Origin of the sequence: Haloferax mediterranei ATCC 33500, from assembly GCF_000306765.2 — an archaeon.
Lineage (GTDB): Archaea > Halobacteriota > Halobacteria > Halobacteriales > Haloferacaceae > Haloferax > Haloferax mediterranei.
Genome location: NC_017944.1, coordinates 230,687 through 461,372, shown reverse-complemented (window position 1 = coordinate 461,372; position 230,686 = coordinate 230,687). Strand labels below are relative to the sequence as shown.

Genomic DNA, 230,686 nt, shown 5'->3' with positions numbered 1-230,686 from the left:
CGATGTCGAGGACGACGACGGCCTCGACCTCGAGTCCGACGGCGAAAGCATCGACCTCGAGCGCGACGATAACGACGACACTGAAGTCGGAGCGTTCCTTGACGACCTGACCCGAAGTGAGATCATCGAACTCGGTACCACGGTCGGCGCGGACGACTACGATGACCTCGCGGACATGGACGTCGAGGACCTCGACGACAACGAGGTCAACATGCTCGAAACCATGCTCACCGACGACGACAGCGAGGGCAGTACCGAGTAACAACGAGCAAACTCAACGGTACTGCCAAATTTCCGGGACAGTGAGTATGACGCGGCTCTCGCTGCGAGAGCTGAGATAGCGCCTCCTCACTTTCACCACTAGACGGTGATACCGGGCGAGTTCCGGTTCAACACTGTGTCCTATTGCTCGGCATCCGCAGTGGTCGGACACAGTAACAACACGCGTATGAAACAAAGTAATAGATTCGCGCTGATTACGTTCCTCGTGGTCGCCCTGCTCATCGGCACCGCGGCGCCGGCAGCGGTCGCGGTATCGGGGGACGCTGTCAGCTCTGAGTTAGCAACGGACCCGCCCGATGTCGGTCCCGTCAGCGACCACGAGACGGTCGCAGATGACGACGACGGTGGTGATAACAGCGACGATAGCGACGAGGTAGAGGTCGACACTGAGGATGGCGAAATAGAACACGACGGCGACGTCCTCGAGATCGATGACTTCGAGGACGATTTCGACTTCGAGTCCAACGAGGACGATGACGAAGTCGAAATCGACTTCGAGGACCTGGATATCGAACAGGATGATGAGAACGTCGAGGTCGAAGACGACGAAGCAGACCTCGACTTCGAAAACGACGGCGACGAGGTCGAAGCGGAGTCAGGCGACCACGAGATCGAACAAGACGATGACGACCTCGAGGTCGAAGACCACGAAGACGGTCTCGACTTCGAGAGTGACGACGGCGGCGAAGAAGTCGATATCGACTTCGAGGGTCTAGACATCGAGCAGCACGGTGAGAGCGCGGAGGTCGAAACTGACGAAATCGAGTACGAGCGCGGCGGCAACAAGTTCGAAGATGACTCAGACGACCTCGAATTCGAGAACGAAGACGTCGAGGTCGAACGCGACCACGGCGAGGTCGAGATCGAGACTGACGAGCACGAGATCGAACACGACGGTGAGAAACTCGAAGTTGAAAAGGCGGGCTTCAACTTCGAAAACCTCGGCAAGGAAGATGAAGTTGACGTCGAGGCAAACGGTATCGAGGTCGAACAGGACGGCGACGACGCCGAAGTCGAGGACGAAAACGGCTTCGACTTCGAGAACGACGGTGACCGCCTCGAGTTCGAAGACGCCGGTGGGTTGGTCGACTTAGAGGCGACTGACGATGCAACCGATATCGAATTCGACGGTGGTGAGATCGAGCAACTCGACGACGCCCTCGACGTCGAAACCGATGAGGTCGACTTCGAGAACGACGGCGACGAAGTCGAGTTCGAGACCGACGACCACGACATCGAACAGGACGACGACGATGTCGATGTCGAAGACGATGAAGACGACATCGACTTCGAGAGCACCGACGGCGGTGACGACGTCGAATTCGAGACGGCGGACCACGGGATCGAACAGGACGACGACGACCTTGAGGTCGAAGACCACGAGGACGATATCGACTTCGAGAACGACGACGACGAGGTCGAGTTCGAGACCGACGACCACGACATCGAGCAGCGCGGTGATGCAGTCGACGTCGAGATCGATGACCTCGAGTTGGAGTCCGACGGTGAAACCGTCGACCTCGAACGTGACAAACACGAGGATATCGAAGTCGGCGCGTTCCTCGACGACTTGACCCGAGACGAGATCATCGAACTCGGCACCGAGACCGGTGCGGACGACCTCGATGACCTCGCGGACATGGACATCGATGAGCTCGATGACGACGAAATCGAGATGCTCGAGAGCATGCTCTCCGACGGCGGCGAGTAGTCAAGCAGCCGAGTCCCCCGTCGGATCATCGGGATATCCGTGACGGTCGGTACTGCAAGGCCCTCACGGGCCAAAGCGTGCCTCATTTTTCACATAACTGGGCTTGAGAGTCACGACTGGGGATGCAGATGTCGACACTCGGTTACGGTGGCGTAAGTTGTTGTCCAACCGTTCACGATGTGAGTGGGGCTTGATGCCCTGACTCGCGAGTTGTCTCGCACTTATGCGAGTTGACGTACATTGTTCAGTTGAGACCGACCACCCGGTTCAGCGCGTTTATGACCCGAAACCACCAGTTCACAGTCGTCGTTGTCTTCATCGTCGTAGCCACTGTTCTCGGAAGCGTTCCACCGCCGGTAACGGCCACGGATACGGTGCCGACCGACTCGGATTTCGGGACCGAACAGCTACTCGGGGCCGGATTCGAAGCGGTTGGAAGTAGTGTTGATGACGGTGGGAGAGTCGCCGTGACGGACAATTCGACGCACGATGACGAGGATGGCGAGGACGACGGAGATGATCACGTCGATGATGACGAAGACGATGGCAGCTTCGAGTTCGGTGACGATGGAGAAGACCACACCGACAACGACGAGGACGACCACGTCGATGAGGACGATGATACCGAGGACGGCTTCGAGTTCGATGACGGAGACGAGGATGAACATAACGAGGAGGATGACGAGGATAGCTTCGAATTCGGTGACGATGGGGATGAGGAAGGCCACACCGATGACGAAGAAGGCGAAGACGACGAAGCTGCCGAAGATGGCTTCAAATTCGATGACGACGAGGATGGTCACGCTGCGGATGACGAGGGTAGTTTCGAATTCGGTGACGGCGACGATGACGACCACTCCAGTGATGACGAAGACGGTTTCGAATTCGGTGATGACCACGATGACGACCACGCCAGGGATGACCACGCCGAGGCTGACAAAGACGGCGGAGACGACGGCCTCGGCCACGCCGGAGAAGAAGAATCCGAATCGAACGACGAGGCAGCGGAGCAGTCCGTCCCGGATGACCCAAACGCCACTAACAGAATAGACTCACCGGAATCGCGCATCCCAGTCGCTCGGGCAACCGATGTCGAGGCAGGCGATGACGGCATAGAGCAGGAGCTGATAGTCAGCGGCGAAGTCGAACGGGGGGGAGATACAGACACGTTCGAAATCGACGTCTCGGCCGCCACAGACGCTGGCACGACTATCACGTCCGTTGAGGCCACCCCCGGGGCAGATACCGCGGCGGCCACCGCGTCCTTCAGTGACGGGACTGTCACTGTCTCCATTCGGGACGATGCCGGCGACGCGGACACGGACGTCATCGCCAAAATATCGCTCGTACAGGACACGCAGCGTACAGTCCCAGCGCCGGGGGTAACGTACGACGTCACGCAGTACGCGAGCGACGCAACCACGACAGTTCGGGCCACTGCGACAATGCAGTTCGACCGGGTTCGGAAGGTCGGTAGCGCCGAGGCCCGAGAGAACCAGGCGGACATCGCGGAGAAACAGCAGGGCGCCAGTAGCGCCGAATCAGCGCGCGCCGCCCTCGCGACGAACACGGTTTCCGTCGACCGCGGGGACGTCGCGACGCTCCCGATTCGAATCGCTGGAGAGACCGACTCAGCAACCCTCACTATCGAGAGCGGTGCAAGCGACTACCAGGCCGACACGGCAGTGACGGACGGTGATGGCGACGGGGTTGTTATCGTCGAGTTCGATACCCGGGCCGCCGGGGCCACCGACTCAGTGTCACCCGTCGTGTGGACGGCCGATGCGGACGATGCGGCGACGCTCCGTAATCAGGTCACGTCGGACGCCGCGCTACCCCCCGGTGGCTATCGGATTCGGGTCGCCGCCCAGACCGACGGCACCACCGAATCGACACCGACGGACGCCGGGATACTCTCGATTGGAACACGGAGTACGGATAAGATACAGGTGCTGACCGCACCCGGCTCAGTCGACCCGGACGTCGATGGCGATGGAACCGTCGAGATGGTCGATCTCGTCGCATTGGACCGGTCCGGTCGACTCTCAGCGGATCAAACTATTGCGACGACCGACTGGGTCGTTCTACAGGTCAAGGCGTCCGGACTCGAAGGACTCGTCCGGAATCGAAGCACGTTCGACGCTGCCATCGGTGACGAACTTGCGCTCGTAATCACCCGTGTCAACGAGGAGTCGACTGAGACAAATAGTTCAGCCGTACGGCTGGAGACGGACAACCTAACCGCCAACGATGCCGTCACACTGGTTCCGGCACCCGGACGCGACAACTACTTCGTCGTCATCAACGCGAGTCGGGCCACAGTCACCGATGGCAGTACGACAACCGGGGTCGCAGTCCCCGACGCTGTGTATCGGGCCACGTTCGCCGTCACCGACGAGCGCCTCCGGCCCGCCGACGGCGACGAACCAAACGTAATCCAAACGGCATTCAAAACCGTCGAGCCGTCTGCTACATTCGGACGCGACACGGTGACCGTCACTCCGTCAGCTAATCAGACGATTGTGGGTGCAACATCGATGGCACCGGGGACCGAGGTCACCGTCTCAGTCGCGTCGGCAAACGAGACGGAAGACAAGTTTGTGCGAAAGAAGACGGCCACAGTCGAGAAAAACGGCCGGTTCAGTGCTAGCTTCGACTTTGCTGGACAGCCAACCGGGTCCACGCTCGAACTCGCCGCCTCCGCCGCCACCTCGCGCGGGGCGACGCTCCTCAAGTCGACGACGGTGAGGGTCGTATCAGAGGGTCAAGCCGGCGAACCGACGACGAAACCGGAAAAGACAGGGACGGTAGCATCTTCGGTCCCGCCGGAGTTATCCCCACCCTTACGGGACCGGGAGACTGGTTCCGACGCCGAAGGCACCGTAGACCGGGTCGTTCTTCCGGAAGACACGGCCCGCTCGATTGGCGGTACTGGGCCGGTAGGAACCGTATTCATTCCGGTCCTCGTTGGAACTCTCGTGGTCACATTCGTATTCGTGAGGAACCGTAAGAAGTGACGAATCGAGAGGGGAACTGCCGCGCCAGTACACTTCCCCTGTCATCTTCTGGCTTCGGCCTCGACACCACTCGTCACCACGTTAACTGTGGCACCCTGGTCGTCGAGTTCGATGGTCAGTCCACCGTCCTCGCTCCTGACTTCGAGCATTCCACCGTCGAACACGAGGTCGAAGTTTCCGCTCCCGACGTCGAGAATCTCACCGTCGTACTCGATGTCGAACTCATCGGTCTCGGTCTCGACGACTTCGCCATCGAACCCGATGTCGAACTCGTCAGTCTCGGTGCGGATGTGACCGGTGTTCGCGTCGATTCTGACCTCGAGATGGTCTCCTTCGATGTCGAACTGCTCACCGTCGAACACGAGATTGAACTCGTCACCGTCGATTTCGACCTCGTCGCTTCGGTTTTCGATGTCGAGGTCAGGGTCGGGGTCGTGTCTCGACACTTCGAAGTGGTCATCCTCGAACGTGATGTCGAAGCCGTCGCCCACGATATCGGCCGCGTCGCCGCCCTCGCGGATCTCAATGTCTATCCGTTCGCCATTGCTCTCGACTTCGATCCTCTGTCCGTCGGCTCTGACCGCGAGGTCGTCGCTTTCGATGTCGACCGTCTCATCGAACTCGATGTCGACATCGTCACTTTCGACGACTACTCCGTCACCGAACTCGAACTCGTAGTCGTGGCCCTCAAGCGTGGTGTGGTTAGGGCGGAACTCAAACGCGAAGTCGTCACCCGTGACGTCAGCGCTGTCGTCGGCGACTTCGATGTTGACATCGCCGTCCGCTAGTGCGATGTCAATCGTGGCCGCGGCAGGCGCAGAGGCCACAGCAACTATCAGTACAAGCAGCAATGGGGTAGGGGGGCCGTTAGTGAACAGGGGTGTATTGCTCATGGTCGTGACTGCCTAACGAGAGGGGCGATTACGTGGAGAATCGCCGAGTGAACCTGCCACTGACGGTGTTACGGTCGCACGTTCACTCACTCGTTCTCGGCATGTTCCGGTCACCGTGTTTTGTAGCCAACTGAACATTTACACACGGAGGTGATATTCGTTGTTGAGTCCTCGGTTACTCGGTTGGCAATTGGAAGAGGGGTACCAGTTGGTAACTCGTTCAGTCTCGCTGTAACTGGGGACGTCTACAGATGTGTCTCAAACAGACATTGAACACACCGCAACCCCGGCCGACAGAGTACCTGTTCATCAGGATGTCGACCGTTTATCAGAGTATGTCGTCGACCGTTTGTTCGGGTCGATTATCGGTGCTGACGAGAGAGAATTAGATTACGCCGTTCAGGGCCGACACGAGTTACTGCACCTCACTGATTGGGATGGCATTGTCGGCGCTGATCCAGGCTGTGGATTGGTTTTCCTCGTAGAGGAGGTGGTCCCCATTCTTGGTCGTGACCACAACCACATCGGTTGGTCGTCTTGGCTCTTCGGGATGTTCGTCGTCCGAGCGGTCGGGTTCTATGTGACTCATCGGTCTACTGATTACGTGTGAAGGTATTCTCGACCCCACTCACGCATCGCGGTGATCATCGGCTCAAGTTCGCGTCCCGGCTCGGTAAGCGAGTACTCGACGCGGTGCGGGCGGGTGCTGACGGTGCGCCGTTCGACGATCTGATGCCCCTCAAGATCTTTGAGGTTCTCCGAGAGCACTTTCCCGGAGATACCGTCGATCTGTTCTTTGAGTTCGCTGAACCCGGAAGGTCCACCCTCCAGTAGTTGACGGACGATGACCGGATGCCATTTGCGTCCGATCACTGCGCTCATTCCGGTGAGAAGGTTTTCCTCTCTTTCCCTCGATGGTGTCTTTGCGAGGTCGATTGCGTCGGCAAGGCCAGTCGGTTCGTCGGCGAAAGAGTTTGCTTCTACACTCATTGGTGTGTCACAGTTACACATACTACCCGTTTCCCCTAAGCAGTGCAGCCTTCACATCTCACCGAATGGAGCCTAGTTTCACGGGTCCACGGCCAAGAACCAATGTTGGATACCCAAGCGCTTAGGTATGGACTCCGATTCCGACTAAGCAGAGGCTAACTGAAAGCGTAGCTGCTCCGAATGAGAAAAAGAGAAGACTGTCCCCGTTGCCACTTTGGAGGGGTCGACGACGGAATCACGAACGGTTATGTTCGTGACCGAGGAAAACCGCGGCACTGTTGAGCATAACTAAGCCTGCGAACACGGTTACTTCGTGAAGCGTGTTCAGTCCCAGCCCAAGGTAGAACAACAGGACGAACGGAAGGAATACTGCTGCCCAAAAGGCAAACCACTGGACCATCCGTTTAACAGGGACGATGTACCGACCGCGAAACGAGAGTTTCAGTTCCTGATACGCCATCTTCTCGATAGTCAAATACGACTGCTGGTGGGTAATGTTTTATTGAGTGATTCGTCCGGCGGTGCATAACGGTTTACGAACTTACCATCGAGATACGACGTGTAAAATCGTTACAAGCGTGCCTATGTAAACCAAGTTACCAGAAAGAATCCAACATTCACGGCGACGGTTCCGTCAGTAATCCGTGGTTGACGACGCTAGAGGAACGCGACGAATTCCGGAGCTACCAGGCTACGTCTCGCTTTCGGGTATGCGTCGGTTGACCCGTTCTACCTCAAAGTCGTTATCCGCCCGGTCCCATTCGAACGTCAGTTCGTGTCCAGTCCATTCGAACTCCCCGGCTCTGTACTCCATCCTCACGTCACCGTCAATCTGGACTTCTTCGTTCTCTCTCCACTCGAAATCTATCAAGTTCCCGTCGTAATCGATTTCTTTTTCCTCGGATTCGAACTCTGTGTCAGCATCGGCACCGATAGCCTGAAACTCGATAGCACCATCGCCGTCGTACTCGAAGTCGATTTCATCGCGAGCAGTGAGTACCGTCAGTTCGACAGCATCCGAGCTGACTTCGAAGTCGATACTCGTCTTACCGTCGACGACGAACTCGACACCATCTGATTCGGCCTCAAACGAGATGTTCTCAGCGTCAAACTCGACGTCCCCGTTTTCGTCAACCTCGTAGCTGAGTGTCTGTTCGTCTTGGACCGAGTCATCTGCTGTTTCGTCTCGTACTGGACCATCCGACGTTTCGCCTCGGGCAGACTCATCTGATGTCACTGACCCCATACCGTCCTGCAAGTATCCGAGCACTCCGGTGCTCGACTCGGAGTTGGCCCGGTTGGCTGTGGTCACCCCAAAGCCGAGTAACAAGAGAGCCAACCCGGCACCCACATTCGCTAGCCACTCCCGTCTCGGGAGGTCAGCCATCCACGGTGCCTCCGCCAAACACATCGTAAGCGGATACAATCAGTATAGAGTTTCCATCCAGTAATCGCGTTACAGTACTGTAGCCCTATAACTAAAGAATCGATGGTTGCGTCGTCAAGCAAGTTGCAACTCCAGCCGCGGCTATTCTACCGCAGGCAAGACTGGGGCGGCACTCCAGTTACCGGGCGTGTCTCGAGTCGTGCTCGCGATGGTCGGTTTATTATTACCGTCGGATGCTCACTTCCCGAGGTCAATTGCTGTACTGGTGTTGACATCCTTGTTCTCGTTGTCGACGATATCCGTACCCTCGGTGTCTCTCTTCGTACTGTCGATGAAGTCCATAACGATGGACCCGAGTGATTCCCCCCAGTCAGTCAGCGAGTACTCCACTCTGAACGGACGCTGACTGATGGTAGTTCGCTCGACAACGCCTCTCTCTTCGAGGGTGCTCAGACTCTCCGAGAGTGCTTTGTTGGAGATGCGGTCAATCGGCTCCCTGAGTTCGCTGAACCCGAGTGGACCGTCCTCAACGAGGGCGTGGATAATGACCGGATTCCACTTTCGTCCAAACAGCGAGGACATCGACGTCAGTTCGTCCTGACGCTCGTGTGTCCGTGGGAGAGTGGCGTTCGAGTGACTGCTCGACTCCGAGCCATTGCTCATACGAGTAGTACCACCCGAGCACAAACAAGTATCCCGACTAGGTGGTTAGCATTGGCGGACCGAAGTGACTAGACTAACCCGAACATATGAGTGTTATCTACCACTAACAGCCTGCTACCGGACGATTCTTCTCACCTCTCATCGATTCCAGCATCCATCTAGGCACCATCTACTCCTCTCTAGGCACGGTCTATGCTTGAGTCGCCCGTACACGCGATTGATGGCGGTTTCTGGCGGGTAACTCCATGTTCGACCCGTTACCAGCCGCCCATCGAATCACACGATAAAGTCGTTTTAATCCGCTGATTAGTCAGTTAGCTTAACCTTATGGGGAAAGGGTCCAAACATGAGTCTGTCCCAGGGAGAGCGGATTCGAACCCGATCTGCTCTCCGCGCTGGGTAATCAACCGACGTGACGAACAACCATGAAAGACACATTCCGATTAGTACTGATACTGTTCCTGGCGATTGGCATGATTACTGCCGGCGGCGCGATGTCGGTAGCTGCTGATCACCAGAGCGATGGCGATGTTGACATCGATACCGAGGATGGAGAGATTGAACACAGCGGCGACGACGCCGAAGTCGAAGACGACGATGACGACCTCGACTTCGAGTCCAACCAGGACGATAGGGAGGCCGATGTCGAGTTCGATGATAGCGAAATCGAACAGGACGACGACGACCTCGAAGTCGAAGACGACGACGACGATTTCGACTTCGAGAGCCACGACGGCGGTGACGACGTCGACGTAGAGACAGACGACCACGAAATCGAACAGGACGATGACGACGTCGAAGTCGAGGACGACGAAAACGACCTCGACTTTGAGTCCGAAGAAGACGGTGACCGCGCCGATATCGAGTTCGACGACGTCGAAATCGAACAGGACAACAGCCGTCTCGAAGTCGAAGACGACACCGACGGCCACGACCTCGACTACGAGGCCGAAGATGACGACCTCGATGTCGAACACGACGAGGCCGAAATCGAAAAGCACGGCGACGAGGCCGATGTCGAGAGCGATACCATCGATTACGAGAACGATGGCAGTCTCGACCTCGAAACTGAGGACGCTGGCGACATCGACATCGACCTCGACGGTGACGATGTCGACATCGATACCGACGAGAGCGAGATCGAACAGGACGGCGACGACCTCGAAGTCGAGAATGAACGGAATAACCTCGACTTAGAGAGCGACGGCGACGACCACGAACTCGAGGCCGACGACGAACACGACATCGAACACAACGGTGACGATGTCGACGTCGAAGGCGAAGAATTCGAGTTCGAGAACAACGGCGATCTTGACTTCGAGACCGACGAGCAGGAGATCGAACAGGATGACGACGACCTCGAAGTCGACACCGACGACGGTGTCGACTTCGAGAACGACGGCGACGAAGTCGAGTTCGAGGATGACGACCGCGACATCGAGCAGAGCGATGACGATGTCGATGTCGAAGACCACGACGACGACACCGAATTCGAGAGCGACGAAGACGAGACCGAATTCGAAACCGATGACCACGACATCGAACACAGTGGCGAGAACCTCGATGTCGAGGAAGACGGTGGTCTCGACCTCGAATCCAATGGTGACGAGATCGACCTCGAACGTGACGAGAACAGTGACACCGAAGTCGGAGCGTTCCTCGGCGACCTGACCCGAGAGGAGATCATCGAACTCGGTACCACGGTCGGCGCGGACGACTACGATGACCTCGCGGACATGGACGTCGAGGACCTCGACGACAACGAGGTCAACATGCTCGAAACCATGCTCACCGACGACGACAGCACGGAATCAGGGAGTGAATCATAAGACAGCCAGACCGAGATAGACAACCACAGTTCGGCTGTATCGAATAGCACAGGTTCTTTCGCGGCAGCCGGCCCAGCCCCGCCTTCCACCCGGGCGGGGTCGTAGCGGAGCCCGCACCTCGAATTTATTCCAGACTTCATAGACAACGACCAAGCACACGACACGGAACCCACAACTAATGAAATACAGACAGCGGTTTGCACTGGTGACGTTCCTCGTGGTCGGCCTGCTTGTCGGCACCGCGGCGCCGGCGGCAGCTGCGGGGACGGGGACCGTCGCCAGTGCCGCACCCGTAGCGGACCTGTCCGGTGACGACCTCTTTAGCGACCACGAGACGGTCGCAGATGACGACGATGGCGACGATAGCGATGAGGTAGAGGTCGACACTGAGGATGGCGAAATAGAACACGACGGCGACGATGCCGAAGTAGAGGACGACGAAGACGATCTCGACTTCGAGTCCAACGAGGACGATGACGAAGTCGATATCGACTTCGACGAGCAAGAGATCGAGCAGGACGGTGATGATCTCGAAGTAGAAGACGACGAAGACGACCTTGACTTCGAGAACGACGGAGATGAGGTCGAAGCGGAGTCCGGCGACCACGACATCGAGCAGGACGATGACGACCTCGAGGTCGAGGACAGCGAAGAGGACCTCGACTTCGAGAGTGACGACGGCGGTGACGACGTCGACGTTGAGAACGGCGACGAAGAAATCGAGCAGCGCGGCGAGAGCGTCGACGTCGAAACCGACGAGGTCGAGTACGAACGCGGTGGCAACAAGTTCGAAGACGACTCAGACGACCTCGAATTCGAAAACGAGGATGTCGAGGTCGAACGCGACCACGGCGAGGTCGAGATCGAGACTGACGAGCACGAAATCGAACACGACGGTGAGAAACTCGAAGTTGAAAAGGCGGGCTTCAACTTCGAAAACCTCGGAGAAGAGGACGATGTCGATGTGGAGGCCGACGATATAGAGGTCGAACAGGACGACGACGATGCTGAAGTCGAGGACGAAGATGGCCTCGACTTCGAGAACGATGGCGACCGCCTCGAATTCGAAGACGATTCAGGTACAATCGACTTAGAGGCGACCGACGACGCTGCTGACGTCGAATTCGATGGTGGAGAGATCGAACAGCTCGAAGACGCCCTCGAAGTCGAGACCGACGACACCGACTTCGAGAATAACGGAGACGAGGTCGAACTCGAAACGGACGACCACGACATCGAGCAGAGCGATGACGATGTCGATGTCGAAGACGACGAAGACGACATCGACTTCGAGAGCTTCGACGGCGGTGATGCCGTTGACTTCGAGACTGAGGACCACGACATCGAACAGGTCGGTGACGAGGTCGATGTCGAAGACGACGAGGACGGCTCAGAATTCGAAAACGATGGAGATGAGGTCGAATTCGAGACCGACGACCACGACATCGAGCAAAGCGGCGAGAACCTCGATGTCGAGGACGACGACGGCGTCGACCTCGAATCCGACGGTGAAACCGTCGACCTCGAACAGGAGGACGAAGACACCGAGGCGTGATCGCCCTCGACGAATTAGGACAACAATCCCCGCGACGTGTTCACCGGCCCTAGCGCGGAAATGACGATGCGGAGGACGAAGGTTGACTTCGTCCCTCCGTAACACCTCTTAGACCAAGCCACGTTTGCTATCGTGCAGAACATCCTAGTACCGACGTTCTCAGAGATTTTTGCTGAGTCTATCGACGCTGAACCTCTCACTCGCCATCTACATGACTACTCAAAGAAACGGACGGTCTACTGTGGGTGTACTTGCCAATACATATATCTGTGTGGAGGGCGAGGAGATAACTAAGGCGGTTGTGTGTGACCCACGGACGTGTGTGGTTCACGGACAAACGAAGTGAAACTCACCGTTCGAGACACGAAACATGGGTCGTGTCCGCGGTCAGTGTCAGTTATTAACACGTGTTTATCTCGGTAAAGAGACGTGTACGGACCGACTATTCTCACACGTTAGTTGAGCGCACCCGACTGACAAGCACAACCCATGAGACGACACATACTCAGGACTGCAGCGGTAGTTGTAGTTAGCCTGTTGGTCGTCGTCGCATTAGCTGGTGGTGTCGGTACGGTGAGCGCCGAGAAGACCGACCTCGCACGTTCCGACCATTTTGACCACGAGGACGACGACCACGATGACCACGAGGATGACGACCACGAGGACGACCTCGAGGATCTCTTCGATGACGAAGACCTCGACGACCTCGACGAGGACGAGATTGAGGCTCTCCTCGACCACGGGGACTTCGACGACCTCGACGAGGATGACCTCGATGCTCTCCTCAACCACGACGACTTCGACGACTTTGACGAGGAGATCCTCGAAGATATCCTCGACCATGAGGACTTCGACGACCTCGACGAGGATGACCTCGATGCTCTCCTCGACCACGACGACTTCGATGAGGACGACTTCGAGGACCTCCTAGACGACGAGTTCGATGACCTCGACGAGGATGACCTCGAAGATCTCCTCGACGATGAGGACGATCTTGAGGACCTCTTCGATGACGACTTCGATGATGACTTCGATGACGATGAAGAAGTCGAGATCGACTTCGGCGACGACAGCGTCGAAGCCGAAGGTGACGATGTCCACGTCGACCACGACGATGATGAAATCGAAGTCGGAGCAGACGACGGAGTTGAAGTCGACCACGGTGACGACGAGATCGACGTTGAGGGTGACGATGCCCACGTCGAACACGACGACGACGAACTCGAAGCCGGTGGCGACGACGGAGTTGAAGTCGACCACGGTGACGACGAGATCGAAGCCGAGGGCGATGACGCCCATGTCGAACACGATGACGACGAAGTCGAAGTCGAAGGCGACGATATCGACCTCGACCACGGTGACGACGAAATAGAGATCGACGACGACGGCGAGGTCGAATTCGACGATGACGGTCTGGAAGTCGAAGCCGACGATGAGGTCGAACTCGACCACGGTGACGACGAAATCGATATTGAGGGCGACGACATCGAAATCGACCACGACGGTGATGGTATCGAAATCGACATCGGATAACGGGATGAGACGTTGACCGCACTAGCGGCATGGCGACTGCTTTTCCCGTCGCGTGGTTAGAACCAGATGGCACGTCTATGGCTGGCTGTCCCAGCGGTGTTTCGAGCTATAACCCGTGTTTCGAAGTTCGAAACATGTGTCGCCGAGGTACGGGTGTGTTCCTGTATTCCCAAGTCCGAACCGGGAAAGTAACCACCACTGAACCCCTACAATTATATGACCCCAGACTATGAGCAGACATAGCACAATGCACTACCGAGGACGGCAGATTGACCACTGCGCCTCCTGTGGTGAGATCATCGATGTCTCCGAGTGGCACCCCACGAAAGCCAGAACGACCGACGGGGAGACGGAGATCTACAGCTTCTGTAGCGAGCGCTGTCGTAACCAGTGGACGGGTCGCTAAGCCGGGTTTACACCGCAACAAGTAATCAGTATCAGTACTATCGGATGCGAGATGCCAACAACGCTAGTTCGTCAACGAGGTCGTCACATCCGGGTTCCATCTCGCAGAGACGGTTCGTATACTCGGCGTTCGAATACTCGAACGACTGGTAGACTGCTTCGATTTGGGCCGCGACTTCCTCGGGGTCGTAGTGGTCCAATAGCCACATAACTGGGGTCTCGATCCCGTTTTTCAGGTCTTCTTCGATGTCTCTAACGTCGTCGTAGAGGAGACAGTGTGCACGGAATGTCCGAAGGTCGTTCTCGATGCGGTCGGCCCTCTCGATATCGACGTCGGAGACGAGTGCCGGTACAGTACCAAACACGGAGATGTCCCGAGCGCGGAATCCGTACACGAACCGGATTAGCTCCATCGCCCGTTCTCTCGATGTTTCATCTTTCAGGGCGCGTGCTACTTCCTGTTCGACCGCCGGGATTCGGGATGCTTCGACGAAATACACGCTGAGTGCGTCGACTACTACATCTCTGTTCGGTTCCGGAATGCTGGAGAACGACAACAGACTCGAAAACGCAACGTTGACCGCGAGTTTCGTCCGGTGGCGTCTGTCCGACTGGTCGGTGTCGATGAACTCGTCCAGCATCCCGACGAATGCATCGAGACCAGCCAAAATGCGTACGATTATCTCGCGTTCGTCGCGGTCAAGAAACTGCTCATACGCGACGAGCGCAGGAACCGTCCGTGTCGGTTTCCGGCCGGACTCCCACAGTGTGAGGGGAAAATCCAAGGCTTCGTGAACGGAACCGACGTCGAAACTATCGGGAACGGATATCTCAGCGTCCTGCTCGTATGCGGCAACCTCGGTTGCGAGGTTGCGGTAGACCTCGTACACCTCTTGATTGAGGTCTGATATTTCCGGTCCGTCGAAGTCGGTCATGGTGATTGGATTGTGTCTGGTTCGCAACCGGTATTCGAATGCTGGGATACCGGTTGTTGGCAGTTCATGTTAAATTACGATGAGCGCATAGAAGAACTCTTTGGAGAGCTATAAATCAGTTCCTTACGTACTAATAAAGTCGTAGAGCGTTCGTAATGGACTTACCGAATAGTTAGTGGGTCGGCTCTTGCCGGCCGGGACACCCCCGATGTATTGCTCCGGATCAACTGCCTCCGGGCGTAGCGGGGGTCGCCTCCGCTCGATACTGTTCCCACTTCTCTTTGCCCCACTCGACCGCGCGTTCGGAGTCGTTCAGAATGAATCCTCTGAGTTCTCCCCCACGGTCGTACACGATAATGCCTACCTTCGGGGTTGGTTCCTCGATAACTAGCAATCCGAACGGGAGTTCCTCGTCTGTCACTTGGACTTTGAGAACATCGCTTTCGACGGCCTCCGCAAATTGGTCAGCGTAGTCAGTGGCAAGGTGGTTAAATGCGGCCCGTTCGAAAACTAACTCGGCTTCGAGTTTGCCAGCGATGAACTGTTCGTGGAAAAGGTCAACGTAACTTGGCAGGACCACTGGACCGGTCCCCCGCAACACGTCAGCATCACGGATCGCATCCCCAATCATCGTTACCGGCCGGTTTGGTGCGTGTCGCTCGGCGAATGACACCTCAGCGCCTTCAAGAACCTCGACATCGAGGTCGATATCCGTCGGAAGAATTGCGAGCAACTGGGCCGGACGACAGATAACTTCGACTCGACTTCGGAACCGTTGGTATTCCTCGAACAGAAGGTAGCCAGCCGCCGTGAGTTCGTACCCGCTGTCTCCTCTTCGGGCAAGACCCAGTTCTTCGAGTTCGCGAATGGCTTTGTACGCGGTAGAGCGTGATACACCGAGAGATTCACGAATATCCCGATTATATTGGGGGCCGTCCAGCAGCCGTTGAATGACGTCCGCACGGCGTGCCACGGCATCAACTACATCGTCGGGATCGATTCGGCTGTTCGTAGACATCAAGAACGCTCCACCCGTCCTAGCGGGTTCAAACGTATATCGGTTTTGTCGGTACTGTCACCAATCGACGACATCAACGAACGTCTCGACTAGTTTTTGTTCGATTGGTTTGCGATACTGTTGGTGATAGAAACGAAAGTGGAAATAGAGACCGGAGTAGGGAGAGTGAAAGAGACCGGAGTAGGGAGAGTGAAAGAGACCGGAATAGGGGGAGTGAAAGAGACCAGAGTAGGGGGAGTGAAGATTGGTTGCGTTGGCGGATAGATGGTGATTGAGTCGACGAGTGGAAGGTGGTTGTGTCGGTGAGTCTATCGTGTTTCCGACCCGGACACTGAGTTGTAATCTTCATCTGTAGCGGTGATTATTCGGAGTGTTCGTGTGTGTCCCCGAAGAGCGATGCCATCAGTTTCCGTTCGGCTTTCCGAATGTGTTGATGGAAGGTTGCCGAAGAGATACCCATTAACTCGGCAACGTCCTCTGCAGTGCTCTCTCGGGGCCAATCGAAGTAGCCGGCGTAGTACGCCGATTTAGCCGCCATCCGTTGTTTGTCCGTAAGTCGGTCGTCGACCTCGTCTCGGAACTCGGCGGCCGTCTGAACCGAGCGATCGACTTCGCGCTTTGCGACCAATTCCGAGTCGGGATAGAAACTCTGGAACGCTTGGACGACCTTCCGGATATCCGCCGTCTGGGGTGCTTCGAGAATGACGGTTCCCTCGCCGTTGTCGGCATCTGCCGACCGGATGCTCGCGCCGATATCTATCATCGCATCCGGCACGGACTCTGCCCTGACCACTTCGAGCAGGCACTCGTTGTCGTGTTCTTGGATGAGACGAGCGTCTGTGATAGAATCCATGCGGTCGGCTACCTCCAGAGCGTCCTCGACTGAGGTTCCTTCGACGCGAATATAACAGAGATAATTCCCTTCTCCGTTCAGGGTAGTCCCCTCAAGTCGACAGCGACAGCCGAGTTTCTCGGAGAAATAGACGGGAACGTTCCTCGCATCGCTGACCGTAAACTCGAGTTCGACGATTTCGTCCGAGAGGAGGAGTTCCTTACTCTGGATGGCGTTTATCGTGAACCCGATAGCGTCTCCGAGGACCTCCAGACCAGCCTGTGCCTGCTTGGAGAATGCATCTTCCCGCGTCGCGTTCACGACCAAAACGCCGTAGACACGAGCACCGTACTGGAGGGCTACTGCAGCGGTTACTTCGAGTTCATCCGCGTCGTCGGCTTCGTCTTCTATCAGATACTGTCGGACGACGTTTATCTCGCCCGTCTCGATGGCCTGCTCTACTGTGCCCTTTCCCAACTGAGACACCGACATGTTGTCGAGTGCGTCGAGGTACCCCTCCTCGATGCCTGCACCCGTCTTGACTACGACATCCTCACCGGTCACCCCCACCTCCGCAATCCAAGCGTACTCGTAGAGACTCGAAGCCGCCAGTTGCTGACAGACGCGTTCTTCTATTGTTTCACGCATCCCCGCCTCGATTAGCTCCCCGATAAGGTTCTGGACGAGTGCGTTGATACGGTTGAGCGTATCGAGTTGGTCGCGCTGGTCGCGGCACTCCGCTTCGCTCTTCTGAAGTTCTCGTTCTCGCTCGGCGCGCTCAAAGTGGGATGTGACTGTCGCAGAAAGCACCTCCGCAATCTGGACATCCGCCTCTGTGAACCCATCTGCCGATTCGGTGAACACCGAGAGTGTCCCGTGCCTTCCGAGCGGGAGGTGGAGACTCGCCTCGTCACCGGAGAAAGACTCGTTAGAGCTAGGTTGATGAACTATTGACTCACCGTTCCGATAGGCACGACCAGCGAGAGTAACCTCGAGGTCGAAGGCGGGTCGGACGTCGATTAACTGTCGGGCGGCGTCGGTGACAGCAGTCGGTTCGAGAGAGTTCGTTTCGGAGTTGAATGTACGGATGCAACTGACGTCAAATCCGAGGATTCGCTCGACTGCGTTGAGGGCGGCCCAAGCGATGGCATCGCGATCCGTCGCTTGGGTCAACTCTTGACTTGCTCCGTTGAGCGCACCCAGACGGCGTTCGTACTCTTTGTGCTCGGAGACGTCTATCAGAACTCCTGTCGTTCCCTGAAAGTCTCCATCTGGCTCCGTCGGGAGTTCACTGAATCGGATTTCCAGCGGCACGATTTCACCATCTTTCGTATAGATGGGCGCTTCAACTCTCATGACGCCTCTGTCGGATTCAAGGAGTTCGTCGCGGGCGGTACGAGCGGACTCGGCGTCGACAACGGTGTATCGTTCGCCAGTCAGCAACGCTTCGTACTCGCTTCTGTCGACCTGGTCGACTTCCCCTGCGAGGAGGTGTGTCAGCGGGGTTCCGATTAGTTCGTCTTTCGTGTAGCCCGTCAACTCAGCGGTGCCTTCGTTGACAACCGTAAACCGGAACTCATCGTCGGCGGCGTAGATTCCTTCTCCGACCGCCTCGACTATTGTTCGGTACTGCTCTACTTCTCGTTGCTGCTCTCGTCGTTCGGAGACATCGCGAGCGAATACCAGCACATGCGGCTCGCCGTCAACGTAGAGGAGGGTAGCTGAGATTTCTGTCGGGAACGTCTCGCCGTCGGAAGCGCGGCAATTGAGTTCGTTAGTCCAACTGGATCCGTCCTCCAGTACTTCCTCGATAAACGCAGTAAAAGCCTCCTCGTCGGAATAGAGGTTCGACGGACTGAACGACAGGAGTTCCTCGCGCGAATAGCCAAATCGTTCACACGCCCGGGGATTACACTCTACGATTTCGTCGCTGTTCGTGTCGAAGACGAGTATCGCTTCATTGCTGTGCCTGAATACCTTCTGTGGGAATCTCCTGTTTGCTTTCGGGGGACGGCTTTCGACCACAGGAGGAGGTCGTTGGTCTTCGTGGACCCGCCAAGCACGTATGCGAAGCGTGAAAAAGCGTGTCTCGTCGTATTCGGTCGAATCAGCAGAAAAATCCACGGATATGTTGCGTCCGTCGGCGTGTACGAGTGTTATATTTGTTGTCGTGTCATCGACTCCTGTAGATGCCCGTTTGGCCTCGCGTCGAATCGTCTCAAGTGGGTCCTCGTGCTCCGGTGGGAAGAGACGGTCGACCGGTCCGCCAACCAATTCGTCCGGACCGTAGCCTAAAATCCGTTCGATTGGCTGACTAGTGAACACGACGACCCCCCCGTCGTCAATCGAAAGTATACCCTCACCCGGACTGAACACCACCTCCTGGAAGAAGGACTCGTCAAACGTGGATGCGGGTGGCATTAACTATAAATGCGTCACGATACCCCATAAACTTGGTCCGGTCTCCCAAGTAGTCTGAATGTTCGTTAAGACGTATAGTTTGGTCGAAGTACGGGCATAACGGATGACTATCTCTCAGGCCGAACCACCACCGTATCGTGGTTTCTGTAGGGTGAGCGTAGGGTATCTGACTATAGTAGCGTTTGCAAGTCATTGCACACTCAATCGACCGCTATCGTGCGATCGGCTGTGTCACCAGTTGCAAACGCTACTATAGCTGGGAGTAACAGTCCTATTAATTGAGAGTAACGTCCTTACCACGTAGTTAGCTGAAAGTTAGTACTGTCGCGTCCATAATTAGGACATGAGACGTGTGGATGCACAGACGTACCTATCGATTTATAGGGATGAGGTATGGAATCGAAGATAAAAGCAGGTGAACTCACCGTGGTTGCATACGGGAGTTCTCGTGGATTCGATGTTGGGGGAACCGTCGATGGGTCCACGCCGAAAAGACGAAACCGCGGGTGGTCACCAGTCAATCTTCGCCGACAGTGGGGAGGACTATGAGCGAACGCCCAGACCGTATTCCCGAATGGTGTCGAGGTGAGGAGTGGTGTTCGGTTACCGCAACTGCCTCCCTGCTCGGTCGGAAATGGAAACCGGTAATCGTCGACCGACTCCTGAAAAATGGTGCCTGTGGGTTCAGCGAACTCGAGGGATTAATCAACGGTATCTCGGGGAAGGCACTCTCGAACAACCTCAAGGAACTCGAAGAGGACGAAATCGTGAACAGGTCGGTCATCAGCGAGCGACCCTACCGAGTGGAGTACGCGCTGACCGACCGGGGACGCGACCTCGAACCACTGATTGTCGCGATGCGAGAGTGGGGGTCTGCCCACTTCGGGCCGGATTCGAAAAAGGATAACCCGTAAAGGTACTCCATACCGACGCTATTTATCGCTCCGCGGGTGTTCGGCAACGTGAAATCGTATCGCTACCGACGGTCGATATCCGCTTAGAGAGCCTCGTCGCGTGCAACGGAGATGGTAGACTCTATCCACGCTCCCCGTACGTCTCCCTCGAAGATGATCAGACTTCCGTCACCAAGGTCGAGTGCCGCGAACGACTCGTATGCGTCGGGTCGGGGTTCGACGGGACATCGGTCCGGAGCGAATGTTGTGGACATACTCAATTCCCTCTCAAGTCTATGTTACCGTTGGTGACTCTTAAGTTCGTGCTAATGAATGACACACCAGCCAATCTAGAAGTGAGCAGGTGACCGTTACTTCACCGCCTGGCGTCCACGAGTGGTACCGTGCGAGCGGTAGCCGAGAGGTTCCTACGGAATCGATTCATGCCGAAATCGGCTACAGCGGATTTGCTGCAGCAGGGTCTATAGGAGCGTTCGCAAGTCACTGCACACTCGCTCGACCGCTGTCGTGCGGTCGAATGTGTCACCAGTTGCAAACGCTACTATAGTTAAGATGGCGAGGACCTCCGCCAGCAACGACATACTCCAATAAGCGAATATAATAACAAAAAAGTAATCTTTACACGTATATGGTTGTAATTGACATTTAGACGATGGCTTTTGGTAACCTCCTTTCAGTTGGGTGTGCGTGATACCTCCCAGCTAAAATCAATCGGACGACGAAATTCACTCGAAGCGCTCAGTGTCAGGCAGTAGCCGAGGCAAGAACCAACTATGAAGTGAGACCAGCCAGACCTACTCCGTGACCGTCATCTCACCCACCATACCGGCTTCCCGGTGGCCCGGGACGTCACACCAGTAGGGGAACGTCCCGGTTGACTCAGGGGTGAATACGACGGACGTAGTTTCATCCGGCTGTATCGTGTCAGTCTTGACTATGAATGTTCCCGCTTCGTCCTGCTCGGCGACCGGTCGCTCGTCTGCCGGGAACTCCCCAACGGAAAGGTTATGGGCCACTTCCCCGACGTTCTCAAAGTGGATGGTCAGTTCCTGATCAACTTTCCCCTGGAAGGCATCAGGTTCGAGCACCCACTCTGAACCTTTCACAGTTATTTCGCCGTCGAGTGCGTTTGGTGTTGGAGTTGAAGTTGGGGTTGGAGTGGCTTCTGTAGTCGGTGACGGCGTCGCAGTTGGTGACGATGTCGGCGTGTCGGTGGGAGATTCACCAGACGTATCCGCTGATGGAGCGTTACAACCGGCGAGAGCACTGAGTGTGACGCCACTCATTTTGAGAACCTTTCGTCGACTGAGTTTCATAGCGGGCATACTCACTGGTTCCAAATCGGGTTTGAAAGTATCGTACAGTACTGGAATTGGTCCACCCCCAACGTCACCCAGACACTTCCCCTTTGAACGGTGATTCAACGAGTTCTTCCTGTTCCCACATAGCGTGGATGAACGGCTGATTATTCCCGTTCGGGAGTTCGAACGCCGTCGGTACTGGGTCGAACACGGGACCATCCGCTGTCGGCCTGATTGGGAGCACCACCCCGTGGGTGTGATGGGCTCGCCCCGCAATAGTACTCTCAGTCGGGAGCGGCAACTCTTCGTCGATGGCGAGTCGGTAGTCCTGGTCTCGGACAGTCTGAGTGGTCATGAAGTGGATAACTCTAAATCCATCTTCGGTGGTTACCTCCCCGTTGACGAGTACGTCGCCAACACCCCAGAACGCCCCGTATGCGAACAGGTGCGGCATCAGCGGTGAGCCTGTTCCGGTCGCTCCGTGGTGCCAAGCACCGGTCATCACTCCGCCGCCAGTTTCGTATCCCGGAATCGGTGGTTGTACGATATGGTCGAGTTGGAGTTCGTATTCGTTATCTGCTGGGTCGGTGAAGCTAGTGGTCAAGTCCGCGTCATCTGGCGTGTCTCCTACCGGTCCAGGAAGGTCATACGGCCGTCGGTCCTTGTAGGTGACCTCGAACTCGCCACTGGTTATCTGCGCATTGTCGCTGAATAGCGTTGGCTGGGTCAACTTCTCTTGGGCGACTGGGTCGTCAACCGACGCCCGCGCTTGCTCCGGTGCGGCGACCAAGGACGGAAGGTCCTGTAGCAGCTGTGGAATCGTATTACTAAGCGGGTCAGGCAGTTGTTTTGCCTGCTCGATTCGGAATTCGAGAAGGTCAGAGCCGAATCGCGGGTTATCTGGAGTGCCGAACACGGTGGGGCTGAGCCGCCGCTCACCCGGTAGCACCCAGTAAACTGTCTTCCCCGACTCCTGTCTGACTGTAACGTCTGCTCCCATCATTGTTGTTGGCTCTTCGGGTGTCGCTGTTGGTGTCGGTGTTTCTTCAGGTGTTGCCGTCGGTGTCTCTGTCGGCGTTTCAGCAGGCTGTCCACCACAGCCGGCGAGTGCACCGATGAGAAGGGTCGATGCGCCGAGAAATCGGCGTCTATTGACATCTCTATCCATACGTTGATGATTGGAACACCAACTAATGATAGTATGTCGGATGTGAACACCCAACACACAAGCCCCGAATAGCTATATTCTCAGTCCATCAGACTAGGGCGATTGATTCCGAGGCAGAACCACAGTCAATCAACCACGTTCCAAATGCGTTTTTCTACAGTGTCCTACAGGAGATTCAAACAGTTGCGCCGACGTGGGTTTCTGTTCCAAGAGCCAGCAGCCAGTGTTAGTTAATCAATCAACGACTTCTTCGACCTCCACGTCGACGGTGTCGGGAAGTTCGTCGATGAGGACGATGGCTTCACCTCCGATAGCGTGTGTTCCATCGTCGGTGTAGACATCGGTGGTGAGCCTAAACCGGTCTTTACCGAGGTCTTCGATGACCTCACAGACCGCTGTGACGCGACTGCCGATTTCGACGGGAGCGTGGAAGGAGAGGTCCTGAGAGAGGTAGACCGTCAGACCCGGGAGTCGGGCGAGCGTGGCACTGATAAGCCCTGCCACGAGTGTCCCGTGAACGATACGTCTCCCGAACCGGGTTTGTTCGGCGTACTCGTCGTTGAGGTGGAGGCGGTTCGTGTCGCCACTGCTAGCCGCAAATCGCTCGACGTCTTCCTCGCTTATCGTCTTGGTAAACTCCGCGACGTCGCCGACGACAATGTGACCACGGGTGATACACCGGCACTCGAATTCCCACCCAGGCTCTTCGAACGCCGTCTCAGGGTGAACCGAGTACTTCACCTCCTGTCTCGACTCTGAGGACGGGTCCGGGCGGGAGATTCGTGGTAAGTAATACGAGAGGTCCACAGCAGCAAGCATCCCGACGAGTTCGTCGCCGTCAGTGACGGGAAGGTGCTCAATCCGCTCCGCTCGGAGTAGCTTCGCAGCCTCCGTGATATCCGCGTCATATTCGATGGTGACGAGCGGATCGGACATGAAATCGGAAACGGACGTAGCGTCGAGGTCGCCACCAGTGGCGAGAAGTTTGGTGAGGTCGAACTCGGTGACGATACCGATGGGCGAACTACCACGACACACGACGAGCGAGCCGATTTCGTTCTTGAACAGTCGGACAGCGACTTCGCGGGCCGTTATATCCGGTGTGGTCGTCTTCACACTGGTGGTCATGACCTCAGACACGGGGATGGAGATCAACATGATATTCTAGAGTGGTCGAACGGTTATTCCATTTGTGGTGACTTGTAAGGAGACCGCAATTCGGAACGGTGTCGAACCTGTGATTGGTATATCTGTCCGAGGTTCGGTCTACCGGTGTATCTGTCAGGGGGCTTACTCCAGTATGCGTCCGTGGATATCCATCTCGCCATTCCGAATCCGGGTGCTGCTAATTCGGGACCCATCTTCGGCGACGACGAATGGCGGGGTGTGGATTTCGAGCGGTCCAAGGCCAGCATCCACGCGTTGCTGATTGAGTTCGTACGCCCGGCGCTGGGCTTTCGCCTCCGGCGAAACGACAAGCGCATCTATCTCCTCACGTGTTGCAGCAGGGCCGCGAGTGTCCTCCAACTGAATGATTTCGTAGGAAGCAGTATAGGCATCGTCCATGCGGTCGAGTTCGGCATCGAGGTTTTCACGCCGTTCCTCGAAAGAGCCGAGCATGTTGGCGTGCGTTGGGTCACTCCGTGTTTGTGTGGCGAGGGGAGTCGAGGTGAGCCCAACGATAACGTGTCCGTCTCCACCCCCGTCGTGGCTGGCCGTCTGAAACGCCTTATGCAAGAGTGCGCGATGGCCGTTATGGATTGGTGTGAACGTGCCGCCAAGGAGCGCAGTCCGTTCGGATTGTTCCATACGTTTCCAATAGTCATCAATCCCTGTATGTATACGGGTTGGCTATGAAGCCGGGAACGGTTACGAACGGACATACCATTCGGACGGTGTTCTTACCCAGTATGGTCCTCGACTGTATCAAAACAGGAGGAATACAGGTTCGATTCTGATTCGCTGGGAGCCACGATGAACAGTTAATTTGCTCGGCGTTGAATCTTTACCATGGGTACCATCCTATTGGCCACCGATGGGAGCGAGTACGCGCGGCAGGCGGCCAAGCGGGCCATCGAATTCGCGGAAGAGCAGGGAGAAACGCTCCACGTCATCTGCGTCGTGGACCAGCGACGCTTCGACAGCCCTGCTCTCAGTTCGGCGGAACTGGCGACCATCTACGCAGAAGACAACGCCGCGCTATGCGTTAAAGAGGTGGCGGAAATGGCAGAAGGAAGCAACGTGCGCGTCGAAGGGGACTCCAAACACGGAATTCCCCATGAAGTCATTCTCGACTACGCTGATGAGGTAGACGCAGATGTCATCTTCATCGGGGAACACGGCGATCATAAAGGACACTTCTCGGGAGTCGGACGAAAGGTCCTCAAGGAGAGTGAGGAGGAAGTCCGAGTTGTCGGAGTCGAAAGCTAACGGCAAGCAAGAAACCGGAAGAGACGGTGGTCGTAGTATACAGGATTAAATCCTCGCTCGAGATAATATAGTTCATGACAGATGATGGGCGTTCGAGGGTCAAAACACCCCTCGAAGTTTTTCTCTCAGTCCAGCAGGCGGTGCTCGAGACGGCCACTGATGGAATCCGAAAGGCGGCCGTCATCCCAAATGGTCTCAAGGGCACCGCGTCCACCAAGGTCGGACAGACACCGAGTGAAGTCGTCTACACGGAGAATAAGCTCGAATTGCTCCGCTACGAGCCGCTCACTGAACACCAACATCCGGTGCCGGTTCTCATCGTCTACGCCCTCATCAACCGACCCTATATCCTCGACCTCCAGTCGGACCGGTCTATCGTCCGCCGGTTGCTAGAAGCTGGCCACGACGTGTACCTCATCGATTGGCACGAGCCATCACGACTCGACCGGTATCTCGGACTCCAAGATTACGTCAATCGCTACATCGACAACTGCGTCGATGAAGTGCGTGAGCGTTCCGGCCGGGACGCTATCAACGTCTTCGGATACTGCATGGGCGGTACCATGTCGACCATCTACGCCGCACTGCATCCGGAGAAAGTGAACGCGCTTGCCGTGATGGCCACCGGATTGTGCTTCGAAGACACCGGCGGCGTCCTCGAATTATGGGGAGACGAGAAGTACTACGACCCGCGGGTGGTGACCGACACGTACGGGAACGTACCTAGCGAATTCCTCGCTGCCGGGTTTGACTTGATGGACCCTGTGTCCAACAACGTCACAAAGTATGTGCATCTCTACGACCACCTCGAAAACGAGGATTTCGTTAAGAACTTCGCCAGGATGGAGCGGTGGCTCACCGATGGCGTCGACATGGCCGGAAAGGTCTACGCCGAATTTATCGAGGACATCTATCAGAACAATCTCCTGTACGAGAACGAACTGACCATCGGCGGCGAGCACGTCGACAGTACGAACATCGACATGCCACTCCTACAGATTCTCGGTGAACGCGACCATCTCGTTCTACCGGAGGCGAGCAAACCGTTCAACGACGTTGTCGCCTCCGATGACGTGACAACCATCGAGTACCCGAGTGGGCACGTCGGCCTCGCGATGTCTAACGGGGTTCACCGGGACGTCTGGCCCGAAGTCGCAGAATGGTTCCTCGAACAGTCCGAACACCCGATGCTTGCAGATATCATCGGCCAAGGTGTCGAGAAAGCGCTCGGCATCGACGTTGAAACCGACGTCACGGTGGGGGATGTAGACGAAATAGAGATCGGCATCGGAGACGAAAACAGCGAAATCGCGCGCGCCGTGGTTCGACGCGATGCGACGGCTATTGAGACATTCCTCGAGGACGTTCTCGATATCGAAGTCGGTCTGGATAGCGGACCGACTGGAATTGCTGTCAAGGTCAAGACGGACGAGGGTATCAAAACAACAGTCTTCGAAGATATCGGTGAGGCAATTCGGACCGAGGTCGAGGAGGCAGTCGAACACGTCGATGTTGCTGCGTCGTACGAACTCGAAGACGTCGAGGGTATTGGGCCGACGTATGCCGAGCGGCTTCGCTCCGCGGGAATCGATTCGGTTTCCGAACTCGCTATCTCCGAAAGTGCACACATCGCGGAAGTCGCCAAAACCAGCGAGAAACTGGCTGGGGGCTGGATCGGGCGGGCGCAGAAATTAGTCGGAGCAGAGGAATCCGTTAACGTTGGTAGAAAGAACCCCACCGGAGTGGACCGACAGCAGGGTACAGAAGATGACTGACCTTAGTCCCCGTCCCGTATGAGTAACCCGAAAGACCTGCTAGTGTAGAACCACCTCGACTGGCGTTCGCCCACCGAGGATTCGACGTTACGGAACAGCTTTGTCTTGCTATCTATTGCAGCATATAATCAAGACTACATGGAATCGAGGGTTGACAGTAACTCTCCTGGGAACGTCCTGTGAGCCACTTATCCGGCGCGTCAGTACACTGCTCCAAAACAAAACTCACGCTTCAGAACCAGCTAGTCGTGGACGGTTTTGGAAGGATTGAACCGAGATAGATAAGTATCCCACACCGATCAACTTGATTAAGATTAGCGACATGGTATTAAGGCTAACGGACCTACTCTTGGAAGAGGCATCCGGTAGATAACGCTACCAGATCAGTATGATCCCAGAAAACTCGCTGCAGGCGCTGCTAATTGAAGATAACCCGGGAGATGCACGTCTCATTACACATTATCTCGAGAAGAACTCACTTCCGGGGGACGCAGAAGAGTTGGAGCTGACACACGTCGAAAATCTGACTGAGGGTCTCGAACATCTTGAGGAGAATGCGTATGATTTCGTACTTCTGGACCTCGGTCTGCCCGAAAGCAGGGGCCTTGATACGCTCGACCGGGTTCTCTCGCATTCGCCAGAGCTCCCCGTAATCGTGCTGACGGGACTCGACGACCGTGAAGTGGCAAGTGAGGCGATTATGTCTGGTGCACAAGACTACCTCCCGAAAGACGACCTCAACAGCACCCAACTGCTTCGGTCGCTACAATATGCAATCGAACGGAAAAAGCGCGAGGAGGAACTTACGGCGTTAAACCGAATTAATGCGCTTATTCGAGATATTAACAAGGCACTCCTCACGGCGACGACCCGCGCCGAAATCGAACAAGCCGCCTGTGAACGGTTCGTCGCGACCGATCCGTATAAATTCGCCATAGTCGGTGAGTTCTCGTCCGACTTCGAGCAGTTCACAGAGAGACACTGGGAAAGTGTCGACAATCACGACCTCGAGGATGTGATGGAGTCCGAAGGCCAACTACTCGGACAGCAACCAGCTGCGGAAGCCATCGAGACGCACGAAGTACAGGTCATCGAAAACATCACTGAAGAACTACTATCTGAATCGGAAGAGGAGGAAACGGCCGAACCCAAATTCGAGTCCGTCGCTGCCATCCCGCTCGTGTTCGAAATGTCCGTCGCCGCCATCCCGCTTGAGTTCGGAACCGTTCATGGTGTGCTCGTCGTCTACACCGACCGTTCACACGCATTCGACGAGCAAGAACGCGAAGTGCTCGGAGAACTTGGCCAGACCATCGGATACGCCATGACCGCCCTCAAAGGACAGATAGGGGGAGCGGAACCGCGCGCCGATTCACCGCGCGACTCGGTGGATGACACACGTGAAGAAGAATCGGACAATTTCCATCCTGGATTTTACTGATAGATAGAGCGTACTAATCAGGACGAGAGCGTTAGTAGCTCAGTCGCCGCCGCGTGCCTCTCGGCCGAGGTGCGTTTCGACCATGTCGACTTTCTCCTCGACGTCGAGCGACTGCTCGCGGAAGTGGTCAATCTTGAGGTTGGTGAGCGTGCGCGTTGCGTCGAGCGCCTCCGTCGCCGCCTGCGCCGCGGCGAAGACCGCACTCAAATCGTCAGCCTCAATCGTGGTTTCCATCGGATGGGTTTCGTACTTGACGTCGAAGTCCTCCAGAGCGTCGATCGCCTTTGCGATCTCGGCCTCGAAGTCGACGTCGGGGTCATCAAGGGGAGCCACACTCAACATTGCGGTGACGGTCATACGTCACACAGGATATTCATCGAGGATATAACTTGGTATTGTCGTGCGCTCACCTCAGGCACTGGGTGCGGACTTTGTAGCTGTTGGAGTGATTGATGCGGACTTTGTAGCTGTTGGGTGACACGGATACCGGTGAACACGAACCAAGCACCGAGTGAGAACGGCCAGTCTTATTCCCTGAAGGGGTCAACAGGTCAGCATGCCAGCTGAGGAGCGGGAACGGGCAGAGCGATATTTCAGGTACGCCGTCGAGCGTCACTGGAGTCCATACGAAATCGACCTGGCTGCCGACCGGGAGATGGCTATCGAACTCAGTCGGAGTGCATTTACACAGTTGCGCGCGACCGTCGCGATGTTCGGTGCGGGCGAAGAGAACGTAACCGAGGACCTGGTCCCGCTGGCCGCATCAGTGACTGAGGAAAGCGACCAGCGATTCGTTGCGAGTCACATCTACGAGGAGGCCAAGCACGCCGCCTTTTTCGACCGCTACTGGACCGAAGTAATTAGACCGGCCGAGGATGCCAGAGGGACGAATCCGACCGCACCGACAGCAGACCGGTGGTTCACCGACGCCTACGAGGAGCTATTCAGTCGGACGGAAACAGCAATGAACCGGCTGCTAGATGCCGATACGCCCACGAACCGCGCCAAGGCGTACTGTCACTATCACCTGACCATTGAGGGCGTTCTGGGACAGACGGGCTTCCACGCCATGGACGCAACCTTCAGCCCGGAGACCGATGGGCCGTCGCTTCCGGGGCTCGTGGAAGGAATAACTCACGTGCGACAGGACGAGGGCCGACACGTGGGGTATGGGATGGACCGACTCGCCGAGCTTCTGCAACGGACAACAGTCGAGCGCTCGCTTGCGGAGGAGACCGTCGCTACGCTTGCAGACCCAGTTGACGCTGTCGTCGAGAAGATGGGCTGGAAACGCCTTCCCGGTCCCGACAGCGACGACCTCGTCGCATTCGCCGCCCAGAAGCGCCGCGACCGACTGGAACAACTGCCCGATAGAAGTACCCCCGGACAGGAGGTCGAAAGCCGATGATGCGAGGCGTCGAAGTCTCCGAGTACGGCGACAGTGCAGTCCTGACGCCGACCGACCTACCAGAGCCTACGCCGAGTGCAGACGAAGTCAGCATCGACGTTGCTGCCGCCGGCGTCAACTTCGCCGACATCGAACAGCGCCGAGGAAACTATCCCAATGGACCGTCGCCGCCGTTCGTCCCCGGTTTGGAAGTCGCTGGCACCGTCACTGCCGCCCCGGCGGAGAGTGACTTTGTAGTCGGTGACCGGGTTGCTGCGCTCACGTCGAGCGGCGGGTACGCGGAACTGGCGACAGCACCAGTCGAGCGGACGTTTAGGATACCCGAGTCGCTCTCGTGGGCTGAGGCGACTGCACTGCCGGTTCAGGGACTGACCGCCCACAACGTCCTCCACGAGTGGGGTAATCTGTCGTCCGGAGAGCGAGTGCTGGTCCACGCCGGAGCGGGCGGCGTCGGCTCGCTCGCCGTCCAGTTAGCCGACGCGGCCGGGGCGACCGTGTTTGCCACCGCGAGTACCTCGGAGAAACGTGAACTCACCAGAGACCTCGGTGCCGATCACGCCATCGACTACACGGAAGCGGACGTGGCAGATGCCGTGCTGTCCCGGACCGACGGCACTGGTGTCGACCTCGTCATCGACGGCGTCGGTGGCGACGCCTTCGCCGCCAGCGTCGAGGCACTCGCACCAGTCGGGCGAATCGTCACGTTCGGGATGGCAAGCGGGTCGGTTCCGACCGTAGCGACACCGCGCCTGTTCTTTGCAAACCAGTCAGTCATCGGCTATCATCTCACGCACGCCCTCGACCACGTTCCCGAGCGTGTGCTCGGGGCAGTCCCCTCGCTAACCGACCACCTCGAATCCGGCCGAGTCGAAGTCGTCGTCGACCGAACGGTCTCGCTGGAAGAGCCACAACAGGCCCACGATGCCCTCGCCAACCGCGAAACCGTCGGAAAAGTCGTTCTCAAACCGTGAGCGTACAGTCGGGACCATAACCCGACGAGAACCGCGGGATTTCACGGTCCGACGGAAACCGTGATGATTTTTACCACAGTTAGAGAAGTGGGACACATGGCTGAAACCCAGGACATCGCAAATCGAGTTGAAAATATTATCGCAGAGCGGCTTCGCGTCGATTCGGACGCTTTTGACGATGAGACACCGTTCGACGGCGAGACGCTCGATGCCGATTCGCTCGACCTTGTCGAAATCGCCGAGGCCATCGAAGCCGACATCGGGGTACACATTCCGGACGAGGACCTCGAAGGCCTGGAGACAGTTGGCGAGTTCGTAACGTACGTCGCAGAACACGCCTGAGATGGACCGAAATGTCGTCGTGACCGGCCTCGGGCAGGTGACCGCGCTCGGAGAGACCGCCCAAAGCACGTGGGACGGGCTTCTCGACGAGCGGAGCGGTGCAGCCCCGATAACCCGGTTCGACCCCGACGAGGCCGACGTTCGGGCCAGCGTCGCCTGCGAGGTCGGAACGGACCCGTCAGATGTGACGCCTGACGACCGTATCGACGACCGGAAGATGGGTCGGTACACCCAATTCGCCGTCGCCGCTGCCGCCGAGGCGCTCGAAGACGCCGGGTTCGACCCTGTCTCACCTGATTGGACTCCCGAACGGGCAGGCACCAGCATCGGCTCTGGACTGGCCGGACTCTCGGAAATCGAAGCCGCGGCCGGTTCCCGCCCATCGCCATCCTTCCTCGTGAGCGCGCTGACAAACCTCGCAGCCGGACACGTCAGTATGTGTGTCGGCGCGAAGGGGCCGAACCGCGCGCCGGGAACGGCGTGTTCGGCGGGTACGCACGCCATCGCGGCGGCAGCCGACGATATCCGTCGTGGACGGGCGGATGTCGTCATCGCCGGTGGAACTGAGGCCTCGATATCACCGCTGGGTGTCGGGAGTTTCGACGCGATGCGGGCGCTCAGTACGCGCCACGACGACCCTACTGCGGTGAGTCGCCCGTTCGACGCCGACCGAGACGGACTGGTCCTCGCCGAGGGGTGCGGTATCGTCGTACTGGAGTCACGAGACCACGCTCGCGAGCGCGGAGCGAACCCGTACGCGACTATTACGGGCGCTGCCAGAACTGCTGACGCACACCACGTCACGCGCCCGGCCGAATCGGGAGATGGACTCCGTCGCTGCATCGAAAACGCGCTGGAAGACGCCGACCGAGAGCCGACTGCTGTCGACCACGTCAACGCACACGCGACGAGTACGCGTCTCGGTGATGCCCGCGAGGCTGATGCGCTCAACGCAGTATTCGAGACGGAGGTGCCGCCGACAACGAGCGTCAAGGGCCACCTCGGCCATGCACTCGGGGCCGCCGGTGCCATCGAAGCCGTTGTCGTCGCACAGACCATCGCCGAGGGAACGATTCCACCGACGAGTAACTACGAGACGCCTGACCCGGACTGTGACCTGCCGGTGGTCGCCGAACCACGCGAGATGAACGTCGACGTCGCCGTCAGCACGTCGGCTGGATTCGGCGGAACGAACGGCGCGCTCGTCTTCGAGCGTCCGTAATCATGTCCGGAGAGAACCCCAAACGACCCGAAGAAGAACCCGAACTGCCGAGAGAAGAACCCGACCCCGCCAGCAATGTCGGCCCCGTAGTTAGCCACGGCGTCGATGTGGTGGCTATCGACCGCATTGGCGACCTCCTTTCGGAGTTCGGTGATTCGTTCCGCGACCGGGTTTTCACGCCGGCCGAGCAGGCGTATTGCGAGGCTCAGGGCGACCCATCGCAGCATTACGCCGCCCGCTGGGCAGCCAAAGAAGCGTTCCTGAAGACGCTGAGAAAATCCTCACCCGGCGTACCGACCGCCGCCATCGAGGTCGACCGCCGAGCGGACGGGCCCCGGTTGTCACTGGACCCCGTCGCATCCGACGCCCTCGATGCAATGCTTGCCAAACGGGATGTTTCACCCGAAACTGTCGATATCGACGTAAGTCTGAGCCACGACCAGACTGCGGGTTATGCCATCGGGTCGGTGACTATCGTAGGGACAGCAAAACGAGACGACTGAGCGACCAATTTTATACAGATCACCAACATGTCCACTGACAACACACCAACGACGCTCGACGGAACGGCGTTCCTCTTCCCCGGACAGGGAAGCCAAGCCGTCGGCATGGGACGAGCATTCTACGACGATTGGCCCGAGACGCGCGCAATGTTCGACCGCCTCGACGCCGCGTTAGACATCGACCTGACGGGGTTGTGTTTCGACGGAACCGCGGAGGCGATACAACAGCCGAGTATCACCCAGCCACTACTGCTGGCGACCGGCCTTGCCGTCTACAAAGGTGTCACGGCTCGCTTCACTGTCGAACCAACGTACGTCGCCGGCCATAGTCTCGGCCACTTTACCGCGCTGTCAGCCGCGGGTGCGATGGACCCCGCAGCGACGGTCCAACTCACTCACCAGCGGGGGAAGTGTATGGAGCAGGCGGCGACCGCCGACGGCCCGGGAACGATGGTGGCGGTGCTACTAGCCGACCAAGACGAAGTCACACAAGCGTGTGCTACCCGTGACGATGTCGGTGTCGCCCTGTACAACGCGCCGAGACAGACAGTCATCAGCGGCACCACTGAGGGAGTAACGTCGGTACAGGAGACACTCAACGAGCAGGCGACCACGACCGCTCGGTTCCACGAACTCGACGTTGGGGCGGCGTTCCACTCGCCGGTGATGGCAACAGCGGTCGACTGTGTCGAACAGGCGATGGGCGAAGTAACACTTCGCGAAGCCGAGATTCCGGTTGTCTCTGACGTGAGCGGCGAGATATACACAGAGCCGAGCGTTGCGCGGCAGGACCTGACGAACCAGATTACGTCGGCAGTCGACTGGGTCCGTGTCGTCGAGCAACTCCGTGCACAGGGCATCGAGCGGTTCGTCGAGTTCCCGCCGACCGGCGTTCTGTCGGCGCTCGTCGAGCGAATCGCACCGGATGCCGACTGTCTCACGCTCGAAACGCCCGCGGACGCTCGGGAGGTATTCGCGTGACCCACGACGACCTCAGCGGCGAGGTGGCAGTCGTCACCGGCGGGACGCGAGGTATCGGTCGTGCAGTGGCGGAGCGACTCGCCGAACGGGGTGCGACCGTCGTCGCAACGTACCACAGTGACGAAACAGCCGCCGAACAGACAGCGAACGCACTGGATGCACACCCTGCCGAGACCACCGTCGAACAGTTCGATGTGGCCGACTACGATGCGGTGGCAGCGGCGTTTGAGACCATCGTCGAGCGGTACGGCCACCCGACAATTCTCGTGAACAACGCCGGAACGATGGACAACGGCCTGTTGCTGCGGATGACACCCGAACAGTGGCAGCGTGTCATCGACGTCAACCTCTCGGGCACGTTCTACTGTACCCGGGAAGCAGCCAGACAGATGCTGCGGAGCGACAAGCGAGGTGGCCGCATCGTCAACGTTGCGAGCGTCGCCGCCCAGCGCGGATGGGCCGGGCAAGCGAATTACGCTGCAAGCAAGGCCGGCGTCCTCGGTCTCACTCGTGCAGCGGCCCGCGAACTCGGCGGAAAAGACATTCGCGTCAATGCCGTCGCACCCGGCTACACTGATACAGACATGCTAGACGCGTCACTGGCCGACGAGTCGGCTGTCGAGACGGATACCGCGAGCGGCCGCGTTGCGACGCCCGAAGAAGTTGCTGACGTCATCTGCTTTTTGGCCAGTGACACCGCGTCGTACGTCAATGGCGAAGTTGTGCGCGTCGACGACGGACTCGTCTTATAATGAGTCGCTGTCGTTGGGTCGCGTCTCGATAAACAGAGAAAACGGGTCACTGACTCGCCTCGAAGACCGGGTGACCCCACACCGCCATGTCCGCAGTAATGAGCGAGCTCACGAGTCAGCGACATCTTGAAGGCCATCTCGCGTGAGGTGCGAAGCCAACCACGCTCGTGCTCTGGCTTCATCATTATGCAGTAGATCATATTATCGTACGCAGAAAGATTGTGTGCGGACGGAACTGGAAGCAGCGACGCAGACCTATTCAATCAATGGCGTCGCATCGGCCCACAACTGCTGAAATTGCCGTTCGAATTCGGCGACGACAGTGGAGTCTTTTACGCCGACGACTCCCAGTCGGTCTGCAGGCGACTGTGGATGCGGTATATCGACTGTCGTCACCGCTTGGTCGATAACGTCGAACGAAACTGGAATCTCCGGAAGCACTCTGACTGCGACGTCCGCTGGTTTCGATTCCACCAACTCCGGGAACGTATCCGGAAGTCCGCGTAGAACCTCGTCACTGAGAACGAGCGAGACGCTGAGGTCCGTCTGTGCGCCGTCGAAGAACGCCTCGAACTCCCGCTGGAGCGTCTCCCACGATGCACGTTCGTACGGTGGTCCGACGGCCGCATGTACGGAATCCGTTGCAGTACGCATGTGCTGTTGAAGCGCGGTGCTCATCTCGTCGCTGCTGAGAGCGCCGAGCCAAACACTACCGTCGGCTGGAGTCGTCGGGAGCAAATTTGAGCGAACTGTTTCGGCCACGTTCCGATACCGAGCCAATTCCTGTTGTAGCTCATACGTGCGTTCCGAGAGGAGTCGGTCAACGGCTGTCTCTGGCTCGACGGCGGTGTACTTCGTAGGCTCAGTTGACTGGCTTTGAATCACTGCCCGCGATTCGAGACCGTTGAGGACATCGTAAATCCGACCCTTCGGAACATCGCTGGCAGTCGATAGCTCAGCCGCCGTAGCTGTCCCGGTCACGAGGAGCGCCCGATAGACCTTCTCTTCGTAACTGGAGAAACCCAGCTCACCCAACGCTGTCATAGTGGATTGTCTCCCCGCATTTCGTAAAAATATGTATCAACAGAGGTGAACAACGAACCACAAGTGGGGACCGATTTCAGTAACGCCATATTTGACGTGACAGGATCGATTGGTATGCATCCATACGTGTTGCTCGCTGGGGCAATCGTCTCTGAACTACTCGGAACGACGTCCCTCAAACTCTCCGAGGGGTTCTCGCAACCACTTCCGAGTCTCGGCGTCGTCATCGGCTACGGGGCGGCATTCTATCTCGTATCGCTGACGCTGGAAGAACTTCCAATCGGTGTCGTGTACGGGACGTGGGCCGCACTGGGCATCGTCGGCGTGGCTGGAATCGGAATTGTGGTTTTCGACGAACCGATAGATATGGCTGGTGTTGTCGGTATGCTCCTGATTATCGTCGGCGTGTACTGCGTCAACGTTCTCTCCGGGATGTCCGCTCATTAAGCACCGTTCTGTGCTGCTCTGCTCTGTTTTGTCCCAACACACTATCCAGACGCCGACCCCGATACGCGTACAGATGATAGAAAATTTATAAACCTTCATTGATATTATTTGCGTATGGCAGGTAGATTCAGTCGCGGCCTCCAAGTCGTCGATGACAGCATCGACGTCTTCCGTGACAACCCACGCTTAGCCCTCCTCCCCTTCCTTAGCCTCCTTGCTACGGGGAGCGCATTCCTCGTCGTACTCGGTGTCGCCCTCCGATACGGAGTCATCGAGTCCGTACTTGGAAACGACCTTCTCAGGTACGCGGGTATCTTCGTCGCTATCTCGGTCTCTTCGAGCGTTGGGACGTTCTTCAACGCCGCCGTCGTCCACTGCGCATCTCGATATTTCGACGGCGAAGAGACATCAGTCCGTGACGGACTCGCCGCAGCCTGGCGCGTTCGACGGAAGATTGCCCTCTGGTCAGTTACCGCTGCGACCCTCGGGACCGTCCTCTACATCATCGACGAGAAGTTCGGCGTGTTCGGGTCGCTTGCCCGAACACTATTCGACCTTGCCTGGGGACTCCTGACGTTCTTCATCGTTCCGGTAATCGTCCTCGAAGACACGGCAAGCCTGCGCACGCTCCTTCGAGAGAGTGGTGACGCATTCCGCGAGACGTGGGGCGAAAGCGTCTCCGCATCCCTCGGTATCTCGTTCGTGTTCCTCCCGGTCAGTCTCGTCGGAGTTGCTGGTCTCGCATGGGCGTATTTCCTCGGCAGCGGGGTGCTCACGTACGTCATCGGCGCAGTCGGATTCGTCGTCCTCGTCGGGTCGATGGTCGCCGCGCAGGTAGTTGGTGCAGTCGCTCGAACCGCACTGTATCGGTACGCTGCTAACGGAGAGAAGCTCGGTCCCTGCGTCGGTCGGGACCCCGAAACCGTCTTCCCCACGAAGTAGGGTCCGACTTCGATAGCCGTTTTTGACCACGAACACTAACAGAGACGGCCAAGCTATCGCTAGGATTGCGAGCTATTGTCCGTCGAGTTGGTCAACGGCGAGTTACGACGAAGAGCCTCTTGGTCGACGACGCTGATAACGGAGTTGTTCGCCAAATCGACCTTGATTGAATACTTCAACTCGTCAGTTTCGGGATGGTCCGCGAAAATAACGGCTCGGTCGTCAACGTAGTCGTCCTGAACGTTGCGGCGGATGACCGCTCCGTCTTCAGTTTCGTTGATCTCTGCATCCACCTGTGCAGTGAACGTCATGCCATCTGTGGAATTGGTAGACTCGATGTTCGTGAAGTGGCCCGTGGTGACCTTTGAGACTGGAGCGACCGTAATCGTGTAGGAGTCCATCACATCTAACTGCTGGACTGTCTCGTTGTTCCGTACGATTTCGAGCGCGCGTTCGCGCTCGGTTGTCGTCAGTGGGTGTTGTTTCTCAGTACTCACTCGGAATTTCGTCGGGCCGTCCTGCTGTATCTGAATCCGACTGACGTTGGATAGGTTCCCGACGATAGTCGCGTTATCCTCGTCATTCGTGAACGTCACATTGTCTTTTCCGACCACGAATTCAGCGTTCGACCCGGGGTCAACCATCGGGTTGGTAACCTCGAACGAGGTACCAACGCCTGCGAGGATGATTCCAATGGCGGCGAGCCCGACGAGGACGGCGAGTCGAAATCGAACTTCTGTGTTCATACTTAATCTATTGGATGAAAGACCTGTTGAAGACCGTGGTGAAACGCGTTTGAAACTAGTTGGAAACGCGTTTCACAGGATTTCAGAACCCTACAAACGGTAACCGTTAAGACTTCGTGTTAGTTATCTGTCCGTATGGACTTCCGTGACTTTCAGAACGTCAATCTCTTTTCGGCGGTGATATTCGTCGCCGCTACCCTCACCCTCACGGTTCAGTTACTTTCCCCATCTCCGGTCGTGGTATCTCTCGGCGAAAACGGTACGCAGACGACCCAAATTGGACAGTACTTCACGTACAGTGAGGTCGCCATTGTCGTCGTTGCGGCGGTTCTTTGCGGGGCCAGTGGGGCGTATCTCGTGCTTCACGACCGTTCAAACGGTCCGTCGAAACGGCCGACGAACTCGGATTACATACACACGCAACTGATGCCGAACGACGAAAAGGAATCTCTAACAGAGACCAACCGCAAGCGGTGGGAAGACACGGCCGGGCGTCTCAAAAATAACGAGGAAACTATCTACACCGCCGTACTCGAAGCTGACGGGGAGATTGCACAACGAGATCTCGTCGAGGAAACCGACCTCTCGAAGGCGACGGTGAGTCGAACCCTCGATAAACTTGAAAACCGCAACCTCGTCGAACGAAAGCGCAACGGGATGGGAAATAACGTCCACCTTCGATAACTGAAAAGCCGGTTTAACCGGCTCTCATTCTGTTTTCAAACGGTTCCGAACGTATTTCCAATCAAGATATATCTGGTCTTTCACACAACGTGAAACCGAGTGAGTCGGAGTGACTGACCTCGTCGTTCTCGATTCACCACCAAAACAGGAATGAGACCTATGCGACGCAAAACACTCGCACTCGCGGTCACTGCGCTTCTCGTCTTTGGAGCGAGCAGTGCAGTTGCAGCGCCGGTGCTACTGGAATCTACCGGAACAGCCCACCAAGTACCTTCGAACGCGGTCTCGTCCGATACACACACCGTAGAAGTCATCGACCCTTACAACAAACTGACTGCCAACGAGGCCGAGAAGGCGTGGCAGCTCGCGTACACCAATGAGACGGTTCAGCGTTACTTCGGCGACCGGGACTCACTGCACTTCCACGTCGAAGCTGAAGGAAGCGAAGTTCAAGTCTACGTAGCGAAAAATGAGACCGCGCCGCCGCGAGTCAAAGCGGTCGTGTCCCTCGATTCGGGCGCAGTCACAACAGTCGAGAGTATCGACAACGTCGTCCACCCCGACGAAGTGAGTGTGGGACGACTATCGGACTCCAAGAAGAACGTGACCACCGGTGAGCAGTTTGCCGTCCACGCATCACCGGAAAACGACACCGGTGAAAGAGACCCGATGAAACCCGGTGAAACGTTCACCGGGGAAGTCACGGGAGACGATTCGTTCGTAGTCAACGACACGGAGTGAGCGTCTGCCCCGTAGACGATGACTCCAAACCGCCCCGGTTCAATTGGTCAAAAATAATATGTCAAGTCTTCGATTAGCTAGGGACCGAACTTAGTTGTCGACCGAGAAGTCCCCCGAAATGTCGCGGCTGTTGTCGGACTTGTTGAGGATTCCGACGGCAGCACTATCCTCGGGGATACCGACCGGGGACTTGTAACGGTAATTCCCGCTGCTACTCACCTCTGCGGCGTAGTACTCATTCGTCCCAAGATCGATGAAGCATAGTCCAATGGGAAGTTCAGGAGAGTAGGAAACGTCGAAGTCGTAGTACGCTCCCTCAACAATGGCTAACGTACTTACAGCGGAGATCTTGCCGGGCGCGAGGTTATCGAAATCGCGGCCGAACGGCCACGACGCCTGCACCGTTACCTCTCCCGTGTCGGCCACGTGTATGTCTCCCGAGTCCGCGTGGCCCGTGACGACTTCATCGCCGAGTTCCGTTTCGGACTCCCCAGCGGCGGCACTTCCAGTTGCGAGAGTCCCGAGACCGACAGTAGCTATCGCACTCTTCTGTAGGAACGAACGCCTCGTCTGTCGAGACATGGCATCCGACTCATTGCCAGATAATACAATTACTCTACCCATCCGGAAAATAACAAAGGTACGGTATACATATGGAGAGAAAGGACACCCCACGATTTTTTCGCCAGGGTGCGAACTCCACGTAGAACCTACGAGAGAGTCAGGACAATAAGACACGACCGTTTTGATGGTTGTTAGCATCAACCTTAATGTGAGTAAAAAATGATGTTTGGGTATGGGAGATCAGATAACGAGGTTGATTTACTTGCTTAACCGGCGCGACAATTGCCTACAAACGCTTACCGACGCCCCGCAAGCAAAACGAGATCTCGTTGAAACGCTCGACATACCGCGGTCTACACTCGACGATATCGTCCGAAAGCTCGACGACGCCGGTCTCGTCACGTATCAAAACGGGAAATGGGGTCTCACGAATCTCGGGCAGTATGCGATAGAGGCCCACGCAAACTACACGGAACAACTCGAAAGTCTACTACAAGTGACGCCGGTAGTTGAAGAACTGCCGTCGGACACTACTGTCGAGTACGAGTTTCTCATCGACGCCGACGTTTACATGGCACCGACGAAAATCCCGGACAAGACCATCGAAGTGTTTTTGGACTCAGTCGAATCCGCAACGGAGATTCGGGGCTTCACACCGATTGTGATGGCCGGGTATGCAGAGGATTTCTATCAAGCCGTCACGGCCGGAGACGACTATCAACTCGATTTAGTTCTTCCGGAAGACGTCTTCAACCAAGTACGAGAGCTATATTCCGAACAGACTGACGAAGCGCTCACCAATGACCAGATTACGTTCGTCCACTGCGAAGTGCCAGCGACGTATACACTGTGGATTGCTGACAATGACCATGCTGGAATCATCGTCTACACCGAACGCGGTATACAGGGAATACTGATAAACGATACCGATGAGGCGCTCTCTTGGGCAGTCGGACAGTACGAGCACGTTCGGGACGAAGCCGAGCCTCTGGTCTTGCAGTCGCAGTAGTCGGCCGATGACATCATCGTAGCGAGAGGGCGACCCCCAAACTATCACTGAGTCGAATTTCACCGCACGCGAACTACACTCTCTCAACACTGGCCACAAAAACAGACGTCACGCATTCTGCGGGTATGGAACGGACGGACGAAAAGAAAGAAGCTGAAACAAAGGTTGCAGTTTCGCGCGTCGTTCGTGGGGCTATCTTCGAGGCAATCGGGACCGAATCGGTCGCCTATTCGAAGCGCTCGAGGGCCTGTTCGTAGCGTGCTGCAGGGACGTCCCAGTCGACGACTTCGAAGAATGCCGAGATGAAGTCGCCGCGGGCCGGGCCGTAGTCGTGGTAGTAGGAGTGCTCCCAGACGTCCAGTGCGAGGATGGGGTGGGAGCCCCAGAGTGCGCCCTGGTCGTGCTTGTCGACGACGACGTTTCGAAGCTGGTTCGAAAACGAGTCGTAGACGAGGAGTGCCCAGCCACCGGCGGCACCGGCAGCGGCTTCGAATTCGCCCTTCCAGGCTTCGTAAGAGCCGAAGTCCTCGGCGATGCGGTCTGCGAGCGCTCCCGTCGGCTCGTCGCCGCCTTCGGGCGACATGTTCTGCCAGAAGAGGTCGTGAAGAATGTGTCCACAGCCGTTGTGGGTGACGTTGCGAATCGCGCCAGCGGACGAGTCGAACTCGCCTGCTTCGCGGTTGGCTTCGAGGGTTTCCTCAGCAGCGTTCCAGCCGTTGACGTAGCCCTGATGGTGGGTGTCGTGATGCCACGTCAGCACCTGCTCGGAAATGTGCGGTTCCAGCGCGTCGTACTCGTACGGAAGTGGGTCGAGTTCGTAGTCAGACATTGGAAGTTCCACTTGGGACGAAGGTCTGTACCTACATGTAGTTTCGCTGAAGGCGATTTACGTAGAAATTTTGATATATGGTGCGAGCGTGACGAACGCCACAGACCAAGCCCAAATACCTCAAACATTTTAAAATTTGTAGAATTTTTAAAATTTCCACAAACTCCAAGAAATGCACAAACGGTAGTACAAACACTTTCACACGACACAGTACAGACACCACCACACAACAAAGACAGAAATGGAACTCGTCGGCAGTCGAGTTATGCGTCGCGTTCGGGACGGTACTGTTCGAGTTCGGACTGAACTGCACCCCACGAAATCGGAGGCTCGAACTCGTTTAGTGTTGCACGGAACGACGCGAGGTGTTCGTCGTGCTCGTCCACCCACTCGGACTGAGCGAGTTCATCGAGTCGGTCGCCGAGTTGTTCGACACGTGAATCGAGTTCGTCGAGTCGTGCTGCACCGTCCTCAAGCCCGTCGTCGTCCACGTCCGCTCGGGCCGCCATCTCGCGGAGGTCGACGAGTTCCGCACGAACGTCGTCGACGAGAAGTACCGAGACGTGGTATCGAAGCATCGAATCGAGCCAATCGTCCGCGTTGTCGTCGTTGTCGGCCACTCGCTCGACGCTCTGTTCGAGGTCATCGAGAGCGTATTCGAGGGCATCTACGTCGGCGTCGACTTCGCGCACGCGAACGTCGTGATTCGAAAGCCAGTGTTCGAACTCCTCGATGTTGAGTTGGATATCGTCCGCACGCGCAGTAAGTGTCTGTGCTTCTGAAGCCGCGTGCCGAAGGCCGGTGACGACATCGTATATCGGAAGCGACGTACTGTGCCAGTGTGACAGCTCTTGCACAGTAGTGCCGAGTTCGTCGACGCGGTCGGTCACATTCGACACCTTCGAATCGAAGGTGGCGAGTCGAGACTGAACGGCATCAATCGACGCTGCGTCGCCGGCAGTCTCGCGGGCGTCCGAAAGTGCAATCGACGCGAGTTCGGCACGCGTCTCCGCTGTCGAGAGAATCATCGACGTATCTGTGACCGCTTCATCGACGCCGTCTCGCGTTACGGTTCCGTCTTCGGTCACGTGTTCGAGCACCGTGCTGACAGTTGCCGGAGAACGAGTCTCATCTTCTGCGACGATGGCGTCCGTCGCTGCAGATTTCGACAGCCCAATGATACTATCTCGCTTGTCTTCACTGCCCTTCTGGCCCATGATAGTGGTGTTTTCGCCGGGGCGTTATATTTTCTGTCGTATCGGTTATGGAATCATATATAGTCCAACGTACCGCTCTGGGAGGGTACCCTCCACCATGTTCAATAGTTATTGTTACGTGGAACTCTGATAGAACTAAAGTAGTATTATAAACGCATTTTATTTAAACCCGGGTCAGTCCAGGTGATGGCGCACGACTCTCAGAAGTTGGCAGACAGCGTATCACGGCGGGAATTCATCGTTGCATCCGGTGCTGCGGGCATTGCTGGCCTTGCCGGCTGTTCGGGCCAGACGGGGGACACGACGACCGAAGCACCCGCGACCGAAGAAGATACGAGCACGCCGGAAACCGAAGAGGAAACGCCGGAGTCCACGAGTGAACCGAGCGGGCCGAAGATGCTCACTGCGGAAGGTTCCTCGACGGTCTACCCTATCGCGAACAGAGGGAGTTCCTACTGGAACTCCAACGCACCGCCGAGTGACGGCGAATACTGGGGTTCGAGCGGCGAAGGAACCGTCCCCGGCTGGGAGGACCTCGGTGCGCCCGATATGCGTCTCGCCGACTACTTCGCGAGCCTCTACGGCTTCGAGCCGACCGAAACGCAGGCGAACCCGCCGTTCGCGACCAGTATCGGTCTGAGCCACTCCGGGACCGGCTGTAAGTCCGCCCGCGACGGTCTCGTCGACATCGGCAACTCCTCCGGACCGATCACGGCCGAACTCGGAATTAGCGAGGAGAAGGCCAAGGAGAACTACGTCGACCACGTCGTCGGCCGCGACGGCCAGCCTGTCGTCGTCAGCAAGGATATCTACGACGCCGGTGTCACACAACTCACGGGCGAGGAAATCAAGAAAATCTACCAGGACGACATCACCAACTGGAAGGAAGTCGGCGGTCCGGACAAGGAGATCTACGTCGTCGGTCGCGCGGAAGGCTCCGGAACGGACACCTCGTTCCGCCTGAACATGCTCGGCGATGCCGACGCACCGATGCCGGGTGTCGACACCCGGAAAGGCCAGAATCAGCAGGTCGCAACCGTCGTTCAGCAGAACGAAGGTGCCATCGCGTACATGGCACTCGCCTTCACCGGCCCGCAGGTCAAGCCGATTGCAATCAACTTCGAGGGAACGGTCTACAAGCCCGACAAGGACGCTAAGAACACTATCTTCGACAGCTCCTACCCGCTCAACCGTGACCTCCACCAGTACACGACCATCACGGAGGACACGCCCAGCGGCACCGACAAGCGCGAGGCCGCCTTCATCAACATGTTCCTAACCACCTTCGGCCAGAAAGTGTTCGTCGAGGATAACAACTACATCCCGCTTCCGACGAAGGACATCGAGGCCCAGAAGGACAAGCTGCCGGAACAGGCGTAAGCCCGGCCGCGACACGAAACGGGCCTGAACCGCGTTCTTTCCATTCATTCACGTTCCACCTATGACCATACTCCCACAATACGACGGTGCTGGCCTGCGAACGGCGGTACGGCGCGAGCTTCAGCGAGGTCGTGACTTCGTCGACGAGACCGAACCGGATGCACTCGTCACGGTCACTGTCGCTGCGGTGTCGCTTCTCGCTGCGTTCGTCGGGTTTTTAGCCGTCTCGTCGCTGACGGCCATTCCGTTTGCCGTGTTCCTCGTCGCGACGGGATACGGCTGGATTCGGCACCAAGAATTGACCGCACGCGTGCTCACGCTGACGACGACGATTTCGACGATTCTGATACTCGGGCTCATCCTCGTGTTCATCTTCGCCGAGGCGTGGCCGACAGTCGAGTACGCGACGATGACCGTGTTCGGGATTCCGATTCCGGGACTCCGGCTCTTCGTCGAGACACGCTGGAGCCCGGTCACGCCGCCGGTACGCTACTCGCTAGTCCCGATGATTCACGGGACGGTGCTCGTCACCATCATCGCAACCGCCGTGGCGGCCCCGCTCGGTGTGGCCGCCGCGCTCTTCCTCAGTGAGATTGCACCGCGAACCGTCCGCGAACTCGTCAAACCCGGCGTCGAGATACTGGCCGGAATCCCGTCTATCGTCTACGGATTCATCGGATTCACTATCCTCAGCCCGTGGGCGTCGGACCAGTTCGACATCGTCGGACAGGGGACCTACCTGTTCGTCGGTGTCGTCGTCGGCCTGATGGCGCTTCCGACGGTCGTTTCGGTGGCCGAAGACGCGCTCAACAGCGTCCCCGAGTCGATGAAAAGCGGCTCGCTCGCGCTCGGAACGACCGACTGGCAGACGATGACCTCGATTACGTTGCCCGCAGCGTTTTCCGGCGTCTCGGCTGCCGTCCTCCTCGGTGTCGGTCGCGCGATTGGTGAGACCATGGCCGCAACGGTGATGCTTCGCGGAAGTCCGGGGCTGACGAAGCCACTTTACAACGTCTTCTACGGGAACGACACGCTGACGTCGCTCATCGCGGCGAACTACGGCGACGCCGACGGACTCCAGCTTTCTGCGCTGTTCGTCGCCGGCGTCATCCTGTTCATCACAGTGTTGCTCCTCAGCGTCGGCTCACAGTACATCGAGACGCGCATGCGCCAGAAACTCGGAGGTGCCGAATAATGGCTGGGGCAGTCGAATCCACCCTCGTCAACGAAGACACGTCGGAAACGGAGGCAATCGCCGCAGGCGCGGTCGGCCTCGCGGCCATCCTGTTCGCCCTCTCACTCGCGGCGCTGTTCGACTTCGTGGCCATCACCGACCCAATCGCCGGAGTTCCGGTGGTCGTGCTCCTCGGCGGTCTACTGGTCGTCCTCGGCGGCGCAGTCATCACGTTCGGCGTCGGCTCCCGACTTGGCTACGTCGCCACGCAACCACGACCAAGTGCCGGAGTAATCGCCTCAGCGGCGTTCGCACTCCTCTGGTTCGTCGTCGGCGGATTCGTCGCGTCGCAGACGCTCGGACTCGGCACAGTCGGTTGGTTTGCAGTTGCACTCGTGACCGGCGGTGTCGCGTTCGCTGGAACCGCACTCCCGAGAGAGGACCTCGGTTCGACGATACCTGCTGGCGCATTGGCACTCCTCGCTGGTCTCGTTTTCCTCGGTGGCGTTATCGACCCATCGTGGGTCTGGAGTCTCGGCTGGGAGCAACAGGCGTCGTTCAAGGCCGAGTTCGCAATTCCGGCCGTGACGGCGTTCTGTTCACTTCTCGCCGGGTGGGCGTCCGCAAAGGCCTACGGTGGATTCGGCGCTCGCGGCCGCCACGTCGGCGCGTACGTGCTCGTCTACATGAACGCGTTGTCCATCATCACGGTGTTGTTCCTCCTCGTCGCCTTCACGGTTCTCAAGGGGCTTCCGGGCCTGTTCAAGGGACTCACGTTGGGTCTCGGGGCTGGTCCCGAGACGACACTCTTTGGCGTGACGTTCAACCTCCCGGTCTCGTGGCCGTTCGTGATGAACGGCGTCGCACTCCTCAACGATGTCAACGGCGTGCTTCCCGCTATCGTCGGAACTATCTGGCTCGTCGTCGGCGCGGTGCTGTTTGCCGTTCCGCTCGGCGTCGGCGCGGCCGTCTTCATCACCGAGTACGCGGAGCGCGGGCGCTTCACGCAGGTGGTCGAAGTCGCCACGAACGGGCTGTGGAGTACGCCGAGCATCGTCTTCGGGCTGTTCGGACTCGCCTTCCTCGTTCCGCGTCTCGGAAACGGGAAGTCGTTGCTCGCGGGGATGCTCACGCTCGGGTTCATGCTCCTCCCGCTCGTCGTCATCACCAGCCGCGAGGCGATGCTGGCGGTCCCCGACGAGTACCGAGACGCGAGTGCGGCACTCGGCGTCTCGAAGTGGCAGACGGTTCGAAGTATCGTCCTCCCGGCGGCGCTTCCGGGAATTGTCACGGGTATCATTCTCGGCGTCGGCCGCATCGCGGGCGAGACGGCACCGATTCTCTTGACGATGTCAGGGAGCGTCGCACCGCCCGGTAGCCAGACGGTCGACGTTATCGGTGGATTCGAGTTCACGGCGTCACCGCCGTTCGTGGACAATCCAGAACTTCTGAAGGCCACGTCGGCACTCCCGTACCAACTGTACTCTCTTATCACCGCGGGCGTCGGGCAGTCGTCCAACATCGGCAACATCGAACAGTTCCGATGGGCGACGGCGCTCATCCTGCTCGTCGTCGTTCTGAGCTTCTACGCGGTAGGTATTGCGACCCGGTACTACTTCCGGCGGAAACTGCAGCACGAGTGAACACATGAGCGAAACCACCCAGACGACGGACGACGGACAGCAGACAAACGACGGACAGCAGACAAACGACGGACAGCAGACAAACGACGGACAGCACGCAACCGGCCAACCGCTCGAAGTCACGAGCGGCGAGACGCGAGAGAAGACCCGAGAGGAGTGGGTCGAACACGAGTTCGAAGGCGAAGCCAAACTCACCGTCGAGGACCTCGACGTGTACTACGGCGACGACCACGCGCTAAAGGGCGTCTCGATGGAGATTCCAGAAAACAGCGTCACGGCGCTTATCGGTCCCTCCGGCTGTGGGAAATCGACGTTCCTCCGGTGTCTCAACCGGATGAACGACCGCATCAAAGCGGCAAGTATCGACGGCTCGGTCGCGCTCGACGGCGAGGAGATTTATCAGGACGGCGTCAACCTCGTCGAACTCCGAAAGCGCGTCGGAATGGTATTTCAGTCGCCGAATCCGTTCCCGAAGAGCATCCGAGACAACATCTCGTACGGGCCGCGGAAACACGGTGACCTCGACACCGGAATGCTTGCAAACCTCCTCGGTCGAAGCGACGACGACGCGGTCGACGAACTCGTCGAGCGCTCGCTTCGACAAGCCGCCCTCTGGGACGAAGTTCGAGACCGACTCGACGACAACGCGCTCGGACTGTCCGGCGGGCAACAACAGCGACTCTGCATCGCCCGTGCGCTGGCGACCGACCCTGAGGTCCTGCTTATGGACGAACCGGCGTCCGCCCTCGACCCCATCGCGACGTCGAAAATAGAGGACCTCGTCCACGAACTCGCCGAGGACTACACGGTCGTCATCGTTACCCACAACATGCAACAGGCCGCACGCATCTCGGACCAGACGGCAGTGTTCCTCACCGGCGGGGAACTCGTCGAATACGGGGATACCGAACAGGTGTTCGAAGACCCAGAGAGCCAGCGCGTCGAAGACTACATCAGCGGAAAGTTCGGATAGACCGCGCCCGCGACACGAGAGCGCCGCCTCGTCCCCGACGAACTGACGTGACGGCACCCTCCGACGACCTGCAGGCGGCAAACGGCCGGTCGGCGGCGTCTCTCGTTTTCCTCTCGTCTCTCGATTCCACGAGATTGTAGGAGTAGGCGTCGCCGAAGAACTGGCAATTGAACAACAAAAACACAGCATACTCGAAAACAATGGAGACACGCAAGATTCAGCAGGTCAGCAACGGGACCTTCACCGTCTCGTTACCCAGAGACTGGGCAGACGGTGAGGGGATTACCACCGGGACGGTCGTCGGCTTACACACGCACATCGACGGAGTGCTCGTGATTCAGCCCCCGGAATGCGAGGACGAGTCGTCGATACAGATGACGGTCCAGGCTGGAGACGACGGGTATCTCGAACAGACCCTTCGAGCCGCATACGCCGCCGGGTCGAACGAGGTCGTCATCGAAGCCAACGGGTCGTTCGACAGCGACCAGCGACAGACTATCAGGCGAGTCGCGCGGAATCTCGTCGGCGTGACGATAACTGAAGAATCCGAGGCGCACGTCACGGTACGGAACGCCCTCGACGCAAACGAAGTTTCGATTCGCCAGTCGGTCCGCCAACTCCAGTTCGTCGCGGTGTCGATGCACCGAGACGCGACTGCCGCACTGACTGGTGACGCCCCCATCGATGGCTTCGGTGACCGCGACGACCGCGCTGACCGATTGTTCGCCATGGTCGACCGGCACTTCACCCGCGGACTCGACCGCCTCGACGAGGTTGACGCGCTCGGCGAAACACGGACAGAACTATTCCGACTCTACACCGCAGCGCGGGAGTTAGAGCGCATCGCCGACCACGCCGAGCAAATCGCATCTGTCGCATCAGCGGTCGATGAATCACTTGGCCAACCGCTCGCCGACGAAATCGAAACGGTCTCTCGAATCGTTCGAGACGCGGTCGAATCGGCAGTCTACGTGGCGTTCGCGGGCGAAGATTCCAAGACCACACGAGATATCTTTGAGACGCGCGACCGAGTGTGCGAACAGCTTAACGACATCGAGCGCCGCGTATTCGACGGGAACGACAGCGATTACCGCTTTGCGCACGCCCTCCACAGCCTCCGGCGAACGGCTGAGCACGCCGGAAATATCGCTGAAGTCGGACTCCGGACGGCGGTCCGACGCAAGGCAGTAGACGAACACCCACCGGATACCTGTGAGAACGAACCACTCTCGGACATCGGAGACACAGCTTCGAGTTCGAGTCCCGTGGGAACAGGAAACTCGGAGGACGACCGAGGCGGGTCCGCCGTCACTGACTGAACCCTCGCTTCTCTCACCGACTGGAGTGTTCATCCGTCAGCAGGAAATTTCTCAACGCGCGGTCGCCGAACACGACGACGAGCGCGGCCCCGACGAGGTTGAACACGAGGTCGAGCACCGTGTCGACGCGACCGTAGGAGACGAGTACAGGCTCGATTCCGAGCGCGTCGGCACCGCGGTGGATGGCATACTCGGCGATTTCCCAGAGCAGACCACTACAGACGACGACGGCGAGGACTCGCTGGGAGGGTTCGTGTCCCCTGCGCCGTGCGAGTACGTGGACGAATCCACCGAGAATCGACGCCGAGTGGGTGTGAGTGAGGTGGTCCCACCACCACACGTCGTCGTAGGGGCCGAGCATCCCGACCGAGTGAGTTAGCATCGCCGACTCCACGTATACACGCTGCCACGGATGGAACGGCTCACCCGCCACTCGTTCGAAAACATCGGGGATGAACGTTCCCACGAACGCGAACATGGCGTTTACCATCGCGGCGAGCTTTCGACGACGGAGTCCCGCAAGGAAGACGACGACGATGGAATACCTGATACAGCGTTCTATCGTCTGACTCCCGGATTGGTGTGTAGAGTTCGTCACGCGTTTCGCTCGTCGTGAATGACGGCGTAGTCGATTAAATAAGTTGACACCGACGCCCACGAAGTGAGGACACCGTGTCGACAATGAACCGTCGACAATCGAAACCCAACACAACTTTGCCTACTGAAATTAGAATTGAATTTAACGTCGTCGGTTGCTCGTATCAGGTGCTGATACACCCCGACGTAACTAACAGCGGTTCGGCTTCATCCGCAGACATGACTGACAACACAAACGCAGACGGCTCCAAAGATACAGACAGTACCACGAACACGACCCCCGAATCGGTCCGGACAAACACGCCGGGTCGCGGCATCCGACCCGACGCGAGAACCATCGAACCCGACGCGCCCGACGAGTTCGGACTCGTGCAGGTCTGGTGGGGAGACGGAAAAGGGAAGACGACCGCCGCGATGGGGATGGGCTTTCGTGCCGCCGGACATGGCTACCGGGTTCACATGCTCCAGTTCTTGAAAGGCGGTGCCGACTCCGTCGAAGCAGTTCGTGGCGAGTACAATGCGATTGCAGCAATGCCGGGCTTTTCGTTCGAAAATCTCGGCCACTACGGGTGGGCCGGAATGGCGGACGGCAGCGAGGACGAGGACCACGCCGAGCAGGTTGCCGCGGGGCTCGAACGCGCGCGCGAACTCGTCGACGCCGCGGCCGACGCCGACCTCACCTCGCCGCTCGACCTCGACGGTACACCGGAAGACGGCGTCCACTTCCTCATCTTCGACGAAATTCTCTACGCCGTTGCGATGGGGCTTCTGGACGAGTCCGACGTACTCGACCTCATCGACCGAAAGCCCGACCATCTCGAACTCGTGTTGACCGGGAGCCACGACGAACCGACGTACCTCCACGATGCTGCGGACCTCGTAACGAACGTTCGGAAGGTGAAACATCCCATCGACTCGGGCCAACGCGCCAGAAAAGGGACCGAATACTGACCCGTTGTCGACAGGTTGGTATCCTCCACTGTCACCTCGATTATCCCGCGGCCGTCACTCACCCGGAGACAACGTAATCACGGGTACTGGAGCGGTGCGAACCGTTTGCTCGGCGACGCTTCCGAGGAGAATCCGGTCGACACCGCTTCTCCCGGTCGTCCCCATCACGACGGCGTGGATGTCGTTGTCCTCGACGTAGGCGCGAATTTCGTCGCTCGGCGTTCCGTGCTCGATGCGTTCGACGACTTTCGTGATGCCGAGGTCGGTCGCCTCCGAGACGACAGACCCAATCGCTTCGTTCGCTCCCTGCTCGCTTTCTTCGCCCGAAAGCATCGAGCGAACGTCGAATCCGAGTGCGGAGTCGTCGACGACCGAGAGGATGTGGACGGCTGCATCGAGCGCCGCCGCGAGTTGGAGACCGTGGGTGGTCGCGCGCTTCGACGACCGACTGCCGTCGGTCGGAATAAGGATTCGTTCGTACGGGAACGTGAGTTCGTCGTCGGGGTCCATGCGAGCGGTGAGAACGGGCAGGTCGGATAGGCGGACGACTTTCTCCGTGACGCTGCCGTGGAGCTGTCGCGAAAGTCCCTGTCGGCCGTGTGTGGGCATCACGATAAGGTCGTAGTCGTACTCCGCCGCGTATTCGACGATGGTCGGCGCGGGGTTCCCCTGAACGACGTCGGTCCCGTATTCGACGCCGAGTGTGTCGAGCGTCTCGGCCGCTTCCTCGACGACGCTTTCGCCTTCGCGTTCGAGTGCGTCGACCACGTCGTTACTCACGACCGTGACGCTGTCGCGGGTCGTATCCGCCACGAACAACAGTTGTATCTCCGCATCATCCCAGTGTGCGAGTTCACTGGCGTGATAGAGAACCGCGCTCGTCGCGGTGCTCTCGTCGACGGGAAGGAGGATTTTTTCGTACATGCTCTTCTGTAGGACAGGTTGTAGGTAAGTCCTTTCGACGGACGGAACGCTGACTGTTTGGAAGCACGTTTTCGCCTCCGAGCCTCGGTCAGCAGACTTTCCTCCCTCCCGCAATGACACTCATGGTATGACCCTGTCCCCGCAACCGGGCTTTGCCCACCGAGGTGACGACAGATGATGGACGGCGAATCGCGCGAAGCCGACCCCGTCGAATCACTGCAGGCGGCGGCCAGCACGCTCTCCAGGCGACGAGCACAGATAGACGAGATTGGCTTCGGCGAAGTTCGAACGCTCTCCGAGGCGTACCACGACGTCGCAGCGATTCTCGACCGACACGAAGAGAAGGCGACCGACCAGGACGACTTCCAGGGCTACGTCGAATTTCGGGATGCCCTGTCGAACCGACTCGAAGCGGTCCCTGCGGACGTTCGCCACGGAGATGCATTCATCGAGGCCAACGAAACGCTCACCACGCGCGTTACCTCGTCGCTGTCGTCGTCGGACTTCGAACGTGCCAGAGACCAACTTCGACCGGCCCGAGAAGAGGCGGAACTTCTCGATTCGCTTGAAGAAGCGGAAGAATCGTACCGGCGTGCGCGTCATGCCCTCAAAGACCGTGAATCCGAGGTCAAATCCCGAATCGACCGACTCGAACGCGTGAAAGAACTCGGGGAGGCCGACATCGATGCACCCGTTCACGAGCTTCGAGACCTAATCGAATCGTACAACGACGCGGTCGAAGCTGCGTTCGAGCAGTTCATCAGGGAGAAGTCCGCCCGTGAGGTGCTCACGTGGCTAGAGACCGCAGAATCGTACCCGCTCGCCGAAACACCAGCGCCCCCAGAACGACTGTGTGAGTTCCTCGAAACAGCCGCCATCGGTGACGAATCGGTGGCGACGCTCGTGGAGTACGCGGGCTACTCGCGGTCGAAACTCGACCACTACGTCGACGACCCGAAAACGTTCTCGGCGGCAGTCGGGACGAACAAACGGTTCCTCGAAACACTCGACGCAGACCCGCTTACCGTATCGTGGCCGCCAGCGCCTGCGTCCACGCTTCGATGGCGGACGAAAGAACTCGTCGCCGTCGTGAGTCGGTTCGCCGACGACGACGTGGTCGCTCACGCTCGCAAGGTGCACGAACTAACGCACGGGCGGGAGTACGAACGACTTCGGGACGCAGCGGTTGCCCGGGAAGAACTCACAGAAGACCAGCGCGACCGACTCCGACGCGGTGCAGTCTCGGACGAACTGGAGACGCTACGAGACGAGTACGACCGTATCGTCTCGTGTCTCGACGAGCATCCGCCGCTGGACGACTGAAACGAGAGGGCCGACGGAAAAGAGCGCTGACCCTTACGCAGCGACTTTTGCGCGCTCGTGATACCAACCGCCGAAAGCACCGAGAGGGACCACGAGCCAGCCAGCGGCCACAATAGCCATCGTAAGTCCCACTGGGAGGAATACAGTAAAGAAGACCGTCGCCTCCCCTAGTGCCATCTCACCGCGGTACACGTTCGAAACCGCGAGGAACAGTACAGGACCAATCGACCCGACAGCGAGACTCGCGAGTGCAGTGATTCCACCGAAGACCGCACCGTAGAGTTGGTGATTTTCTTCCGGGTACAGCTTCCGCCAGAGAAGTGTCCCAACAACGAATGACGTCGGAATCACGATTGGGAGAGTGAGTAACCCGATACCGAAGAAAAATCCGATGGTTCCGTTACCCGTTCCTGCGATAAGAAGCCACGCTCCGCCGAACCAAACGGCAATCGCCAGGAGTCCGGTCGCAGCCATTGCAATCCCCCCGCCAACGTCACGCCGAGAGGCGTAAGGAAGTCGTCCAGGACCGTAACGGTGACAGAGTCTCCGAGCCATAGATAGGGATACGTAGAAAAACACCATAAAACCACATTCAATTGACATTAGTCGGGGCAGATATTTGCATCTAGTGCGGCTCTCTGCTTATCCTGTTCAGCGTCAAAAAAGACTAAATCGAATACAGAGACTTAGTTCGCGTCGAGAATTTCGATGTCGAACACCAGCGTCTCGCCGGCGAGTTCGTGGTTGAAGTCGATTCGGACCACATCGTCGTCGGCGTGAACGATTTCGCCGAGACCGCCCTGTTGCGTCTGGACGTACATGCCTTCTTCCGGTTCGCCACCGAGAACCTCGCGGAGCTGTTCAGGGTCGTGTTCCTGAACGAGGTCGTCTCGCGGCTCGCCGTATGCCTTCTCCGGCGGAATCTCGATGCTCTCTTCGTCGCCGACTTCCATGCCGACGAGACCCTCGTCGAGACCTTCGATGACCGTCCCCGCGCCGACTTCGACGGCGAGCGGTTCGTAGTCGCGGTCCGGCTGTGCCTCCGCAAGCCCCTCTTCTTCGGCGACATCCTGTCGCGATGTGTCGAAAGTCGTTCCGTCAGTGAGTCGGCCAACGTATTCGAGTGAGACCGTGTCGCCAGTTTCAATCGTCATACGTACATTCTCTGGCGGACACGGATAAATGGCAGTACTGACATCCGAGGACTCAAACGAGAGACAGGCATCAGGCGAGTTCATCCGTTCAGAAAACCAATAGCGAACATGGCATTCGTTCGGACGAACGACATCGACACGTACTACGAGCAGCGTGGTGTCGGACCGCCGGTCGTCTTCGTCCACGCCGCAATCCTCGCCCACAGCCAGTGGGAACACCAAGTGAATGCACTCAGTGACGGCTATACGACCATCACCTACGATATTCGGGGACATGGTCGCACCGGTGGGTCAGAACCAGCGTCGTACTCCGTCGAACTGTTTGCCGACGACCTCGCCGCACTGATTGCAGCATTAGACCTCGAAGCCCCAGTTATCTGTGGACTCTCGTTGGGCGGATGCATCGCGCAAGTGTACGCAGCGACTCGTCCGGACGAGGTAGCCGGGATAGTGCTCGCAGAGACGTTCACCCCCGAGATATTCAGTCGGCGCGAATGGTTCCAGCGGTCGGTGATGCTTCGGGCGACGATTCCGTTCGTCCGCCTCATCGGCTACGGGCGCGTCGAGACGGCCATGGTGTGGGTACAAGAGCGACTGTCGAGGACGAAGGCGGGCGGCGACTACGAGAAGGTCGAACAACTCCGCGAGGACGTTCCAAAGATGAACACGAACGAATTTGTGAAGGTAATCCGTGCCGTCGCAGCGTTCCACAAAACCGAGGTCGACCTCGCGGCAATCTCCGTACCGACGCTGGTCTTGTACGGCGAGCACGAACTGCCGTTCGTCAAGCAGCACGCAGCGAAACTGAAAAGCAAGATTCCGAATGCAATCTCCCGGGAGGTTCCCGGTGCAGGTCACGCATCTAATCTCGACAATCCGGTGTTCTTCGAGGATGCTCTGAGGCGATTCCTCGACGGGGTTGCGGCAGAGGCGGCGTAACCACCGCCAACTGAGAGGGGTCCGGTGCTCCTGTGCGGGTCGTCACGCACCGGGAACGACAACCTACGTTGAACACAGTGGTCCCCGTATCGTCGCTATGGTCACGTGGGACGAACGATACAGAACCGGAACGTACCCGACCGACCCAGAACCATCGCCGGTGTTACGGGCGTACCTCGACACCATTCCCGAGGGTCGTGCACTCGACGTTGCGGCCGGAAGCGGACGGAATGCACTCTTTCTCGCCGAACAGGGATACGAGGTTGACGCCCTCGATCAATCTGAAGAGGGGTTAGGAATCATCCGCGAACGCGCCGAATCCGACGGCTTCGACGACCGTATCGAGACGGTTCGTGCCGATGCGACGGCCTACGACTTTCCCGACGCGACGTACGACCTCATCACGATCAGCTACTTCCGAACGCTGGACCGGCTGGGTGATATCAAAGCGGCGCTGAAACCCGGCGGCATCCTCTTTTATCAACATCACCTTCGGTCCTCCCCGCCGGCGACGATTGGTCCCAGCACCGACCGGTATCGTCTCCGCTCGAACGAACTCCTCCACGCGTGTCTCGACCTCACCGTTCTCTATTACGAGGAATCGACCGAAAAGCGGGACGACAGAACGTCGGCCACGGCGACTATCGTCGCACGGAACACCCACGGCGGGGCGCAGACGTACCCGAGGCGACATTGGGACGAGTGATAGAGGGTGTTGAGGGGAGGGTGAACTGGTTGAGAACGAGTTAAGGACCGCTTCAATGCAGGCATCCGATTTCGGTGCCGGATTCAGTAGAGACAGTGCCTCCATCGCACCCGGGACTCTCGTACGAAGCCGCAGCGACGAGCGTGCCCTGAGCCTTTCGAATGCGTATCGTACCGTTTTCGGCGAGTACCGACGTGTCTTCTTCGAAACCGAATCCAGCATATCGAAGGGAGGCCGGCGGTCTCGACTGCAACGTCGTGTCGTCTCCGCTTCGGCTCAGGAGTACGAGCCGTGCGCCCGGTTCGAGTACAAGCTCTTCAATCCGATACGTCTGGTCGGACTCTATGACGTACCCTGACACGTCCAATGAATGTTCAGATTCATTCTCCATCAGAATGTATTCATAACTGATGAATTCACGTTCTATTTCATCTGGATAGACACCGGTACTCTGTAATTCGGGCTTTTCAGTCTTCTTCGAACCGCTCATAGTCCCGTCGTTTGTTGACTTTGGTTCAGTGTTCTTATCAAATTCTGAAATACACCCAGTTATACCAATAGATAGTCCTGCAGAACCAAATGTTAAAAGATCGCGTCGTTTCATATATAATTGGCTCTGGTGAATCGCCATATTGCGGTTGATTTGGCTATGTTGAGGCACGCTTGATGTTATGAACGACACATTTCACGACGAGTTCACGAAATTCTCGGTAGAATGAGCGATTTAAAGAACGACGCCCTCGTGAACAGGTAGAGGTGGCGTGCACTCATGCTCGGCTCTCCGTCACTCGGTCGGCGTCCCGCTCTCGCGGGGCATCGGCCTCGCTAGTCACTTCGAGGAACACCTCTTCGAGGTCGGCTTCGGCGACTGACACCGACCGCGGCGCGAGGTCGAACTCCTTGAGGACTCCCATCAGGTCGTGGACGAGCGCGCGGTCGGCCATCGAGACTTCGCAGACCGTCCAGTCGCCGCGCTTCTCCCACTCGTTGACGTTGAACTCGCGTTCGATCTGCTCGCGGGCCGTCGTCGGAACCTCGTCTTCGACGACGACTTCGTAGGCCTGCGTCCGGAACAGGTCCACGAATTCTGTGACGGACTCGTCGGTGACAATCTCGCCATCGTCCACGATATTCAATATAGTATTTTGTAATATTAACAACACTATAGAAGCGCTTAGTCAACGGGGGTTCTTACTGATTATAAAAATAAATGATCACATCCCCAGCCAGATTCCGTATTGTCAACATGACTTCTCAGATACAATCGATAGAAAGTAGCCTATTACAGAGTAAATCCACAAGAATTCATTATCTGAACAGTTGTATCCTCGGGAACTTAATAGGAAAACGTAGCATTAGACTGGTCTGTTTTCGGATAACAGTCACGACACGAAAATTCCCAGTATACTCAGTTATATTCCAATAAGTACACAATACTAATCAGAACAGATTGTGACTACAGTTTCATTGAACTTAACTCGTTTTACCTAAGCCGTCACAAGATACGCCGGTGATTGCACTAGTCAGTCTAACCGCTGGTATTCGAACAGGCACTGGTTCTGCATTCCCAATACATTCAATACAGTTTAGTACATTTAATATATTCTGCCCATCAGCGACGACCGTTTCGAGACAATTAACGACGGCAACGACAGCCCAAGTCCAGGGACAAACGCCTACAAAATCCTCTCATTCTTAGAGCAGAATGCTCACCAAGCGTTCACACAAGGCGAGATCGTCGAACGGACGTCCGTCAAATCCGGGTCGGTCGGCCCGACTCTCGTCAGGCTCAGAGAACGAGGTCGAGTCGAGCATCGAGGCAAGTACTGGCGTGTTAGTGACCACGTCTTGAGCCTTGACGCTGCAGCCAACCATGCTGATGCTGTTGCAGCTAGTCGCGAAGAGGAACCATTTGAATACGACGAATGGCAAGAACACGCCGTTGACCCACGCAAACAGCGTGACTGACACCGCTCGCTTCCAGAAAGGAGACGTATTCTGGGTACCGGAACCGTTCCGACGTGGGTCAAAACCACGCCTCTGGTTAGTTCTTGCTGCGGACTCATTCCCATACCCTGGAGAGGAGTATCTGTGTGCAGCCCTGACCACAAGTAATCTTCTGTGGAACTACGAACTTGGAGACGACTGGGTTAGTGGCAAAGACCCAAGCAAGACCTCGTACTGCTTACCCTGGGTCGTCGCTACAATCAAACATGACGCTGTCGTCAACCCACAGGGACAAGTGACTGAGTCATTCGCCAACGAAATGATTGTAGAGTGCAGGCGGTACCTCGGTCCCCAGTAGAGTTCGTCTACTAGTGTTCGTACCACCCAGTAGAGTTCGTCTACTAGTGTTCGTACCACCCAGTCTCGAGTCCTCCTACGTCGTGGTCAGTAAGTGAATCTGTATTCTTCTCGTCCCAATGATACGGTTGGACCTCGAGACACCCCATCGTTTCCGGAGAAAACTCTCCGACGCTCAGCCAAGGGCGGTGTTCAGATAAGGATTGAAAGGTGAGGTGGAGCGTTTTCTGAGTGATTTATCCCGAAAACGCTAGCCTCGGCGGTAATCTCGACCAGATCGAGTTAGAGCTTGTGGAACGAGAAGCGACACCGCAGTTGCTGATGAAGCTCAGTATTCAGCTCCATCTTGCTGGAGTATCGCTTTCGGGTACTGTTTCCATTCTTGAAATATTCGGTGTTAAACGAGCTCGTTCTACCGTTCACAACTGGGTTCACAAAGCCGATCTACAGCCGACGGCGGTCGACGCCCGAATCACGTTGCGGTCGATGAAACCGTGATTCGACTCAATGACGAACAGTACTGGCTGTACGCTGTCGTCGATCCAGAGACGAGCGAATTACTCCACACGAAGCTTGAACCGACGAGAACAACGTTCTCGCTCATTCGTTCTTCCATGAACTCCGCGAGAAACACGACGTCGACGACGCCGTGTTTCTCGCCGATGGCGCGACACCGCTGAAAGACACCTGCAACCGACACGGCCTTCGATTCCGGTATGAAAAACACGGGGATCGAAACAGCGTTGAACGTGTTTTTCGTAAGATAAAATGAAGAACTTCCTCGTTCTCAAACTGTTTCAGCAACGCCGAAGCAAAAACTGCTGACGATTGGCTCAGATCATTCGCCTTCGCATGGAATCAGCTTATCTGAACACTACCAGAAACGCAGCCCACAGATTTGACAGACGAATTTTCATACTGAGTTACATATAATTTTCTACTTGTATCATATATTAAGTTATAATACTGTCACTACCATATCCCGAAGTGCATGCCTGAGAAAGGTACTGAGACCCGACGATCGTTCGTGAAGAAGAGCCTCGCAACCGCTGGCATCGCTGGTGGCATTCTCACTAGTGTTGAGCCAGTCGCTGCCGCTGAGCACACGGTTACGATTGAGGGGAATGGGACCTACGAATTAGACTTTAGTCACTCACCCGGTGTCTATGGAGAGCTTAATGGTGGTCAGGTTGAGGAGACCTTCGATGGCCTAATCACGGAAATCAGAATGTTTGGTGACCTAACCGTCGACGCAGACTCCACCGACGAGGGTGGAAATGCTAGGATTACAGTTGAGGGCGATGGTGACTATGGATTCACCATTGCAAACGAGCATGGTGCTGATATCCACAAGGAAAGTAACTGTGAGTCCTCAGATTCAATAAGTGGACAAGACGTGACTGGATCTCTGAACGGTTATGACAATCTTGACAAGTACGACACTACTGCTGCTATCTCCTACGCCACGACGTGGGAGAATCCGGATGCCAAAGTCGAGATCTACTACAACATCTAAATAAGATAGCAGTACTTGTCAGTTGACCACTTAACACCCTCGCGATTTTTCACACCCCTGTTACTTCCCGAGTAGTGGTGTCGGAACTCCCATATTTGTGGGAGAGTGTTCCCATCCCTCCATTTTACCACGAAACACAATGCTCTCGCAAGCACTATGTGAACAATCTATGAGGACGAGCTTTCCGACCCACTGGGTTCGAGGGTGAAGTCCAACACCAGCCTAGTGTTCCGTTCCTCGGTATATTGTTCAACCAGGCACTGTCTAGTTAGTGACCTCCTCAACCGGCGTTCGTCCGTCGAGCGATTGATGCGGTCGTTTGAAGTTATAGTATTGCGCAAATTGTATGAACCACTCGCGGACGCTTCCATGACTGCCCACCCGCGAATTATGGAAGCTGAAGAATTGCGTGTGCGTACTCGTGGATGATCGTCGCCGCGAGATCCGCCTGATTCGGTCGACTCTTTACTTCGACGAGTGGGGTGAGATCTTGGACGCTCCGAGACTGACAGACGCCTTTGGCTCTCCCATGCCGCCAGTCGTCGGGGTCAACGATGCGGACTGTCACGCCTAGTTCCGATTCGATTTCGATGAGGTCCACGACGAGCGTCTCGGGGTCGCCCGTTGCAGCGGTGTCGAGTTCCGGGAGTGGGTCGCCGTCGGTCTGCGAGATGTCGAACACTGGTGCGGGCTTGAAGCCGACGAGCCCTTTCGACCACTCTTCGGGGGCGGCGACTTCGACTCGGTCACCAACAACATTTTTAGCTAACGTGACTGCTTTCTTGATGAAGCGGGAGATCTTCGACATGAACTATCGCCGGTTTCCCGCTTCATCTTCCAAGTTCTAACGGTTGAAACCGACGCCGTCTAGTGATTCACCAGAGCCATATAATTACAATCAGGAGTATAAATAAGTCTTCTCGGAGACGATGTAGTCTGGTTACTCGAATAGTACCCGGACGAGACTCGGCACACTGTTTTCTCGGCCTAAACTTCGGAACTTCTTTACATCATTTAGGCCAGCCTAAAACATGGCACGTGACAATGAGACTGAGGATAGCCCGACACGGCGCGACTACTTGGCCTACACCGGTGCGCTGGTGAGCAGCGGACTGCTCGCGGGGTGTACAAGCGACAGTAGTGGAAAGCCAACACTGACTGAAACGACCTCGACAGAAACAGAGACAGCAACGACCCCGACGACACAGGCGAGCACGCCCGAAGACGATTCGTTCTCGGTGACGATGGCACCGATAGGCGAAGTCTCGTTTACTGCCGTTCCCCAGACGGTGTACGCGTACAGCCCCCACTACGCAGATATGGCTATCGCCTTCGGCCACGGTGATTCGATTGCATCACTCGGGTCCTCTAGCAGTTATGCATCGACATTGAATTACTACTACGACGCAGTCGACGGGGCATCATTCGACGCGGCGAACGTCAAACAGGTGTGGAACGACGGCGTCGACAAGGAACTCTTCTACGAAATCGACGCCGACGTTCACCTCCAAGACCCGTGTTGGCTGCTGTCGTTTGCAGATGATTGGGACACATCCGATATCAGGGAGGTTCGAGAGAACATCGGGCCGTGGGTCGGGAATCGATACAGTCGGGAACACGCCCAGCCACCCGAAGGATGCCGCGACGGCTACCAGTACTACACGCTCTGGGAACTCTCGGAAAAAATCGCGGCGGTGTTCCAAGAACAAGAGCGACAGCAGGCACTCCACGAGGAGCACGAGTCGCTGTTGAACACCATCAAACGCGACCTGCCGCCGGAAGAAGAGCGACCGACTGTCGGACTCCTTATCTACCGAGACGGGGCGTTCCGTCCGTACGAGATAAACAGCCCAGGATTCGCAAAGGCGCACGTCCGCCCGCTCGGTGCCCGAGACGCCTTCGTCGACAACGACCAGACGTACGACGAGAACGCCGACGGACAACTCGACTACGAAGCGATGTTAGAAATCGACCCGGACGTCATTCTCCACAACTTCGGAGTCGGAGAATTCTACGATGTCGCGTCGACCCGTGAGACCTTGGAATCTCACCCTGTCGGCAGCGAACTGACGGCAGTACAAAACGACCGCGTGTACAGTTCCGGGACGCCGTTCCAGGGACCGCTCACGAATCTCTTCCAACTCGAAATGACCGCGAAACAGGTCTATCCGGACGTGTTTGGTGAGTGGCCGGGAGACGGAAGCGAAACGTCCTACCCCGAAATTCCGTCCGATGAGCGACTATTCGACCGCCAGCGGGTCTCCGATATCGTCACCGGGACCATCCAATCGTAAGCCCCGTCCGTTCGATTTTTATCATCCGGCAACCGTCGTACATTGATGACCGTGAGGGATTCGCTCGACGAGCCGCGCATTATCGACACGCACGCACACCAGCCGACGGCGGAGTTCCTCGAAGACGCCGGTGGCGAAATGATGCAGGACGCGGCGAACAGATTCGGCGCGGAGATGGAGACGTGGGACTACGAGGAGATGATCGAAGAGTATCACGACCACGGAATCGGCAAGGCGATTCTCCTCGGGTGGGACGCCGAGACGAACACGGGGAATCCGCCGGTGCCGAACGACTACGTTGCCGACGTTCGCGACGAACACCCGGACTTCTTCATCGGATTCGGAAGCGTCGACCCGCTGAAGGACGACTGCGTCGAGGAGGCCATCCGCTGCGTCGAAGACCTCGGACTTTCGGGCTTCAAGTTCCAGCAAATCGCACAGGGATTCGACCCGAGTGACGACGAGCACACGGAACTGTTCGACACCATCGAAGACCTCGGAGTGCCCGTCGTCTTCCACGGCGGCAACTCGACACTCGGTGCGTGTTCGCCGGGCGGGCGCGGACTGAAAATCAAGTACGGAAATCCGATGCTCATCGACGACGTGGCGGCGGAGCACCCCGACCTCAAGATTCTCATCGCCCACCCGGCGTTCCCGTGGGAACAAGAGCAACTGGCTATCTGCCAGCAGAAGGGGAACGTCTACATGGACCTCTCCGGGTGGCTTCCCAAGTACATCGACGAGCAAGTGCTACACTACGCGAAGACGGTCCTGCAGGACAAGGTGATGTTCGGCACCGACTACCCGATGATTCGGCCGGAACAGTGGTTCGAATCGTTCGACGACCACTTCGACGCCTCGGACGAGGTCAAGCGCAAGCTTCTCTGGGAGAACGCAGAGGAGTTTCTTGAATTATAACTATAGACGGGGTTTGATTTAGTAACATTCAATATATCTTATTGAAATTTTTTCTAATATGGGGATTGGGATACTTAATCGACCGATTCAGCTAAGTCGGGGGAGAGATGAGATACGAAAATAAACAGCTTACAGCAAAGCAGCAGACTATTCTCTATAAAAAGCGAGATAATCCTGGCTGGTCTAACACGCGCATTGCAAACGCAGTTGGCTGTTCTGATTCACACGTGTCAGAAACTCTGAGGAATTATGATCCAGAGAAACTCAACGACGACGGAACGATTCCCGTTCCGGTCGAACCAGATAAAGAATCGGCAGGAGGCCGGTTAAAGTGGGTAATTATTTCTTTGTGCGCGCAAGGTTGGGGGCTGTTATATGCGTTCGGCGGCCCGAGCACTGAAGCGGTGACCGCAGATCAAGCATTGCTCGTATTCGGTATTGCGTGGCTGATCGCCCCAGTTGTGATTTTTGCTGACGCTCAGTTACAGCACAAGGAGTACGCCTCGTATCGGCCGAACAGAATCGTGTGGCCGACAATAGCGTTCTGTGTCCCCACACTCGGAACGCTTTATTATGTGGTGAAGCGCGCTTAGACCTATTCGAAATCGGGGCGACGCTTCTCCAAGAACGCCGAAACGCCCTCTTCGTGCGCATCGGTATCGTAAGCTAGCGTCTGCGCTTGCGCCTCGCGTTCGAGGCCATCGGGCCACGGACGACCGAGATTCGCGTGAATCGCTTCTTTTGCGAGCGCCAGCGTCTCAGTCGGTCGGGAGGCGAGTGTCTCGGCCATTTCGTCGACGACCGTATCGAGTTCGTCCGCGTCCACAACCTCGTTCACCAAGTCGAGGTCGGCGGCCCGCTCGGCCGAGATAAGTTTCCCGGTGAACGCCAGTTCTTTCGCCGCCCGAAGGCCGACGAGTCGCGGAAGCGTCACCGTCCCGCCGGCATCGGGGACGAGGCCGACGTTCACGAACGACGCGCCAAACCGTGCCCCTTGGACGGCATAGGCGAAGTCGCAGGCGGCGACGACAGACGTGCCAGCGCCGACGGCGTCCCCGTTGACGCGGGCGATAACCGGAACCGGTGCGGTGAGAATTGCTTCTGCCACGCGTCCGAGCGTCCCGCGAACGCGCTCGTACGCTTCACGTGCCGTCTCGTCGCGTTCGGCCATCGCTTGGATGTCGCCACCGGCACTAAACGCGTCGCCGTCGCCGGTCAACACGACGGCGTCGACGGCTTCGGGTGAGAGGTTTTCGAGCGCCGCAGAGAGGTCGCGCGCCACGTCGGCGGTAAAGGCGTTCTTCACGTCGGGTCGGTCGAACGTTACCGTCCTGACTCCGTCCGCGTCTTCGACTCGCATACCCTCGCTACACGGACACGAAATAAATAGCCTCCCCGAATAGCCGGTCACTCACTGGAAGTCGTCCCGACCGGCAGCCCGCAGCAGCCAAATAACGTCCCGAAACATCACCCAAACAGCGTCCCGAACAGCGACTGTTGCGCCCGCCGAAGTCGTTCCAGAAACGCGGATTTGCTAATACCGAGTTCGTCGGCCACGTCTTCGGCCGTAATCGTCCGCGGGAGTTCGAAATATCCCATCTCGACCGCGACGCGAAGGCTCTCTTCTTGGGCCGGTGTGAGGTCCCACGCTCGTCCAACAGGTGGCGTCTCGTCCGACCTGAGTGGATAGACGCGCTGGAGTTGAATACCGACGGTGTGTCCAGCCTTCTCCATGACGCCGCGGAGCACGTCGTAGCCGACGACGGCACCTCGCATCGTCGCGCCGCCGTCGTTGTACTCCATCGATTCGACGAGGAAGCCGACGTCGACGAGTTCGTGGACGACACACGGGTGTTTCGAGAGACACCGATACGTGTGAGCGTCGTCCCCCCGGGTGACGTGAAGGTACCGAATATCGTCGTCGGCGTCGAGAGTCGCTGCCAATCGGTCGTCGCTCGAAGCGGAAAAGTGGAGGAGAACGTTCCCGTCGGCACGGAGTTGCGGCGCGGCCGCATCGACTGTGGCGGGGACTTCCTCGGTTGCCCGCGCGAGCGGACAGTCGTCCCCGTCAATTCGAAACTCGGCCACGAGACACTCCTCTATCATCGGTGGAAGATACACGACACGTGTATATAAAGGCCGTCTATAGGCGGGCCAATTCGTAAGTGGTTATCCATGATAGTTCCACATAGACTGATGGACCTCGAAACTGTCAAAGAACGCGCTGGACCGCGGCAGTTCGCTCCGAAGGACGACATGCCTGAGGAGTACCGCAAAGCCGCGACTCGCATGATTCAGTTCCACGCGAACAGCGAAGTGATGGGCGGCTACCTCGAAAAGCCGTTCATCCGCCAAGCACCGAGTATCGACCGTAAACTCGCGTTCTCGGCGAAAGTCCAAGACGAGATCGGACACGCGCAACTGCTCTACCGGGCGGCGGAATCGCTCGGTATCAAGACCCGCGACGAGATGTTGGACGAACTCGCCAACGGCGAAGGAAAGTTCCTCAACTGCTTCCACTACCCGATGGAGTCGTGGCACGAAGTCCCCATGATTGCGTTCTTCGTCGACGGCGCGGCCATGCATCGACAGGCCACGCTCAAGAACACGTCGTGGACGCCGTACGCGCACGCGATGGACAAGGTGTGCTTCGAAGAGGGCTTCCACGTCAAGCACGGCGAATCCATCCTCTCCGAACTGATGAACGGGTCGAAGGCGACCCAAGAGAAGACACAGGAGGCCTTCGAGATGTGGTGGCCGCGTATCATCCAGTTCTTCGGCCCGACCAACGACAAGTCCGTGCACAACGACTTCGCACAGCAGGTCGGTCTGAAGACGAAGTCGAACGACGAACTGCGCGACACCTTCCTCGACACCTACGTCCCGAAGGCCGAGAAGTACGGCCTCGAAGTCCCCGAGTACCCGCGTATCGAGTACGACGAGGACGAAGACACCTACCACGTCAACGAGGACGACCTCAACTGGGACGAGTTCTGGACCATCGCCAAGAACGACTCGGAAGGCAGCCACGAACAGATTAACTCTCGCGCCCACGCCCAAGCGGCGGTCGAGTGGGTCCGCGAGTCGATGGAAAGCTGGGAACAGGCGGCGAACACCGAAACCCCGCAGGCGGCGGACTAAGAACCATGATTTGGGAAGTATTCAGACAGGAGAGACCGGGCGGCTACCACAAGCACTGTGGGAACGTCCACGCACCGGACCGCGAGATGGCACTCCAGTTCGCGGCCGTCCAGCACGGTCGGCGAATGAAGACCAACAGCCTGTGGGTCACGCCACAGCGTGAAATCGGCGAAATCGACGCAGACGAGATCAGCTTCGGCGGGATGACGGACAAGACCTACCGCTGGGCGACGTCGTACACGGACATCGAACCCGCAGCACCCGAAGTCGCGGAGAGCGAGGCCGAACAAGCCGACGTCGAAAGTTCACTCGAGGCGGACAGCTAACATGGTTGCCTTACTCAATCCCGAAGACCTCGACGGAGCCCAGCAGGCGGCAATCGAAGAGATGCTGTTCCGCATGGCCGACGACGAGTACGTCCAGGGCGAGCGCCTCATCGAATGGCAGATTTACGCGCCGACGCTCGAATCCGACCTCGCGCTGGCGAACATCGCACAGGACGAGTTCGGCCACGCCCGCCTCTGGTACGACCTGCTCGAAGAACTCGGCCACACCGAGGCCGAACTTATCTGGGAACGCCCGGCGGACGAGTTCAAGCACGCGACGCTGGTCGAACTTCCGTTCGAGGAGGGAGACTGGGCCGACGCCATCCTCCGGTGTTACCTCTTCGACAGTGCCGAACGACTACGCTTGGAGTCGCTCGTGGACACGAGCTATGCGCCGCTCGCCGACCGGGTTGGAAAGGTGCTGAGCGAAGAGCGCTACCACCTCGAAAACGCCCAAAGCTGGCTCGACCGGCTCGCCGAAGGTGACAGCAAAGAGCACGTGCAGGACGCGCTGGACCGGCTGTTCCCCCATGCGCTCTCGCTGTTCGTCGAACCCGAATACGAAGAAGAGATTGTGGAAAACGACTTCCGGACGGAGTCCATAGAAGACCTCCGTGTCGAGTGGCTAGAGACGGTCATCCCCTACCTCGAATCGCTCGGCCTCGACGTTCCAGACCCCGACGAGGTGGACAAGCCAACCGCCCGCGGGCGCGACGGCACGCACACCGAACACTGGGACGAGTTGGCCGCGGACTTCCGGAAGACGTACAACGAGCTCGAAGCACCAGAACCAGCGAGAATCGGGCGGGAGCGTGCCTGACATGAGCACTGACGACGCATCGACCGAGGCGGCCTGCGGCTACACTGAGTACGTCGACGGCGAGGCCCCCGAAGACTTCCCGAAGACGGGCGAAGGTGCCACCGGTATTGAAGCCGACATCTGGGAGACCCTCTACGAAATCGAGGACCCGGAGATGCCGGTGAGCATCGTCGACCTCGGTCTCATCTACGGCGTCCGGGTCGTCGAAGAAGAAGACGAGGAGGGCGAGCCGAAGACGCACGGCATCGTCGAGATGACCTTGACGTACACCGGCTGTCCGGCCCGCGACTACATCACGAACGACGTGAAGTGCGCGATTCTCGCCTCCGGCGTCGACGAAGCGTCCGTCAGGCTCAGGTTCACTCCGGAATGGAACGTCAACATGGTGACCGAGGCGGGCCGCGAGGCCCTCCGCGACTTCGGGCTGGGGGTATGATGCGCCGCTTCGACCCCAGCACCGACACGTCGGGCGAAACCGCAGGTGCGGAGTGCCCGTACTGTGGCTCGACCGACACCGTGCGCGAGCATCCGAAAGGTCCCGGCCTCTGCCGCTCGATGCACTTCTGCAACGAGTGTCAAGAGCCGTTCCAGCGATTCGAATAGCGCGACAAATCGAGGTCCCGTTTCGATTCGGTTCCGTTTTTTCTGAAGGCGGACTCGACAAAGAGAGCTACGTAGCGGCGCGAGAGTTACTCTGTTCTGGAGTGGAGAACGAAACCAGCGGAACGGAGCGTCTCGAAACTGACGGGTCGAAGAACTGGGACGCGCCGGTGAAGTAGTGTTGAGAGCGCGTCAGCGGACGCGAAGTTAAGAACGCGCCGGTGAAGTGGTGTTGAGAGCGCGTCAACGAATCCGAAATTGCGGACGTGTCAGTGGATGTTGAGGTTGATGTTCTTCGCTTGGGTGAACTCGCGGACGGCTTCTTCGCCCTGCTCGCGTCCGTGGCCACTCTGTTTCGTGCCGCCGAACGGCGTCTGCGGGAACGTGACCGGGTACTCGTTGACGCTGACCATCCCGTAGTCGAGCGCGTCGGCGACCTGGTGGGCGCGGGAGAGTCCGTCGGTCCAGATACCCGCAAGGAGTCCGTACGGCGAGTCGTTAGCGATTTCGATGGCCTCCGCTTGGTCTTCGAACTCGATGACCGAAAGCACCGGGCCGAAGATTTCCTCACGTGCGACCGTCATGTCGTTCGTCACGTCGGTGAGGACCGTCGGTTCGACGAAGTAGCCGTCTTCCTTGTCTTCGGGTCGGCCGCCGCCGCACGCGACGGTTGCGCCTTCGTCGGCACCGATGGAGATGTACTCGAGCACGTCCGCCTGATGGGATTCGCTGACGACCGGACCCATCCGGCCGTCGTCGTCGATGCCGGAACCGAGCGGCGTCGATTCGGCGCGCTGGACGATTTTCTCGACGAGTTCGTCGGCAACGTCCTCGTGGACGAGGAGTCGAGAACCTGCCCAGCACATCTGACCGGCGTTCATGAAGATACCGTAGTGGACGCCTTTCGCGGCGGCGTCGAGGTCAGCATCGGGGAAGACGACGTTCGGTCCCTTGCCGCCGAGTTCGAGCGTGACGCCGGTGACGTTCTCGGCCGCGTCGGCCATGACGCGCTTGCCGATTTCGGTGCTGCCGGTGAAGGTGACGTGTTCTACATCGGAGTGCGATGCGAGGGCCGACCCCGCTTCCGACCCGCTTCCGGGGACGATGTTCACGACGCCGTCCGGGAGGCCGGCTTCTTCGGCCGCGAGTCCGTAGTACAGTGCGGAGAGAGGAGTCTGACTGGAAGGCTTCAGAACCGCCGTGTTCCCGCAGGCGAGTGCGGGTGCGAGGCTGCGCCCCGCGAGTTGGAACGGGTAGTTCCACGGGACGATGTGGCCGGTGACGCCGAGCGGTTCGCGCGTCGTGTAGTTGACTCGCTTTCCGGGAACCGGGTTGTAGTCGCCGGTCACCTTGTCGGTCCAGCCGGCGTAGTACCGGAAGGTGTCGATGACCATCTGGACCTCCATCCCCGCCTCGAACGGCGTCTTACCGTTGTCGTGGGATTCGACGAGCGTAATCTCGTCTTTCCGTTCCTCGATGGCGTCGGCCATCGCGTGGAGCAGCTCGCCGCGCTCTGACGGCCCCATCGTCCGCCACTCGCTGCCGCGCTCCGCGGCCTTGCTCGCGGCCTCGACGGCGGCGTCAACGTCCGACTCGCCGGCACGGGCTACGGTTGCGTACGGTTCTTCTGTCGCGGGGTCGAGCGTCTCGATGGTCGCGTCCGATGCAGCGTCTACCCAGTCTCCGTCGATGTAGAGACTCGTCGGGCCACTGTATTCCATTACACTGTAGCGTTCCACCCCAAATTATTAATTATTGTTGGTTACTGTAGAGAATGCGATACCGACGGCGTCGCTCACGGGAGCAGTAATCTCTGCGAGCGCGGACCTCTCCGAGCGTGATACCCGCTCGGCCGAGAGTTCGGCCTCACCTCGTGAAGTCAGACCTCACCCGGTCTTGTACACCCCTCTGGCGGTTGCGATGTGGCTTCCGTCCGCGGAGTACACGTCCACGTCAACCGTGCCGACGTCGCCGCCGAGTCGGGCCACGTCGGCCTCCGCGCGCAAGTCGCCGGTTCCGGCGTTCAGGTAGTCGATTCGCATGTCGATGGTCGGGACCGGTTGGTCGACTTCGCTCACGAGCGCCGCGCCGCCGACGGTGTCCGCGAGGGTGAACGTGACGCCGCCGTGGGCCATCACTTGGTCGGCGTTCCACGATAGTTCCTCGCGCATCTCGATGTACCCCTCTGCGTGTCCGTCTGCCGCTTCGGTAACTTCGACGCCGAGCAACCGCGCGAACGGCATGCTCTCGAAGAATTTCTCGATGTCCATAGTTGTCTATTTCAGGCGTTTGTTAAGTTCGTTTCGTCGGTTAAAGGTCGTTTCGTCGGTCGGGGGTCATTTCATCGGTGGAGAGTCGTTCCGTCGGTCGGGTGGTGTTCGCCACGGAGACGACCGTTGCTGTGCGGGTCACCGATGGTCGTAGACGCGCTGGACCTTCCCGACTTTGGTGCGCTCGATACTGCCCGCGCTCACGAGCACGATTTCGTCGGGCGTGAATCCCAGCACGTTCGAGAGACGCTTGCGAATGCGTCGTTCGAGTCCGTTCCGGGAGCCGTCAAAGTCTTCGGCGAGTTCGACCGTCAGGTCGAGGCGGTCGAGGTTCCCGTCGCGCCGGAGGTCGATGCGGTAGTGCGGCGCAATCTCGTCGAATTCGAGGACGACAGACTCCACCTCGCTCGGGTAGAAGTTCACCCCGCGGACGATGAGCAAGTCATCCGCACGTCCCGTGACGCCGCTCATTCGGACGCAGGTTCGTCCACACTCGCAGGTGTCGTAGTCGAGCGTCGTCAAATCGCCCGTGCGGTACCGAAGCACCGGAAGTGCCACCTTCGTCAGCGTCGTCAACACGAGTTCGCCCTCTTCGCCCTCTTCGACCTGCTCGCCCGTATTGGGGTCGATAACTTCGGGATAGAAGTGGTCCTCCCAGATGTGCATGCCCGCCTGTTCGAGACATTCGACGGCGACGCCGGGGCCGATAATTTCCGAGAGACCGTAGTTTTCGACCGCGGTGGCGTCGAATCGGGTTTCGATTTCGTTTCGCATCGGCTCGGTACAGGGTTCCGCACCGTAGAGAATCACCGACAGTGGGAGGTCTGCCGGGTCGTATCCCATCTCCTCGGCGACTTCGGCGAGGTAGAGCGCGTACGACGGGGTGAGACAGATTGCGTCGGTTCCGAGGTCGGCAAGCATCTCGACTTGCCGTTGCGTGTTGCCGCCGCCGGTCGGAACGACCGACAGTCCCATCTCGGTCGCGCCGTCGTGAAAGCCGAATCCGCCGGTGAACAGGCCGTAGCTGTAGGCGTTCTGGAGGGAGTCGTCGCTCGTCAGACCGACACCGCGGAACCCGCGGGCCATCATCTCGCGCCAGATGTCCAAGTCGTCCCGCGTGTAGCCGACGATTTTGGGCTTGCCGGTGGTTCCTGACGATGCGTGAATTCGAATCACGTCGTCCATGTCGACGGCGAACATGCCCGTCGGATACTCGTCGCGGAAATCTTCTTTCGTCGTAAACGGAAGCTTCGACAGGTCGTCGACGCTCGTCACGTCTTCCGGGGAGACACCGGCCTCGTCGAGCGTGCGGCGATAGAACGCGACGTTCTCGTAGGCGTGTCGAACCACCTCCCGAATCCGCCGGTCTTGCAGTCGGCGCAACTCCGGTCTCGGGAGTCGCGTCGAGTCGGTCTCGTCGCTGGAACTCATCGCTCGTATGTCTACGATACATTCACAAAAGATTATTCACTATTCTGCTAGTCGGCGACCGAGACGCCGAGATAGCGGTCGAGAATCTCGTCCGAAGCCGCAACCTCGTCGGCCGGACCTTCGTGGACGACCTGCCCCTTATCGAGGATGTACACGTAGTCGGCAGCGTCGAGTGCGACTTGGACGTTCTGTTCGACCAGCAGGATAGTCACGCCCTCGTCGTTCAACTCCTTGATTTTCCGTTGGACCTGCTTGACGATGGACGGTGCCAGTCCTTCGGTTGGTTCGTCGAGCATCAAGAGGTCCGGCGCGGAGACGAGTGCGCGGGCGATGGCGAGCATCTGCTGTTCGCCGCCGGAGAGAGCCGCGCCCTTGCTCGTTCGGTGCCGAGAGAGGTTTTCGAACTCGTCGATAATCTCGTCGACGGTCGGCTTGTCGATGTCCTTCCGACCGCCGATACGGCCGATTTCGACGTTTTCGGTGACTGTCAGTCCGGGGAAGACGCGACGCTCTTCGGGAACGAGCGCGATGCCTTCGCGGGCGGTCTTCTCGGGGGAAAGCGCGGTGATGTCCGTCTCGCCGAAGGAGATTGTCCCCGCCGAGGGCGTCACGCTCCCGAGGATGCTTCGGAGCGTCGTCGTCTTGCCGACGCCGTTGCGACCGATGAGCGTGACGACCGAGCCTTTTGGAACGTCGAGGTCGACACCCTGAAGGACGCGCGTCGAACCGTATCCGGAGACGAGTCCCCGAACCGAGAGCAGCGGGTCGGAACTCATGCTTCGACACCTCCGAAGTACGCTTCGCGGACCTCCGGGTCCTCCGAGACGGCCTCGGGTGACCCTTCGGCGAGTATTTCGCCTCTGTGGAGCACGGTAATCCGGTCCGAGACGCGCATCACGAGGTCGATATCGTGTTCGATGAGGAGCAGCGTCCGGTCCGAAAGCACCTCGTCGATGAGGTCCATCGTCGCCCGCGTCTCCTCGGCGCTCATGCCCGCAGTCGGTTCGTCGAGCAGAACCATATCTGGGTCCGTCGCGAGCACGATTGCGATTTCGAGGCGGCGTTTGTCCCCGTAGGCGAGCACATCGGCGAGTTCGTCTCCGCGGCCCAGTAGGCCGGACCGGTCGAGAACGCGGTCCGTGTGCTCGTTCACGTCGTCGAAGGTGTTCGCCCGCTGGAGGAACTCTTCGACGGGACGGAAGCCGTCTTCTCTCGCTGCTTGCGCGGCGAGCCGAACGTTCTCGCGGACCGTAAGCCCCGAAAAGACGTTCGTAATCTGGAACGAGCGGCCGAGACCGCGACGAACGCGCTCGTGCGGTGGGAGCGACGTCACGTTCTCGCCGTTGAACGTCACCGTCCCCCGAGTCGGGCGAAGCGCACCGGTCAGGAGGTTGAACGTCGTCGTCTTCCCGGCCCCGTTGGGACCGATGAGACTCCTGAACTCACCGCGTTCGATGTTGAGATTGACGTCGTCGACGGCGACGAGGTTGCCGAACTCTTTCGTGAGATTCGTCGTCTGTAAAATCGGGTCAGTCATGTTGTTCCACCTCTGTTTCCTTGACGCCGGTTCGGTCGTTCGAACGGTCACCGACGGTCGATTCGAACATCGGATGGTCGGCCACGGTCTTCGGAAGCGACACGAGACCGCGCGGCACGAAGATGACGAAGAGGACGAACAACACGCCGATGACGAGTTGCCACTGGTCGATGTACGACGAGAGGATGTCCTCCGCGGCGACGAAGACGCCAGCGCCAATCATCGGGCCGTAGAGCGTCCCCATACCGCCGAGGACGGTCATCACGATGACCTCACCGGAGTTTATCCAGTGGAGGAACGACGGCGCGACGTAGCCGTTGTTGGCGGCGAACAGACCGCCCGCGAGTCCCGCGAGACCGCCGGAAACGACGAAGGCGCGGCGCTTGTGCGCCGTCACGTCGTAGCCGATGAACGATGCTCGCTCTTCGCTCTCACGGATGGACTGCAGGACCGTCCCGAACGGCGCGCGAATGAGGCGGCGGGCCAGCAGGTACGACCCCACGACGACCGCGAGGAGGAAGTAGTACTGGACGACGCCGCCGTCGACGGTGAGCACGCCGAGCGGAATCTCGAACGCGTCCGGGTCGATACCGATACCGGCGAGACCGTAGAACACGTCGACACCGAACAGGCCGTCAGAGCCGCCGGTGAAGTCGAACTTGAACACGGCGTTGTAGAACAACTCCGCGAACGCGAGGGTAATCATCGCGAAGAACACCCCTGAAACGCGTATCGAGAGGTAACCGACCACCCACGCGATGGCCGCACAGACCGCGATAGCGACGAGGAGCGCGACGAGCACCGACGGCGAGATGTGCATGAGCGTCAGCACCGAGGCGTACGCGCCGACCCCGTAGAACAGCGTGTGGCCGAGCGAGACGAGACCCGCGTAGCCGAGCACGAGGTCCAGACTGAGCGCGAACAGCGCCCAGATGAGGATGTCTTCGAGGAGCGTGACGGAGTAGGTGACGCCGGTCAACTCGGCGAAAAACGGCACGAGTACGAGCACGCCGACGGCGGCGTACCCGACTTTCGCCCGCGTCTCCGACGATAACACGCCGCCGCCCGCCCCGTGGAGAAGTGCGCCATCGTGGTGCTCACCGCCGCCGATATCGGTTCCGAACAGTCCCGTTGGGCGGACGACGAGCACGGCAATCATGAGGAGGAAGACGATGAGACCCTCCAAGAACGGCGCGTAGGTCCGCGCGAACGTCTGGATGAGACCAACAGACAGGCCGCCGACGACGGCCCCGCGGAACGAGCCGAGACCGCCGAGCACGACGATGACGAACGCCGGAATGATGACGCTCGACCCCATCGTTGGACTGACGTTTTGGTACGCCCCGAGAACGATACCGGCCGTCCCGGCGAGCGCCGCACCGAACCCGAACGTCAGCGTGTAGTAGCGGTCGATGTTGATGCCGAGGTTGCGGACCATCTCGCGGTCCTCCGAGCCGGCGCGGATAATCATCCCGAACCGGGTGCGGTTCAAGAGGAGCCACGTACCGAGTGCGAGAATCGAGCCGAAGACGATGATACCGTAGTTGTACAGCGAGTAGTTGAACCCGAACAGCGCGACGGGTTGGTCGAGCACCGACGGAACGGGGAACGGCTGGGCCGACTTGCCCCAAACCGACGTGATGAGGTCGTTGATGATGAGAACGAGCCCGAACGTCAACAGGATGTGGTACAGCGGGTCACGGCCGTACAGTCGCTTGACGGTGAGCCGTTCGATACCCATCCCGATGACACCGACGAGCAAGGGCGCGGCGACGAGAGCGACCCAGAAGCCCGCGTCTCCGAGGGGTCCCGCGATGGCGAATGCGAAGTACGCACCGAGGGCGAACAACTCGCCGTGGGCGAAGTTGATGACGTCCATGACGCCGAAGATGATGGACAGCCCCGCTGCGAGGAGGACGTACACCATCCCGACGACGAGCCCGTTGAGGACTTGCTCTGCGACGGCACTGGCGACAGACATGCTAGAGGGTGCAACCGAGTTCGTTGCAGTCGGGCAGTGCGTCCGCGCCGTCTATCATCTCGCCGAGTTTGACGGCCGCGGGGCCGCTCCCACCATCCGGTGCGACGAGTTCACCCGGCCACACGGGGTTCATCGCCTGATGGTCGCAGTCGCGGAACTGGTTCCGACCGAGAACGGTATCCATTTCGAGGCCCGGGAGCACGTCTTTCACTTCGGCAGGGTCCGTCGACCCCGCTTCGGCGATGCCGCGGGCAGTCATCCGAACGGACTGATACGCGACGCGGGCGAAACTGTCCGGCATCGAGTCGTACTCGCTTTGGTACGCGTCGACGAACGACTGATTGTCACCGGTCTCCAGCGTCGGGAGGTAGCGAACGCCGCCGTAGGTTCCGTAGGCCGCTTCGCCGAGCGCGCCGCGGACGACCGAGAAGGTCATCGTCGGCGACATGAGGTTGACGTTCTCCTTGAGTCCCTGACTCGCAGCCTGCTTGACGAAGTTGATGAGGTCGCCGCCGGTCATTCCGAGGACGGCAACCTCCGCGTCCGAGTTGGCAATCTGGCTGATGTAGGAGTTGAAGTTGGTCGAGCCGAGTTGCGAGCGACTGCGGCCGACGACTTCGACGTCGTGGCCGCTTTTCATTCGTTTTTCCACGCGCTCCATCACCGATTCGCCGTAGGCGTAGTCGGCGATGTGGAACCAGACTTTGGTTCCAAGGTTTTCCGCGGTGTAGTCGGACACCGCTTCGGCCATCTGTGCGGTGTTCGTCTCCGCGCGGAAGACCCACTCGTTGCAGTTCGACCCGGTGATGGGAACTGCCGCCCCGCCGGGGTTGTAGATGACCCCTTGGTCCTTGGCGAACTCGTTGAGCGCGAGCGCGACGCTCGACGAAATCGCGCCCATGAGATACGATGCGCCGTCCTGTTCGACGACCGATTGCGCCTTCCGTCGGCCTGTCGACGGGTCGGCTTCGGTGTCCTCGTAGACGCCGTCGATTTCCACGTCAATGTCGGAGTTCTCGTTGACGTGCTTGATTGCGAGTTTCGCGCCGTTTCGCTGTCCGACCGCGAGACCACCGTACGGTCCGGTCATCGGACTGATGACGCCGTAGGTGATAGCGTTTGTTCCGCCACCGCCACCTCCTCCAAGACACCCTGCGACACCGGTTAGTCCGGTAACGCCCGCCAACCCTGCCGCCTGTACGAACCGTCGCCGTGATGGACGCGGCTCACCGCCGCTATCCGAGGAATAATCGTCTCTCATATTGTGTATGTTCACACGTAACATGAAAATCATCACGTTTAAAGATTTGCGTTGCCGCGAAGACAGTAATTTCTCGTCAATACACCGGACTATCGTCGCAGTTCACTGAATACGAAAACCGGCGTGTGCTCAGACTCGGGGGGCGACTTCCTCGCCGAGTCGCTGGATACACTCGACCATTCGGTCGGTTCCGATTCCGGGGTGGTACGTCCGGAAGATGAAGTGGATATCGTCGCCGAGGGCGTCGCGATAGCGGTTCAGCTCCTCGACGACATCGTCCGGGGTTCCGAATATCGCCTGTTCTTTCAGTTCGTCTTGTCGCTCCGCGGATAGTTCGGAGACTTCCTCGCCAGAGAATATCTCGGCATACCGCCGCTGGAGGTAGAGATAGCCGTCTTTCATCGCGTTCCACGCGTCTTCCTTGGAGTCGCCGACGAAGCCGTGTTGGAGCACGTAGACGGTGAAATCGCCGTCGATATCCTCGGATTCACGAACGTTTCGGATGTCGTCGACGCGCTTCTTGAGGCCGCCTATCGAAAGCGACGACGGCGCACACCACGCATCCGCCGTTCGGGCCGCGCGCCGGACCGCGGGTTTGGCCGCTCCGCCGAACATGAGCGGTACGTCGCGGGCCGGTTTCGGCGTCACGTTGGCACCGGTTGCACCCTCGTAGAACGGGGATTCGTGCTCGATTGGGCCGTCGGACCACGCCCCACGGAGGAGTTCGGCAGTGTCGGCGAGGCGGTCGACTCGTTCGTCTCGCGGAACGCCGAATGCGTCGAACTCGCGCGGGTTCGAGCCGATAGAGAGTCCGAGCGTCGTTCGTCCGTTGGAAAGTAAGTCCACCGTCGCGGTGTCTTCGGCGAGGCGAATCGGGTCGTAGAGCGGCGCGAGGGCGATACACGTCCCGAGTTCGATGTGGTCCGTCGTCGCGGCGAGTGCCCCGAGCGCCGGCATCGTCCCCGAGAGGTAGCCGTCTTCCATGAAGTGGTGTTCGGACACCCACGCACTGTCGAGACCCGACTCGTCGATTGCGCGCCCGAGCGTAAGCATCTCGTCGTACAGTTCCGCCATCGGTCGGTCGTCGTCCGGACGTCGCTGACAGGTGAACAGGCCGGTCCCGAGCTTCATGTCTGTGAGTTACTACCTCAGCTATTAATAGTTAGGAATGGCGAAGGTGAGTACCCATGGAAACCGAGAGAGGACCGGCGCGGATGCCACCCGTACGAGTGGACCACGTCGGAATCGCCGTCGAAGACGTCGCGGACGCAGAACGGACGCTGTTCGCGCTCGGGTGCGAACGCGTCCATCGCGAGACGGTCGAAGACGGGTCGTTCGAGTGGGCCACGTACGTCCTCGGTGATGCGTCTCGGCTCGAATGTATCGCGCCCGTCGAAGGTGAGTCGTTTCTCACGGCGTTCCTCGATGACCACGGTCCCGGCCTTCACCACGTCACGCTGGAAGTGGTCGATGTCTACGCCGCGGTTGTGGCTCTCGAGGCCGCAGGTGAGCGCGTCGTCGGCTACTCGGTCGAAGACGGCTGGACGGAAGCGTTCGTCTCGCCGCAGAACCCGACCGGGGTACTGTTCCAGTTGATGGAGTACCACGACGACTACGGCGACCGAGGGCCGGACGATGCGCTGTTCGTCCGGGGTGAACGGTTAGACTCGTACTGACCGGCGATTCGCCTATTCCGCGCCCGCTTTCGTCTTGATGAGGAACTTCATGTCGCCTTCGAGGACGACGGTTCCGTCTTGCTTCGTCATCGTCACGTCGAGCACGACGAGTCCGGCGTCGTCGCGGCTGCCGAGGTCTTTCCGGTCGGAGACGACCATCGTCTGCGAGAGGGTGTCGCCGATGAAGACGGGGTTCGGAAGGTCCATGTAGTTCATCCCGAGGAATGCGAGAGCTGTGCGCTCGACGATACCCGACCGGTAGACGAACCCGGTCGACTGGACGAACGTCATCGGCCCGTGGGCGATGCGCTGGCCGAACTGGGTGTCTTCGGCGTACTCCTTGTTCGTGTGCAGTTCCGTCCAGTCGCCCGAGAGCGCCGAGTGCATCATGAAATCAGCTTCGGTGACGGTTCGACCGACGCTTTCGAACTCTTTGCCTTCTTCGAAGTCCTCGAAGTAGTGCGGTTCGTAGCTGTATGCCATACAACACCGTCACCCCCACCGAATAAAGAATTTTACATACCTATCATTACTGACAGTCGATGCCTACTTGACGAGTCGCGATGATGTGTGTTCACATGCCGAAGCCAGACGAGCACGCCGAGATACGCGACCGTGCGTCGAACGACCCGTTTTGCGACCGCGTTGGTATCGAACTCGCAGATATCGGCGAGGGGTACGCGGAGACGACACTGACTGTAGACGAGAGACATTTGAACTTCCACGGCACGCCGCACGGCGGGGCTGTCTACACGCTCGCGGACGCCGCATTCGCCGCTGCATCGAACAGCCACGGGGATGCGGCGTTCGCACTGGAGACGAACATCTCGTATCTCGCGGCGGCGGAAGTGGGGGATACGCTCCGCGCCGTCGCAGAAGAGACGCACCTCGGCGGTCGAACCGCCGAATACGAAGTCGTCGTGTCCGACGAAGCGGGCGATAGAGTAGCGACGTTCCGCGGACGCGTCTACAAGCCCGGTCGCTGACGGCAGCTAACTAGCAAACCGTCTACTGGCCGCGGTGGTCGTAGACGCGCTGGACCTTGCCGACCTCGGTTCGGGCGATGTTCCCGTACTCGACGAGATTCAACTCGTCGGGGGTGAACGACAGGACGTTCGAGAGGCGCTTTCCGATGCGATTTTTGAGGTCGCTAATGGAACCGGCGAAGTCCTCCGTGAGTTCGACCGTAACCTCCAGTTGGTCGAGGTTCCCCTCGCGCCGAAGGTCGATGCGGTAGTGCGGCGCAATCTCGTCGAATTCGAGGACGACCGACTCCACCTCGCTTGGGTAAAAGTTCACCCCGCGGACGATGATTAGGTCGTCGGAGCGACCGGTGATGTTGTCCATACGGACGCAGGTCCGGCCGCACTCACAGGTATCGTAGTCGAGCGTCGTCAGGTCGCCCGTCCGGTACCGAAGCACCGGAAGCGCATCTTTTGCGAGCGTCGTCAACACGAGTTCGCCTTCTTCGCCTTCCTCGACCGGGTCGCCCGTGTTAGGGTCGATGACTTCGGGATAGAAGTAATCCTCCCAGATGTGAAGCCCGTCCTGTGCTTCGCACTCGATGGAGACACCGGGACCGACGATTTCGGAGAGACCGTAGATGTCGATGCCGGTCACGCCGAGTCGGTCTTCGATTTCGTTCCGCATCGGCTCGGTACACGGTTCGGCGCCGAAGATGACGGTTCGAAGCGGGAGGTCGCGAATGTCGATGCCCATATCTTCGGCGACTTCGGCGAGGTAGAGCGCGTACGACGGCGTACAGGAGATAACGTCGCTTCCGAGGTCGTTCATCATCTCGACTTGCCGCTGCGTGTTCCCGCCGCCGATTGGGATAACCGTCGCGCCGAGTTCTTCGACGCCCTGGTGAAGTCCGAGACCCCCGGTGAAGAGACCGTAGCCGTAGGCGTTCTGGACGATGTCGTCTGAGCCGATGCCCGCTGCGGCGAGACAACGCGCGACCGCCTTACTCCACACGTCGAGGTCGTCCTGCGTGTAGCTGACAATCTTGGGCTTGCCGGTCGTCCCGGAGGAGGCGTGGATGCGAATTACGTCCTCCATGTCGACGGCGAACATGCCCGTCGGATAGTTATCGCGGAAGTCCTCTTTCGTCGTAAACGGGAGCTTCGAGAGGTCGTCGACGCTCTCGATGTCGTCCGGTGTGAGACCCAACTCGTCGAACGTCTCGCGGTAGAACTCGACGTTCTCGTACGCGTTCTGCACCGTCGCCTGCAGGCGACTGTTCTGGACCTCACGAAGTTCGTCTCGTGAGGCAGCCTCCATGCTATCGAATACCATGTACAAGTGAACCCGATGATAGAAGGTGATAAAAATGATGCGGTCACGCCACTACTGACGCGGGGCGAACCTATTTCGCGGGGGATACGTAATCGACTATCATGCGAGATGCGTACATTGTCGGAGCGGGCCAATCGAAATACGGCGCGTTTCCGGACGAGAGTTACCGGTCGCTATTTGCGACGGCCTTCGAGGAGGCGCTCGACAGCGCCGGGGGCGTCGAACCGTCCGCGGTCGACGAGGCGGTCGTCGGGTCACTCGGCGTCGGCGGCCGACAACTCGGCCTGTCGGGACCGGCCGTAACAGAACACGTCGGACTCCACGGTGTCCCCTGTTCTCGAATCGAAAACGCCTGTGCCGCGAGCGGGTACGCGGTCAGACAGGCGGTACAGGCGGTCAAAAGCGGCATGGCCGACGTGGCCCTCGCGGGCGGCTACGAAGTCATGACCGACATGAGCGGCGACGTGGCGAAATACTGGCTCGGCGTCAGCGGCGAAACCGAGTGGGAGCGACTCACCGGCACGACGTTCTCGGGCGTCTACGCGCAGATGGCCTCCGCGTATCTGGACACCTACGACGCCTCGCCGGACCACTTCTCGAAAGTCGCCGTGAAGAACCACGCGAACGGTGCGAAAAACCCGAAGGCGCACCTCGGTTTCGAGTGTTCCCTCGACGACGCCCGAGACGCGCCCGTCGTCGCCGACCCGCTGAATCTGTATCACTGCTGTCCGACCTCCGACGGCGCGGCCGCGGTCATCGTCGCCAGCGAGGACGTGGCCAGCACGTGCGACGAAGCGATTCGCGTCGCGGGCGTCGGTGCCGCCTCCGAGCGCGTCGGACTCTTCCAGCGCGACAGTTACACCTCGATTTACTCGTCAACACAAGCCGCTGAAACAGCCTACGAGATGGCCGGACTCGGTCCCGACGACGTTGACTTCGCGGAGGTACACGACTGCTTTGCCATCGCCGAACTCCTCGCCTACGAGGACCTCGGATTCTGCGAGCGCGGCGGCGCACCCGAACTCATCGACGAGGGAGTGACGGAACTCGGCGGCGAGTTGCCGGTCAATCCCTCCGGCGGCCTGAAGTCGAAGGGACACCCAATCGGCGCGACGGGCGCGGGACAGGTCGTCGAGGCGTTCAAACAACTCACCGGCCACGCGGACGACCGACAGATTCCGAGTGCACGGGTCGGTCTCACGCACAACGTGGGTGGGTCCGGCGGTGCTGCGGTCGTTCACGTCCTCGAAGGGGGTGTGCTATGACTGGACTCCGAATCGCGGGCGTCGGCGCGTACGTGCCGCGTCTGTACGTTCCGGTATCCACCTACCGCGACGCGTGGGGCAAGAGCGGTGCCGCAGGCGTCGAGCGGGTCGCTGTGCCCGACGCCGACGAGGACACGCTCACCATGGCGACGGAAGCGAGCCAGCGCGCGCTCAGCGCCGCCGACGTGGACGCGAGCAAAATCGAACACCTTGCGTTCGCCACCACCACGCCACCAGCAGACGAAGAAGAACACACTGTCCGGCTCGCTTCGCTACTCGGCGTCGGCCCCGCGGTTCCGACGCGACAGTTCGGCGGCGGAACCCGCGCCGGTGCAGTCGCACTCGCGGCCACACTTGACGCGGAGGGGCCAGCACTCGTCGTCGTTTCCGACAGCCCGCAGGGCGCACCCGAAAGCGACGAAGCGGCCGCAGCCGGGGCAGGTGCCGCCGCGCTCGTGCTCGCCAAAGACGGGCCGCTATCCGTGGACGGAGTCGGCGAGTACGGCGAACCCTTCCCGGGAACTCGGTTCCGCCAACGCGGGAGCGCCGAGACGGAATCCATCGGCATCACGCAGTACGAGCGCGACGCCTACACCAGTTCCGTCGGCGGTGCGGTCGAAGCCCTCGGAACCGACGTGTCGGCTGTCGATGCCGTCGCACTCACCGCTCCGGATGGCAAGCTCCCGTACCGCGCGGCAGGTGCGGTCGGCGTGCCTACCGAGAAAATCGCGTCGGGAACTGTCGTCTCCAAGACCGGCGATGCGGGTGCTGCAGGACCGTTCCTCGGACTCGCTTCGGCGCTCGAATCGGGCGCATCGTCGGCCCTCCTCGTCGGTTACGGCGGTGGCGCTGGGGCGACAGCGGTGGTGCTTTCCGCAGATAGCGACGTGCCGCTTGGTGCGGTGCTCGAAGGCGACACGGAACTGTCCTACGCCGAAGCGCTTCGCCGTCGCGGAACGATAACGGGTGAAGAACCGGAGGGCGGCGGCGCGTACGTGAGCGTCCCGACGTGGCGACAGACGATTCCGCAGCGCCACAGACTCGTCGCCGGGCGGTGTACCGACTGCGGCGCACTCTCGTTCCCGCCGGAGGGGGCGTGCTTCGACTGCGGGTCGCTCGCCGGATACGAAGATACGCCGCTTCCCGGGACGGGAGCGGTCGAAGCCGCGACGGCCATCGGGCAGGGCGGCGCACCGCCCGAGTTCGTCGAACAACAGCAACGCTCCGGGTCGTTCCCGGTCGCCGTCGTCGCGTTCGACGGCCCGGAAGACGACGAGTCGGTGAGTGCACCCGCACAAGTCGTTCACTCGCCCGCCGGAACACCCGCTATCGGCGACCGAGTCGAGGCGGTCCCGCGCCGCATCTACGAACAGGAAGGCGTCGTCCGGTACGGGTTCAAGGTCGTGCCAACCGAGGTACAGCGGTAGGCTGGTCCACCCCGGGTTGACCGGGTAACTCACTCACTGCCGCTCGAACACCGTCGCAACACCCTGTCCGAACCCGACGCACATCGTGGCGAGACCGTACCGGCCGCCGCGGCGGTCGAGTTCGTGCAGGAGCGTGGTGGCGATGCGCGCGCCGGAGCACCCGAGCGGGTGGCCGAGGGCGATTGCGCCGCCGTTGACGTTCAGTTTCTCCTCGTCGATACCGAGTTCGCGCTTACAGTAGAGACTCTGAGAGGCGAACGCCTCGTTGAGCTCCACGAGGTCGAGGTCGGAGACGGTTAGTCCTGCCTTATCGAGCGCCGCGCGGGTTGCCGAAATCGGGGCAACGCCCATCTCTTCGGGGTCGACGCCGACGACGGCGCGAGAGACGACGCGCCCGAGTACCGGGAGGTCGTTCTCCTCGGCGTAGCTTTCGGAGGTGACGAGCGCGCCCGCGGCCCCATCGGTCAGTGGAGAGGCGTTCCCGGGCGTGACCGACGCTTCCTCGTCGTCGGCGAAGACGGTCGGCAGCGATTCGAGCACGTCCATCGACGTGTCTTCTCTCGGTCCTTCGTCGTGCTCGACGAGGCCGTCCGGCGTTTCGACAGGAACGATTTCGGCATCGAAGCGGCCGGATTTACGAGCCTCAATGGCCCGTTCGTGCGAGCGGAGAGCGAACGCATCCTGGTCCTCTCGGGGGATGTCGTATCGCCGGGCGACCGTCTCGGCGGTCTTGCCCATCGAAAGCGAGTCGCCGCCGTCGTACCGCGTTTCGAGGTCCGGATGGAGCCAGTCAGAAAACGGAATTCGAGACATGTGTTCGACGCCCGCGATAGGATAGACCGCGCCGTCGCCCGACTCGACCGCGCGGGCGGCGTCGTTCAGCGTCGTTAGTGACGACCCGCACAACCGAGAGAGTGTCGCGCCCGGAACCGACTCGGGGAAGCCCCCGGCGAGAAGCGACTGTCGCGCGAGGTTTCGACCCTGTTCGTTTTCTTGATTCGCACAGCCGAGGCGGAAATCGACCCACTCGTCGGGCGAGACACCAGTACGGTCTGCAAGTGCGTCCAACACCGCGATAACCAAATCCTCCGGGTACACGTCCGCGAAACCGCCGTCTTTCTTCGCCTGTGGCGTTCGAACTGCGTCGACGATGACTGCTCGCTCAGTGGAACGGCTCATACCAATTGGTGTGACAGCATCTGACTTGAACCTTCGTTGAATGAAGGCAAATGATTATGATGGTTCACGAACCCCTTTTCGGTGATGCAAGTGAGTGTACTCGGTGCCGGAACCATGGGACACGGAATCGCACAGGTGTCCGCGATGGCCGGCCACGAGGTGACGATGCGAGATATCGAAATGGAGTACGTCCAGAACGGGCTGGACGCAATCGAGGAGAACCTTCAGGGCGGCGTCGACCGCGACAAGGTGACGCCCAAGGAGATGTCGGCCACGCTCGACCGAATCTCGGGGACGACCTCGCTGGACGAGGCTGTCGCCGACGCCGACCTCGTCGTCGAAGCAGTACCCGAAGACATGGACCTGAAGCGCGACACCGTCAGCGAGGTCGAATCACTCGCCGACGAGGAGACGATTATCGCGTCGAACACGTCGTCGCTCTCGGTGACGGAGATTATGAGCGCCCTCGACCGGCCGGAGCGCGGCGTCGGACTCCACTTCTTCAATCCAGTCCACATCATGGGCCTCGTGGAAGTCGTCGTCGCCGAACAGACCGACGAAGAGACGCTGACGTTCGCAAACGACTTCGTGGAGGGAATCGACAAGACGGCCGTCCAAGTCGGCGATTCGCCCGGGTTTGCCTCGTCGCGTCTCGGCGTCGCACTCGGCGTCGAAGCCATGCGAATGGTTCAGGAAGGCGTCGCCTCATCGCACGACATCGACGACGCGATGGAACTCGGCTACAACCACCCGATGGGTCCAATCGAACTCGGCGACGTGGTCGGTCTCGACGTTCGTCTTGGGATTCTCGAATACCTGCGCGAAGAGTTAGGTGAGCGATTCCGCCCGCCGCAGATTCTCAAGCGGAAGGTCCGCGCTGGCAAGTTAGGCAAGAAGACCGGCGAAGGCTTCTACGTCTGGGAAGACGGCGAAATCGTCGGCGTCAGCGAGGACGTGATGGGCCGATGAGCGACCACGACGAGTCGATAGGCGAAGACGGTGAACCGGCGAGCGTGGAGTCAATCGCTGCCGAGTGCGAGACGGTCGATGTGGCCGTCGATGACCGTATTGAGGGCGTCGTCACGGTGACGATGAACCGACCCGACGCCCGAAACGCGCTAAACGCGACGCTTCGGGCCGAACTCAAGCGCGTCCTCGACGCCATCGAGGAGAGCAGCGCCCGCGTCGTCGTCCTCACGGGGGCGGACGAGGCAAAGGCGTTCGTCGCCGGTGCGGACGTAACGGAACTCCGCGAGCGCGACATGCTCGAACAGCGCGAGGCGAGCAAGCGCCCGCGGGTGTACGAGTACGTCGACGACCTCCGACAGCCGGTTATCGCTCGCATTAACGGGCACGCACTCGGCGGCGGCTGTGAGCTAATTCAGGCTTGCGACGTTCGAATCGCACACGAGCGAGCGAAAATCGGCCAGCCAGAGATTAATCTCGGCATCATGCCCGGCGGCGGCGGCACACAACGCCTCGCCCGCCTCGTCGGCGAAGGGCACGCGATGCGGCTCATCCTAACGGGGGAACTCATCCCGGCCGCAGAAGCGGCGGATATCGGACTCGTCGAGGAGGTTCACGACGACGAGACGTTCGACGACCGAGTGTACGAACTCGCCGAGATGATGGCGGCAAAGAGTCCCGTCGCGCTGGAGTTCGCCAAGAAGGCGGTCAAAGCCGCCTCGCGGATGGACCTCGAACAGGGAATCGAATACGAGGCCGAGTTGTTCGCCCAACTATTCGGGTCACCAGACAAGGACGAAGGCATCGACGCGTTCTTCGAGGACCGGGAACCCGAGTGGCACGAACGATAGTGTTCGAATAATTCGAACGCTATTGGCTATCTACTTGGTACTGTAAACGACCGAATTACACGTTGTCCCTCCCGAATGTAGTTTCTGAATCCGGTAAGACGGATGAGTATGCTATACACGGACACATACACCCAGATTCAGGAGTGCTGAAAACGTACTGAGCCCGCCATTCGTTCCGCATATTCGAACGAGAGTACGTAAGTTCAGAACACATGTCCGAAGAGTGAGAACCGTCGTTCGAAAGAAAAGAACAGGTGTTCAAAGAGTCGAGACAGCCGAGTGACTGCGTCGAGTTGATGGTTCGAAAAGTGATGTCTGGAGCAACACCGTCTGGGTCAACACAGGAGCGCCGCAGAAGCACTCAAGCAGCGAGGTGCATTACACCCATACTAATGTAATTGTTTGCCAGAATACCTATATAGACACCACAAAGATAACTATTGTTTGGTCTAGTTCTATTCGAGCTATTCGAACGAGACAATCTAGTGGCAGATAATCGAATAGAGAGTCTATCCACCCAAAAGCAAGCATTCTACGCATGTATCGGGGGTTCAGTGACAGAACAGTGCGTTCGAACGATTCGAACAACTGTTCTATCTCTTCGAGACGGATGACGAATCGAAAACGACGCTCAGGAGAAGTTGAGGTTTATTTCGACCTCGTTTGCGGCCCCGAGAAGGAGGTCGGCGAGGTCGTCAGTCAAACGGTCACCTTTGAGTCGGTTCGACGGGCCGGAGATACTGATTGCGCCGACTGGGTAGCCATCTTGGTCGGTGACGGCGACACCGACGGCGTGGAGTTTCGGGACGATTTCCTCGCGGTTGAGCGCGAATCCGCGTTCGCGAATGGTTTCCAACTCCTCGAAGAGTACGCCCGGGTCGGTTATCGTATGCGGCGTCTTCTCCGGAAGACCGTGTTGGTCGATGATTTCGTGGACTCGCTCGTCGGGGAATGCAGACAGAATCGCCTTTCCGGCGGCGAGTTGGTGGAGGTACGACCGTGTTCCCTCTCTCGCCGGGGTCCGAACCGAGTGCTTACCGGCCGCACCGTAGAGGTGGTATGCGCGTCCCTGTTCTTCTGTCACGCACCACACCTTCTCGCCCGTCTGCTCGGCGAGTTCTTCCAGTTTCGGCTTCGCCACCTCGTAGAATTGGTGCTGGTTACGCGCGTAAATGCCGAAATCGAGGAGTCGAAGCCCGACTCGATAGCCGTCGTCGTCCAGAACGACGAGTCCCTCTCGTTCCAGTGTCTTCAGGTGCCGATGAACCGTGCTTTTCGCAAGCCCGAGTTCCGACGCGAGAGCAGTCGGTCCGAGCGGTCCTCGTTCCTTGAGCCGTTCGAGGATGCCAAAAGATGTCGCTGCCGTCTTCACCGGTCGGCGCTGTTCGTCGTCTGCCATTGTGTGGCATCCGTGTTCATTCGTTATAAACTTTGTTCGAAAAATTCGAACGCGCGTTCAGGTACTTCGAACGGAGCGGGTCAGCGGTACTATCCGATTAGCGGTGGGCGATAGAGCAAAGTAGTATCCGGGAGGATAGCTGACGTGCATGATTAAACTGGTGAATCTAGTCGTCCGAGCGGACGAGTACAGTCACGAGGAGTTCGTCGAGCGCTGGATGGGTTCGCACGCCGACATCGCGAAAGAACTCCCCGGCTTACAGAAATACGTAACGAGCCTTCCAGCAAACCCCGAGCGGTCCGAGTACGACGGTATCGTCGAACTCTACTTCGAGGATATGGGCGCGTTGAAGGCGGCGTTCGACTCCGACATCGGCAAAGAGGTGAACGCCGACGCCGCCGAGTTCATCGACATGGAACAGGGCCCGACGCTCTACGTCGAAGAGACGGTCCAACTCGACAGGTCGTGACCGAACCGGGCTTCCGCGACTACATCGACGTGCTACGAAAAGAACACGGGCTGAATCCGCTCTGAACACGCAGGTCGCTGCTTAGGTATCCGCTCGTTCCTCATCGAGGAGGTCGCGGATGTCGTCGGTCGACAGCAAGTCGACCAGATTTTCCCCCGCTTCGTACTGTGCTTGTTCTTCAGGCGTGAGGTACGTCTCTCTGTCGCGCTCGGAAAGCAACTCTTCGAGTCGGTCGTTGAGGTCTTCTGGGTCGTAGCCGGGGATTACCATAGACGAACATATGTTGTGAGATAACTTATAACACAGAGGGAAGAAGAATGGAGCCACGCAGTGCGTGGTTAGTCCACGACCACACCGTCGTCTTTCACGTTCGGTGCGCCGACGACGAACACCTCACCGGCATCGAGACACCGGAGTTGCCGCACTTCGTTGGGGGAGACGACGACGATATCTCCGGATGCGAGTTCGAGCGTCTCGGTCACCGTTCCATCGTCGTCGGCAAAGACCATCTCGAATCGGCCGGAGAGAACGTGATACAGTTCCTCTTGTTCGGTCTGGCGGTGCATTGGTCCGGAACCACCCGCCTCGAATACCCAGACCGTCGGGCGCATCTTCTCGGGGCGGAGTTCGTAGCCGACAGCGCGGACCTTCGCGTCCGCGTGTTCGACATCGTGCAGTTCGAGGTTCGAGAGGGAGGCGTGTTTGTGCATCGCTACGGGCTATGGGGTGCGGAATAATAGGTGTGGGGTGTAAGGAGAGATAGCAACCCAGTTGTTACGAGTTGGGTGTAGAGACTGGCTGAACAGTGTAAACATCCCAACAGTACGATACATTCACAAATTATATAATTTGTGCAATTTTTACAATTTGTACAGTAGGTGCGTTTATTATCATATTTATGCACTCAAGCATGTGAAATGTATTCTCAAAGTGACTGAAGACAACTAGCAGAATAGTGCCTGCGCAGTTGGTGCAGAATCTCGAAGAACTCCGACTCCCGCCGCAACAGATGTGGGGTCGATGTCGAACTGCACACGCCACCGGGTGGCCACTTCTTTTTCACCGAAGCGCCGTGGTTCGAGCGGACGGTGAATCAGACCGTGGCCTTCGTCGAGCAAAGACTGTCCTGAAACGGTTGCACGCCATTCACTCCACTCGCTCTACTTGCTCCACTCACTGCGGAACCCAACAGAACCTGAATACCATAACGGACGAGCACGAACACTCGCATACGATGTCTCAGTTCGTCGTCGCGGCGTGCCAGATGGATTCGAAGGACGACAAACAGGATAACCTCGACCGGGCGCTCTCGTTCGTGGACGAGGCCGCCCGCGCGGGCGCTGACCTCGTCGCCTTCCCCGAGATGGTGACGTATATGGGCGACAGAGGCCGGTATCCCGAGGTTGCGGAACCCGCGGACGGACCGACAGTCAAGCAGTTCGCCGAGCGAGCCGACAAACACGGTATCTACGTCCACACAGGGAGCTTCTTCGAGCAGATTCCCGGCTCAGAGCGCGTGTACAACACGTCTGCCGTTATCGGACCCGACGGCGACGCACTCGACTACTACCGCAAGGTCCACCTCTTCGACATCGAACTGGAAGGAAGCGTCGAACAGCGAGAATCCGACTACGTGGCTCCCGGAAACGACGTCGTTACCGTGGATACCGAGCTTGCGACGCTCGGCCTCTCGATTTGCTACGACCTCAGATTCCCACAGCAGTACCAGACGATGGCTCAACGAGGGGCAAACGTCCTCCTCGTCCCATCGGCGTTCACCATGTACACGGGGAAAGACCACTGGAAGGCGCTCCTGCGGGCGCGGGCCATCGAGAATCAGGCGTACGTCGTCGCACCCGCACAGATTGGAACCAAACCGGCTTCGGAGCCGACATACGGGCGCACGGTCATCGTCGACCCGTGGGGGAACGTCGTGGCGAAGGCGAAAGACCGAGAGGAAATCGCCACTTCGACTATCGACTTGGACTACCTCGACGACATCCGCCGCGACATGCAGACGCTCCAGCATGCTCGACCAGACGTGTACAAAAACGAATACGAAAATGAACCCTCGGGTCGTTAGAGGCTGAATCGCTCCGCCGCGGTCTCCATGTCCTTGTCACCGCGTCCGGAGAGGTTGACGAGGATGGTGTCGTGTTCGCTTGTTTCCGCGAGTTGAATCGCTCGCGCGACGGCGTGACTGGATTCGAGCGCCGGAATGATGCCTTCGGTCTCGCTGAGTTCGCGGAACGCCGCGAGCGCCTCGTCGTCGGTGACGCCGGTGTACTCAGCACGGCCGAGCGCGCGGAACATCGCGTGTTCCGGGCCGACACCGGGGTAATCCAACCCGGCGGAGACCGAGTGAACTTCCACGTCGTCGTCGATGACGCGGGTTTTCATCCCGTGGATAACGTCGTCTTTCCCCTTCGCAAGGGGTGCAGCGTGTTGCTTCGAGTCGGGCCCCTTACCGCCTCCTTCAGCCCCGTAGAACGACACGTTATCGTCGCGGAAGGCGTGGAAGAGGCCGATGGCGTTCGACCCGCCGCCGACACACGCAACGGCGGCGTCGGGGAGTTCGCCCGTCCGGTCGAGGAACTGCTCGCGCGCCTCCTCACCGATGACGCTCTGGAAGTCCCGAACCATCCGCGGGAAGGGGTCCGGGCCGACGACGCTTCCGACGAGGTAGTGCGTCTCGTCGATATTCTTCGCGAAGTCCTCTAACGCGGCGTCGACGGCGTCGGCGAGTCCGGACCCGCCGCGAGTTACCTCGTTCACTTCGGCCCCCATCAGGCGCATACGGAAGACGTTCATCTGCTGGCGCTCGACGTCCTTTTTCCCCATGTAAATCTCCGTGTCGAGGTTGAACAGCGCACCCACCATCGCAGTTGCCGTGCCGTGTTGTCCGGCACCTGTTTCGGCGATGAGTCGGTCCTTACCGGCTTTCTTCGCCAAGAGCGCCTGTCCGAGTGCGTTGTTGATTTTGTGCGCGCCGCCGTGGAGCAGGTCCTCGCGTTTGAGGTAGATGTCCGCACCGTATCGCTCGCTCAGGTTCCGTGCATGGTACAACGGTGTTGCGCGTCCCGCGTACGTTTCGAGCAAGCCACGGAACTCGGCCTGGAAGTCGTCCGACGCCGAGATGTCGTCGTAAGCCGTCGCGAGCTGTTTAAGTGCCGATTCGAGTGCTTCGGGGACGTATCGCCCGCCGTATCCGTCGAAATCTCCGTGCGTCATATACACAGACGATTCGTCTCAAATGTATAAAATATTGCTCTAACAGACAAGGTAGGGCAATAGTAGACAACAAGACCCATTCAAATTCGGTCCGTTCTTCAGACGGTCCGACGCGACGGCTGGCAATAACACCTGGCCGAGTTCAGTCGAGCTTCCCGCCGAGGACTTTCGCCGTCGTGAGAACCGGGTCCCACGGCGGACTGAACGGCGGCGCGTACGACAGGTCGAAGTAGGCTAATTCGTCGACTGTCGTCTCGGTGTGCAAGGCCGCGGCGACGGTGTCGACGCGCTTGGCGACGCCTTCGCGTCCGACCATCGCCGCGCCGAGGACGCGCCCAGACTCCTTGTCGCCGAGCATCGTGATGGTAATCTGCTCGGCACCGGGGCAGTAGTGTGCCCGCGTGGACGCGTCGATGGTCACGCTTACGGGGTCGAATCCAGCCTCACGGGCCGATTCTTCGTCGATGATACCCGTGCGCGCGGCTTCGAGTTCGAAGGCTTTCACCGCGGCCGTCCCGGCGATATCGCCGACCGGCGTCGGGTCGCCAGCCATCGTCTGTCCGATGGCTCGACCGGCGCGGTTGGCGGTGAGGGCAAGCGGGACGTAGTCGGGTTCGCCGGTGACGACGTTCCGTGCTTCAGCGCAGTCGCCCGCGGCGAATACGCCTTCGGCGCTCGTGCGGCCGTGTTCGTCGGTTGCGATGGCACCGCTCTCTCCGAGTTCGATACCGGCTTCCGCCGCGAGTTCAGCGTTAGGCGTCACGCCGACACCGACGAGTACGAGGTCAGCAGAGTACGTCTCGTCGCCGACGATAACGCCCGTCACGTGTCCGTCGTCGCCACTGAATCCGTCGACGGCTGTGTCGAGGTGGAGTTCGACGCCCTCCTCTCGGAGATGTGCTTCGGTCTTCTCCGCGACCGTCTCGCCGAACGGGGCGAGCACGTGCGGGAGCATCTCGAACAGGTGAACGTCCACGTCGTGCGCGTCGAACGCCTCGGCCATCTCGATGCCGACGTACCCCCCGCCGACGATGGCGACCGATTCCGGGGACTGTGTCTCCATTGCGTCGTGAACCTCCTTCGCGCTGTCGAGACTGTGAAGCGTGTAGACGCCGTCGAGGTCCATTCCCTCGAATGGAGGCTCGATAGCCCGTGCGCCGGTTGCTATGAGCAGTTGGTCGTACGGCTGGGTGAATTCACCGCCCGGGGCCGACACGGTGACTTCGTGGGCGTCCGGGTCGATACCGACGACCTCGTGGTGCAGTCGCAGGTCGATGTCGCGCTCCTCGGTGAACTCCTCCGGCGGGACCTGCAGCAGGTCGTCGAACTCCTCGACAGTGCCTTTCACGTAGTACGGCATTCCGCACGCGGCGTACGAGACGAACTCGCCCTTCTCGAAAACGATGACCTCGCGGTCGGGTCGCTCTCGTTTGAACTTGCTCGCGGCGCTCATACCCGCGGCGTCACCGCCGACGATGACTATCGGTTCCATGCCTACTCGTTCGCTCGGAAGCGGTTAATATATTGCCCTGATTTTACAAGATTGATAAGAGTCACATAGACGGAAGTACAGTCAATGACGATAATAGGCCGTCGTCGACAGGTCGAGGAGTAGCGATACAGCGCAGCCTAGCGGAGTTCTTGAGGTGAACCAGCGTGTCAGCGATGAATTTGGTCCAGACATGTATCCGCTACTACTCTTCGGATTGCGGCATTAATATTGTTCACTATATGAACATCCACACATATACACACAACACAGGAGCACACAACGGTCGGGACCGAATCAGCCGCAACACCAACAGCGACAAGTCGAGCAGTTGTCGGTCGATGTTGCTCGATATGAGGGAGTAGGCCAGTGTCAAAAAGCAGATACGAATTCCCCCTCGAAAAGGCCGCATTCGGTCGCCCGCGTTCGCCCCTCTCAGCCGAGGAGGTACTTGAGGACGGGGCGCTGGCGGACGAACGCCAGCGTTTCGATGATGGCGTCGAGGCCGAGAATCCGGCCCGCGGCGAGGGTCCCGACGATGACGAACAGCATGAGGCCGAAGAGGTCTCCGTTGACGTAGCCGTGTCCCCAGTCGGCGTTCCCGAGGTAGAAGAACACCATCAGGACGCCGCCGAAGAAGGCGGCGAGCCGGACGAGTGCACCGACGAGGAGTCCGAGACCGATGAGGAACTCACCGGCCGGAATCATGACATTGGTGAACTCCAGCAGCCACGGCGTGTTAGCGGCCCAGACGAGGAAGCCGTGAATTGGCGCACCCTCGGTTCCGTGAATCATCCAGCCCGAAGCATCGAAGGCTTCCGGGCCCATGAGCTTGCTGACCCCTGCGTTGAGGAACCAGTAGCCCGTGATGAGGCGGGTGAGTACGAGTACGTACCCCGTCACGCCCTGCGAGTAGTCGAAGTCCATGCGGTTCCCTAACATCTCGATTTGTCCAGTTGCGGCCATTGTCTTTCACCTAACAAGTGAACCAACGGAGGGAAATCGAATATAAACGAAGTCTGATTTCCGAATCCAGGGAATCGAGAATCATCGAAATTGAGCGGATCAGCGGCCGGGATTGGGGTGGTCCGTGGGGAGCCGAGCACTCACCTCCGCGAAATTGGTGCAGAGTAAATGAGGCTGGAATCACCTCTGCGAAATTGGTACAGAGTAAAGGAGGATGGAATATCCAATGCCGCGCACGCAGACAGCCGTTGAGAGCTACCCCTTCCCGACCATCTGGTCTTCGTCGTCCCACTCGCGCTTCCGAAGTTCGTACTTCTGAATCTTCCCCGTCGCCGTTTTCGGGATGTTCTCGACGAATTCGAACTCGCGGATGACTTTGTAGCCCGCGAGTCGCTCTTTCGTGTACTCGGTCAGTTCCTCGGCGGTGACACCGGGATTGTCGATATCGCCGTTCTCGGGGACGATGAACGCCTTCGGCGTCTCGCCCCATTTCTCGGACGGTGCGGGGATGACCGCCACGTCGCCGACGGCGTCGTGGTCGAACAGCGTGTCCTCCAGTTCGACCGACGAGATGTTCTCTCCACCGGAGATGATGATGTCCTTCTTGCGGTCCTGAATGGATATCATGCCGTCTTCGTTGACGACGGCGAGGTCGCCCGTGTGGTACCAGCCTTCGAGTCGGTCGTTGAACGCCTCGTGCGTCTCGTCGGGCTTGTTCCAGTATTCTTCCATCACCTGATTTCCGCGAACGACGACTTCGCCGATGCTCGTGTCGTCGCGGGGGACCTCCTCGCCGTCTTCGTCGACGACGCGAAGTTCCGTGCCGAGCGGGGCGACACCCTGTCGCTGTTTCAGCGAGAAGCGGAGACCGCCCTCGTCCGGAATCAGCCGACGGGCGTCCGAGGTGGCGATGAGCGGTCCCGTCTCGGTTGCGCCGTACAGTTGCGTGAACTCCCACCCGAACTCGTCTTCGGTGTACCGAATCGTCGCGCTCGGTGCGGCGCTTCCGGCGGCCGTCACGCGAACGGGGTTGTCGCCGGTCACCGACGGGTCGTTCTCCTCGGCGTATTCGCGCAGAATCGACAGCACCGTCGGCGCACAACAGAAGAACGACACGTCCTCGGTAGCGATGGCGTCGAAGACGTGTTCGGCGTCGACACCGCGCGTGCAGACGTGTTTCGCGCCGCGGCCGGTGACGGCGTAGATGTGTCCCCACCCGTTGACGTGGAACATCGGCAGCGTCCAGAGGTACACGTCGTCGTCGGTGAGGTGGTGGTGAATCGTGACGAGTTGGGCGTGCAGTGATTCGGTTCGATGGGTCCGGCAGACACCCTTCGGGTCGCCAGTCGTTCCCGAGGTGTAGTTGATGGTGATAACCTCGTCTTCGGACATCTCGGGGCGTTCGTAGTCGTCAGCATCGGCCTCGTCGAGGAACTCTTCGAAGGCAACCCAGTCGCCGTCGACTGCCGCGGGGTCGTTCGTCACGAAGACTTCGGCGGGCACGTCGTCGCGGATAGCCTCGATTTTACCGGCGTACTCGTAGTCCGCGTAGACGACCTCGGAACCGGAGTCTGTGAGGAGGTATTCGTAATCTTCGGGCGTGAGGCGGTAGTTGAGGGGAACGTGAATCGCACCGCACTGCATCGCGCCGAACGCAACTTCGAGGTGGTAGTGCGTATTTGGGTCCAACACGGCGACTCGGTCTCCCTTCTCGATGCTGCGAGACTGCAGGGCCGCAGAGAACCGGTCGACTCGGTCGCCGAACTCGCCGTAGGTGAACCGCTCGCCGTCGGTTCCGACGATGGCCTCGTAGTCGCCGTAGTAGGTTCGAGCACGGTCGAGGAAGTCCGTCACGAGTAACTGTTTCTTCATTCATGATAGACCGGGCTGTCGAGAAAACTAAGCGCACCACTTGCGGCAACATTTCAACCACGTGAGTGAACGACCTCAGTATGACGGGATATTTTCCTGTGGTGCTCTCGGCGCTGAGTTCGCCGTCGAAATGAACACCTTTGAACCGGGCGTTCCTGTGTCTCGGTAGATGACGACGCCGACGCCGAACCCAACCCCGTCGCCGACCCTTCTCGTCGCCGGAACCGCGAGCCACGTGGGAAAAAGTACCGTCGCGGCCGGTCTCTGCCGCCTGTTCTCGACTCGCGGGTTCGACGTCGCGCCGTTCAAGGCCCAGAACATGAGCAACAACGCCCGGGCGGTCGCGGCCGCGGACGGCGACGGTTTCGGCGAAATCGGCGTCTCGCAGTACGTTCAGGCCCGAGCAGCCGGTGTCACGCCGACCACCGACCACAATCCCGTTCTCCTCAAGCCCCACGGCGACGGCACCTCACAACTCGTCGTCCACGGCCAAGCGGTCGGCTTGAACACCGCAAGCGACTACTACGCGACCCACTGGCAGGATGCGCGAGATGCGGCGGTCGAGTCCCACCGTCGATTGGCCGAATCGGCTGACGTAGTCGTTGCCGAGGGTGCCGGTTCAATCGCCGAAATAAACCTCCACGACCGCGATTTGGCGAACGTCGAAACAGCTCGGTTTGCAGATGCACATATCCTCCTCGTAGCCGATATCGAACGCGGCGGCGTCTTCGCCAGTCTGGTCGGGACGCTCGAACTGATTCCGGACGACCTGCGAGACCGAGTCGTCGGCGCGGCCATCACGAAGTTCCGCGGCGACCCGAGTATCCTCGAATCGGGATTCGAACAGTTCGAGTCGATGACCGGAGTACCCGTCCTCGGCGTGCTCCCGTACGACGACCCCGGCCTTCCCGAAGAAGACAGTCTCTCGCTCCCCGCCGAGGACGAACGCGCGACCGTCGGCGACGACGACAGCGTTGACGACACGGAGGCGGTCACCATCGGCGTCCCGCGTCTACCACACATCTCGAACGCGACGGACTTCGGCCCGCTCGCCGAGACACCCGGCGTGCGGGTCGCGTACCTCCCGCTCGATTCGTCACTCGACGATATCGACGGCGTGGTGCTTCCGGGAAGCAAAAACACCGTCGACGACCTGTTTGCGCTCCGAGACGCGGGCTTCGACGACGAACTCGTCGCGTTTGACGGGCCAATCGTCGGTATCTGTGGCGGCTACCAACTCCTCGGCGAGCGAATCGAGAATGCCGACATCGAGAGCACGGACGACGTGGACACCGCCGAAGGGTTGGGCCACTTACCGACCGTCACGGAATTCTCCCGAGACAAGCGCGTCGAACCGGTGAGTATCGACTTCGAGGGTGCAGGGCCGCTTTCGGGAGCGGGCGGTCGGGTCGACGGCTACGAGATCCACATGGGAGAGAGCCGAATCGTCGGTGATGCTATCCCCATCTCCGGTGACGGAGCAGCGACAGGCCGCGTTGCGGGAACGTACATACACGACCTCTTTGCGAACGAATCGCCGCGGAACGTGTTCCTCGACGCAGTGTACGAGTCAGTTGGTCGTGAGCGTCCGACTGAGTCACGGTCGGAGACGGACCCGTACGAACGGGCCGCGGCACTCGTCGGCGACAACCTCGACATCGACTCACTCCTCGATACCCTCGGTTTGGATTGAGCGACGTAACTGGACCGGAGCGACGTAACGACAGCGCCGAGAGTGATGAACCGTGACATATCTATCCGCAGAAATGTTCTTATCCATGGAGTCAAGTCGTCAACTATGTCCCAATCGATGTATCTGCTCGACTCGTTCGACGACGACGATTGTACGTACTGCGACGGCGACCTGGTGGTCAGGGACTACAAGAGTAACGAGGCTATCGTCTGTGACGACTGCGGGACGCCGGCAGTCCAACTCTGGTAAAACAGCCGACAATCGAAGTCTTTCGACGTTTTAGTTCGTTCCGTTGATGATGTCGGCGACGCGCTGACGGTCGAACAACTGTTCGTCTTCCGGAATCTCCGGGTACGGTCCCTTCTCGTATGTCGGCCACGCGCCGAACTGCTCGGGGTAGAGCTGTTTTGCGGTCATCTCCAACTGGAATAGGTTGAGAATCGGCCCCTGATAGCGAGCGCCCTGCGCGTGGATACGGCCGTTTTTCACCGCCGAAATCTCGCTTCCGACCGGGTCATCGGTGAACATCGCTCTGGTTGCGACCATGTCCGTCGTCGGGTGCATTCCTCCGAGCGAGAAAATCACGTCCGGGTCGGCTTCGAGAAGCGTCTCAAAATCGACGGTCGAGCCGGACTCGAAATCGTCGCCGAACGCGCTTTCGACACCCAGCGGGCGCATGTGCGCCGTCAGGTATCCGGGTTGGTTCGCGTCGTAGGCGTAAATCGTCTCGAAGTCGCGGGAGGCGAGCATCACGGCGGTCGGGCGGTCTTCCTCAGCGGGGAGGTTCGACGAAATCGTCTGTAGAAGGTCGTCGTGAATCGACGCGAGTGCTTCGTACTTCGCTTCGGCTTTGAACACTTGCGCGACCTTCTCGAAGATTTCCCAAAGCCCGTAGAACTGGTACGCATCCGCCCACTCCGACGGCGGGCTTCGGTTTCGGTCGCTGAAGGTGTTCCCGAACCACGGGCTGACGTTCTGTTCGATTTCTTCGAGGTCCGCGGAACTCCAACTCCCGAGAGCGGCCACGTTCGCCGGGTCCGCGAGGTGAACGTCGCTGTCGAGTTCGTACAGTTTCTCTTTCGTCGGTTCCCACGAGGAGTACAGGCCGCTCCAGTCCAGAGAAACGCCGTCGAGTCGCACGACGAACTGGTTCCACAGCGCGTCGTAGTAGTCGGGCGCGTGCATCGAGTTGACGGCGTCGCCGTGACCGAGTGCGAAGGCCATTCCCGCGTGGTGCGTCAGGCGCGTGAAGACAGTCTCCGGCACGCCGTCGAACTCCACGTCGCCCATCGGGGCCATCGAAACGGTGTACGAGTCGCCGTCGGACGATTCCGTCGTCGCCTCTGTCGTGGATTCCGAGGTCGACGTTGCGGTCGCGTTCGAACCCGATTTTGTCGTCGTCCCCTCGCCCGAATTGCCCGTACAGCCCGCAATCAGGCCGCCAGCGGCGACCGCGAGCCCAGATTTAAGATACGTCCGGCGAGTCGCCGACTGCTCCTTATCTGCCATAAGTTTTTAGGACAGCCTAAAATACAAAGAGCCATCGATTTTAGGATGGCCTAATTTTGTCTATATGTTAGAAACATGAATAGACATCATGCATCCGTCTTTAGCTAAGAGCAGAACCACGTGACAGCGACGGCTTATCGAGGCTTCTTTTCGAGAGGAATGAGGAGGCAACCGTTGTGCACACAGAAGCCTCCTCATCGAGAATCATGCGTCGGCTTACTACACTGTTTCCCTCCGAGTTCCTCGAAGAGCACGCCGAGGAACTCGGCGTGGTCGAGCGAGAGGGCAAGCTACAGGTTCCAGTCCTCGTGTGGGCGCTCGTGTTCGGCTTCGCCGCAGGTGAGAGCCGAACTCTCGCAGGGTTCAGACGCAGCTACAACTCCACGGCTGATGAGACGATTTTACCTGGCGGCTTCTATCACCGGTTGACGCCGACACTCGCGGAGTATCTCCGCGAGCTCGTCGAGCACGGCCTCGACGAGGTCGCTGTTCCCGAGGCTGTTGACGCTGATATCGACCGATTCAGGGACGTGATGATCGCTGATGGAACGGTGTTGCGGTTGCACGAGTTCCTCTCTGATGAGTTCCAAGCCCGTCACGAGGAGCAGGCTGGAGCGAAGCTCCACCTGCTCCACAATGCTACCGACGAGACGATTGAACGGATGGACGTGACGGACGAGAAAACGCACGACAGCACGCTGTTCAAGACGGGTTCGTGGCTGCAAGGACGGTTGGTTCTGCTCGATCTGGCGTATTTCAAGTACCGTCGCTTCGCGTTGATCGACGAGAACGACGGCTACTTCGTGAGTCGGCTGAAGCAGAACGCAAATCCGGTGATAACGGCGGAATTGCGGGAATGGCGCGGCCGCGCCATTCCCTTGGAGGGGAAGCAGATCCACGATGTAGTCGATGACCTCTCGCGGAAGTACATCGACGTAGCGGTCGAAGCGGAGTTCAAACGTGGGCCGTACAACGGGACACGGTCGCTGGATACGAAGCGGTTCCGCGTCGTCGGCGTCCGTGACGAGGACGCAGACGACTACCACCTCTACATCACGAATCTCCCGAGAGAAGAGTTTCTCCCGGCGGATCTCTCAACGCTGTATCGGTGTCGCTGGGAAGTAGAGACGTTGTTTCGTGAGCTGAAGACGCAGTACGAGTTGGACGAGTTCGACACAAGCGACCCGGATGTCGTGGAAATTTTGCTGTACGCGGCGTTGCTGTCACTGCTGGTGAGTCGTGAGCTGTTGGATCTGGTCACCGAGCAGGCCAACGATGAGATCGTATTTCCGCCTGAACGCTGGGCGGCGACCTTCCGGTCGCACGCCCAGCTCATCCTCCACGAACTCGGTGAGTACCTCGGCTACTCGGCACCACCGTTGCTGGAGCGCCTGATCGAAGACGCGCAGAAGATCCACAGGCAGCGACCAATCTTACAAGAGACGCTCGCTACCGCTACGCAACCGAGGTGTAAGTCTTAGCTAAAGACGAATGGCCCTCGAAGTTTGACGGGCTGTACATCGCGTTGAGCGCGTCGCCGTGCGAGCGCTTAATCGATGAGAAGCCGGTTTCACTCATCCAGCGCTGGTCGTAGTCCTCGTTCATTCGAGCGTTGTGGGCTTTCTGCAACGGGGTCTGTTCTCTGTGTTTGATCAATGGTCGTGTTGAGTTGGAGCGACACTCCTCACCGAGGTCGCTCCAAGGGTAGTTCGCGTCAGCAGATAACACACGCAGGTCTTCCGCGTTCCGGCGGAAGATCTGCATCCTGATATGGCCGTCCCACGCCTTCTGCGTCGTGTAATGAACGTCTCCTGCCAGTGACGAATTCAGTCTGGGCTGAGCAGATACCTAACTTACAATTCAAAAAGTATAAACTGTTATGTACTTTTGAACAAATTGCAATGCGAGAAGACTCAGATTCAAGTGAGCAGACCAGACGGAGAGTCCTCCAAATGCTTGGGGCCACTGGAGTTGGGCTAGGATTCACTAGTGGAAGTGCAGTAGCAAAGGGTACGCCACCAGAAAAGAACGATACAACGATCGCCCAAGGGACCTCCGGTTATACGACGAGTAATAAAGGGACCCCCGATTGGTTCACAATCAAAGATGATGGCAAGTGGAATGTTCACGACGTAAAAAGAACATCCGACCAGGGGATCATTACTCTGGGCCATGGTGACTGCCCGGGTGATTCAATTGAAGTGTCGGTTGATCGCGCAATACCGGCTTTAAGCAAGACGCTCAATCTTGGAATACATCACTGCGCGGGTGATCTATGTGATTGGGGGGTTGAAGCTACGCTAATGGGGATGACCGAGGATTTCGGAACCACCGACGACTGTAATGCTAGGTTAAAAACGACGCACGATTTTCAGGTACTTAAAATTGACGGTTACGTAGAGGCACATGCCTCATGGAACAACCCGCTTGGAATGGTAGATCATTGGACTATTGAGATTGATGCTAAATGGTACGATACGTCAGATGGTTGGCAAGAGCACTCGATCGAAGCTCGAGTTGATAATCCTGCCGTGTAGCTCTAGACGGCTTTATTGCATCCGCAGAGGGGAGTGGAATAGGTCGTCAGAATAACCGTGTTGAAACGGAAGAGTACTGTTGTACCGAAACTTACTCTTCCGCTTCTGAAACAGGTGTCCTCGATTGCTCATAAGCTCAGCGATGCTGCAGCACTCCAGCTCAGTGGTCCAGCCGGCAACGTAGTGATTAGGACAACTTCTGGAGAAATCCACCGAGATGATTTTCTATCCACGAGGCGGCGAAGATTACCTTCTCATCAGCTGTTTCAGTCAGGAGATCCGCTCTACGCAGATGCCGCACAATCTCCTTCTCCCGGCCAGCCATGTCATCAACAGCAACGGCAATCTCTTACGTGTCTTCCCTGAATCACTATCGACGCGAACCTCTTCGACGATCTCACCGGCCTCATCCATTACTGCCACCTGTGCGTCTCGCTTGTGAACGTCAATTCCAAGGTACATTGATTCTCACTCCGGGACGCCAGTGCGTGGAACAGAGATTCACCTATGCGGGCTTGCCCGGATGCCGCGCGCCGCGGCATCCGAGCTGTAGCGCCCAAGCCTCGGCTTCTTACGCACTTGGACCAGTCAGTTAAACGTGCTCGGTGGCAGGAAACACGAATCGGTCTCTTGCGTCCCATATCTTGTTCCACGCTCTCATGGGATAGCAGAATTTCCATAGTCAGTTAAGTGTGAAAAGTGAGGCGGGAGAATTTCTTGCTGGTCAATGGCAGAAATCGCCCGCCTCAGCGGTAGTAGTGACTGGATTGATTTGGATTTTGTGGAGCGCGAGCGGACACCCGAGCCAGCGATGGAGCTCGGTATTCAGATGCACGTGGCGGTATTGTCACTCTCGAATACCATCTCTGTTCTTGATAATGGCCGTTCGAAGAATACATCCGCATGGTCACACGCGCAGCGTGGAAGGCACTCTCAGTTCGCCGCTCGATCCCAGCGAACCGCCCACCTGACGACCGGTTCGAGCGGTAATACCGACCGGGACAACTCTCCAAGCAGTGGCAACGCTGTCGTGTCGGCGGCGGTAGTTCGCCGCCGACACCTTCGTGAGATCGCTGGCCTGAAGTGGACGTCAACTGCTGGTCCGGCGACTGTTTCATCAGTGAACTCGCTCGTCAGAACCAGTTAGCCAAGGACGCTTTGTGAGGTACTGAAACGAACGAAATTCTCTATTTTCGGCTGTTTTCGACCACTACAACCGCTCTCACCGAAATCTTTCTCAAAGAACTGCGGCACAAACACGATGTCGAAACCACCGTATTTCTCTTCGATGGTGCGAAACATCTCCAACCTGCACTGCAACGAGCCGGGCTCCGATTTCAGACAGAACGCCACGGAAATCGAAACGCCATCGAACGTATTTTCCGAGAAGTAAAGGGTCGAGCCTCTTCGTTTTCAAACTGCTTCAGCAACGTCGAACCGAGTACAGCTGAAAACTGGCTCCAGAGTTTCGCTCGCTGGCACAATGCTCCAAACTAAACACTGCCATTTGTGGTGTGTAACCAGTGTGCGGTAACAGTGTTCGTTATCCAACCGCCAATTCGACCAAAGATAACCCCGAGTACACATAATACACTCAATATAACCACGGAGAAAATAGTGAACATAAACGGTCCGCCCTTCCAGCTTGTAATATATGCCATATTAGGCGGGATAGATAAAATAAAGCTAATGATGGCACCAATAAATGCAGTGCGGAGTCCCGCGGCACCCGGATCTGCCGAACGAGCGACTGCGATACCCCCAGCAAGTACGGTCCCGAATAACAATATTGAACCAGAAGGGCCCTGTCCAGAGATGGACAGCGAATTTCCGACAACGTTGATAGCTAGCCCACCCAGCGCACCGAGAACTGCAATCCGCCATACCTGAGGAATGCCGCGAATTCGAGGGGTATATACCATACCAAATATATCTATGTGTCTTTGTGCTAATATGACTTTCGGAGAATAAATGGGCACTGTCTAGTTAACCTCCTGAGCTGGCGTTCTTCCGTCGAGCGATTGATGCGGTCGCTGAAAATTATAGTAATGAACGAACAGTGCAAGCCACTGTCGGAGGCTCTGCCGACTACCCACCCACGAGTTGTGGAAACGGTCGACCCGCATCTTGAGCGTGTGAAACCACTTCTCGATGAGGTTTCGCTCTGTGTAGTCGACTCGACCGTTTACTCCTAATCGAGAGAAGGCAGTCCGATAGCCGAAGGCATCAGCCAGAAACACCGTGTTTGAACAGTCGTGTTTCTCACAGACTCCGTGGAGAAACGCAGCCGCCGGATTAATCCCGTGACGCTTGAACAGCGCAACGTCAAGAATCACTTTCGTGTCGAGGTCTATTGCAGCATATAACCAAGACCACTTGCCATTGATCTTGACAGCGGTCTCGTCGACCGCGACCCGCCTCGGCGTCGCCTTCGGCGGGTCGGAAACGCTGTCAGCCAACCGATGTACCCACTGGAAAATAGCTTGAAACGAGCGTTTTACGCCGAGAAGACGCAGAATTGCTTCTGTCTCTCTGAGCGAAAGGCCGGCAGCATGGAGTCGGACGGCGACGCCCGTCAGGGCGTTCGCCGTCCGCTCCCGCTGCCAACATTCATAATTCGCCGTTTCCAACGACTCTGTGAGCAGTTCTAGGTCAAGCAAAGCACTAGATCTACGAACTGCTCGCTTCTCAAACTGGCCTAACTAGACAGTGCCGGCCTACCAAATGTAAAAATTATTCAATACCAAGATGGTGGTTTTTAGCCACTCAATTACGTCACTAAATCAATTTTCGTGGTTGTTCTAGCTCTCACCAGCCATCTCCAGTTTAACTGGATAGTTTCTACATTTCTAGGACAATAGACACAATAATTTTATGGCACGGTCTAGATGAGCCAGTTTGAGAATTGAGCAGGTCGTTGAGTTAGTTTGGAGACGCTCGCAGACCTGCTCAGCGAGTGCGTTACAGCGGATTTAGCAGAAACGTGGGAGCGTTCACCGTCCGGCTCCACGCGACCGGGCGTTCACTGAGAGAAACTTCGCAATACGATGATTTTCAGAGACCACATCAAACACTTGATGGACGAACACCGGTCGAGGAGGTCACTAACTAGACAGTGCCAATAAAACAATTTTATCAATTTATATATACTACCTCGGCTATGGATAGACGTTCATTTATTTCAATAGTAGGAGCAAGTGCCACATTGGGGGTATCTGGGTGTATCAGCCGCGGCGGAAATTCGAATTCAAACGCCTCGAAAGTCGAATCCAGAACACCAACTCCGGTTGAATCGTCCGGAAAAAGCTGGCCCATGGTCGAACACGATGCGCGAGCAGCAGGGCACAATCCAACGCTCGAAGCTTCAAAACCGGGGAAATAAGAATGGAAAATCACGATTCCAGAAAACCAATCGCCAACTGAAGTTGTGGTTGGACGCGAACACACCTATCTCGGAATCGCAGAGTACGATGCCGATCCTGTGGAGTCGAGGGTTGAGGCCAGAGCGTTAACCGATGGGTCGGTCCGCTGGACAGCACCGATGCCGTATGCAGGGGTCGAGCCGCCAGCACTGGCGACAGGGCCAGACGATAAACTGACGGTCTTTGCGGTCTCCGGATCGAAGACTGGTAACGAAGGTGCAGTAACGGCGTGGTCCATGCTCTTGACCCAACGACCGGAGAGCAGCGCTGGGAGTGGTCAGTTGAGGCTGAACTCGGTGGCTCGGCGGTTATCGAAGATGGGATGTGTATTGTGACCACCGTCTCTTTGGACCACGTCGCTGTCCATGCCCTCGACGCAGCGACAGGAACAAAGCAGTGGTCGTTCCCGGTGAATGACGGATGGCTTCATAACAGCCCAACAATCTACGACGGGGCCGTCTATCTGAGTAGCGGACGACAGCAACTAGCCGCCGTGGCGCTGAACGATGGGTCTGTTCGGTGGCGAGCGCCGACGCAAGCAGACGATACTCGTCCAGTCGTGGATGCGTATCGTGGTCTCGTATACGTCGGCCATCCACGGGGGGTGGAGGCATTCGATTTGAACGACGACGGAACGCGAGTTTGGGATTTCGTCACGACAGAGCCCGGAACAGCAAACGAAGATTTCCTCGGTGTCCTCGACGAACCAGTGGTATTGCCCGACCAAGTTGCAGTGCGCACGCACGATACGTCTGACTCATCACTCGGTGATGTCGGCAATTGCTATGGCGTTGATCCGGAGACCGGATCGAAGGTATGGAAACTCTCCGGAGGAAGACCGGCAAGTTCGATAATCGGTGCTGGTGGGCAAATAATACTCCGCCGAGCGGAATCCACCGCAGATATCGATTTTATATCCGGTGTCGAACCGGGAACGGGTTCTCTGGTTGCAGTCCAACCTGATGGCTCAGTTGCGTGGGAACGGCAAGGTCTCTGGAAGCCCCTTTCCGTTGGAACCAACCGTTTGTTGGCCTACAGAAGCTCACTCAGTACTCGTTCCGGGGGGTTCGAAATCGCGAGTTTTTCGGCCTGATTTTCCGCTTGGAACCCGCTATAACAGGATGCCGAATTCGTAAGGTTAGGCCGAAGAGATAGTAGGTAGAGAAAAGAAAATCGTGCCCGTGGAGTGCCTCTAAGCCCGATTAGTCGAGTGCCTCGTCTACGGCCGCACGAATCGCGCCGAATCGGACGAGGTCGCCCGCCGTCTCAAGTTCGCCGTCGAGTTGTCTGTCCTCTTCGAGCGGCGGGACGACCGAGCGAACCGAGTCGCGGACGGACCCGGTACCGGTTCCGAGTTCGAGGTCGTCATCGAGGAACTCCGCGGCCTGCGAAGCACAGAGGAGTTCGACGCCGACGATAGTCGAGACGTTCTCGATGACGGTCTGTGCGTGCAGCACGCTCTGGCCGCTCATGCTCACGTGGTCTTCCTGCCCGCCGCTGACCGGCGTCGAGTCGATAGACGGCCGACCGAGCGACCGACACTCGTTGAGGAGCGCGGCGGCGGTGTACTGCGCAATCATGTAGCCCGACCGAAGCCCGCTGTGTTCGGTCAGGAACGCCGGGAGGTAGGACTCTTGCACCTCGGGATTGAGCATCCGGTCGGTCCGGCGCTCGGAGATAGCGGCGAGTTCGGTCAGCGCGCCCGCGGCGTAGTCGAGGCGGAGCGCCAGCGGTTCGCCATGGAAGTTGCCCGCCGAGACGACGGCGGCCACGTCGGTACCGGGGGCGCGTTCGTCGACCTCGCCCGCCGGGAAGACGAGCGGGTTGTCGGTCACGCTGTTGAGTTCGATTTCGACGGCCTCGCGGAGGTGGTCGACGGCGTCTCTGACCGCGCCGTGGACCTGCGGGAGACACCGAATCGAGTAGGCGTCCTGCACGCGCTCGCAGTCCTTGTGCGATTCGAGGACCGTCGAACCGGCGGTCAGGCGTCGAATCGTCTCGGCGCTCTGCTTCTGGCCGGGATGGGGGCGAATCTCGTGAATCGCCGGGTCGCAGTTCGCCGTCGTACCCATCGTCACCTCGGTCGTGAGCGCGCCCGCCGCGTCCGCGGCGTCGATAGTTCGCTCGGCATCGACGACGAACAGCGAGGCGAGACCGACCGTAAGTTGCGTCCCGTTGATGAGCGCGAGCCCTTCTTTCGAGGCGAGCGTCACCGGTTCCAGACCGACCGCGTCCAGCGCCTCGTCACCTTCGAGTCGGTCGCCGTCGAGGTGGGCCTCGCCCTCGCCGATGAGGACGAGCGCCATGTGTGCGAGGGGTGCGAGGTCGCCGCTCGCGCCGAGGCTTCCGCGAGAGCGGACGACAGGGTGGACGCCCTCGTTGAGCATCGAGACGAGCAGTTCGACCACGGAGGGTCGAATGCCGGAGAAGCCCTTTGCGAGCGTGTTCGCCCGGGTAACCATCATCGCTCTGACTTCCTCGCGGGTCAGTTCGCGGCCCGCACCGGCGGCGTGACTCCGGATGAGGTTCGTCTGAAGGCGTTCGATGTCCTCGCGGTCGATGTGGGTCTCGACGAGGTGGCCGAATCCGGTGTTGACGCCGTAGACCGGCTCGCCGGAGTCGAGGACGGATTCGACTCGGTCGCGCGAGTCTTGCATCTTCTCCCACGCCTCGTCGGGGAGTTCGACGCGGGCGTCGTGGCGGGCGACCGCGACGACGTCCTCGGGCGTCAGCGACTCGCCGTCGACGACGACGGTGTCGGGAAGGGCGGACTCACTCATGGACGACCACCCCCGATTTCAGCACGGTCGAAACGGGATTCGTGTCGAACCGGTACGAGAGGTGTCTCGCAGACGGGATATCGAGGACGACGGCGTCGGCGGGGCTGCCGGGCTGAAGCGTGCCCGTGCCGTCGTCTCTGTCGAGTGCGTTGGCGGCGGCGCTCGTGATGCCGCGAATGACCTCCTGTGGCGTCATCCGCATCCCGACGCTGCCGAGCGTCGCGATAAATGCCATACTTCGAGCGAAGCAGTTCGGGTTGAAGTCGGTCGCGAGCGCGACTTCGTGGCCCGCATCGAGGAAGGCGCGAGCGTCGGCGTACTCGGCTCCCAGACCGAAGGCGGTTCCGGGGAGAACGACCGGCGTCACGTCGGCACCGACCAGCGTCTCTCGGCCGTCAGCGTCGGTTTGGAGCAGGTGGTCCGCGCTCGCCGCGCCAACGGCGGCCGCGACATCGGTGCCGCCGATATCGGCAAATTCGTCGGCGTGAATCTTCGGCGTGAGTCCGTACTCCTTGCCTGCCTCCAAGATGCGACGGGACTGGTCGGCGGTGAAGACACCGCGCTCACAGAACACGTCGCAGAATTCGGCGACACCCTGTTCGGCGACGGCCGGGAGTTGCTCGGAGATGACCGATTCCGTGTACTCCTCGGTGTCGACATCGCGAGGGACGGCGTGTGCGCCCATGAACGTCGGAATCACGTCCACCGGATGCTCGCCGCCAGCGGTTGCGATGGCTTCGAGCAGCCGAAGTTCGGTCTCGGTGTCGAGTCCGTAGCCGGTCTTCACTTCGACCGTCGTCGTCCCGTGTTCGAGCATCGCGTCGAGGTGCTCGGTGAGGTTCGCCGCCAGTTCCTCGTCGGACGCCTCGCGGACCGCGTCGACGGTGCGGAGGATGCCGCCGCCGTCGGCGAGGATTTCCTCGTAGGTCGCACCCTTAAGCTTCGCCACGAACTCGTCGGAGCGGTCGCCCGCAAAGACTGCGTGGGTGTGCGGGTCGACGAACCCGGGCAGAACCGTCTTGCCGGTCGCGTCGATTGCGGTCTCAGCGTCCTCGGCCGGGTACTCGGCGAGGACTTCGTCAGTCGGGCCGGTGGCGACGACTTCGCCACCGACAGCGGCGAACGCGGCGTCCTCGTAGACGACAACGCCGGTTTCGTCGTCGGGACCGACGACTAACTCTTCGGCACCGTAAACGACTGTCAGGTCAGAATCTGTAGTTGGCTCAGACATGGGACATCACTCCTGAAAGGAAGTGGGCAACTGCACGTGCGGCGGCGCGGGCGGTCTGGTCGTCGTCGTCGAGCGGCGGTGCGCACTCGACGACCTCGAAGCCGACGACGCGCGAATCGGATGCGACGCGGCGAAGCATCGAGAACAGTTCTCGTGTAGTGATGCCACCGGGTGTGGGAGCACTCACGCCCGGCGCGGCCGTCTCGTCCAGCACGTCCACGTCGAGGCTGACGAACACGTGGTCGCACGACGAGAGGGCGTCGAGCGCGAAGTCGGCCGTCTCGGTCGCCCCGCGACCGACTTCGTCCGCGGTCAGGATAGTGCCACCCGAGTCGCGCAGGAAGTCAGCGTAGGTCGTCGAGGTTTCGAAGTGCCGCGCGCCGACGACGGCGAGTGTGTCGAGTCCCGCGTCGAAGAGTTGGCGGTACGGCGTCCCGCTGGACGGACCGTCTTGGGGTTCGCGGCAGTCGAGGTGGGCGTCGAAGCTGATGACGCCGATAGACGCGTCGCGGTCGAGGAGCGGTTTGACGTTGGCGACGGTCAGCGAGTTGTCGCCGCCGAGGAAGACGGGAAGCGCCCCGCGCTCGTAGACGTGGGCCGTCTCGTCGGCGACCGCGGACTGTACGTCCGCCACGCCGCCTTCGAGTTCGTCGATTGGTAGGTCGCCGAGGTCGCCGACGCCCGAAACGGGACCCTCGTCGAAGTGGTGCGACTTGGACGAGGCGAGTTCGCGCCGAATCGCGGCGGGACCGTCTCGGGCACCGCGGCGACCGATGACGGCACCGTCGTACGGTTCGCCGACGAGCACAGCGTCGAAGTCGCTCGCGTCTTCGATGCTCGTCTCGTTGACGACGTGGCCGAACTGCTCGTCGTTCGGGTCGGAGGACGTTCCCTCCCAGTGTGGCGGGTCACGGAATCTCATTCGTTACCTCGTCCCGCGTCGTGGTCCTGCATCGGGATATGGACGTTGGACTGTTCTGCCTCGTCGAGCGCGTCTTCGTAGCCGGCGTCCGCGTGCCGAATGACGCCCATCCCGGGGTCGGTAGTGAACACGGCGCGGGCTTTCTTCGCCGCGAGGTCGGAGCCGTCGAGGACGACGTGGTTGTTGGTGTGCAGCGAGTTGCCGATGCCGACGCCGCCGCCGTCGTGAACGCTCACGATGTCCGCTCCCGATGCGGTGTTGAGAAGCGCGTTCAGGATGGGCCAGTCGGCGACAGCGTCGGTGCCGTCCCGCATCGCTTCAGTTTCGCGGTTCGGGCTGGCGACGGACCCGGCGTCGAGGTGGTCGCGCGTGACGACGACCGGGGCCGAAACCTCGCCGGACGCGACGAGGTCGTTAATTTTCAGCGCGAAGCGAGCGCGCTCGGTGATGCCCTCGTCGTCGGTCTCGTAGCCGAGCCAGCAGACCCGCGAAGGGAGACCCTGGAACGACACCTGTTCCTGTGCGAGGTCGATCCAGCGCATGAGCGACTCGTTCTCCGGGAAGAGGTCGCGAATCGCCTCGTCGGTGCGGTAGATGTCCTCCGGGTCGCCGGAGAGCGCGGCCCACCGGAACGGGCCGCGGCCGCGACAGAACATCGGGCGGATGTAGGCCGGAACGAAGCCGGGGAAGTCGAAGGCGTGGTCCATGCCGCGGTGGGTCTTCACCTGCCCGCGGATGTTGTTGCCGTACTCGAAGGCGATTGCGCCCTCGTCCTGCAGGTCGAGGATGGCCTGGACGTGGCGCTCCATCGTGTCGAGGCTCTCTTCGACGTACGTATCTGGGTCGTCTTCGCGCAGTTGGTCCGCTTCCGCGGCGGTGTAGCCGCTCGGGTAGTAGCCTTCGAGTTCGTCGTGGGCGCTCGTCTGGTCCGTGACGATGTCCGGAATCTCGTCGCGTTCGAGGAGTTCTTCGAGCATGTCGGCGACGTTCATCTCGACGCCGACGCTGTAGGGTTCTCCCGCTTCGAGGGCTTCCTTGGCGTTCTCCAGCGCCTCGTCCAGCGAGTCGGTCGAATCCATCAGGTAGTCCGTCTCGACGCGGCGCTCGATGCGGTCGGGCTGGACTTCGGCCGCGATACAGACGCCGTTGTTCATCGTTACCGCGAGGGGTTGCGCCCCGCTCATGCCGCCGAGACCGCCGGTCACGACGAGTTTACTGGTCAGGTCGGCGTCGTAGTGCTGGCGGGCGAGTTCAGCAAGCGTCTCGTAGGTGCCCTGAATGATACCCTGCGTGCCGATGTACGCCCACGACCCGGCGGTCATCTGGCCGTACATAATCTTGCCCTGTGCTTCGAGTTCGTGGAAGTGTTCCCAGTCGTCCCAGTGGCCGACGAGGTTCGAGTTGGCGATGAGGACGCGCGGGGCGCGCTCGTGGGTCGTGAACTTCCCGACCGGCTTGCCGGACTGAACGAGGAGCGTCTCGTCGTCCTCGAGGTTGCGCAGTTCGTCGAGAATCGCGTCGTAGGCGTCCCACGACCGGGCTGCACGACCGGTCCCGCCGTAAACGACGAGGTCTTCGGGCCGTTCAGCAACCTCGGGGTCGAGGTTGTTGTTGAGCATCCGGAACGCCGCCTCCTGACGCCACGCCTGACACTCGGTCAGGTCCGTCCCCGTAGGCGCGCCCTGGTATTGCTTCCACTGCTCGCTCGGTTTCCCGAATCTGTCTTGCTGCGACGGTGGTTGTTGATCGTGCATATTATTGTCTTGGTAGGCAAAACAGGTAGCCATACTACCTCCGTACGGCAAGTCTTTTATATATTATAAATGTGCCCATTATTCATGTATAGGGCAAGCTGTCGCATCAGGACGACAGCCCCTACGCGCGGCCACGGGGAACAGCTGACGTGTCCAGTCATCCATCACTAAATACCATATAAAATACAATATAGGCGGAGAGGATTAGGTCTACGTGATGTCCGAAGAAACCTCCCGAATTATCGGTTCCGTATCCCGACGAACCGCGGTCAAAGCGATTGGCGCGACCATCGGGACCTCGGTGGTAAGCGGGACTGCTGTCGCGAGAGACGGTCGAGAGAACGGAAAGGGACGTGAGAAACAGACAGGTCCGTACATCACGGCGCACCGCGGGTTCAGAGACGTGTACCCCCAAAATACTGTCGCCGCCGTGGAGGGCGCATCTCGCCTCGGCACCGAGCGAATCGAAATCGACGTCGAAGCGACGAGTGATGGAGAAGTCGTCGTCTTCCACGACGCGGCGCTCGACGACCTCACGGACAAGGAGGGACTCGTCAGTGAGACCCCATCCGAGACGGTTCTACAGGCCGAAGTTCTCGACTCCGGGGAGACCATTCCGACGCTCGCCGAAGTCCTCAACGCGACCCGCCCGAACGTCACGATGAATATCGAATTCAAGGAGTCCGGACCACTTTCCTGGACGGAATTCGCTAAACGGACGTTGCGTATCGCGTCGCAGTATCCGGGCGAGTTCTACGTCTCCTCGTTCGACCCCGATGCAATCAGGGCAGTCCGAGACATCGATTCGAGCGTCGATGTCGCCCCGATTTTCGGACGCAACAAAGACGAGAACCTGGAGATTGCCCGCGAACTCGATGCCAAGGCGGTCAACCCGTCCGTCGACGTACTCGACCGCGACCTCGTCGAAACCGCTCACGAAGAGGGCCGTGAAGTAAACGTCTGGACAATCGACAGTTGGAGAGAGGCACAGAAACCGCTCGAACTGGGCGTGGACGGCCTCATCGCTGACTACCCCAACATGGACACCTTCGGAACCAGCGATACGCGTCGTCACCCTCCGGAGAAGTAAGTTGAGGGACGGGGGAAGGGCCAGTCCCGTATCACTACACTACAGATACGGCAATTGCTTGCGGGAGTGTCTCACATCACGGCTTACATCGCGCCAGCGACGCCGCTGCCGATTGCGGCCCCACAGTGACCGCACGCAACGAGGTAGAACCGCTTTGCGGCCGTGAAAAAACCATTCGTCGAATCCATGTCGAGGAACTCGACGTCGGACGCGTCATCGAGCGTTGCTTCACACTCGGGACAGTGAACCATTAGGCAGCACCGCCGTTCGGTTTCGCACCGGCGACACCGCTGCCAATCGTCGCGCTACATTCTGCACAGGTAGTCGTATAGAAACGCTTCGAGGATCTGATGAAACCAGTTCGTGCGTCCATTTCGACGAACTCGATGTCGTCAATCGTTTCGAGGGCCGTCTTGCATTCAGGGCAGTGGACCATTCACACGACACTTTTGCAGGAGCCAAAAAATAACTGTGGGTTGATATAAACTGGGTGGGGGAGAACGGCAGTTACGAATCACTACAGCCATTCCGCAATCGTAATTCATTGGTACCCGGTCAGCATACGCCACGTGTGAACCGACAGCCGACATCCGGCGAGCGTTTGTTTTCGGGCTACTCCGGCCGGATGTTGCTCACCGTCTCGCTCGCGTGGGCAGTGCTACAAGCGGGGCGGTTCCTGCTGTCGCCGCTTCTCCCGACGATTATCGAAGCGCTCCAGATAACCAACGCGACCGCCGGCATCGCACTGGCGCTCTTTCAGGGCATCTACGCAATCACGCAGTACCCCAGCGGGGAATACTCGGACCGCTGGACACGAGCAACGCTCATCGTTCCGGGACTCGGAATTCTCGTCCTCGGGTTCGCCACGTTCGGCATCGCGGGTGGTCTCACCGGGTTCCTCCTCGCCGCGGTGATTACTGGCTTCGGGAAAGGGCTGTTCGCCATCCCCTCGCGGGCGTTGCTTTCGGACCTCTTCGTCGAGCGTCGAGGGCGAGCGCTCGGTCTCTACGCCGCCGGGACCGACCTCGGCGGCCTGCTCGCATCCGGGCTCGCAATCCTCGCGCTCAGCTACGCGACGTGGCAAACCCCGTTTCTTCCCGTCGCTGTCGTCCTCGGGGCGCTTACGCTCTTGTTCGCCCGGTGGTCGAACGACGGCTACACCGTCGGGTCGCCGGAACTCGACGCGTCCGGCACGCTCCGCAGACTCTTTGCCAGCCCGGAACAACGCCGGACGCTCCTCGCATTCGGACTGTTTTATTTCATGGTCGGCGGCTTCATCAACTTCCTCCCGACGTTCCTGAGTCAGGCCAAGGATTTCCCCGAGGAGCTTGCCAGCGCCACGTTTGCCATCGTCTTCGTCGTCGGCCTCGGCATCAAGCCGGTCGCCGGCGGCCTCAGCGACCACTTCCGGCGCGAGTCGATTGCGGTCGTCGGGATGCTCATTGCCGCGGGGTCGCTCGCTGCCCTCTCGCTCGTGGACACGCGGCTGTTCATCTACGTCGCCGTCGTCGTCCTCGCCGTCGGCTACAAGATGGAGTTCCCGCTCGCTGACGCGATTATCGTCGACAACGCGCCCGACGCCGACCGCGGGGCCGACCTCGGCGCTGCACGGGCGCTCTTCCTCGGGGCGAACGCGGTCGGCCCGGCCTACGTCGGTATCGTCGCGACGTATCTGAACTACGCCGTCGCGTTCGGCGGGCTTGCGGTCTGTTTGGTCGTCGGTGCTGGGTTATTGTACTGGGATGCGAGAAGGGGGTGAGGGTCGGGTTGCTTCTAGGGTTCAACACCCAGTGGTCGACGGAACCGACCACCCGGACACTACTCACCTGTTTCGAACCCGGGACCGTCGTCTAAATCCGTAACTCACCACGCTTCTTCAGAAACCTTCTGCTTCATCTGCACCAACCGCACTCTCAACTCCCCGCTCGTCGCTCGAAGCAGCGTCCGGTCGGGCCAAGTGTGAATCGTCGGCCCGCCCAGCTCCTCGACGACCTCCCGAACCATCCGAATCTGCTTTAGTGCATACTCGACCCACGTGTCTTCGTCGAGTAACGCTTCGAACTGACTGGCCTCTGCTTCGAACCCGGCGTCTCGCAACGCCTCGACGCACAACTCGAAGTTCATCCCACGAGGGTTGGTCGGCTCGTGGAAGACGACTTCGGGGTCGACCGCTCGGAACCAGTTGAGCGCTTCGCGGATGTCGTCGCGGTCCATCGTGGGGTACGTCGGTGAGAACGAGACGAAGCGACGGATTCCGTGGCGGAAGGCTTGGTCGATCACATCGGCTTAGAGAGAACGTCTGCTTGGAGAGGGTATGCAACCAACCAAGCAGACAGTGGTATTAGCGAAAGTCCTGATACTCTCGAACGTACCAATTAGCGAACCTGGTGAAATGAGCGTGCAAGACTCAGAGAATGCAGCAACTACAGGAGACAGATTCTGCGCCCCTCCGGAATCGCTCGTACCTGCCCGCCATCAAATCCGTGGTAGGATTATGAACTCAGTCATATCTGTGACTACATTCATACAATTATTAATGTGTATTTATGGTGTGAGACGTGCTACACTACAACAACCATGCCATTATTCATGGACGTTCACAGGGACATAGAGGGGCTCACCGCTGAGGAGGCAGTTAAGGCGCACAGGCAAGACCTCGAAATTCAAGACAAGTACGGGGTGAACTACAAGAAGTATTGGCTGGACGAGGACGAAGGTGCGGTCTTCTGCCTCTTTGAAGCGCCGAACAAAGAGGCAGGCGAGAAAGTCCACCGGGAAGCGCACGGCTTTACCGCCGACGAGATCTACGAAGTCAAAGAAGGGGAGTAAACACCCATCTGGACCGGCTGTCGTTTTTTAGAACGAAACTCTATACGATAGATGTACTGGAAGAGTATTCAGACTACGGAATTTAAAGTTTACCGATGGGTCTGAATTTCCTCCTGTCACATTTGGAATCGGGATTCAATCCCGCAAGGGTGCGTCTGTAACGGGCGATAGGGTTCTGTCGACCGAATCGTCTGTAAGCTTCAACCCAACTAGGGTTCGTCTGTAACCTCCTCCCCATCGGGATTAATGAACTCGTTGGAGTGCTTCAACCCAACTAGGGTTCGTCTGTAACGCTCGCCGAGCGTGGTTCGCGTGTTCCGGTCGATGCTTCAACCCAACTAGGGTTCGTCTGTAACGCTCGCATCATCGACGAGGACCTCAACGGTTCCCGCTTCAACCCAACTAGGGTTCGTCTGTAACTTGCAGAGTCTCGCGGCGAAACATCCTACCGAGGACGTGCTTCAACCCAACTAGGGTTCGTCTGTAACCGGGCGTCCCGCTCGTCGACGTGGATGCCGTGCGCGGCTTCAACCCAACTAGGGTTCGTCTGTAACGGGTCAGACTCCAGTCGGTCGAGCACGTCGTCGACGCTGCTTCAACCCAACTAGGGTTCGTCTGTAACAACTGCTTGATTCCCATTAGAGCCACCTCTTGAGGCTTCAACCCAACTAGGGTTCGTCTGTAACAATCACCGATAGTGATGACGTGGGCGCAGTCACGACAGCTTCAACCCAACTAGGGTTCGTCTGTAACGGATAGGTCATTGTCCGACCGTCAAAGCCGTTGTCAAGGCTTCAACCCAACTAGGGTTCGTCTGTAACCAGACGCCAACCCAGACGGGCGGACCCGCGCTATGAGGTGCTTCAACCCAACTAGGGTTCGTCTGTAACCAGTCCACGAGTCTGATAACTCATTAGATGCGTTTAGCTTCAACCCAACTAGGGTTCGTCTGTAACCGGCGCGAACGTCGCCGTCTCGCCGGGACCGAGCGTGCTTCAACCCAACTAGGGTTCGTCTGTAACACTACAACCTTGTCGAGCATCACGGGTCCCGGTCGCTTCAACCCAACTAGGGTTCGTCTGTAACGAGAGATATCCGAGCAGCACCCAACCAGTTGGTAGAGCTTCAACCCAACTAGGGTTCGTCTGTAACGGGCTTCACGTGCACGTCGAGTTCGGGTCCGGTGTAGCTTCAACCCAACTAGGGTTCGTCTGTAACCGTCGTACGGCGAATCGAGTCGTGTTGTCGTGTCGAGCTTCAACCCAACTAGGGTTCGTCTGTAACCCGCTTTCCGAACCATGACATTATTAGTTAAACGGGCGCTTCAACCCAACTAGGGTTCGTCTGTAACAGGATGCATATGTCCAATTGGTCGAATATTGTCGGCTTCAACCCAACTAGGGTTCGTCTGTAACGGAGTGTGAGCGACCCAATCGTCTTCGACAAGCTCGCTTCAACCCAACTAGGGTTCGTCTGTAACACGCTCGAAGCCGGCGCGCTCGTCCTCGCCGACAAAGGCTTCAACCCAACTAGGGTTCGTCTGTAACGCCCTCGGCGTCTACGCGCTCTACTGGGACCGGATGCTTCAACCCAACTAGGGTTCGTCTGTAACCATGGCCGATTTAAGCGCCACAAGTGCTCTACGGACGGTTCCCACTCAAGTGTTTCCGTCGACCTCCAATACCCCTCTACCCCCCGGGGGGTCGACTGCTACAGAAACCGTGACTCGTCAGTTGGGTCCTCTCCGATAACAGTTCGGTCGACGTATTTCTCAGACCCGATTCGGTAGATAATCGTCGATTCGTCCGGGTTCAGTAACGTTTGCGTATGGTTCCGAATCGTTTCCAGATCACCCTCCGTGACCTCGCCCTCGAAGACGGAGTTCTGTACGTGCGTGAGGTATTTTCTGAGGAAGTTGAGCATCAATCGCGTTCGGTCGGCCCGCATGTCGTACACGACGATAATGTACACCACGGGTTACCACCACCGCTTGAAGGGTACATATTCCTCTCCCGTAAGGAGGTGCTTTTTCAGTTTGTACGCTTCAATTCTGAGGAGATACTGATAGCTCACCTTCCGATTCAGTCGGGGATGCTCCACGGTCTGTTCGAGCGTCTCCTCGAAGGCTTTTGAGAAGGTTTTGCGACCGTGTTCGGTCAGCAAACAGGAGTTGAGGTCCGTCTCAAAATCGGCCGGTGTGAGTTGCTGTCGATTGAGCAGTCGGAAGGTGACTCGGTCTGCGAGCAGCGGCTTGAACAGGTCCGCAATGTCGAGTGCGAGCGAATACCGGCGTTCGCCAGGTTCGTGAAGAAAGCTCACTGCCGGGTCAAGGGCAGTCGCACGAATGCCGGAGACAACGTTTGCATAGACGAGTGAGTTCCCGAACGAAATGAGACTGTTAACCTCGTTGGTCGGTGGATTATACCGCCGTCCGTTGAAGACGAATCCATCCGGGAGGATACTATCGAACGTCGAATAGTATGCACGCCGAGCAGTTGCTTCGACACCCATAATCTCTTCGACGGCTGTTGTCTCGGTGAGACGAGCACCAGCAGCATCAAGCGATGCTAACTCCGAATCAAAATCGTGCCCACGCGAGTTGTAATATGAGACGTTCGCTCGCATGTTGTGGATACTGCCGTCGACAAATTTACGGGCGATATCGGTTCGCTGTGCAGGAGAATCGTACGCCCGTACTTGTTCGACAAGCGTTCGACCCGATGTTTGACCTCGCTTCGGCATAACCGAACCAGCGTAGTAGTCCTTCCAACCGAAGATGTGGAGCGCGGTCCCGTGTTTATTGAGAAACGAGATAAGCCGCGTATTGTAATCGATCTGGCCGTGTAAGTAGATAGCTTCCGCCTTCTCGATTGGGAGGTACTTCTTTTCGTCATCGAGCGTCACGAGACGGACAGTATCGTTGTGTCGTTCGAGGCACCCATCGCTGAATATGTGGTAGTTTCGGTCCATGCTAGCAACTCCAGCAGAAGTCATGATACGCACACGAGTCGCAGACTGGTTTCTTTGATGCCGGTGGTGGCGACCCCCTCGCGATGATTTCGTGTACACCACGAATCGCGTCTTCGACCTTCTGTTCGGTCTCATCAGTCAATTCTACGTCTTCTCGCTTGCGCTCTGTCGGGTGTGCAAGTACGCCAGATTTCTCGACACCAACAACGTGCTTCAGATACCATAAGTAGTAGAGTAACTGGAGTTTCGCAGGTTCGACGAGTGCCGAGGAAGGTTTGACCTCCATCACACGACCATCATCCAATACGTCAATCGCAATTGTACTGTCAATCGAGACATGTCGCCGTTTGTCGCTATACGCGGTTTCGTCGATATGGGTTCCTCGGACAATAGCGGAGTTCCCGCGGTCAATCTCGATATGACGGCTGTGAAACCAGAGTTCGCGCTTACAGACGACGTAATACTGCATCATGACGCCGGTTACCCGAAACGATTCGTCTCGCGCGTCATCTCTCGCAGTTCGCAGGAGTCGTTGAACTGGATCGACGTCGGTCATAGGAATCGGTCCTCAACTGTAGAATCTGCTACGACGAATCCCGTGGTGTGGTCGAAGTATTTTTCAAAGTCTCGCGTTCCCGCATCGAGTACGCGAATCGAACTCTCATCCTTACGTCCCGCAAGAGGCCGTAACTCGGTGACTACATTAGCCTCTGGTGAGTCATCGCGGTATATTGGGATGGAGACCCGAAGCGGCTTGGTCGCGTTGAGGAGTCGCTTGACCTCCTGAAAATCGTAGTTCTCGTAGGCACCCTCCAGAGACTCTACAAGTGTCTGATCTGCTTCGGTGACACAGATAAGAACATCGACGGTTTTCGTCTGTGTTATCAGTGAGAGACGGCCCAGTGACTCTGCATCGGCGTCATCGACGTACTCGTGGTATTCCTCTCTCCCGACATTCTTCTCTTTATGAAGTGTTCCGTAATATTCTTGCACCGCTGCACGGGCAACTGATTGGCCAGCTAGTTTCGTCTGACCATCTCGAACGCTATCGAGTGCGGAGGCAGTTACAGGAGTAAGCGAAGGTCCTTGAGTATCGTAGACCGCAACTGCGGGTGTGTGCCTTTGTTCTGCTGGCTGTGTGAGCCACCAAACCGTAACAGCACCGAGTTCACGCTCGAAAGAACGATTACAACGACCGGCCGCCTGAACGATACTATCAACCGGCGCAAGGTCTCGATAGACGTTCTCGAAGCTGATGTCAACACCTGCTTCGACGAGCTGTGTCGTAACTGCAATGACCGGAGATCCAGAAGCACGGAGCTGCTTGATAATTCGTATCAGTGCGAGCCTATCGGTCGGTCTCAGTCGCGTCGAGAGATGTACGAACGCTTGTTTAGACGATTGGCGGACCAGTTGAACAGTCTCCGCAACTGGGTCCGAAGACCCATTCCTGAGTGACTCAAAATACTGTTCTGCGAGGTTAACTGCCTGAATTCGTTCAGTTACAGCGTTAGCCAGTACCCGGGCGCTATCAATCGTATTGCAGATTGCGAGGAGTGAATCACCGGATTGGGCCACTTCGACGAGTTCGTTTGCGGCATCATTGTATTCGAGCGGCTGCTCTTCACCACGAAGGAACCGTTCGACGGAGTCATGGAGATGGTACTGGACGCGTTCTGCGACCGTGAAATACCGTTCGGCATCTGAAACAAGCGACATCGGAGCAGGGAATAGCTCGGGTTGCGTCGCCGTCATCGAGATGACAGTTGCTCCGTACTGTTCAGTAAGAACGTCTACAAGCCGAGGAACGAGCTTCCACCAGTCAAGGGGCAGTGACTGAGGTTCATCGAGGACGATGACATTCCCACGAAGTGCCGGAATCTTCATCGACTGCGTATTCCGCGGTCCAGCCAAACTCTCGAACAGTTGGACGAATGTAGTTACTGTGAGTCCTGCCCGCCAACTCTCCCCAAGCATCCCTGCAATGTCGTCGTTCAGGTCAGATGCATCGTCGTCTCCGTCACTGTACCCAAAGCGGGTGTCAGAAAGGTGATGGTGAAGAGCAACGATTCCATCGGACCCATCCGTATCAAAGATGTCCTGTACTTCTGCACCGACCTGATCGATAATACTCGTAAACGGCAACGCGTAGACAATGCGGTCGCCACCCGTCTGGTCGCGGATTTCTAGTGCGGCATTCAGACCGGTGAGAGTCTTTCCCATTCCGGTCGGCAACGTAATCGTCGCAACGTCCGATTCACTCTCGACAAACTCCGTGACTGAGTCAAGTACATCTTGGCGAGCGCGTGAGCGGTAATAGTTGAGCTGCTCGGTCCGAGAGCCGTCCGGGTCGGTGTTTCCATCCCCAAGGTTGTCGATATACTGCGTTAGGTCGGCTGTCCTCGGGTTCGTGGCGTCGTAGACGGAGCTTGCTTGGGGTGCACCAGCGGCACTCGTCTTATCAGCGAGAACTAGTGTCCCCCAACACTCCAACATCAAGCCGTAGAATTCGTCAGTGAGGAACGTTGGTTCAGTTATCGGACGCTCACCGTTTCTCGTGACGTGATCAGCAATTTCGGTGAACAGCGATTCGTCGTTGACACAGGACTGTGCAAAATCCAGCCACGCGTCATCGTCCCCGGTTGCTTCCTCGAATATTGCTGTTGCAAGCCTCGGCGCGTTCTTATGGATGTTCTCGACCTGCTTCTTATCCGCCATCCACTTTTCCGGGTCAGGACTTGCCATCCGTTTGAACACGTATTCAACGACATTCGGGAGTCGCCCGTGGTGTTTTGCAACGGCGACGAAACCTGCGAGACAGGTCGCTGTCGAGTGCCCCGTTTCACGGAGAACATAGTATGCAGCTAATGAGCCAAGCGGAGCGTGATACCGTAACTTGTCATGCGTCGGCTGCCCTAGTTGTGCACCGATATACTGCTGAAAAAATGTCGTTGCCTTCCCGAAGTCGTGGACAAGTGCGAGACGCCGAATGACACCACAAAGTGGCTTTCCTTCTGGTGTCGTCGCCCCCTCAGGGATGACCATATCGACACGGTCTCGGACATCTCGGAGGTGTTCGAAGAGGAGTACAGCAGGTCTACCGTCCTCAGCAGGGTGTGAGTAGCGGCGTTCGTATTCAGCGGTCATCTCAAACGAACATCACCGTGTTTCCGTCGACGATAGCCGTGTCCGGATTTCGTACCCGAACCGGTCCTGCGTCTGGATTGTACGTGTAGCTGGTGAAGTCAGTCGTTGTTCGTCCGCCTCCGTCAACTGTCATGAACGCGGGCGACTCTTCGATTTGACACCGGGATTCAGCGTCTGGAACGACATGATCGACCGCGTTCGGGACGGCAGAGTCGACTGCCACCGCAGTGTCAGTCGGTCCAGACTCAACCTCGAAGCGTCCGTGGTACGTGATCTCTGCGAGGTACTCAGAAAGACCAAGACTCGGAACGTAGTGTGATTTGCCTTCGTCGAGCGTCTCGTGGAGCGTCTCGAACCAATGGGAATCACTCATCCAGACATAGAGACGGTACGCCGGGTCAACGAGCACCTCGTAGTTGTGCTGTTGACGCGGCTTCGTCGGGTCTGGAAGCTTGATGCTTATTTTTCCCCGGGGATTCAGCGACTTCATCGACTCGTCCGCAGTTGAGAGCGTGTTTACGGGCATATTCACCGTCCGAAGCGGTGCAACAGGTTCTATCGCGATTGCTGACCGTCCGCGGGCAAACAGCTCGTAATACCCGTCTCTCTCGATTCCGAGTACCGCCGCAAGCAATCCAGCAACCGTCGTCCGTGGGATGATTCGGTACGTCTGTTTGACGATATTCCCCTCGACGCGGCGGAAGTGACCCCATGGACCGCGAACCGTGAGTGAGAGACACCGTGGTGGTCCGGCAGTTCCACTCTCGTTTTGGGTGTCGTTCCACTCGGTGAGTGTCTGTTGGGTCACAGTTAGTTGGGAAGCGTCTCTACGTGCTCGTCATATACGTCGATGACGTGAACTGCGTCTGTACCGAGCCTGTCTTCGAGCGCTTCGTAGAGGACTTCCGGCCCACCCACCTCGTCGCCATGTGAGACTGAAAGTACATCACTCGCAGTCACGTGTACGCGCTCGATTCGATTTGTACTCCTTTCGAGACGGTCAACCAGTGAGTCAACTGAGAGTGTGAGATCGCGGACGTTCCGGAGTTCGTCGTCGGATTTGGTTCGTCCATCTGTTCGGTCAAGTTCAAGGTCTTTGTCGAGACCGCCTAGGTGGAAACTCTCGGTCGCGTACTCGACTCGAAGGTAGAACCGTGGCTCTTGGCCAATTTTACTCCGACTGATGGTCTGGTTCTTTATTGCACGCCAACAGAGCGTATCTAATCGTTCAACGTCCTCAGCTGTGAGAGCCGTGTCTTCAGCAGCGTGCTCGTCAACAAGCCCGTGGAATCGGATGAGGCCGTACTGAATCCGGTGGTCGTCCAATCCAAACCCGCCCTGTTCTTTCCCTGTTTGTGTCGCGATAACACTTGTGAGGCTGTCGTACTCCTCGTTCTCGTTCACGGCGTGCATCGACTTTCCGGGCGAGAACTGCACCGGGCCGGTGAAATGATCCGGGAGTGAGCCGTACTTACCGTCCAGATCAACACTCATCGTCGCACCGAAATACCGAACGTCGGTACTCTCCTCAAGGAACGCCTGGAAGACGACACCAGCGAGTTCACCGTCATCGTCGTATTCGTCGGGGTCGACCTCCTTTAGGCGGTCCTCCAGCAGCTTTTCACGCGTGTACTGTTCACCTTCTTCCTGGACGTTCCTAATGTAGACTCCGTGCCCGTCTGCATCCAGTTGGTCACGGAGGTATCGCTTCAGACGAACGTCAGTGACGATTGCCTGTTGTGTCTGTGGGTCGATGCGCGGCCGGTTCGCGCCACTGAGTGGGTTGCCGTTCGGGTTCGCGTCAACGGCATCGTACAGGAACACGATTTCTGAGCGGTTTTCGACGGGGTCTGTATGTACAGTCATGGGTTTAATTTGCGGTGGGGTTCGGTTGTTCAGACTCGATGCTTGAGCCAAGCGGCCGGTCGTTCATTCCGTAGGTGAGACCAAGCGCGTAGTAGAATCGAAGATCGGCTGTGTCGATTTCCCAGTCGTCCGGGTCGGGCTGAATGACGGTCTCCCGGAGACGGTCGACAATGTAGTCGAATTTCGTACCGGGGTAACTCGCGTTACCCTTCTTTTCCTGCCGTGTGTACGTGATGGTTTTTTCAATCGCGGATTCGGTGACCTTCTTGATTCGGTTTCGAGTGACTGCTTGGACCGGAAATTGGTCGACGAGTGTCGTTGAGCGGTCGTGCTTGTACTCCTGATAGCTCCCGACGGCACCGACGAGTGCGCCAAGCAGGAAGGACGCACATCGCTCGTCGTTCGTCGCAAGCGCTGGCGTGTCTTCGATGAACGATTCGAGTTTCTCCGCACCGGCGAAGCCGCCGTCTGTGATGGGTTCCTCAATCTTTGGCATGGTTCGTGATTCGTAGGATGGTGGTTCGCTAATCGGTCGCTGCTTCCCCGCTGCCTCTAAGAAGTCATGTTCGGCGGTTGCGAGCGCGCACAGTTGCGCATACTGGCTGGCGACTCTGAAAAATGGGAAGCCGTATTCATCGTCACCGGATTCATCGATGATTCGATCAACGTACGATTCGAGCAGTGTTGAGACCGGTATCGAATCTCCGCTGAGAACCGAAACGAGTGCCTGTATGCGCGGGTCGTCCGCGCTCGCGTCCGTGTCGTCGTCGCCAGTAGAGAACGTTTGGTAGAAATACGATCCAGAAGCAACGAGACCGAGGAGGCCACCGTCCGAAAGAAGCGGCCAGTTCTCGTCCCTTGGGAGTGCCGCGGTTCGTTCGCCGTCATTCTTGAATGCAGCAGTCCGAAGCGCGTCTCGGTGGGCAGCGGCGAGCGAAGCAGGATACTGGATGCGTCCATTCATTGTCTCGCCGAAGACGTCGAACCGCGACATCTGATGCGGCATGACGGCCGAGACGTAGAACCGTAGTTTGTTGTCGTCTATAGCGTCGTCCTCCCGGCGCTGGTACACTGTTTCGATGGGTGTCAACCCCCGTTCTTCGGCGTCCTGCATAACCGTATCGTACAGTATTCCGTAGAGGAGATACGTATCTTCGACACTCGGCTTTCCGAAAAAGTACGGCAGATAGTAAACGCGAGCACCGAACGTCCGATAGGAGCATGCATCGATGAACGTTTCTGCGTTCATGAGCGTGATTGCGGCATCCTCGGAAATCGGGTGTGTTCGCCATGCTTGGTCGGGGTCGAACCCCGGGAACTTCTCCAGCTGCTTGCCGAGGAAATAGTTCAGTGGGTCCTGCGCAGTCCCGACAGTTCGTGTTCGTGCACCCGTGATAAGGTCAGTTGCCTCTCCGGCCGAGTTCGACGCTTTGCCTTTCGAGATGAGTTTCGACAGTTTTCGACTTCGCATCGCGGCCATTGCGACATCAAGGTCTCCGGGCCACAGATACGGACCGTCCGCGTCGAGCTTTACTTGGACTGTGAGAAGTGCTGTCGTCGAACCGCTGAGGTTTGACCGAACCTCGCGTTCGAGCGTTTCAATCGTATCCTCATTCTCGCCCAACTCGGCGAGAGCGTCGATAATCCAGCCGTCTTCGTGGTCTTCCGCGGTGGATTGTACGACCGAGTCGGCTGCCCATTTGGAAAGCCGTTCTTTCGCGTAGCGGGCGAGTTTGTCCGGGTCGCTGTTCTTCCCAGCCTGGTGCGTTACGCTGTGGTCGATACCGCGGGCAGCGGGATACTTACAGTGCGCAACCTTCGGGATCAGTTCTTCCGTGTACTTCGTAACCCAGACCGGACCTTGACTATCCGATGCCAGCACTGGCACGTCCCCGGAGATATCCACTCGAACCACGATGAGGCTGTCCGGTTCATCGACAAGGTCGCCCGCAGCATCTGGCGTGAGATATGGTGCGTATGTGCCACCGCCGGTAGTTGCGAGCGTGTAAAGCGTACCGTAGAGGTACTGGATATCCCGAAGCGAAGCGATTGGGCGGTCAGGAAGCTCTTCAAGGAGTGTTGCTTCAGGATACGTCCGTCTGAACTCCTCAGGCGAAAGCATCTGCTCTCTCCAGTTCGCTTTCACCCGGTTTGGTTTTCTCGACGATATTCGAGAATCCGAAGCCCAATCCATTTCGACCGCCGATACCCGCATCGAGTGCGAGGTTAAGGTGATGGCGGTGAGCATCGTTTCGAACGCGGTAATCGAAACGCCACTTGCTTAGCACGACATCAAGCGTGGTTCCCGTTGTAACCGTTACAGGAAGCGCATACGTCTTCAGGAGGTCGTAGCCCTCGAAGAGTTCGCCGTCAACATCGGTTGGCCCATCCTGATATTCGTGAGCGAACCGGTCGTGTTTGTGCTGTAAGTTCGCCCGAATCGCGTCTTTAAACGGTTTGATAGTGTGTTCAGGCCGCCAGTACGTTGGTGCGTCGTGCTCAGCTTCGATGCCGTATTGCTCACGGTGCTCGGGGGTCAAACGAACGACGACGCCAGTTGCCGTCTCGATGACGCCGCGGGTTCCTGGCTCACCGACATCGACGGTGAGTTGTGACAGGTCGTCAACCTCGAACGACATTTCGCCGACGTTGAAATCGCGGTTTCGTTGCAGGCCCCGCGCAATGGTCGCGAGCAAGTCTTCCCGCGGAGACGCGAATAACAAGGAGCGTCGGTCTCCTTCCTGAATTTTACCCCACGGGAAGATATTGCTGAACGCAAGTCCGAGTGGATGCCCATTGTCGTGCTCACTGTCGAATTTCGACCCTTCGAGCGCCCGCCACACCCGCCCCCGAAGTTTGTGATGATACGCAGTCTGGTAGGTTGCGTCACGCTGAGCTTCTAAATGGACCATCAAGCGCATCCTGATACCTCACCCCGATTGTGATACATGCTATCATGTGTTGTGACTGTTCTCTGTAGGAGTATATAAATTCTAACGTGTCTGAAAATGGGATGAACCAGCGGTGGTTCAGCTGTAACGTACCTTAGAATTAAGCCACCTAGCGTGGTGTATTCTTCAACCTGTCTACCAGTCTGCTGTAGTTTGGACTTCCATCTAAGGCATCGTGTCCTAATGCGTCCGTGCGAAATATATTGCATGGTTCTTATTTTGGGTCCCTATTCGGAACGCCGGTTCTCTTTGATCCGGGCTCTCGTGTGACCGAAGCGGAGCCAATTTAGTGTTGGGTCGATCTCTACTCCGGGTTTAGGCTGAGAGCCGTTTGTTCGTTTCATGGTGGTCCATGCGTAGCTAACCAAAAGCCATAGATGCGTAGACAGCAAATCCGGCTATGGTTGCTGCCCTACACTTGGCAGTGGCTTATTTGTCACGCCCTGCCCTCTTGCACAAGTTTGGGGCGTGACTCAGCTACGCACCAGTGACAACTATTCGCATTCTCTTAACTCTTACTAGCGTGTTGTATGAAATTGTATCAGTAGATCGGGAGCCAAACATGGCCAGAGAAACCACATAGAGCAACAAATCAAATGATATCCAGAATGTGATTCCAATACTCAATCCTTGAATGAACACCAGCCAAGTAGTACTCAAATGAAAGAATAACCAACTCAATTGGTCAGAGAAGACCGTTCGAGTTGGAAGCTCGCTTTCGCTTCCGTCGACCCCCCGGGGGTTCGGGGGTTATTGGAGGTCGACGGAAACTGTTGAGTGGGAGCAGTGTGTAGGGGGCTGTATGCCCCTGAATTGGGCATGGTTACAGACGAACCCTAATTGGGTTGAAGCAGTCACATGGGAATCCGGGCGCGACGGTCTCAACTGTTACAGACGAACCCTAATTGGGTTGAAGCCGGAACCGAGGGACGCCTCGGCACGCCCCCTGAGAATGTTACAGACGAACCCTAATTGGGTTGAAGCAGGTCTCCCCCATCAACCGAGAGTGTTACGTCGGTGTTACAGACGAACCCTAATTGGGTTGAAGCCCGAACCGGGTGCCAGCTCATTTTGGAACACCCCCGTTACAGACGAACCCTAATTGGGTTGAAGCCTGCTCCCCATCGGGATTAATGAACTCGTTGGAGTGTTACAGACGAACCCTAATTGGGTTGAAGCTTCTTTATTCCGCCGCTCCGAACGTCCACGAATATCGTTACAGACGAACCCTAATTGGGTTGAAGCATCCCGCCGAGAAGGTGGCAGGCGCGCAAGAACGCCTGGTTACAGACGAACCCTAATTGGGTTGAAGCCGACTGCCGGAGGACGTGAACGAGATCGTCCATGCAGTTACAGACGAACCCTAATTGGGTTGAAGCGACATCGTCGAGTCGCCTCTTGAGACCGCCGCTCAGGTTACAGACGAACCCTAGTTGGGTTGAAGCGTCGCGAACACGTGGCACGTCGTGCCAATCACGGCCGGGTTACAGACGAACCCTAGTTGGGTTGAAGCGAGACCAAGGTCACGGACAGTGACGTTAGTCGTCGTTACAAAAGAACCACTATCGACAGGAACAGCAGCGAGAGCGCCCCCACTAGGAAATACCCAGTAGCGTCAAGTACACTCAACACAGCGATTGCTAACGCGATATAAGCCGGGTTCCGGGAAACACAGTATTACTAACCGGAACCAACACCGTCGCTCGAAATCCCTCAAAACGCCGACCGAAACCGACGACCGGAGTCGTCAGTTAGCCAGCGGGACCTGCATCTCGCGTTCGGCTTCGTCGTCCGCGTCCACAGTTCCCTCGGCGAAGACGACGCCGTGGGCACCTTCTCGTTCTTTGGCGCTCGCCGCGACGCGGACGAACGTCGCGTTGTCGCGCGCGGCGGAAATCGTGTGGCCGCCGCAGTAGCTGATTCCGGAGCGAACGCCGCCGAGGAACTCCTCGACGAGCGGTTCGACCGAACCTTTGTAGGGCGTGAGAGCTTCGACGCCCTCGCCGGTTGCGACATCGCTTTCTTTGTCGCCGCGGTCGTCCGCAGCCTCCGTCGATGCCATGCCGCGCGAGCGTTTGTACTGGTCGCCGTCGACTTCGACGACGCGACCCGGTGACTCGTCCGTCCCGGCGAAGAAGCTTCCCATCATTACGGTGTCCGCACCGGCCATGAGCGCCTTCGCGGCGTCACCCGAGGTTCGGATACCACCGTCGGCCATGATGTGAATACCGAGTTCGTGCGCCCGGTCTGCGCACTCCGAGACGGCAGTCAGTTGCGGGTAGCCCGCGCCGGCAACCTCGCGCGTCGTGCAGTGCGACCCGGGGCCGACACCGACCTTCACGCAACCCGCGCCGACCTCCCAGAGGTCTTCGACCGCGTCCGGGGTGACGACGTTACCCGCGACGATTTCGGGGTCGAACTCGTCGCGAATCCGGGCAACGGCGTCCAGACAGCGCTCCATGTGTCCGTGGGCGATGTCCATCACAATCGCGTCGGCACCGGCTTCGAGGAGTGCCTCGGTCCGGTCGAGGTAGTCTTCGTTGATGCCGACCGCGCCCGAGACGGTACCGCCCGATTCGGCGACCCGTCGGACCTGTTCGGCCTGTTCGTCCACATCGAGGAATCGGTGGACGACGCCGAGTCCGCCGAGGTCCGAGAGCGTCGCCGCGAGCTCCGCCTCGGTGACGGTGTCCATCGCTGCGCTGACGAGGGGCGTCTCGAGGGAAAGGCCCGGCGTCACGTTCGTTGAGAGGTCCACATCGCTTCGGCTATCGACCGGTGAGCGCTGGGGAACCAGCAATACGTCTCCATACGAGAGTCCTGTGCGAATCTCCATCGTAACCCTCCACAGCCGATGGGTCGGACGGTAATAATCCCGATGGAGACGGATTCTATCGCCGCGGAACGAAAGTATTACACGCTCGGGTTCGTCTGTCTAATAACACACGGCGCCGCGTCCACTGCGAATCTCCAACCAATCGTAACCCCAACATATTCGCCGTTCGCGGCCCGTGTGGTTCAAATTCTCCGAGAGCGACTGCATTGCGCGAGACCATCATTTAAGTATCGAAAAAGCCACGAACTTCGTAAGCGTTTTCTCGCGGAGAACGGGACACTTTGTTGCCTTACCGGCCGCTCGATTGCGCGTCGGTAACGGTAGGTGGATTCAGAGGCATTCCCCACAGCGTCGCCGCCCGACTGGTCCTCGAATACCCCGCTTCTCCGACAGAAGAGATTTCCTTCACGAAAACCGTCAGAGAGGCATGCAAACAGTCATTCTCGCCGCCGGTCGTGGAACCCGAATGGCCCCACTGACGGACCGCCGACCCAAGCCGATGCTCCCCGTCGCTGAGAAGCCACTCGTTGCACACACCACCGACGCCGCCATCGATGCAGGAGCAACGACTATCACGCTCGTCGTCGGGTACGAAGCCGACGACGTTCGCTCGTATTTCGGTGCCGAACGCGACGGGGTTCCGATTGAGTTTGCCGTGCAGGCGGAACAGCGCGGGACCGCCGATGCCGTTCGTGCCGCAGCGTCACAACTGGACTCAGACGAGTCTTTCGTCGTCCTCAACGGCGACGCCCTCTACGACGTGCCGTCGTTGACGACGCTGTACGAAAAGACGCCTGCAGTCGGCTCGTACAGCGTCGACAATCCGAGTTCGTATGGCGTCCTCGAAACGGACGACGACGGCTTTGTTACCGGTGTCGTCGAGAAACCGGAATATCCGCCGTCAAACCTCATCAACGCCGGTGCGTACGTCTTCCCCGCAGCGGCACACGAATGGCTCGACGTGGCCGAAAGCGACCGTGGTGAACTCGAACTGACCGACGTACTCGCAGCAACCTGCGAGCAGTACGACGTTCGAGGCGTCGCGTTCGACCGCTGGTTAGATGTCGGTCGACCGTGGGAGTTACTCGAAGCAAACGAGTGGAAACTCTCAGGACTCGGAAGCAGATGCGACCGCGAGAGCCGAATCGACGGCGACGTAGCTGAGAACGCTGAACTCACTGACACAGTCGTCGTGGAGGAAGGCGCGACGGTTCGGGCGGGAGTCGTCATAGAAGGGCCTGTACTCGTCCGCAGTGGGGCCACAATCGGTCCGAACGCCTACGTTCGAGGATACACCCTCGTCGGCGAGAACACGACAGTCGGCCACGCTGTCGAGGTCAAAAACAGCGTGCTGATGAAGGGCGCAACAATCGGCCACCTATCGTACGTCGGCGACAGCATTCTCGGCCGCGACGTGAACTTCGGCGCGGGAACGAAGGTCGCCAACCTCCGCCACGACGGTGAACCGGTCCGACAGATGCTCAAAGGCGAACTCGTCTCCTCGGGTCGCCGAAAGTACGGCGTCGTGCTCGGCGATGAGGTGAAGACCGGAATCAACTCGTCGTTGAACGCTGGCGTCCGCCTTCCAACTGGCGGGGCGGTCGAGCCCGGCGAAACGGTCCTGTACGACCGTATCGACAACACCCACGAGATGGGCACTCCCGACGGAACCGACGAGAACTGAACTCGTTAGCTCAGGCATTCAATATTCTTACACTTTTGAAGTACGCGGTTTGCCCACAAACACACGGACAGTCAGAATTCAGCACAGAGTTTCGAAGATTGAACCACTCCAGTAGAGTGGAAATGGAATAGCCACACATCCGTCGTACGTGGAGCGCCCGATTGCCTCACCGTGAAATCTAAAATGCCCGTAGACCGAATCAGAGTGTATGTCGAACAGCAGCCGATTCGTCGTCGCGACGCACGTGCTGACGAACCTGGCGGTGCGGAGCGACGAACGGCTGTCTTCCGACCGTCTCGCCTGGAGCGTCAACACGAACCCGGTCGTTATCCGACAGCTCCTTTGCTCGCTTCGAGAGGCGAATCTCGTCGATTCCAAGCGCGGTCCAACGGGAGGATTCACGCTCGCACGTGACCCCGAGGAAATCACGCTACGAAATATCTACGAGGCGGTGGAAGACGGTGAACCGTTCTGTTTCCACACAAACGAACCAAACGACGAATGCACGGTTGGCGAGTACATCCAACCGGTCCTCGGTGAACTGCTCGAACCCGCGATTCAAGCGATGCTCGACGAACTCGACTCGGTCACTATCGCGGACGTTCACGAAACAATCTTCGATACGGCTGATACCGAGGCGCTGGAAGTCTAAGGCTGGAACGCGACAGTCGGACGTCGAAGTCTGAGGTTCTGCGAGAATTGCGCCCGTTAGGCAGCCGACTCGGCAGCCTCGGGTTCTGCGGGCTGTTCGTCGGTTTCGAGCCACTCGGCCGCCCACTGTTCTATCTCGTCGAACACCGGACAAAGCGAGACGCCCTTGTCGGTAAGCGAGTAGTACGTCGCGACCGGAGCGTCTTCCTCCAGACGGCGGTTGACGAAGCCGGTCTCTTGGAGGTCGTCGAGAACGCGAGAGAGCGTCCGCGAACTGGCACCGGTGGAACGCTTCAGTTCGTTGAATCGCTTTTCATCCTCCCGAAGGTCGTAGAGGACGATCAGACGCCACTGTGACCCGATTTGCTTGATGGAGTCGATGATGGGACACGGCGCGTCGTCAGTGTTCGTATCAGTGGGCATACGCTGTTGTGGAAGCCCATCGACTTTAGCAGTTTGGGTAGGACACCAGCTTTTGGAATGTTACCTGAGACGAGGGTATTTCGTGAGTGTAAATCGGCATTAAACCGCTCCATGATGGCAAACTACCGTCAAAGCATCTCGTTAGCATCCGAAATACGAGCATCCGAGATATCAGGCGAGCAATTTCGAAAGCAGGAGAAACACACGTTTGAGATTCTTCGAGAGGCTCTTTTGGTTCTCCGAGTAGAAGATAAGGTCGTCATCGAGTCCGTATACCACGATGCACCGGCCACGGTCGGACAGGTCTTTCATCTCGATAGCCCGAACCGAGTCGAACGGAAGGACGAGATAGCGATACTCCTCGTCTTGGATGTCGGCGTTACAGTTGTCTCCATAGACGTGGATACTGTGTGAAGTGACCGCGATTTCGTATCCGATGTAGGTCATACCGGCAATCTCGGCCCCGGCGCGGCCACCCTTGACTTTCCCTTTCAGTTGTGAGGGGTCGAGGAGGATTCCGTCTACCATACGACCCGATTTCGCCCGACGGCTCCTAAGTATTCTCGCCCAGTTATCCAGATTGATTCTGTCACAAGAGCTGTGGAGCAGTACTATCGTGGCAACACCCGTCAGTACAGGATGACAAAAGTCGACGTGAATACAGTACGTAGTACGTGAGTACAGTACGGTAGTATTTCTGGACGGGTCCGAATCAGTAGGGTTGTCGTTCGGGGCGAAACGCCATCGTATCCGCTCGAACTCACCAGCGCCATCAGACTCGATAATAGGAGCTGAAATCCAGAATCGAGTTGTCTTCCTGTTTGTAAGGACGGCGTTACCCCAGAACGCTGATTCTTAACTATGAGCGTTCGGGCCGTACCACGGGTATGATTTCCGACTACGACCGACTCCGGCAGTATACAGAGCGGGTCGGCGAGGGAGTCAGCGATGAGGGAGTCAACGATGAGGGAGTCAGCGATGGGAGGGTCAACGCCAAAGGAGTAGATACGGAGATCAGCGACGAGAAAATCCACATCGAACGGGTAGGTGAGAAAATCAGCGACGGGGGAGTCAACACCAAACGGGTAGACGAGAGCGTTAGGGACAGGGAAGCCAACACCGACGAGGTCGATGAAAGCGTCAATGACGAGGGAGTCGATACCTGGTTCGCCCGCGAGGTCCCCAGCATCGTCGCCGGACTCGAGGCATCCCAGTTCATCGACCCGGTCACTGCCGAGACGGCGTGGGACCTAATCGCTAGTGGGTGCGCCGAGGAAGCACTGAGTCTCGTCCTCGGTGAAGTCGACGAGTCGTGGCGAGAATAGTCGGGGGTCGGCACGGCGGAGGTACAAAGAACAGAACGTAGTCGGGCGACGGACACCACCTGTCACTGGTCGCGTGAGGGGGAGTCTCTAATGTACAGTTCGACCAACGCATCGAGGAGATGCGGCTCCAGTTCGAATCGAGCGTCGACGCAGTTTTGCTCGCGGTCGTACGCGAGTTGCTGTACATCTATCGCCGCGAGGAGCGTTCGCATCGCGTCGACGACGTAGTTACTCGACCCCGGTTCGACCCGGAGGCTGTCGCCGACGTGAATCGACAACCCATCGATGACTGTCTCGTAGCACGTTTTACTCGGAGCGTCGACACGCTGTGTGCGCTCGATGAGTCCGAGGTTCGAAAGCGACTCCAGTCGGCGATAAATCGTTGACTCGGAGACGTCACAGTTCTCTGCAAGCTCTTCGGCGGTCATCGGGGCACGATTACACGACACGAGTACGTCCCGAGAAACATCGTCTCCGAGCGCATCGAGAAGTTCGTCGTCCGACGCCTCTGGTGGAACGTCGGTACCCGATTGCTGGGTGGTGTCTTCGGCCCCGTCCGTCAGTGGACCGTCTGGCTCGTCAGACGATGTGAGAACATCGTCCACGAGGTCGCGTCGAGTCATCGCATAGTATCAGACGTGGCCAAGGGATATGTAATCGGTGCCTACAGTCTAGGTATTAATATCGTATATCCAGAATTTCTATGATTGGGATGTAAATCACCCGACCGTCGAAATCGGCAGGCTCCCCCGTGTTAGTGAGCGCCAACCGAATCAAAAGATGGAAAATTGTCGATAAGTATGACGAAATAATCACAAGCTGCTCTCGTTCCGCCGCGCACACGTCACTCGACGGTGACGCACTTCGCGAGGTTACGAGGCTTGTCTATCGACCGTTCGAGTAGCTTCGCCGAATGGTACGCTACGAGTTGGAGTTGTACGTTCGCGAGGACGCCCGCGATATCGGGGTGCGTTTCGGGAATCGAGAGCACGTGGTCGGCGAACTCGGGTACCTCTCCGGACTGGTCACTCGTAACAGCGATGACGGGCGCACCGCGCGCCTGAACCTCCTTGACGTTGCTCAGCGTCGCCTCGTCCTCGTGGCCGGTGAAGATAGCGAACACCGGCGAGAGCGGCGTGACTAACGCGAGCGGGCCGTGTTTGAGTTCCGATGCCGCGAATCCCTCCGCGTGTTCGTACGAGATTTCTTTGAACTTCAGCGCCCCTTCCAGCGCAACCGGGTGGGCGACTCCCCGTCCAATGAAGAAGTACGCGTCGCTGCCCTCGTATTCGATTGCGATTTCTCTGGCGGTGGAGGTATCGAGTACCTCCTGTACGTCACCGGGGAGTCGAGACAGAGCCTCCATCAAGTTGCGCGCATCGCTGGATTTCGTACCCAACAAATCCTCGACGATACGCTCGGTGAGAAGCGTGAGCGCCGTTACCTGTGAAGAGAACGTCTTGGTCGCCGCGACGCCGATTTCCGGACCGGCGCGGATGAGCAACTCGTCATCGCACTCGCGGGTTATCGAGGACCCGACGACGTTGGTGACTGCGAGCGTTCGCGCACCCGCCGCGCGCGCACGGCGGACGGCATCGAGGGTGTCCGCCGTCTCACCCGACTGACTGACCGCGATAACCAGCGTGTCGTCCGTCACCGGCGGTTTGATGACGGAGTATTCCCCCGACATGAACGCGTGTGCGGGGATACCGCGCGAATTGAGGAGCGACGCCGCGTACATCCCGGCGTGGTGGGACGTGCCCATCGCGATGAGGTGAACCTGCTCGACATCGGCGAAGAATTCCGGAGAGAACTCTTCGAGTTCGACACCGCCTGTGTGCGTGTTCAACCGCCCCTGTGTGGTGCGGCGGAGCGCGCCGGGTTGCTCGTTAATTTCCTTGTACATGTAGTGTTCGTAGCCACCCTTCGTCGCCGTCTCCGGGTCCCATTCGACGTACTCGACCGGGCGGTCGACTGCCCGACCGGCAGAGTCGGTGATGTCGTACCCATCGGGAGTGACAACGACGAAGTCGCCATCGTGGAGATAGACGACGCGCTCCGTGTGCTGGATGAACGCTGGCACGTCGCTTGCGAGATAGTACTCACCGTCGCCGACGCCGAGGACGAGCGGCGAACCGGACCGCGTCGCGAAAATCGCCTGCTCGTCTTCGATGATTGCCGCGAGCGCATAGCTTCCCGAGAGGCTGCCAACCGCAGCGCGGAAGGCTTCCTCTGGTGTCGCGCCGTCTCGCAGGTTCTCCTCGATGAGATGTGGGACGACCTCGGTGTCGGTCTCGCTGCTGAAGGTGTGTCCTCGTGCTTCCAACTCGCTTCGAAGCGACTGGAAGTTCGAGATAATACCGTTGTGGACGACGGCGATGCGCTCCGCCTCGTCGGTGTGGGGGTGTGCATTGTCGTCGGTGACGCCGCCGTGGGTCGCCCAACGCGTGTGTCCGATACCGTAGTCGCCGGAAATCGGGTTCTGTTCGACGGCTGCCACGAGTTCCGAGACTTCGCCGACACGCTTTGTCAGCGAGATACCGGCGGGGTTCTTTACGGCGACACCGGCAGAATCGTAGCCACGGTACTCTAGGCGGCGAAGTCCATCGACCAGCGAATCGACGGAGTCGTCGGTTCCGATGCAAGCGGTAATTCCGCACATTAGTGCGTCACCTCCACGCGCTCGCGGACATCGCCGTGTAAGACCGTTCCCTCTCCGACGACAGCCTCAGCACCGACGCGGCTCCCCGGTGTGAGCGTGACGTTCGCACCGACTTCGGCGCGGTCGCCAATGATGCTCCCGAGGCGGCGGTCAGTGTAGAGTCGCCCTTCGAGGATAACATCTGCCTGCCCGCCCGGCGAGATAACGCCATCACCGACGTGTGCGCCGGGACCGACGACGGAGTCGCGGAGGACGACACCAGCGCCGATTCGGGCGTCAGTCGAGAGAATGGACCGCTCGATGACGGTGTTCGCACCGACGGTGACGTTGTTCTGGAGGCACGACCCGGCGCTGATGACTGCGCCCGGCCCGACATCGCAGTCGTCACCGACGATGACTGGTTCTTCGACAAGTGCGCGCCCGTGAATCCGCGCGGAATCCGCTATCACCGACGCGTGCCGGCGCGCAAGAAGCGACTCAGTGACGGAGAGAAGTCCCCACGGGTGTGAGGGGTCGAGCCAACCGCTGCTGACGAGAACAGACGTAACGGGACTGTCGAGGTACTGTACGACCTCCGGTAGTCGTATCTCGCCGTCTTGTGGCGGAATACGCCGGAGTGCATCGAAGACGGTCGTGTCGAAAACGTAGACACCGGCGTTGACGAGGTAACTCTCGCTGTCGACGGCGTGTTCGTCGATATCGGATATTCGGCCGTTGTCTTCGACTACAACGCCGTACTCTTCGGGCGTGTCGGACTGGGCGACAGCGACCGTCGCAACCGAGTTGGTCATCGAGAAGCGTTCGAGCACCTTCGAGACGATGTCAGCGTTGACGACGTTGTCGCCGTTGCAGACCACGAACGGACCGTCGAGTTGGGTGTCAGCTTGCAGGAGTGCGTGTCCACTTCCGAGTCTGGAGTCCTGCTGGACGAAGTCGATGTCGGCGTCGGGATACGTCGCAGACAGGTGTGTCTGGATGCGGTCGGCACGGTGGCCGACGACGACGACCACGTGTTCGATGCCGCACTCGAAAAGCGAGTCAAGGACGTACTCTACGACCGGGCGGTTCGCAACCGGGAGCATCGGCTTCGGCTGGAAGGTGGTCAGCGGCCGGAGCCGCCGCCCTTCACCGGCCGCAAGAACGACTGCCTCGGTGACGCGGTCGTTCATCGGCCCCCTCCCGACCCAGAGACGTGCTCGAAACGTGACCGTGGACGTGAGTAAGTCATAGGAGAGACAGGGCGGGCGATGGGGATTGTTATACGGACAATTCTAGAATCCGGGTTCAAATTAAGGAAACAAATGTGAATCACTCGCAGAGAGTGAATATAGTGAAATCAGAAGCGGCGATGGTTCGGAGAGCGTTAATTGTTGGGGAGTCGAACGGACGGGATACAGCTAGCGACGAAGTCGTCAAAAAACGGAGTTTGGCGATGAAGTGCCCGAACCGTCAGGTGCGCAGGCGGCTCACACGTGGAGTTTGTCTTTGTACGACTCCATCGCGGTGATAGCCATGAGTGTCGCAGTACTCAAGACAGCCCATCCTGCGGTAGGGACCTGTTCGAGGCCGGGAATGCCAAGCAATCCTGCCGAGACAGTCGCGGCAACGCCAGCGGCGATGGTTAGGTTTCGCTTTGACGACGAGATGAGACCCGCGGACTGGTCTGACTGTTCCTGCATGGTGACAATATCGCCGTCGAGATACTGGTCGAGTTGTTTCGCAGTTTCGAGAAGCGTGATGTCGCCGCGATTCTTATCGAAGTCGACGATACCGGACGAGTCCATCTTCGGGAGATGGCACTGATACAGACCGATATACACGCGCTTTCGTTGACTCGACGAGAGTGCTTTAATCTCGATGTCGTTTTCCTTCGCTGCGATGAACTCGGCCATGTCACCGAGCTTCGCTTCACCGTCGTTTGCTTTCAGGAATCTGAGGGCGTCACGTCGTCGTTGATTTTTCAAAATCTCGAAGACCACGTCTTTCGAGAGGGCCTCAGTCTCGGATTGTTCGGAAACTTCGCGCACCCCACCAGTTATCTCTTCGAGCTGTTCTTGCGGCGTCTGATCGACGACTTCGGTGTCAGTCTGTAGTGAATCGGTAACCATTGTTCCTTCCTCCCCCCACTGTGTAGTCGCGTGTTCGCGACCGTTACCCGTGGTCTATCGAGGGATGACCACAGTATGTCCGGCACAAGCCGTGTGTCCGGCACAGACCACAACGTTGGGTTCGCCCCACCAGGCGCGTCCCAAATCGAGAGGGTCAGCGATATAATAGGTTAAACAGGGATATATACTTGTTTGACAATCTCACACACTGATTTGTCCGGGGAGTAGGCTGCAAATTCTGCGAGTAAACAAGCCGTAACAATCAGCACTGGTGCTGAAATTCAACATTTTCCGAGAGAATGGCTACGAGCTTCAAAACGGCGAAATACATCAGTTACGACTATCTTACCGCTCTGTCAGGGGAGAGTTGTTATAATATTGAACAGTCCCCAGATAGTTGTGTTGATATTTGATTGTCATTATATGAGAATGTGCGGTCTCCATGTCTATCTTCTCAATCGGTCAAAATAAAATGTCACTCAACCAGAGTTTCGAATGCGCCAGACGTCATCCCAGCTCGTTCTTCCAACAGATACTGAACAAGGACCATAAGTAACAGCACGGTCGAGACGAGCACCGCGATAAGACTCCACGAAAGAAGCGCGAACCCCGGGATGCCAGCCCAGAAACCGAGAATCAGCACCCACCCAAGCACACCGAGAATGGCGTAGTAGCGGTTCCACGGATAGCGGGACTCAGGTTGCATCCAGAAAAACCCCTGTTTTGCGACGCTCGCGACGAGTTCGACGGTTCGTTCTTCTTCGTCGTAGTCGATTAACTCGGCAGTTTCGAGTTTTGGAAGATGCGTCTGGTATAACGAGATGTACACTCGCTGGCGCTCCTCGTCGGTCACGTCTTCGACTGCGGTCTCGTTTTCTCTCGCTGCAACCATCGCAGCGAGTTCTTTCAACGAGAGCGGTTCACCCGCACGGTGGAGGAAATAGAGTATTTGCCTCCGCCGGGAGTTGCTGAGGATGCGAAATAACTCGTCTTTTGATAGTGTTGTCATCGTCGTGTGCGGGCGGTCATGCGCACGTCACGCGAGTGGACCAGCTCCGGTTACGCCGTAGTACACCACAGACAACCTTTGTTATCGTGACGTTTCCAAGAGGCTTTGAACTACTTACCCGCGAGATTTAAGCTCACGTTCACAGAATTTTCGATACCCGGCGGACAGTCAGATGCCCGAATTTATCTCGATACTGGTGATGATTACTCACCGAAGCAGTTCCAACAAAAGTCTTTAGCGAAAATCACGATAAAACTCGTAAATTCGGTAATAAGGAAGACAAATATTCAGTATAGAGGTGGCTAACAATACCGGATGGCGGCGATACTTAGATTCGAGACTATATGTTCGAATTGACTGGCTTCCAGCGCGACCTACTGTACGTCATCGCCGGTTCCGAACGGCCATCCGGCCAAGAGGTCAAAGAGATGATCAGCAAAGACGTAGGGGAGGTGAATCACGGTCGGCTGTACCCGAACCTCGACGCGCTCGTAGAAGAGGGTTACGTCAACAAGGGCCAACACGACCGTCGAACGAATTTCTACGAGATGTCCGAGAAGGGCCGAGAATCCATTATCAAACGTCGAGACTGGGAAAACCAACACGTCGAGTTCCTGGGCTGAGCCGGACAGACGGATTCAGCAGGAAGTCAAAAGCGGTTCGAGCAGTGAGGGAGCGTGAGTGACACGCTCGTACCTCCATTCGAAGCCGACGGAAACGAACAGTTCGGTGCTGGGAGCCACAACACTCACTGCGGTCTCATTTGCAGTCGCAGGTTGGTCCGCCTGTGTATACCTCAGCCAGCGAACAAGAGGAGACAGGACGGCACCTTCGTGTCCGGACTGTTCGCTGGCAGAATCATCTCTCTAGAGCAATTCACTGGGGAAATCAGCCATCAATGTATACATCGTACGCGACGCCGGGTGAACTCAATGGACAACTCAGCGAACCACACCAACAGACGACTAGTCGGGAAGTCCACCCGAAACAACAAATCCAGTTTGCCCGACTCGGATTATCTCATCAATTCGTCCCTCTCGTATCGGTGTGTCCTATCTTCTCAGCTCGATTCCCGGAAGTGCCTACGAGACGGGCCACGATGCCACAACGCGAGTGGCAGTAAAAGCCATAAAACAGGCCAGAACACCAGTCAGAACACAGATCAGAACACCGGCTTCGGTAAAGTCCACGATACAGTTAACGATACTTATCAATAACCAATACAATACAAAAGCACCGAATATTTCAATATCTAGACTATACGTATTACTACGAACGATTCTCATTAACACGGTCATAAAAATTTGATTAATTATCCGATAATACGAAGCTGTCCGCCGGTTTTGAGTGTTCATGCGAATGGTTCTGAATCACCGAAAAACGGGACTGTAACGACCCAAGTAGTATACTAAATTGATATTCACACATCCCTACTAATGTAATTATCGCAACATTTATGGAGTTAATCCGCAACCACTGAGACATGGTAAGTGAACGGTCCACCGAGCAGGACCCAGAGAACACGACTGACGACACTGTCGGCAGACGCAAGTACCTCGCCCTGTGCGGGTCGGTGACAGCTGCAGGCGCACTCGCAGGTGTCGCTGGAGTCGGCTCGGCAACGGAACAACCCGATGAATCAGCCCCTGACGACGACGCGCATACACTCGTCGTCGCAGGAACTGGTTCGCTCTCTTCGTTCGAGGTAACGGTGAGCGGAGAGATTTCTCCCCTCCATTCGAACGGCGCGCTCAGTACAACCGGAACAGTTGGACCCGCCGCCGAGGGAACCGTCGACGAGGACTCGCGGAGCTATCACTTCGCTGGCGACATCACCAACTTCCAGTCGACCGATGCGGTGTCGGTGTACGTCGACGGGGTCCGGATTCCCAACGACGCGTTCTGAGAACGGCCGTTCGGTAACTCGTTTTCTGGCGGGAAAAACAGTAGAAAAGAGCGGTAGCGCAGTGACTAAAAATGCGAAGTTTCCGAACAAGGAGACAGAGCAGCAGTCTACGAGCGCATATAGCCGCTTAGCCACGAGCTGGTCACGTCGTCGAACGTGACGGTCGAACCGCCGTGTTCGTCGATAAATGCGTCGGCGTCCGCGCTCGACGAGAACGGAATCAGGTCTTTCCCCATTCCGCCGAGAACCTCGCTGCCGACGACGTACGTCATTTCCCGGGCGTTACCGAAGGTGTCTGCACCGGTGTGTGTAGAAATGAACGTGTCTCCTTCCTCTTCGGTGAGTTCGTACTCGACGACCGAGTAGTCCGTCACGTAGATGGCAGTTGCCTCCCAGCCCTGCTGTTGGTGCTCGAAGTAGTACGGGAACATGCCCATACTCAGGGTGTGGAACCACGCTGGATTATCGTGACCTTCGGGGGACGAATCACGATAGAATATCTGCCCGTTTGGGCCGGCGTGAAGGCCGATGACCATCCCGCCCTGGTCGTCTTCCTTCTGGCCCGAGAGGTCAACAGGGTCGGGCTTCGTCTCGGAGGACGTACCGAGACATCCCGCGAGTGTTGCGAGTGTACCGAGAGAGAACGCTTTCGTCGCTGCACGTCGCGTGAGCAGGTCAGCCGACTGGTCGCCGGGACGGATATCGTCGGGCATCGGTCGTTCGTGTTGCACTGAGCCTCAGCGGACTTAAACAGTGAGAATGCCCGGTCGCGTAAGACACGCACACTAACAACAGTTTGAACAAAACGAGGACTTAGACGACGATACGAGCACCCTCAACGAGTGAGCGAATGTCCTCGAAGAGGCGGTCCGCGTCGGCCGCGTCGCGTGCTTCCGCGGTGATGCGAACGACCGGTTCGGTGCCGCTGGCTCGGACGAGGAACCAGCCGTCTTTGGTGTCCACGCGGATTCCGTCGGTGGTGTCGACCTCGTCGTATCTGGCGTGGATGTTACGGGCGATGCGGTCCATCGCCTGCTGTTTGTTCTCGAACGTGATGCTCGTGCGTCGAGTGGCGTACTTCGATTGCCCGAGCGAAGCGACCTGTTCGGAGAGCGGGCCGTACCGTGCAACGAGTTCTGTGAGTTTGAGCGCCGCGTAGTGAGCATCTGGAGCGAGTGTCTCGTCGGGCCAAATCCACGCTCCAGAGGGTTCGCCCCCGAAGACGTATCCCGGTTCTGCGACTGTCTCGGCGACGTGTACGTCCCCGACCGGCGTGTAGGTGACACACCCGCCAATACTCTCGATAACGTCCTGAACGAGTAGACTCGTGTCGATGGGCACGGCAATAGCGTCGCCCGCTGAGACGACATCACGCGCGAACAACGCGAGCAGCGCGTCTCCGGAAACGTACTCACCAGTCTCGTCGACAGCGACTAATCTGTCTGCGTCACCGTCGTGCGCAAGGCCGACATCCGCGTCGAGGGCAGGGACAGTTCTGCTGAGTGCCGTGAGCGTCTCGGCGTTCGGCTCGCTTTTTCGAGCGGGGAATCGACCGTCTGCTTGCCCATCGATGGTGTTGACCGTCGCTCCGAGCGCGTAGAGCGCATCGACCGAGACGCGACCGGTTCCGTTTCCGAGGTCGAACACGACGGAAACGTCGTCGAAGGAGTCGAACGACGAGACGAGATGGTCGACGTGGCGGGCCGGTGCGTCGGGCCAAGTGCGCTCCTCGCCGAGTTCGTCCCAATTAACGAGTGAAATCTCATCTCGGTTGAGCCGATGGACGATATCCCGGGTCTGTGCTCTGTCGAAGGCACGGCCACTCGGCGTCCAGAGCTTCAAACCGTTGTCCGAGGCGGGGTTGTGTGACGCGGTGATTCCGATGCCCGCGTCCGCTCCCGACCAACCGACAGCGCGGGCGATAGTCGGTGTCGAGGCGACACCGAGTCGGACGACATCCGAACCGCACTCGCGAACACCCGCGCTAACCGCGTCTGCGAGGACATCGCCACTGAGCCGAGCGTCTTGGCCGACAACGACCGTTCGGGTATCACACCCGACCGCACGGCCGATTCGGAGGGCAAGTTCGGCGGTCACGGTTCGGCCAACCGGACCTCGAATTCCACTCGTTCCGAACATACTGTGAGAGAGGTTCACAGGACGTTTTGGTATACATCGCCTACTGTCAGACGAACCCGTTCAGGCAGTGCCTACTGCGAACCCGTAGCGGCTTACTCGGAAATCGGGGAGAAACGAAAACGAGCGGGAGTTCCCACTTAAGAGACGTTAGGGCGTCAGAAAACCGTTCTCCGACGCCCATTACTGACAAATGAACGGTAAGTGGCAAGGAAAGTACTTATTGTAGACAGGAGTTCCGTGAGGTAATGTCTACAATTCAGACAAAAGACCTCGTATCGCTCTTTGGGGCAGTTATACTCGGATTCGTATTCTTCCTCCTCAGCAACTATCTGAGCCTGTTTGGCGTGGTGACTGTGGATTCTGATTTGGTTGTCATCTCGGTAGGGGTCCTCATCGGGTACGGGGCTGCTCGTTTGAGCGACGCACGATAGATAGCACACACTATCTAACAGCCGATTCGCTGAAGGTCGGGGTGAACCCAATTCCTTGGGGACGATTCCATGACATGCTCCAGAGAACGAGGGCCGCGATACCAGTACTGATCATATGGCACTCCTCGACGTGAGTAGTATCGAAGTGAGCGTCGGCTCGCTACGCAGCGGTGGAGTTACTGGAGGGTCTGGGGGTTGCCGACGGGGACCACTTCGAGGGAACCGATTGCATCGAGCGTAACTCGGTACCCGGCATAAGAAAAGGAGAGGATTGCATCGTTCGAACAACCAAACAAGGAGTCGAGCGCATCTGGGTCGATAGTGTTGGCGAGTGGTGGGAGATGTGTTGGCTGAACACCCTCAATTGCTGCAACACTTAAGACCACATTCGTACTCAGTGGTTCTCCAGTATCGCGGTCGACTCGGTATGCCCCGGTAGCCTCGTCGTACGTTACGCGTGAATTCTTCCATCGTTTCGTCTGTGCCATCATGGTGCCTGACATCCATCGTTCTGGGATGGCGGCTCTTAAATCCATGCTATTTGTGAACAGTTCTATTTCGTGAAAGTCACGAGTTCCAACTGGTTTAGATGTAGTGTGGTGAATACACAACTAATAATTATGTGGTATTTGCCGGGCGGCGGGTTTCCTTACTGAGCACGCAGCCTTCGCACGGTCTTGCGAGCTTCTTCCGTCGATATCTCGCGTTTATACAACGCAGAGCCGGGTTCCAACAGTTCACCTCCGGAGACGAGACCACCGACATCGACCGGGCCAAATCCGAGGTCGCGTATCAGGTCGGCAACGACTACCTTGGCATCCGGGTCGTCGCCTGCAAGGAAGATAGCGATTCGCTCCGACTCCGGCAGTTCGGGATGCCCGAAGTCGCGAAGTGTCTCCCAGTGTATCGTGTTGAACGCCTTGACTACCGTTGCATCCGGGAGTTGTGCTGCGACGAGTTCTGACGAGGTGTCATCGCCGAGGTCCATCACGTGGAAGTTCTCCGTGTACGGATTCATCGCGTCGACGACTACCTTCTCTGCGAAGTGATGGGCATCGGGAAGCGAGTCACGCTTTCTGAAGGGAATCGCGAGGAAAACGACATCGCCGAACTGAATCGCACGAACCGGGGGCACCGTGTGGAGTTGCGGCCCAAGTACCTCAGACAGGTCCTCCATAGACTCGGGACCACTCGCGTTCGCGACGGCGACCTCGTGGCCTGCCTCGACAAACAGTTGGGACAGCGTTCCGCCGAGTCGACCAGCACCGAGTATCCCAATATTCATGAACAAAGATGTATTTTTAGTAAGTTGAATCTTTGTGTGGATCTCGTGAGTTGCACACAGCCTCCGCACGGAGTTATTCCCGCCGACAAGTGTGCTGAATATACGTGACTGCGACGGATTTTCCCCAAGCATCATCAGCGAGTGTCAGCGATTCTATTGGCTAACCTATCACAACTCGTACTACTATCGTAATACACATCATAACCTCCAAATTACATTCACGAGGCCATTAACGTCTGATATTCAGGACAATCATAAATTAGTATACATATGAAGATACAACATTCATGGACAGGCGCAAGTTCCTCAGCAGCGTCGGAGCGGGAATCGTGCTCGTCTCCGGATGTCTCGGGGGAGACACCCCCCAATCGGACGGAGAACAGAACAGCGGTGGCGCAGACAGCACCAAAGAACCGGTGAAGGAAACCTCTGAACCGGCGACTAATACAACGTCCACGCCCGAGTCAACTCCAGAACCGACCCCCGTACCGCCGGAAGACCGAATCGACTTCGAACGCGACGACGACGACCCCGAGGTCGTTGGAACACTCCTGCTGAAAGGAGACATTCCAGGTGTCATCGTCTCGTCTGACTTTCTGTCCGCCAAGTCGTGGCAGAACTACGCGACGGTCGACGAGAAGAAAGGTACCTACAACGTTGGTCTCTCGGTCAAGACCACATCGAGTATCGGGCGGATAGAAGTCGTTGGCCAAGTGTACGATGAAGAGGGAGAACTCATCAGCGAAGATACCGACGTGACGAACAACATCGCTGCCGATGAGAAAGCACTCATCCACCTCGTGTTCGAAGATGACCTCGAAGAAATGTACTACTACGAAGTTCAACTGATACGGCCTAACTGAGGGAAATACGTTCCAACAAGTGAGAACGCATCCACAGGCGGGAGCGCTCCGGAGAGGAGACTACGCCCCGCTCGCGTACGCCTCGAACTCTTTTCCGCGAAGTGCGAAGTAGCCAACTCCGGCGATACCGACGAGCGACGCGACAGAGAATGCGACAGTCGGGTCGTTCGCATAGAGCCAGCCGCCGAGTGCCGCACTCGGGATGACCACCGTGTTTCGAATCAGGTAGTAGGCCCCAGTTACGCGGCCACCGGCATTTCGCTCGGCCGGACCGACGATGAGCGCTTTGTGGGCCGGGAGACCAGCGAAACGGAGCCCCGAGAAGGCAAAGAGCGCGACGAGTACCCACTGGTTACGTGGCGCGAAGATGAGAAGGACGGGGAAGATGGCGTAAACGGAAAAACCGAGTCCGACAACCGGTTTGAGACCGGTCCGCTCGGCGAGTTTCGAGACGGGGAGTTTCGTCAAGAGCGCAACGACCATCTCGACGCCGAGCAAGATTCCGAAGAAGGCATCCGGCCGAAGCGAGACGCCGAAACCCGTGAATCCGACTTTGAGGAAGTCGGTGACGACGATGACGAAGAAGACGTACACCATGCCGTTTGCAAACCGGATGAGTGTGTCGGCAATGAGAAGCGGCCGGAGCGTCTCGGGAAGCGACTGGAGGTCGTCGCGAAGTTGCGCGAAGCCTTCGAACGACTTTCCAATCGAATCTTCGTCGGCGTCGTAGAGGAAGTGCTGCGCAATCGTTGCGACGATACCGAAGGCCGCAGCGACGACGAGGACGTACTGGAACCCGTCAACGAAGTTCGCCGTCACTGCCAACAACGCGGCCGCGATGAGTGGCCCAAGGAGGAACCCGATTCGCCGGAATATCTCGGTGCTCGCAAAGCCCATCGCCAACCGCTCGGGCGGAACGCTCTGCTTGACGATAGCGAACGTCGCACCCAAGCCGAACGACTTCCACGCCTGCGTGAGAAAGAGGCCGACAAATATCCAAATCCACGGGTCGAGCGAGACGCCCGCAAGCGTCACCGGCGGAACCTCAGGAGCGACGAACCAGAGAAGAAACCCAGCGGAAGAGAGCGTTCCGAACAGCGTGAGTGAGAGGCGCGACCCGAGCCTATCGGAGAGTGCCCCGCCCGGGTAGGGATAGAGCGCGCCGATGAGGTTTCCCACACTGCCGTACAATCCGACGACAGTCGCGCCAGACCCGAGAACCCGGAGGTATTCGGGGATATACCGTCCGGTCATCTGAAACGACAGGCTGAACGCGAACATCGCCAAGGAGAGGACGAATACGTCGCGTTCGAGACCGATGAACTGCCGGAACGAATCGAAAGTATCGACGGCGTCCTGACGTGTTTCCATCAAGTATTCGCTCGGAGCGAGCGAACAAGAAAGTACAGGACGGGTTTGATATCCGAGGCAGGTCTGCCCGGCGTAGGGTTCTCAACATTCTACACACTGCTCCCGCTCAACAGTTTCCGTCGACCCACAAGAACCCTCTTCACCGGGGGGTCGACGGAAATTCCGCTGAGATCCCACACATCTGCTGAATCGACTTTCTTCACCCAGTTCAGCGACCGAGGTACAAGATCGAGGGTGCCATTACCGGCTGTGACTCTCCGTGACTGTCACCGGTTCGTTCGAGGACGCAGCCACTGTAACCGAGTCAAGACACATCTCGTTTCAATTGATGTCTGTTTATTTTGAGAGCGTTGTGGATATCCAATGGCAATCGCAGACGGATCTGTCCATGGATGAGGTCGATACCAAAGGCCCGGGGGGCCAAAAGATGCCATATCATGTGTTGCCAATAACTAGTAAAACCTTTCTCACGGTTACAGACGAACCCTAGTTGGGTTGAAGCGACGTGAAAGCGTATCCTGCCCAAGAACACGACGTCGTTACAGACGAACCCTTGCGGGATTAAATCCCGACTCCAAATGTGACAGGAGGAAATTCAGACCCATCGGTAAACTTTAAATTCCGTAGTCTGAATACTCTTCCAGTACATCCATCGTATAGAGGAACGTGTGACATGAAATTCGAACCCAGCCAACTGTCCGGGAATACCGAGGAGATCGTCTCGATGTTTATCGAGTACGTCACCCGGACAGATGAAGAGATAAAACACGAGGAAGAACGCGGCCAGCGGAAGACGCAGGTCAAGATATTCCTCGCAAACAACCACGGGTTCAAATTAGGGTCGCTGAATACCGAGATCGAGAGGCTAGCCGAGACAGAAGGCCTCTCAGACTACATTCAGAGATACATCACTGAGCACAACTTCCACGAAGAACGCCTCGGCGAGGACGTGTCATATGTCGAAATCGACACGCCGAAACGGGCACGCACCGACCAATTCGTCTTCATCGATGACGGAGACTACCTCCGAGTAATCACTGCCGAACGCCGGAAGTGGACGAAGAAAACGGTTGAGAAGCTGCTCCAGTACCTCCCATCTCTAGAGCGGGTGTTCCTCACACCGTCCGACTTAGAAGAGATCGTCGAGGAATTATACGGGACTTCAGTTTCCGGCTTCACTGCAAAGTACCACTCGTACAAAACGGACAAGCGCGCGAGTATTCGGTTCCACGGCGGTACTGACGAGGACCTGCAAAAAGTCGAGAACGTCTTCGATGCGAAGCCGACGAGGCTCGAATTCAAGCAACGAAACAGTCCCGATGCGGCCATCCGAAGCTCGGTTGCTCAAGAAGGTCACTTCACGTTCTCCAGTGTCCGACCCGGCTCAGAAGAGCGCGGAAGACAGACCTTAGAAGAGCTATCGAAAGGGTTTGAGTCGCACGACCAGCAGAATTACAAGATCGAACACAAACCGATTCGAGAGTCGTTCAAAGACGGCTTCACCATCGAGGGTGGAACCACACTAAGACTGATCGACGACTCAGAAGAGTACACTCTGGACCAAGACACTGCGGACTTCCTTGAAGAACGCGTCTTAGACCACAAACGGAGGTACGAGTATTCAGTCTGGGAGCACGGGAACTACCTCGTCTTCGACAAGGACACTAGTGAACCGTTTGAGATCACGGTCGAGGCTGAAGATATCCATCTCCACGCGAAGGAGGCGACAACGTCCACTTCGTTCCGTGACTTCTGTAGCTTAGTCTTCGAGGAGTTCGATTCGACGTACACGCTCGAAAAGAACTCCCGGAAGTTGAAGGTGTAGAATGACAGAACAGTGGGTCAAACAACAACGCGAAGTCGACTCATATAATCTCTTTTTCAGCTCATTCGACGGCCTGTCCGGCTCTGATGCGCTGTTTGACCTCGGATACCGTCTGGTTGGGAGTTTCGTCACAATCACCGATAGCCGCCAGCAACTGGAGGTCGGCCCCGACTTCGTGCTGTTCAACGGTGAGACGGCTCTGCTTGTGGAAATCAAGTCGGGTGGGAATATCAACGGTCGAGATATTCGCCAGATGGAGCGGTGTAACGAACTGAGCTATGAGAACGTGGTTGAATTTCTTCGTGACGCTGAGTTCAGTGGCCAAGGGGTAGACCCGAATGACCTGAGCAACGTTGAGCCGATCATTGTCTACTACACCGACTTCATCGATGGTTGTCGAACGTCTTCAGGGTGTACGGAAGCACTCGATGAGCTGAGTCAGCACTGTACTGTTCTCTCACAAGACAAAGGCGAGGCCCTCAAGCATGAGGAAGGGGAGCTCGAAGATGATGGTCTTGAAGCAATGCTTCGGACAGGTATTCAGCTTCCGAGGCTAGTCGACAAGAAGGTCTACTTGACGGAGAATGCAAACCGGGAGATTCTTGCCTACTCGATTGCCCATGACTTTGTCCTGAATAACCTTGGTAAGGATGACCGGCTCAAAGTCACACCTTCGGACGTGATTGAACGATATCGCCATAGAGAGGTTCCACTAGAGAAAGCCACAGACGCATTGCGGTTCTTGGAAAAGATTGGAGGGTGTTCTCAGAACGCTGATGGGGAGTTCGTCTTTGATCGGCACCGAATCGGGAAGCTGCTCCAGGTCCAATCCAAGCTTGAGCAAACTCGCGTGAAAGACTCTCTCCAAAACGAGGAGAACGGTCAATCGAGTCTCAGGGACTTCTCACCTCCCGCTGAGACAAACGGCGGTGCCGACGAATAGTACCATTTTGAACCCTACTGGGTACCGGCTTCTCACCAGTTGAATATGTGACACAGTGCAGAGTGGATGACGCCCCTCTGACGGCCGAATCCTTGAGTTGTTTCGGGAGTATGGAAATATTACACCTCGTGCTGTCGAAGACGACAGCGAGCCCTCCTGGATAACGTTCGTTAGTCTGCAAGTTCGAACCATCATCTGGGTGATACTTGTTTGGGTTGTAAACAGTTCCTTCACAGTGGGGGTACTCCCTTCGATTCGTTGTACCAAGACACCGTCCACAATCTAGGCATTTCCAATGAGTATCACGGCCCATGAGTCGGACAGAGCCAAGACAATAGGGACGGTTCTGCTCTTCCGAGAACTGCTCAGAAACGGATAATTCACCTACGAGACTGCGTCTCTGTAGATTCCGATGAATTTGTCGTCTTCTTCCGGTTAGGTATCCCTTCTTGTATAATGCTGAGGACACCGATGGACAGACCGAAGTACATTGCAAAAACGCCAAGACCGGCAAACTCCCCGGAACTATTGGTTGTAAGAAACCCACCAAAAACTACTAACAGAAGCCCCAGTTGATACGCTTGACTAGCCATACGACCCTTACGTTACTTCCTCCCATAAGTGCTAATATAATACCATTATGAGTGAAGTCCAAGACACACCCTCGTAGTTCCCCGTTCGATCTTGACCAACTTTCAAGAATAGCCTATTTTCGTAACCCTCCACACCTCAAGGCCACCAGACCGACCTGTTTTCACCCGAGATCGACCCGACCCAACTAGCTACGGTTCCGGGAAACAGAGCTACCTACCAATACCGGAACCATGCAGGCACGTCCCTATCCATCGAAGTCAGGAAAGTGACTGTGGCTCTCCCGCGACGAGCAGGACAAACGTCTCTCGCTCGTCAAGGACGAGTACCCGCGTCGACGCATCGCCCTTGACCTCGCACTCCATGGTCACCACAGCGGCAAAGTGCGGAACGTCGAACCGCAGCACTTCGAACGTCTCGATGATGACGAGAAGTGGCGGGTCACCATCCCGGACGGAAAGACAGGAACGCGAGATACGCCAGTCCCACTACGTCTCCGCAAACGCCGTAAAGAAGTTTCAGGAATGCTGACCGACCAATCGAGATTCAATCAGTCGTTCGTCGGCGGGTCGACCCACACGACGAGTCCGTCGTCGCTTCGGACGATACCGCGCGTTCGCTCGTCGCCGAACGGCGCGTCATCGACGGTTTCGGGAGCGATATCGGTCACCCGGTCCACTTCGTCGACCAACCAGCCATAGACGGTCGCATCTTCGTCGGCGGCGTCGAAAACGATAACCCGAGATGCGTCGGGATTCGACCCGACACCGAGCAGACAGGCGGTGTCGACGAGCGTCGTCGTCACGCCGCGGTAGTCCATCGCACCGACGACGTGGGACGGAACGTCCGGAAGCGACCGAACCGTTTGCCGGTCGATAATCTCCGTCACTGCATCGAGAACGACGCAGTATCGCTCGTCACCCAGTTGGAATTCGAGAACTTGCGTTGGCTCTGCGGCGGCCGCCTGCGTGTCGGCGTTGTCACCGAGCGACATCTACATCCCCCGGGTGCTGGCGTTGGCGTTGCCCTTCTCGTCGTCAATGCGGTCCAGCAGGAGCGTGACGTCCGATATCTTGGCCGTCTGCTTTTCGGCCGCGGCCGCGACCTGGTCGATTTCGCTGGCGACTTCCTCTGCTCCACGGGCCGTCTCGTCGACGAGACTTGCGACTTCTTCCGTACTGGCTGCTTGCTGGTCGGTCGCGCGGGCGACCTCTTCTGCACCGGCGGCCGCCTCACCGACGGCGGAGTCGATGCTCCGGAGCGCAGAGACGGCAGCGGAGACTTCGGAGATACCGTCGTTGACCTCCTCGTTGGCCGCTTCGATGTTCTCGACGGTCGTCTCGGTGGACTGCTGAATATCGACGACGACGTCCTCGATTTCGGAGACGCTCTCGCGCGACTGCTCTGCGAGACTCTTTACTTCGTCGGCGACGACGGCGAATCCCGCTCCGGCCTCGCCCGCTCTGGCCGCCTCGATGGAGGCGTTGAGTGCGAGGAGATTCGTCTGGTCGGCGATTTCGTTTATCACCTCGATGACGTTGTCGATTTGGTCGACCTTCTGGCGGAGTTCAACGATTTCGTCGTAAACGTCGGTCGTCACGTCGTCGACGGTTTCCATCGCATCCGCCGCGTTGTCGGCCGACCCGCGACCCTTGGCCGCGAGTTCTCGGGCCTGGTCGCTCATCGCTTTCGTCTGGTCGGCACTCGACGCGATTTGTTCGACGCTAGCGCTCAGATTCGAGACTTCGCCAGCGACCTCGTGCATGTTTGTCGATTGGACCTCCGCGAGGTCGCTAATCTCCTGTGAGCTATACACCATGCTTTCGGACGCTTCCGCGAGTTCGGTAATCGCCGAGTCGATTTCCTCGGTCACGTCGTCGACGCCGTCTGCACCCACCGCGCCGCCGCCAGCGTTGGGTCCCCGGTTTGATGGCATAGGTGTTCAAGAACTAGTGAAGGCTTAAGCATTTATTTTCAATATCAAATTTGATAATACTATGCGAGAGAGATGGGCCAGAACAGCCGGTGTTACGGGGAAATCAAAACGACCCGACAAATTATTTCGAATAGTACGTGGAAAACGAAGTCCGAGATATTACCGAATGCGAAGTCCGAGTTGAATGACGACGAACCCGGCAATCGCCACGAGGACGATAGACCCGCCCGCAGCGAGTCCGTACAGGTACGCGAGCGTGACGCCAGCGACACCGGCGATTTCGCCCGCGAGGACGCCGTACAACAGCGAGTGCTTGTAGCTCCGTCCCAGTCGAGAAGCAGTCACGACAGGGATGACGAGCAGCGCCGCGACGAGAATGACGCCCATGATTCGCATCGCACTGACGACGACGAATGCGGTGAGAACCGACAGAAGGGTGTTCACCGCGCCGACGTGGACCCGCGATGCGCGGGCGGCCGTCTCGTCAAACGTCACGTACAGAAGCGGCCGGTAGGCGACCGAGACAGCGACGACGACGACGAGGCCCATCGAGACGAGCAGCCCAACGTCGGCCCGCGAGACGGTCGCGAGCGAGCCAAAGAGGTACTGGTTGATGCCGACCGAGATGCCGCCGTCGGTGAGTGAGATGAGGACGCTTCCGAGTCCGAAACCGCCGGTCAGAACCATCGCGAGTGCGGCGTCGCTCCGTGCACCCGTGTACTCCACGAGCACCTGTACGAGCAGCGCTGCGAGGATAGCGACGACGAGCGCACCCACGAGCGGCGGAACCGCGAGCGCCAACGTCGCATCGAGGAAGAGCGCGGCTGCGACACCCGTAAAGGCGGTGTGGGCGAGCGTGTCGCCGACCATCGAGAGGTCCCGGTAGACGAGAAACGACCCCACGAGCGGCCCGACGATGCCGATACAGAGCACCGACAGGTAGGCTCGCTGCATGTACGGGTACGAGAGGAACTGCAAGCCGGTGACCCCGGCGAGCCACGAGAAGACGCCGCCAACGACGACTTGCAGGAACCAATCGAAAAGACCCAAGAGCGCATTGCTGACGAAAAGCGGCGCAAAGGGGTCGCTCACTGGAAGGGTAGAGAGGGCGGAGACCGATGTGAACACAGCAAAGCCAGTCATGGCTGGACCTCCGAATCAGCGGCTGGCTCGTCAGTTCTGGAAGGGCCACCAGTGCCGTGTGTGTGACCGGTGTCGGCGTTCAAGGGGCAGTGGTCGTGGTCCAACACGCGCTGGTTCGCGCCGTAGGCCGCGGCGAGGGCGTCGCTCTCGGCGAAGTCGTCAGGGGAACCGTGGAAGTAGAGTCGCTTGTTCAGACACGCGATTCGGGACGCGCGGGCGGTGACGACGCTGATATCGTGTTCGACGAGGACGATAGTCATTCCCTGTTCGTTCAGGTCGCGGAGGAGGTCGTAGAATGACTCGCGCGACTCCGCGTCGAGGGCGACCGTCGGTTCGTCGAGGGCGAGCAGGTCCGTCTCGGCGGCGAGTGCGCGGGCGACGAACACGCGCTGTCGTTGCCCGCCGGAGAGAGAGCCAACGCGACGGTCGGCGAGGTCCACGATATCGACGCGGTCGAGTGCCGTCTCGACCGCCTCGTGGTCCGCATCCGAAAATCGGCCGAACAGATTTCGCGGATAGCGGCCCATCCGAACCACTTCCCGAACCGTGATGGGCATGTCCCGGGCCGTCTTCGTCACGTCCTGTGCCACGTAGGCGATACGCTCTCCGTCGGCGAACTGGTGGGCTGGTTCGCCGAACAACCGAACCTCACCGCGGTCGGGGCGCTGGAGACCGAGCAGCAGCGTCAACAGCGTACTCTTCCCGGACCCGTTCGGGCCGACGAGTCCGAGGAACTCGCCTTGTTCGACATCGAGCGAGATACCGTCGATAACGGGAACGTCGCCGTACGAGAAGGCGACATCATCGAGTGAGATAACGGTCATCGCGCGTCGAGGGCGGTCCGCAGCGTCGGAAGGTTTACCTCGCGCATGATGTCGATGTAACCCCAGTTGTTCTCTTCCCACTCCTGTGTCATCCCCGGAATCGGGGTGAGCGGGAGTACGTCTTCGGCGTTCGTCTCGGCGACGAGTTGTTGTGCCGCACGGTCCGACTCTAACGGGTCGACGAGGACGTGCTTGATGCCGTGTTCTTCGATGGCGTGCTGTGCGCGTTCGATATCCCGCGGCGACGGCTCTTCGTCGGGCGACAGGCCCGTGAGCGCGACGATTTCGAGGTCGTAACGGTCCGCAAGATAGCCGAACGCGTTGTGGCCGGCGACGAGAAGCACGTCGCGCTCGCGAGTTTCCAGACCGTGCTCGAAGGCCGTATCGAGGTCCGACAGCGACTGGCGGTACGACTCGGTGTTCGCGGCGTAGGCGTCGGCGTTCGCGTCGTCGACCGACTGGAAGGCGTCTCGGACAGTCGCCGCCGCAGTTGCGACCCGACCGGGGTCCATCCAGAAGTGCGGGTCGACCGGGCCGTGATTGTGTTCGTGGTCGTGATCGGTGGATTCGTCGTTCCCAGTTGAGTCGTCGTGGTCCTCGTGCTCCTCGTGTTCGGTTTCGTCGTGGTGCCCGGTTTCGTCGTGGTGCCCGGTTTCGTCGTGGTGCTCGGTTTCGTCGTGGTGCTCAGTCTCGTTGTGGTGCTCAGTCTCGTTGTGGTGCTCAGTCTCGTTGGTGTGCGTTTCGGGGTCGTCGTGATGGTCTTCCGCATCTGCTCCGTCGTGGCTGTCGTGGACGTGTCCGTCGCCGTCGACTTCGTGGAGGTCCACGTCGGCGGAGATATCGACGGTTGCGATGGTCGAACCGTCGGCATCGAGAGACGTGAGGATATCGTCGGCCCACGGTTGGAAGCCCGTCAGTCCGTGGACGAACAGGTCGGATTCGAGGACCCGCCCTTGAACGTCCGGGCCGGGTTCCCACCCGTGGCCGTGCTGTCCGATTGGAACAAGCGTCTCGGCGCGTGCAACGTCGCCCGCGACATGCCGCGCAACGTCGCCGAAGATGAAGAACGACGCCGTCGCCACCGTCTCCGAAGTGGACTGTGCAGGCGCTCCGGAACCGAGACAGCCAGCGAGACCAGCGGCGGCGGTTCCAGAGAGAGATGCGAGGAACGCACGTCGAGTCTGTGTTCGCATGTGTTAATAGAAATCTTGTTCTAGATAATAAGTGCTATTATTTGAGGACTATTTTTTATTATTCAAGACGAATACCAACGAGTCCGAGAAGAGAGCTCCGTCTCGAGAGGAGAAGTCGTAGACAGCACGCCATTGAAACGTGAGAATTCACTGGCGAGTGAGACGGAGCAAGCGTATAGCTTCGAAAGAAGGTGGGTGAGACGGAGCCAAGGATATAACTTCGAAAGAAGATTCGCGATTAACTCTCGCTCAGTTCACCCGAGACCGGACGGAGCCGACCAACTCCCCGAGTGCCCGCCGTTTGATGAGCGCGAATCCGGCGAAGATGGAAACAAATCCGACTGCCGTGAGCGGGTCGATGAGTTTGTCGAGAAACATCCAACTCAGGAGTGTCGCAGAGACGGGTTCGAGGTAGCCGATGAGGTTGATCTGCGTGGGGCCGAACCGAGAGAGGAGTTCGAAGTAGATGAGGAACGCCGCCGCGCCGCTGATGACCGCGAGATAGACGAGCGACCCGACGGCGGTTCCGGTCCACTCGATAGCCGCGAGCGACTCGTTCGTCACAACACCGGTGAGATGGAGCAACGCGGCTCCCAAGAGCATCGCCCACGCCTGAAGCGTCCGGGCGGGAATGTTCGACGAGAACGGCCGAGTCAAGACGGCACCGAGGGCGAAACATGCGGACGCGACGAACACGATGCCGACACCGACCACGTCGCTGGAAAAGAGCGCGTTCGGGTCCGGTTGGGCGACGAAGCCGACCCCGACGAATCCGAGAACGAACCCGACGATTCCGAGCCCCGAGATGCGGTCACCGAAGAGTCCCGTCGCGAACAACGCGGTGAGAACCGGGCCGAGACTGATGACGATAGCCGCGACGGCACCCGGGACGTGCTCCTGTCCGAGATAGAGAAAGGCGTGGTGGCCGCCGATCAGGAGCGCGCCAGCGATACCCACGAGCGTCCAGTCGGTTCGCGTGTGTGGACGCCAGTAATCGGTCGAGACCGCGGCGTATCCGAGGACGATGAGACCGGCGAGGTAGTACCGAAGCGCGGCGAAGTGAAGCGGTGGGAAATACTCCAGCCCGATTTCGATGGCGACGAACGAACTCCCCCAAAGCGTCCCGAGGAGGAGAAATAGACAAGCAGCGACCCTGCCGTTCATCGACACCGCCTCTGAGATTCGAGGGTATCGGACTCGCTCGCCGCCTTCGATTCACCGCGTTCCGGTCTCGTTGTAGTTTCGTCCAGCACGTGAGCGTATCATTACCACACAATCGATAATAGTCGTTTTGTTCGGAGTAATCTGACTAATCGGATGTGTCACATGGACCGGTATTTGCATCGGCCGCAGATCCACATCGACTCACGGGTTTACATCGACCCACGAAGGACTTTAGCCGCGGTCAACACCGGGTCCCAGACGGGGCTGAACGGCGGAGCATACCCGAGGTCCAGTCGTTCGACTTCTTCGACAGTCAATTCGGCAGCGAGTGCTGTGGCGACGGTGTCGATTCTGACGGCGGCGCGGTCGGTACCGACGATACTCCCGCCGAGCAACCGACCCGTATCCCGGTCAGCGACGAGCGTCACGGTCGTCTCCGCGGCACCGGGATAGTAGCCGGAGCGCGAGCCTGCAGTGATAGTCTCCGAGACGGGGTCGAAGCCAGCGTCACGAGCCTCTTCGAGGTCGATAAGCCCGGCTCGGCCACATTCGAGGTCAAACGCCTTCACGACTGACGTTTCGGCGACTGTTCCGACCGGTTCGGGTACTCCGGCGACGGTCTGTCCGATAGCTCGACCGGCGCGGTTGGCTGGGAGTCCGAGCGTGTTCCACGTTGGTTCACCGGTGACGGTGTGTGTGATTTCGGCGCAGTCGCCCGCCGCGTAGACGTGTTCGGCGCTCGTCCGGCCGTACTCGTCGATTTTGATTGCCCCGGTCTCGCCGAGTTCGACCTGGTCGGAAACGAGTTCGACGTTCGGGCGGAGGCCGATACCGACCATTGCGCCGTCGACGGCCAGTTCTCGCTCGGGGCAGACGACAGCCTCAATGCGGCCCGTGCCGTCGCTTCGGAGTCGCTCGACTGGTTCGCCGAGATGAAGCGAGACGCCCTGTTCTCGGAGGTGTGCTTCGACCTCCTCGCCGACCGCCTCGCCGAAGGACTTGAGCACGTGGCCAGAACGCTGAAACAGGTGCACGTCGAGGTCGTACGCCGAGAGAGCTTCCGCCATCTCGACGCCGACGAAGCCACCGCCGACGATGGCGACCGACTCCGGCGGGGCCATCTCGGCGAAGTGGGTGGCGCGTTCCGCATCGACTAAACCGCCGCCGCCGAGGGCGTCGAGCGATGCTTCTTCCGGGTCGGTGAGGAACGACCGAATCGCCGCCGCGTCGTCGAGACCGTGCAGTTTGAACGCGCCGTCGAGTTCGAACCCTTCGATAGGCTCTGTGGTCGCTCTCGCGCCCGTCGACACGAGAAGGTCGCTGTACGGCTGTTCGAACCGCCCGTCCGGCCCCTCGACCGTGACGACCTGCCTGTCGGTGTCGACCGCGACGACCTCGTGTTCGCGCCGGAGGTCGATACCCCGTTCTTCGGCCTGTTCGGGCGACAGCGAAAGCAGGTCGGTGAGCTGTTCGACCTCTCCTTTCACGAAGTAGGGCGTTCCACAGTGAGCGTAGGAGACCCACCGACCCTTCTCGAAGACGATAACCTCGCGGTCCGGAGCAATTCGCAAGAATTTGCTCGCGGCGGAGAGACCTGCGGCGTCACCGCCGACGACGACGAATGGCTCGGCAGACATTATTGATAGATGATACGGTCGCCGATACGTAATTTCCCCGGTGGGGTGAGCGGCACGCACAGGCGTGAGACCGCCGAGTCGGCGGAGATGTATGTCGTCGCACCGAAGGCGCAACCTCGCCAGCGGTCGAACCGCGGGACCTTTCCCCGGCGACCGCCACAGTTCGACTGATAAATGCGCGAGGACGAGTTGGCGACGCGTGTGGTTGAACACTTCCGGGCGGCCTTCGACGACGTGGAGATTCATCTCGAAGAGCCGTACGACCACTACGGGAACCGCGGCGTCGCCGACGTGTACATCCGGGTCCGGACCCCCGAACCGGTCGACTATCTCATCGAACTCAAAGCCGATGCCGCCATTCGCCACGCCACGGGCGCGAACGAGATTCTCCGGCAGTATCGTCGCATGGAGCGCTACTTCTACAAGGACAACGAACACCATATTCGACCGAAACTCGCCCGCGACGGTCCCGGCGTCCACGCGCTGCTCCTGTTCGCACCCACCGAACGCTGTGTTCGACACGTCCGGGAACACAGCGCGCTCTACGAGTCCGTCGACCCCGAAACCGTCGTCGAGGATGTCGCCGCCTCCCGGAAAGTTGCCTTCTTGACGAACCTCGACCGGGCAGCGGAAGGAGAACTCAGCTTCCTTTCTGTGAACAGCGGGCTTCCGGTCGATTCGGACGCGTTTGCGGAAACCGTTCCCGCCGGTTCGCGCCTCGCCGAAGCGCTCGACGAAACACGCGACGGGGCGACCGACTAGCGGACACGCTCATACACCCCCCGTTCGTAAGGGCACCCATGGGAAGGATACGGAAGTCGGTTCGAATCCCGTTGGGCGACCTCCGCCAGCAGGTCGCAGACTCTATCGGTGTCGCAGCGTCGTTGGTCGATATTCACGGGATTCAACTCGAAGACGGGGCGCTCGAAGTCGAGGCGAGTTACCCCGACGGCGAGGACGTGCCGGCCGTCGAACTGTTCGTCACCGACCCCCAAGGAAACACGGAATCGTACGTCACGGAGCTAGACGGGGCGAAGAACCTGCTTATCGCCGGGGAAGACGTACTGGTCGAACTCGTGGACTACGACGCCGAACGCGGAGAAGTGTTTGTCTCGGTGAAACACCGACAGAATGGAGAGATGGTGACCGTTCTCGGATGCGGCGAGCAATGGGTAATCCCAGTCGAACACGACGGCGAAGAACGGTCGGTCCACTGCCGGATTCAGAGTGCCATCGAGTTGAAAAGCGACGCCTGAGAGTCGGTGTTCGCCGCTGGTTAGTCACGACTCAACCGGGATTCAGCTACCTGTCTATCCTTCGTACGCCACGTACGAGACGCAATACCCGTCGGGTGCGACTTTGCCTTCGACAATCGCGCACGCGCCGAGGCCGTCGTCGTTCTTGTCCTCGATGTAGAACCGGCAGTTTGAGCACTGTTGCCCGTCTTTGGGCTGGTCCTGATACGAGACAGCCTCCTGCGAGGAGAGGCTATCGGGGTTTCGTTGGGTCCCGTCGAGAGAGGTCGCAGTCGCGTACGCTGCCGGGACGCCACCGGTCGAGCTTGCCGACGTGGTCGTCGTGGGGGCTTCTGTCTCCGTTTCACCGCCATCGCCGGAACAACCGGCGAGACCGGCCATTGCTGCGGTTCCAGTGAGCCACATGAACCGTCGTCGTGTGCGCTGGTCGTCTGCCATGTTCCGGCCTCAGGAGGGAATGGATAAATTGAACATGATGTTTCTCAGAAGACAGGAATCGAGCAGTGATTGATAGTTGTGTGGGACTATATGGAGGGTCATTAACTGATAAACGTCTGGAAGACAGTTCTGGAAACCGAAATCAGAAAATCGAGTTCTGCGAGGCTACGTTCTGTGAATCGGGGTTGTTCTGAGGCTGATTTCAGAAGCTACTCGTCCGGCCGAATCCGGGCGAGTCGCATCGCGTTGCCTGTCACGCCGAGAGTCATCCCGGCGTCACCCGCGAGAACAGCGAGTGCGACGGTGACGTACCCAAGGGGCACACCAATGGCGAGGACGGCCTTAATCGCGAGCGACGCCCAGATGTTCTGTCGGATGACGTTATTCGCCTGATGGGATAGCTCGTAGAGGTACGGGAGCTTCGAGAGGTCGTCGGCCATGAGCGCGATATCGGCTGTCTCAAGCGCGGTGTCGGTTCCGGCGGCACCCATAGCCACACCGACGGTTGCGGTGGCGAGCGCCGGTGCGTCGTTGATGCCGTCGCCGACCATCGCGACCGACTCGTACTCGTCGAGAAGTCCCTCGACGGCGGTGACTTTGTCCTCCGGAAGCAGGCCAGCGCGGAAGTCGTCGACACCGACCTGTTCAGCGATGGCGCGGGCGGTTCCTTCGTTGTCGCCAGTGAGCATGACCACCGAAAGGCCAAACTCACGGAGTTGTTCCACGGTCGCTCGGGCGTCCGGACGAACCTCGTCGGCGACGGCGACGATACCTTCAATTTCGTCTTCCGTCCCGACGATAACCACCGTCTTCCCCTCGGCTTGAAGACGGGGAATTGTGTCCTCAACGAGATTGAGACAGCCCTGCTTGTCACAGAGTGCACGGACCTCCTCGGAGAGTGAGTCGGATGCATCGGTGACGTGGACGTGGCCGAGGTCGAATCCGAGTTCCTCGAAGAATCCGGGTTTACCAGCGAAGTGCGGGATGCCATCGAGGTCGGCGCGGACGCCTTTGCCGGTGATACTCTCGAACTCGTCAATTTCCCGACCGGCGACGCCGTTCCCCTCGGCGTGGGAGACGATGGCCTCGCCGATGGGGTGTTCGCTCCGCGATTCGAGACCGCGGGCGCACCGGAGCACGTCGTCTTCCGAGTACCCGTTGACCGGGACAATGTCGGTGACGGTGAGTTCACCCTTGGTCAGCGTGCCCGTCTTGTCGACGGCGATAGCTTCGACCGACCCCATCGCTTCGAGATGCGTGCCGCCCTTGATGAGCACGCCGTTGCGGGCCGCCGAGGTGATACCGGAGACGACGGAGACGGGCGTCGAGATGACGAACGCACACGGACACGCGAGGACGAGCATCGTGATACCATATACGAACCACGTCACCCAGTTCAATTCGAACGCGAGCGGCGGAATCGCGGCGACACCGATTGCGACGACGACCATGACCGGCGTGTAGTACGACGAGAATCGCTCGACGAACTGCTCGCGTTCGGTCTTGTTCGCCTGCGCGTCCTCGACCATCGAGACGATGCGCGAGAGCGTGTCGTCGCCCGCGACGGATTCGACGCGAACTTCGAGATAGCCCGCTTCGTTGACGGTTCCGGCGTACACTTCGTCGCCCGGTGTCTTGTCCACCGGAACCGACTCGCCGGTGATAGGGGCCTGATTAACGGCGCTGTCGCCCGAAAGCACGCTCCCGTCGACCGGGATTTTCTCGCCGGGTTTGACGACGACCACGTCGCCGACTTCGAGTTCTTCGACCGGAACGACGGTTTCTGTGCCGTCGCGGCGAACCGTCGCCTCGTCGGGCGAGAGGTCCATCAACTCACGAAGGGAGTTCCGCGTGCGGTCCATCGAGTAGCGTTCGAGGAGTTCGGAGACGCTAAAGAGGAACGCGAGCGTCGCCGCCTCGAAGTAGAGGCTTGTCGGCGACGAGATGAGACTCGCGGTGACGGCGCTGAGAATCGCCACCGACATCAGGAAGTCGATGTCGAGACTCCGGTTCCGCGCCGAGTAATAGCCGTTTCTGAGGATGGCTTGGCCGCCGATGGCGGTACCGACGATGTAGAGCACCTCGGCGAGCGTGAACGAGACACCGAGGACGGACGCGACGACGAGTTCGAGTCCGAGGAGGTACTCGGCGGTGATACCCGCCGCGAGGAAGCCGCCACTAACCCAGGTCTTTACGGCGCGGGAACTCCGCCAGACGCTCTCGTGTTCGGCGTCAGCGTCGCCGGTGTCGCCGTCTCCGACGAGTTCGTCAGCATCGGTGCCGGTGACCTCGTAGCCGGCGTTTTCGATGGCGGCGACGACGGTCTCCGGCCGAGCGTCTGCTGCGACGGTGACGACAGCCTTCCCCGTCGTCGGGCGCGTCTCGTAGTCGAGTACGCCGGACGTGTCTGCGAGTGCATTTTCGACCTTCCCCGCACAGGACGGACAGTCCATATCGGGAACCGAGAGTGTAATCCGGCGGGTCGATGGTTCGTCCTCGACGGCGTAGCCTGCACCCTCGATGTTGGTCCGGATATCGTCGACCGTGGTCCGATTGGGGTCGTAATCCACGACGAGGCGACCAGTCGTCACCCGCGGGTCGATATCGTCGATACCGTCGAGTCGGCGGACACTGGACTCGACTTTCCCGGCGCAGGAAGGGCAATCCATCTCCGGGACACCGAACTCCGCGCGGGCGGTGTCGCTACCGGACTTGGGAGGACTCAACTCCTCACCGGAACCGGTCGAAGCCGACGTATCAGCGTCGGCATCGCAGGCACCATCACACCCGCAGTCGTCCGGTGGTGCTGTGGACGAACCCGTCCCGTCGTCCAGGTCACGCCCATCGTATTCGCTCATATGCAGCACTAACCAGTGACCAGTTAATAATTCACCTGTTACTAATCGGCCAAGACATATTGTATATTCACAATCTAAACCGTTTTAGTTAATAACTCACTGCAGGAACGGCGGGGACGCCGTTGGCAGCGAGATGAGCCACAGGCTGATGATAGTGTAGAGAATCATCACGGTGACAAACGGGAACTGGCTTCGAACCGCCTGCATTCGACTCGGGAACGTCCGGTACGCCTGCGAGTGCGCGACCCACACGGCAAAGAGGTGCCCGAAGAGGATGAACACGATGTTCAGGCCGCCGAACCACGCGGGAAGAGTGAGTACAATCGGGTTCGCCGGCGACGACAGCGGCGACGACAACGCCTCGACGAGCATCGGCGAAAGCGAAATCAAGAAGCCGAAGTAGTGCGCGAGATGGTAACCGGCGGCGATAACGAGCAACGGGGGAGCGAATCTGATGGCGAGCGACAGCGGCGTCTCGAAGGTGTCGATTCTGCGGGCTGTTATCCGTGCTGCGAGGACGTAGAGGCCGAGGAAGACACCGAATCCCCCGAGGTAGAGCAGTGCGTAGACGAGAAGTGGTGGGAGTCCAACGTTGACAGCGGCCCTAATACCCGCAGCGCCCTGTTCGGTCGTGACGAACCCGCTGAACGTCAGTTCCCAGACGAGAACGACCGTAACCGCAACATCCGCGAGGTCAACGAAGTCGTCGTCGGTGACGAGTCGCATCCCCGGCAAGCGGACCGAGAGACCGTCGTCGTCGAGGCGAATCGGTGCGACCCGTCCGTAGAAGTGGAAGAAGACCGAAACGGGGTCGACTCGGTCGAACCACGTCTCTTCACCGACGAGAACCGCGCCGACGAGCGTGACGATGGTGTAGCCGACGAGCGCCGTTGCGAGGATTTCAGGGCGGCTCGTGACGCTTGTCGCCGTTTCGACCCAGACGAGCGCGAGGATACCCGCGACCGCTGGCCATCGGCCGAGTCGGTCGGGGTACGTGACGAAGCCGTTGGGGACCGCGGCGGCGACGGTGCGCCACGGGTTGAGCGCGCGCCACGTGTCGGCGACGAGGTAGGAGAACATCGTGTAGCCGGCTCGGAGACCGGCGAAGACGACGATAATAGCAAAACTGACCGTCGGCACTTGTGGACCCGTGTAGCCGAGGTACACGACGAGTGCGAGCAGTGCGATGCCGAGCAGACCGCCAGCAGCGCGGAGCGCGCGCACGAGACTATCAGAGAACTCGGTCGTGGTTCGCCAGCGGTGGACTCGCTCGATGAACCGACGGTCGGTGACGAAACTCGCAAGGAGCGCGGAGGCACCAACCGTCGCGCCGCCGGTGGCAAGATAGAGCCACCGAGGGACCGAAAGGTTGTCCTGTGAAGCGCCAGCGAGACCGACGGCGGCGTTGCTCGCGGCAGCCGGGTCGGCGACGATAGCAAGGAGGCTGGCGAGGAACACGCCGAGGCCGAATCGTCGGAGTGTGGACGGGCGAATCATGATGCGAAGACGATAAACAGCATGAGGAATCCGAAGTACAGCAATACGAGCACGCCGAGCGCACGGATTCGGAAGGATTTCAGCTCGCGTTCCTCCTCGTAGTAGGCCTCGCGGTACGCCTCGACCTCGTCCGCGTCGAGCACGTCGGGGTGTCTCGCACCGCGGTGGAGGACCAGCAGGCGCGCTGTCGGATACGCCTCGCTACACGTCTCGCAGACGTGGCGGTCACGTGTCGCGTCGGTGTCTGTGGTCATCCGAGAGTCACGCAAAGTTCGGGGACAGTGGGTTCTGAACGTTTCTGTTAGGCTGTTGCTTACGGTGGCGGTGCGGTCAGATATCGAACTGCATCGTGTCGAACGACCAGAATGCAGTCTCGTAGCCGTCGTGACGGGCGACCTGCGGTGGAACGTCGACTTCGAGCGTCACGGTGTCTCCGGATTCGACAGTGTCGGCCGCGAGCCCGTAGTGATACCCGATTTCGGGGTCGAGCGTCGGCCGGAGTCGGTCGCCGTCGACGACGGTCGTTCCGCCCCGCTCGACGGTTGCGCGGATACCCATCATCGGCAGGATGAACCCGTTGTGCGGGGTTCGGGCCGAGACGTAGACGTACGAACCGTCGACATCGAATCGAGCGCCGTCGTCGACGACAAACGCGTCGAAGAAGGCGTCGGCACTCGTCTTCCGGCCGAGATGCGTCCCAGGGAGTTCGTCGATTCCCTTCGCCTTCCCGGTCGGGACGCCCATCATCTCCATCGCAGGAACCGCGCCGCGAGAACCGGCCTTGTCGCCGAGGCGCTTGAGTTCGACGTCGTAGAGTTTGTCGGTGTTGAACGAGAACTCGAAGGAAGCCGTCTCGGCCGATTCGAACCGGTCGGCGAACGCCCCCGTCGTGTGGAGAGATTTCGAGACGGTGCCGATGTGGACTCGGGCCTCGTAGTCGCCTTGGCCGTCGAGAACGTAGTTCGAGCCGTAGTGCATGCCCATCTGCTGCGAGAGCATCGGATAGGCGAGTTCCTCGGTCACGAAGTCGCCGTCACGGAGGACTTCGATTGTGAGGCCCGCATCAATCGGCAGGACGGTTCCCGTCTCCTTGTCCCACAGCGATGCCATGAGGTGCAGCGAGTCGTCGGCCTCGACGACAGTTTTCTGTAGTTCCGTCCCAGCGACGGTCCAAAAGCGGTGCGGGTAGGAGTAGGTGAGCGCCACGCCGAAGGGGCCGGTGGTCGTCTTCCCGTACATCTTCATCCCTTCGGTGATTGCAGGGAGGTACACCGCATCGGGTCGGTCCTCGACGAGCGGGGGGTCGCGCCACGCGGACTGTTGTTCGAACCCACCGAGACACCCTGCGGTCGCGGTGAGTGCACCAATTCCGAGCGTCTTAATGGCGTCTCGTCGTCTCATGTGGGGTGTCGCCCCGCGCGTGTCGCCGAGGCGTTTCATGCTCGCTAACGGTCGAGTGGCAATGTCGGTTGCGCTTCAGCACCGGCTTTCGAGATGTGGATAGCTGACTCCTCGGAAGGTCAAATTGGACACCATATTTAAATACATAGTTCGAAACGGTTGGGGTATGAATAATTCACCGCTCGATAGCCTGGATGCCCGAGCTATCGCCCTCGCGTATCTGGTCTTCGGGGTGGTCGGGATGTTGGGCGGTGAGCTGTTCCTCTTTCTCGTCTTCGGTACTCCGCTGGCGCCGATGGAGACACTGCAGAAAGGACTGTTCTTCATCGGTATCTCGAGCGTGCTCGTGGGCATCCTCGCCGCCTGGAAGGACCGACAAATCGAACGGCAACAAGCGTCGGTTCGGTCCTCGTTGAACCAGCTAAAGAGCGTCCTCGACGCGTCTCCAGTCGCGATACTCGCGGTCACGCCCGACGGGCGAGTGACCCGCTGGAACGAGGCCGCCTCGGAGACGTTCGGGTGGAAGAGACACGAAGTCGTGGGCGAGTTACTGCCCATTATCGCTGACGACCGGCGAGAGGAGGTCGAAGCGCTTCTTCAGCAGTCTATCGAGGAAGGAGGACTCTCGAATCATCCGGTCGAGCGTCGGCGAAAGGATGGAGAGAAACGAGAGTTCCTCCTTTCGACAGCGTTGGTTCGTGATGCCGATGGTGAAGTGACAGAGATTGTCGGCGTCTTCGTCGACATCACGGAACAAAAGCGCAGAGAACACCGCCTTCGGGAGTTCGAGATGGCTGTCGAACAGGCAGGACACGCAATCTGTCTCACCCAACCGGATGGAGAAATCACGTACGTCAACCCGGCATTCGAGCACATCACGGGGTACAATCGAGAAGAGGCGACCGGGAAGACGCCGTCGATACTCAAGTCAGGAGAGATGGATGATTCGTACTACGACACGCTTTGGGAGACCATCAAATCGGGTTCGACGTGGCAAGAGAAAATCGTCGACCAACGGAAGAACGGTGAGTTCTACACGGCGAGTCAAACCATCGCACCGATAGCGAAGGATGGTGAAATCCTCGGCTACGTCGCAATCCAGTCGGATATCACCGAGTCGAAGTTGATTCGACAACGTCTGGGTGTGTTAAACCGGATGTTGCGTCATAACCTCCGAAACAGGGTGAACGTCGTCGAAGGGTACGCCGAGATGATTCGCACTAATGCAGCCGACGAGGAACTCGTCAGTGCGGCAGACAACATCCTCAAGGCGTCGGGCGAGTTGGTCACGCTCGCCGACAAAGCCCAGACAGTGACGGACCTCCTCGAAGCGGACGAGGCCGCCCGAAGCATACGCGACATCGTCGATACGAGCGTCAGTCGGGCCGAATCACGCTACCCCGATGCGACGGTCGAGCTGAATATCGAGCCGGACTGCGCAGCACAGGTCGACAACCGCATCGGCGTCGCCATCGACGAACTGGTGGCGAACGCACTCGAACACGGTGGAGAAACCGTCCGCATCGACGTGTCTCTGAGCTCCAGCGACGAAGCGAAACTCGTTATTCGGGTGAGCGACGACGGACCGGGACTCCCCGAATCGGAGTGGAACGTCATCCAACGAGGCGAAGAAACCCCACTCAAACACGGAACGGGAATGGGTCTGTGGCTCGTCCACTGGATAGTCACGAAAGCGGGCGGGAGTATGCAGTTAGACTCGACAAACCTCGGAGGCGCGTCGGTCGTGCTTGAACTTCCCGTCGGTGTTGCGGATGACACGAAGCGTTCGGAGCGTCAATCCGGACATTGAGACGGGCTGCCGTGACGGTGAAGTGACACAGTCACGGCCATATTTCGCCAGTCTATAGTCGGTGTTTCCCGCAGTACTCTTCCCCACTCAGGCTTCGAGGAGTTCGATGGGGTTTCCTTCCGGGTCGCGGACGAACACGATTCGGGTTCCACTCGCTGTTGTCCGTGGCTCGCTGAGCGTCTCGACATCCGGCGGAAAGTCGTCGACGACGGCGTCTACGTCATCGACCGAGAAGCCGAGGTGGGTCGCACCGGGTTGGTTCAGGACCGGTTTCGGTCGGTCGTCACCGACAGGGTCGTACTCGACGAGTTCGACGCGAACGTCGCCACCGTCGAGGTGAGCGAATCGCCCCGTTGCATCGGCAACGTCGACCGCTGTGGAAAACGCCTCACCGCTCACCTCGAATCGGTCGATAACCGATAGCCCGAGGATGTCGCGGTAGAACTCGACCATCGATTCGAGGTCGCGAACGGTAATGCCGACGTGGTGTGCGGGAAGGGAAGTCACAGTTCGTTTGCGAGCGTAGAGAGGCAAAGTCGCTTCGTTCGAGGCGCGGGCGAATTCGCTCGAGACGGCCCAAGACCGTGTCTCATAAACCGCCTCGGCCATCCACATAAAGTACGATGGAACCGACAGGAGCGCGATGCGAGGAGGGATGGACGTGAGCGAATCGCTCGTCGAATCGCTCCCGGGGACCGCCGTTCCCGAATCGTTCGTCACCGAACTCGAATCCACGGAGGCAATCCAGCAAGCGATTGCCGTTCGGGGCTACCACATCGAGCGAGACGAGAAGACGATTCCACACGCGTACCAACTGGTCGTGAACGTCCGGGGGAAGTACATCCTCGGACTGCACCTCACGAACGGCGAGTGGCGCGTCGTCTTCGACACTCGAGAGCATCCCGAACTCGCTCAAGAGGGCGCTCGGGCGGCCTACAAAGCGGTTCACGACGCGCTGTACGAGCGTGCGCCCTCGGATGCGAAGATTGACTTCGAAGCGACGCCGCAATTCTGGACTGCGCCGCAGTAGCTGACGCACCAGCAGAATTCGAGACGGCGGACGGCTCAGTGGGAATCAACTGACCGTCAAACCGGTACTTGGGACACCACCATGTCCGCAGAAAACCGGCGTCTTTGACCGCAGTATTACGTACGTACAAGAGCCTCAACTTGAGAGGTATCAACGCCCGTCGAAAAATAGGATGTCCGGCCTGCGCGCCAGCGTGCACCGGAGCGGCAGTCGAATACTACGCGCTTCTGATGTGGGTGCGGTGGACGGCGACGTGCAGATATTCGAGTTCGGAGAGCGGTGACCCACCCGTCAGCGTGTCTTCGAGGCCGCGGTCGTAGTGGATAGCGCCGTACTGTCCGGCGGTCAGATTCCCGGTCATGACGAGACCGTAGACGTGGGCCTGTTTGACGTAGACGTACCCGGGTCCGTCCGAACCCGCGGGAGCGAAGATGACGCCGTCAAAGCTCGCTCTGTGGCTGTTCGACCCCGCGACGGTCGCCCTGAAGTCCCGAGGTGCGAAGAGGACGAGACGGTTCGCATCCTCGCCGGGGACGTGAACGTCGGATTTCTTCCCGACGTGGAGATTTACGTCTCTGGAGCCCAGCCCGGTCGGGTTGACTGTCGTCTCGTTCTGACTCTGGACGACGAGGTGGACGGTGCCGTTACCGACGACCGTGAGGTTCCCCGACTCCAGTTTGGCCCAGTCGCGGACGACGATTCGGACATCACCCTCCGTGGTGTTCAATATGAGCGTCTCGTCGTCGAGATTCATGTTGTGGAGGTAGTAGTCTCCCGTCCCGATTTCTGCCGGCGAGTTCGAAATCGAGAGTTCGTTGTTCGTGATGTGTGGTGTCTCGTCGTTATCGGCGTCGGTTCGGACCCGTTCGGCGTACGCTTCGACGAAGTCGTCGATAGGCGAGACCGAGTCGACGCCGTCGATTCGGGTGACGTTCCCGTCTATCTTCGTCTTCTCCGTGGCGTCGGGTTCGGGTTCTTTGGTCCACTCGACGTCCCCGCTTATGTTCGAGTTACCGTCCAGATCGACGACACCGCCAGCCGCGACATCTCCGTCGATGAGCGCGTCACCGGACGTAAAGACGTTGCCAGCGGACCGAATCGACCCGTCAGCCGAGTTCGTCGACGCGTAGTCACCCTGTGAGGAGTCGTAGCTGTCTATGTACGCGCCGGTACCCTCGACAGACAACTCGCCCGTGTCGGAGGTGGCGATGATACCCACGTCGAACTTGCGGATGTCCGGGAGCGCGAAGAACGTCACTGTCACCTGCTCGGCGGAGTGGTTGTACGTCACGACGCCTCTCGTATTCTCCTCGAAGTACTGACCCCACGCCTCGTAGTAGTCGCTCTGGACGGTCACGTTGGTTGTCCCGCTTTCGAGCCTGTTGGTCAGGCCCCGACTCGAGTCCGGGAATTTCCGCACCGACGTCCCGTTCTTCGTGATGTGCACGCGGTCGGTCAACCCCGAATCGCCGTCAACAGAGACGATGGGGAGGGTCAGCGTGCCGTCGTTGTAGTGGAACTCCGGTCGCGAGAGCATGGCCGACCCTTCACCGTCCGAGCGCCAGACGCCGCCGCCCTGATACGCGACGGTCGTCTCGTCGCGCTGGTAGAAGACGGTCCCGAGCGAGGTGTTCGTCACCTCGGTCTCGTTGCCATCCGCCGGATGGTTGGTAACGCGTATCCATCCCTCGTCGTTGCTGTATGCGTGCCCGACGTTATCTACGAACCCGAGGTCCACCTGTTGGGAGGATGCGTCGCCGAGAGCCACGCGACTCGTGCGCGTGTCAAGCTGCTCGAATCCGCGCTCCGCCTGCGAGGTGGCAACGGTTCCCTCCTGCTCGCTAACGGCCGCCGCGCCGAAGATAACGAGCATGGTTCCCGCGAGGACGATGATGCCGATGAGTAGTGCGATGCCCATGACCTCCGATTGCGCCCGGTCGTCGCGCCGGTTGGTGCTCCTGCGGCTTCCTCCTCGACGGTTGCCCTTCTGGTCGCCTCCTCCACCGGACGGCGGTGGTACCGTAGCCCGAATCTGGTACCGCCGCTCTTCGGTCGTCGCGTCCGTATCCGTCTCTGTATCGAAAACTCGTCGTTTGAGTACGTTAAGAATCATAATGATGGTGAAGGCTGGCCCGGGTCCGCTGTGTCGCGGATGGCCGGCCGAAAGACCGCACGAGGTTGTTAGTTCAGTTCGATACCGTCGTTATTCGACCGTGTACTCGGCGAGTTGGACGACTCGGTCGCTGCTCGGGTCTTCCCAGGAGATGGTGATTCGAGTATCAGCGTTCGCAGCGGCAACGTCCTGTGCCACGTCACCGGTCGTGAACTTGTCCGACGACCATCCGGTGTAAGTAGCATCCGTGCCGTTAACTTTCACCACAACATTACTGGTCTCGATATTGTCTCCGCCCTGATGATACATGTCGATGTTCGACGTGTCATTCTCTTTGAATTCGAGACTGGCTTGTGGTGCATCCGAGCTTCCGGCGTTCACGCCGAGGGCGACGAAGCCGACGACGCCAGCGAGGATGACTGTCATTGCGATTAGTAGTGCGACACCGAGGACGGGTGATACCGCCCGTTCGTCCGTTTGGAACAGTTCGAGTAGTTTCATTGTTCGTTCCTGTTGGTACACCGCGAGTGGCCGGACGCGGACGACAGCTCGCATCGGAAGTCCCGGGACGGGCGAGCGTGACTCGCCCGACGACTACTGCCCGCCGTCCGCGTCTGGACGACTGGCGTACCCCCCCAGCCAGCTTCCGACTGCTGTCGTAACGTTCGGCACATGGGTGCAGTTGACACGATGCGCGATACCTGCATTGTAATTAGATCTATAATTCTCGAAAAACTGGTATCCAAGATGAACTGAGATTCTTCTGGGCCTGCCTAACGGGCTTCACGGCAAGTTCCGCAACCCGTTTAACGGAGGCTAACCGGTATCTAACCCGCAAGTACGGTAATCGCCGTCGATATCCATTGAGCGAGCGTTTCAGTCCCCCAGTTTATCGGTCGAACAGTTCTGTCCGGGGTTCGTACCAACAATCTGACTGGTGGAATCTGACGTGTAACAATATGACCACCTGTCGAAGGTCCGATCACGCATGAGACACAATACTCGAAGCGGTCAGCGTGTCCTGCAGTCCGCGGAGGCGGTCGGTCGATGACCGCGCTCGAAACTGGCATCGAACTCCTCGACAGGGAGTTGAACGGTGGAATCCCCGCTGGAAGCATCACTGCCGTGTTGGCACCGCCGGCTAGCCAGTCCGAACTGCTACTGTACGAACTCGCGTCAGCCCGCCCGACGCTGTATCTCACCACCATCCGTACTGCCGATGACGTCCGAGATGTCATGGCGACGTTGGGGCTGGGGGGCGACAATGTCGATGTCGTTCCGATGGAAAACACTGCGCCGGACGAATATCTCCTCGAACTGGTCGCAGAACTCCCCAGTTCCTCGACGCTCATCGTCGACCCCACAGAGCCGTTCGAGCAACTCCCACCAACCCAATACTGGGACTTCTTGAACGAACTTCGCGACGGTCTCGACGACGCGAACTCCATCGGTTTCTTCCACTGCCTGGACGGTCAGCACGTCCCGCCCCGGCGTGACGTCACCGAGTACGTCGCCGACACGGTGTTCAAGCTCTCGACCGAACGACGCGGGGATAGCGTCGAGAACACACTCATGGTCCCGAAATTCCGCGGTGGACACGCGCTTGAAGACATCATTAAACTCACTCTAACGACCAGCGTGGACGTCGACGTCAGCCGAAATATCGTCTGAGGGCGATGGCTGACGCCATTGCGTCCGAATCTTCGTTCAGCTTCCCGACCTTCATTCAGTGATTCCATATAGTCGGTTAATGTGACTATTACAATCCAGATACAGGTTCCAGAACTGATAGACACGCCGAGACGACACGGAGCTGGCGACCGCCCGTCTCGGAGTGTGGTGAGAGAACTATGAACATTGAGATACGGACACGGTCCGGCAGGGGAGATTCGGTCATAGAGGACCGCTTCCGCCGGAGAGAACAGAACGAGTTATGGGAGCCGCACAGCGGCGAGGGGGTGGAAGTGTGAGCGACGCGAGCAAGGGCCATGCCCGATGGACCGACGGCCGAGAGGACACGCCGGTGACAGTCGGCGAATACACCTGGGCAGACCTCATGCGCGAACACGGATACGACGCCGCTCGTGCATACCGCGACGTCGAAAAGAACGGGTCGTCGAACGGTGGATTGTTCGGACTCGGTTCCCGAAAACGGAAGGGAACCCCGTCGTCGCCCGACTGGGATGCGGTCGAGTTCGACCCGGGTGAGTGGCTTGGGTTTCACCCAGACAGTTTCCCCGACCGAATCGAGACGGCCGCAGGGCGTGCAAAGGCGCTTTACCGCCGATTCGAGCGATGGCTCGGAGACGCGCCGGTCGTCAAAGACAGGTACACGTGGGAGCACTTCAAGAGGGAGTACTACTACTCCGAAGACGGCTCTCTCCCGCGCGAAGGGGGAGAGGTGGTGCCGTTCCGTCCCGAGGAGTATCTCGGATTCGACCCGGACGATATCGGTGACCGTCTCCACGACGCGGCAGACGCCACTCGGGACTTGCGAGCAGTCGTCGACAAGCGGACGGTCAACGTCAACCCCGAATTCGACGAGGACGAGTTCTTCTCGACCGGCGAGGGGCACACGACCCTCGCCAATCGCTACGACCTCGAGAAATCGGTTCCGATGGACAAGAAGGGCCACTTCTTCGAAATCGAACGCTACTGGGTCGACAAGCCCTACGCCTTCGTCATTCTCTTCCATTCTCTGCGAGAGAACGAGAAGAAATACTACCTGGTGTCGCCGTACCAAAACGAGATAGAGCGGTCGCTGATGGAGTTCCTCTCGAAGAAACTCCGCACCGCCATCAAGTACTCCGACGACGACGTCATCGTCCGCGGGTCCGAGGAAGAACGACGGAGCGTCCTCGAACGCGAAACGCACCGACTCCTGAACCGCTATGACCTGTACGCAGGTGAGGTGTCCGGGCTGACGAACCCGCTCAGGCGTATCAATGGGTTGCTGAGTCTCCTCAACGGAGAGGATGAAACGCCGGGCGACGCCATGCAGGGCCAGCTCGACGGAATTTCGGCACGACCGGAACCTGTCGTTCTCGCGGAGGACCCCGATACCCTAACCGAATACCAGGTCCAGAAACTCCTGTACCTGCTCAATCGGGACTTCCTCGGGTACGAGCGAATCGACGGCATCAAACACGACATCAACGTCGAAGACATCTCCTGTGACGGGTACAACTCGCCCATCTTCGTCTACCATACGGACTACGAACAGCTCATCACGAACATCGAACACGGCGAGAAGGAGCTCGACGACTTCGTCGTCAAACTCGCCCAGCGGTCCGGCAAAGGCATCAGCCAACGACGGCCACAGGTGGACGCGACGCTCCCCGACGGGTCGCGTGCGCAACTCACACTCGGAAAGGCCGTCTCCGACCACGGGACGAACTACACCATTCGACAGTTCAAGGACGTCCCCTTCACGCCGGTCGACCTCATCAACTGGAAGACGTTCTCGCTGGAGCAGATGGCGTTCCTGTGGCTCTGCATCGAGAACCACCGCTCGCTCATCTTCGCAGGCGGCACGGCATCGGGGAAGACAACCTCGCTCAACGCCGTCTCGCTTTTCATCCCCAACAACACGAAAATCGTGTCCATCGAGGACACTCGTGAAGTTGAACTCCCCCAACGAAACTGGGTTGCCTCCGTCACTCGTCCCGCGTTCGGGACCAGCGACAGAGGTGACATCGACGAGTTCGACTTGCTGGAGGCGGCGCTTCGACAGCGCCCAGACTACATCGTTATGGGGGAGGTCCGCGGTGAAGAAGGTCGGACACTCTTCCAGGTGATGAGTACCGGGCACACGACGCTGACGACGTTCCACGCCGACAACGTCAGCGAGGTGCTGAAGCGGTTCACCACCGACCCAATCAACGTCTCGAAGACGCTGTTCACGTCGCTCGACCTCGTCTCGGTGCAGACCCAGACACGCATCCAGGGTCGGAAGATTCGGCGGAACAAGACGCTCACCGAAATCAACCACTACGACCCCGAGAACGACGAAATCAACGTTCAGGACGTCTATCAGTGGGACGCCGAGGACGACGAGTTCCGGCCGATGGGGAAGTCGAACACGCTTCGAAAGATACAGTTCGACCGTGGCTGGGACAAAGAGACGCTCGAACGGAAACTCTTCGAGCGAGAGGTCGTCCTCGCGTACCTCGTCGTGAACGGTTTCAACGAGTACACGCAGGTCGCCGCGACGCTACAGGGGTTCCTCAACGACCCAGACACCATCCTGACGCTGATTGCGAACGACCGCCTCGAAGACCACCTCGGGGAACTCCGGAAGATGGAGAGCGTCGTCATCGACGTCGACCCGGAGAAGGAGGAACTCGTCCCCCGACCCGACCCCGGTAGCGAGACGTACCAACGAGCGAAGGCCATCCTCGAACGGGCCGACGAAGAACTGTTCTCCGAGTATCGTGGCCATGCCTCGAAATCGCTCGCGACGGTCCTCTCGGATATCGCCGAGACGGAGAACATCGTCGCTGAACCCGGACAACGAGAGCGCCTTCAGGACATGTTCTACGGCGCGACGCTGCTGCAGTCGGACGACGTAGCGCCTGACGACGCGGAGTCGCCCGTGTCCGAAGCGAGTAACGGCGAGGTCCGGGCGGTCGGTGACGGCGGAACGACCGACACAGGCGGCGAGACACAACCAGACGAACCGACAGACGACGAACGAAGCGGAGACGAATCAACGAACCAAGAACCATGAAGTACACGTATGCAACGCTACTGCTGGACGAGACGGGCGCAGAGATCAACGAAGACAACCTGACCGCGGTACTGGAGGCCGCCGGTGCCGAATCATCAACCTCCCGAATAAAGGCACTCGTTGCGGCACTCGAAGACGTCGATATCGGCGAGTACGCGGCCGCGGCTCCCGAAGACGACAGTCCCAGAGCCGAGCCAGCAGAGGCCGCTGAGACTGGGGAGACAGCAGAGGCCGCGGAGCCGGAAGCAGACGAGTCAGATCAGGGCTTCGATATCGTCGAAGGGACCGACCCCGACCTACCGGCGGCGGTCGACGACGAGGCGACTACCGATGGTGGGACCAGGATTGACGACGGGACGACGCCAAACGGTGAGACGACGCCACCTACGGACGCCGAACCGTCGAGTCACGACGAACCCACCGAAGGTAGGTAAGAGGAGGACCAGATGAGCCTTGGTTTCGCAGAAGGCGGCTACGCCGGTCGAAGATTGGAGGTGATCGGAGACATCTTCTATCCTCTCTATCGGCGACTATTCAGTGAAGACAGCGGATTCGCCGCCGACGTACAGCGAAAGCTGGGCGAGGCGCGGATGCCGTACAACGTGGAGATGTACCTCTCGGTTGCGCTTGCGGTCGGAACAGCGTCGGGGTTCGCTCTCTGGTTCGCCGGGTTAACCCTCGGGTACATCCTGTTCGTCAGTCAAGCGATTGCCGTCGGGCCGTTACTCGGAGTCCCCGTCCCGAATGAGACCGTCCTCGCCATTATCGAGGCCGCCCGCGTTCCGCTTTTGGTATTCGGGACCGGATTGGTGTTCGGTCTCGTGGGATTCGGTATCGGCTTCGGAACTGCTATCGTGCTGCCGTATCTGCGGGCCAGCAGCCGTCGCCGCGAGATAAACATGCTTCTCCCGGATGCGGTGTCGTTCATGTACGCACTCTCCATCGGGGGGATGAACCAACTTGAGATATTCGAGGCGATAGCGGAAGCGGACGACACGTACGGCGAGGTGGCCCAAGAGTTCAAGACGATTCTGCTGGAGACGGAGTATTTCGACACTGACTATCGTTCCGCGATACGCCAGCAGGCGTTCGAGACACCGAGCGACGAGCTGAGTCAGTTTCTGACCGATATGCTCTCGGTCATCGACAGCGGCGGCGACATGACGCGCTTCCTCGACGACAAGAAGACGCTACACTTCCGGACTGCCAAACAGGAACAGGAGACCACGCTCGAAACACTTGAGCTATTCGCGGAGGTGTTCGTCACCCTCTCGCTTTTCCCCTTGCTCCTCATCATCGTCCTCATCGTCCTGAGCATGCTCGGACAGGGCCAGGAGTTGGTCCTCTTCGTCACTGTGTACGTGCTTATCCCACTCTTCGGTGGGATTTTCGTCGTCATTATGTCGACCGTCATGCATGACGACCCCGGCGACGGTGTACTGGAGATGAGCAAGGACGACCGTACCGTTGAAGATGAGTCCAGTCGCGGCTTATTCAACCGTGGCCTCGTCGAGCAGTTCACCGGACGATATAGCATCTTCGACCGAATCAAGCGCCGAGAGGGGAGCTTCGACACGCTCAACATCCTCAAGCGTCCAGACCTGTTCTTCCGGGACAACCCGACGTACACGCTCGCGCTCACGGTTCCGGCCGCGGTAGTGCTGGTGACTGTGGCCGTCGCGACGGGCGCGGTGCCAACGACGTGGGACGGTCTCGTCGCCAACCCGGTCTGGGGAACGTTCGTCTACATGTATCTCCCGATGTTCGTAGTCGGCATCCCCGTCGTCGTCTTCTACGAGTGGAACATCCGCTCGCGATACGGCATCCTCGACAACCTCTCGGAGGCCCTCCGGAAGCTTTCGAGTGCGAACGACACGGGACTCACGCTACTGGACTCGATTCGGACAGTCGCGGATACCTCCTCGGGTCGGTTCGCGGAGGAACTCGAAGTCATCTACGTGAAAAGCAGCTACGGGATGAACATCTCTGAATCGCTCGTCGTGTTCAACAACAAGTACCAGCTTCCGGCGCTGGCGCGCACCATCAAGCTCATTACCAAAGCGCAGGAGGCGTCCAGCCAGATCTCGTCGGTGTTGACGACGGCGGCACAAGCCGCAGAGAACCGAGACGACATCGAACGGGAACGGCGCTCTCAAACGCGCATGCAGGTAGTCATCGTCCTGATGACGTACCTGACGCTTCTCGGCGTCATGGCTATCCTGAAGGTTCGCTTTATCGATGTCCTCGCCCAACTGTCGTCCCAGCAAGGGACGACGAGTGCGAGCGAGTCGTTCACGGCGACCGTCGACGCGAATCTACTGTCGCTTCTGTTCTTCCACGCAGTGACGTTGCAGGCGGTCGTCACAGGCCTCGTCAGCGGCTACATGCGTGATGCGCGAGTCCTCTCGGGCGCGAAGTACATCGTTGGACTGCTCACTATCTCCCTTCTCGTCTGGGTGGTGGTCGGATGAGCTTGCGTGGCCGCTTCAGGGGGTCAGGTGAGAACCGCGGACAGACGAACATCGACTTCGTTCTCGGTATCGTCGTCTTCCTCTTTGCGTTCTCCTTCGTCATCGCCGCGATGCCGCAACTGCTCGCGCCATACGATGACCAGGAGACACCACTCGTGGCCGAACGAGTCTCGTCGACGCTCGCGGACTCGCTTCTCGTCGCGGAGGGTGACCCAGGATTCCTCAGCGTGGAATGTACCGGCGCGTTCTTCGTCGGCACCGGTGGGAGCGGCTGTCCGTTCTCGACGAGCGACCCACTTTCCGACCAAGTCGGTGTCGACCAGACGTACCAAGTGAACGCCACTCTCCAGTGGAACGTCTCTGGTGACGCCGATACGGAGGTACTCTGCTACAACGGCGGCGACGTCGGTGCCTGCGGTAGTGACCCACTCACCGTCGGACCGGCGGTTCCACAGGAGCAGCGCTCGGTTGCGGTCGAACGCCGAACCGTCATGGTCGACGACCAGCCGGCGATTCTCGAAGTGAGGGTGTGGTAATATGACGGACCGCGCACAGACATTCACACTGGAATCGGTCGCAGCGGCGTTGCTCCTCCTCGGGAGCGTCGTCTTCGTCACGCAGGCGGCCGGAATCACCCCGCTTACGGCGAGTACTGCGAGTCAACAGGTTCCCGAACAGCAACACGGCGTCGCCGTGGGAGTACTCGACGCCGCGTTCGCCAACGGCTCTCTCCGGTCGACGCTTCTGTACTGGGACGAGTCAGACGGGGCGTTCCACAGGACGGAAGACGAGCGGTACTACGTCGCCGGCGGCCCGCCGACGGCGTTCGGAGAGCTACTGAACGAGACGTTCGGGGACCGCGCCGTCACGTTCAACGTAGACATCGTCTACACTAACGCGAGCGGAGAACAAGAGCGAGTACCGATGGTCCGACAGGGGACACCGAGTGACGACGCCGTTCGGGCGACGCGAACGGTCACGCTGTACGACGACGACGCGTTGCTCGACGCATCCGGTAACTCGACGAATACGACGCTCGAATCGGTGCCGGAGGAGTCCTTCTACGCGCCGGACGCCGCCCCTGATAGTCCCGTCTACAACGTTGTCCGCGTGGAGGTGGTCGTATGGTCCGTCTGAATCCGATGGTTCGAGACACCGCTAGCGGCCGTGACCGCGCTCAACTCCTCCTCGTGGGGGCGTTCGCAATCGCGGTGCTCGTCCTGTCGCTGGCGCTGGTTCTGAACGGGGCAGCGCAGACCGAGACCCTCGCGACGGAAAGCACCGACGTCCACGACGGACGGGACGCCGTCCGGTTCGAACACAGCGTTCGCCGCGGTGTCGGCGGCACTGTCGAGTCAGTCAACCGCCGTAACAACACCTCCTACGCCGACCTCAAAGACGCCCTCAAAACCGCCGTGAACGACTGGGACGCGGTGGCCGCTCGCGGAAGCGCAGGAGAAGGAGTCAGCACGTCGGTCAACTACAGGAGTATGGAGCGGGGTTCCCGAATCGAACAGACGACGACTCGGGATTTCTCTGACGCGACCGGGACCGAAAACTGGACACTCGCATCGTCGGTCACACAGACGCGAGATTACCGGATGAACGTCTCGCGAACGAGCCTGTCGTCGGACTGTTCGAGCGGGTGCTTCGAAATCGTCGCGGACGACGGGAGTGACACGTGGCGAGCGTCGTTCACGGAGGACGGCTCGGAAATCGAGATGACCGTCGTCGCACCGAGCGGCACGGACACCTGCCGCGTGGCAGCCGATTCAGCCGTCGTCAACCTCTCCGCGGGAACGATGGACGACGGGGCGTGTTCGTTCCCCGGGTTCGCTGACGGGCTCTCCGGTCCGTACAGTATCTCCTACGAAAACGGGAGTCTGGGCGAAGGCACGTACGAACAGGAAGTCGATACGAGCGTCACGAACGACACGCGGTACGCCGCCGGAGGGCCGACCGTCTCGCCGAGTATCTACTCGACGAACGTGTCGGTAACATACGAGACGCCACAGCTGATGTACAACACGACAGCGCTTCGAGTCGTTCCGGGTGAGAGCGATGACTGACCGCGCCACCACCATCGCGCTGAACTACGTGATGCTGCTCGGTGTCGTATCGATTCTCGTGTCGACACTGGTGTTCGGCGTCGGTGGCCTCGTAACCGACCAACAAGAACGCGGCGTCCGCTCGCAACTCGACGTCGTCGGCAACCGACTCGCAAACGACCTGACTACCGTCGATGGACTCGCAAGCCAGACAGGCAGTTCGGTCAGCCTTCGGAGTGACCTCCCGGATCGGGCGGTCGGGAGTCGATACACGATTACCGTCTCACCCATCGGTGGTGACCTGTACCAACTCACGCTTCAGAGTTCCGACCCGGATGTCGTGGTGAGAGTCAGGTTCCAGTCGCAAACGCCGATAGAATCAGGTACCGTCCGCGGTGGTCCTGTCGACATCGAGTACGATTCGGGGACATCCGAGGGGGTGGTCCTCCGTGACTGACGACAGAGCGGTGTCCGAAACGATGGGATTCGCCTTGATTTTCGGCGTGGTCATGCTGGCAATCGTCCTCGTCTCCATGACGGTGTATCCAGCCATCGCGGACATCGAGGACCACCAGCGCGTCTCGAACGTCGAGCGCGGAATGGAGTCGCTAGCCGACAACGTCGACGACCTCGTCCGGAACGACGCCCCAAGTAGGTCGACGCGTCTCCGCCTCACCGAGGGTCAATTCGCTCTCGGTGAGCCGATAACTGTCACAGTGAACGGGACAGATGCCGGTGGAGACTCGTTCTCGGAGACGCAAACCGTCAGGCCCCTCGTCTATCGGTCCGGCGAGGGGACGGAACTCGTCTACGTCAACGGTGCGGTCGTCCGCGACGACGGCGATGGTGTCGTGATGGCTAGCGAACCACGACTGCTTGTCTCGAACCGAAGCGTCGTCCTTCCCATCGTCAACCTCCAGCAGGGAAGCGGCCCGAGCGGCGTCGAGGGGACGATGAGAGTCGTGACGGTTCGAAAAGACGCTCGCGTCGTGGTCGCCGAGAACACACCCCACGACGTGGATATCTCGATTACGTCGCCCCGCGCAGAAGCGTGGCGACGGACCTTCGAGGCGCGCGACGGCGTCACGTGCGGTCCCATCTCGGGGGACACGTTGACCTGTTCTGTGAACACGGAACGAGTGTACGTGACGGCCACGGACATCGACGTGGCGTACAGATGACCGGACGGTGCCGACGGTTCCGCCGAGCATAGGGTGCCCAGACGACACCCACACCTCGGTCACACTCTCACCAGTTACTAGTGTCTCACCGGTTACCAGTACCATCCAGATAGTCGCGAGTACCACCTCTGAACGTTCGAATCGAATTATAGTAGCGTTTGCAAGTCAGTACACACTCGACCGACCGCTGTCGTGCGGTCGGCTGTGTCACCAGTTGCAAACGCAACTACATCTACCACGGAGCCACAGCGCCGCGAGTCGGGAGGTCATCAGTCGGTGCCCATGACGAGTGAAATGATCTCTCAGCGTGAATTTATATCTATGGAGAACGTTCTGATAACCATAAGGTTTCGAGCGCCAGACTACCCAAGTGTCGATTCACATTTTTTGAACGACCGTCTGTCGCCCGACGTGCCTAGGAGAAACATCATGAACATCAAGAGAATCTTCACAGAGTCACGTGCAGTTTCGCCGGTCATCGGGGTCATCCTGATGGTCGCGATTACCGTCATCCTCGCCGCCGTCATTGGGACGTTCGTCCTTGGTCTCGGCGACCAAGTCGGCAACTCGGCACCGCAGGCGAGTTTCAGCTTCGACTACGACGGAGCAGAAACGGTGACAATCACCCACGAGAGTGGTGACCCTATCGATGCAGACCGAGTCTCGGTTACCGGTGACGGCGTCGACTCGAGTGCTACAGTCTCGTGGACAGACGATACAATCAATGCCGGTGACAGCGCAGATGTTACGACCTCCAGCAACCCGTTAACTGGTGGCGAAACCATCCGCGTCATCTGGACCTCCGAGTCAGGTTCCACCTCTGCAACCCTGCAGAAGTGGACCTACACCGCCTAAATTCGTAATCGAAGCAGCAATCGCTGAACAATAAACTCGAACCAGACACGAAATTTTATTCGAAATTACATCTGTGAGAGCCGACATTATCCCGATACAAATCCTGCCCGGCGGCGAACGTTCTTATCGGAAGCCGCAGAAGCGGTGCGTATGCATCCCACGGCGCGACAGTTCGCCACGCAAGTACAGGAGGCCCACGGCTTCGAAGCGGCCATCGAAGAGTTCCCTGAAGGAACGAAGACGGCGAGCGATGCGGCGGCAGCAATCGGGTGCGACGTTGCGCAAATCGTCAAGAGCATCGTGATGCGCGTCGGCGACGAGACAGTGATTGTCCTCACGAGCGGAGCCAATCGCGTCGATGAAGCCGCGTTAGGTGCCGAGTTCGGCGTCGAGGCGGATGCAGTCCAAAGCGCGGGTGCATCCGAGGTGAAACGCGCGACTGGTTGGAGCATCGGCGGCGTGCCACCCACCTGTCACGCAACTGAGTGCCCCGTACTCGCCGATCCGACGTTCGACACATTCGAAGAGATATGGGCCGCCGCGGGGACTCCAGAAGCGGTATTTCGGCTCACACCATCGGCGTTGCGAACGCTTTCTGACCCCCGCTTCGTCGACGTGTTTGAGTGACCGATTCCGGCAGAGACAACACCACAATGTCCGCTGTTCGAAGCGGCCAGAAAGGCTCACTCAGAGGGGAGTTCCACCATTCCCTTACACACGTCGGGTTCTTGCGCCCGTTCGAACGCGGCGGTGAGGTCACGCATCGACATCTCGAAGTCGATGATATCTTCGACCTCGATAGCTCCCTGTTCGAGAAGCGAAATAGCAGTGTGGTACGTGTTCCTGAATCTGAACGACCCACGGAGGTCGAGTTCCTTGTCGACGAGTTCGTTGGTCGCGATTGGGATATCGTCGTTCTGAGAGAGTCCGATACAGACAATCGTCCCACCCCGTCGAACCACCTCGGTAGTCGAGGCGATAGCCGCCGCTGCACCGGATGCCTCGACAACGACATCGACGCCTTCGCCGTCAGTGAACGCTGCTACTGCGTCCGTCAGGTCTTCGTCGGCGACGTTTACCGTGGTTGCTGCACCTGCGTTTCGCGCGCGGTCGAGTTTCGACGGGACGACATCGGAAACGAGGACATCGCTGGCACCAGCCGCGCGGGCCGCTTTGAGTACCATCATCCCGATAGGACCAGCACCGGTGACGAGAACAGTATCTCCGAGACCGATTTCGCCTCGCCGGGTCGCATGGATGCCAACGCTGAGTGGTTCACAGAGTGCGCCGGCACGCGTTGACACAGGTTCCGGGAGCCGATAAGCGAAATCAGCATCCCACGAGACGAACTCCGCGAATGCACCGTCGTCCGGCGGTGTGGCCATAAACACCACGTCAGGACAGAGGTTGTACGTCCCCGCGCGGCATCGGGCGCACTCACCGCAGGGGATTCCGGGTTCGAGGGAAACACGGTCGCCGGGGCTGAGATGGTCGACGCCGCTTCCAACTTCGACCACTTCGCCGGCGCTCTCGTGGCCTAAGATGAGCGGTGATTCGACGACGTAGTCGCCGATACGGCCGTGCTCGAAGTAGTGTACGTCCGAGCCGCAGATACCGACGTGTCTGATTTGGACGAGTACCTCGCCCGAATTTGGGGTAGGCCGTGGACGTTTGCTGTGCTCGAAGTTCCTGGGTTCGGTTAATTCGACGACGTGCATGGGCATGTAGTGAGAGCTACTCGCTCGATTGACGAGATTGGTGCTCTCTAAGTAAGTAACAACCGGCGACAAGCAGTCAGATATGTCGAACTACAATTCGAGACGCACGTCTCAGCGAGCTATTAAGATAAACTCCCCTTTCGAGAGAATGGTTACTGGATGTGGCCTTCGCGTCGGAGTTGGTCCGCGTCTTCGCCGGTGTAGCGCCATTCGATGTTGGCTTTCTCGTCCTGCCAGTCCCATGGTTCGACGAGCACGACGTCGCCCTCGTTAATCCACGTTCGGTATTTCATCCGGCCGGGAATGCGTCCCATTCGGTTCTCTCCGTCCTCACAGCGGATTCGAACGTGATTACCACCGTTGTGCTCAGTGACGACTGCGAACAGTTCGTTGTCGTTGGGCATTCGAAGATTTCGACGCCCTTGATTTTCACTCACAGTCTTATTCAGAGACGAAGACGGATAACTTATCGGATACACGCGGTAGCATGAGTCACCCACACAAGTATCACACTAAAAATCCGATTGGACACCACGATGTCCGCTGTTTCCGGTCCTCTCAGCGTTGTACAGTATAAACTTCATACGACGATATTATTGAATCGAGATGAGGAGAACCACAGTTTCGGAGTTTGGGATCTGATGCGTGCCTTCGTTTCATTCAGTGACTAACTGATTAGGGTAGCGTCCGGTGATTTTCGAACGGTTAGAAAGGTGAGCTATAGTAGCGTTTGCAACTGGTGACACATCCGATCGCACGACAGCGGTCGAGCGAGTGTGCAATGACTTGCAAACGCTACTATAGAAACGTTTTCTGAGTGATAAGGGGAACTGCGGTACTGCACCCGTTTCATAGTCAGCTACTGGGAACAGAATGCACGCATCAAAACCATCCTCCGAGGTTGTGTCTTCAAGGAGCAACAAGAAGGCTCAAGAGCGCGATTAGATTCCGTTATCACGACGCGGTGATTCAAAAGACATAGCAGACTGGATCGCTTACTTAGTGAACCGTGATGTCAAGTGGACGACTGGTCAAATCATTTCTGTTGATAGTGGACTGAGCGTCACGTATGGGTAACCTCTATTCTGACCGTTCTATTTAGAAAGAATGAACTAGGGGGTGACAACGAGCTTTCCGACGCTCTCGCGGTCCTGCATCGCCACGAACGCCGCTTCAGTATCCTCAAGCGAGTAGGTTTCGTCGATCTCCGGTGTGAGAGAACCGGATGCAACCAGTCCTATCAGGGTCTCCAAGTCACGCTGCGTTCCCATTGTACTCCCGATGACGCGTTTGTGGCCGAGGAATAGATCAGGGATGTCGATTACAGATTTATTACCAGCTGTCCGCCCGCAGACCGCCATCCGGCCATCACGACGCAATACATCCAACCCAAGCTGGGTGTACTCTCCTCCGAGGTGGTTAAGCACACCGTCAACCGAGCCGATGTTAGTGACCGCATCCTCAATCTCGTTTGGGTCAGTGCTTTTGATTGCGTAGTCAAGGCCGAGCGATTTGAGGCGGTCGAGTTTTACTTGAGACGAAGACGTCCCGATGCTGTGGGCACCAAGGGAGGCTACGAGTTGCACACCGGCGACCCCGACACCTCCAGTCACACCGGGAATAAACACGAGGTCAGTCGGTCCGGTTTCTAGTCGGCGAAGCATATGGTACGCGGTCATGTAGGCTGTCGGCAGAGCGGCCGCTTCAACCGTACTCACGGAATCCGGAAGGGGGACGAGACGGTCAGCCTGTACCCGGGCAGCCTCGGCAAGTCCTCCGTGATAGAGCGAGTGATTTTCACAGAGATTTTCCGGACCCTCCCGACAGTAGCGACATGTCCCGCACGTTACGTTCGGGCAGAGTACTACACGGTCACCGGACTCGACGCCAGTAACGTCTTCACCGATGTTCTGGACAGTTCCTGCGAGGTCAAGACCACTAACGAACGGCAGGTCGCTCGTATCTATCACCGCTGAATCACCTTCGAGAATCCAGAGGTCGTGACGATTGATCGCACACGCCTCGACTTCGACCACAGCCTCATGTCTATCGGGTTCAGGTATTGGCCGATCGATAATCGAAATGCTATTTGGGCCAGTGAAATCGCTGAAAGCTGCGACACGCATCAGATATTGTTTGTTAGTTATATGAATAGTTAATGTGGAAGCAGCAGGAATGACTGGCTCTTCTCCGATAGTAGCGTTTGTAACTGGTGACACATCCAATCACACGACAGCGGTCGATCTAGTGTACAATGACTTGCAAACGCTACTATAGTGAACCCATCGCGTCCGGGAACTCGGTCAAGGTGTCGGCTAGCCAATCATCCATCGGCAGGCCATTGACCTGCAACTGGATGCGAGACATATCGAACATTAGCTGCCCGGTCACTTAAAGGCAGAAAGCATCCCTGTCGAGACGGTGCTCTGTTATCGGGAGTTCGATTCGATGGGAGTGTTTCAGACGCTCTCGAACCTGAATGGAAACTACCTCATCCCGAAACGGAACACCAGCTCCAAGCGGGACGTACTCAAGCGGATGGACGACGACGACCAAGAGGTAGCTGTTGGGCCGGCCTCCGTCCACGTCGAGGCGGGATCGCATCCGATGTGACTCTTGTACGTGCCGTCGGCGAGCGGCGAAGGAACGACTGTCTTTGCGACGAATCTCCGAGTCGTACCCGACAAAGCTGAGACGTTCTGTCGTCGGTATAGTCGACGATGGCAGATCGAAAACGAGTACAGATCCATCAAGAGGCGATTTCCTCGCGAAGACCTCCTCGAAGGACTATTGCGTCCGGCTGTTCTACTTCGTGTTCGCCGTGCTGCTGTACAACATCTGGCGGCTCACCGACTTCTTGCTGAAAGCTGGCGTCGATGGGGAGATGGACTATGCACCTGTGCTGACTACGGGCGACTGTGTCGAGATCGTCGCTTCGGCGTTGGTTCCGCCAGACTAACCAACTGAGACCTCGCTGAGTTCACCGCTTGGGAGTAGCAACACTGGTCAGTTGCGCTATAACCTGCGCCATCTCTCACGCTTACCCGATAGTTACGCCCGTAAGGGTTCGAAGCCGACACGTAATCGGTGAAGAGAAACTAGTTTCCAAGATATGTTCGAGAGTGTTCAGGGGTCCCTCTAGGTAGGAACTGACCCGAATCAAACCGCTCTCTGAAGCTGTAAACGGGAGAGAATTTGTGGTAATTTTTTAACATTATGGCGAGATAGTTTGTGTGTGTCCCCTAACGAAACCTCCAGCACCCGACGAACGGTCCTCAAAACAATCGGTGTCGGAACGGTAGCGTCCAGTGGTCTCGTCGGAGTTGCCACAGCGACAGATGACGACATCATGACAAAGAGCGGTGGCGGCAGTTATAACACGCTCTCGTTAGACAAAAAACAGCTGCTGATGGGCGAAGACGAATTCCGTGAGTACGTCCAGAAGATGACTGACCGGTACGGTGACGCCGGGGTATTCGGTACCGGAGACCCGACATACGACGGGTTCGTCACAGCCGACACCAAGAACATGTCGAAACAATACGATGATGAAGACGCATTCGATGGCAGTTGTAGCGTTGACTCGGCGGCCGTGACGTACCGCGTTGAGACTAAATCTGACGAGACGCGTTACCGACACCTCCTGTGGGCCGCCGCCGACAATCGTAATTTGACGTACGTTGCCGACCCGTTCCACCTCGTCACAGAACCTCTTCGGACGCATTACCTCAAAGTTGGTATGGAGACGGGGTCAGCGCGCATCGAAAACCCGGGACTCACGGGAACGACAGCAGCCGATTCGTCATCACGCGTCGATGTCGAACTTGACAACGGTAATGCCACATTCAAACTCCCCACAGGACGCATTACCGATAGCCCGCCTTTCCGTGAGTCCACAGAACTCGGTTCGCATGGGAGATATACACTTGGATGGGAAGGCCTTGCCGATGGCGTACGGTCGGTGGCGACAACTGTCGAGACAGTCCACACTGGCGAAGACCATGAAATCACGTGGACAACTGGACACGGGTTCGGCTATCGGTCGTTGTTCTAACTACCACGCCTCGGGGTCAACAAGGTATTTCGTTGAAACTATCGAACTCTGCTGTGGACGGACCACCAACACCACTTTGTCCGCAGTTAATCCGAGGAAGAGGGCATAGTAGTGGGATACTCCACGACAAGATGAGAGGCGAGTGAAAGATTGGATAGACAATTCGATTGCTCTATTCGGGTTCTCCCCGAGTGATAGCTCAACATCAGACTTGTTGACATAGACACCACCATGTCCGCAGTTCGAGGCGTGAGATGGGTACAACTGATTTGAATGAGACAGCCTGAACGAAATAGCGATTGGTAACTCGAAATATCGGTGACCGGAGTCGAAATTCGTAGTCGGGAAGACGAACACTCACACCACTTTGTCCGCTGTTCTCGGGTTGAGAGGGTATCCCCCGACGAAGAAACGCTTTTTTGTGTCGGTTGTTTGGGTAATCTCCGCTGAATAAAGTTAGTTGATACCTTGTATATTATTAGATTAGTTCCACTACGGATATGGTTTAACAAGCATGGGTATAAAGATTGCCTTAATCATATGCTTCCGTCTACTTACTGGTACACCTTTGATACCAAGAACAGCGGACAAAGTGGAGGGGGTGTGTCCCCCGCCTAGTATATAAACAAACAGAACAGCGGACACTCCGGACACGGTGGTTTTATCAACAATGTGGTCTAATCGTGTTAATATGCCCCTGTTCGAGCGGGATACCGAGATCTATCGGGACCGGGACGCTCTTCGTGAGGACTACCAACCCGAGGAACTCGTGGGGCGTGACGAGGAACTCCGTACCTTTCAGGCAGCTCTTCAACCGGTTATCAACGGTGAACAGCCGAACAACATCTTCCTTTACGGGAAAACCGGTGTGGGGAAGACTGCCGCGTCGCGGTACTTGCTCGGCCACCTCCGCGAGGATGCGAGTCACTACGACGACATCCATCTCACCGTCGTCTTCTTGAACTGTGACGGACTCACGAGTTCGTATCAAATCGCGACCCGTCTCGTCAACGAGTTCCGGTCCGAGTCGAATCAGATTAGCACGACGGGCTACCCCCTCGGCTCGGTCTACGAGATGCTCTGGCAGGAACTCGACGAGTGCGGTGGGACTATCATTATCGTCCTCGACGAGATCGACCACGTTAACGACGATAGCATTCTTTACCAACTCCCTCGCGCACGCGCGAATGGAAACCTAGACGTGGCCAAGGTCGGACTCATCGGTATCTCAAACGACTTTTCCTTTCGCGACGACCTCTCTCCAAAGGTCAAAAGCTCGCTGTGCGAGCAGGAAATTCACTTCCCGGCCTACAACGCCAAAAACCTCCGTGCAATTCTCGAACAACGGGCCAAAGTCGCGTTCCGTGAGGGCGTCCTCGCAGACGAGGTGATTCCGCTGTGTGCTGCCTACGGCGCGAAAGACGCCGGTGACGCTCGCCAGTCTATTGACCTGCTGATGAAGGCCGGTGACCTAGCCCGCGACGACGACACGGATCGTATCCAAGAAGAACACGTCAAACGCGGTCGACGAGCCCTCGAGCGTGGTCGAATCAAGGAGGGAATCAACGGACTTACCGAGCACGGACACTTGGTACTGTACTCTTTGTTGACGCTCGAATTGGAGGATGAAACGCCGATTCGATCACGAGACGTTCGGCCGCGATACACGCGGTTTACTGAACTCGCCAACCGAGACCCACTTGTCCCGCGTCGGATGCGAGACCACTTAAGCGAGCTCGCGATGCTCGGTATCGTCTCCGTTACAGAGCGCAACGAGGGTCGACGTGGAGGTACGTACCGCGAGTACGCTCTCGACATGGATGTTAGCCTCATCATTTCGGCGATGCGTGACACGATCGAACTCGTCGGTGTCCACGAGACGGTCGAACCCTATCTCGAGGGTGACAAAGCGAGTACGCTCGACGACTTCATTTAGGTATGTGGGTACCCACCCGGATGAGGATACCCACCGGGAAACCACGGAAGAGCCCTATTTAACTGTGAATTACTGCGGACATTGTGGGGTTGGTTCCCTTCCAATTATAAAAAATTCGAGGCTAAAACCCGCCCTTCATGAGGCGTTCAACGGTTGGTTCAAAAAGCGCAAGAACGGCGATACCGACGCGAACCCACTCGGCACCGGAAACGAGACGATAATCACCCGCGCTCCACCGTGACGTGGAAGCAAATGGGTATCAAACACGATTCCAAACACAACCAACTCCGTCTGAGCAAAGGCTTCAACCTCAAACAGCACCGCTCAGACTTCATCCTCGCACAGTACGAAACACGACCTGACGTGACCGTGGAGAACATCCAGCAAGTGTGAGGCGTGTGGAACGGTGACCGTTGGGAACTTCACCTCGTCTGCAAGGTCGAAATCCCCGTGAGAACACATCGGGAGACAACACCGCAGGTATCGACCTCGGTATCAGGAATTACCTCGCCATCGCCTACGACGACGGGGATGCCGAGTTGTATCCGGGGAATGTGCTGAAACAGAACAAGCACTACTTCACTCGTGACGGGTACGACACTGAAGGCGAGAACGGCCGTTACGCCGTGCGCTTCGCGTCCGACAGAAACTCTCGCGTCAGAAAGACCACTTCCTGCACGCCCTCACCAAGCACGTCGTAGAGCGGTGCATCGACCACGTGGTCGGTCGCATCGCTGTTAGCGACCTGAGAGGATTCGTGAGGACGAGAACGGCGAGTCTCGGAATTGGGGCAAGTGTGGGAACAGCAACTCCACGGATGGGAGTTCGACCGCTTCACAACGCTCTTGGAATACAAAGCAGAAGAACACGGCATCCTCGTTGACCGCACGAGCGAGCGAGACACGTCGAAGACGTGTTCGTGCTGTGGACGGAAGCGTGACGCGAACCGAGTGGAGCGTGGATTGTATGTTTGTGAGTCGTGTGGAGCGACGATGAACGCCGACGTGAACGGCGCGGTGAATATCCGACGAGAGATAACTCAGAATCCCTCGACAGGGGATATGAGTAACGGTCGCTTGGCACGGCCAGCAGTCCACCTGTTCAACCAAACCTCGGGGCGCTTCGCACCGAGCGAACAGGCGGGTTGCGAATCTTAATATTCCAATGCTCGGGAACCCTCGTCGCCAGATAGCGTCTGACGGGCAACCAGAACGCTTTGCGTTCTGGTGACGCGCTTTAGCACGGGGGAGATGTCAGGTGGGTGTAAATACGGCGACGCTGGTATAAGAACAGCGGACAATGTGGTGTCCCTTCGCCGTTTGACGTTGACTGACAGGCTCAACAATTTCGCTCGTGTGGGTGCCACGATTATAACCGCGGACACAGTGGTGTTGGTGGTGATCGTGGTACTACCGATAACGTTAGCGTCGGTATTAGCGTCGATATTCTCGTTGGCTGCGGTACAGATTCAGGAAACAGTACACATTCAATGTTATGCCGTCTGAAAATTTCGGGAATACGTCTTGGACTAACTGCGGACATAGTGGTGTACCATGTACTGCCGTGTCCCGATTACACGCTCTTGTTTCACTAAACGACTACCAAATCTGTTGTTGTCGATTTCGATGAACACCACTTTGTCCGCTGTTCTCGCCGAGTCTCATTCGGGGATGTCTCGGATAACACTCTCAAAACAGAGAAACACACCTTGGAGTGGATATCGTATCCAGTAATTTCGAGTGAATATTGAATTCCGTTTCGCTCTCGTTTCTCACTCGTTTCGGCTTTCGAGGATGGCCGCAACGATTTCGTCGGGGTAGTTCGCCGCGACACGAACGAGTGCGTCGTGGAATTCGCGACCGGTCAAATCGCGGATGTCGTGTTCGCGTCGAAGTAGCGACTCGACTTCGAACTCGGCGTCGTCCATGCAGTCGAGCGTCGGCGTTCGGACGTAGATACTTTTCGCGGTGGTCGCTTCGAACTCGAATGCGGGTCCATCTTCGCTGTCAGTCTCTGACTCGTCTTCCTCTGTCGTGTCAACCTCCTTTCGACTAACGGACCCCGACGACTCGTTGTCTTTTGGCTCCGTTTCAGTCTCTGTTCTAGCCTCTCCTTCAGATTCCTCTTCGGCGGCTCTATCGGTTACTGGGTCGCCCACCGCATCTGTTTCTGAGGACTGCGACTCGTCGGCTGTCTCGACTTTGCCCGCCGATTCAACTTCACTGGCTGAATTGGACTTCTCAATCGGTTCGGATCCGCTGTTTGTCTCGGTTTCACCGACTGTTTCGACAACTTCACCGGCTGTTTCGGCACCACTGGCTTCCACGTCATCCGCTGTATCCACCGTACTCTCGACTTCGTCTTCCGTCTCTTTATCATCCTCTGACTCCATCGCCTCGCCGAGACCGGCGAACCGGTTTTCCTTAGGCATCGTCTCGGCCACCCTGTTCGACGATTTCCGCGAGTTCGTCGAGTCGGTCGAGCATGTCGCTCGTGGGGTCGTACTCACGGAGCGTTTTTCCGTCGCGCCATGCGCGACTGAAGGCGATTCGGTGCCGGATTCCCGGTCCTTTCGATTCGGGATCGTCGAACAGGTCCGACTGTGCAAACCGAGGGATGAACTTCTCGAATGGTGACGATTCGAGATCGCGGATGATTCGTCGCTCTTCGTTGTTTCCGGTGAGGTCGTTAGGGACGATTGCTAGAATATCCAAGTCGACCTCGCGACGAATCGGTGCGATTTGTTGTTCGAACATACGCTCGAACCCGCTTACGCTCGGTTCGCTCATTAGCAGTGGTACCACGACGTTTCCGGTGCCGATGAGTGCTGCATCGGAGAGCGGCCCGAGGCTCGGTGGCGAGTCGATGACGAGGTAGTCGTACTCGCCGTCGAGCAGCGGGTCGACGATTCGGCGGCGGACCCAGAGTACTCCGAACGTCGAGTTTCGAACCCGGTCTTCGATATCGTCGAGGTCGACATGCGCTGGCAGCACGTCAAAGTGCTCGCGGTCGTGTATCACCTCTTTCACGTCGATTGGGTCGTCGTCAGTCAACACGTCACCGATGTTTGGGTCCGCCGACTCGTAGGCGTCTTTCATTCCGACGCCTTCGGTTGCGTTCCCCTGTTGGTCGAGGTCGACGAGAAGGACGTCGTTTTCGCGCACTGCGAGCGCGTCCGCGAGATTAATCGCAATCGTCGTCTTCCCGACGCCGCCTTTCTGGAGTGAGACGCTCACCGCTCGCGACATCTATCGACCCTCCCACTGCTGGAACATTCCACAATTTGTACAATGTGTGAGCTGTGTCGGCTCTTTGGATGGTGCAAACCTTGTCTGCATTGCGGACTGTGTAGACATTTGGAGGTTCAAAATCACCTTTTCCCCGTTGGTACATAATTGTATCCACGACTTTTGAACCGTCGAGACTGTTAAGACTGTTAAAACAGCTTATAACTTTCAGAAATTGTGAAAATTGTGAAAATTCCAAAATGTTTGTAGTGCTAGCACCTTATTTACTGCCCTAATCTCATTGGTAGTCACAGCATGAATGACTGTTTTCACGACTCCGCGCTTGCCGGACAGTCTGAAATTTGCACCTTCTGTACCAATTGTCGTCTGCGTCAGATGTTCTCCAATTCTGAACACGCTACAATCTCTACAGTCTTCACACTGCTCTTGATGTCTACAATGCTTGGAATTCTTGGAATCTCTACAATTCCTGCAATTTCTATAGTGTTTGTCCCTTTTACACTGTCTATGACTTCTACAATCCCTGCGATCTCCTTTTTCCTCTCAATCTCTGGAATCTCTACAATTTCTACAATGTCTACAATTTCCCTAGTTCAAACAGCCATTCAAAACTTCACAGTTTCTACAATTTTTACAAATTGTGAATCTCCCACGACTTCTGGAAACTCTATACTGCTCAGAAACTCTCCGCACTCTTAGATTTCTACACGCTCTACAATCTCCTGCTCTCTAAACACTCTCGACAGTGTGTACCTTCTTCAAATATGTACTATTCTAAAAACAGGAGATTCACGGGCTATGCTAGAAAGATACTGCGGACATAGTGGTGTTGTAGTACTGCTTTCGACTACTGCGTTTTCCTTTCCCCAACTCAGTTGGCGAGTTTCTCCGCGAACTTCTCACGGACTTTTTCGACCTTCGGACTCGCGTGGAACTGACAGTACGCGTCGTTGGGATTCTTCTCGAAGTAATCCTGGTGGTACTGTTCGGCTTCGTAGAACGTCTCTAACGGAGCTAACTCGGTCACGACCTCGTCGTCGTACTCCTCGTCGAGTACCTCGATGTAGGCTGCTGCCTGTCGCTTTTGGTCCTCGTCATGAGTGAGAACGATAGAGCGGTACTGCGTCCCAACGTCCGGACCCTGACGGTTGAGTTGTGTCGGGTCGTGGACGGCGAAGAACACTTCCAGTAGTTCATCGTATCCGACGATAGCCGGGTCGTATTCGATTTGTACGACTTCAGCGTGGCCAGTGTTTCCCGAGCAAACCTGTTCGTATGTCGGACTCTCGACTTCGCCGCCGGCGTATCCCGACGTAACCTCGCTGATGCCGTCGAGTTCCTTGAACGCAGCTTCGACACACCAGAAACAGCCGCCGCCGAACGTTGCTGTTTGCGTACTTCCCATAGCGTTGGTTACGCCGCCGGTAAATTAAGCCCCGCGGCGGGGGCAGTCGAGGCCGGTGTTTGACGGGGTGTGTACTACCCTTCACTGTCTCTTCGTGAGGCGTACTGTCTCTTCTGTAGCACCCCAGAGAACCCATCTAGACAACCTTGTCCTGAATAACCCTATTCCTGGTCACCCTGCTTCGGACAATAGCCGCCACGTTACCCACCGCGAATGTACGAGAAGCCAACATTTATCACCATCGTCTGTTAGCAAACACCATGGAAGATGTGTTTGTCGCGAGACTCATGTCCACGACCCTCCACACGGTCAGTCCCGACACGCTCGTCGAGGACGCGGCGCAGTTGATGTTGGACAATAACATCAGCTCTGTCATCGTCGTGGATGGAGAGAACCACCTCGAAGGAATTCTGACGACGACGGACTTTGTTCATATCGTCGCAAAGAGTCAGCCAAAGGCGGAGACGACCGTCTCGCGGTACATGACTACTGATGTTGTTACCGCAGACGCGCAGGACTCTATCGTTGCAGTTGCTGAGTCATTGACCGAACACGGGTTCCACCACATGCCCGTAGTTGACGAGGCAGAAGGCGTAATCGGCATCATCACTACCTCCGACCTCGCCGCGTACCTCTCTCAGTCCGAACAGTTGGTGTCCTCGTAACACCGCCCGGCGTCCACGTTTTTTGTGTTTGGTTACTGATTCGGACGGCGGTTCAGCGCTAGTCCACCCAGCCTATTCGGATAGAGGGTTTACCCAGCCTATTCGGGGAGAGGTTCACTCCACCTGTTCGGATAGGCTCTCGACGACGCTCGCGAGCTTCGGGTCGTTCGTGTGACCGTGGTGAACCGCGAGGGGAGAGATGCTCACCTCGCCGTCGACCATCGCACGACGGTCGCTGCCGACGGGGTAGCGCTCGCTGTGCTCGTCTCCCAGCGGGAAGGGGTTCTCGTAACCGACGGCGTCCGGCCACGAAATGTCTTGGAGGCGAACGTAGACTTCGTCGTCACCGATATCGTGTTCCCGGTCGCCGTCCGGAACCGCCTCGGAGTCGTGGTGGTGTTCGACCTGTTGGTCGTAGTCGGCGTGGGGTCGCGTCACTCGCATACGCGGACTCGGCACGTCGATTGGCGCGTTGACGTTCAGAAGGTCGACCTCGTCGAAGATGCCGGTCCCGTAGACGCGTTCAGTCACGGCGCGGGCGATTCGGGCCGGTCGAGAGAAGTCGTACTCCTCCGGCGGGTGGCAGAAGAAATCCCGTGCGTGATAGCTGGAGACAGCGACAGCAGGGGTCCCGAGGAAGGCGGATTCGATACCTGCGCCGACCGTCCCCGACCGCCCGACGACGTAGTTCCCGGCGTTCGGGCCGTCGTTGATACCGGAGACAACGATATCGAAGTCGGTATCGAGACCGCGAAGCCCGTACGCCACGCAGTCCGCGGGTGTTCCTTCGAGGGCGTAGCCCCACGGATGGTCCCGGCGGACGGCGAGTTCGTTCCGGGCGCGACCGACGCCACTTTGGTTTTCGGCGGGTGCAACGACGGTTACCTCACCGATGGCGGTGAGTTCTTCGCGCATCGCTGCGATGCCGGGCGCGTCGATACCGTCGTCGTTGGTGAGGAGGATACGAAGCGAAGTCGCGGAGTCACTCATCTACAGCACCAATTCACTGTCGCCAGTGGTAGCTATTCCGAATTCGGTCCTGGTGTGTCGGATCTGCGGCTTCCCTGTTCCCAATTAGTTCCGCTAAATCGGCTGCTCTGTGGGGTCGTACTCGACACGATCGATACTTACCCGCCAGTATTTCAGATCGCTCCCGCGGTTCCACTCGAACTGTAGTCATCACACGTTCTGTCATCAAGTTCATTCTCTCAAAAAAGACTCTCACGAAACTCTGAGTATAATTCAAACGATGTATTTATGTAATTAAGTTCGTACTAACGAATGAATGCGCTCTGAACCAGTACGACCGGCAGTCCGGACACCTGCCGATACCGGTGTTAATTCTCCGTTAATTCACCTGGTTTCGGTGTTGCTGTCTGCGTCGTCTCCTACTGGGTTCCAACTCACATCACTGCCCCGCCGTCCAGTTTGGTCCCTGCGCCGGCCACGTGAGACGAGTCGACGTTCCCGGTTGACTGCCCTCCGAACCCCGCTCCGAACCGCCCTCAAAAGAGTACCGTCACGGACGACCGCTCGTGGATACCGCTCCCACCGTGTTGGGGTGAGAAACACGTGAAAACAGTCAACAAATCGAAAGAAGAGGTCCCCTGGGACGACATCGGTTTCGTCATCAGTTCGCGATACCGAATTTCCGTCCTCAACAGGCTTTCCGAGGGACCCGCAACACCGACACAAATCGCATCGGACTCGGAAAGTGCCGTCGCACACGTCTCGCGGGCGCTTCAGGAACTGCGAGACCGCTCGCTCGTCGAACTATTGGTCCCGGAACAACGACGAAAAGGCCGAGTGTACGGCATCACCGACGATGCGGAGGGTCTCTGGCGAATTATCAAGGCCCAACAGATGGTGTGACGCTCGCTTCTGTCCGTCCTCGCTCACCTCTGTTCACGTTCCCACTCTGTCTCGCTACCTCCTCCAGTCCCCCTTCAGTCCCGATTTAGCCCCATTCAGCCTCGCTTTCTCCCCTCTCTTGGCTCTCTAAAGCCTTGTTCTCGGAGTCACTTTGCGATACGTTCGCTACTCTTGCTCAGGAACTGGTACGTCCGCTTTGCGAGACTCATGCCGACACCGGTCGACTCGACGACGTAGTACGGCACCAACTCTCCGCCAAACTTCGATTTGTAATTGCAGAGACGCTCTGTGTTCGCGCCGACGAGGTCGTACTCCATGACCGATTCGAGGCCGTCGTCTTCGACGATATCTTCGATGATTCGCCAGTGAAGCAGGCTGTTGATGCTGACACCGTCGTACTCACCGCGAGCGCCGCCGAGCCAGAAGTAGGCCGTCTCGTTCGAGAAGGGGACAATTATTCCGCTGAGGTATCGGCCGTCAGGGTCGCGGGCAACGTAGACTCGGCACCGGTCGCCGAGGTTTCTGACCAGCGCCTCGACGAACGCCCACGGCATCCCGAACGGTTCGTCTTGCTCGTCGTATCGCGAGGCAACGTCGTCGTACACGGTTCGTGCGCCATCGATTCCTTCGTTTGAGATACTGATATCCAGCTCCTTCGCCTGCCGAATCTCGCGTCGGAGACTGCTACTGAACTGGCTCTGTACCTCGTCGGGCGACTGACCGGACAGGTCGAGTCGGTAGGTGAACGAGGGTTTGACGGCGAATCCGGTCCACTCGAACGGTCGTGGGTCGAGATATGACGGGGAACAGAGAACGCGGACGAACGTCCGTTTGTCGCGCACGCCGAGTTCTTCTAGCACCAAGTCCGCGAACTTCCGGTTTACGGACTCGTAGGTACTTTGCTTCGGACTGTTCGGCATCATAATTGGCCCGATGTAGGGAATCGCCATCGACGGCGGCGGCGAGACGACGGCCCGGCCGAGCGGATTCTTGCGGACGAACGTCGGAAACAGTGCGACTGGTTCTTGTCCTTTGAAAACACCGAAGAGGTGCATCTCGCCGTCGAAGTGTTCGTCTATCGCGGCGAGAACAGCGGACGTGTGAAATACTTCGACACCTGACGATGGAAGCGCTTGCTCCCACTCTTCGAGGCCTAGCGTTTCGATACGTGGTTGTGACATGTGTGTGTTGGTGTGTGATTGACCGATTACTGTTCGACAGTGCGTACTCGATTCATCTTTTGGGCAACCACCATCGGGGGGTACCCCTCGGAACTTTGAACAACTATCATCGGTGGATAACCCCCGAAACCAGCCGCGCTGGGAGGCTCGCCTCACCCGTGCGAGTGAATAGCTCGACTTTGGGACTGAGCTGATTTTTGTACAGGTGTGCGATGGCTCTGACCGAAAGCGGCCCGTGTTCGATTTGGTAGAATGTAACGAGTTCCGGGTTGTACTTGCTCTTGTACCGGTTGAGCCGTCGATTATTAGCTCCGACAAGGTCGTATCTGGTCATTCCCCGATTTCGTCCGTCGCACATTATCCGCCAGTCCAGGAGGTCGTTGACATCGACGCCGAAATCCCGCTCCGGGCGGACACCGCCAAGCCACCGATAGACGGTATCTCCGTACTGGAGTGCGATGATTCCGCTTACGAACGAGCCATTGTAGCGGAACACGTACGGCCTGACTTGTCCATTCGGAAGGGTATCGTACAAGTCGAGGACGAACTGGGGTGGAACGTCGAAGGTCAATCCTTGTTCTTCGTACCGATTTTTGACCAGCGTCAGAATGGTCCGAATGTCGTCTCGTCCGCCTTCTTCGATTTTGGATAGAACCGCTTTCCCATCGCGGATGTTTCGTCGGGCGTTCCGACTGAATGACATCAGCAGGTCGTCCTCGCTCCGGTTCAAATCGACGTTGTAGGTATACTTCGGCGAAACGTCACACCCTCCCCACTGGAACGTCCGCATGTCAGTGTAATAGTTGCCGACGCGAACGTGTGTGTAGTTCGGTCCGATTTCGGACCGTATCCAGTCGGTACAGCCCTCGATGAACCGGTTTCGACGCCGCTCGAATTTTCGACTCTTGATGTTGCCAGTATCGAACATCACCGGTCCGAGATACGGGACTCCGATGTGAGGTGGCGGGGAGAATGCCGTTTTGACGGGCCCTTTTCGAATCTCGAACACGGGGAACACCCCGACCGGTTCTTCGGTCTTGAACCCGACAAGTAGGTGTAGCTTCGAATTCGAGTACTTCGCCTGTAGCCTGAGGGCATCGTACTGATGAAAGATACTCGCTTGACTCGACTGCTTGACGTACTCGTCCCACTCATCGCGGCGACTCGGCTCGAATTCGACGATTTCGATTGTCATTGGCGGACGGATGACTGAGCGCTCTGGCGATGCTTTCGTGACTGGTGATAACCCGGTGTGTGTCCGAACCGACTGATACCCACCGTGTTGGCGGTTAAATCGGTTGATTCCTGAAAGGGCCCGTGCCGCGGTTGGGACACCCCAACCGGTGTCGTCTTAGAAGACATTCTCGAAGTAATGTGACGCGAGGATGGGGATTTGTTATGTAGCGACTATACGGAAATCCGTACAGTTCTGCGGCTTTCAGGATATCTCTGTCTGCACCCGAAGACCGTCGATACCGTATCCGTGGGTTGGCTCACCGGATATTCTCGTGGCAACGTACTCGGCAATCGCGTACGCCATCCACGCCTGACACCACCGCATGAGTGTCATCCGCTTGGTGTAGAAGCGGTGTTTTCGGAAGTAGAACCGCCCGTCAGATGGTTCGTACATGTTCGCCAGCGCCCAGTCAATAGCACGTTCTGCTCTGTCGTACTGACCGGCGTAGGTAAACACGAGGATTCCCTGTGCGGTCGCGTGTGTATCCCGCGGATAGGCGTTCTCTTCGTCGAAGTTCGGCGCACCATTTTCGTCGAACAGTTCTCGGGCATAGAAATCGAGACCATGAGTCGTCGTCTCGTCGTACCGCCCGCTCTCTACGATTTGTTCGTACCGCTGGAAGCACTCGATGATGAACCCGTTGTGGTGGTTGTCCATCGAGAGGTGTGACGCGGTCGGCGGTTCACGGTAGTACCAGCCGCCGCGTTCGGTCTGTTTCGACGCGACGAAGTCGTACACTTTCTCGGCGCGTTCGAGCAACGCTTCGTCGCCGAAGTAGTCGTACAGTTCGATGAAGAGCCTCGCCCCGATAGCCAGCGCATTGAGCGTGTAGCTGTCTTTCGGATGCGAGAGATAGTAGTCCATGACTGCGCCGTCATCTGTCGGCCGGTAGTTGAGGTCTTTCACCATAACATCGACGGCGGTCTTGGCGATATCCGGGTAGTTCGGGTCGAACTCTCGTCCGGCGAGAAGCGCCTTCACGCCGTACCCCGTCGAGACGACGTTTGGCGAGTGCGGAATTCCCTCTCGCGGACCGTTGCGGCCGGAGAGATGTTGAATGACGTGTCGGTGGCTTCCGGCAAAGCCGCTGTATCCCTTGGCTTGATTCGCGATGAGCCATTCGGTCAACGCGGCCGCATCATCGAGATACAATCGGGTGTCTTCGTCGCCGTCGAACCAGTTCGCCAACTGTGCGCGACTCCGATTCGCCATGGCGAAAAGCGATATTCCCTTGAAATTCCGTCGCTGCTCGACGAGAAAGAGCGGGCGGACGTTGATGGGAGAGCGCTTGATAAACTCCTGGACGACGAGGTCGAACCAGCGGTTTTCGATGGGCATCGAGAGCAGTACCCGACTGCTCATCCCGTCACCGTAGTCCCAGCCCTTGTAGTCCCGTTCGCGAGCGTACTGGAGGACGTCATCGAGTACGTCGACGTACCGCTGGAGACGTTCGGTGTCGACGTTCTCGTCCGGTTGATACTGTGTCTTCGATGGTGAACTCATAGTGTAGAATTGCCTCTCTGAGTCGTTACTGGCTGTCCGAGAGGAAGCCCGCGGTGGGCTTTGTTATACAGCTGATACCGACAGACTGAGGCGCTCAGAATGTCGATGGTATGAGTCGATTAGCAGGCGGTCGAGAAGGACCGATTCGGCGTCGAACCGTCGGCTCGGCTCACCCGGCCTGGTTGCGCTCTGTTTGTCCCGTCACGTTCGACCCGACTTTGCTTTCTCTGTCCTCTCCTGTCGATTCGGGTCCGTGTTCTTCGAGGAACTCTCGGTAGTAGTCGCCGACGGGACCGACCCACGCACCCCGGTCGAGTGCCCATTCGACGAGTCGACGGTAGAGCCGTCGGTAGCCGGGGAATTCGGCTTCGCTGAAGTACCGCGGGTGCCACAACACCGTCATCACCGCGCCGTGTTCTTCAGCGTCGACGAGTAGCCGCTCGCATTCGGCCCACGCTGAATCAAGCGCCGAACCCGGGTCGGGAAGCGAGACTTCCATCAGCGTCAGCGGGAACACGACAAATTCGTCGTCGAATGGCCGGAACGGCTGGTAGCCGTGTTGGAACCCGTTTGTCGAACTCGAACCGGGACTGGCGTCGTACCTGAGTCCAAGTTCTCGGTGGTACTGCCACGTTCGAGGACTGAGTTTCAGGTGGTGTTGTCGTCCACCGAGGATTTCGTGGCCAAGCACCGATTCCAGCTCTTTTTTCTCCGTTCGGAGGCGGTCGAAGTCGTCGCACGACCGAAACGACCCGTGAATGCCGACTTCCCAGCCTCCTTCGTCGAGGCTGTGGATGACCTTGGTGATCGACGCCGACCTCAGGTCGTACCGGCCGAAGTGTTCAACCCAGTTTTCGGGTTTGAGCCAGTCCCAGAGAGACCCCGTTTGGAGCAGACTCGGCTCGTTGAGGAAGTAGAACGACGACCGGACGCCGAGGTCGCGTTCGAGAGCCATGATGTTCTCGAACTGCCAGTACGGGTTCTCCCGACTGAGGAGCGTCCGGAGGTGATACGTTGGGCTCTCCTTTGTCGCGTAGAACAACCCTTGATACGTCTTGTACGGGCGGTCTACGTCGTGCGTCAGGCAGACTGCAAACTCCTCACTCATCGTCGTTGCTTCTGAATTCACTCATCGTCGTTGCTCCTGAAGTCACTCATATCCGAACTCCGAGAGTACGTCGGCGATTCGCTCCGCTGCGGCCCCCTCGCCGTAGAGCGACGGTTTCTCAGGCAGCGATTCGGTCGATTGCAGTGCGGTTCGAATCGCGTCCGGGTCCGCGCCGACGAGGACGTTCCACCCGGTATCGACGGTCTCTGTCCACTCGGTCTCGTCCCGGAGCGTGATACAGCGCGTGTCGAGGTAGAACGCCTCTTTCTGAACACCACCGGAGTCGGTGACGACGCGTTCTGCCCCGTCGAGGAGCCTGATAAAATCGAGGTAGCCGACAGGGTCGATGAGCAGGACGTTTTCGTTGTCCGCGAGTTGCGGCCAGAGACCGCTATCGTGGAGCACCGTTTCGGTTCGTGGGTGGACGGGGAAGAAAACGGGTTTGGGAGCCTCCGCGAGTCCGTTCACAATAGCACCCAGCCTCGACAGGTCGTCCGTGTTTGCGGCACGGTGAACCGTCGCCAAGATGTACTCGCCCTCGTGGAGACCATGGTCGTTCAGGACTTCCGACCGCTCCCGGGCGGTTGACCGAACCCGGAGGACTGCGTCGTACTGCACGTCTCCGGTCACGTAGACGCCATCGTGGATACCCTCCGACTCCAGCGTCGCGGCGGCGGACTCCGACGGCGCAAATAGGAAGTCCGAGCAGTGGTCGGTGAGCACTCGATTCACCTCTTCCGGCATCTCCCAGTTGTGACTCCGCAAGCCCGCTTCCACGTGCGCCAACTGCGGGGTTCGCTTCGCAGCCACGAGGGCTGCCGCGAGCGTCGAGTTCGTGTCGCCGTAGACGAGCACCACGTCGGGGTCTTCGTCGGCAATGACGGTGTCGAGTCGCTCCATCATCTCGGCAGTTTGGGCAGCGTGCGTTCCCGACCCGACGCCGAGATTGTAGTCAGGTTCCGGCATGTCGAGTTCGTCGAAAAACACGTCCGAAAGCGACTCGTCGTAGTGCTGGCCGGTGTGGACGAGCACTTCGTCGTGTTCACGCCGGAGCGCGTCCGATACCGGGAATGCCTTGATAAATTGGGGTCGCGCTCCGACGACAGAGAGGATTTTCAACCTACTCATTGACGCCTTCCTCCACTCGTTGACGCCTTCCTCCACTCATTGGCGTCCCCCCTCCCGCAGTTCTGCTGCCCGGAGCGTTCCTCCTCGCGATTTTCCTTGCAATCTCTCCGTTCCTCGCGGCCCGGCACCAATCGCGTACACGCGGTGGTCGATATCACCGAGCGTGCCGCGTCCGTCGATGACCACGAGGTCGTCGAAGACGCCCCAGTCGATGTCGTCGAACTCCTCGTGCGGGGTGACGACGACGACGGCGTCTATGGATTGTTCTGGAAGTTCAGAAAGTGAGACTGGCGTCGCGCCGAACGACGTGATACCATCGGCATCGAGCATCGGGTCGACTGCGAGGACGTTCGCACCGAATTCGTTCAGGCGGTCGATGACGCCTGCGGCCGGTGTTGCACGGGTCTCTGCGACGCCGGGACGGTAGGTAATGCCGAGAACTGCGACGGTCGAATCTGCGATATCTCGGTCCGACTCCGCCAATTCATCGCGAAGCTTATCGGCGGTGAACCTCGGCATGCTATCGTTGACTTCGCGTGCGGTCTGGAGGAGCGGCGTGGCCGACTCGACTCGACTCGTGATGAAGTACGGGTACCACGGGATGCAGTGGCCGCCGACGCCCGGTCCGGGGTCGTGGATGTTGCAGTACGGTTGTGTGTTGGCCGCCTCGATAGCTTCCGTCACGTCGATACCGAGGTCGTCGCGTATCCGCGCGAGTTCGTTTGCGAGGGCGATGTTGACATCGCGGTAGATGCCTTCGAACAGTTTCACGGCCTCGGCGGTCGTCGCGTCTCGAACCGCGATGACCTCGTTCGAAGTTATTTCGCCGTAGACGAGTGCGGCGACGCGAGTGCTCTCCGCATCGACGCCGCCGACGATTTTCGGATGTGATGCGGTGATATCCTGTACTGCCCGCCCCGACGAGGTTCGTTCGGGGCAGAACGCGACGCCGAATTCGTCGCGCGAAACGCCGCTTTTCGCTTCGAGATAGGGTCCGACGAGGTCGCTACACGTCCCCGGCGGGACGGTACATTCGACGATAACCGTGTCACCCGGTGCGAGGCTCTCGGCGATGCTGTCGAGAACGGCCTCGAACGCCGCAAGGTCGGGTTCGCGGTCGTCGGTCAGCGGGGTCGGGACGATGATGACGTGTACCGACGCCGCCCCCGCCGCGGCGACGCTGTCGGTCGTCGCACGCAATGCACCGCGCTCGACCTGCTCAGCGACAAGTTCTGGGAGTTCCGGCTCTTTTGCGACGTGGCACTCGCCGTCGTTTATCGACCGAACCACGTCGTCGTCGATGTCGACGCCGACGACGTTGCTCGTCGCTTCGGCATAGACGGCCGCGAGCGGGAGGCCCATCTTTCCGAGACCGTACACTGCAACCGGGTGAGACCCGTTTCGGAGTTCTCGCTTTTGTTCTTCCGGCGGATGCGTCGAGTTGTAGAGACCGGTTGTTTGGTTGCTCATTGTTTTCGCTCCGCGGTTTCGACGTTCTGGGTTGTCACGTCGGCGCTGGTCCGAATACGCTGTGCAACGTCGATGGCGCGGAGACCGTCGGCCGCCGAGACGCGTACCGAACCGCCGTTCGTGGCGGCGTCTACGAACGCCTCAAGCTCGAATTTCAGCGGCTCACCGGTTTCTATCATCGGCTGTTCCATGACCACCTCGTGACGATAGCGGATGTTGCCCTCGTCGCGCAGGTAGTCCGGTCGCGACTGGCGGAATATCTGGACCGACTGGTTCAGGTAATCCACGCGGATGAGTCGGTCGCGCGCCGTGATGTCGAGGGTTCGCGTCTTCTGTTGGGTGAGCCGACTCGCGGTTAGCGAGCCGATGACGCCGTTACCGAAGGTCAGCTGGGCCGTCGCGTACTGCTCGTCGGCCGCGCTCGTCCCAGTCACGGTTTGGACCTCGGCATCGACCAACGAGAGAATCACGTCGATGTCGTGAATCATGAGGTCCATGATGACGCCGTCGCCCATCTCGCGGTTCAGCGGCGGGCCCAGCCGGTTTGCCGTGATGGCGACGGGTTCGACAGCTTCGAGAAGCCCGTCGAGTGCTCGTACGGCGGGGTTGAACCGTTCGATGTGGCCGACCTGTAGCGTTACGCCGTGCCAGGTGGCGAGCGCCGACAGTTCTTCGCCAACGGTGAGGTCGTCGACGAACGGCTTTTCCACGAGGGTGTGGACCCCCGCTTCGATGCACTGTCGGGCTACCGACCCGTGGTACGGTGTCGGGACCGCGACAGTGACCACGTCGACTCGGTCGAGCAGTGCGTCGATAGGGTGCGCATCCGTGTCGAAATCGTCGGCGACGGCCACAGCACGGTCCATATCCGCGTCAGCGACGCCGACCAGTTCGACGTCACGGAGTTCAGAGTAGACACGCACGTGGTTCGTCCCCATCGAGCCGACGCCGATGACGCCCGCTGCAATGGGGCTGTCTTCGTGGCTCACGTCACCACCTCCGCATAGTCGGTGACCGCTCGCCCGATACGCTCGATGTCCGCTTCGCTGAGTTCGGGGTGAATCGGTAGCGAAAGTACTCGCTCAGCGGCTTCCTCGGCAACCGGTGCGGACACTGATAGGTGCTCGTAGGCCGGTTGCTTGTGAACCGGTTTCGGGTAGTACACCCCGGTCGAAATTCCCTTGGCGTCGAGGTATGACTTGAGCGCGTCGCGGTCGACACTGTCACATTGGACGGTGTACTGGTGGAAGACGTGCGTCCGGTCCGGCGGCGTGTAGGGCGTCGTAACCGGGGCGTCTGTGAGGTACTCGGAGAGTGCGGCGGCGTTGGCCTGCCGTGCCCGGGTGAACCCCGGGAGCCGTTCGAGTTGGATACGTCCGATAGCGGCCGCGATACTCGTCATGCGGAAGTTGTGGCCGACTTCGGCGTGCTCGTAGCCGGATACCCGGCCGTGGTCGACGAACCGAGCGGCGCGCTCGGCCACGTCGACGCGGTTGGTGGTAATTATCCCGCCTTCGCTCGTGGTCATGTTCTTCGTCGGGTAGAACGAGAAGCACGCCGCGTCGCCGAATGAGCCGACTCGCTTGCCCTCAACTTCCGCACCGTGTGCCTGTGCGGCGTCTTCTACGAGGGCGAAATCGTAGGTCTCGGCGAGTTCGACCAGCCGAGTAATGTCGGCTGGGAGACCGTACAGATGGACCGCGATGACCGCATCGACTTCCTCGCCGTCTCGGAGACGAGATTCGAGCGCGTCCGGGTCGATGTTGTAGGTTTGCGGGTCGATGTCGACAAACCCCACTTCCGCGCCGGTGAAGGCGACGGCGTTGGCTGTTGCGATGAACGTGAACGGCGTCGTCAGAACGCGGTCGCCCGAGCCGATTTTGAGCGCGTGGAGCGCGGCGTGGAGCGCGGTTGTCCCGTTGGACGTGGCCACACCGTGGTCGGCACCGCAATAGTCGGCGAACTCGCGCTCGAATCCTCGAACTTCGGGACCGTCGGCGATGATGCCGCTGTCGATGACGGAGTCGATTCTGTCGCGTTCCGCTGCTCCGAGTTGCGGCGACGCGATTGAGATACGTTCGTCGTTCATCGTCGAATCGCGTTCCCTCCCTGCAGTTGTGCCGGTAATTCACGGTGGACGGCGGGCGCGCCAACGGCGAGCGTGCGGGGCGGTACGTCGTCGACGACAACTGCACCGGCGGCGACGAATGCGCCCTCACCGATTGTCACGCCGGGTAAGAGTGTCGAGTTCGCGCCGATAGAGGCGTGATTCTCGATGGTCGGTCCGACGAGTTCTGCCTCGGTTCGAACCGGGTAGGGGTCGTTCGTCATCACCACACCGGGGCCGACGAACACGTCGTCGCCGATGTGGGTGTTTGTGGGGATGTAGACGTTGGTCTGGATGCTGACTCGCGACCCGATGGACGTGGTGCCGTCGACCACCGTGTCGGTTCCGAGGAGAACTTCGTCGCCGATGGTCGTCTGTTCTCTGACGAGGACGTTGTGACCGGTGATGAAGTCGTCACCGATAGTCACGTCCGCGTAGATGATGGTTCCGGCACGGATTCTCGCCCTGTCACCGATAACTGGCGTTTTGCCGTCGCCGTACCCAATCGTAACGCCGTCGTCGATGGTGGACTCGACACCCAATTCCGCACTCATCGGGGTACACCTCCGGATGCCCGTCCTGCTTCATACGTTTGGGTCGACTCAGCGTGCAGTCGAGTCGAACGGAAAATTGTGACTTTCATATTATTTCGGCGGGAGTCCGCCTGCCCTAACGAAATTCAGTCTCGGCGAGGGCTTTGTTATGGAGTGGTTGTCACTCTGTTTCAGACCAATCTCACTTCGTAATGCTCTGACGAATCCCGGTTATAGAGCGCTTCATAAGTCCGAGGCCGGGTGTCCCGTCACTGAGCCACAACCAAACAGCACTTCCTAACAGCGCAACCTCGAGCAGCACGAACTCCCACGCTCCTGTCTGGTAGAGGTAGACCCCAAAGCGACTCACGTAGAACCACGTCTGTCCGAGTAGCCCTCCAGCCGTCGATTCGCCCCCGTGCGAGAACGGCCACAGGAACGCCTGAATAACCTCGTAGTTCCCGAAGAAAAACCCGCTGTACAGCAGGTCTCCCGGGATGTGCGAGAGGTAGCCAAGTGCGAATGCGACGCCGACCGTCGTCATCTTGTAGCGCCGTGCGACTAGCACGACAACGACGGAAACCGGAACCGAGACGAGAATCGAGTGCGCAAGCGAGATTCCACTGGGGAGGACGTGTAGCGACCACGCGAGTGGCTTGTCGACGAGGTCGGGGAACTGCGTCCCGAAGAGGGCCGCCAATACGGCCCACCCGTCGAGTCTCCTGTTTGTCACCCGTGCCCACAACGAGATGAGGTTGTAGCCAACGGCGGCGTGTTCCCACGGAAACATCAGGTGTCGCCTCCGTTGCGTCCTGCGATGAAGCCGTCCCTGAAGCAGGTCGTCTCACTGTGGTGGTATCGAGTACGGTCGATAAGATTCGTGGACATCTGGTAGCGTTCTTGGGCATCTAGTGCGGGTTGGAGCGTCCTCGCACGCTGCCCGCGTCACGGCAACGAAAGCCCGTTGGCCGTTTTGTTATGCCGACTGTAACGAGCGAGCCCGGTCCACTGAGGCGCTATTGCTGTCCTGTCGAGTCAGCAGACGCCCAGTAGCCGCTGAATAACTACTCGCACCGAGTGCGTCAACTCTCGCAGTGAGATGCGATACCTATTCTTCACCAACACGCCGGCACACGTGCATCTGTATAAATACGCCGTTAGGGAGCTTCAGCAGTTAGGTCATGACGTACTCGTGCTCGGTCGGGATTACGGGTGTACGAAGGACCTCCTCGAATACTACGACCTGCCGCACGAAATCTACGGCTCCTGCAGGACGACGAAGTACTCACTATTCATGTCCTTGCCATTTCACTACACGAATATTTTCCGCGCAGTGCATCGATTCAAGCCTGACCTCATCTTCGGGATGGGCGGCTACGCGGCACACGCCGGTGCCGTCTCGCGGACGTCCGTCGTGCTTCTCCTCGACTCCGAACCTACCTGGCTCGATTACACCGTCGCTCGACCCTTCGCGAAGGCAATACTGACGCCCCACACGTTCGGAAAGGAGCTTTCGGAAAACCACTTCCAGTTCCATGGATTCAAAGAAACGGCGTATCTCCATCCCGACGTGTACGAACCATCGGTGGACATCCGTTCCGAAATCGGCTTAGAACCCGACGAAAAGTACGCTATCGTTCGGTTCAATGCGTTCGGCTCGCACCACGACGTGGGTCACCACGGATTCACAGCAGACAGTAGACGAGAACTCATCGAACTGTTGAGCGAGTACGCGACCGTCTTTGTCCTCGACGAGAGTCGAGAGCGCCACGACGGCGATCTCGACGCCCGTCCGTTCGACTTCCATCCCGCGCTCGTCCACGATGTACTCGCCGAGGCGAATCTCCTCGTCGCTGATACGCAGACCATGGTTACCGAAGCGGCGCTCCTCGGGACACCCGCTATCCGGTCGAACACCTTCGTCGGCGAAAACGACATGGGAAACTTCGTCGAACTCGAACGAGAGGGCCTCATCTCCAATTTCAAGTCGTTCGACGAGGTCAAAGCGCGCGCGGAAGAACTGCTCACCGACGACGGAGCCAAACAGCGCTGGGCCGAGCGACGAGACGACTTCCTCGCAGACAAAGTCAACTTATCCGAAGTTATCGTCCAAGTCGCACTGAACTACGGTTCGGTCGAATCCGTCGATTCGCTGTCCCGACACACCGTCCCGGTACGATGACCTACGCCCTGTAAATGGGACCCTACACACCTTGTCACGTGGTCTCCGAATGCCGTCAATCGCTCCATAACTAACCGCCTAACGACCCATCTTGGCATTGAGTGGCACAGTCCAGCGCCCGCCTCGACTCACGCTCATCATGACTACGAAGAAGCTCACCTCATCATGAACGACAAGAAGACGCTCCTCATTGTCGGACCGAAGGGAACCGGTGGTATCGACCGATACATCACCGAACAGCGGCGCTACCTCGAAGACCGGATGCATGTCCGACTCTACACGCGGTACACCGCTCCAAAGGGCGATGGACTCGAACGAGCCACTCGAATGATTCTGTCCTCGCTGTACGCTATCCTCCTCTTTCCGTTTCAGTCCCGCCCGGACATCGTCCACGTTCACTCTTCGCACACGTACTCATTCTTCCGCTCGGCGTTTTTCGTTCTCTTTTCGGCGTACGTCTGGCGCGTCCCCGTGGTCCTCCACATTCACGGCTCGTCGTTCGACGAGTTCCTCGCGACGGACTCGCGTCTCGTCCGACGCCTCCAATCGGCCGTTTTTGACACCGTTGACGATGTGGTCGTCCTCTCTGAGTACTGGCGCGGACTCGTCGCCCAACTCGCCGACGAAGAGAAAGTCCACGTCATAGCCAACGCTGTCGACCCTACCGAGTACGACCCGACGTATCTGACCGGCCCTGTTCACCTCGTCTTCATTTCGAATCTCATCGAACGGAAAGGTATCGACGAACTCCTCGACGCCATCGAGGTGTTGGCGTCGATGCCGGACCTTTCATTCGAGGTGAGCATCGGCGGCGGCGGTCCGTTCGCCAACCGCGTCGAAGCCATCGCATCGGAGCACGACAACGTGACCTACTACGGGTTCGTCCCGGAGGCCAAAAAGCAAGAACTCATCAGTCGCGGGACGGTGTTCGTGCTTCCGACCCACGCCGAGGGTCTCCCCATTGCAATGCTCGAAGGCATGGCTGGCGGAAACGCGGTTGTGTCCACGCCCGTCGGGAGCATTCCCGAGGTCATCACTGACGACCGCGGCATCCTGGTCACGCCGGGTGAAGCACGGGAGTTGGCGGAGGCACTCGCTCACCTCATCGCCAATCCCGAAGAAGCAGTTCGGATGGGTCGGACGAACAGAGCACTCATCGAAGAGCGCTACTCGTGGCAGTCGAACGCCGACAACCTCGTGGAAATGTACGCGGACGCGAACTAGCCGGAGACGAATTTTCAAATATCCATCTGCTCATCTCATCTTTTCTCCTCTCTCCACACCCCTCTGCTCATCTTTTCTCCTCTCTCCACACCCCTCTGCTCATCTTTTCTCCTCTCTCCACACCCCTCTGCTCACTACCTCGGCCGCTCGATTTAGGCGAGCCTACTGGTTCGGACCACAAGTGTTTAACTGGCGGTAGTGTCACCAATCAGTTGAAACACCACCTCAGCCCCGCCCGTATGACCAATTCCCTCCCAATCGACCGACGCACACTCGTTGCCCTCTCGATTCTTGGAGCCGTGCTCCTCGCCAGCATCTGGGCGACCGGGACAGTGATGACTGACAACAGTCCGTCCAGTCCATCAGTCGACGCGAACGTGAGCGAGCGCTACCGTTCCATCGACGCCCTCAACGCGACTCGAACAGTTGTCCTGCAGCGCAACGGAACGGTAACGACCCAAACCGTCGCTGACGTGACTCTCGTGCCCGGAACTGACCACAAGCGAGTTCGGTTCCAGAATGATACGTCGCGTCGCTACGAACTGCAAGTTTCCAATGGTTCGACTCTCTGGCTCCACGACAGGGACCAGCGTGTCGTTACTGCTATCGAGTTGACCGGCCCGCCAACCGGGTCGGCGATGTCCGGCCGTCTCCAGCGACTCGTCACGGCGGCGGGCCTGACAGACGGGTCTGGGCGACCACAGCCTCCGGATGTGGCACCGCTTCCGGTTGTACCGCGCCACACTGCCCGTTCCCCAGCGGACGACGAAGCTGGTGGGTACACTGTCGAGTACGTCGAGACCGCCTCGGTCGGCGGTCGGGACGCATACGTGCTCAGCGTTCGTCCCACTACGAACCAAACCGACACGCACTATCGACAGCGTCTCTGGCTCGACACGGAACGGTTCTACCCGCTGCGCAAACAGACTGCATGGACTGTCGACGGAACCCAGCGGTCGGTGACGACCACGTATACGGACGTGACGTTCGATCCGCAGGTATCGGCGGATACGTTCCGCCCGGAAATTGGCTCCGAGACGACGGTTCAGCGTCCGGAGACTCCCGAAACAGAGTGGTACCGCAGTGTCGACCGCTTAGCGGCACAGACTTCTATTACGGTGCCAAACCCGTCGATTCCGTCCGAATTCGAGCTGACGTATGCCACCCAGACCACCGGGCGCGTCCAGAGTGTCGGACTCCGGTACGCGACGGAGGGTCGACTGCTCACAATTTCCAAGTACAACATGACCTACGCCATCGATTCCGAAGAGCGGGACCTGACTGTCGATGGCCGGCCAGCGACGCTCGACTACGGGCCGACGACCTCGCTCTCTTGGACCTGTGACCAGTACCGGTACACTGTCCGGGGTACCGGCGTCAGCACGGAACAACTTGTCGAAGTCGGCCGGTCGGTCGGCTGTTCGGCTTCGTGAACAAGGGGTAGTTTCTGACTCAGAAACTCCCCCCACCTTTATATTATCCGACGGGTCCTCCGTTGAACTGCGATGGATGTCTCGGAGTAAACAAGGTGCTTGCCCGCACCTGTGCCTCATCTCCTATCCGTCGCAGTATCACGGTAACTCCCGTGGTCCCCGCTGACGTGTGATTAAGCCCTCCAAAACACACTCGAATCCACTGCCCCACAAGCTATCTGCACTCCGCTGTCGGCTCGTCCCTGCCGAATTACTGACCCAGAAACCAGTCAGGCTTTTTATTCGGCTTGCGGTCTTCCAGTCGAAGCGTGAGTGAGGATCCGGAGCTGAGTGATATTCTCGACATCCTCAGCGACGAGTACGCCCGGGACATCCTCGCAGCAACAAGTGTCAAGCCTATGTCCGCGCAAGAACTCGCCAACCAATGTGAGATGTCTAAGCCGACGGTGTACCGGCGGGTCGAACAATTGCAGGAATACGATCTCGTAGAAGAACAGACGAAGATACAGACTAGCGGCAACCACTACAATGTCTACGCGGCCACGCTCTCGGAGTTCTCCCTCGAGTTGGACGAAGGTGCCTTCGAGACATCCGTGACGCGAAGCCAGCCGGAAGCGTTCCCCGGCCAACAGGAGACAGACACCGCGGACCGCTTCAAGAAAATGTGGGAACACCTCTGAGATGGTCGGACTATCTGCGGTAGTCGACTGGCTTATCATCGGGCTCGCCTTCGGCTCGACGCTCGTCGGCGGTTACGTGGGCTATCAGGCCTACCGAGGATATCGCCGCCACGATAGTCGGACAATGCGGTCGCTGTCGCTGGGGCTGTTTCTCCTCACGGCCGTCGCGTTCAGCGTCGCGTTCGTCGGCTCATTGCTCCTCCGAGAAGGGTACATCGGGCTGCGCTATCAGCGTCCCTTGACACTTGTCACGCGCACGTTCCAGTTCTTCGGCGTGCTCCTCATCGCCTACTCGTTACATTCCCGGGAATGACCTTGCGCCCACGTTCTGCCTTCTAGAATCTCGGGCTCTCAATTCCGAAATCGAATTCCTCGGACGCGACGGACTGTCTCTCACTTCACTACTCTCTCCGACTCGTGTAGACTTCGACGGTATCTGACCGTCAGTCAGCGGTTTGCGTGGCGTCTTCTGTGGGCTGCGCCGCCACCTCGTCGGTCGTGGCCTGTTCTTCGCGGTCGATATACTTTCGAACCCAGAGTTCGCCCGTAATGATACCCGAGATGGCGCTCATGTGTTCGGCTTCGCCGGTTAGCTCTTCGAGCTGGAGGCGGCGAATCTCGTCGGCATCGAAGTACGGGCGCTCGCACGCGGAGTCGAGCAGGTCGTCGACACGCTCGCGGAGCGCGCGGTTTTGACGGTACCACTCTCCGACCATCGACCGACCGCCGTAGGTGTGGACATCACCGATAACATGCTCACGGATGCGGTCGACAGAGGTGCCAACGACGAAACCAGCGGCGTGTTGCCACATCGGGCGCGCGGGCGGGACTTTGGTTCGTTCGTAGGGGATGTCGGCCAGTCGGCTGTCGAGTCGTCGAACCAGCTCTATTTTCGGGTAGGCGGTTCCGGCGGGAACCGCTCCGTTCGTGAACGGAATCGAGCCGACACGGTGCGAAAGCGGCATTCGGGTTACTGCGTCGAGGAATTCGGTGTCGCTGAAGGGGACGCGCGTCCCGGCTTGACTCTCTGCGATGGGGTTGCTCGCAAAGTCACATCGCGGGAAGTAGTTCCGATAGTAGCAGTCTAGCGCGGTACTGTAGAGGTCGGACTGGTTGCTTTTGAGCACCTCCTCGCGGTAGGTCGTCATCGGGTCGAAACTCGTCCGAAGGAGTTTGCGTGCTTCGTCGATGTCGATGCGGTGTTTGGCGCGGTAGAGCGCCGCTTCGGGTGACTTGCTTCGTTCCACTGCGGCCCGTCCGATGCCGTCGCCCATCATCCCGCCTTGTCCACACCCTTCGATGAGAATGTCGGGTACCTCGGGGATGTTGAACACCGCAGAGAGGTTGGTGAACGTCGACAACCCGACCATCCCGCTCGTCAGTTGGACGGATTTGTCGAAATTGTCCACGAAGCCGTCGGAATCGAGCATCACACGCTTGTTTTCGACGCCGAGTACGTCCGAGACGCGGGCGGCGAGTTCGAGGTTGCTTCCGTTTGCGGGGTTCGAGTCGTAGGTGTACGTCGTGATGTCGTGGTAGCGACTCAGTTCCGAGGCCATCGAGCGACTGTCGAGACCGCCGGAGAGCCACAGGCCGACATCGCCGTCCACCGTCTCCGCCATGTCGGCGATGACCGATTGATACGCCTCGGTGAGGTCGTCGAGGTACGAGTCGTCGTCGCTCTGTTCGAACGTGTGGTGCCAGTAGGATTCTATTTCGTAGCCCGAACCAGCCTCGTATTCGAGTACGGAACCGGACGGGAGGTAGTTAACACCCTGAACGAGCGTCTTGTCGCCCCAGACGTGACCAATCAGCAGCAGGTCACTGATAGCGCGTTCGTCGACCTGCGGGTCGTCGAGTAGTGTGGTGAGCGCTCCGACTTCGGTTCCGAACGCGAACGGCTCGCCGTTTTCCTCGTCGCCGTCGACGTAGAAACACTGTCGCGTTCCCAGTTTGTCGCTGGTGACGACGATTCGCCCGGTAGCGCCGTCGATAGCAACGATGAGAAACGTTCCGTCGAGTTCGGGCAGGAGTGCGTGCGGGTCATCGAGGAGTTTCTCGAACAGCGTGTCGGTGTCGAGACCGAGTTCATCGAGGTTCGTGACCACGCCGTAGACGGCCCCTACACGCGAACCGTCTTCCCAGAGCGTGCATCCCTTGGGGTCTTTCGCTCCGTGGTGGAGGACTGAGACACCGAACCCGTCGGTAGAAAGCGTCGCGGACTCATACCAGTCTTCGTGGTACAACTCGGCGGCACACGCTCCGAGGGTTGTGTCGTCGAGCGCTCCGCCGACAAACCCAGTCATGACTGCCACTCACCGGGGGTTCGTTCACGGGTACGTGCCGAGACTGCTGTAAGTAGCATCGATACCCAGATATCTGCTAGCGTTGGGTTTTGTTATCGCGCGCCTATACTCGGCTGAATAGCCGATAGCGACCACACAGGCGCATCTTCGCTGTCTATTCGACACCAACAAGAAGAGCAGAGACGAATGGCTGTAGCCGGCTTTTGTAGGCTAAATCACTGTCTTCCAACACAGACCTGCGTTCGGCTGCCGTCCTCCAGAGCGTTACATTCTTAATAACAAAATTCGCGACTCACCTTCTCTCACCAGATGAAGCAACGTGATTCACGGGTCACGAGAACACTCCTCATCGTCGGGTTTCTCGCAGTCGCCGTCGGCATTCTCGTCGCGCACGCGTCACCAGCGCATCGCTACGAGGTCTCCCTCTATCAGTCGACTCCAATAATCTTCTGGGCTGGCGTGGGCCTCGCAGTACTGGCGTCGCTCGTTGTCGTGGTTTTCGCACCGAATAGTCGGGCCGCAATCGGCGGACTTGCACTCGCCGGTCTCGGTATTACGTCTGTTTCGGCGCTTCCGCTCGTCCGTCAGTACTACTTTTATGGGTTCAACGACTCGTTGACGCACCTCGGATGGACAAAATCGATTGCTGCCGAGACGATATCCCCATTCGAAATTGTCTACCCGAGCGGCCACATCTCCGCCGGGATGTTCAGCTCTACGCTCGGGCTGGATATCGCTACGTCGATGATGCTCGTCGTCTTCTTCCTTTCGCTCGTCTATCTCGTGTTCGTCCCGCTTATCGTTTCCATGATCGTTCCCGACCGGAAGGCCGTCCTCATTGCGGTCTTTTCCGGGTTGCTGTTCCTCCCGGTGAACCTCAACGGGTTCAAGCTCATGTTCTTCCCCTACTCGCTCGCGTCGTTCCTCGGCGTGGTGCTTCTCTACTTATTCTTCAAGCACCAGTTCTCGGTGACTGACGAGATGGAGAGTCGATGGCGTCGTCACGTCACACCAGTCTCTATTCTGTTCACCGTCGGGACGATTGCCGTCGTTGCGTATCATCTACAGGCCGCCCTCAACTTCCTCGTCCTGTTCGTCGTTGCCGCTGTAATCCAGTTTGTCCAGCGCCAACGGAAGGCACCTGGCGTTTCAAATCAACGCCCAGTCTATGGGCTGACGTTCGTCTTTGCCGTGGTGTCCGTCTACTGGTTCACGCAGTATTCAGTCGGTGCTTCGACTAGCGGGTTGTTCATCGACGGTGTTCTGGGTCTCTTCTCGGGTGATTCGGCCGCTGGGACGGCTATTGCCCAACGAACCGGGTCTGTGTCCGCCGTCGGCGGCGGAATCCTCGACGTGTTCGTCAAACTGTTCCTCGTGAACGCGGTGTACGCGCTGGTGACGTTTGCTGTCTTCGTCGGTCTCTTGTTCGGGCGATTCGACGACTTGCTTCCGCGTGGTCGGTCCATCCTTCTGACGCTGACGTTCAGCCTCGTCGTGTTGGTTCCGTACTTCTTCGCGCACCTGCTGGGTGACCTCTCGGGGACGAATTTCTTCTTCCGTCACGTCGGCTTCTCGATGATTTTAGCCACCATCGTCGGTAGTGTCGGGCTATACTACGCCTTCGAACGACTCGCAGCAAGCAGATTCAGTACCGCGTTCAAGACCGGCGCACCCATCGCAGCAGCACTCGTCATTGGACTGTCGCTGATGGTCATGTTCCCCTCGCCGTACATCTATCTCCCGTCGAATCACGTTCCGGCACAGCAGATGCAGGCCTACGATACCGCCTTCGAGATGTCGGACGAAGACGTTCGGTTCGTCGGTATCCGGGGGAATCCGGACCGATTCGCCGAAGCCCTCCCGAACAGCCCGACGCCAGAACTCGGCTTTACGACGCCTGATGAGGCACTGTCTGACCTTCCACGCTACTACGACGGCCCGCGGTATCTGATGGTCTCGAAGACGGACTACGACAGGGAGGTGACCGCGTACAGGGAACTGCGATACTCGGACCAGAACCTCACAGCCGTCCGGAACCAGCCAAACGTAAACCGTGTTATGTCGAACGGTGCTTCCGACCTCTATTATGTGGCCGGGTAGTTCGGGTCGACTAACTAGTCCCCTCGTGGATAGTCTGCCCTTTCGAACCCAGTAGCGAGTCAATAATTAATCACCTCGTGAGCCGATGTGGAGCCGAGTGGGAGTGGAGTTGGAATAGTAGTGGGAGTGGAAGTGGGGCAGTTGTCGTGAGTGTGGTACAGCGCGCGAATGCACAACCGTCGTCTCGGCGACGGCCAGACAAGGGTCTCTGATGATAGATACACTTCGCTCGATTATCCGCGCCATCAAGCGTCGCTTCGTCCCCGGTGAGGGCGACCTCACAGAGCGGACAGTAAAGAGCGGCATGTGGGTGTCGGCGATGAACGTCCTCGACCGCGTGTTGAAGGTCGTCATGTTCATCGTGCTCGCTCGGTTGCTCGGTCCCGAAGCAATCGGATTGATGGGGATTGCGCTTCTCACGATTTCGGCGCTGTTAAGCCTCACAAACCTCGGTATCGACGCCGCGCTCATCCAGCGCATCGACGACGATGTCGACGAGTATCTGAACACGATGTTCTCGTTGGAGATTCTCCGAGGCTTGTTGATGAGCTCTATCCTCTATCTAGCCGCCCCTGCTCTCGCCTCGCTGTTCGGCGAACCCGCGGCGCGGGACCTCATCCGGGCTATTGCGTTGGTTCCCATCTTCCTCAGCCTGCGGAATCCCGCGATGGTGTACTTCAAGAAGGACCTCGAATTTCACAAGGAGTTCACCTACCGAGTCAGCGGAACGATGGCCTACGTCGTGGTCGCACTCGGCTACGCCGCCATTAGCCCGACTGTGTGGGCGCTTATCTTCGGTTACTTGGCGGACGCTGGCGTGCGGGCACTGGCCACTTATCTCCTTCATCCGTACCGCCCGTGGCCCTCCTTGAACCGCGAGTACGCCGCCGAACTCATCGGCTACGGAAAGTGGGTTACTGGTTCGTCTATCGTCGAGTTCCTCTACGGACAGGGTGACGACGCAATCGTCGGATGGCTCCTGACGGCGACCTCACTCGGGTACTACCAACTCGCGTACCGAATCTCGAACGCGCCAGCGACCGAAATCGCCGTCGTCGTTTCGAGCGTGATGTTCTCGACGTATTCGAAGCTTCAGGAGGAACAGCACGCCCTGAGGGAGGCGTTCTTCAGCACGTTCCGGTTGACTGCCTTCGTTGCGCTTCCCATGTCTGTCGGCATCTTCCTCGTTGCACCCTCATTTGTCGGCGCGTTCCTCGGGTCTGACTGGCTTCCGATGGTCGCGACGATGCAGATTCTCGTCGCGTACGGGTTGTTCCGCACACTCTTTGCGACGTTCAACCCCGTCTGGCGAGCGGTCGGTCGTCCGGATGTACAGACGAAACTCGGGACGCTCAGAGTCGTGCTCTTGGCGATTATCGTCGTTCCGATGACCAGCACCTTCGGTATCGAGGGGACCGCGCTCGCCGTCACGGGAATCCTAGCGTTCCCGATGATTCCGCTCTACGCACGGGAGATGAAGAAGACACTCGGAACGACATACACTCGCTTCCTCCGCGAAATATCGTATCCCACCTTGGCGACCGTCGTGATGGCTCTCGCGGTGCTTGCAGTCCAAAGCCAGGCCAGGGCCCCGCTCGTAGAATTCGGGCTTCTGGTCGCAACTGGCGTCGTGGCCTACGTCATCAGCGCAGCATCTCTGATGGCGCTTTTCGACTGGCGAGTCAAACAGAATCTACAGGAACTCGTTTCGGTCATGTCGAAGTAACAATTGGTCTGCCTCACTAAGAGGAGAATTCAATTGATTCGGCGAACCTCATTGATAACTGAATGTATCGAGTGAATCAAATATAGTAGCACCTCGCCAAATGTGTGATTATAGTGAAACGAAAGCACCCGCAAGGTTCGGTGGGGGATTAATTACCAGAGCATAGGTAGATTATACACACAGACAAGTTCCGAGAACGCGAAAAATTAACCCGTTATTGGCTGTTGGTCTCAGAGGTTTAGCATGGATTAAGATGTCATTTTATTTGGCTCGAAACTGTTCTCATTCATATTGAACCTATGCTTTTCTCCCCGAAAATAACGTGTGTTTTTGGTAAACAACTGGTATCTATCTGGCTGCCATCCGAATCAAACACGTTGGTAAACGGACCGAAACTGCGTATACCTCGCAATAATGATTATCATGTTAACGAGGGCTTTCCTGAAGCATGGTACGACTCAACGGTGGAGACGACGACGAATCTGCTACAGATTCGGACTCCATCCTCGAATCGCAACTCAACAGACGGAACTACCTCAAAATCGGTGCAGCGGCCGCATCGACTGCCCTCTCTGCCGGCGTCGCGTCGGCTGCGTCTGGACCAGAGGAGCGCTTCGGAATCCAGTGGGACCGCGTTGTCGACGCGGTGGCCGACCTTGGAATGGACCCTAACGGAAACGAGCCGATAGACAGCAAACTCGACGCAGCCTACGAAAGTGGGACACTCATCGAATTCCCTCCGGGTGAGTATCTCGCGACCAACACACAGTCCTGGAACGACAACGTCTCTCGGTTCGGTATCGTTGGAACCGGAAGCTCACACAAAGACGTGCAGTTCGTGTTCCCATCCGGAAACAACGGTGAGAAGTTCCGTTTCCTCGAAATCACGAGCGGCAGCCATCACGTCCTGAAGAACTTCTCTATCCAGCAGACCGACGACGACACCACGACCGCCGACATCTGGCTCGTCAACGACGACGGCGCACTCATCGAGGATGTCGAATGGCTCGGCCGCACTCCCTCCGACAACTACGCCCGACGACAACTACTCGCATACGACTGTTCGTCCGTCGACGGCGTCAACGTCGCCCGCCGCGTCTACATGCGCGAAGGCGCTGCAATCCCCGGCTACCCCGACGGTGTTGCGGGTATCCGTGTGCAGGGTGGCTCCGTCGGTGAAATCCGTCTCGTCGACTGCCACATCGAACAGCGCGGCTCGTCGTCGTTCCGCGCGACCCACACGCAGGGCGTGCTCCGCGTCGAAGGCGGCCTGTTCAAGAACAACGACAACACGAACATGCGCATCTCCGGCGGCGACCACCCCTCGAAGTCCTCGTGGATCAAAGGTGCGACCGTCATCGTCGACGACAACGACCTCAACGAACACGCCCGCGACGGCGACCAACTTCACAGTCCCACAGGTCTCCTTATCGACTCGACGGGCAACGGCTATTCCGGGGTACTCATCGAGGACTGTGACTTCATTTATAAATCGAGTCCGTCCGCACGCGCTGTCATCGCGACATCGCCGCCGTCGTGGGGCGGCCACGGGAGTTTCACGCTCCGTAATTGTCGCATCCAGAACGACACGTCGATTCAGACGCTCCACGCCGACTCGGTCGATACCGACACGACTGAAGAACCGTGGGGTGCGACGCTCGATAACGTCTCGATTACGGGTAGTTCTCAGTCGCAGCCGGCTGGTGCCGCTGTCTGCATCGACAACGACCGCAACGGCTCGACAATCCAGAACAGTTGTATCCACTTCCCGAACGGCGACGTTAACGGTGTTCTCGTCAACGACGCGACCAACTGTGAGATTCTGGACACCAACATCAACGTCACCGGGCAGGCAACCGTGTTCAACGGGGCCGACGTGAGCACGAGCAACATCACCAGCAGCGACTCGTGTCCGCTCCCCGGAACTGACGACGGCACGAGCAGTGGTGACTCGTCGTCTGGCGACGACTCGACGACTACGGAGCCGCTTCCGAACGACCTGCGAATCGTCGGCACGGGAACGACGACCCAGTACGAATTCACCGTCACTGACTCGCTACAGACGTCCGGCGACACCATCGAGGAGTGGGACGATGTCTCCAGTGGCTCCGCCACAGGGTGGGTTACTACCGACGGGTCCGAAGACGCGTACACCTTCTCCGGCGACGTGTCGTCCTTCTCGTTCCTCGAAGGCGAGGCGGAAATCTACGTCAACGGCGAGCAGGTGACGCCGAGTACGATTACAGATGCGACGAGTGACAGTGACTCGTCGAGTGGTGACGACTCGTCGTCCGGCGACGACTCGACGACCGATTCGTCGCACGAACTCCGCATCGTCGGCACGGGGACGACAACGCAGTACGACTTCACCGTCACCGACTCGCTGCAGGCGTCCGGCGACACCATCGAGGAATGGGATAGCATCTCCGGCACGTCTGCAACGGGCTGGATTACGGACCAGGGCTCCGAGGACGTGTACGCGTTCTCCGGCGACGTGTCGTCCTTCTCGTTCCTCGAAGGCGAGGCGGACCTCTACGTCGACGGCATGCAGGTAACGCCGAGTTCCATCACGGACGCGACGAGTGGTAGTGGCTCCGTGACGGACTCGACGGACTCCGAGAACGAACTCCGCATCGTCGGCACGGGTACGACGACGCAGTACGAAGTTGCCGTCAGCGACTCGTTGCAGGCGTCCGGCGACACCATCGAAGAGTGGGACGACGTATCCAGTACGTCCGCGACGGGCTGGATCACGTCCGACGGAGCCGAAGACGTGTACACCTACTCCGGCGACATCACCTCGTTCTCGTTCCTCGAAGGCGAGGCCGAAGTCTACGTCAACGGTACGCAAGTCGACCCCGCCATGTTCGCGCTTCCGAACCGCATCCGCGTCAAGGGCGAGGGCACGGAGACCCAGTACGAACTCGAAGTCACCGGCGAGATTATGAACGACCCGCTTATCGGAGCAACCGAGAGCTCTGATTCGCTCACGACCAGCACGGCAACGGGTGCTATCACCGACGACAGCGACGGCTTCCGCTTCTCGGGTGACATCACGAAGATGAACCTGACTGGCGACGCGGCGCTGACGTTCGAAGACAACGACGGCTAACTCCGTTCGACTCGGCGATTTTTCGTCGGACGTTGCGTTGCGAAGCGTCCTTTTTGATGGACACTGCACGTAGCGCTCGGCAGTTGTAACTCACACAGGAACAGCCATCGACTCCGTCCCAACCGAGGAAGCCGTCTCATCCGCAGCGCTCGCAGTGTCCTCATTCACGGTGAGCCAGATATACGTCGAGCGGTAGGCCGTCTCGGTACTCGGCTCCGCGGGGGCCTCACCTTCGTATAGGTAATACGTGAGCCGAAGGTTTTCGCCGGTGAGTGCCGGGACAAAATTATGTTTCGTCCGCCACGTTCCTCCGTCTGCAACCGTCTTCGTCTGCTGTCCGAGCGCCTGTCGCTCGACAACGGTCGTTTCTCCGCCCGCCTGCTCAACGCGTTGGAGTTCGGCGACGAGGGTGTAGCTGGTGGCTTCGCCTTCGAAGTTGCTGACGCTGACGAACAATTCGGTTTGCTCACCAGCAGTCAGCGCCGATGGGTAGTCGGCCGCGACGAACTCGCCGGATGCATCCTGCGTGAGAAGGGACAGACTCGAATACGACTCGCCGCCGCCCGTGTCGACAACTGCGTACCCCAGACTCGCGACTGCGAAGACGATGGCGACCGCGAGCGCGACGTTCAGAAGCGAGTCAATTCGCGACGGGCGGCCGAAGGACTCCGCGACGTCCGCGTACCACTGCCGAACCGGGATATGGAACTGCTCGGCGGGCTGGAGCCGTCGGCGTCGAATCTCTCCGATGGCGATTCCGACGATGGTGACTACCGAGAGCGCACTGAGTACGACGAATAGGTCTAATCCGAGTCCGACCCAGAGTAATACCAACCCGATGACCGGGAGCAACGCAATGCTCATCCCGAACGAGAGTGCGAGCCGTTCGACGAGGCTGAGGCTCGCATTCCACTCGAATGGTCCGGATGCCGGGCCGTGCATCTTATGGCCTAATTTGTTTCCGGGGAATAACGCAAGTAGGAGCGCGTAGCCGGGGAGAAACAGGAAAGTTGGGAGACCGACGATAGCCTGCACAGTCGGCACGACGTGGAGCAACGCACCGACGTAACTCAATACGACCACCGCCAGCGAGAACGGCACGTCGAGTGACAGCCCACCGAGTACTCGATGTAACCGTCCTTCCCTGTGTGATGTCGACTCCATCGGGTAGATATATCTCTGGTCTAGCGTGTTGTTATTGAGCACCTCACTCGGTTGTCGTTGGCTGGTACACGGGGACTAACGCCCATCTCTGTCGCTTTCGATGCTGTCCGTGGGCAGCTTCTGTTCATCCGATTCCGGCGGTTCTACTGCCGCTTCTAGCCCCTCGTTTTCGTGTTTGTCGAGGAGCATCGCGCCGACGAGCGATGCGATACCGCCGAGAAGACCGACGAATCCATAGCGATCCGGCCGGTTCCGAGACGTGAGTCTGCGGCCCAACTGTACTGCCCCGGTGACGAACCCTACGACGCCGACGGCGTACAGGACGGCGATTGGATGTACCTCCGAGGAGAGGTACCGAACGCGTAAGCGCCAGAGGAAATCCTTGAGCAGGAGGAACGACAGCCCCGGAACGAACGTGGTGTATCTGATGCTGCTTTTTTCATCACCGTACTGTGCGTCCATCGAGACGGTCGTAACTCGTTTTTCTGCGACATTTAGTTTCACGAGGAGATCGTTTAAGAACCCGTACTGGTTGTACAGTCGTTCGACACCGATGTCGGAGAGTGTCGCTGCCGAGATGGCCGTGTACCCGTTCTGTGGGTCGCGAATGTGCCAGTAGCCGCTGGCAATTCGAGTTAGCCCTGATAGGAGCAGATTTCCGAAGAGTCGCCACGTTGGCATCCCTCGCCAGTGGGATGGCCCAGCAAGTCTATCGCCGACGGCGTAGTCGGCAGTTCCATCCGCGACGGGGTCGACGAGAGTGGAGAGAATAGCAGGGTCCATCTGTCCGTCACCGTCCATCACGACGACGATGTCGACACCGTCCGCGAGGGCCCGCTCGTACCCGTTTTTCACTGCGGCACCGCGCCCACGATTGGTCGAGTGTCGAATCGGGACGACACGCTGCCGACCCTGGTTACCGCCGTCCGGTACAAATGGAACTAGCGTACGCTTGTTCGCACGTGCGACGTAATCCCGTACTTTCCTCCACGTCTCGTCGGTGGAGTGGTCGTCGATTACGTAGATTCGGTCGACGAACTCCGGAATAGTCTCGATGACCTGTTCGATGAACTGTTCTTCGTTGTACGCTGGTACGACGACGCCAATGATATTACCGTGATACATCGTGTCTCTCCTGCTGGACGGGTATTACGCCCTGCGTGCCTCGACGGACGCCCGTGGAGCATTGCCCGGGAGGGACCGAAGTGCGACGAAGAATTCGTGGTAACATCGGTGTTTCGACTGGCTGATTGTACTGATGAGGGCTTTGTTAGCCATACCAAATATATAATAGAAACCCACTTTCAAATTTTATTGACTTTGTACCTTTGTTCAAGATATCCTGAATATATCTAAATTCTCGGTTATAAATTCAAATCACTGGATAATTCTGAATAATTGATCCATTACCGGTCTCGGTTGAGCGTTTCCCTGTTTGCCCCCTGTGTACCCCTGAAACAGCTACTACCTCTCGTCGCGGCGGGTAGCTTCGTTGTTTTAGTCGTGATGAGTGGCGTTCGTCGTTTTCGCTGGATTCACACTTCGTATCTTGTCGACGGTTGGTTGGTTATCTACCACCTACCAATCAGCTACCACACCCAATGGACGAACCAGATGTACCTCCGCCGTACGGCCTCTCGGATCTTCCCTCACTCTCGTCACTCAGGAGAGACTCTTCACTCACCGCTCCGACTGACACAGACCGAACGGGGTGTCTGTTGGTGAAGCGCCGAACCTATCTGAAGTTGCTTGGTTCGGTCGGCAGTAGCGCCGCCATCGCAGGATGTGAAACGAGAGCGGGCACGGAGAACCCAACTGTCTCTACACCGAAGAAATCGACGTTGACACCGGAACCCGCGCTTCGACTGACCGTCTTGAACGCGGTTGAAGACCTTGGGATGGACCCGACGGGACACGAACCAATCGACGAGGTACTCGACGAGACCTACGATGATCACACTGCCATCGAGTTTCCCCCGGGGGAGTATCTCGTCACCCGGGAGCACGACTGGGACCGCGGTGTCGAAAACTTTCGACTCGTCGGACTCGGAAAGTCACACAAAGACGTGCAGTTCGTCTTCCCTCGGAACGACCCGGGCGAACAGTTCCGAATGTTTCGTATTACGAGCGGGAGCTACCACGTCTTGAAGAACTTCTCTCTCCAGCAGACCGACGACCGAACGACGAGTGCCGACATTTGGCTTGCGAACACTGACGGCGCGCTCATCGAGGATGTCGAATGGCTCGGCCGAACCCCTTCTGATAACGACGCCCGCAACCAACTGTTATTATTCGACTGCACCTCAGTCGACGGCGTCAACGTCGCCCGCCGCGTCTACATGCGCGAAGGCGCTGAACTCACCGGTTATCCCAACGGTGTTGCTGGAATTCGAATCACCGAACGCTCCGTGGGCGAGGTCAAAATGATCGACTGCCACATCGAACAGCGCGGCTCGTCGTCGTTCCGCGCGACCCACACGCAGGGCGTGCTCCGCGTCGAAGGCGGCCTGTTCAAGAACAACGACAACACGAACATGCGCATCTCCGGCGGCGACCACCCCTCGAAGTCCTCGTGGATCAAAGATGCGACCGTCATCGTCGACGACAACGACCTCAACGAACACGCCCGCGACGGCGACCGACTTCACAGCCCCGCAGGTCTCCTTATCGACTCGACGGGCAACGGCTATTCCGGGGTACTCATCGAAGACTGTGACTTCATTTATAAATCGAGCCCGTCCGCACGCGCTATCATCTCGACGTCGCCGCCGACGTGGGGCGGCCACGGGAGTTTCACGCTCCGTAACTGTCGCATCCAGAACGACACGTCGGTTCAGACGATTCACGCAGATACGGTCGACACCGACACGACGGAAAAACCGTGGGGTGCGACGCTCGATAACGTCTCGATTACGGGTCAGTGCACCGAACAACCATACGACTCAGCAGTCGTCATCGGCAAAAACCGGAACGGGTCAAAAATCGTCGACAGTTGTATCCACCTTCCGAGAGGGTACGTCGGCGGCGTCCTTGTCGAGGGTGCCGAAGGCTGTTCGATAGAAAATTCCACCATCAACGTAAGTGGTGCCCCGACGCAGACGCGAGATGCCGATCTCTCGCTTCAAAACGTGTCGTACACAGGAACGTGCGCATTTAAAGACCAGTAGATATCTGACGAAACAACGATAGCGAAATACCGCCTGCAAATAGAGTGAACAGAGCGACGAGATTCTTGGCTATCACCGACCCCTAAGGTTGAATCCGGGGGTCAGTGTGACGTTCGTGGCTCGTTCTTCTGTCTGCTCCCCTCTGTCAACATTCCCCCTTTCGACTTCGCCCTCGCCGCTGGAACCCCGTTCGAAGAGTGCATGCCACACGTATCTGGCGAACGGGACCGGGTCGTCAATGCGGGCGAGGTCGAACCGCGGTTCGCGGTAGATGGACACGAGAACCTCCAACACTGTCTTTGGGAGCGATGGCCGCTCAACCAGTGGAGAGTCGTCGCTGACGACACTCATGATGTAGCCGAGTTCTCCCCAGAGATAGTGGGTTCCGATATCGAGTTCGTAGTCCGGTTCGATGCGGTCTTTCTGACCCGTCGCCAGTAACCAGTAGTAGTACGGGAAGTCGGCCCCGGCACGAACCGTTGAAGGAAGCGACTGCCACATACGGGGGTTGATTTCGATGAGCTTGAACTCGCCCGTTTCCGCGTCTTTGAGGTACTCGATACACGCGAGCCCGTGCCATTCGAGGTGACTGAGGAGTTTTCGTGCAACCGTTTCGAGTTCCGGGATATACACGGACTTCCGGTAGACGCCACCGCCCCCAGTGTATGAGTTCCCGCGAATCTGTCGGTGCTGGAACGTCGCGACTGGTTCACCGTGGTCGTACAGCGCCGCAAACATGTACTTGCCCTCGGTTGGGACGTAATCCTGCACGATGGGGTCGTGTTTCATTTCCGCGTAGATTGCGTCCGGTTCCGGGCGGTCGCCGGGCCTCAGGTGCCTGACGCTCTTGATAATGTCGTAGTCACTCGGGTCGTAGCTGTCGACGTACTCCTCGGCGACGACGTTGTACCGCGGTTTGACGATGGACGGCTTGTCGAACTCTTCGACTTTGCTGAAGAGGCGCGTCCGTGGCATGGGGACATTCGCCTCCTGTGCAGCCTCGTATAGCAGTTTCCTGTCGTGGACCCGTCGAAGCATCTCAAATTCAGGGACGATGAGGGTAACGTACTGCTCAAACTCGTCGAGGTACTTCGAGAAGACGTACCCGTCTTCGGGGCGAGTCGGGATTATCGTCCTCACATCCGGACGAGCAGCGATACCGACGAGCGCATCTTTGTAGGCCACGAGACCATCTCTCGGCCCCGGAATTCGAACGAGTTCGTCACAGAATCGCGATGAGGCAGCCGGGACGTTGTCGTGTTCTGATGCGTGAATCGTGTAAACACCGCGTTCACCGGGTGACCGCATACAGATGTAATTACCCGATGGGATGAGAATCGAGTTATGGCTGCGCTCTCGTCTAACCATGACTCAATCGTCGTGCGGTAACTGAATTAGTATGGGTTAACTAACTATCTCGACTTTGGCACTATCCCCGATGCTGGGACGACGAAAAGAATCGAAAGAGAAGACGATGCAAAGACGCTCACGGGACTTGATGCCGCCTCTGTTCTTGCTGTGTCCGTCGCTCTGTCTCCACTGTACTGTCAGCGTGATTCTCGTTTCTGTTCGGTGCGAAACGCTGATTGTACCAGGAAATCGAAGTGCCGACGTGTTCTCGGAGCCCCCGATACGTGTAGCCGAGTTCTGTCTGCGCTTTCGCCGAACTGTAGAACAGTTCGCTCGTCGCGAGACGCGCCATCTCCGGACTGAACGGGAACACGCGCGCATCGAATAGTTTCCCGATACCTTTGGCGACCGTCCCCATTGCGAGGACGATAGGACGAGGGAGAGGAGCAACGGGGCTGTAGCCGTTTGCTTCCTCGGCGATGATCGTCACTATTTCACGATACGTGAGATTTTGTCCACCGAGTATGTAGTGGTCGCCTGCCTTTCCCCGCTCTGCAGCGAGGCAAATTCCGTTGACGCAGTCGTCAACGCCGACGATGCTTGCACCACCTGGAAGGTACGCAACCAACTTCGGGTCGGTCGCGAGTTTGATGAGACGGGCCGTGAACGTCGTATCGCCGGGCCCAAACACGGACGTGGGATGAACGGTTACGACGTCGAGGTTTCGGTCGACGTACTGGTGTACAATGCGTTCGGCTTCAGTCTTCGACTTCTGGTACGCACCGACCGCTGGCGCGAGATCACGCTCGACTGCGACCCCACGGTTGCGCCGGTTCCCGGCTGTACTCGTAAAGACGACTCTATCGATATCGGCGTCGAGGCTGGCTTGCAACAGCGTCCGAGTACCTTCGACGTTCACCTCGTGGACCGTCTCCGAGTCGGCTGATGCGAGACCGATACCGGCGAGGTGAAACACCACGTCAGGGTCGGCCTCTGCGATGGCCGCTTGAACCGACGATTCGTCGAGGATGTCGCCTACGTGCCAGTCGATATCGAGCGTTTCGAGGTCCCCAAGGTCGGAACTTCGGCGTCTGAGTCCGTGGACTGTCCAGTCACGCTCGTATAGCATCGCACAGAGATGCTGACCGAGGAAGCCGGTTGCCCCAGTAACGAACGCTGTTTGTCCCTCGCCACTGTGTATTTCTTCTATCATTTTCGGGTCTGGTTTCCGAGCAGCTGTGGAGGGAACGCGTCGCCGCTCACACGCGTATACATCTTGTATGCCTCTGTTACGAGGTGATGCGGTTCGTCCGGTTTCGGCTTCGGTCTGAGCGGAAGTTCCGCTCGGACGTCCGCGAGGGAGACACCTTCGACTGGATACTCGGTCGGTGTCCCCTGACTCAGAATCCGGAGATATTCTTCGTCTGCTGGGTCGACGCCGAACAACGTTGCCATCGCGATGTCGATGTCGACGACGTTCTCACCGTCGAGTAGCAGTCCTGTTGCGTTTGCAGTTCCCGTGTACGTATACACCGCGTCGACGAGCGTCACGGGAACGTCGGTTGCTTTTGCCGCGACAGCGAGTTCGATGGCGGGTGCTTCCGCGACTGCACACGACCTCCCGAGATTCGCTACCGCTGCCGCAAACGACGTTTCCCACGCGTATCGTGCGGTCGGCACGTTGACGACCGGATACTCCCGGAGCGGCTTCGGCATCATCCCTGGAACACGTCGCCCGTCGACTGATACCGTGATATCGACCTGCTCAGCCTCGTCGAGTACGAGGAACTCCACATCCAACTCCTCGGTCAGGGACTCGTATCCGAGGTACCGTGCGGCCCGCGTGCCAGTCACGTGTCGCCCACCCGCGATGGCGATGGTGATCGATTCGATGCCGATCTCTCGAAGCCCGTCGACCACCCCTGCGACGACTGTCGGGTCTGTTACCATCCCCGTTGTCGGGTGGTGCGGATAGTGCGTATCGGGAAGGACCACGACGGACTCCAGGTCGGAGAGCCGACCGCGGTAAGTCGTGATTCGGTCTCGAACTGTCTCGCGAACATCGTCGGGACGGACGGACGGGGTTCGGGTTGCCCGAAGGAAATGCTGAGCCGTCACTGTCGAACACTCCTGAGCGACTGCTCGGTACTCGCCGTCTCGTACGCCGACTCTGCTAGCTCGATGGTACGCCGACCAACCTCACCATCGACTGGGGGTTTCTCACCGGCCCGGATGGCACCGAAGAAGTCGGCGAGCGCTTCGTAGTGTGCCTGTAGATAATACGTCGGACCGTAGTGGTTCGGGTCTTCACCACGCAGCCGTTTGAACACGTTTTCCGTCGCCGAACGGGCGGCACTCGTGTAGAAGTTTTTCGGGAGATAATCCCGGTTGTCGAGGACACCAGCGACGCCGTCGAGGCGGAACGACATGTTGATCTCGGGGAGTTCTTCCCACTGATACGACCCACAGTGCATGGTTACGACTGTTCCCGTCTCTTGAGAGCGGAGGAGAACGGTCGCGGCATCTTCGACCGGAATCGACAGTTGCGACCCGACGTCTGCCGCCTCAACCTCCAGTTCGCCGAAGAACCACTCGAGGACGTCGAAGAGGTGGACGCCAAGTTCGAGTAGAACACCACCCCCAGCGAGTTCGGGGTCGAGTGGCCACGACGGCGGGGCGTTCTCGACTGGGACCCGGTCGAACGGACCGTTGTTGACCCGTGAAATCGTGGCGTAGGGGACGTATCCTATTCGTCCGCTGTCGTACTTGTCCTTCACTCGCTTTACGTCCGGCATGTACCGGATGGTGTGGTCGACGCCCAGTGCGACGTTTTCGGCCTCAGCGGCGTCGACCATGGCGTCTGCTTCCGAAACTGAGCGCGCGAGGGGTTTCTCGACGAAGACGTCACAACCGTTCGCTGCGGCCTGTTCGACGGCATCGCGGTGGAGGGACGGTGGCAAGGCAACGACGGCAGCGTCGATTGATTCCGATTCCAGCAGTTCGCCGTAGTCGTCGTAGCTGGTGTGAATTCCCCACCGATGGGCCAGTTCTCTGTTCTCGGGGACCGCATCCGCAACGGCACTGACTTCGATGCCGTCCATCGCGAGCGCAGACTGGAGGTGCACCATCCCGATGTTTCCGATACCGAGGATGCCGACCGAGAGCGGCCGCTGTTGGTGGCTCTCACCGTTCTTCGACACGTTCGTTATCCTCCCTTTCAAACGGCTTCCTGTCCGTTCCGTGCCAGCAGTTTCTCATCGAAGAAGTA

213 protein-coding genes, 9 pseudogenes and 2 CRISPR repeat arrays (1 of these 224 only partly in view) are annotated in these 230,686 nt (G+C 58.5%); of the genes and pseudogenes, 101 read left to right on the top strand and 121 right to left on the bottom strand.

The window, feature by feature from the left end; genetic code table 11:
• The 3 genes from HFX_RS18815 to HFX_RS18805 form a co-directional block, all read left to right on the top strand.
• Window positions 1–262, top strand: partial view of a hypothetical protein gene (locus HFX_RS18815; protein WP_004060674.1) — the end only. Its footprint begins 1,085 nt before the window's first position; the window shows 262 of its 1,347 coding nt (coding positions 1,086–1,347); the start codon falls outside the window, past its left edge; its stop codon occupies window positions 260–262.
• Window positions 263–448: 186 nt separating this feature from the next.
• Window positions 449–1,993: a putative sodium/potassium/calcium exchanger gene (locus tag HFX_RS18810; RefSeq protein WP_004060675.1), complete on the top strand. Its 1,545-nt coding sequence runs from the start codon at window positions 449–451 to the stop codon at window positions 1,991–1,993.
• 278 nt (window positions 1,994–2,271) lie between these two features.
• Window positions 2,272–5,010 (top strand): BGTF surface domain-containing protein, encoded by a 2,739-nt coding sequence (locus tag HFX_RS18805; protein WP_004060676.1) that lies wholly within the window; start codon window positions 2,272–2,274, stop codon window positions 5,008–5,010.
• A gap of 41 nt (window positions 5,011–5,051) precedes the next feature.
• On the opposite strand, the gene HFX_RS18800 is transcribed toward HFX_RS18805, so the two are convergent.
• The 6 genes from HFX_RS18800 to HFX_RS18780 all read right to left on the bottom strand — a co-directional run bounded on the left by HFX_RS18800 (window position 5,052) and on the right by HFX_RS18780 (window position 8,943).
• Window positions 5,052–5,837 (bottom strand): hypothetical protein, encoded by a 786-nt coding sequence (locus HFX_RS18800; RefSeq protein ID WP_004060677.1) that lies wholly within the window; start codon window positions 5,835–5,837, stop codon window positions 5,052–5,054.
• 481 nt (window positions 5,838–6,318) lie between these two features.
• Window positions 6,319–6,492 (bottom strand): hypothetical protein, encoded by a 174-nt coding sequence (locus HFX_RS20235; RefSeq protein WP_179955385.1) that lies wholly within the window; start codon window positions 6,490–6,492, stop codon window positions 6,319–6,321.
• Between the two features lie 11 nt (window positions 6,493–6,503).
• Window positions 6,504–6,893, bottom strand: coding sequence for a winged helix-turn-helix transcriptional regulator (locus HFX_RS18795; protein ID WP_004060679.1), 390 nt, complete (start codon window positions 6,891–6,893; stop codon window positions 6,504–6,506).
• Between the two features lie 235 nt (window positions 6,894–7,128).
• Entirely contained in the window at window positions 7,129–7,368 is a 240-nt protein-coding gene (locus tag HFX_RS18790; protein ID WP_137685690.1) for a hypothetical protein, read from the bottom strand.
• Window positions 7,369–7,584: 216 nt separating this feature from the next.
• The gene (locus tag HFX_RS18785; protein WP_014732854.1) at window positions 7,585–8,280 is read right to left on the bottom strand and encodes a hypothetical protein; all 696 of its coding nucleotides are present in this window, start codon (window positions 8,278–8,280) and stop codon (window positions 7,585–7,587) included.
• Between the two features lie 237 nt (window positions 8,281–8,517).
• A complete protein-coding gene (locus tag HFX_RS18780) occupies window positions 8,518–8,943 on the bottom strand; it encodes a winged helix-turn-helix transcriptional regulator (RefSeq protein ID WP_004060682.1) in 426 nt (141 codons plus the stop codon).
• A gap of 473 nt (window positions 8,944–9,416) precedes the next feature.
• Between HFX_RS18780 and HFX_RS18775 the strand changes: the two genes are divergently transcribed.
• The 4 genes from HFX_RS18775 (at window position 9,417) to HFX_RS20735 (ending at window position 14,266) form a co-directional block, all read left to right on the top strand.
• Window positions 9,417–10,772: a putative sodium/potassium/calcium exchanger gene (locus HFX_RS18775; RefSeq protein ID WP_004060683.1), complete on the top strand. Its 1,356-nt coding sequence runs from the start codon at window positions 9,417–9,419 to the stop codon at window positions 10,770–10,772.
• A gap of 178 nt (window positions 10,773–10,950) precedes the next feature.
• Complete coding sequence (locus tag HFX_RS18770) at window positions 10,951–12,327, top strand: putative sodium/potassium/calcium exchanger (protein ID WP_004060684.1); 1,377 nt, start codon at window positions 10,951–10,953, stop codon at window positions 12,325–12,327.
• 489 nt (window positions 12,328–12,816) lie between these two features.
• Window positions 12,817–13,860, top strand: a complete 1,044-nt coding sequence (locus HFX_RS18765; RefSeq protein ID WP_231513001.1) for a hypothetical protein — start codon at window positions 12,817–12,819, stop codon at window positions 13,858–13,860.
• A 229-nt stretch (window positions 13,861–14,089) separates the two neighbouring features.
• Window positions 14,090–14,266: a DUF7576 family protein gene (locus HFX_RS20735; protein WP_425497321.1), complete on the top strand. Its 177-nt coding sequence runs from the start codon at window positions 14,090–14,092 to the stop codon at window positions 14,264–14,266.
• Window positions 14,267–14,303: 37 nt separating this feature from the next.
• Here the strand turns inward: HFX_RS20735 and HFX_RS18760 are convergent, their stop codons facing one another.
• From HFX_RS18760 to HFX_RS18750, 3 genes are all read right to left on the bottom strand, one after another.
• Window positions 14,304–15,200 carry a hypothetical protein gene (locus tag HFX_RS18760; protein WP_004060686.1) on the bottom strand — a complete coding sequence of 299 codons (897 nt, stop codon included), beginning with the start codon at window positions 15,198–15,200 and terminating at the stop codon, window positions 14,304–14,306.
• 223 nt (window positions 15,201–15,423) lie between these two features.
• Complete coding sequence (locus tag HFX_RS18755) at window positions 15,424–16,218, bottom strand: helix-turn-helix transcriptional regulator (RefSeq protein ID WP_004060687.1); 795 nt, start codon at window positions 16,216–16,218, stop codon at window positions 15,424–15,426.
• A gap of 361 nt (window positions 16,219–16,579) precedes the next feature.
• Entirely contained in the window at window positions 16,580–19,471 is a 2,892-nt protein-coding gene (locus HFX_RS18750) for a PAS domain S-box protein (protein WP_004060688.1), read from the bottom strand.
• Window positions 19,472–20,016: 545 nt separating this feature from the next.
• On the opposite strand from HFX_RS18750, the gene HFX_RS18745 reads away from it, so the two are divergent.
• Window positions 20,017–20,385, top strand: a complete 369-nt coding sequence (locus HFX_RS18745; RefSeq protein WP_004060689.1) for a winged helix-turn-helix transcriptional regulator — start codon at window positions 20,017–20,019, stop codon at window positions 20,383–20,385.
• Between the two features lie 83 nt (window positions 20,386–20,468).
• Here HFX_RS18745 and HFX_RS20210 read toward each other — a convergent pair whose 3' ends face one another.
• The 5 genes from HFX_RS20210 to HFX_RS18725 form a co-directional block, all read right to left on the bottom strand.
• A complete protein-coding gene (locus tag HFX_RS20210) occupies window positions 20,469–20,639 on the bottom strand; it encodes a hypothetical protein (RefSeq protein ID WP_004060690.1) in 171 nt (56 codons plus the stop codon).
• 540 nt (window positions 20,640–21,179) lie between these two features.
• Complete coding sequence (locus tag HFX_RS18740) at window positions 21,180–21,701, bottom strand: cupredoxin domain-containing protein (RefSeq protein WP_014732851.1); 522 nt, start codon at window positions 21,699–21,701, stop codon at window positions 21,180–21,182.
• A gap of 73 nt (window positions 21,702–21,774) precedes the next feature.
• On the bottom strand, window positions 21,775–22,854 hold the full coding sequence (locus HFX_RS18735; RefSeq protein ID WP_014732850.1) for a hypothetical protein: 1,080 nt from the start codon (window positions 22,852–22,854) through the stop codon (window positions 21,775–21,777).
• A 234-nt stretch (window positions 22,855–23,088) separates the two neighbouring features.
• Window positions 23,089–23,982 carry a CBS domain-containing protein gene (locus HFX_RS18730; protein ID WP_231513002.1) on the bottom strand — a complete coding sequence of 298 codons (894 nt, stop codon included), beginning with the start codon at window positions 23,980–23,982 and terminating at the stop codon, window positions 23,089–23,091.
• 162 nt (window positions 23,983–24,144) lie between these two features.
• Window positions 24,145–24,663 carry a phosphopantetheine adenylyltransferase gene (locus tag HFX_RS18725; RefSeq protein ID WP_004060694.1) on the bottom strand — a complete coding sequence of 173 codons (519 nt, stop codon included), beginning with the start codon at window positions 24,661–24,663 and terminating at the stop codon, window positions 24,145–24,147.
• A 201-nt stretch (window positions 24,664–24,864) separates the two neighbouring features.
• Here HFX_RS18725 and HFX_RS18720 point away from each other — a divergent pair, with 201 nt between their 5' ends.
• From HFX_RS18720 to HFX_RS18710, 4 genes and pseudogenes are all read left to right on the top strand, one after another.
• Window positions 24,865–25,284 (top strand): universal stress protein, encoded by a 420-nt coding sequence (locus HFX_RS18720; protein WP_004060695.1) that lies wholly within the window; start codon window positions 24,865–24,867, stop codon window positions 25,282–25,284.
• Window positions 25,285–25,358: 74 nt separating this feature from the next.
• The gene (phaC, locus tag HFX_RS18715; RefSeq protein WP_004060696.1) at window positions 25,359–27,059 is read left to right on the top strand and encodes a class III poly(R)-hydroxyalkanoic acid synthase subunit PhaC; all 1,701 of its coding nucleotides are present in this window, start codon (window positions 25,359–25,361) and stop codon (window positions 27,057–27,059) included.
• Window positions 27,060–27,447: 388 nt separating this feature from the next.
• A pseudogene (locus HFX_RS20425) lies at window positions 27,448–27,732 on the top strand (response regulator); the annotation flags it as partial.
• 27 nt (window positions 27,733–27,759) lie between these two features.
• A complete protein-coding gene (locus HFX_RS18710; protein ID WP_231513011.1) occupies window positions 27,760–28,500 on the top strand; it encodes a GAF domain-containing protein in 741 nt (246 codons plus the stop codon).
• A 39-nt stretch (window positions 28,501–28,539) separates the two neighbouring features.
• Here HFX_RS18710 and HFX_RS18705 read toward each other — a convergent pair whose 3' ends face one another.
• Window positions 28,540–28,857 carry a thiamine-binding protein gene (locus HFX_RS18705; protein WP_004060698.1) on the bottom strand — a complete coding sequence of 106 codons (318 nt, stop codon included), beginning with the start codon at window positions 28,855–28,857 and terminating at the stop codon, window positions 28,540–28,542.
• Window positions 28,858–29,056: 199 nt separating this feature from the next.
• Between HFX_RS18705 and HFX_RS18700 the strand changes: the two genes are divergently transcribed.
• The 7 genes from HFX_RS18700 to HFX_RS18670 all read left to right on the top strand — a co-directional run bounded on the left by HFX_RS18700 (window position 29,057) and on the right by HFX_RS18670 (window position 34,679).
• Window positions 29,057–29,908, top strand: a complete 852-nt coding sequence (locus tag HFX_RS18700; RefSeq protein WP_004060699.1) for a ferritin family protein — start codon at window positions 29,057–29,059, stop codon at window positions 29,906–29,908.
• On the top strand, window positions 29,908–30,879 hold the full coding sequence (locus HFX_RS18695) for a quinone oxidoreductase family protein (protein ID WP_014732847.1): 972 nt from the start codon (window positions 29,908–29,910) through the stop codon (window positions 30,877–30,879). Before HFX_RS18700 ends, HFX_RS18695 begins: the two co-directional genes overlap by 1 nt.
• A gap of 96 nt (window positions 30,880–30,975) precedes the next feature.
• The gene (locus HFX_RS18690; RefSeq protein ID WP_004060701.1) at window positions 30,976–31,221 is read left to right on the top strand and encodes an acyl carrier protein; all 246 of its coding nucleotides are present in this window, start codon (window positions 30,976–30,978) and stop codon (window positions 31,219–31,221) included.
• A 1-nt stretch (window position 31,222) separates the two neighbouring features.
• Complete coding sequence (locus HFX_RS18685; protein WP_004060702.1) at window positions 31,223–32,443, top strand: beta-ketoacyl-[acyl-carrier-protein] synthase family protein; 1,221 nt, start codon at window positions 31,223–31,225, stop codon at window positions 32,441–32,443.
• A 2-nt stretch (window positions 32,444–32,445) separates the two neighbouring features.
• Complete coding sequence (locus HFX_RS18680) at window positions 32,446–32,946, top strand: holo-ACP synthase (protein WP_004060703.1); 501 nt, start codon at window positions 32,446–32,448, stop codon at window positions 32,944–32,946.
• Between the two features lie 27 nt (window positions 32,947–32,973).
• Window positions 32,974–33,927: an ACP S-malonyltransferase gene (locus HFX_RS18675; RefSeq protein WP_004060704.1), complete on the top strand. Its 954-nt coding sequence runs from the start codon at window positions 32,974–32,976 to the stop codon at window positions 33,925–33,927.
• Window positions 33,924–34,679 carry an SDR family NAD(P)-dependent oxidoreductase gene (locus tag HFX_RS18670; RefSeq protein ID WP_004060705.1) on the top strand — a complete coding sequence of 252 codons (756 nt, stop codon included), beginning with the start codon at window positions 33,924–33,926 and terminating at the stop codon, window positions 34,677–34,679. The genes HFX_RS18675 and HFX_RS18670 overlap by 4 nt, the downstream gene beginning before the upstream one ends.
• 255 nt (window positions 34,680–34,934) lie before the next feature.
• Here the strand turns inward: HFX_RS18670 and HFX_RS18665 are convergent, their stop codons facing one another.
• Window positions 34,935–35,723 carry a TrmB family transcriptional regulator gene (locus tag HFX_RS18665; RefSeq protein WP_004060706.1) on the bottom strand — a complete coding sequence of 263 codons (789 nt, stop codon included), beginning with the start codon at window positions 35,721–35,723 and terminating at the stop codon, window positions 34,935–34,937.
• Window positions 35,724–35,837: 114 nt separating this feature from the next.
• Between HFX_RS18665 and HFX_RS18660 the strand changes: the two genes are divergently transcribed.
• The gene (locus HFX_RS18660) at window positions 35,838–36,170 is read left to right on the top strand and encodes a DMT family transporter (RefSeq protein ID WP_004060707.1); all 333 of its coding nucleotides are present in this window, start codon (window positions 35,838–35,840) and stop codon (window positions 36,168–36,170) included.
• A gap of 114 nt (window positions 36,171–36,284) precedes the next feature.
• Complete coding sequence (locus tag HFX_RS18655; protein WP_014732845.1) at window positions 36,285–37,112, top strand: DUF6159 family protein; 828 nt, start codon at window positions 36,285–36,287, stop codon at window positions 37,110–37,112.
• Between the two features lie 59 nt (window positions 37,113–37,171).
• Here the strand turns inward: HFX_RS18655 and HFX_RS18650 are convergent, their stop codons facing one another.
• Entirely contained in the window at window positions 37,172–37,858 is a 687-nt protein-coding gene (locus HFX_RS18650; protein WP_004060708.1) for a hypothetical protein, read from the bottom strand.
• A 135-nt stretch (window positions 37,859–37,993) separates the two neighbouring features.
• Between HFX_RS18650 and HFX_RS18645 the strand changes: the two genes are divergently transcribed.
• Both HFX_RS18645 and HFX_RS18640 read left to right on the top strand, forming a co-directional pair.
• Entirely contained in the window at window positions 37,994–38,542 is a 549-nt protein-coding gene (locus HFX_RS18645) for a helix-turn-helix transcriptional regulator (protein WP_004060709.1), read from the top strand.
• Window positions 38,543–38,701: 159 nt separating this feature from the next.
• Complete coding sequence (locus HFX_RS18640) at window positions 38,702–39,283, top strand: hypothetical protein (protein ID WP_004060710.1); 582 nt, start codon at window positions 38,702–38,704, stop codon at window positions 39,281–39,283.
• Window positions 39,284–39,373: 90 nt separating this feature from the next.
• On the opposite strand, the gene HFX_RS18635 is transcribed toward HFX_RS18640, so the two are convergent.
• Window positions 39,374–39,865 carry a twin-arginine translocation signal domain-containing protein gene (locus HFX_RS18635; protein WP_004060711.1) on the bottom strand — a complete coding sequence of 164 codons (492 nt, stop codon included), beginning with the start codon at window positions 39,863–39,865 and terminating at the stop codon, window positions 39,374–39,376.
• Between the two features lie 214 nt (window positions 39,866–40,079).
• Here HFX_RS18635 and HFX_RS18630 point away from each other — a divergent pair, with 214 nt between their 5' ends.
• The gene (locus HFX_RS18630) at window positions 40,080–40,856 is read left to right on the top strand and encodes a helix-turn-helix transcriptional regulator (RefSeq protein ID WP_014732843.1); all 777 of its coding nucleotides are present in this window, start codon (window positions 40,080–40,082) and stop codon (window positions 40,854–40,856) included.
• A 226-nt stretch (window positions 40,857–41,082) separates the two neighbouring features.
• On the opposite strand, the gene sod is transcribed toward HFX_RS18630, so the two are convergent.
• Window positions 41,083–41,685, bottom strand: a complete 603-nt coding sequence (sod, locus tag HFX_RS18625) for a superoxide dismutase (protein ID WP_004060713.1) — start codon at window positions 41,683–41,685, stop codon at window positions 41,083–41,085.
• Window positions 41,686–41,948: 263 nt separating this feature from the next.
• The gene (locus HFX_RS18620) at window positions 41,949–42,902 is read right to left on the bottom strand and encodes a hypothetical protein (RefSeq protein WP_004060714.1); all 954 of its coding nucleotides are present in this window, start codon (window positions 42,900–42,902) and stop codon (window positions 41,949–41,951) included.
• 186 nt (window positions 42,903–43,088) lie between these two features.
• Here HFX_RS18620 and HFX_RS18615 point away from each other — a divergent pair, with 186 nt between their 5' ends.
• The 5 genes from HFX_RS18615 (at window position 43,089) to HFX_RS18595 (ending at window position 49,391) form a co-directional block, all read left to right on the top strand.
• Entirely contained in the window at window positions 43,089–44,282 is a 1,194-nt protein-coding gene (locus HFX_RS18615; protein WP_004060715.1) for a PstS family phosphate ABC transporter substrate-binding protein, read from the top strand.
• A 61-nt stretch (window positions 44,283–44,343) separates the two neighbouring features.
• Window positions 44,344–45,477, top strand: coding sequence for a phosphate ABC transporter permease subunit PstC (gene pstC, locus HFX_RS18610; RefSeq protein ID WP_004060716.1), 1,134 nt, complete (start codon window positions 44,344–44,346; stop codon window positions 45,475–45,477).
• The gene (gene pstA, locus HFX_RS18605; RefSeq protein WP_004060717.1) at window positions 45,477–47,099 is read left to right on the top strand and encodes a phosphate ABC transporter permease PstA; all 1,623 of its coding nucleotides are present in this window, start codon (window positions 45,477–45,479) and stop codon (window positions 47,097–47,099) included. The genes pstC and pstA overlap by 1 nt, the downstream gene beginning before the upstream one ends.
• A gap of 4 nt (window positions 47,100–47,103) precedes the next feature.
• Complete coding sequence (gene pstB / locus HFX_RS18600) at window positions 47,104–48,072, top strand: phosphate ABC transporter ATP-binding protein PstB (RefSeq protein ID WP_004060718.1); 969 nt, start codon at window positions 47,104–47,106, stop codon at window positions 48,070–48,072.
• Window positions 48,073–48,272: 200 nt separating this feature from the next.
• Complete coding sequence (locus tag HFX_RS18595) at window positions 48,273–49,391, top strand: phosphate uptake regulator PhoU (protein ID WP_004060719.1); 1,119 nt, start codon at window positions 48,273–48,275, stop codon at window positions 49,389–49,391.
• Window positions 49,392–49,404: 13 nt separating this feature from the next.
• Here the strand turns inward: HFX_RS18595 and HFX_RS18590 are convergent, their stop codons facing one another.
• Window positions 49,405–49,989, bottom strand: coding sequence for a hypothetical protein (locus HFX_RS18590; RefSeq protein WP_004060720.1), 585 nt, complete (start codon window positions 49,987–49,989; stop codon window positions 49,405–49,407).
• A 218-nt stretch (window positions 49,990–50,207) separates the two neighbouring features.
• On the opposite strand from HFX_RS18590, the gene HFX_RS18585 reads away from it, so the two are divergent.
• A complete protein-coding gene (locus HFX_RS18585) occupies window positions 50,208–50,939 on the top strand; it encodes a cob(I)yrinic acid a,c-diamide adenosyltransferase (RefSeq protein ID WP_004060721.1) in 732 nt (243 codons plus the stop codon).
• A 54-nt stretch (window positions 50,940–50,993) separates the two neighbouring features.
• On the opposite strand, the gene HFX_RS18580 is transcribed toward HFX_RS18585, so the two are convergent.
• Window positions 50,994–51,863, bottom strand: coding sequence for a universal stress protein (locus HFX_RS18580; RefSeq protein WP_004060722.1), 870 nt, complete (start codon window positions 51,861–51,863; stop codon window positions 50,994–50,996).
• Window positions 51,864–52,037: 174 nt separating this feature from the next.
• On the opposite strand from HFX_RS18580, the gene HFX_RS18575 reads away from it, so the two are divergent.
• Window positions 52,038–53,186 (top strand): DUF7118 family protein, encoded by a 1,149-nt coding sequence (locus tag HFX_RS18575; RefSeq protein WP_004060723.1) that lies wholly within the window; start codon window positions 52,038–52,040, stop codon window positions 53,184–53,186.
• A gap of 33 nt (window positions 53,187–53,219) precedes the next feature.
• On the opposite strand, the gene HFX_RS18570 is transcribed toward HFX_RS18575, so the two are convergent.
• Together HFX_RS18570 and HFX_RS18565 are read right to left on the bottom strand one after the other, a co-directional pair.
• Window positions 53,220–53,660 (bottom strand): hypothetical protein, encoded by a 441-nt coding sequence (locus HFX_RS18570; protein WP_004060724.1) that lies wholly within the window; start codon window positions 53,658–53,660, stop codon window positions 53,220–53,222.
• Window positions 53,661–53,872: 212 nt separating this feature from the next.
• A complete protein-coding gene (locus tag HFX_RS18565) occupies window positions 53,873–54,340 on the bottom strand; it encodes an FKBP-type peptidyl-prolyl cis-trans isomerase (protein ID WP_004060725.1) in 468 nt (155 codons plus the stop codon).
• 108 nt (window positions 54,341–54,448) lie between these two features.
• Here HFX_RS18565 and HFX_RS18560 point away from each other — a divergent pair, with 108 nt between their 5' ends.
• Both HFX_RS18560 and HFX_RS18555 read left to right on the top strand, forming a co-directional pair.
• A complete protein-coding gene (locus HFX_RS18560) occupies window positions 54,449–55,279 on the top strand; it encodes an alpha/beta fold hydrolase (protein ID WP_004060726.1) in 831 nt (276 codons plus the stop codon).
• Window positions 55,280–55,376: 97 nt separating this feature from the next.
• Entirely contained in the window at window positions 55,377–55,985 is a 609-nt protein-coding gene (locus HFX_RS18555; RefSeq protein WP_004060727.1) for a class I SAM-dependent methyltransferase, read from the top strand.
• A gap of 52 nt (window positions 55,986–56,037) precedes the next feature.
• On the opposite strand, the gene HFX_RS18550 is transcribed toward HFX_RS18555, so the two are convergent.
• Window positions 56,038–56,589 carry a lamin tail domain-containing protein gene (locus tag HFX_RS18550; RefSeq protein WP_231513003.1) on the bottom strand — a complete coding sequence of 184 codons (552 nt, stop codon included), beginning with the start codon at window positions 56,587–56,589 and terminating at the stop codon, window positions 56,038–56,040.
• 163 nt (window positions 56,590–56,752) lie between these two features.
• Window positions 56,753–57,112 (bottom strand): hypothetical protein, encoded by a 360-nt coding sequence (locus HFX_RS18545; RefSeq protein ID WP_004060729.1) that lies wholly within the window; start codon window positions 57,110–57,112, stop codon window positions 56,753–56,755.
• Between the two features lie 478 nt (window positions 57,113–57,590).
• On the opposite strand from HFX_RS18545, the gene HFX_RS20420 reads away from it, so the two are divergent.
• From HFX_RS20420 to HFX_RS18530, 3 genes and pseudogenes are all read left to right on the top strand, one after another.
• The gene (locus tag HFX_RS20420) at window positions 57,591–57,953 is read left to right on the top strand and encodes a MarR family transcriptional regulator (protein WP_081603740.1); all 363 of its coding nucleotides are present in this window, start codon (window positions 57,591–57,593) and stop codon (window positions 57,951–57,953) included.
• Window positions 57,954–58,523: 570 nt separating this feature from the next.
• Window positions 58,524–59,160, top strand: a pseudogene (locus tag HFX_RS19540) (IS6 family transposase).
• Window positions 59,161–59,316: 156 nt separating this feature from the next.
• Window positions 59,317–59,805 (top strand): hypothetical protein, encoded by a 489-nt coding sequence (locus HFX_RS18530; protein ID WP_014732838.1) that lies wholly within the window; start codon window positions 59,317–59,319, stop codon window positions 59,803–59,805.
• Window positions 59,806–60,069: 264 nt separating this feature from the next.
• On the opposite strand, the pseudogene HFX_RS19535 reads toward HFX_RS18530, so the two are convergent.
• Window positions 60,070–60,201 (bottom strand): annotated as a pseudogene (locus HFX_RS19535) (IS6 family transposase); the annotation flags it as partial.
• Window positions 60,194–60,613 (bottom strand): hypothetical protein, encoded by a 420-nt coding sequence (locus HFX_RS18525; protein ID WP_004060738.1) that lies wholly within the window; start codon window positions 60,611–60,613, stop codon window positions 60,194–60,196. The pseudogene HFX_RS19535 and the gene HFX_RS18525, both read right to left, overlap by 8 nt.
• A 223-nt stretch (window positions 60,614–60,836) precedes the next feature.
• Between HFX_RS18525 and HFX_RS18520 the strand changes: the two genes are divergently transcribed.
• The 3 genes from HFX_RS18520 to HFX_RS18510 all read left to right on the top strand — a co-directional run bounded on the left by HFX_RS18520 (window position 60,837) and on the right by HFX_RS18510 (window position 63,610).
• Complete coding sequence (locus HFX_RS18520) at window positions 60,837–62,099, top strand: ABC transporter substrate-binding protein (RefSeq protein ID WP_004060740.1); 1,263 nt, start codon at window positions 60,837–60,839, stop codon at window positions 62,097–62,099.
• 45 nt (window positions 62,100–62,144) lie between these two features.
• The gene (locus tag HFX_RS18515; RefSeq protein ID WP_004060742.1) at window positions 62,145–63,017 is read left to right on the top strand and encodes an amidohydrolase family protein; all 873 of its coding nucleotides are present in this window, start codon (window positions 62,145–62,147) and stop codon (window positions 63,015–63,017) included.
• A gap of 107 nt (window positions 63,018–63,124) precedes the next feature.
• Complete coding sequence (locus HFX_RS18510; RefSeq protein ID WP_004060743.1) at window positions 63,125–63,610, top strand: hypothetical protein; 486 nt, start codon at window positions 63,125–63,127, stop codon at window positions 63,608–63,610.
• Between the two features lie 2 nt (window positions 63,611–63,612).
• Here HFX_RS18510 and HFX_RS18505 read toward each other — a convergent pair whose 3' ends face one another.
• A complete protein-coding gene (locus HFX_RS18505; RefSeq protein ID WP_004060745.1) occupies window positions 63,613–64,377 on the bottom strand; it encodes an enoyl-CoA hydratase/isomerase family protein in 765 nt (254 codons plus the stop codon).
• 107 nt (window positions 64,378–64,484) lie between these two features.
• The gene (locus HFX_RS18500) at window positions 64,485–65,123 is read right to left on the bottom strand and encodes a helix-turn-helix domain-containing protein (protein ID WP_004060747.1); all 639 of its coding nucleotides are present in this window, start codon (window positions 65,121–65,123) and stop codon (window positions 64,485–64,487) included.
• Window positions 65,124–65,213: 90 nt separating this feature from the next.
• Between HFX_RS18500 and paaA the strand changes: the two genes are divergently transcribed.
• From paaA to paaE, 5 genes are read left to right on the top strand one after another with little or no spacing between them, the layout of a single operon-like run.
• On the top strand, window positions 65,214–66,158 hold the full coding sequence (gene paaA / locus HFX_RS18495; protein ID WP_004060748.1) for a 1,2-phenylacetyl-CoA epoxidase subunit PaaA: 945 nt from the start codon (window positions 65,214–65,216) through the stop codon (window positions 66,156–66,158).
• Between the two features lie 5 nt (window positions 66,159–66,163).
• Window positions 66,164–66,484, top strand: coding sequence for a 1,2-phenylacetyl-CoA epoxidase subunit PaaB (paaB, locus tag HFX_RS18490; protein ID WP_004060750.1), 321 nt, complete (start codon window positions 66,164–66,166; stop codon window positions 66,482–66,484).
• Between the two features lies 1 nt (window position 66,485).
• On the top strand, window positions 66,486–67,304 hold the full coding sequence (paaC, locus tag HFX_RS18485) for a 1,2-phenylacetyl-CoA epoxidase subunit PaaC (protein ID WP_004060752.1): 819 nt from the start codon (window positions 66,486–66,488) through the stop codon (window positions 67,302–67,304).
• The gene (gene paaD / locus HFX_RS18480; protein ID WP_179955386.1) at window positions 67,297–67,740 is read left to right on the top strand and encodes a 1,2-phenylacetyl-CoA epoxidase subunit PaaD; all 444 of its coding nucleotides are present in this window, start codon (window positions 67,297–67,299) and stop codon (window positions 67,738–67,740) included. Before paaC ends, paaD begins: the two co-directional genes overlap by 8 nt.
• Window positions 67,740–67,907 carry a 1,2-phenylacetyl-CoA epoxidase subunit PaaE gene (paaE, locus tag HFX_RS19870; RefSeq protein ID WP_320051503.1) on the top strand — a complete coding sequence of 56 codons (168 nt, stop codon included), beginning with the start codon at window positions 67,740–67,742 and terminating at the stop codon, window positions 67,905–67,907. Before paaD ends, paaE begins: the two co-directional genes overlap by 1 nt.
• 266 nt (window positions 67,908–68,173) lie before the next feature.
• Here the strand turns inward: paaE and HFX_RS18470 are convergent, their stop codons facing one another.
• The 8 genes from HFX_RS18470 to HFX_RS18435 form a co-directional block, all read right to left on the bottom strand.
• A complete protein-coding gene (locus HFX_RS18470; protein ID WP_004060760.1) occupies window positions 68,174–69,625 on the bottom strand; it encodes an aldehyde dehydrogenase family protein in 1,452 nt (483 codons plus the stop codon).
• A gap of 165 nt (window positions 69,626–69,790) precedes the next feature.
• Window positions 69,791–70,174 (bottom strand): PaaI family thioesterase, encoded by a 384-nt coding sequence (locus HFX_RS18465; protein WP_004060761.1) that lies wholly within the window; start codon window positions 70,172–70,174, stop codon window positions 69,791–69,793.
• Window positions 70,175–70,312: 138 nt separating this feature from the next.
• A complete protein-coding gene (gene paaK, locus HFX_RS18460; protein ID WP_004060762.1) occupies window positions 70,313–71,605 on the bottom strand; it encodes a phenylacetate--CoA ligase PaaK in 1,293 nt (430 codons plus the stop codon).
• A gap of 47 nt (window positions 71,606–71,652) precedes the next feature.
• Window positions 71,653–72,381, bottom strand: a complete 729-nt coding sequence (locus HFX_RS18455; protein ID WP_004060763.1) for an ABC transporter ATP-binding protein — start codon at window positions 72,379–72,381, stop codon at window positions 71,653–71,655.
• Window positions 72,378–73,142 (bottom strand): ABC transporter ATP-binding protein, encoded by a 765-nt coding sequence (locus HFX_RS18450; RefSeq protein WP_004060764.1) that lies wholly within the window; start codon window positions 73,140–73,142, stop codon window positions 72,378–72,380. Before HFX_RS18450 ends, HFX_RS18455 begins: the two co-directional genes overlap by 4 nt.
• Window positions 73,135–75,123 carry an ABC transporter permease gene (locus HFX_RS18445; RefSeq protein ID WP_004060765.1) on the bottom strand — a complete coding sequence of 663 codons (1,989 nt, stop codon included), beginning with the start codon at window positions 75,121–75,123 and terminating at the stop codon, window positions 73,135–73,137. The genes HFX_RS18450 and HFX_RS18445 overlap by 8 nt, the downstream gene beginning before the upstream one ends.
• A gap of 1 nt (window position 75,124) precedes the next feature.
• Window positions 75,125–76,309, bottom strand: coding sequence for an ABC transporter substrate-binding protein (locus HFX_RS18440; RefSeq protein ID WP_081603749.1), 1,185 nt, complete (start codon window positions 76,307–76,309; stop codon window positions 75,125–75,127).
• Between the two features lie 204 nt (window positions 76,310–76,513).
• Window positions 76,514–77,515 (bottom strand): LLM class flavin-dependent oxidoreductase, encoded by a 1,002-nt coding sequence (locus HFX_RS18435; RefSeq protein WP_004060767.1) that lies wholly within the window; start codon window positions 77,513–77,515, stop codon window positions 76,514–76,516.
• Between the two features lie 56 nt (window positions 77,516–77,571).
• Here HFX_RS18435 and HFX_RS18430 point away from each other — a divergent pair, with 56 nt between their 5' ends.
• Window positions 77,572–78,060 carry a VOC family protein gene (locus HFX_RS18430; RefSeq protein WP_004060768.1) on the top strand — a complete coding sequence of 163 codons (489 nt, stop codon included), beginning with the start codon at window positions 77,572–77,574 and terminating at the stop codon, window positions 78,058–78,060.
• A gap of 12 nt (window positions 78,061–78,072) precedes the next feature.
• Here HFX_RS18430 and HFX_RS18425 read toward each other — a convergent pair whose 3' ends face one another.
• Window positions 78,073–78,543, bottom strand: coding sequence for a MaoC/PaaZ C-terminal domain-containing protein (locus tag HFX_RS18425; protein WP_004060769.1), 471 nt, complete (start codon window positions 78,541–78,543; stop codon window positions 78,073–78,075).
• A 95-nt stretch (window positions 78,544–78,638) separates the two neighbouring features.
• On the opposite strand from HFX_RS18425, the gene HFX_RS18420 reads away from it, so the two are divergent.
• The gene (locus HFX_RS18420) at window positions 78,639–79,046 is read left to right on the top strand and encodes a PaaI family thioesterase (RefSeq protein ID WP_014732831.1); all 408 of its coding nucleotides are present in this window, start codon (window positions 78,639–78,641) and stop codon (window positions 79,044–79,046) included.
• A 22-nt stretch (window positions 79,047–79,068) separates the two neighbouring features.
• Here HFX_RS18420 and paaK (HFX_RS18415) read toward each other — a convergent pair whose 3' ends face one another.
• On the bottom strand, window positions 79,069–80,358 hold the full coding sequence (paaK, locus tag HFX_RS18415; RefSeq protein ID WP_014732830.1) for a phenylacetate--CoA ligase PaaK: 1,290 nt from the start codon (window positions 80,356–80,358) through the stop codon (window positions 79,069–79,071).
• A gap of 101 nt (window positions 80,359–80,459) precedes the next feature.
• On the opposite strand from paaK (HFX_RS18415), the gene HFX_RS18410 reads away from it, so the two are divergent.
• Window positions 80,460–81,623, top strand: a complete 1,164-nt coding sequence (locus tag HFX_RS18410; protein WP_004060772.1) for a thiolase domain-containing protein — start codon at window positions 80,460–80,462, stop codon at window positions 81,621–81,623.
• Window positions 81,620–83,050, top strand: a complete 1,431-nt coding sequence (locus tag HFX_RS18405) for a zinc ribbon domain-containing protein (protein WP_004060773.1) — start codon at window positions 81,620–81,622, stop codon at window positions 83,048–83,050. Before HFX_RS18410 ends, HFX_RS18405 begins: the two co-directional genes overlap by 4 nt.
• A gap of 33 nt (window positions 83,051–83,083) precedes the next feature.
• Here the strand turns inward: HFX_RS18405 and HFX_RS18400 are convergent, their stop codons facing one another.
• A complete protein-coding gene (locus HFX_RS18400) occupies window positions 83,084–84,229 on the bottom strand; it encodes a thiolase family protein (protein ID WP_004060774.1) in 1,146 nt (381 codons plus the stop codon).
• 84 nt (window positions 84,230–84,313) lie between these two features.
• On the opposite strand from HFX_RS18400, the gene HFX_RS18395 reads away from it, so the two are divergent.
• Window positions 84,314–85,198, top strand: coding sequence for a 3-hydroxyacyl-CoA dehydrogenase family protein (locus tag HFX_RS18395; RefSeq protein ID WP_004060775.1), 885 nt, complete (start codon window positions 84,314–84,316; stop codon window positions 85,196–85,198).
• Complete coding sequence (locus tag HFX_RS18390) at window positions 85,195–86,046, top strand: enoyl-CoA hydratase/isomerase family protein (RefSeq protein ID WP_004060776.1); 852 nt, start codon at window positions 85,195–85,197, stop codon at window positions 86,044–86,046. The genes HFX_RS18395 and HFX_RS18390 overlap by 4 nt, the downstream gene beginning before the upstream one ends.
• 631 nt (window positions 86,047–86,677) lie before the next feature.
• Here HFX_RS18390 and HFX_RS18385 read toward each other — a convergent pair.
• A complete protein-coding gene (locus tag HFX_RS18385) occupies window positions 86,678–87,445 on the bottom strand; it encodes an IclR family transcriptional regulator (RefSeq protein ID WP_004060777.1) in 768 nt (255 codons plus the stop codon).
• A gap of 148 nt (window positions 87,446–87,593) precedes the next feature.
• On the opposite strand from HFX_RS18385, the gene HFX_RS18380 reads away from it, so the two are divergent.
• Window positions 87,594–87,914: an EthD family reductase gene (locus tag HFX_RS18380; protein ID WP_004060778.1), complete on the top strand. Its 321-nt coding sequence runs from the start codon at window positions 87,594–87,596 to the stop codon at window positions 87,912–87,914.
• 81 nt (window positions 87,915–87,995) lie between these two features.
• On the opposite strand, the gene HFX_RS18375 is transcribed toward HFX_RS18380, so the two are convergent.
• Both HFX_RS18375 and HFX_RS18370 read right to left on the bottom strand, forming a co-directional pair.
• Window positions 87,996–88,184 carry a hypothetical protein gene (locus HFX_RS18375; protein WP_004060779.1) on the bottom strand — a complete coding sequence of 63 codons (189 nt, stop codon included), beginning with the start codon at window positions 88,182–88,184 and terminating at the stop codon, window positions 87,996–87,998.
• A gap of 68 nt (window positions 88,185–88,252) precedes the next feature.
• Window positions 88,253–88,624: a cupin domain-containing protein gene (locus HFX_RS18370; protein WP_004060780.1), complete on the bottom strand. Its 372-nt coding sequence runs from the start codon at window positions 88,622–88,624 to the stop codon at window positions 88,253–88,255.
• A 524-nt stretch (window positions 88,625–89,148) separates the two neighbouring features.
• On the opposite strand from HFX_RS18370, the gene HFX_RS18365 reads away from it, so the two are divergent.
• Window positions 89,149–89,997 (top strand): carbon-nitrogen hydrolase family protein, encoded by an 849-nt coding sequence (locus HFX_RS18365; protein WP_004060781.1) that lies wholly within the window; start codon window positions 89,149–89,151, stop codon window positions 89,995–89,997.
• Here HFX_RS18365 and trpB read toward each other — a convergent pair.
• The 4 genes from trpB to HFX_RS18345 form a co-directional block, all read right to left on the bottom strand.
• Window positions 89,994–91,145, bottom strand: coding sequence for a tryptophan synthase subunit beta (trpB, locus tag HFX_RS18360; protein WP_004060782.1), 1,152 nt, complete (start codon window positions 91,143–91,145; stop codon window positions 89,994–89,996). The two genes, HFX_RS18365 and trpB, sit on opposite strands and share 4 nt — an antisense overlap.
• A 142-nt stretch (window positions 91,146–91,287) precedes the next feature.
• On the bottom strand, window positions 91,288–92,637 hold the full coding sequence (locus tag HFX_RS18355; RefSeq protein ID WP_004060783.1) for an FAD-dependent oxidoreductase: 1,350 nt from the start codon (window positions 92,635–92,637) through the stop codon (window positions 91,288–91,290).
• A gap of 432 nt (window positions 92,638–93,069) precedes the next feature.
• A complete protein-coding gene (locus HFX_RS18350; RefSeq protein ID WP_014732825.1) occupies window positions 93,070–93,600 on the bottom strand; it encodes a DoxX family membrane protein in 531 nt (176 codons plus the stop codon).
• 255 nt (window positions 93,601–93,855) lie between these two features.
• Window positions 93,856–95,472, bottom strand: a complete 1,617-nt coding sequence (locus HFX_RS18345) for a long-chain-fatty-acid--CoA ligase (protein ID WP_004060785.1) — start codon at window positions 95,470–95,472, stop codon at window positions 93,856–93,858.
• A gap of 169 nt (window positions 95,473–95,641) precedes the next feature.
• On the opposite strand from HFX_RS18345, the gene HFX_RS18340 reads away from it, so the two are divergent.
• Both HFX_RS18340 and HFX_RS20200 read left to right on the top strand, forming a co-directional pair.
• The gene (locus HFX_RS18340; RefSeq protein WP_004060786.1) at window positions 95,642–97,165 is read left to right on the top strand and encodes a cobyric acid synthase; all 1,524 of its coding nucleotides are present in this window, start codon (window positions 95,642–95,644) and stop codon (window positions 97,163–97,165) included.
• A gap of 105 nt (window positions 97,166–97,270) precedes the next feature.
• The gene (locus HFX_RS20200; protein ID WP_169330964.1) at window positions 97,271–97,414 is read left to right on the top strand and encodes an HVO_A0556 family zinc finger protein; all 144 of its coding nucleotides are present in this window, start codon (window positions 97,271–97,273) and stop codon (window positions 97,412–97,414) included.
• Between the two features lie 30 nt (window positions 97,415–97,444).
• On the opposite strand, the gene HFX_RS18335 is transcribed toward HFX_RS20200, so the two are convergent.
• Window positions 97,445–98,674 carry an ABC transporter substrate-binding protein gene (locus HFX_RS18335; RefSeq protein WP_004060788.1) on the bottom strand — a complete coding sequence of 410 codons (1,230 nt, stop codon included), beginning with the start codon at window positions 98,672–98,674 and terminating at the stop codon, window positions 97,445–97,447.
• Window positions 98,675–98,880: 206 nt separating this feature from the next.
• Between HFX_RS18335 and HFX_RS18330 the strand changes: the two genes are divergently transcribed.
• Window positions 98,881–100,155, top strand: coding sequence for an IS4-like element ISHme2 family transposase (locus HFX_RS18330; RefSeq protein ID WP_004060789.1), 1,275 nt, complete (start codon window positions 98,881–98,883; stop codon window positions 100,153–100,155).
• Window positions 100,156–100,195: 40 nt separating this feature from the next.
• On the opposite strand, the pseudogene HFX_RS18325 reads toward HFX_RS18330, so the two are convergent.
• A pseudogene (locus tag HFX_RS18325) lies at window positions 100,196–100,492 on the bottom strand (transposase); the annotation flags it as partial.
• A gap of 83 nt (window positions 100,493–100,575) precedes the next feature.
• Here HFX_RS18325 and HFX_RS19860 point away from each other — a divergent pair.
• Entirely contained in the window at window positions 100,576–101,211 is a 636-nt protein-coding gene (locus HFX_RS19860; protein WP_137685691.1) for a hypothetical protein, read from the top strand.
• A 270-nt stretch (window positions 101,212–101,481) separates the two neighbouring features.
• Here the strand turns inward: HFX_RS19860 and HFX_RS20195 are convergent, their stop codons facing one another.
• Window positions 101,482–101,673 carry a hypothetical protein gene (locus tag HFX_RS20195; RefSeq protein WP_004060791.1) on the bottom strand — a complete coding sequence of 64 codons (192 nt, stop codon included), beginning with the start codon at window positions 101,671–101,673 and terminating at the stop codon, window positions 101,482–101,484.
• A 298-nt stretch (window positions 101,674–101,971) separates the two neighbouring features.
• Between HFX_RS20195 and HFX_RS20730 the strand changes: the two are divergent.
• Window positions 101,972–102,708 (top strand): annotated as a pseudogene (locus tag HFX_RS20730) (hypothetical protein); the annotation flags it as partial.
• On the opposite strand, the gene HFX_RS20660 reads toward HFX_RS20730, so the two are convergent.
• Both HFX_RS20660 and HFX_RS18315 read right to left on the bottom strand, forming a co-directional pair.
• Window positions 102,705–103,133 carry a DUF5518 domain-containing protein gene (locus HFX_RS20660; protein WP_160163662.1) on the bottom strand — a complete coding sequence of 143 codons (429 nt, stop codon included), beginning with the start codon at window positions 103,131–103,133 and terminating at the stop codon, window positions 102,705–102,707. The pseudogene HFX_RS20730 and the gene HFX_RS20660 overlap by 4 nt on opposite strands.
• A 60-nt stretch (window positions 103,134–103,193) precedes the next feature.
• Complete coding sequence (locus tag HFX_RS18315) at window positions 103,194–103,871, bottom strand: IS6-like element ISHme1 family transposase (protein ID WP_004060793.1); 678 nt, start codon at window positions 103,869–103,871, stop codon at window positions 103,194–103,196.
• 380 nt (window positions 103,872–104,251) lie between these two features.
• Here HFX_RS18315 and HFX_RS20725 point away from each other — a divergent pair.
• Window positions 104,252–104,323, top strand: a pseudogene (locus HFX_RS20725) (IS6 family transposase); the annotation flags it as partial.
• A gap of 539 nt (window positions 104,324–104,862) precedes the next feature.
• Window positions 104,863–105,726 carry a PQQ-binding-like beta-propeller repeat protein gene (locus HFX_RS19500; protein WP_004060794.1) on the top strand — a complete coding sequence of 288 codons (864 nt, stop codon included), beginning with the start codon at window positions 104,863–104,865 and terminating at the stop codon, window positions 105,724–105,726.
• 109 nt (window positions 105,727–105,835) lie between these two features.
• On the opposite strand, the gene hutH is transcribed toward HFX_RS19500, so the two are convergent.
• Genes hutH through hutU form a run of 4 tightly spaced genes read right to left on the bottom strand, consistent with a single transcriptional unit; the run spans window position 105,836 to window position 111,320 of the window.
• Window positions 105,836–107,413, bottom strand: coding sequence for a histidine ammonia-lyase (gene hutH, locus HFX_RS18305; RefSeq protein WP_004060795.1), 1,578 nt, complete (start codon window positions 107,411–107,413; stop codon window positions 105,836–105,838).
• Window positions 107,406–108,644 (bottom strand): imidazolonepropionase, encoded by a 1,239-nt coding sequence (hutI, locus tag HFX_RS18300; protein ID WP_004060796.1) that lies wholly within the window; start codon window positions 108,642–108,644, stop codon window positions 107,406–107,408. Before hutI ends, hutH begins: the two co-directional genes overlap by 8 nt.
• Complete coding sequence (hutG, locus tag HFX_RS18295) at window positions 108,637–109,566, bottom strand: formimidoylglutamase (RefSeq protein WP_004060797.1); 930 nt, start codon at window positions 109,564–109,566, stop codon at window positions 108,637–108,639. Before hutG ends, hutI begins: the two co-directional genes overlap by 8 nt.
• Window positions 109,563–111,320, bottom strand: a complete 1,758-nt coding sequence (gene hutU, locus HFX_RS18290; RefSeq protein WP_004060798.1) for a urocanate hydratase — start codon at window positions 111,318–111,320, stop codon at window positions 109,563–109,565. Before hutU ends, hutG begins: the two co-directional genes overlap by 4 nt.
• A 217-nt stretch (window positions 111,321–111,537) precedes the next feature.
• Between hutU and HFX_RS18285 the strand changes: the two genes are divergently transcribed.
• Window positions 111,538–112,410 (top strand): glycerophosphodiester phosphodiesterase, encoded by an 873-nt coding sequence (locus tag HFX_RS18285; protein ID WP_004060799.1) that lies wholly within the window; start codon window positions 111,538–111,540, stop codon window positions 112,408–112,410.
• 83 nt (window positions 112,411–112,493) lie between these two features.
• On the opposite strand, the gene HFX_RS20185 is transcribed toward HFX_RS18285, so the two are convergent.
• Window positions 112,494–112,661 (bottom strand): hypothetical protein, encoded by a 168-nt coding sequence (locus HFX_RS20185; RefSeq protein ID WP_004060800.1) that lies wholly within the window; start codon window positions 112,659–112,661, stop codon window positions 112,494–112,496.
• Window positions 112,661–112,846: a hypothetical protein gene (locus HFX_RS18280; RefSeq protein WP_004060801.1), complete on the bottom strand. Its 186-nt coding sequence runs from the start codon at window positions 112,844–112,846 to the stop codon at window positions 112,661–112,663. Before HFX_RS18280 ends, HFX_RS20185 begins: the two co-directional genes overlap by 1 nt.
• A 189-nt stretch (window positions 112,847–113,035) precedes the next feature.
• On the opposite strand from HFX_RS18280, the gene HFX_RS18275 reads away from it, so the two are divergent.
• Complete coding sequence (locus HFX_RS18275) at window positions 113,036–114,169, top strand: MFS transporter (RefSeq protein ID WP_004060802.1); 1,134 nt, start codon at window positions 113,036–113,038, stop codon at window positions 114,167–114,169.
• A 104-nt stretch (window positions 114,170–114,273) separates the two neighbouring features.
• Here HFX_RS18275 and HFX_RS18270 read toward each other — a convergent pair whose 3' ends face one another.
• Window positions 114,274–114,690 (bottom strand): hypothetical protein, encoded by a 417-nt coding sequence (locus HFX_RS18270; protein ID WP_004060803.1) that lies wholly within the window; start codon window positions 114,688–114,690, stop codon window positions 114,274–114,276.
• Window positions 114,691–114,999: 309 nt separating this feature from the next.
• On the opposite strand from HFX_RS18270, the gene HFX_RS18265 reads away from it, so the two are divergent.
• The gene (locus HFX_RS18265) at window positions 115,000–115,239 is read left to right on the top strand and encodes a DUF4242 domain-containing protein (RefSeq protein ID WP_014732818.1); all 240 of its coding nucleotides are present in this window, start codon (window positions 115,000–115,002) and stop codon (window positions 115,237–115,239) included.
• Between the two features lie 132 nt (window positions 115,240–115,371).
• Window positions 115,372–116,851: a CRISPR direct-repeat array (repeat unit 30 nt; unit sequence GCTTCAACCCAACTAGGGTTCGTCTGTAAC).
• Between the two features lie 98 nt (window positions 116,852–116,949).
• Here the strand turns inward: HFX_RS18265 and cas2 are convergent.
• The 9 genes from cas2 to HFX_RS18220 all read right to left on the bottom strand — a co-directional run bounded on the left by cas2 (window position 116,950) and on the right by HFX_RS18220 (window position 129,009).
• Window positions 116,950–117,213, bottom strand: coding sequence for a CRISPR-associated endonuclease Cas2 (gene cas2 / locus HFX_RS18260; protein WP_004060806.1), 264 nt, complete (start codon window positions 117,211–117,213; stop codon window positions 116,950–116,952).
• A 3-nt stretch (window positions 117,214–117,216) separates the two neighbouring features.
• Window positions 117,217–118,209, bottom strand: a complete 993-nt coding sequence (gene cas1b / locus HFX_RS18255) for a type I-B CRISPR-associated endonuclease Cas1b (protein WP_004060807.1) — start codon at window positions 118,207–118,209, stop codon at window positions 117,217–117,219.
• Between the two features lies 1 nt (window position 118,210).
• On the bottom strand, window positions 118,211–118,765 hold the full coding sequence (gene cas4, locus HFX_RS18250) for a CRISPR-associated protein Cas4 (RefSeq protein ID WP_004060808.1): 555 nt from the start codon (window positions 118,763–118,765) through the stop codon (window positions 118,211–118,213).
• The gene (locus HFX_RS18245; RefSeq protein WP_004060809.1) at window positions 118,762–121,356 is read right to left on the bottom strand and encodes a CRISPR-associated endonuclease Cas3''; all 2,595 of its coding nucleotides are present in this window, start codon (window positions 121,354–121,356) and stop codon (window positions 118,762–118,764) included. The genes cas4 and HFX_RS18245 overlap by 4 nt, the downstream gene beginning before the upstream one ends.
• A 1-nt stretch (window position 121,357) precedes the next feature.
• Window positions 121,358–122,164, bottom strand: a complete 807-nt coding sequence (cas5b, locus tag HFX_RS18240; protein WP_004060810.1) for a type I-B CRISPR-associated protein Cas5b — start codon at window positions 122,162–122,164, stop codon at window positions 121,358–121,360.
• A 2-nt stretch (window positions 122,165–122,166) separates the two neighbouring features.
• The gene (gene cas7b / locus HFX_RS18235; RefSeq protein ID WP_004060811.1) at window positions 122,167–123,222 is read right to left on the bottom strand and encodes a type I-B CRISPR-associated protein Cas7/Csh2; all 1,056 of its coding nucleotides are present in this window, start codon (window positions 123,220–123,222) and stop codon (window positions 122,167–122,169) included.
• Between the two features lie 4 nt (window positions 123,223–123,226).
• On the bottom strand, window positions 123,227–125,344 hold the full coding sequence (gene cas8b, locus HFX_RS18230; protein WP_004060812.1) for a type I-B CRISPR-associated protein Cas8b/Csh1: 2,118 nt from the start codon (window positions 125,342–125,344) through the stop codon (window positions 123,227–123,229).
• Window positions 125,331–126,143 (bottom strand): CRISPR-associated endoribonuclease Cas6, encoded by an 813-nt coding sequence (cas6, locus tag HFX_RS18225; RefSeq protein WP_014732817.1) that lies wholly within the window; start codon window positions 126,141–126,143, stop codon window positions 125,331–125,333. Before cas6 ends, cas8b begins: the two co-directional genes overlap by 14 nt.
• 852 nt (window positions 126,144–126,995) lie before the next feature.
• Window positions 126,996–127,686: direct repeats of the CRISPR family, unit length 30 nt; unit sequence GTTACAGACGAACCCTAATTGGGTTGAAGC.
• Window positions 127,687–127,920: 234 nt separating this feature from the next.
• Complete coding sequence (locus HFX_RS18220) at window positions 127,921–129,009, bottom strand: guanosine monophosphate reductase (protein WP_014732816.1); 1,089 nt, start codon at window positions 129,007–129,009, stop codon at window positions 127,921–127,923.
• 427 nt (window positions 129,010–129,436) lie between these two features.
• Here HFX_RS18220 and glmU point away from each other — a divergent pair, with 427 nt between their 5' ends.
• Together glmU and HFX_RS18210 are read left to right on the top strand one after the other, a co-directional pair.
• On the top strand, window positions 129,437–130,693 hold the full coding sequence (gene glmU / locus HFX_RS18215) for a bifunctional sugar-1-phosphate nucleotidylyltransferase/acetyltransferase (protein WP_004060815.1): 1,257 nt from the start codon (window positions 129,437–129,439) through the stop codon (window positions 130,691–130,693).
• A 208-nt stretch (window positions 130,694–130,901) separates the two neighbouring features.
• Window positions 130,902–131,345 carry an Rrf2 family transcriptional regulator gene (locus tag HFX_RS18210; RefSeq protein WP_004060816.1) on the top strand — a complete coding sequence of 148 codons (444 nt, stop codon included), beginning with the start codon at window positions 130,902–130,904 and terminating at the stop codon, window positions 131,343–131,345.
• Between the two features lie 56 nt (window positions 131,346–131,401).
• Here the strand turns inward: HFX_RS18210 and HFX_RS18205 are convergent, their stop codons facing one another.
• Together HFX_RS18205 and HFX_RS18200 are read right to left on the bottom strand one after the other, a co-directional pair.
• Complete coding sequence (locus tag HFX_RS18205; protein ID WP_004060817.1) at window positions 131,402–131,767, bottom strand: winged helix-turn-helix transcriptional regulator; 366 nt, start codon at window positions 131,765–131,767, stop codon at window positions 131,402–131,404.
• Window positions 131,768–131,938: 171 nt separating this feature from the next.
• Window positions 131,939–132,295 carry a hypothetical protein gene (locus tag HFX_RS18200; RefSeq protein WP_004060818.1) on the bottom strand — a complete coding sequence of 119 codons (357 nt, stop codon included), beginning with the start codon at window positions 132,293–132,295 and terminating at the stop codon, window positions 131,939–131,941.
• 359 nt (window positions 132,296–132,654) lie between these two features.
• Between HFX_RS18200 and HFX_RS18195 the strand changes: the two genes are divergently transcribed.
• Window positions 132,655–133,092, top strand: coding sequence for a hypothetical protein (locus HFX_RS18195; RefSeq protein ID WP_004060819.1), 438 nt, complete (start codon window positions 132,655–132,657; stop codon window positions 133,090–133,092).
• Between the two features lie 62 nt (window positions 133,093–133,154).
• On the opposite strand, the gene HFX_RS18190 is transcribed toward HFX_RS18195, so the two are convergent.
• The 5 genes from HFX_RS18190 to HFX_RS18170 all read right to left on the bottom strand — a co-directional run bounded on the left by HFX_RS18190 (window position 133,155) and on the right by HFX_RS18170 (window position 138,871).
• Complete coding sequence (locus HFX_RS18190) at window positions 133,155–133,715, bottom strand: ArsR/SmtB family transcription factor (protein WP_004060820.1); 561 nt, start codon at window positions 133,713–133,715, stop codon at window positions 133,155–133,157.
• Window positions 133,716–133,936: 221 nt separating this feature from the next.
• The gene (glmS, locus tag HFX_RS18185) at window positions 133,937–135,754 is read right to left on the bottom strand and encodes a glutamine--fructose-6-phosphate transaminase (isomerizing) (RefSeq protein WP_004060821.1); all 1,818 of its coding nucleotides are present in this window, start codon (window positions 135,752–135,754) and stop codon (window positions 133,937–133,939) included.
• Window positions 135,754–136,923, bottom strand: a complete 1,170-nt coding sequence (locus tag HFX_RS18180; protein WP_004060822.1) for a sugar phosphate nucleotidyltransferase — start codon at window positions 136,921–136,923, stop codon at window positions 135,754–135,756. Before HFX_RS18180 ends, glmS begins: the two co-directional genes overlap by 1 nt.
• A gap of 297 nt (window positions 136,924–137,220) precedes the next feature.
• A complete protein-coding gene (locus tag HFX_RS18175) occupies window positions 137,221–137,862 on the bottom strand; it encodes a DUF7344 domain-containing protein (protein ID WP_004060823.1) in 642 nt (213 codons plus the stop codon).
• 475 nt (window positions 137,863–138,337) lie between these two features.
• Entirely contained in the window at window positions 138,338–138,871 is a 534-nt protein-coding gene (locus HFX_RS18170) for a DUF7344 domain-containing protein (RefSeq protein ID WP_014732814.1), read from the bottom strand.
• 344 nt (window positions 138,872–139,215) lie between these two features.
• Between HFX_RS18170 and HFX_RS18165 the strand changes: the two genes are divergently transcribed.
• Window positions 139,216–139,494, top strand: a complete 279-nt coding sequence (locus HFX_RS18165) for a PadR family transcriptional regulator (RefSeq protein ID WP_004060825.1) — start codon at window positions 139,216–139,218, stop codon at window positions 139,492–139,494.
• 860 nt (window positions 139,495–140,354) lie between these two features.
• On the top strand, window positions 140,355–140,777 hold the full coding sequence (locus HFX_RS18160) for a hypothetical protein (RefSeq protein WP_004060826.1): 423 nt from the start codon (window positions 140,355–140,357) through the stop codon (window positions 140,775–140,777).
• A 107-nt stretch (window positions 140,778–140,884) separates the two neighbouring features.
• Here HFX_RS18160 and HFX_RS18155 read toward each other — a convergent pair whose 3' ends face one another.
• The 4 genes from HFX_RS18155 to HFX_RS18135 all read right to left on the bottom strand — a co-directional run bounded on the left by HFX_RS18155 (window position 140,885) and on the right by HFX_RS18135 (window position 144,632).
• Window positions 140,885–141,490, bottom strand: a complete 606-nt coding sequence (locus tag HFX_RS18155; RefSeq protein ID WP_004060827.1) for a nitrous oxide reductase accessory protein NosL — start codon at window positions 141,488–141,490, stop codon at window positions 140,885–140,887.
• A 100-nt stretch (window positions 141,491–141,590) separates the two neighbouring features.
• Window positions 141,591–142,916 carry a phosphoglucosamine mutase gene (gene glmM / locus HFX_RS18150; RefSeq protein WP_004060828.1) on the bottom strand — a complete coding sequence of 442 codons (1,326 nt, stop codon included), beginning with the start codon at window positions 142,914–142,916 and terminating at the stop codon, window positions 141,591–141,593.
• 607 nt (window positions 142,917–143,523) lie between these two features.
• Window positions 143,524–143,838: a HalOD1 output domain-containing protein gene (locus tag HFX_RS18140; protein WP_004060830.1), complete on the bottom strand. Its 315-nt coding sequence runs from the start codon at window positions 143,836–143,838 to the stop codon at window positions 143,524–143,526.
• Window positions 143,839–143,996: 158 nt separating this feature from the next.
• Complete coding sequence (locus HFX_RS18135) at window positions 143,997–144,632, bottom strand: NADPH-dependent F420 reductase (RefSeq protein WP_004060831.1); 636 nt, start codon at window positions 144,630–144,632, stop codon at window positions 143,997–143,999.
• 287 nt (window positions 144,633–144,919) lie between these two features.
• Between HFX_RS18135 and HFX_RS18130 the strand changes: the two genes are divergently transcribed.
• On the top strand, window positions 144,920–145,495 hold the full coding sequence (locus HFX_RS18130) for a hypothetical protein (protein WP_004060832.1): 576 nt from the start codon (window positions 144,920–144,922) through the stop codon (window positions 145,493–145,495).
• 60 nt (window positions 145,496–145,555) lie between these two features.
• Here the strand turns inward: HFX_RS18130 and HFX_RS18125 are convergent, their stop codons facing one another.
• On the bottom strand, window positions 145,556–146,866 hold the full coding sequence (locus HFX_RS18125; RefSeq protein ID WP_004060833.1) for an MFS transporter: 1,311 nt from the start codon (window positions 146,864–146,866) through the stop codon (window positions 145,556–145,558).
• Window positions 146,867–147,539: 673 nt separating this feature from the next.
• On the opposite strand from HFX_RS18125, the gene HFX_RS18115 reads away from it, so the two are divergent.
• Complete coding sequence (locus HFX_RS18115) at window positions 147,540–148,691, top strand: hypothetical protein (RefSeq protein ID WP_004060834.1); 1,152 nt, start codon at window positions 147,540–147,542, stop codon at window positions 148,689–148,691.
• A gap of 1 nt (window position 148,692) precedes the next feature.
• Window positions 148,693–149,634, top strand: a complete 942-nt coding sequence (locus HFX_RS18110) for a hypothetical protein (RefSeq protein WP_004060835.1) — start codon at window positions 148,693–148,695, stop codon at window positions 149,632–149,634.
• Between the two features lie 851 nt (window positions 149,635–150,485).
• Here the strand turns inward: HFX_RS18110 and HFX_RS20230 are convergent.
• The 8 genes from HFX_RS20230 to HFX_RS18075 form a co-directional block, all read right to left on the bottom strand.
• Window positions 150,486–150,632 (bottom strand): hypothetical protein, encoded by a 147-nt coding sequence (locus HFX_RS20230; RefSeq protein ID WP_179955381.1) that lies wholly within the window; start codon window positions 150,630–150,632, stop codon window positions 150,486–150,488.
• Between the two features lie 143 nt (window positions 150,633–150,775).
• Window positions 150,776–151,219, bottom strand: a complete 444-nt coding sequence (locus tag HFX_RS18105; RefSeq protein ID WP_004060836.1) for a chemotaxis protein CheW — start codon at window positions 151,217–151,219, stop codon at window positions 150,776–150,778.
• On the bottom strand, window positions 151,220–152,161 hold the full coding sequence (locus tag HFX_RS18100; protein ID WP_014732812.1) for a methyl-accepting chemotaxis protein: 942 nt from the start codon (window positions 152,159–152,161) through the stop codon (window positions 151,220–151,222).
• 159 nt (window positions 152,162–152,320) lie between these two features.
• Complete coding sequence (locus HFX_RS18095) at window positions 152,321–153,304, bottom strand: metal ABC transporter permease (RefSeq protein WP_004060838.1); 984 nt, start codon at window positions 153,302–153,304, stop codon at window positions 152,321–152,323.
• Window positions 153,301–154,128, bottom strand: coding sequence for a metal ABC transporter ATP-binding protein (locus HFX_RS18090; RefSeq protein WP_004060839.1), 828 nt, complete (start codon window positions 154,126–154,128; stop codon window positions 153,301–153,303). The genes HFX_RS18095 and HFX_RS18090 overlap by 4 nt, the downstream gene beginning before the upstream one ends.
• Complete coding sequence (locus HFX_RS18085; protein ID WP_004060840.1) at window positions 154,125–155,321, bottom strand: metal ABC transporter substrate-binding protein; 1,197 nt, start codon at window positions 155,319–155,321, stop codon at window positions 154,125–154,127. Before HFX_RS18085 ends, HFX_RS18090 begins: the two co-directional genes overlap by 4 nt.
• Before the next feature lie 249 nt (window positions 155,322–155,570).
• The gene (locus HFX_RS18080; protein WP_004060841.1) at window positions 155,571–156,485 is read right to left on the bottom strand and encodes a DMT family transporter; all 915 of its coding nucleotides are present in this window, start codon (window positions 156,483–156,485) and stop codon (window positions 155,571–155,573) included.
• 209 nt (window positions 156,486–156,694) lie between these two features.
• Window positions 156,695–158,122, bottom strand: a complete 1,428-nt coding sequence (locus HFX_RS18075) for an FAD-dependent oxidoreductase (RefSeq protein WP_004060842.1) — start codon at window positions 158,120–158,122, stop codon at window positions 156,695–156,697.
• A 174-nt stretch (window positions 158,123–158,296) separates the two neighbouring features.
• Here HFX_RS18075 and HFX_RS18070 point away from each other — a divergent pair, with 174 nt between their 5' ends.
• Window positions 158,297–158,884, top strand: coding sequence for a hypothetical protein (locus tag HFX_RS18070; RefSeq protein WP_004060843.1), 588 nt, complete (start codon window positions 158,297–158,299; stop codon window positions 158,882–158,884).
• A 38-nt stretch (window positions 158,885–158,922) separates the two neighbouring features.
• The gene (locus HFX_RS18065; protein WP_004060844.1) at window positions 158,923–159,378 is read left to right on the top strand and encodes a hypothetical protein; all 456 of its coding nucleotides are present in this window, start codon (window positions 158,923–158,925) and stop codon (window positions 159,376–159,378) included.
• A gap of 54 nt (window positions 159,379–159,432) precedes the next feature.
• Here HFX_RS18065 and HFX_RS18060 read toward each other — a convergent pair whose 3' ends face one another.
• The 5 genes from HFX_RS18060 to HFX_RS18040 form a co-directional block, all read right to left on the bottom strand.
• On the bottom strand, window positions 159,433–159,816 hold the full coding sequence (locus HFX_RS18060) for a high-potential iron-sulfur protein (protein WP_004060845.1): 384 nt from the start codon (window positions 159,814–159,816) through the stop codon (window positions 159,433–159,435).
• Between the two features lie 209 nt (window positions 159,817–160,025).
• Entirely contained in the window at window positions 160,026–162,674 is a 2,649-nt protein-coding gene (locus tag HFX_RS18055; RefSeq protein ID WP_004060846.1) for a heavy metal translocating P-type ATPase, read from the bottom strand.
• Window positions 162,675–162,770: 96 nt separating this feature from the next.
• Window positions 162,771–164,171 carry a hypothetical protein gene (locus tag HFX_RS18050; RefSeq protein WP_004060847.1) on the bottom strand — a complete coding sequence of 467 codons (1,401 nt, stop codon included), beginning with the start codon at window positions 164,169–164,171 and terminating at the stop codon, window positions 162,771–162,773.
• Window positions 164,168–164,425, bottom strand: a complete 258-nt coding sequence (locus HFX_RS18045) for a hypothetical protein (RefSeq protein ID WP_004060848.1) — start codon at window positions 164,423–164,425, stop codon at window positions 164,168–164,170. The genes HFX_RS18050 and HFX_RS18045 overlap by 4 nt, the downstream gene beginning before the upstream one ends.
• A 76-nt stretch (window positions 164,426–164,501) precedes the next feature.
• Window positions 164,502–165,572, bottom strand: a complete 1,071-nt coding sequence (locus tag HFX_RS18040; RefSeq protein WP_049917566.1) for a DUF7350 domain-containing protein — start codon at window positions 165,570–165,572, stop codon at window positions 164,502–164,504.
• Between the two features lie 166 nt (window positions 165,573–165,738).
• Here HFX_RS18040 and HFX_RS18035 point away from each other — a divergent pair, with 166 nt between their 5' ends.
• On the top strand, window positions 165,739–167,382 hold the full coding sequence (locus HFX_RS18035) for a PAS domain S-box protein (RefSeq protein ID WP_004060850.1): 1,644 nt from the start codon (window positions 165,739–165,741) through the stop codon (window positions 167,380–167,382).
• 87 nt (window positions 167,383–167,469) lie between these two features.
• Here HFX_RS18035 and HFX_RS18030 read toward each other — a convergent pair whose 3' ends face one another.
• Complete coding sequence (locus tag HFX_RS18030; RefSeq protein ID WP_049917567.1) at window positions 167,470–167,889, bottom strand: VOC family protein; 420 nt, start codon at window positions 167,887–167,889, stop codon at window positions 167,470–167,472.
• A 154-nt stretch (window positions 167,890–168,043) separates the two neighbouring features.
• On the opposite strand from HFX_RS18030, the gene HFX_RS18025 reads away from it, so the two are divergent.
• A complete protein-coding gene (locus HFX_RS18025; protein ID WP_049917568.1) occupies window positions 168,044–168,412 on the top strand; it encodes a hypothetical protein in 369 nt (122 codons plus the stop codon).
• A gap of 217 nt (window positions 168,413–168,629) precedes the next feature.
• On the opposite strand, the gene HFX_RS18020 is transcribed toward HFX_RS18025, so the two are convergent.
• Together HFX_RS18020 and HFX_RS18015 are read right to left on the bottom strand one after the other, a co-directional pair.
• Complete coding sequence (locus HFX_RS18020; protein WP_004060853.1) at window positions 168,630–170,525, bottom strand: DUF7289 family protein; 1,896 nt, start codon at window positions 170,523–170,525, stop codon at window positions 168,630–168,632.
• A 90-nt stretch (window positions 170,526–170,615) separates the two neighbouring features.
• The gene (locus tag HFX_RS18015) at window positions 170,616–171,080 is read right to left on the bottom strand and encodes a type IV pilin (RefSeq protein ID WP_004060854.1); all 465 of its coding nucleotides are present in this window, start codon (window positions 171,078–171,080) and stop codon (window positions 170,616–170,618) included.
• Between the two features lie 492 nt (window positions 171,081–171,572).
• Here HFX_RS18015 and HFX_RS18010 point away from each other — a divergent pair, with 492 nt between their 5' ends.
• From HFX_RS18010 to HFX_RS17960, 11 genes and pseudogenes are all read left to right on the top strand, one after another.
• Complete coding sequence (locus tag HFX_RS18010) at window positions 171,573–172,196, top strand: RAD55 family ATPase (RefSeq protein WP_004060855.1); 624 nt, start codon at window positions 171,573–171,575, stop codon at window positions 172,194–172,196.
• Window positions 172,197–172,491: 295 nt separating this feature from the next.
• Window positions 172,492–175,254 carry a type II/IV secretion system ATPase subunit gene (locus tag HFX_RS18005; RefSeq protein WP_004060856.1) on the top strand — a complete coding sequence of 921 codons (2,763 nt, stop codon included), beginning with the start codon at window positions 172,492–172,494 and terminating at the stop codon, window positions 175,252–175,254.
• Window positions 175,251–175,592 (top strand): annotated as a pseudogene (locus tag HFX_RS20580) (50S ribosomal protein L12); the annotation flags it as partial. The gene HFX_RS18005 and the pseudogene HFX_RS20580, both read left to right, overlap by 4 nt.
• A gap of 108 nt (window positions 175,593–175,700) precedes the next feature.
• Entirely contained in the window at window positions 175,701–177,725 is a 2,025-nt protein-coding gene (locus tag HFX_RS17995) for a type II secretion system F family protein (protein WP_004060858.1), read from the top strand.
• The gene (locus tag HFX_RS17990) at window positions 177,722–178,261 is read left to right on the top strand and encodes a DUF7287 family protein (RefSeq protein ID WP_014732805.1); all 540 of its coding nucleotides are present in this window, start codon (window positions 177,722–177,724) and stop codon (window positions 178,259–178,261) included. The genes HFX_RS17995 and HFX_RS17990 overlap by 4 nt, the downstream gene beginning before the upstream one ends.
• Before the next feature lies 1 nt (window position 178,262).
• Window positions 178,263–178,862: a DUF7288 family protein gene (locus HFX_RS17985; RefSeq protein ID WP_004060859.1), complete on the top strand. Its 600-nt coding sequence runs from the start codon at window positions 178,263–178,265 to the stop codon at window positions 178,860–178,862.
• Window positions 178,850–179,794 carry a DUF7261 family protein gene (locus HFX_RS17980; RefSeq protein WP_014732803.1) on the top strand — a complete coding sequence of 315 codons (945 nt, stop codon included), beginning with the start codon at window positions 178,850–178,852 and terminating at the stop codon, window positions 179,792–179,794. The genes HFX_RS17985 and HFX_RS17980 overlap by 13 nt, the downstream gene beginning before the upstream one ends.
• On the top strand, window positions 179,787–180,230 hold the full coding sequence (locus HFX_RS17975; protein ID WP_004060861.1) for a DUF7266 family protein: 444 nt from the start codon (window positions 179,787–179,789) through the stop codon (window positions 180,228–180,230). The genes HFX_RS17980 and HFX_RS17975 overlap by 8 nt, the downstream gene beginning before the upstream one ends.
• Complete coding sequence (locus tag HFX_RS17970) at window positions 180,223–180,954, top strand: DUF7289 family protein (protein ID WP_014732802.1); 732 nt, start codon at window positions 180,223–180,225, stop codon at window positions 180,952–180,954. The genes HFX_RS17975 and HFX_RS17970 overlap by 8 nt, the downstream gene beginning before the upstream one ends.
• Before the next feature lie 429 nt (window positions 180,955–181,383).
• On the top strand, window positions 181,384–181,809 hold the full coding sequence (locus HFX_RS17965) for a type IV pilin (RefSeq protein WP_004060863.1): 426 nt from the start codon (window positions 181,384–181,386) through the stop codon (window positions 181,807–181,809).
• 150 nt (window positions 181,810–181,959) lie between these two features.
• Window positions 181,960–182,436 (top strand): YbaK/EbsC family protein, encoded by a 477-nt coding sequence (locus tag HFX_RS17960; protein ID WP_004060864.1) that lies wholly within the window; start codon window positions 181,960–181,962, stop codon window positions 182,434–182,436.
• Window positions 182,437–182,492: 56 nt separating this feature from the next.
• Here the strand turns inward: HFX_RS17960 and HFX_RS17955 are convergent, their stop codons facing one another.
• Both HFX_RS17955 and eif1A read right to left on the bottom strand, forming a co-directional pair.
• Entirely contained in the window at window positions 182,493–183,527 is a 1,035-nt protein-coding gene (locus tag HFX_RS17955; RefSeq protein ID WP_014732801.1) for an NAD(P)-dependent alcohol dehydrogenase, read from the bottom strand.
• A gap of 152 nt (window positions 183,528–183,679) precedes the next feature.
• The gene (eif1A, locus tag HFX_RS17950; RefSeq protein WP_081603741.1) at window positions 183,680–183,964 is read right to left on the bottom strand and encodes a translation initiation factor eIF-1A; all 285 of its coding nucleotides are present in this window, start codon (window positions 183,962–183,964) and stop codon (window positions 183,680–183,682) included.
• A 508-nt stretch (window positions 183,965–184,472) separates the two neighbouring features.
• Here eif1A and HFX_RS20655 point away from each other — a divergent pair.
• Window positions 184,473–184,604: an SDR family oxidoreductase gene (locus HFX_RS20655; protein WP_137685697.1), complete on the top strand. Its 132-nt coding sequence runs from the start codon at window positions 184,473–184,475 to the stop codon at window positions 184,602–184,604.
• A 35-nt stretch (window positions 184,605–184,639) separates the two neighbouring features.
• Here HFX_RS20655 and HFX_RS17945 read toward each other — a convergent pair whose 3' ends face one another.
• Entirely contained in the window at window positions 184,640–185,653 is a 1,014-nt protein-coding gene (locus HFX_RS17945; RefSeq protein WP_049917542.1) for an alcohol dehydrogenase catalytic domain-containing protein, read from the bottom strand.
• Window positions 185,654–185,927: 274 nt separating this feature from the next.
• Between HFX_RS17945 and HFX_RS19490 the strand changes: the two are divergent.
• The 4 genes and pseudogenes from HFX_RS19490 to HFX_RS17920 form a co-directional block, all read left to right on the top strand.
• A pseudogene (locus HFX_RS19490) lies at window positions 185,928–186,486 on the top strand (transposase); the annotation flags it as partial.
• A gap of 276 nt (window positions 186,487–186,762) precedes the next feature.
• A complete protein-coding gene (locus HFX_RS17930) occupies window positions 186,763–187,581 on the top strand; it encodes a hypothetical protein (protein ID WP_004060870.1) in 819 nt (272 codons plus the stop codon).
• 691 nt (window positions 187,582–188,272) lie between these two features.
• Entirely contained in the window at window positions 188,273–189,517 is a 1,245-nt protein-coding gene (locus HFX_RS17925; RefSeq protein WP_004060871.1) for an orc1/cdc6 family replication initiation protein, read from the top strand.
• A gap of 133 nt (window positions 189,518–189,650) precedes the next feature.
• Window positions 189,651–190,674, top strand: a pseudogene (locus tag HFX_RS17920) (RNA-guided endonuclease InsQ/TnpB family protein); the annotation flags it as partial.
• Between the two features lie 614 nt (window positions 190,675–191,288).
• Here HFX_RS17920 and HFX_RS17915 read toward each other — a convergent pair.
• From HFX_RS17915 to msrA, 3 genes are all read right to left on the bottom strand, one after another.
• A complete protein-coding gene (locus HFX_RS17915) occupies window positions 191,289–191,948 on the bottom strand; it encodes a hypothetical protein (RefSeq protein ID WP_179955382.1) in 660 nt (219 codons plus the stop codon).
• A complete protein-coding gene (locus tag HFX_RS17910) occupies window positions 191,941–192,765 on the bottom strand; it encodes a ParA family protein (protein WP_004060878.1) in 825 nt (274 codons plus the stop codon). The genes HFX_RS17915 and HFX_RS17910 overlap by 8 nt, the downstream gene beginning before the upstream one ends.
• An 871-nt stretch (window positions 192,766–193,636) precedes the next feature.
• On the bottom strand, window positions 193,637–194,170 hold the full coding sequence (gene msrA, locus HFX_RS17905) for a peptide-methionine (S)-S-oxide reductase MsrA (protein WP_004060879.1): 534 nt from the start codon (window positions 194,168–194,170) through the stop codon (window positions 193,637–193,639).
• Between the two features lie 260 nt (window positions 194,171–194,430).
• Between msrA and HFX_RS17900 the strand changes: the two genes are divergently transcribed.
• Complete coding sequence (locus tag HFX_RS17900) at window positions 194,431–194,835, top strand: CBS domain-containing protein (protein WP_004060881.1); 405 nt, start codon at window positions 194,431–194,433, stop codon at window positions 194,833–194,835.
• Window positions 194,836–194,949: 114 nt separating this feature from the next.
• On the opposite strand, the gene surE is transcribed toward HFX_RS17900, so the two are convergent.
• A complete protein-coding gene (gene surE / locus HFX_RS17895) occupies window positions 194,950–195,825 on the bottom strand; it encodes a 5'/3'-nucleotidase SurE (protein WP_004060883.1) in 876 nt (291 codons plus the stop codon).
• A 582-nt stretch (window positions 195,826–196,407) separates the two neighbouring features.
• On the opposite strand from surE, the gene HFX_RS17890 reads away from it, so the two are divergent.
• Window positions 196,408–196,707 carry a winged helix-turn-helix domain-containing protein gene (locus tag HFX_RS17890; RefSeq protein ID WP_004060884.1) on the top strand — a complete coding sequence of 100 codons (300 nt, stop codon included), beginning with the start codon at window positions 196,408–196,410 and terminating at the stop codon, window positions 196,705–196,707.
• A gap of 146 nt (window positions 196,708–196,853) precedes the next feature.
• Here HFX_RS17890 and HFX_RS17885 read toward each other — a convergent pair whose 3' ends face one another.
• The 10 genes from HFX_RS17885 to HFX_RS17840 form a co-directional block, all read right to left on the bottom strand.
• The gene (locus HFX_RS17885) at window positions 196,854–197,888 is read right to left on the bottom strand and encodes a lipid II:glycine glycyltransferase FemX (RefSeq protein WP_004060885.1); all 1,035 of its coding nucleotides are present in this window, start codon (window positions 197,886–197,888) and stop codon (window positions 196,854–196,856) included.
• 106 nt (window positions 197,889–197,994) lie between these two features.
• Window positions 197,995–199,083: a lipid II:glycine glycyltransferase FemX gene (locus HFX_RS17880; protein WP_004060886.1), complete on the bottom strand. Its 1,089-nt coding sequence runs from the start codon at window positions 199,081–199,083 to the stop codon at window positions 197,995–197,997.
• Between the two features lie 243 nt (window positions 199,084–199,326).
• Window positions 199,327–200,628: a prenyltransferase/squalene oxidase repeat-containing protein gene (locus HFX_RS17875; RefSeq protein WP_004060887.1), complete on the bottom strand. Its 1,302-nt coding sequence runs from the start codon at window positions 200,626–200,628 to the stop codon at window positions 199,327–199,329.
• Between the two features lie 169 nt (window positions 200,629–200,797).
• Window positions 200,798–201,736 carry a polysaccharide deacetylase family protein gene (locus tag HFX_RS17870; protein ID WP_231513007.1) on the bottom strand — a complete coding sequence of 313 codons (939 nt, stop codon included), beginning with the start codon at window positions 201,734–201,736 and terminating at the stop codon, window positions 200,798–200,800.
• Between the two features lie 42 nt (window positions 201,737–201,778).
• Window positions 201,779–202,864: a non-hydrolyzing UDP-N-acetylglucosamine 2-epimerase gene (wecB, locus tag HFX_RS17865; RefSeq protein WP_014732794.1), complete on the bottom strand. Its 1,086-nt coding sequence runs from the start codon at window positions 202,862–202,864 to the stop codon at window positions 201,779–201,781.
• Window positions 202,865–202,900: 36 nt separating this feature from the next.
• On the bottom strand, window positions 202,901–204,334 hold the full coding sequence (locus HFX_RS17860) for a nucleotide sugar dehydrogenase (protein WP_004060892.1): 1,434 nt from the start codon (window positions 204,332–204,334) through the stop codon (window positions 202,901–202,903).
• Complete coding sequence (locus HFX_RS17855) at window positions 204,331–205,272, bottom strand: Gfo/Idh/MocA family protein (RefSeq protein ID WP_238547500.1); 942 nt, start codon at window positions 205,270–205,272, stop codon at window positions 204,331–204,333. Before HFX_RS17855 ends, HFX_RS17860 begins: the two co-directional genes overlap by 4 nt.
• Window positions 205,273–205,319: 47 nt before the next feature.
• Entirely contained in the window at window positions 205,320–206,423 is a 1,104-nt protein-coding gene (locus tag HFX_RS17850) for a DegT/DnrJ/EryC1/StrS family aminotransferase (protein ID WP_004060896.1), read from the bottom strand.
• A complete protein-coding gene (locus tag HFX_RS17845) occupies window positions 206,420–206,995 on the bottom strand; it encodes an acyltransferase (RefSeq protein WP_004060898.1) in 576 nt (191 codons plus the stop codon). The genes HFX_RS17850 and HFX_RS17845 overlap by 4 nt, the downstream gene beginning before the upstream one ends.
• Window positions 206,996–207,176: 181 nt before the next feature.
• Entirely contained in the window at window positions 207,177–207,764 is a 588-nt protein-coding gene (locus HFX_RS17840; protein WP_004060901.1) for a metal-dependent hydrolase, read from the bottom strand.
• Window positions 207,765–208,073: 309 nt separating this feature from the next.
• On the opposite strand from HFX_RS17840, the gene HFX_RS17835 reads away from it, so the two are divergent.
• From HFX_RS17835 to HFX_RS17815, 5 genes are all read left to right on the top strand, one after another.
• Window positions 208,074–209,156: a DUF354 domain-containing protein gene (locus HFX_RS17835; protein WP_049917549.1), complete on the top strand. Its 1,083-nt coding sequence runs from the start codon at window positions 208,074–208,076 to the stop codon at window positions 209,154–209,156.
• A gap of 165 nt (window positions 209,157–209,321) precedes the next feature.
• Window positions 209,322–210,380: a glycosyltransferase family 4 protein gene (locus tag HFX_RS17830; protein ID WP_004060904.1), complete on the top strand. Its 1,059-nt coding sequence runs from the start codon at window positions 209,322–209,324 to the stop codon at window positions 210,378–210,380.
• Window positions 210,381–210,619: 239 nt separating this feature from the next.
• Window positions 210,620–211,813 carry a LolA family protein gene (locus tag HFX_RS17825; protein ID WP_004060905.1) on the top strand — a complete coding sequence of 398 codons (1,194 nt, stop codon included), beginning with the start codon at window positions 210,620–210,622 and terminating at the stop codon, window positions 211,811–211,813.
• Window positions 211,814–212,121: 308 nt separating this feature from the next.
• Window positions 212,122–212,493, top strand: coding sequence for an ArsR/SmtB family transcription factor (locus tag HFX_RS17820; protein ID WP_004060906.1), 372 nt, complete (start codon window positions 212,122–212,124; stop codon window positions 212,491–212,493).
• Window position 212,494: 1 nt separating this feature from the next.
• Entirely contained in the window at window positions 212,495–212,806 is a 312-nt protein-coding gene (locus tag HFX_RS17815) for a DUF7521 family protein (protein ID WP_004060907.1), read from the top strand.
• A gap of 130 nt (window positions 212,807–212,936) precedes the next feature.
• On the opposite strand, the gene HFX_RS17810 is transcribed toward HFX_RS17815, so the two are convergent.
• Entirely contained in the window at window positions 212,937–214,799 is a 1,863-nt protein-coding gene (locus HFX_RS17810) for an asparagine synthase-related protein (protein WP_004060908.1), read from the bottom strand.
• 309 nt (window positions 214,800–215,108) lie between these two features.
• On the opposite strand from HFX_RS17810, the gene HFX_RS17805 reads away from it, so the two are divergent.
• The 3 genes from HFX_RS17805 (at window position 215,109) to HFX_RS17795 (ending at window position 221,737) form a co-directional block, all read left to right on the top strand.
• On the top strand, window positions 215,109–216,899 hold the full coding sequence (locus tag HFX_RS17805; RefSeq protein ID WP_004060909.1) for a hypothetical protein: 1,791 nt from the start codon (window positions 215,109–215,111) through the stop codon (window positions 216,897–216,899).
• 211 nt (window positions 216,900–217,110) lie between these two features.
• Window positions 217,111–218,625 (top strand): lipopolysaccharide biosynthesis protein, encoded by a 1,515-nt coding sequence (locus HFX_RS17800; RefSeq protein ID WP_004060910.1) that lies wholly within the window; start codon window positions 217,111–217,113, stop codon window positions 218,623–218,625.
• A 448-nt stretch (window positions 218,626–219,073) separates the two neighbouring features.
• Window positions 219,074–221,737, top strand: coding sequence for a hypothetical protein (locus tag HFX_RS17795; protein ID WP_004060911.1), 2,664 nt, complete (start codon window positions 219,074–219,076; stop codon window positions 221,735–221,737).
• 90 nt (window positions 221,738–221,827) lie between these two features.
• On the opposite strand, the gene HFX_RS17790 is transcribed toward HFX_RS17795, so the two are convergent.
• The gene (locus HFX_RS17790; RefSeq protein WP_049917551.1) at window positions 221,828–222,901 is read right to left on the bottom strand and encodes a DUF1616 domain-containing protein; all 1,074 of its coding nucleotides are present in this window, start codon (window positions 222,899–222,901) and stop codon (window positions 221,828–221,830) included.
• Window positions 222,902–222,976: 75 nt separating this feature from the next.
• A complete protein-coding gene (locus HFX_RS17785; RefSeq protein ID WP_004060913.1) occupies window positions 222,977–224,026 on the bottom strand; it encodes a glycosyltransferase family 2 protein in 1,050 nt (349 codons plus the stop codon).
• Window positions 224,027–224,622: 596 nt separating this feature from the next.
• On the opposite strand from HFX_RS17785, the gene HFX_RS17780 reads away from it, so the two are divergent.
• Window positions 224,623–226,068, top strand: a complete 1,446-nt coding sequence (locus HFX_RS17780; RefSeq protein ID WP_049917569.1) for a hypothetical protein — start codon at window positions 224,623–224,625, stop codon at window positions 226,066–226,068.
• Between the two features lie 72 nt (window positions 226,069–226,140).
• Here HFX_RS17780 and HFX_RS17775 read toward each other — a convergent pair whose 3' ends face one another.
• From HFX_RS17775 to HFX_RS17760, 4 genes are all read right to left on the bottom strand, one after another.
• Window positions 226,141–227,436, bottom strand: coding sequence for a carboxylate--amine ligase (locus tag HFX_RS17775; RefSeq protein ID WP_014732792.1), 1,296 nt, complete (start codon window positions 227,434–227,436; stop codon window positions 226,141–226,143).
• Window positions 227,437–227,554: 118 nt separating this feature from the next.
• Window positions 227,555–228,631 (bottom strand): NAD-dependent epimerase/dehydratase family protein, encoded by a 1,077-nt coding sequence (locus tag HFX_RS17770; RefSeq protein WP_004060917.1) that lies wholly within the window; start codon window positions 228,629–228,631, stop codon window positions 227,555–227,557.
• On the bottom strand, window positions 228,628–229,536 hold the full coding sequence (locus HFX_RS17765; protein ID WP_004060918.1) for a DUF362 domain-containing protein: 909 nt from the start codon (window positions 229,534–229,536) through the stop codon (window positions 228,628–228,630). The genes HFX_RS17770 and HFX_RS17765 overlap by 4 nt, the downstream gene beginning before the upstream one ends.
• On the bottom strand, window positions 229,533–230,618 hold the full coding sequence (locus tag HFX_RS17760; RefSeq protein WP_004060919.1) for a Gfo/Idh/MocA family protein: 1,086 nt from the start codon (window positions 230,616–230,618) through the stop codon (window positions 229,533–229,535). Before HFX_RS17760 ends, HFX_RS17765 begins: the two co-directional genes overlap by 4 nt.
• Window positions 230,619–230,686 lie beyond the last annotated feature (68 nt).

Coding starts and splice junctions, on each gene's coding strand:
- HFX_RS18810 (WP_004060675.1), top strand. CDS start 449: ATGAAACAAAGTAATAGATTCGCGCTGATTACGTTCCTCGTGGTCGCC.
- HFX_RS18805 (WP_004060676.1), top strand. CDS start 2,272: ATGACCCGAAACCACCAGTTCACAGTCGTCGTTGTCTTCATCGTCGTA.
- HFX_RS20235 (WP_179955385.1), bottom strand. CDS start 6,492: ATGAGTCACATAGAACCCGACCGCTCGGACGACGAACATCCCGAAGAG.
- HFX_RS18795 (WP_004060679.1), bottom strand. CDS start 6,893: ATGAGTGTAGAAGCAAACTCTTTCGCCGACGAACCGACTGGCCTTGCC.
- HFX_RS18785 (WP_014732854.1), bottom strand. CDS start 8,280: ATGGCTGACCTCCCGAGACGGGAGTGGCTAGCGAATGTGGGTGCCGGG.
- HFX_RS18780 (WP_004060682.1), bottom strand. CDS start 8,943: ATGAGCAATGGCTCGGAGTCGAGCAGTCACTCGAACGCCACTCTCCCA.
- HFX_RS18775 (WP_004060683.1), top strand. CDS start 9,417: ATGATTACTGCCGGCGGCGCGATGTCGGTAGCTGCTGATCACCAGAGC.
- HFX_RS18770 (WP_004060684.1), top strand. CDS start 10,951: ATGAAATACAGACAGCGGTTTGCACTGGTGACGTTCCTCGTGGTCGGC.
- HFX_RS18765 (WP_231513001.1), top strand. CDS start 12,817: ATGAGACGACACATACTCAGGACTGCAGCGGTAGTTGTAGTTAGCCTG.
- HFX_RS20735 (WP_425497321.1), top strand. CDS start 14,090: ATGAGCAGACATAGCACAATGCACTACCGAGGACGGCAGATTGACCAC.
- HFX_RS18760 (WP_004060686.1), bottom strand. CDS start 15,200: ATGACCGACTTCGACGGACCGGAAATATCAGACCTCAATCAAGAGGTG.
- HFX_RS18755 (WP_004060687.1), bottom strand. CDS start 16,218: ATGTCTACGAACAGCCGAATCGATCCCGACGATGTAGTTGATGCCGTG.
- HFX_RS18750 (WP_004060688.1), bottom strand. CDS start 19,471: ATGCCACCCGCATCCACGTTTGACGAGTCCTTCTTCCAGGAGGTGGTG.
- HFX_RS18745 (WP_004060689.1), top strand. CDS start 20,017: ATGAGCGAACGCCCAGACCGTATTCCCGAATGGTGTCGAGGTGAGGAG.
- HFX_RS20210 (WP_004060690.1), bottom strand. CDS start 20,639: ATGTCCACAACATTCGCTCCGGACCGATGTCCCGTCGAACCCCGACCC.
- HFX_RS18740 (WP_014732851.1), bottom strand. CDS start 21,701: ATGAAACTCAGTCGACGAAAGGTTCTCAAAATGAGTGGCGTCACACTC.
- HFX_RS18735 (WP_014732850.1), bottom strand. CDS start 22,854: ATGGATAGAGATGTCAATAGACGCCGATTTCTCGGCGCATCGACCCTT.
- HFX_RS18730 (WP_231513002.1), bottom strand. CDS start 23,982: ATGACCACCAGTGTGAAGACGACCACACCGGATATAACGGCCCGCGAA.
- HFX_RS18725 (WP_004060694.1), bottom strand. CDS start 24,663: ATGGAACAATCCGAACGGACTGCGCTCCTTGGCGGCACGTTCACACCA.
- HFX_RS18720 (WP_004060695.1), top strand. CDS start 24,865: ATGGGTACCATCCTATTGGCCACCGATGGGAGCGAGTACGCGCGGCAG.
- phaC (WP_004060696.1), top strand. CDS start 25,359: ATGACAGATGATGGGCGTTCGAGGGTCAAAACACCCCTCGAAGTTTTT.
- HFX_RS18710 (WP_231513011.1), top strand. CDS start 27,760: ATGTCTGGTGCACAAGACTACCTCCCGAAAGACGACCTCAACAGCACC.
- HFX_RS18705 (WP_004060698.1), bottom strand. CDS start 28,857: ATGACCGTCACCGCAATGTTGAGTGTGGCTCCCCTTGATGACCCCGAC.
- HFX_RS18700 (WP_004060699.1), top strand. CDS start 29,057: ATGCCAGCTGAGGAGCGGGAACGGGCAGAGCGATATTTCAGGTACGCC.
- HFX_RS18695 (WP_014732847.1), top strand. CDS start 29,908: ATGCGAGGCGTCGAAGTCTCCGAGTACGGCGACAGTGCAGTCCTGACG.
- HFX_RS18690 (WP_004060701.1), top strand. CDS start 30,976: ATGGCTGAAACCCAGGACATCGCAAATCGAGTTGAAAATATTATCGCA.
- HFX_RS18685 (WP_004060702.1), top strand. CDS start 31,223: ATGGACCGAAATGTCGTCGTGACCGGCCTCGGGCAGGTGACCGCGCTC.
- HFX_RS18680 (WP_004060703.1), top strand. CDS start 32,446: ATGTCCGGAGAGAACCCCAAACGACCCGAAGAAGAACCCGAACTGCCG.
- HFX_RS18675 (WP_004060704.1), top strand. CDS start 32,974: ATGTCCACTGACAACACACCAACGACGCTCGACGGAACGGCGTTCCTC.
- HFX_RS18665 (WP_004060706.1), bottom strand. CDS start 35,723: ATGACAGCGTTGGGTGAGCTGGGTTTCTCCAGTTACGAAGAGAAGGTC.
- HFX_RS18660 (WP_004060707.1), top strand. CDS start 35,838: ATGCATCCATACGTGTTGCTCGCTGGGGCAATCGTCTCTGAACTACTC.
- HFX_RS18655 (WP_014732845.1), top strand. CDS start 36,285: ATGGCAGGTAGATTCAGTCGCGGCCTCCAAGTCGTCGATGACAGCATC.
- HFX_RS18650 (WP_004060708.1), bottom strand. CDS start 37,858: ATGAACACAGAAGTTCGATTTCGACTCGCCGTCCTCGTCGGGCTCGCC.
- HFX_RS18645 (WP_004060709.1), top strand. CDS start 37,994: ATGGACTTCCGTGACTTTCAGAACGTCAATCTCTTTTCGGCGGTGATA.
- HFX_RS18640 (WP_004060710.1), top strand. CDS start 38,702: ATGCGACGCAAAACACTCGCACTCGCGGTCACTGCGCTTCTCGTCTTT.
- HFX_RS18635 (WP_004060711.1), bottom strand. CDS start 39,865: ATGTCTCGACAGACGAGGCGTTCGTTCCTACAGAAGAGTGCGATAGCT.
- HFX_RS18630 (WP_014732843.1), top strand. CDS start 40,080: ATGGGAGATCAGATAACGAGGTTGATTTACTTGCTTAACCGGCGCGAC.
- sod (WP_004060713.1), bottom strand. CDS start 41,685: ATGTCTGACTACGAACTCGACCCACTTCCGTACGAGTACGACGCGCTG.
- HFX_RS18620 (WP_004060714.1), bottom strand. CDS start 42,902: ATGGGCCAGAAGGGCAGTGAAGACAAGCGAGATAGTATCATTGGGCTG.
- HFX_RS18615 (WP_004060715.1), top strand. CDS start 43,089: ATGGCGCACGACTCTCAGAAGTTGGCAGACAGCGTATCACGGCGGGAA.
- pstC (WP_004060716.1), top strand. CDS start 44,344: ATGACCATACTCCCACAATACGACGGTGCTGGCCTGCGAACGGCGGTA.
- pstA (WP_004060717.1), top strand. CDS start 45,477: ATGGCTGGGGCAGTCGAATCCACCCTCGTCAACGAAGACACGTCGGAA.
- pstB (WP_004060718.1), top strand. CDS start 47,104: ATGAGCGAAACCACCCAGACGACGGACGACGGACAGCAGACAAACGAC.
- HFX_RS18595 (WP_004060719.1), top strand. CDS start 48,273: ATGGAGACACGCAAGATTCAGCAGGTCAGCAACGGGACCTTCACCGTC.
- HFX_RS18585 (WP_004060721.1), top strand. CDS start 50,208: ATGACTGACAACACAAACGCAGACGGCTCCAAAGATACAGACAGTACC.
- HFX_RS18580 (WP_004060722.1), bottom strand. CDS start 51,863: ATGTACGAAAAAATCCTCCTTCCCGTCGACGAGAGCACCGCGACGAGC.
- HFX_RS18575 (WP_004060723.1), top strand. CDS start 52,038: ATGATGGACGGCGAATCGCGCGAAGCCGACCCCGTCGAATCACTGCAG.
- HFX_RS18570 (WP_004060724.1), bottom strand. CDS start 53,660: ATGGCTGCGACCGGACTCCTGGCGATTGCCGTTTGGTTCGGCGGAGCG.
- HFX_RS18565 (WP_004060725.1), bottom strand. CDS start 54,340: ATGACGATTGAAACTGGCGACACGGTCTCACTCGAATACGTTGGCCGA.
- HFX_RS18560 (WP_004060726.1), top strand. CDS start 54,449: ATGGCATTCGTTCGGACGAACGACATCGACACGTACTACGAGCAGCGT.
- HFX_RS18555 (WP_004060727.1), top strand. CDS start 55,377: ATGGTCACGTGGGACGAACGATACAGAACCGGAACGTACCCGACCGAC.
- HFX_RS18550 (WP_231513003.1), bottom strand. CDS start 56,589: ATGAAACGACGCGATCTTTTAACATTTGGTTCTGCAGGACTATCTATT.
- HFX_RS18525 (WP_004060738.1), bottom strand. CDS start 60,613: ATGTCGAAGATCTCCCGCTTCATCAAGAAAGCAGTCACGTTAGCTAAA.
- HFX_RS18520 (WP_004060740.1), top strand. CDS start 60,837: ATGGCACGTGACAATGAGACTGAGGATAGCCCGACACGGCGCGACTAC.
- HFX_RS18515 (WP_004060742.1), top strand. CDS start 62,145: ATGACCGTGAGGGATTCGCTCGACGAGCCGCGCATTATCGACACGCAC.
- HFX_RS18510 (WP_004060743.1), top strand. CDS start 63,125: ATGAGATACGAAAATAAACAGCTTACAGCAAAGCAGCAGACTATTCTC.
- HFX_RS18505 (WP_004060745.1), bottom strand. CDS start 64,377: ATGCGAGTCGAAGACGCGGACGGAGTCAGGACGGTAACGTTCGACCGA.
- HFX_RS18500 (WP_004060747.1), bottom strand. CDS start 65,123: ATGATAGAGGAGTGTCTCGTGGCCGAGTTTCGAATTGACGGGGACGAC.
- paaA (WP_004060748.1), top strand. CDS start 65,214: ATGGACCTCGAAACTGTCAAAGAACGCGCTGGACCGCGGCAGTTCGCT.
- paaB (WP_004060750.1), top strand. CDS start 66,164: ATGATTTGGGAAGTATTCAGACAGGAGAGACCGGGCGGCTACCACAAG.
- paaC (WP_004060752.1), top strand. CDS start 66,486: ATGGTTGCCTTACTCAATCCCGAAGACCTCGACGGAGCCCAGCAGGCG.
- paaE (WP_320051503.1), top strand. CDS start 67,740: ATGCGCCGCTTCGACCCCAGCACCGACACGTCGGGCGAAACCGCAGGT.
- HFX_RS18470 (WP_004060760.1), bottom strand. CDS start 69,625: ATGGAATACAGTGGCCCGACGAGTCTCTACATCGACGGAGACTGGGTA.
- HFX_RS18465 (WP_004060761.1), bottom strand. CDS start 70,174: ATGGACATCGAGAAATTCTTCGAGAGCATGCCGTTCGCGCGGTTGCTC.
- paaK (WP_004060762.1), bottom strand. CDS start 71,605: ATGAGTTCCAGCGACGAGACCGACTCGACGCGACTCCCGAGACCGGAG.
- HFX_RS18455 (WP_004060763.1), bottom strand. CDS start 72,381: ATGAGTTCCGACCCGCTGCTCTCGGTTCGGGGACTCGTCTCCGGATAC.
- HFX_RS18450 (WP_004060764.1), bottom strand. CDS start 73,142: ATGACTGACCCGATTTTACAGACGACGAATCTCACGAAAGAGTTCGGC.
- HFX_RS18445 (WP_004060765.1), bottom strand. CDS start 75,123: ATGTCTGTCGCCAGTGCCGTCGCAGAGCAAGTCCTCAACGGGCTCGTC.
- HFX_RS18435 (WP_004060767.1), bottom strand. CDS start 77,515: ATGAAGCTCGGGACCGGCCTGTTCACCTGTCAGCGACGTCCGGACGAC.
- HFX_RS18430 (WP_004060768.1), top strand. CDS start 77,572: ATGGAAACCGAGAGAGGACCGGCGCGGATGCCACCCGTACGAGTGGAC.
- HFX_RS18425 (WP_004060769.1), bottom strand. CDS start 78,543: ATGGCATACAGCTACGAACCGCACTACTTCGAGGACTTCGAAGAAGGC.
- HFX_RS18420 (WP_014732831.1), top strand. CDS start 78,639: ATGCCGAAGCCAGACGAGCACGCCGAGATACGCGACCGTGCGTCGAAC.
- paaK (WP_014732830.1), bottom strand. CDS start 80,358: ATGGTATTCGATAGCATGGAGGCTGCCTCACGAGACGAACTTCGTGAG.
- HFX_RS18410 (WP_004060772.1), top strand. CDS start 80,460: ATGCGAGATGCGTACATTGTCGGAGCGGGCCAATCGAAATACGGCGCG.
- HFX_RS18405 (WP_004060773.1), top strand. CDS start 81,620: ATGACTGGACTCCGAATCGCGGGCGTCGGCGCGTACGTGCCGCGTCTG.
- HFX_RS18400 (WP_004060774.1), bottom strand. CDS start 84,229: ATGAGCCGTTCCACTGAGCGAGCAGTCATCGTCGACGCAGTTCGAACG.
- HFX_RS18395 (WP_004060775.1), top strand. CDS start 84,314: ATGCAAGTGAGTGTACTCGGTGCCGGAACCATGGGACACGGAATCGCA.
- HFX_RS18390 (WP_004060776.1), top strand. CDS start 85,195: ATGAGCGACCACGACGAGTCGATAGGCGAAGACGGTGAACCGGCGAGC.
- HFX_RS18385 (WP_004060777.1), bottom strand. CDS start 87,445: ATGGCAGACGACGAACAGCGCCGACCGGTGAAGACGGCAGCGACATCT.
- HFX_RS18380 (WP_004060778.1), top strand. CDS start 87,594: ATGATTAAACTGGTGAATCTAGTCGTCCGAGCGGACGAGTACAGTCAC.
- HFX_RS18375 (WP_004060779.1), bottom strand. CDS start 88,184: ATGGTAATCCCCGGCTACGACCCAGAAGACCTCAACGACCGACTCGAA.
- HFX_RS18370 (WP_004060780.1), bottom strand. CDS start 88,624: ATGCACAAACACGCCTCCCTCTCGAACCTCGAACTGCACGATGTCGAA.
- HFX_RS18365 (WP_004060781.1), top strand. CDS start 89,149: ATGTCTCAGTTCGTCGTCGCGGCGTGCCAGATGGATTCGAAGGACGAC.
- trpB (WP_004060782.1), bottom strand. CDS start 91,145: ATGACGCACGGAGATTTCGACGGATACGGCGGGCGATACGTCCCCGAA.
- HFX_RS18355 (WP_004060783.1), bottom strand. CDS start 92,637: ATGGAACCGATAGTCATCGTCGGCGGTGACGCCGCGGGTATGAGCGCC.
- HFX_RS18350 (WP_014732825.1), bottom strand. CDS start 93,600: ATGGCCGCAACTGGACAAATCGAGATGTTAGGGAACCGCATGGACTTC.
- HFX_RS18345 (WP_004060785.1), bottom strand. CDS start 95,472: ATGAAGAAACAGTTACTCGTGACGGACTTCCTCGACCGTGCTCGAACC.
- HFX_RS18340 (WP_004060786.1), top strand. CDS start 95,642: ATGACGACGCCGACGCCGAACCCAACCCCGTCGCCGACCCTTCTCGTC.
- HFX_RS20200 (WP_169330964.1), top strand. CDS start 97,271: ATGTCCCAATCGATGTATCTGCTCGACTCGTTCGACGACGACGATTGT.
- HFX_RS18335 (WP_004060788.1), bottom strand. CDS start 98,674: ATGGCAGATAAGGAGCAGTCGGCGACTCGCCGGACGTATCTTAAATCT.
- HFX_RS18330 (WP_004060789.1), top strand. CDS start 98,881: ATGCGTCGGCTTACTACACTGTTTCCCTCCGAGTTCCTCGAAGAGCAC.
- HFX_RS19860 (WP_137685691.1), top strand. CDS start 100,576: ATGCGAGAAGACTCAGATTCAAGTGAGCAGACCAGACGGAGAGTCCTC.
- HFX_RS20195 (WP_004060791.1), bottom strand. CDS start 101,673: ATGTACCTTGGAATTGACGTTCACAAGCGAGACGCACAGGTGGCAGTA.
- HFX_RS20660 (WP_160163662.1), bottom strand. CDS start 103,133: ATGGTATATACCCCTCGAATTCGCGGCATTCCTCAGGTATGGCGGATT.
- hutH (WP_004060795.1), bottom strand. CDS start 107,413: ATGAGTGAGTCCGCCCTTCCCGACACCGTCGTCGTCGACGGCGAGTCG.
- hutI (WP_004060796.1), bottom strand. CDS start 108,644: ATGTCTGAGCCAACTACAGATTCTGACCTGACAGTCGTTTACGGTGCC.
- hutG (WP_004060797.1), bottom strand. CDS start 109,566: ATGAGATTCCGTGACCCGCCACACTGGGAGGGAACGTCCTCCGACCCG.
- hutU (WP_004060798.1), bottom strand. CDS start 111,320: ATGCACGATCAACAACCACCGTCGCAGCAAGACAGATTCGGGAAACCG.
- HFX_RS18285 (WP_004060799.1), top strand. CDS start 111,538: ATGTCCGAAGAAACCTCCCGAATTATCGGTTCCGTATCCCGACGAACC.
- HFX_RS20185 (WP_004060800.1), bottom strand. CDS start 112,661: ATGGTTCACTGTCCCGAGTGTGAAGCAACGCTCGATGACGCGTCCGAC.
- HFX_RS18280 (WP_004060801.1), bottom strand. CDS start 112,846: ATGGTCCACTGCCCTGAATGCAAGACGGCCCTCGAAACGATTGACGAC.
- HFX_RS18275 (WP_004060802.1), top strand. CDS start 113,036: ATGTTGCTCACCGTCTCGCTCGCGTGGGCAGTGCTACAAGCGGGGCGG.
- HFX_RS18265 (WP_014732818.1), top strand. CDS start 115,000: ATGGACGTTCACAGGGACATAGAGGGGCTCACCGCTGAGGAGGCAGTT.
- cas1b (WP_004060807.1), bottom strand. CDS start 118,209: ATGGACCGAAACTACCACATATTCAGCGATGGGTGCCTCGAACGACAC.
- cas4 (WP_004060808.1), bottom strand. CDS start 118,765: ATGACCGACGTCGATCCAGTTCAACGACTCCTGCGAACTGCGAGAGAT.
- HFX_RS18245 (WP_004060809.1), bottom strand. CDS start 121,356: ATGACCGCTGAATACGAACGCCGCTACTCACACCCTGCTGAGGACGGT.
- cas7b (WP_004060811.1), bottom strand. CDS start 123,222: ATGACTGTACATACAGACCCCGTCGAAAACCGCTCAGAAATCGTGTTC.
- cas8b (WP_004060812.1), bottom strand. CDS start 125,344: ATGCTTTCGCCTGAGGAGTTCAGACGGACGTATCCTGAAGCAACACTC.
- cas6 (WP_014732817.1), bottom strand. CDS start 126,143: ATGCGCTTGATGGTCCATTTAGAAGCTCAGCGTGACGCAACCTACCAG.
- HFX_RS18220 (WP_014732816.1), bottom strand. CDS start 129,009: ATGGAGATTCGCACAGGACTCTCGTATGGAGACGTATTGCTGGTTCCC.
- glmU (WP_004060815.1), top strand. CDS start 129,437: ATGCAAACAGTCATTCTCGCCGCCGGTCGTGGAACCCGAATGGCCCCA.
- HFX_RS18210 (WP_004060816.1), top strand. CDS start 130,902: ATGTCGAACAGCAGCCGATTCGTCGTCGCGACGCACGTGCTGACGAAC.
- HFX_RS18205 (WP_004060817.1), bottom strand. CDS start 131,767: ATGCCCACTGATACGAACACTGACGACGCGCCGTGTCCCATCATCGAC.
- HFX_RS18200 (WP_004060818.1), bottom strand. CDS start 132,295: ATGGTAGACGGAATCCTCCTCGACCCCTCACAACTGAAAGGGAAAGTC.
- HFX_RS18195 (WP_004060819.1), top strand. CDS start 132,655: ATGATTTCCGACTACGACCGACTCCGGCAGTATACAGAGCGGGTCGGC.
- HFX_RS18190 (WP_004060820.1), bottom strand. CDS start 133,715: ATGACTCGACGCGACCTCGTGGACGATGTTCTCACATCGTCTGACGAG.
- glmS (WP_004060821.1), bottom strand. CDS start 135,754: ATGTGCGGAATTACCGCTTGCATCGGAACCGACGACTCCGTCGATTCG.
- HFX_RS18180 (WP_004060822.1), bottom strand. CDS start 136,923: ATGAACGACCGCGTCACCGAGGCAGTCGTTCTTGCGGCCGGTGAAGGG.
- HFX_RS18175 (WP_004060823.1), bottom strand. CDS start 137,862: ATGGTTACCGATTCACTACAGACTGACACCGAAGTCGTCGATCAGACG.
- HFX_RS18170 (WP_014732814.1), bottom strand. CDS start 138,871: ATGACAACACTATCAAAAGACGAGTTATTTCGCATCCTCAGCAACTCC.
- HFX_RS18165 (WP_004060825.1), top strand. CDS start 139,216: ATGTTCGAATTGACTGGCTTCCAGCGCGACCTACTGTACGTCATCGCC.
- HFX_RS18160 (WP_004060826.1), top strand. CDS start 140,355: ATGGTAAGTGAACGGTCCACCGAGCAGGACCCAGAGAACACGACTGAC.
- HFX_RS18155 (WP_004060827.1), bottom strand. CDS start 141,490: ATGCCCGACGATATCCGTCCCGGCGACCAGTCGGCTGACCTGCTCACG.
- glmM (WP_004060828.1), bottom strand. CDS start 142,916: ATGTTCGGAACGAGTGGAATTCGAGGTCCGGTTGGCCGAACCGTGACC.
- HFX_RS18140 (WP_004060830.1), bottom strand. CDS start 143,838: ATGATGGCACAGACGAAACGATGGAAGAATTCACGCGTAACGTACGAC.
- HFX_RS18135 (WP_004060831.1), bottom strand. CDS start 144,632: ATGAATATTGGGATACTCGGTGCTGGTCGACTCGGCGGAACGCTGTCC.
- HFX_RS18130 (WP_004060832.1), top strand. CDS start 144,920: ATGGACAGGCGCAAGTTCCTCAGCAGCGTCGGAGCGGGAATCGTGCTC.
- HFX_RS18125 (WP_004060833.1), bottom strand. CDS start 146,866: ATGGAAACACGTCAGGACGCCGTCGATACTTTCGATTCGTTCCGGCAG.
- HFX_RS18115 (WP_004060834.1), top strand. CDS start 147,540: ATGAAATTCGAACCCAGCCAACTGTCCGGGAATACCGAGGAGATCGTC.
- HFX_RS18110 (WP_004060835.1), top strand. CDS start 148,693: ATGACAGAACAGTGGGTCAAACAACAACGCGAAGTCGACTCATATAAT.
- HFX_RS18105 (WP_004060836.1), bottom strand. CDS start 151,219: ATGTCGCTCGGTGACAACGCCGACACGCAGGCGGCCGCCGCAGAGCCA.
- HFX_RS18100 (WP_014732812.1), bottom strand. CDS start 152,161: ATGCCATCAAACCGGGGACCCAACGCTGGCGGCGGCGCGGTGGGTGCA.
- HFX_RS18095 (WP_004060838.1), bottom strand. CDS start 153,304: ATGACTGGCTTTGCTGTGTTCACATCGGTCTCCGCCCTCTCTACCCTT.
- HFX_RS18090 (WP_004060839.1), bottom strand. CDS start 154,128: ATGACCGTTATCTCACTCGATGATGTCGCCTTCTCGTACGGCGACGTT.
- HFX_RS18085 (WP_004060840.1), bottom strand. CDS start 155,321: ATGCGAACACAGACTCGACGTGCGTTCCTCGCATCTCTCTCTGGAACC.
- HFX_RS18080 (WP_004060841.1), bottom strand. CDS start 156,485: ATGAACGGCAGGGTCGCTGCTTGTCTATTTCTCCTCCTCGGGACGCTT.
- HFX_RS18075 (WP_004060842.1), bottom strand. CDS start 158,122: ATGTCTGCCGAGCCATTCGTCGTCGTCGGCGGTGACGCCGCAGGTCTC.
- HFX_RS18070 (WP_004060843.1), top strand. CDS start 158,297: ATGCGCGAGGACGAGTTGGCGACGCGTGTGGTTGAACACTTCCGGGCG.
- HFX_RS18065 (WP_004060844.1), top strand. CDS start 158,923: ATGGGAAGGATACGGAAGTCGGTTCGAATCCCGTTGGGCGACCTCCGC.
- HFX_RS18060 (WP_004060845.1), bottom strand. CDS start 159,816: ATGGCAGACGACCAGCGCACACGACGACGGTTCATGTGGCTCACTGGA.
- HFX_RS18055 (WP_004060846.1), bottom strand. CDS start 162,674: ATGAGCGAATACGATGGGCGTGACCTGGACGACGGGACGGGTTCGTCC.
- HFX_RS18050 (WP_004060847.1), bottom strand. CDS start 164,171: ATGATTCGCCCGTCCACACTCCGACGATTCGGCCTCGGCGTGTTCCTC.
- HFX_RS18045 (WP_004060848.1), bottom strand. CDS start 164,425: ATGACCACAGACACCGACGCGACACGTGACCGCCACGTCTGCGAGACG.
- HFX_RS18040 (WP_049917566.1), bottom strand. CDS start 165,572: ATGAGACGACGAGACGCCATTAAGACGCTCGGAATTGGTGCACTCACC.
- HFX_RS18035 (WP_004060850.1), top strand. CDS start 165,739: ATGAATAATTCACCGCTCGATAGCCTGGATGCCCGAGCTATCGCCCTC.
- HFX_RS18020 (WP_004060853.1), bottom strand. CDS start 170,525: ATGATTCTTAACGTACTCAAACGACGAGTTTTCGATACAGAGACGGAT.
- HFX_RS18015 (WP_004060854.1), bottom strand. CDS start 171,080: ATGCGAGCTGTCGTCCGCGTCCGGCCACTCGCGGTGTACCAACAGGAA.
- HFX_RS18010 (WP_004060855.1), top strand. CDS start 171,573: ATGACCGCGCTCGAAACTGGCATCGAACTCCTCGACAGGGAGTTGAAC.
- HFX_RS17995 (WP_004060858.1), top strand. CDS start 175,701: ATGAGCCTTGGTTTCGCAGAAGGCGGCTACGCCGGTCGAAGATTGGAG.
- HFX_RS17990 (WP_014732805.1), top strand. CDS start 177,722: ATGAGCTTGCGTGGCCGCTTCAGGGGGTCAGGTGAGAACCGCGGACAG.
- HFX_RS17985 (WP_004060859.1), top strand. CDS start 178,263: ATGACGGACCGCGCACAGACATTCACACTGGAATCGGTCGCAGCGGCG.
- HFX_RS17980 (WP_014732803.1), top strand. CDS start 178,850: ATGGTCCGTCTGAATCCGATGGTTCGAGACACCGCTAGCGGCCGTGAC.
- HFX_RS17975 (WP_004060861.1), top strand. CDS start 179,787: ATGACTGACCGCGCCACCACCATCGCGCTGAACTACGTGATGCTGCTC.
- HFX_RS17965 (WP_004060863.1), top strand. CDS start 181,384: ATGAACATCAAGAGAATCTTCACAGAGTCACGTGCAGTTTCGCCGGTC.
- HFX_RS17960 (WP_004060864.1), top strand. CDS start 181,960: ATGCATCCCACGGCGCGACAGTTCGCCACGCAAGTACAGGAGGCCCAC.
- HFX_RS17955 (WP_014732801.1), bottom strand. CDS start 183,527: ATGCACGTCGTCGAATTAACCGAACCCAGGAACTTCGAGCACAGCAAA.
- HFX_RS17945 (WP_049917542.1), bottom strand. CDS start 185,653: ATGCGTGTCGCAGCTTTCAGCGATTTCACTGGCCCAAATAGCATTTCG.
- HFX_RS17925 (WP_004060871.1), top strand. CDS start 188,273: ATGCCCCTGTTCGAGCGGGATACCGAGATCTATCGGGACCGGGACGCT.
- HFX_RS17915 (WP_179955382.1), bottom strand. CDS start 191,948: ATGCCTAAGGAAAACCGGTTCGCCGGTCTCGGCGAGGCGATGGAGTCA.
- HFX_RS17910 (WP_004060878.1), bottom strand. CDS start 192,765: ATGTCGCGAGCGGTGAGCGTCTCACTCCAGAAAGGCGGCGTCGGGAAG.
- msrA (WP_004060879.1), bottom strand. CDS start 194,170: ATGGGAAGTACGCAAACAGCAACGTTCGGCGGCGGCTGTTTCTGGTGT.
- HFX_RS17900 (WP_004060881.1), top strand. CDS start 194,431: ATGGAAGATGTGTTTGTCGCGAGACTCATGTCCACGACCCTCCACACG.
- surE (WP_004060883.1), bottom strand. CDS start 195,825: ATGAGTGACTCCGCGACTTCGCTTCGTATCCTCCTCACCAACGACGAC.
- HFX_RS17885 (WP_004060885.1), bottom strand. CDS start 197,888: ATGTCACAACCACGTATCGAAACGCTAGGCCTCGAAGAGTGGGAGCAA.
- HFX_RS17880 (WP_004060886.1), bottom strand. CDS start 199,083: ATGACAATCGAAATCGTCGAATTCGAGCCGAGTCGCCGCGATGAGTGG.
- HFX_RS17875 (WP_004060887.1), bottom strand. CDS start 200,628: ATGAGTTCACCATCGAAGACACAGTATCAACCGGACGAGAACGTCGAC.
- HFX_RS17870 (WP_231513007.1), bottom strand. CDS start 201,736: ATGAGTGAGGAGTTTGCAGTCTGCCTGACGCACGACGTAGACCGCCCG.
- wecB (WP_014732794.1), bottom strand. CDS start 202,864: ATGAGTAGGTTGAAAATCCTCTCTGTCGTCGGAGCGCGACCCCAATTT.
- HFX_RS17860 (WP_004060892.1), bottom strand. CDS start 204,334: ATGAGCAACCAAACAACCGGTCTCTACAACTCGACGCATCCGCCGGAA.
- HFX_RS17855 (WP_238547500.1), bottom strand. CDS start 205,272: ATGGGGACGAACCACGTGCGTGTCTACTCTGAACTCCGTGACGTCGAA.
- HFX_RS17850 (WP_004060896.1), bottom strand. CDS start 206,423: ATGAACGACGAACGTATCTCAATCGCGTCGCCGCAACTCGGAGCAGCG.
- HFX_RS17845 (WP_004060898.1), bottom strand. CDS start 206,995: ATGAGTGCGGAATTGGGTGTCGAGTCCACCATCGACGACGGCGTTACG.
- HFX_RS17840 (WP_004060901.1), bottom strand. CDS start 207,764: ATGTTTCCGTGGGAACACGCCGCCGTTGGCTACAACCTCATCTCGTTG.
- HFX_RS17835 (WP_049917549.1), top strand. CDS start 208,074: ATGCGATACCTATTCTTCACCAACACGCCGGCACACGTGCATCTGTAT.
- HFX_RS17830 (WP_004060904.1), top strand. CDS start 209,322: ATGAACGACAAGAAGACGCTCCTCATTGTCGGACCGAAGGGAACCGGT.
- HFX_RS17825 (WP_004060905.1), top strand. CDS start 210,620: ATGACCAATTCCCTCCCAATCGACCGACGCACACTCGTTGCCCTCTCG.
- HFX_RS17815 (WP_004060907.1), top strand. CDS start 212,495: ATGGTCGGACTATCTGCGGTAGTCGACTGGCTTATCATCGGGCTCGCC.
- HFX_RS17810 (WP_004060908.1), bottom strand. CDS start 214,799: ATGACTGGGTTTGTCGGCGGAGCGCTCGACGACACAACCCTCGGAGCG.
- HFX_RS17805 (WP_004060909.1), top strand. CDS start 215,109: ATGAAGCAACGTGATTCACGGGTCACGAGAACACTCCTCATCGTCGGG.
- HFX_RS17800 (WP_004060910.1), top strand. CDS start 217,111: ATGATAGATACACTTCGCTCGATTATCCGCGCCATCAAGCGTCGCTTC.
- HFX_RS17795 (WP_004060911.1), top strand. CDS start 219,074: ATGGTACGACTCAACGGTGGAGACGACGACGAATCTGCTACAGATTCG.
- HFX_RS17790 (WP_049917551.1), bottom strand. CDS start 222,901: ATGGAGTCGACATCACACAGGGAAGGACGGTTACATCGAGTACTCGGT.
- HFX_RS17785 (WP_004060913.1), bottom strand. CDS start 224,026: ATGTATCACGGTAATATCATTGGCGTCGTCGTACCAGCGTACAACGAA.
- HFX_RS17775 (WP_014732792.1), bottom strand. CDS start 227,436: ATGGTTAGACGAGAGCGCAGCCATAACTCGATTCTCATCCCATCGGGT.
- HFX_RS17770 (WP_004060917.1), bottom strand. CDS start 228,631: ATGATAGAAGAAATACACAGTGGCGAGGGACAAACAGCGTTCGTTACT.